At 69.9% G+C, this 230,686-nt stretch carries 189 protein-coding genes, 1 tRNA gene, 3 rRNA genes, 2 pseudogenes and 1 riboswitch (2 of these 196 running past the window's edge); of the genes and pseudogenes, 133 read left to right on the top strand and 62 right to left on the bottom strand.

The features are described 5' to 3' along the window. From M4V62_RS13045 to M4V62_RS13020, 6 genes and pseudogenes are all read left to right on the top strand, one after another. Nucleotides 1-152: the end of an ABC transporter ATP-binding protein gene (locus M4V62_RS13045; protein WP_249587432.1), read on the top strand. Its footprint begins 1,009 nt before the window's first position; only the last 152 of its 1,161 coding nucleotides appear in the window; the start codon falls outside the window, past its left edge; it ends in the stop codon at nt 150-152. After that, on the top strand, nt 149-1,087 hold the full coding sequence (locus tag M4V62_RS13040) for an ABC transporter permease (protein WP_249587431.1): 939 nt from the start codon (nt 149-151) through the stop codon (nt 1,085-1,087). The genes M4V62_RS13045 and M4V62_RS13040 overlap by 4 nt, the downstream gene beginning before the upstream one ends. After that, nucleotides 1,087-1,890, top strand: a complete 804-nt coding sequence (locus M4V62_RS13035) for an ABC transporter permease (RefSeq protein WP_249587430.1) — start codon at nt 1,087-1,089, stop codon at nt 1,888-1,890. The genes M4V62_RS13040 and M4V62_RS13035 overlap by 1 nt, the downstream gene beginning before the upstream one ends. Before the next feature lie 29 nt (nt 1,891-1,919). Continuing rightward, nucleotides 1,920-3,338: an NAD(P)/FAD-dependent oxidoreductase gene (locus tag M4V62_RS13030; protein ID WP_249587429.1), complete on the top strand. Its 1,419-nt coding sequence runs from the start codon at nt 1,920-1,922 to the stop codon at nt 3,336-3,338. A 136-nt stretch (nt 3,339-3,474) separates the two neighbouring features. After that, the gene (locus M4V62_RS13025) at nt 3,475-3,951 is read left to right on the top strand and encodes a hypothetical protein (protein ID WP_249587428.1); all 477 of its coding nucleotides are present in this window, start codon (nt 3,475-3,477) and stop codon (nt 3,949-3,951) included. A gap of 278 nt (nt 3,952-4,229) precedes the next feature. Continuing rightward, nucleotides 4,230-5,237 (top strand): annotated as a pseudogene (locus M4V62_RS13020) (chitinase); the annotation flags it as partial. Nucleotide 5,238: 1 nt separating this feature from the next. Here M4V62_RS13020 and M4V62_RS13015 read toward each other — a convergent pair. Next, nucleotides 5,239-5,961, bottom strand: coding sequence for a phosphatase PAP2 family protein (locus M4V62_RS13015; protein ID WP_249587426.1), 723 nt, complete (start codon nt 5,959-5,961; stop codon nt 5,239-5,241). On the opposite strand from M4V62_RS13015, the gene M4V62_RS13010 reads away from it, so the two are divergent. The 7 genes from M4V62_RS13010 to M4V62_RS12980 all read left to right on the top strand — a co-directional run bounded on the left by M4V62_RS13010 (nt 5,960) and on the right by M4V62_RS12980 (nt 12,745). After that, nucleotides 5,960-7,408 (top strand): recombinase family protein, encoded by a 1,449-nt coding sequence (locus tag M4V62_RS13010; RefSeq protein ID WP_249587425.1) that lies wholly within the window; start codon nt 5,960-5,962, stop codon nt 7,406-7,408. The two genes, M4V62_RS13015 and M4V62_RS13010, sit on opposite strands and share 2 nt — an antisense overlap. Beyond that, nucleotides 7,405-7,653: a hypothetical protein gene (locus M4V62_RS13005; RefSeq protein ID WP_249587424.1), complete on the top strand. Its 249-nt coding sequence runs from the start codon at nt 7,405-7,407 to the stop codon at nt 7,651-7,653. Before M4V62_RS13010 ends, M4V62_RS13005 begins: the two co-directional genes overlap by 4 nt. 964 nt (nt 7,654-8,617) lie before the next feature. After that, nucleotides 8,618-9,796 (top strand): AAA family ATPase, encoded by a 1,179-nt coding sequence (locus tag M4V62_RS13000; RefSeq protein ID WP_249592805.1) that lies wholly within the window; start codon nt 8,618-8,620, stop codon nt 9,794-9,796. Nucleotides 9,797-10,223: 427 nt separating this feature from the next. Next, nucleotides 10,224-10,478: a hypothetical protein gene (locus M4V62_RS12995; protein WP_249587423.1), complete on the top strand. Its 255-nt coding sequence runs from the start codon at nt 10,224-10,226 to the stop codon at nt 10,476-10,478. Nucleotide 10,479: 1 nt separating this feature from the next. Beyond that, on the top strand, nt 10,480-10,668 hold the full coding sequence (locus M4V62_RS12990; protein ID WP_249587422.1) for a hypothetical protein: 189 nt from the start codon (nt 10,480-10,482) through the stop codon (nt 10,666-10,668). Nucleotides 10,669-10,807: 139 nt separating this feature from the next. Then, nucleotides 10,808-11,344, top strand: coding sequence for an HK97 family phage prohead protease (locus M4V62_RS12985; protein ID WP_249587421.1), 537 nt, complete (start codon nt 10,808-10,810; stop codon nt 11,342-11,344). Between the two features lie 3 nt (nt 11,345-11,347). Continuing rightward, entirely contained in the window at nt 11,348-12,745 is a 1,398-nt protein-coding gene (locus M4V62_RS12980) for a phage major capsid protein (protein ID WP_249587420.1), read from the top strand. Between the two features lie 470 nt (nt 12,746-13,215). On the opposite strand, the gene M4V62_RS12975 is transcribed toward M4V62_RS12980, so the two are convergent. Next, nucleotides 13,216-13,983 carry a helix-turn-helix domain-containing protein gene (locus M4V62_RS12975; RefSeq protein ID WP_249587419.1) on the bottom strand — a complete coding sequence of 256 codons (768 nt, stop codon included), beginning with the start codon at nt 13,981-13,983 and terminating at the stop codon, nt 13,216-13,218. 185 nt (nt 13,984-14,168) lie between these two features. Here M4V62_RS12975 and M4V62_RS12970 point away from each other — a divergent pair, with 185 nt between their 5' ends. From M4V62_RS12970 to M4V62_RS12960, 3 genes are read left to right on the top strand one after another with little or no spacing between them, the layout of a single operon-like run. Continuing rightward, complete coding sequence (locus M4V62_RS12970; protein WP_249587418.1) at nt 14,169-14,438, top strand: hypothetical protein; 270 nt, start codon at nt 14,169-14,171, stop codon at nt 14,436-14,438. Then, nucleotides 14,435-14,629 carry a hypothetical protein gene (locus M4V62_RS12965; protein ID WP_249587417.1) on the top strand — a complete coding sequence of 65 codons (195 nt, stop codon included), beginning with the start codon at nt 14,435-14,437 and terminating at the stop codon, nt 14,627-14,629. Before M4V62_RS12970 ends, M4V62_RS12965 begins: the two co-directional genes overlap by 4 nt. Then, a complete protein-coding gene (locus tag M4V62_RS12960) occupies nt 14,626-14,820 on the top strand; it encodes a hypothetical protein (protein WP_249587416.1) in 195 nt (64 codons plus the stop codon). Before M4V62_RS12965 ends, M4V62_RS12960 begins: the two co-directional genes overlap by 4 nt. A 237-nt stretch (nt 14,821-15,057) precedes the next feature. Here M4V62_RS12960 and M4V62_RS12955 read toward each other — a convergent pair. Then, nucleotides 15,058-15,264, bottom strand: a pseudogene (locus M4V62_RS12955) (phosphatase PAP2 family protein); the annotation flags it as partial. Between the two features lie 223 nt (nt 15,265-15,487). Beyond that, nucleotides 15,488-16,822 (bottom strand): 4-aminobutyrate--2-oxoglutarate transaminase, encoded by a 1,335-nt coding sequence (gabT, locus tag M4V62_RS12950; RefSeq protein ID WP_249587415.1) that lies wholly within the window; start codon nt 16,820-16,822, stop codon nt 15,488-15,490. 309 nt (nt 16,823-17,131) lie between these two features. Between gabT and M4V62_RS12945 the strand changes: the two genes are divergently transcribed. The 3 genes from M4V62_RS12945 to M4V62_RS12935 all read left to right on the top strand — a co-directional run bounded on the left by M4V62_RS12945 (nt 17,132) and on the right by M4V62_RS12935 (nt 22,926). Further along, on the top strand, nt 17,132-19,510 hold the full coding sequence (locus M4V62_RS12945; protein ID WP_249587414.1) for an ATP/GTP-binding protein: 2,379 nt from the start codon (nt 17,132-17,134) through the stop codon (nt 19,508-19,510). Nucleotides 19,511-19,725: 215 nt separating this feature from the next. Beyond that, on the top strand, nt 19,726-21,312 hold the full coding sequence (locus M4V62_RS12940; RefSeq protein ID WP_249587413.1) for a PucR family transcriptional regulator: 1,587 nt from the start codon (nt 19,726-19,728) through the stop codon (nt 21,310-21,312). A 168-nt stretch (nt 21,313-21,480) separates the two neighbouring features. Beyond that, nucleotides 21,481-22,926 (top strand): aldehyde dehydrogenase family protein, encoded by a 1,446-nt coding sequence (locus M4V62_RS12935; protein ID WP_249587412.1) that lies wholly within the window; start codon nt 21,481-21,483, stop codon nt 22,924-22,926. A gap of 73 nt (nt 22,927-22,999) precedes the next feature. On the opposite strand, the gene M4V62_RS12930 is transcribed toward M4V62_RS12935, so the two are convergent. Further along, nucleotides 23,000-23,191, bottom strand: a complete 192-nt coding sequence (locus tag M4V62_RS12930; protein ID WP_249587411.1) for a hypothetical protein — start codon at nt 23,189-23,191, stop codon at nt 23,000-23,002. A gap of 32 nt (nt 23,192-23,223) precedes the next feature. Here M4V62_RS12930 and M4V62_RS12925 point away from each other — a divergent pair, with 32 nt between their 5' ends. The 8 genes from M4V62_RS12925 (at nt 23,224) to M4V62_RS12890 (ending at nt 32,995) form a co-directional block, all read left to right on the top strand. Then, nucleotides 23,224-23,457: a hypothetical protein gene (locus tag M4V62_RS12925; RefSeq protein WP_249587410.1), complete on the top strand. Its 234-nt coding sequence runs from the start codon at nt 23,224-23,226 to the stop codon at nt 23,455-23,457. Nucleotides 23,458-23,616: 159 nt separating this feature from the next. Then, nucleotides 23,617-25,563 (top strand): acyl-CoA dehydrogenase family protein, encoded by a 1,947-nt coding sequence (locus tag M4V62_RS12920; RefSeq protein WP_249587409.1) that lies wholly within the window; start codon nt 23,617-23,619, stop codon nt 25,561-25,563. Between the two features lie 109 nt (nt 25,564-25,672). Beyond that, the gene (gene dxr, locus M4V62_RS12915; RefSeq protein WP_249587408.1) at nt 25,673-26,929 is read left to right on the top strand and encodes a 1-deoxy-D-xylulose-5-phosphate reductoisomerase; all 1,257 of its coding nucleotides are present in this window, start codon (nt 25,673-25,675) and stop codon (nt 26,927-26,929) included. Next, nucleotides 26,926-28,227: a M50 family metallopeptidase gene (locus M4V62_RS12910; protein ID WP_249587407.1), complete on the top strand. Its 1,302-nt coding sequence runs from the start codon at nt 26,926-26,928 to the stop codon at nt 28,225-28,227. Before dxr ends, M4V62_RS12910 begins: the two co-directional genes overlap by 4 nt. Nucleotides 28,228-28,390: 163 nt before the next feature. Further along, entirely contained in the window at nt 28,391-29,548 is a 1,158-nt protein-coding gene (ispG, locus tag M4V62_RS12905) for a flavodoxin-dependent (E)-4-hydroxy-3-methylbut-2-enyl-diphosphate synthase (RefSeq protein WP_249587406.1), read from the top strand. A gap of 227 nt (nt 29,549-29,775) precedes the next feature. Next, a complete protein-coding gene (locus M4V62_RS12900) occupies nt 29,776-30,624 on the top strand; it encodes a GNAT family N-acetyltransferase (protein ID WP_249587405.1) in 849 nt (282 codons plus the stop codon). Between the two features lie 61 nt (nt 30,625-30,685). After that, nucleotides 30,686-31,231 carry a GNAT family N-acetyltransferase gene (locus tag M4V62_RS12895; protein ID WP_249587404.1) on the top strand — a complete coding sequence of 182 codons (546 nt, stop codon included), beginning with the start codon at nt 30,686-30,688 and terminating at the stop codon, nt 31,229-31,231. A 69-nt stretch (nt 31,232-31,300) separates the two neighbouring features. Continuing rightward, a complete protein-coding gene (locus M4V62_RS12890) occupies nt 31,301-32,995 on the top strand; it encodes a proline--tRNA ligase (RefSeq protein ID WP_249587403.1) in 1,695 nt (564 codons plus the stop codon). Nucleotides 32,996-33,123: 128 nt separating this feature from the next. On the opposite strand, the gene M4V62_RS12885 is transcribed toward M4V62_RS12890, so the two are convergent. The 3 genes from M4V62_RS12885 to M4V62_RS12875 form a co-directional block, all read right to left on the bottom strand. Further along, complete coding sequence (locus M4V62_RS12885; RefSeq protein ID WP_249587402.1) at nt 33,124-34,017, bottom strand: aminoglycoside phosphotransferase family protein; 894 nt, start codon at nt 34,015-34,017, stop codon at nt 33,124-33,126. A 70-nt stretch (nt 34,018-34,087) separates the two neighbouring features. After that, the gene (locus M4V62_RS12880) at nt 34,088-34,555 is read right to left on the bottom strand and encodes a ferritin-like domain-containing protein (protein ID WP_249587401.1); all 468 of its coding nucleotides are present in this window, start codon (nt 34,553-34,555) and stop codon (nt 34,088-34,090) included. After that, nucleotides 34,552-35,079, bottom strand: a complete 528-nt coding sequence (locus tag M4V62_RS12875; RefSeq protein ID WP_249587400.1) for a hypothetical protein — start codon at nt 35,077-35,079, stop codon at nt 34,552-34,554. The genes M4V62_RS12880 and M4V62_RS12875 overlap by 4 nt, the downstream gene beginning before the upstream one ends. A 240-nt stretch (nt 35,080-35,319) precedes the next feature. Here M4V62_RS12875 and rimP point away from each other — a divergent pair, with 240 nt between their 5' ends. From rimP to M4V62_RS12830, 9 genes are all read left to right on the top strand, one after another. Then, nucleotides 35,320-35,820: a ribosome maturation factor RimP gene (gene rimP / locus M4V62_RS12870; RefSeq protein WP_249587399.1), complete on the top strand. Its 501-nt coding sequence runs from the start codon at nt 35,320-35,322 to the stop codon at nt 35,818-35,820. A gap of 2 nt (nt 35,821-35,822) precedes the next feature. After that, on the top strand, nt 35,823-36,821 hold the full coding sequence (nusA, locus tag M4V62_RS12865; protein WP_249587398.1) for a transcription termination factor NusA: 999 nt from the start codon (nt 35,823-35,825) through the stop codon (nt 36,819-36,821). 123 nt (nt 36,822-36,944) lie between these two features. Further along, nucleotides 36,945-37,235, top strand: coding sequence for a YlxR family protein (locus tag M4V62_RS12860; protein ID WP_160507520.1), 291 nt, complete (start codon nt 36,945-36,947; stop codon nt 37,233-37,235). 145 nt (nt 37,236-37,380) lie between these two features. Beyond that, complete coding sequence (gene infB, locus M4V62_RS12855) at nt 37,381-40,578, top strand: translation initiation factor IF-2 (RefSeq protein WP_249587397.1); 3,198 nt, start codon at nt 37,381-37,383, stop codon at nt 40,576-40,578. Between the two features lie 138 nt (nt 40,579-40,716). Then, complete coding sequence (locus M4V62_RS12850) at nt 40,717-41,010, top strand: DUF503 domain-containing protein (protein ID WP_249587396.1); 294 nt, start codon at nt 40,717-40,719, stop codon at nt 41,008-41,010. A gap of 32 nt (nt 41,011-41,042) precedes the next feature. After that, nucleotides 41,043-41,501: a 30S ribosome-binding factor RbfA gene (gene rbfA, locus M4V62_RS12845; protein ID WP_249587395.1), complete on the top strand. Its 459-nt coding sequence runs from the start codon at nt 41,043-41,045 to the stop codon at nt 41,499-41,501. Beyond that, nucleotides 41,498-42,406 carry a tRNA pseudouridine(55) synthase TruB gene (gene truB, locus M4V62_RS12840; RefSeq protein WP_249587394.1) on the top strand — a complete coding sequence of 303 codons (909 nt, stop codon included), beginning with the start codon at nt 41,498-41,500 and terminating at the stop codon, nt 42,404-42,406. Before rbfA ends, truB begins: the two co-directional genes overlap by 4 nt. A 267-nt stretch (nt 42,407-42,673) precedes the next feature. Then, a complete protein-coding gene (locus M4V62_RS12835; RefSeq protein ID WP_249587393.1) occupies nt 42,674-46,264 on the top strand; it encodes a serine protease in 3,591 nt (1,196 codons plus the stop codon). Between the two features lie 115 nt (nt 46,265-46,379). After that, the gene (locus M4V62_RS12830) at nt 46,380-47,327 is read left to right on the top strand and encodes a bifunctional riboflavin kinase/FAD synthetase (RefSeq protein WP_249587392.1); all 948 of its coding nucleotides are present in this window, start codon (nt 46,380-46,382) and stop codon (nt 47,325-47,327) included. A gap of 47 nt (nt 47,328-47,374) precedes the next feature. On the opposite strand, the gene M4V62_RS12825 is transcribed toward M4V62_RS12830, so the two are convergent. Beyond that, a complete protein-coding gene (locus tag M4V62_RS12825; protein ID WP_249587391.1) occupies nt 47,375-47,563 on the bottom strand; it encodes a hypothetical protein in 189 nt (62 codons plus the stop codon). Nucleotides 47,564-47,783: 220 nt separating this feature from the next. Between M4V62_RS12825 and M4V62_RS12820 the strand changes: the two genes are divergently transcribed. Further along, a complete protein-coding gene (locus M4V62_RS12820; RefSeq protein WP_249592804.1) occupies nt 47,784-47,972 on the top strand; it encodes a hypothetical protein in 189 nt (62 codons plus the stop codon). 84 nt (nt 47,973-48,056) lie between these two features. Here M4V62_RS12820 and M4V62_RS12815 read toward each other — a convergent pair whose 3' ends face one another. The 7 genes from M4V62_RS12815 to M4V62_RS12785 form a co-directional block, all read right to left on the bottom strand. Next, nucleotides 48,057-48,254: a hypothetical protein gene (locus M4V62_RS12815; RefSeq protein ID WP_249587390.1), complete on the bottom strand. Its 198-nt coding sequence runs from the start codon at nt 48,252-48,254 to the stop codon at nt 48,057-48,059. 161 nt (nt 48,255-48,415) lie between these two features. Continuing rightward, nucleotides 48,416-49,432: an ABC transporter ATP-binding protein gene (locus tag M4V62_RS12810; protein WP_249587389.1), complete on the bottom strand. Its 1,017-nt coding sequence runs from the start codon at nt 49,430-49,432 to the stop codon at nt 48,416-48,418. A gap of 50 nt (nt 49,433-49,482) precedes the next feature. After that, nucleotides 49,483-50,529, bottom strand: a complete 1,047-nt coding sequence (locus M4V62_RS12805) for an ABC transporter ATP-binding protein (RefSeq protein ID WP_249587388.1) — start codon at nt 50,527-50,529, stop codon at nt 49,483-49,485. Next, nucleotides 50,526-51,449, bottom strand: a complete 924-nt coding sequence (locus M4V62_RS12800) for an ABC transporter permease (protein WP_249587387.1) — start codon at nt 51,447-51,449, stop codon at nt 50,526-50,528. The genes M4V62_RS12805 and M4V62_RS12800 overlap by 4 nt, the downstream gene beginning before the upstream one ends. Then, nucleotides 51,446-52,528, bottom strand: coding sequence for an ABC transporter permease (locus M4V62_RS12795; protein ID WP_249587386.1), 1,083 nt, complete (start codon nt 52,526-52,528; stop codon nt 51,446-51,448). The genes M4V62_RS12800 and M4V62_RS12795 overlap by 4 nt, the downstream gene beginning before the upstream one ends. Nucleotides 52,529-52,531: 3 nt before the next feature. Continuing rightward, nucleotides 52,532-54,433 (bottom strand): ABC transporter substrate-binding protein, encoded by a 1,902-nt coding sequence (locus M4V62_RS12790; protein ID WP_249587385.1) that lies wholly within the window; start codon nt 54,431-54,433, stop codon nt 52,532-52,534. Between the two features lie 436 nt (nt 54,434-54,869). Further along, on the bottom strand, nt 54,870-58,283 hold the full coding sequence (locus M4V62_RS12785) for an SCO5717 family growth-regulating ATPase (protein ID WP_249587384.1): 3,414 nt from the start codon (nt 58,281-58,283) through the stop codon (nt 54,870-54,872). Nucleotides 58,284-58,856: 573 nt separating this feature from the next. Between M4V62_RS12785 and M4V62_RS12780 the strand changes: the two genes are divergently transcribed. Continuing rightward, entirely contained in the window at nt 58,857-60,341 is a 1,485-nt protein-coding gene (locus tag M4V62_RS12780; RefSeq protein ID WP_249587383.1) for an outer membrane protein assembly factor BamB family protein, read from the top strand. Between the two features lie 27 nt (nt 60,342-60,368). On the opposite strand, the gene M4V62_RS12775 is transcribed toward M4V62_RS12780, so the two are convergent. After that, on the bottom strand, nt 60,369-60,686 hold the full coding sequence (locus M4V62_RS12775) for a DUF397 domain-containing protein (protein ID WP_249587382.1): 318 nt from the start codon (nt 60,684-60,686) through the stop codon (nt 60,369-60,371). A 306-nt stretch (nt 60,687-60,992) separates the two neighbouring features. Between M4V62_RS12775 and rpsO the strand changes: the two genes are divergently transcribed. The 5 genes from rpsO (at nt 60,993) to M4V62_RS12750 (ending at nt 66,508) form a co-directional block, all read left to right on the top strand. After that, the gene (gene rpsO, locus M4V62_RS12770; RefSeq protein ID WP_160507553.1) at nt 60,993-61,280 is read left to right on the top strand and encodes a 30S ribosomal protein S15; all 288 of its coding nucleotides are present in this window, start codon (nt 60,993-60,995) and stop codon (nt 61,278-61,280) included. A 359-nt stretch (nt 61,281-61,639) separates the two neighbouring features. Continuing rightward, a complete protein-coding gene (locus tag M4V62_RS12765) occupies nt 61,640-63,856 on the top strand; it encodes a polyribonucleotide nucleotidyltransferase (protein WP_249587381.1) in 2,217 nt (738 codons plus the stop codon). Then, nucleotides 63,853-65,232 (top strand): M16 family metallopeptidase, encoded by a 1,380-nt coding sequence (locus M4V62_RS12760; protein WP_249587380.1) that lies wholly within the window; start codon nt 63,853-63,855, stop codon nt 65,230-65,232. The genes M4V62_RS12765 and M4V62_RS12760 overlap by 4 nt, the downstream gene beginning before the upstream one ends. A 40-nt stretch (nt 65,233-65,272) precedes the next feature. Next, nucleotides 65,273-66,025 carry a 4-hydroxy-tetrahydrodipicolinate reductase gene (gene dapB, locus M4V62_RS12755; RefSeq protein WP_249587379.1) on the top strand — a complete coding sequence of 251 codons (753 nt, stop codon included), beginning with the start codon at nt 65,273-65,275 and terminating at the stop codon, nt 66,023-66,025. Between the two features lie 30 nt (nt 66,026-66,055). After that, on the top strand, nt 66,056-66,508 hold the full coding sequence (locus M4V62_RS12750; RefSeq protein WP_249587378.1) for a tetratricopeptide repeat protein: 453 nt from the start codon (nt 66,056-66,058) through the stop codon (nt 66,506-66,508). Nucleotides 66,509-66,529: 21 nt separating this feature from the next. On the opposite strand, the gene M4V62_RS12745 is transcribed toward M4V62_RS12750, so the two are convergent. Continuing rightward, entirely contained in the window at nt 66,530-67,090 is a 561-nt protein-coding gene (locus M4V62_RS12745) for a PH domain-containing protein (protein ID WP_249587377.1), read from the bottom strand. Between the two features lie 153 nt (nt 67,091-67,243). Next, nucleotides 67,244-67,483, bottom strand: coding sequence for a hypothetical protein (locus tag M4V62_RS12740; RefSeq protein WP_249587376.1), 240 nt, complete (start codon nt 67,481-67,483; stop codon nt 67,244-67,246). Nucleotides 67,484-67,673: 190 nt separating this feature from the next. Between M4V62_RS12740 and thyX the strand changes: the two genes are divergently transcribed. The 7 genes from thyX to M4V62_RS12705 all read left to right on the top strand — a co-directional run bounded on the left by thyX (nt 67,674) and on the right by M4V62_RS12705 (nt 77,785). After that, nucleotides 67,674-68,414 (top strand): FAD-dependent thymidylate synthase, encoded by a 741-nt coding sequence (thyX, locus tag M4V62_RS12735; protein WP_249587375.1) that lies wholly within the window; start codon nt 67,674-67,676, stop codon nt 68,412-68,414. A 190-nt stretch (nt 68,415-68,604) separates the two neighbouring features. Then, nucleotides 68,605-69,504, top strand: coding sequence for a 4-hydroxy-tetrahydrodipicolinate synthase (gene dapA / locus M4V62_RS12730; protein ID WP_249587374.1), 900 nt, complete (start codon nt 68,605-68,607; stop codon nt 69,502-69,504). A 135-nt stretch (nt 69,505-69,639) separates the two neighbouring features. Further along, complete coding sequence (locus tag M4V62_RS12725) at nt 69,640-71,325, top strand: ribonuclease J (RefSeq protein ID WP_249587373.1); 1,686 nt, start codon at nt 69,640-69,642, stop codon at nt 71,323-71,325. Nucleotides 71,326-71,855: 530 nt separating this feature from the next. Beyond that, nucleotides 71,856-73,380 (top strand): 16S ribosomal RNA (locus M4V62_RS12720). A 297-nt stretch (nt 73,381-73,677) separates the two neighbouring features. Beyond that, nucleotides 73,678-76,799: ribosomal RNA gene (locus M4V62_RS12715) — 23S ribosomal RNA — on the top strand. 91 nt (nt 76,800-76,890) lie between these two features. Beyond that, nucleotides 76,891-77,007 (top strand): 5S ribosomal RNA (gene rrf, locus M4V62_RS12710). The 16S, 23S and 5S rRNA genes sit together here, the layout of an rRNA operon. Nucleotides 77,008-77,122: 115 nt before the next feature. Then, complete coding sequence (locus M4V62_RS12705; protein WP_249587372.1) at nt 77,123-77,785, top strand: DegT/DnrJ/EryC1/StrS family aminotransferase; 663 nt, start codon at nt 77,123-77,125, stop codon at nt 77,783-77,785. Nucleotides 77,786-77,797: 12 nt separating this feature from the next. Here M4V62_RS12705 and M4V62_RS12700 read toward each other — a convergent pair whose 3' ends face one another. After that, nucleotides 77,798-78,685, bottom strand: coding sequence for an extracellular catalytic domain type 1 short-chain-length polyhydroxyalkanoate depolymerase (locus tag M4V62_RS12700; protein WP_249587371.1), 888 nt, complete (start codon nt 78,683-78,685; stop codon nt 77,798-77,800). 140 nt (nt 78,686-78,825) lie between these two features. Between M4V62_RS12700 and M4V62_RS12695 the strand changes: the two genes are divergently transcribed. Next, nucleotides 78,826-78,898: transfer RNA gene (locus tag M4V62_RS12695), tRNA-Thr, on the top strand. An 86-nt stretch (nt 78,899-78,984) separates the two neighbouring features. Here M4V62_RS12695 and M4V62_RS12690 read toward each other — a convergent pair. Then, nucleotides 78,985-81,648 carry a SpoIIE family protein phosphatase gene (locus tag M4V62_RS12690; protein WP_249587370.1) on the bottom strand — a complete coding sequence of 888 codons (2,664 nt, stop codon included), beginning with the start codon at nt 81,646-81,648 and terminating at the stop codon, nt 78,985-78,987. A 273-nt stretch (nt 81,649-81,921) separates the two neighbouring features. Between M4V62_RS12690 and M4V62_RS12685 the strand changes: the two genes are divergently transcribed. The 10 genes from M4V62_RS12685 (at nt 81,922) to M4V62_RS12640 (ending at nt 96,848) form a co-directional block, all read left to right on the top strand. Next, the gene (locus tag M4V62_RS12685; RefSeq protein ID WP_249587369.1) at nt 81,922-87,429 is read left to right on the top strand and encodes a HAMP domain-containing protein; all 5,508 of its coding nucleotides are present in this window, start codon (nt 81,922-81,924) and stop codon (nt 87,427-87,429) included. Between the two features lie 244 nt (nt 87,430-87,673). Then, nucleotides 87,674-88,357, top strand: a complete 684-nt coding sequence (locus M4V62_RS12680; RefSeq protein ID WP_249587368.1) for a response regulator — start codon at nt 87,674-87,676, stop codon at nt 88,355-88,357. 138 nt (nt 88,358-88,495) lie between these two features. Further along, nucleotides 88,496-91,291, top strand: a complete 2,796-nt coding sequence (locus M4V62_RS12675; RefSeq protein WP_249587367.1) for a DNA translocase FtsK — start codon at nt 88,496-88,498, stop codon at nt 91,289-91,291. 188 nt (nt 91,292-91,479) lie between these two features. Beyond that, nucleotides 91,480-92,367: a helix-turn-helix domain-containing protein gene (locus tag M4V62_RS12670; RefSeq protein WP_249587366.1), complete on the top strand. Its 888-nt coding sequence runs from the start codon at nt 91,480-91,482 to the stop codon at nt 92,365-92,367. A gap of 66 nt (nt 92,368-92,433) precedes the next feature. After that, nucleotides 92,434-93,927: a 30S ribosomal protein S12 methylthiotransferase RimO gene (rimO, locus tag M4V62_RS12665; protein WP_249587365.1), complete on the top strand. Its 1,494-nt coding sequence runs from the start codon at nt 92,434-92,436 to the stop codon at nt 93,925-93,927. After that, entirely contained in the window at nt 93,924-94,637 is a 714-nt protein-coding gene (gene pgsA / locus M4V62_RS12660) for a CDP-diacylglycerol--glycerol-3-phosphate 3-phosphatidyltransferase (RefSeq protein WP_249587364.1), read from the top strand. The genes rimO and pgsA overlap by 4 nt, the downstream gene beginning before the upstream one ends. After that, nucleotides 94,634-95,221, top strand: a complete 588-nt coding sequence (locus tag M4V62_RS12655) for a CinA family protein (RefSeq protein WP_249587363.1) — start codon at nt 94,634-94,636, stop codon at nt 95,219-95,221. The genes pgsA and M4V62_RS12655 overlap by 4 nt, the downstream gene beginning before the upstream one ends. Before the next feature lie 109 nt (nt 95,222-95,330). Beyond that, entirely contained in the window at nt 95,331-95,705 is a 375-nt protein-coding gene (locus tag M4V62_RS12650; RefSeq protein WP_160507571.1) for a helix-turn-helix domain-containing protein, read from the top strand. A 215-nt stretch (nt 95,706-95,920) separates the two neighbouring features. Then, nucleotides 95,921-96,391: a Dps family protein gene (locus M4V62_RS12645; RefSeq protein WP_249592803.1), complete on the top strand. Its 471-nt coding sequence runs from the start codon at nt 95,921-95,923 to the stop codon at nt 96,389-96,391. A gap of 121 nt (nt 96,392-96,512) precedes the next feature. Then, nucleotides 96,513-96,848 carry a hypothetical protein gene (locus tag M4V62_RS12640; RefSeq protein WP_249587362.1) on the top strand — a complete coding sequence of 112 codons (336 nt, stop codon included), beginning with the start codon at nt 96,513-96,515 and terminating at the stop codon, nt 96,846-96,848. Here the strand turns inward: M4V62_RS12640 and M4V62_RS12635 are convergent. The 3 genes from M4V62_RS12635 to M4V62_RS12625 all read right to left on the bottom strand — a co-directional run bounded on the left by M4V62_RS12635 (nt 96,796) and on the right by M4V62_RS12625 (nt 103,334). Continuing rightward, nucleotides 96,796-97,599 carry an SDR family NAD(P)-dependent oxidoreductase gene (locus M4V62_RS12635; protein WP_249587361.1) on the bottom strand — a complete coding sequence of 268 codons (804 nt, stop codon included), beginning with the start codon at nt 97,597-97,599 and terminating at the stop codon, nt 96,796-96,798. The two genes, M4V62_RS12640 and M4V62_RS12635, sit on opposite strands and share 53 nt — an antisense overlap. A gap of 100 nt (nt 97,600-97,699) precedes the next feature. Continuing rightward, nucleotides 97,700-98,500, bottom strand: a complete 801-nt coding sequence (locus M4V62_RS12630; protein WP_249587360.1) for an Fpg/Nei family DNA glycosylase — start codon at nt 98,498-98,500, stop codon at nt 97,700-97,702. A 115-nt stretch (nt 98,501-98,615) separates the two neighbouring features. Then, on the bottom strand, nt 98,616-103,334 hold the full coding sequence (locus M4V62_RS12625) for an ATP-dependent helicase (protein WP_249587359.1): 4,719 nt from the start codon (nt 103,332-103,334) through the stop codon (nt 98,616-98,618). A 79-nt stretch (nt 103,335-103,413) separates the two neighbouring features. Between M4V62_RS12625 and M4V62_RS12620 the strand changes: the two genes are divergently transcribed. The 3 genes from M4V62_RS12620 to M4V62_RS12610 are packed head-to-tail and all read left to right on the top strand — an operon-like array spanning nt 103,414 to nt 105,484. Next, nucleotides 103,414-104,337: an AraC family transcriptional regulator gene (locus M4V62_RS12620; RefSeq protein WP_249587358.1), complete on the top strand. Its 924-nt coding sequence runs from the start codon at nt 103,414-103,416 to the stop codon at nt 104,335-104,337. 11 nt (nt 104,338-104,348) lie between these two features. Further along, nucleotides 104,349-105,179 (top strand): AzlC family ABC transporter permease, encoded by an 831-nt coding sequence (locus M4V62_RS12615; protein ID WP_249592802.1) that lies wholly within the window; start codon nt 104,349-104,351, stop codon nt 105,177-105,179. Continuing rightward, nucleotides 105,176-105,484, top strand: coding sequence for an AzlD domain-containing protein (locus M4V62_RS12610; RefSeq protein WP_249587357.1), 309 nt, complete (start codon nt 105,176-105,178; stop codon nt 105,482-105,484). The genes M4V62_RS12615 and M4V62_RS12610 overlap by 4 nt, the downstream gene beginning before the upstream one ends. Here M4V62_RS12610 and M4V62_RS12605 read toward each other — a convergent pair. Then, nucleotides 105,453-106,811, bottom strand: a complete 1,359-nt coding sequence (locus M4V62_RS12605) for an MFS transporter (RefSeq protein ID WP_249587356.1) — start codon at nt 106,809-106,811, stop codon at nt 105,453-105,455. The two genes, M4V62_RS12610 and M4V62_RS12605, sit on opposite strands and share 32 nt — an antisense overlap. Continuing rightward, nucleotides 106,808-108,187 (bottom strand): alkyl sulfatase dimerization domain-containing protein, encoded by a 1,380-nt coding sequence (locus tag M4V62_RS12600; protein ID WP_249587355.1) that lies wholly within the window; start codon nt 108,185-108,187, stop codon nt 106,808-106,810. The genes M4V62_RS12605 and M4V62_RS12600 overlap by 4 nt, the downstream gene beginning before the upstream one ends. Before the next feature lie 150 nt (nt 108,188-108,337). Here M4V62_RS12600 and M4V62_RS12595 point away from each other — a divergent pair, with 150 nt between their 5' ends. After that, a complete protein-coding gene (locus tag M4V62_RS12595) occupies nt 108,338-109,537 on the top strand; it encodes a PucR family transcriptional regulator (RefSeq protein ID WP_249587354.1) in 1,200 nt (399 codons plus the stop codon). Here M4V62_RS12595 and M4V62_RS12590 read toward each other — a convergent pair. Beyond that, nucleotides 109,508-110,473, bottom strand: coding sequence for a hypothetical protein (locus M4V62_RS12590; RefSeq protein WP_249587353.1), 966 nt, complete (start codon nt 110,471-110,473; stop codon nt 109,508-109,510). The genes M4V62_RS12595 and M4V62_RS12590 overlap by 30 nt on opposite strands. A gap of 79 nt (nt 110,474-110,552) precedes the next feature. Here M4V62_RS12590 and M4V62_RS12585 point away from each other — a divergent pair, with 79 nt between their 5' ends. Together M4V62_RS12585 and M4V62_RS12580 are read left to right on the top strand one after the other, a co-directional pair. After that, complete coding sequence (locus tag M4V62_RS12585) at nt 110,553-110,747, top strand: DUF3046 domain-containing protein (RefSeq protein WP_249587352.1); 195 nt, start codon at nt 110,553-110,555, stop codon at nt 110,745-110,747. A gap of 103 nt (nt 110,748-110,850) precedes the next feature. Then, the gene (locus M4V62_RS12580; RefSeq protein ID WP_249587351.1) at nt 110,851-112,179 is read left to right on the top strand and encodes an AI-2E family transporter; all 1,329 of its coding nucleotides are present in this window, start codon (nt 110,851-110,853) and stop codon (nt 112,177-112,179) included. Here the strand turns inward: M4V62_RS12580 and M4V62_RS12575 are convergent. Both M4V62_RS12575 and M4V62_RS43885 read right to left on the bottom strand, forming a co-directional pair. Further along, entirely contained in the window at nt 112,173-112,916 is a 744-nt protein-coding gene (locus tag M4V62_RS12575; RefSeq protein WP_425575315.1) for a hypothetical protein, read from the bottom strand. The genes M4V62_RS12580 and M4V62_RS12575 overlap by 7 nt on opposite strands. Continuing rightward, nucleotides 112,862-113,176, bottom strand: coding sequence for a hypothetical protein (locus M4V62_RS43885; RefSeq protein WP_425575316.1), 315 nt, complete (start codon nt 113,174-113,176; stop codon nt 112,862-112,864). The genes M4V62_RS12575 and M4V62_RS43885 overlap by 55 nt, the downstream gene beginning before the upstream one ends. Before the next feature lie 192 nt (nt 113,177-113,368). Here M4V62_RS43885 and recA point away from each other — a divergent pair, with 192 nt between their 5' ends. From recA to M4V62_RS12555, 4 genes are all read left to right on the top strand, one after another. Continuing rightward, entirely contained in the window at nt 113,369-114,493 is a 1,125-nt protein-coding gene (recA, locus tag M4V62_RS12570; protein ID WP_249587350.1) for a recombinase RecA, read from the top strand. 3 nt (nt 114,494-114,496) lie between these two features. Further along, nucleotides 114,497-115,246, top strand: a complete 750-nt coding sequence (gene recX / locus M4V62_RS12565; protein WP_249587349.1) for a recombination regulator RecX — start codon at nt 114,497-114,499, stop codon at nt 115,244-115,246. Nucleotides 115,247-115,497: 251 nt separating this feature from the next. Continuing rightward, complete coding sequence (locus tag M4V62_RS12560) at nt 115,498-116,238, top strand: ArsR/SmtB family transcription factor (RefSeq protein ID WP_249587348.1); 741 nt, start codon at nt 115,498-115,500, stop codon at nt 116,236-116,238. After that, nucleotides 116,235-118,778 carry an FtsX-like permease family protein gene (locus M4V62_RS12555; protein ID WP_249587347.1) on the top strand — a complete coding sequence of 848 codons (2,544 nt, stop codon included), beginning with the start codon at nt 116,235-116,237 and terminating at the stop codon, nt 118,776-118,778. Before M4V62_RS12560 ends, M4V62_RS12555 begins: the two co-directional genes overlap by 4 nt. Nucleotides 118,779-118,842: 64 nt before the next feature. Here the strand turns inward: M4V62_RS12555 and M4V62_RS12550 are convergent, their stop codons facing one another. From M4V62_RS12550 to M4V62_RS12520, 8 genes are all read right to left on the bottom strand, one after another. Beyond that, the gene (locus tag M4V62_RS12550) at nt 118,843-119,247 is read right to left on the bottom strand and encodes a rhodanese-like domain-containing protein (protein ID WP_249587346.1); all 405 of its coding nucleotides are present in this window, start codon (nt 119,245-119,247) and stop codon (nt 118,843-118,845) included. Beyond that, the gene (locus M4V62_RS12545; RefSeq protein ID WP_283779081.1) at nt 119,244-119,801 is read right to left on the bottom strand and encodes a cupin domain-containing protein; all 558 of its coding nucleotides are present in this window, start codon (nt 119,799-119,801) and stop codon (nt 119,244-119,246) included. The genes M4V62_RS12550 and M4V62_RS12545 overlap by 4 nt, the downstream gene beginning before the upstream one ends. 74 nt (nt 119,802-119,875) lie before the next feature. Beyond that, the gene (locus M4V62_RS43725) at nt 119,876-119,923 is read right to left on the bottom strand and encodes a hypothetical protein (RefSeq protein WP_352018865.1); all 48 of its coding nucleotides are present in this window, start codon (nt 119,921-119,923) and stop codon (nt 119,876-119,878) included. 82 nt (nt 119,924-120,005) lie between these two features. Then, nucleotides 120,006-121,649, bottom strand: coding sequence for an FAD-dependent monooxygenase (locus tag M4V62_RS12540; RefSeq protein ID WP_249587345.1), 1,644 nt, complete (start codon nt 121,647-121,649; stop codon nt 120,006-120,008). A 217-nt stretch (nt 121,650-121,866) separates the two neighbouring features. Beyond that, a complete protein-coding gene (locus M4V62_RS12535; RefSeq protein ID WP_249587344.1) occupies nt 121,867-122,808 on the bottom strand; it encodes an amino acid ABC transporter permease in 942 nt (313 codons plus the stop codon). Continuing rightward, on the bottom strand, nt 122,805-123,473 hold the full coding sequence (locus M4V62_RS12530) for an amino acid ABC transporter permease (RefSeq protein WP_283779080.1): 669 nt from the start codon (nt 123,471-123,473) through the stop codon (nt 122,805-122,807). Before M4V62_RS12530 ends, M4V62_RS12535 begins: the two co-directional genes overlap by 4 nt. Before the next feature lie 113 nt (nt 123,474-123,586). Beyond that, nucleotides 123,587-124,420, bottom strand: a complete 834-nt coding sequence (locus M4V62_RS12525) for a glutamate ABC transporter substrate-binding protein (protein WP_249587343.1) — start codon at nt 124,418-124,420, stop codon at nt 123,587-123,589. A 56-nt stretch (nt 124,421-124,476) separates the two neighbouring features. Next, the gene (locus M4V62_RS12520) at nt 124,477-125,256 is read right to left on the bottom strand and encodes an amino acid ABC transporter ATP-binding protein (RefSeq protein WP_160507590.1); all 780 of its coding nucleotides are present in this window, start codon (nt 125,254-125,256) and stop codon (nt 124,477-124,479) included. 287 nt (nt 125,257-125,543) lie between these two features. On the opposite strand from M4V62_RS12520, the gene M4V62_RS12515 reads away from it, so the two are divergent. After that, on the top strand, nt 125,544-126,233 hold the full coding sequence (locus tag M4V62_RS12515; protein ID WP_249587342.1) for a response regulator transcription factor: 690 nt from the start codon (nt 125,544-125,546) through the stop codon (nt 126,231-126,233). Nucleotides 126,234-126,249: 16 nt separating this feature from the next. Further along, nucleotides 126,250-127,665 carry a sensor histidine kinase gene (locus M4V62_RS12510; protein WP_249587341.1) on the top strand — a complete coding sequence of 472 codons (1,416 nt, stop codon included), beginning with the start codon at nt 126,250-126,252 and terminating at the stop codon, nt 127,663-127,665. A gap of 34 nt (nt 127,666-127,699) precedes the next feature. On the opposite strand, the gene M4V62_RS12505 is transcribed toward M4V62_RS12510, so the two are convergent. Then, a complete protein-coding gene (locus M4V62_RS12505) occupies nt 127,700-128,695 on the bottom strand; it encodes a TAXI family TRAP transporter solute-binding subunit (RefSeq protein WP_249587340.1) in 996 nt (331 codons plus the stop codon). Nucleotides 128,696-128,781: 86 nt separating this feature from the next. Between M4V62_RS12505 and miaB the strand changes: the two genes are divergently transcribed. Together miaB and M4V62_RS12495 are read left to right on the top strand one after the other, a co-directional pair. Continuing rightward, entirely contained in the window at nt 128,782-130,302 is a 1,521-nt protein-coding gene (miaB, locus tag M4V62_RS12500; protein WP_249587339.1) for a tRNA (N6-isopentenyl adenosine(37)-C2)-methylthiotransferase MiaB, read from the top strand. A gap of 270 nt (nt 130,303-130,572) precedes the next feature. Then, nucleotides 130,573-131,286, top strand: coding sequence for a class III extradiol dioxygenase subunit B-like domain-containing protein (locus M4V62_RS12495; protein ID WP_249587338.1), 714 nt, complete (start codon nt 130,573-130,575; stop codon nt 131,284-131,286). Nucleotides 131,287-131,404: 118 nt separating this feature from the next. Here M4V62_RS12495 and M4V62_RS12490 read toward each other — a convergent pair whose 3' ends face one another. Both M4V62_RS12490 and M4V62_RS12485 read right to left on the bottom strand, forming a co-directional pair. Beyond that, nucleotides 131,405-131,674 (bottom strand): antitoxin, encoded by a 270-nt coding sequence (locus M4V62_RS12490; RefSeq protein WP_249587337.1) that lies wholly within the window; start codon nt 131,672-131,674, stop codon nt 131,405-131,407. A gap of 25 nt (nt 131,675-131,699) precedes the next feature. Beyond that, nucleotides 131,700-132,032, bottom strand: coding sequence for a hypothetical protein (locus M4V62_RS12485; protein ID WP_249587336.1), 333 nt, complete (start codon nt 132,030-132,032; stop codon nt 131,700-131,702). Nucleotides 132,033-132,214: 182 nt separating this feature from the next. Here M4V62_RS12485 and miaA point away from each other — a divergent pair, with 182 nt between their 5' ends. From miaA to hflX, 6 genes are all read left to right on the top strand, one after another. Next, nucleotides 132,215-133,153: a tRNA (adenosine(37)-N6)-dimethylallyltransferase MiaA gene (gene miaA / locus M4V62_RS12480; protein WP_249587335.1), complete on the top strand. Its 939-nt coding sequence runs from the start codon at nt 132,215-132,217 to the stop codon at nt 133,151-133,153. Nucleotides 133,154-133,260: 107 nt separating this feature from the next. Further along, nucleotides 133,261-133,716, top strand: a complete 456-nt coding sequence (locus tag M4V62_RS12475; RefSeq protein WP_425575320.1) for a hypothetical protein — start codon at nt 133,261-133,263, stop codon at nt 133,714-133,716. Between the two features lie 75 nt (nt 133,717-133,791). Beyond that, nucleotides 133,792-134,670, top strand: a complete 879-nt coding sequence (gene dapF / locus M4V62_RS12470; protein WP_249587333.1) for a diaminopimelate epimerase — start codon at nt 133,792-133,794, stop codon at nt 134,668-134,670. A gap of 142 nt (nt 134,671-134,812) precedes the next feature. Next, nucleotides 134,813-136,966, top strand: a complete 2,154-nt coding sequence (locus M4V62_RS12465) for a RelA/SpoT family protein (RefSeq protein ID WP_249587332.1) — start codon at nt 134,813-134,815, stop codon at nt 136,964-136,966. Nucleotides 136,967-137,076: 110 nt separating this feature from the next. Continuing rightward, nucleotides 137,077-138,564, top strand: a complete 1,488-nt coding sequence (locus tag M4V62_RS12460) for a M1 family metallopeptidase (RefSeq protein ID WP_249587331.1) — start codon at nt 137,077-137,079, stop codon at nt 138,562-138,564. Nucleotides 138,565-138,733: 169 nt separating this feature from the next. Next, complete coding sequence (hflX, locus tag M4V62_RS12455; protein WP_249587330.1) at nt 138,734-140,233, top strand: GTPase HflX; 1,500 nt, start codon at nt 138,734-138,736, stop codon at nt 140,231-140,233. 126 nt (nt 140,234-140,359) lie between these two features. On the opposite strand, the gene M4V62_RS12450 is transcribed toward hflX, so the two are convergent. Further along, a complete protein-coding gene (locus tag M4V62_RS12450; protein ID WP_249587329.1) occupies nt 140,360-141,586 on the bottom strand; it encodes a trypsin-like serine peptidase in 1,227 nt (408 codons plus the stop codon). A 205-nt stretch (nt 141,587-141,791) separates the two neighbouring features. After that, nucleotides 141,792-143,033, bottom strand: coding sequence for a trypsin-like serine peptidase (locus M4V62_RS12445; protein ID WP_249587328.1), 1,242 nt, complete (start codon nt 143,031-143,033; stop codon nt 141,792-141,794). Nucleotides 143,034-143,568: 535 nt separating this feature from the next. Between M4V62_RS12445 and M4V62_RS12440 the strand changes: the two genes are divergently transcribed. From M4V62_RS12440 to M4V62_RS12420, 5 genes are all read left to right on the top strand, one after another. Next, a complete protein-coding gene (locus M4V62_RS12440; RefSeq protein ID WP_249587327.1) occupies nt 143,569-145,107 on the top strand; it encodes a diaminobutyrate--2-oxoglutarate transaminase family protein in 1,539 nt (512 codons plus the stop codon). Nucleotides 145,108-145,205: 98 nt separating this feature from the next. After that, nucleotides 145,206-147,278 carry an IucA/IucC family protein gene (locus M4V62_RS12435; protein WP_425575317.1) on the top strand — a complete coding sequence of 691 codons (2,073 nt, stop codon included), beginning with the start codon at nt 145,206-145,208 and terminating at the stop codon, nt 147,276-147,278. Between the two features lie 45 nt (nt 147,279-147,323). Next, nucleotides 147,324-148,217: a GNAT family N-acetyltransferase gene (locus M4V62_RS12430; protein WP_425575318.1), complete on the top strand. Its 894-nt coding sequence runs from the start codon at nt 147,324-147,326 to the stop codon at nt 148,215-148,217. 58 nt (nt 148,218-148,275) lie between these two features. Beyond that, on the top strand, nt 148,276-150,186 hold the full coding sequence (locus M4V62_RS12425; RefSeq protein WP_249587326.1) for an IucA/IucC family protein: 1,911 nt from the start codon (nt 148,276-148,278) through the stop codon (nt 150,184-150,186). Between the two features lie 40 nt (nt 150,187-150,226). Further along, nucleotides 150,227-152,233 carry an ATP-dependent DNA helicase gene (locus tag M4V62_RS12420; RefSeq protein WP_249587325.1) on the top strand — a complete coding sequence of 669 codons (2,007 nt, stop codon included), beginning with the start codon at nt 150,227-150,229 and terminating at the stop codon, nt 152,231-152,233. Nucleotides 152,234-152,333: 100 nt separating this feature from the next. Here the strand turns inward: M4V62_RS12420 and lexA are convergent, their stop codons facing one another. Next, on the bottom strand, nt 152,334-153,116 hold the full coding sequence (lexA, locus tag M4V62_RS12415; RefSeq protein ID WP_249587324.1) for a transcriptional repressor LexA: 783 nt from the start codon (nt 153,114-153,116) through the stop codon (nt 152,334-152,336). A 494-nt stretch (nt 153,117-153,610) separates the two neighbouring features. Between lexA and nrdR the strand changes: the two genes are divergently transcribed. Both nrdR and M4V62_RS12405 read left to right on the top strand, forming a co-directional pair. Next, a complete protein-coding gene (gene nrdR / locus M4V62_RS12410) occupies nt 153,611-154,165 on the top strand; it encodes a transcriptional regulator NrdR (protein WP_249587323.1) in 555 nt (184 codons plus the stop codon). 134 nt (nt 154,166-154,299) lie between these two features. Beyond that, entirely contained in the window at nt 154,300-157,197 is a 2,898-nt protein-coding gene (locus M4V62_RS12405) for a vitamin B12-dependent ribonucleotide reductase (RefSeq protein ID WP_249587322.1), read from the top strand. 141 nt (nt 157,198-157,338) lie between these two features. Here the strand turns inward: M4V62_RS12405 and M4V62_RS12400 are convergent, their stop codons facing one another. After that, a complete protein-coding gene (locus tag M4V62_RS12400) occupies nt 157,339-157,866 on the bottom strand; it encodes a TerD family protein (RefSeq protein WP_249587321.1) in 528 nt (175 codons plus the stop codon). Nucleotides 157,867-158,050: 184 nt separating this feature from the next. Here M4V62_RS12400 and M4V62_RS12395 point away from each other — a divergent pair, with 184 nt between their 5' ends. The 5 genes from M4V62_RS12395 to M4V62_RS12375 all read left to right on the top strand — a co-directional run bounded on the left by M4V62_RS12395 (nt 158,051) and on the right by M4V62_RS12375 (nt 163,126). Beyond that, nucleotides 158,051-158,896 (top strand): arylamine N-acetyltransferase family protein, encoded by an 846-nt coding sequence (locus M4V62_RS12395; RefSeq protein WP_249587320.1) that lies wholly within the window; start codon nt 158,051-158,053, stop codon nt 158,894-158,896. A gap of 33 nt (nt 158,897-158,929) precedes the next feature. Further along, on the top strand, nt 158,930-159,535 hold the full coding sequence (locus M4V62_RS12390) for a YdbC family protein (RefSeq protein WP_249587319.1): 606 nt from the start codon (nt 158,930-158,932) through the stop codon (nt 159,533-159,535). 116 nt (nt 159,536-159,651) lie between these two features. Further along, nucleotides 159,652-160,311: a histidine phosphatase family protein gene (locus M4V62_RS12385; RefSeq protein WP_249587318.1), complete on the top strand. Its 660-nt coding sequence runs from the start codon at nt 159,652-159,654 to the stop codon at nt 160,309-160,311. 12 nt (nt 160,312-160,323) lie between these two features. Then, a complete protein-coding gene (locus M4V62_RS12380) occupies nt 160,324-161,232 on the top strand; it encodes an ADP-ribosylglycohydrolase family protein (protein WP_249587317.1) in 909 nt (302 codons plus the stop codon). A gap of 127 nt (nt 161,233-161,359) precedes the next feature. Continuing rightward, entirely contained in the window at nt 161,360-163,126 is a 1,767-nt protein-coding gene (locus tag M4V62_RS12375; RefSeq protein WP_425575321.1) for a DUF4153 domain-containing protein, read from the top strand. A gap of 108 nt (nt 163,127-163,234) precedes the next feature. On the opposite strand, the gene M4V62_RS12370 is transcribed toward M4V62_RS12375, so the two are convergent. Then, nucleotides 163,235-164,797 (bottom strand): MFS transporter, encoded by a 1,563-nt coding sequence (locus tag M4V62_RS12370; protein WP_249587315.1) that lies wholly within the window; start codon nt 164,795-164,797, stop codon nt 163,235-163,237. Nucleotides 164,798-164,920: 123 nt separating this feature from the next. Here M4V62_RS12370 and M4V62_RS12365 point away from each other — a divergent pair, with 123 nt between their 5' ends. The 3 genes from M4V62_RS12365 (at nt 164,921) to M4V62_RS12355 (ending at nt 167,045) form a co-directional block, all read left to right on the top strand. After that, nucleotides 164,921-165,535, top strand: a complete 615-nt coding sequence (locus M4V62_RS12365; protein WP_249587314.1) for a TetR/AcrR family transcriptional regulator — start codon at nt 164,921-164,923, stop codon at nt 165,533-165,535. A gap of 47 nt (nt 165,536-165,582) precedes the next feature. Beyond that, nucleotides 165,583-166,284 (top strand): ribonuclease HII, encoded by a 702-nt coding sequence (gene rnhB, locus M4V62_RS12360; protein WP_249587313.1) that lies wholly within the window; start codon nt 165,583-165,585, stop codon nt 166,282-166,284. A 77-nt stretch (nt 166,285-166,361) separates the two neighbouring features. After that, nucleotides 166,362-167,045, top strand: a complete 684-nt coding sequence (locus M4V62_RS12355; RefSeq protein WP_249587312.1) for a hypothetical protein — start codon at nt 166,362-166,364, stop codon at nt 167,043-167,045. A gap of 225 nt (nt 167,046-167,270) precedes the next feature. Here the strand turns inward: M4V62_RS12355 and M4V62_RS12350 are convergent, their stop codons facing one another. Both M4V62_RS12350 and M4V62_RS12345 read right to left on the bottom strand, forming a co-directional pair. Then, a complete protein-coding gene (locus tag M4V62_RS12350; protein WP_249587311.1) occupies nt 167,271-167,909 on the bottom strand; it encodes a hypothetical protein in 639 nt (212 codons plus the stop codon). 211 nt (nt 167,910-168,120) lie between these two features. After that, on the bottom strand, nt 168,121-170,310 hold the full coding sequence (locus M4V62_RS12345; RefSeq protein ID WP_249587310.1) for a RecQ family ATP-dependent DNA helicase: 2,190 nt from the start codon (nt 170,308-170,310) through the stop codon (nt 168,121-168,123). Between the two features lie 133 nt (nt 170,311-170,443). Between M4V62_RS12345 and M4V62_RS12340 the strand changes: the two genes are divergently transcribed. The 7 genes from M4V62_RS12340 (at nt 170,444) to M4V62_RS12310 (ending at nt 181,154) form a co-directional block, all read left to right on the top strand. Beyond that, nucleotides 170,444-171,826, top strand: a complete 1,383-nt coding sequence (locus M4V62_RS12340) for a DUF4192 domain-containing protein (RefSeq protein WP_249587309.1) — start codon at nt 170,444-170,446, stop codon at nt 171,824-171,826. A gap of 216 nt (nt 171,827-172,042) precedes the next feature. Next, a complete protein-coding gene (locus tag M4V62_RS12335; protein ID WP_425575319.1) occupies nt 172,043-174,103 on the top strand; it encodes an amylo-alpha-1,6-glucosidase in 2,061 nt (686 codons plus the stop codon). Nucleotides 174,104-174,223: 120 nt separating this feature from the next. Next, nucleotides 174,224-174,985 carry an NUDIX hydrolase gene (locus tag M4V62_RS12330; protein WP_249587308.1) on the top strand — a complete coding sequence of 254 codons (762 nt, stop codon included), beginning with the start codon at nt 174,224-174,226 and terminating at the stop codon, nt 174,983-174,985. A 190-nt stretch (nt 174,986-175,175) separates the two neighbouring features. After that, complete coding sequence (locus tag M4V62_RS12325) at nt 175,176-177,146, top strand: ATP-binding cassette domain-containing protein (protein ID WP_249587307.1); 1,971 nt, start codon at nt 175,176-175,178, stop codon at nt 177,144-177,146. A gap of 161 nt (nt 177,147-177,307) precedes the next feature. Next, a complete protein-coding gene (locus M4V62_RS12320; protein ID WP_249587306.1) occupies nt 177,308-178,195 on the top strand; it encodes a FadR/GntR family transcriptional regulator in 888 nt (295 codons plus the stop codon). A gap of 420 nt (nt 178,196-178,615) precedes the next feature. Next, nucleotides 178,616-180,160 (top strand): RNA polymerase sigma factor, encoded by a 1,545-nt coding sequence (locus M4V62_RS12315; RefSeq protein WP_249587305.1) that lies wholly within the window; start codon nt 178,616-178,618, stop codon nt 180,158-180,160. 163 nt (nt 180,161-180,323) lie between these two features. Next, nucleotides 180,324-181,154 carry a S1 family peptidase gene (locus M4V62_RS12310; protein ID WP_249587304.1) on the top strand — a complete coding sequence of 277 codons (831 nt, stop codon included), beginning with the start codon at nt 180,324-180,326 and terminating at the stop codon, nt 181,152-181,154. Between the two features lie 169 nt (nt 181,155-181,323). Here M4V62_RS12310 and M4V62_RS12305 read toward each other — a convergent pair whose 3' ends face one another. Continuing rightward, the gene (locus M4V62_RS12305; RefSeq protein ID WP_249587303.1) at nt 181,324-181,551 is read right to left on the bottom strand and encodes a DUF7455 domain-containing protein; all 228 of its coding nucleotides are present in this window, start codon (nt 181,549-181,551) and stop codon (nt 181,324-181,326) included. A gap of 440 nt (nt 181,552-181,991) precedes the next feature. On the opposite strand from M4V62_RS12305, the gene M4V62_RS12300 reads away from it, so the two are divergent. From M4V62_RS12300 to M4V62_RS12275, 6 genes are all read left to right on the top strand, one after another. Beyond that, a complete protein-coding gene (locus M4V62_RS12300; RefSeq protein ID WP_249587302.1) occupies nt 181,992-184,115 on the top strand; it encodes a DNA gyrase/topoisomerase IV subunit B in 2,124 nt (707 codons plus the stop codon). Nucleotides 184,116-184,336: 221 nt separating this feature from the next. Continuing rightward, a complete protein-coding gene (locus M4V62_RS12295; protein ID WP_249587301.1) occupies nt 184,337-184,849 on the top strand; it encodes a DUF1453 domain-containing protein in 513 nt (170 codons plus the stop codon). Further along, entirely contained in the window at nt 184,846-185,988 is a 1,143-nt protein-coding gene (locus tag M4V62_RS12290) for a sensor histidine kinase (RefSeq protein ID WP_249587300.1), read from the top strand. The genes M4V62_RS12295 and M4V62_RS12290 overlap by 4 nt, the downstream gene beginning before the upstream one ends. Beyond that, on the top strand, nt 185,985-186,677 hold the full coding sequence (locus M4V62_RS12285; protein ID WP_249587299.1) for a response regulator transcription factor: 693 nt from the start codon (nt 185,985-185,987) through the stop codon (nt 186,675-186,677). The genes M4V62_RS12290 and M4V62_RS12285 overlap by 4 nt, the downstream gene beginning before the upstream one ends. Nucleotides 186,678-186,802: 125 nt before the next feature. Further along, entirely contained in the window at nt 186,803-187,354 is a 552-nt protein-coding gene (locus tag M4V62_RS12280) for a DUF485 domain-containing protein (protein ID WP_249587298.1), read from the top strand. Beyond that, entirely contained in the window at nt 187,351-188,943 is a 1,593-nt protein-coding gene (locus M4V62_RS12275) for a solute symporter family protein (RefSeq protein ID WP_249587297.1), read from the top strand. Before M4V62_RS12280 ends, M4V62_RS12275 begins: the two co-directional genes overlap by 4 nt. Nucleotides 188,944-189,014: 71 nt before the next feature. Here the strand turns inward: M4V62_RS12275 and M4V62_RS12270 are convergent, their stop codons facing one another. From M4V62_RS12270 to M4V62_RS12255, 4 genes are read right to left on the bottom strand one after another with little or no spacing between them, the layout of a single operon-like run. Then, complete coding sequence (locus tag M4V62_RS12270) at nt 189,015-189,695, bottom strand: response regulator (protein WP_249587296.1); 681 nt, start codon at nt 189,693-189,695, stop codon at nt 189,015-189,017. After that, complete coding sequence (locus M4V62_RS12265; protein WP_249587295.1) at nt 189,692-191,332, bottom strand: sensor histidine kinase; 1,641 nt, start codon at nt 191,330-191,332, stop codon at nt 189,692-189,694. Before M4V62_RS12265 ends, M4V62_RS12270 begins: the two co-directional genes overlap by 4 nt. A 28-nt stretch (nt 191,333-191,360) precedes the next feature. Continuing rightward, the gene (locus M4V62_RS12260) at nt 191,361-192,308 is read right to left on the bottom strand and encodes a ferredoxin family protein (protein WP_249587294.1); all 948 of its coding nucleotides are present in this window, start codon (nt 192,306-192,308) and stop codon (nt 191,361-191,363) included. Between the two features lie 36 nt (nt 192,309-192,344). Next, complete coding sequence (locus M4V62_RS12255; RefSeq protein WP_249587293.1) at nt 192,345-193,607, bottom strand: citrate synthase family protein; 1,263 nt, start codon at nt 193,605-193,607, stop codon at nt 192,345-192,347. 128 nt (nt 193,608-193,735) lie between these two features. Here M4V62_RS12255 and M4V62_RS12250 point away from each other — a divergent pair, with 128 nt between their 5' ends. After that, complete coding sequence (locus tag M4V62_RS12250) at nt 193,736-194,911, top strand: citrate synthase/methylcitrate synthase (protein WP_249587292.1); 1,176 nt, start codon at nt 193,736-193,738, stop codon at nt 194,909-194,911. Between the two features lie 93 nt (nt 194,912-195,004). Here the strand turns inward: M4V62_RS12250 and M4V62_RS12245 are convergent, their stop codons facing one another. Both M4V62_RS12245 and M4V62_RS12240 read right to left on the bottom strand, forming a co-directional pair. Continuing rightward, nucleotides 195,005-195,241, bottom strand: a complete 237-nt coding sequence (locus M4V62_RS12245; protein ID WP_249587291.1) for a hypothetical protein — start codon at nt 195,239-195,241, stop codon at nt 195,005-195,007. 172 nt (nt 195,242-195,413) lie between these two features. Further along, nucleotides 195,414-195,968: a DUF6082 family protein gene (locus tag M4V62_RS12240; protein WP_249587290.1), complete on the bottom strand. Its 555-nt coding sequence runs from the start codon at nt 195,966-195,968 to the stop codon at nt 195,414-195,416. 321 nt (nt 195,969-196,289) lie between these two features. Here M4V62_RS12240 and M4V62_RS12235 point away from each other — a divergent pair, with 321 nt between their 5' ends. Next, nucleotides 196,290-197,345: a CobW family GTP-binding protein gene (locus M4V62_RS12235; RefSeq protein ID WP_249587289.1), complete on the top strand. Its 1,056-nt coding sequence runs from the start codon at nt 196,290-196,292 to the stop codon at nt 197,343-197,345. On the opposite strand, the gene M4V62_RS12230 is transcribed toward M4V62_RS12235, so the two are convergent. Continuing rightward, a complete protein-coding gene (locus M4V62_RS12230; RefSeq protein ID WP_249587288.1) occupies nt 197,346-199,799 on the bottom strand; it encodes a DNA gyrase/topoisomerase IV subunit A in 2,454 nt (817 codons plus the stop codon). Between the two features lie 213 nt (nt 199,800-200,012). On the opposite strand from M4V62_RS12230, the gene M4V62_RS12225 reads away from it, so the two are divergent. The 4 genes from M4V62_RS12225 to M4V62_RS12210 all read left to right on the top strand — a co-directional run bounded on the left by M4V62_RS12225 (nt 200,013) and on the right by M4V62_RS12210 (nt 204,871). Continuing rightward, complete coding sequence (locus tag M4V62_RS12225) at nt 200,013-201,377, top strand: M16 family metallopeptidase (RefSeq protein ID WP_249587287.1); 1,365 nt, start codon at nt 200,013-200,015, stop codon at nt 201,375-201,377. Then, complete coding sequence (locus M4V62_RS12220) at nt 201,374-202,759, top strand: M16 family metallopeptidase (protein ID WP_249587286.1); 1,386 nt, start codon at nt 201,374-201,376, stop codon at nt 202,757-202,759. Before M4V62_RS12225 ends, M4V62_RS12220 begins: the two co-directional genes overlap by 4 nt. Before the next feature lie 209 nt (nt 202,760-202,968). Continuing rightward, nucleotides 202,969-203,132: riboswitch (cyclic di-AMP (ydaO/yuaA leader) on the top strand. A 12-nt stretch (nt 203,133-203,144) separates the two neighbouring features. After that, nucleotides 203,145-203,945, top strand: a complete 801-nt coding sequence (locus tag M4V62_RS12215) for a M23 family metallopeptidase (protein WP_249587285.1) — start codon at nt 203,145-203,147, stop codon at nt 203,943-203,945. A gap of 215 nt (nt 203,946-204,160) precedes the next feature. Further along, complete coding sequence (locus M4V62_RS12210; RefSeq protein ID WP_249587284.1) at nt 204,161-204,871, top strand: GntR family transcriptional regulator; 711 nt, start codon at nt 204,161-204,163, stop codon at nt 204,869-204,871. A gap of 158 nt (nt 204,872-205,029) precedes the next feature. Here the strand turns inward: M4V62_RS12210 and M4V62_RS12205 are convergent, their stop codons facing one another. Then, nucleotides 205,030-205,311, bottom strand: coding sequence for an HPr family phosphocarrier protein (locus M4V62_RS12205; protein WP_249587283.1), 282 nt, complete (start codon nt 205,309-205,311; stop codon nt 205,030-205,032). A 211-nt stretch (nt 205,312-205,522) separates the two neighbouring features. Between M4V62_RS12205 and M4V62_RS12200 the strand changes: the two genes are divergently transcribed. The 4 genes from M4V62_RS12200 (at nt 205,523) to M4V62_RS12185 (ending at nt 210,939) form a co-directional block, all read left to right on the top strand. After that, nucleotides 205,523-208,375 carry a bifunctional acetate--CoA ligase family protein/GNAT family N-acetyltransferase gene (locus tag M4V62_RS12200; protein ID WP_249587282.1) on the top strand — a complete coding sequence of 951 codons (2,853 nt, stop codon included), beginning with the start codon at nt 205,523-205,525 and terminating at the stop codon, nt 208,373-208,375. Nucleotides 208,376-208,417: 42 nt separating this feature from the next. After that, nucleotides 208,418-209,014, top strand: coding sequence for a DUF5998 family protein (locus M4V62_RS12195; RefSeq protein WP_249587281.1), 597 nt, complete (start codon nt 208,418-208,420; stop codon nt 209,012-209,014). Next, a complete protein-coding gene (locus M4V62_RS12190) occupies nt 209,014-210,207 on the top strand; it encodes an alkaline phosphatase family protein (protein WP_249587280.1) in 1,194 nt (397 codons plus the stop codon). The genes M4V62_RS12195 and M4V62_RS12190 overlap by 1 nt, the downstream gene beginning before the upstream one ends. A 72-nt stretch (nt 210,208-210,279) precedes the next feature. Further along, nucleotides 210,280-210,939: a thymidine kinase gene (locus M4V62_RS12185; protein WP_249587279.1), complete on the top strand. Its 660-nt coding sequence runs from the start codon at nt 210,280-210,282 to the stop codon at nt 210,937-210,939. 1 nt (nt 210,940) lies between these two features. Here M4V62_RS12185 and M4V62_RS12180 read toward each other — a convergent pair whose 3' ends face one another. Continuing rightward, the gene (locus tag M4V62_RS12180) at nt 210,941-211,747 is read right to left on the bottom strand and encodes a VOC family protein (RefSeq protein ID WP_249587278.1); all 807 of its coding nucleotides are present in this window, start codon (nt 211,745-211,747) and stop codon (nt 210,941-210,943) included. Nucleotides 211,748-212,069: 322 nt separating this feature from the next. Between M4V62_RS12180 and M4V62_RS12175 the strand changes: the two genes are divergently transcribed. Continuing rightward, nucleotides 212,070-212,924, top strand: coding sequence for a sulfurtransferase (locus M4V62_RS12175; protein WP_249587277.1), 855 nt, complete (start codon nt 212,070-212,072; stop codon nt 212,922-212,924). Between the two features lie 82 nt (nt 212,925-213,006). Here M4V62_RS12175 and sepH read toward each other — a convergent pair whose 3' ends face one another. Next, nucleotides 213,007-214,104, bottom strand: a complete 1,098-nt coding sequence (sepH, locus tag M4V62_RS12170; protein ID WP_249587276.1) for a septation protein SepH — start codon at nt 214,102-214,104, stop codon at nt 213,007-213,009. Between the two features lie 462 nt (nt 214,105-214,566). Here sepH and M4V62_RS12165 point away from each other — a divergent pair, with 462 nt between their 5' ends. Then, nucleotides 214,567-215,742, top strand: coding sequence for a RodZ family helix-turn-helix domain-containing protein (locus M4V62_RS12165; protein ID WP_249587275.1), 1,176 nt, complete (start codon nt 214,567-214,569; stop codon nt 215,740-215,742). A gap of 27 nt (nt 215,743-215,769) precedes the next feature. Here M4V62_RS12165 and M4V62_RS12160 read toward each other — a convergent pair whose 3' ends face one another. Continuing rightward, nucleotides 215,770-217,098, bottom strand: a complete 1,329-nt coding sequence (locus M4V62_RS12160; protein ID WP_249587274.1) for a D-arabinono-1,4-lactone oxidase — start codon at nt 217,096-217,098, stop codon at nt 215,770-215,772. Then, nucleotides 217,049-218,296 carry an MFS transporter gene (locus M4V62_RS12155; protein WP_249587273.1) on the bottom strand — a complete coding sequence of 416 codons (1,248 nt, stop codon included), beginning with the start codon at nt 218,294-218,296 and terminating at the stop codon, nt 217,049-217,051. The genes M4V62_RS12160 and M4V62_RS12155 overlap by 50 nt, the downstream gene beginning before the upstream one ends. A gap of 155 nt (nt 218,297-218,451) precedes the next feature. On the opposite strand from M4V62_RS12155, the gene M4V62_RS12150 reads away from it, so the two are divergent. Both M4V62_RS12150 and M4V62_RS12145 read left to right on the top strand, forming a co-directional pair. After that, nucleotides 218,452-219,579, top strand: coding sequence for a ferrochelatase (locus M4V62_RS12150; protein ID WP_249587272.1), 1,128 nt, complete (start codon nt 218,452-218,454; stop codon nt 219,577-219,579). Nucleotides 219,580-219,602: 23 nt separating this feature from the next. Next, complete coding sequence (locus M4V62_RS12145) at nt 219,603-220,415, top strand: inositol monophosphatase family protein (protein WP_249587271.1); 813 nt, start codon at nt 219,603-219,605, stop codon at nt 220,413-220,415. Between the two features lie 97 nt (nt 220,416-220,512). Here M4V62_RS12145 and M4V62_RS12140 read toward each other — a convergent pair whose 3' ends face one another. Then, entirely contained in the window at nt 220,513-220,686 is a 174-nt protein-coding gene (locus M4V62_RS12140; protein ID WP_167357823.1) for a hypothetical protein, read from the bottom strand. A 308-nt stretch (nt 220,687-220,994) separates the two neighbouring features. Here M4V62_RS12140 and M4V62_RS12135 point away from each other — a divergent pair, with 308 nt between their 5' ends. From M4V62_RS12135 to M4V62_RS12120, 4 genes are all read left to right on the top strand, one after another. Beyond that, nucleotides 220,995-221,648, top strand: a complete 654-nt coding sequence (locus M4V62_RS12135) for a response regulator transcription factor (RefSeq protein WP_135331070.1) — start codon at nt 220,995-220,997, stop codon at nt 221,646-221,648. Nucleotides 221,649-221,654: 6 nt separating this feature from the next. Then, nucleotides 221,655-222,887: a sensor histidine kinase gene (locus tag M4V62_RS12130; protein WP_249587270.1), complete on the top strand. Its 1,233-nt coding sequence runs from the start codon at nt 221,655-221,657 to the stop codon at nt 222,885-222,887. Nucleotides 222,888-223,280: 393 nt separating this feature from the next. Beyond that, nucleotides 223,281-223,577 carry a DUF4193 domain-containing protein gene (locus M4V62_RS12125; RefSeq protein ID WP_055544889.1) on the top strand — a complete coding sequence of 99 codons (297 nt, stop codon included), beginning with the start codon at nt 223,281-223,283 and terminating at the stop codon, nt 223,575-223,577. A 13-nt stretch (nt 223,578-223,590) separates the two neighbouring features. Then, nucleotides 223,591-224,520, top strand: coding sequence for a hypothetical protein (locus tag M4V62_RS12120; protein WP_249587269.1), 930 nt, complete (start codon nt 223,591-223,593; stop codon nt 224,518-224,520). Nucleotides 224,521-224,553: 33 nt separating this feature from the next. Here M4V62_RS12120 and M4V62_RS12115 read toward each other — a convergent pair whose 3' ends face one another. Further along, nucleotides 224,554-225,000: a DUF3093 domain-containing protein gene (locus M4V62_RS12115; protein WP_249587268.1), complete on the bottom strand. Its 447-nt coding sequence runs from the start codon at nt 224,998-225,000 to the stop codon at nt 224,554-224,556. A 58-nt stretch (nt 225,001-225,058) separates the two neighbouring features. On the opposite strand from M4V62_RS12115, the gene M4V62_RS12110 reads away from it, so the two are divergent. From M4V62_RS12110 to kdpB, 6 genes are all read left to right on the top strand, one after another. Then, nucleotides 225,059-225,643: a PaaI family thioesterase gene (locus tag M4V62_RS12110; RefSeq protein ID WP_249587267.1), complete on the top strand. Its 585-nt coding sequence runs from the start codon at nt 225,059-225,061 to the stop codon at nt 225,641-225,643. Next, nucleotides 225,640-226,176 (top strand): dUTP diphosphatase, encoded by a 537-nt coding sequence (dut, locus tag M4V62_RS12105; RefSeq protein ID WP_249587266.1) that lies wholly within the window; start codon nt 225,640-225,642, stop codon nt 226,174-226,176. The genes M4V62_RS12110 and dut overlap by 4 nt, the downstream gene beginning before the upstream one ends. Before the next feature lies 1 nt (nt 226,177). After that, nucleotides 226,178-226,951: a DUF3710 domain-containing protein gene (locus tag M4V62_RS12100; protein WP_249587265.1), complete on the top strand. Its 774-nt coding sequence runs from the start codon at nt 226,178-226,180 to the stop codon at nt 226,949-226,951. Between the two features lie 391 nt (nt 226,952-227,342). Further along, a complete protein-coding gene (gene kdpF / locus M4V62_RS12095; RefSeq protein WP_033264828.1) occupies nt 227,343-227,432 on the top strand; it encodes a K(+)-transporting ATPase subunit F in 90 nt (29 codons plus the stop codon). Nucleotides 227,433-227,440: 8 nt separating this feature from the next. Beyond that, the gene (gene kdpA, locus M4V62_RS12090) at nt 227,441-229,105 is read left to right on the top strand and encodes a potassium-transporting ATPase subunit KdpA (RefSeq protein ID WP_249587264.1); all 1,665 of its coding nucleotides are present in this window, start codon (nt 227,441-227,443) and stop codon (nt 229,103-229,105) included. Continuing rightward, nucleotides 229,102-230,686, top strand: partial view of a potassium-transporting ATPase subunit KdpB gene (gene kdpB, locus M4V62_RS12085; protein WP_249587263.1) — the 5' portion only. 569 nt of this gene lie beyond the right edge of the window; only the first 1,585 of its 2,154 coding nucleotides appear in the window; its start codon is at nt 229,102-229,104; its stop codon lies off the right edge, out of view. The genes kdpA and kdpB overlap by 4 nt, the downstream gene beginning before the upstream one ends.

The raw sequence follows: 230,686 nt of genomic DNA, 5'->3' as shown, positions 1-230,686 counted from the left end.
AGGTCTACGCCCAGAACATCGAGCGCGACACCCGCCTGGTCCCCGGCGTCGAGGTCGTCCTGCACTGGAACCCCGCGCACACCTTCGGCCTGGACGCCGCCCAGGACATCGAGGCGGGCGTCGAGAAGGTCGAGGAGGACGCCTCCGCATGACGACCACCCTCACCAAAGCGCCCCCGGCCGGGGAGCCGGACGAAGCGCCCCGCAAGACCCGCAAGGTCCGCAAGCGCGGACGGCTCGTCCCCTACTGGCTGCTGCTCCCCGGCATCCTCTGGCTCGTCGTCTTCTTCGCGCTGCCGCTCGTCTACCAGGCCTCCACGTCCGTCCAGACCGGCTCGCTCGAAGACGGCTTCAAGGTCACCTGGCACTTCGCCACCTACTGGGACGCCCTGAGCGACTACTGGCCGCAGTTCCTGCGCTCGGTGATGTACGCGGGCGCCGCCACGATCCTGTGCCTGCTGCTCGGCTATCCGCTCGCGTACCTCATCGCGTTCCGCGCGGGCCGCTGGCGCAACCTCATCCTGGTCCTGGTCATCGCGCCGTTCTTCACCAGCTTCCTCATCCGTACGCTGGCGTGGAAGACGATCCTCGCGGACGGCGGCCCCCTGGTGGGCGCCCTGAACTCGCTGCACGTCCTTGACGTCACCAGCTGGCTCGGCGTGACGGAGGGCGACCGGGTCCTTGCCACACCGCTCGCGGTGATCTGCGGACTCACGTACAACTTCCTGCCGTTCATGATCCTGCCGCTCTACACGTCGCTTGAGCGCATCGACGGCAGGCTGCACGAGGCGGCGGGCGACCTCTACGCCAAGCCGTCCACGACCTTCCGCAAGGTGACCTTCCCGCTCTCCATGCCGGGCGTCGTCTCCGGGACGCTGCTCACCTTCATCCCCGCGGCGGGCGACTACGTGAACGCGGATCTGCTCGGTTCCACCGACACCCGCATGGTCGGCAACGTCATCCAGACGCAGTTCCTGCGCATTCTGGACTACCCGACGGCCGCGGCCCTTTCCTTCATCCTCATGGCGGCGATCCTCGTCATCGTCACCGTGTACATCCGTAAGTCCGGGACGGAGGATCTCGTCTGATGGCTGCCTTCTTCCGCTGGCTCCGCGGCAAATTCGTCGTCATCGCGGGTCTGCTGACGCTCGCGTATCTGCTGCTCCCGAACGTCGTCGTGACGGTGTTCTCCTTCAACAAGCCGAAGGGGCGCTTCAATTACGCCTGGCAGGACTTCTCGCTCGACGCCTGGAAGGACCCCTGCGGCGTCGCCGACATGTGCGGCTCGCTCAGCCTGAGCCTGCAGATCGCGGCCTGGGCGACGATCGGCGCGACCCTGCTCGGCACGATGATCGCCTTCGCGCTCGTCCGCTACCGCTTCCGGGCGCGCGGCGCGGTCAGCTCGCTGATCTTCCTGCCGATGGCGATGCCCGAGGTCGTCATGGCCGCCTCGCTGCTCACGCTCTTCCTCAACATGGGTGCGCAGCTCGGCTTCTGGACGATCCTCATCGCCCACATCATGTTCTGCCTCAGCTTCGTGGTGACCGCCGTCAAGGCGCGCGTGATGTCCATGGACCCGCGTCTGGAACAGGCCGCGCAGGACCTCTACGCGGGCCCCGTGCAGACCTTCGTCCGGGTCACGCTGCCGATCGCCGCGCCAGGCATCGCGGCGGGCGCGCTGCTCGCCTTCGCGCTCTCCTTCGACGACTTCATCATCACGAATTTCAACGCGGGCTCGACCGTGACCTTCCCCATGTTCGTCTGGGGATCGGCACAGCGCGGTACGCCCGTCCAGATCAATGTCATCGGTACGGCGATGTTCCTTGTCGCCGTTCTCCTGGTGCTCGGCGGCATGATCATTTCCAAGCGCCGCAACAAGCAGGCGCGGTAACACCCGACAGTTCTGAAGGAGTGGAAATCATGGCCCCAAGCGCCATGACCCGTTTCACCAAGTCCCTCTCCGACGCCCAGCCGGTCTCGTACTGGCTGGACGACCCCGGCAAGCCACGCGCCGAACCCGCCCTCACCGGCGACGAGCAGTGCGACCTGCTCGTCGTCGGCGGCGGCTACAGCGGACTGTGGACCGCGCTCATCGCCAAGGAGCGCGACCCGCACCGCGAGGTGGTCCTGGTCGAGGGCCGAGAGGCGGGCTGGGCCGCCTCCGGCCGCAACGGCGGCTTCTGCGCCGCGTCCCTCACGCACGGCATCTCGAACGGCCTGTCCCGCTGGCCCGGCGAGATCGCGAAGCTGGAGGAGCTCGGCGCCCGCAACCTCGACGAGATCGAGGCGGCCGTCAAGCGCTACTCCATCGACTGCGACTTCGAGCGCACCGGCGAGATCGACGTGGCGACCCAGCCGCACCAGCTCGCCGAACTGCACGAGATGTACGAGGAGATGGCGGAGCACGGCCTCGCGGGCAGCTCCGAGCTGCTCGACGCGGACGCCGTGCGCGCGCACGTCGACTCGCCGACCTTCCTCGGCGGACTCTGGGACCGGGAGGGCGTCGCCATGCTCCACCCGGCGAAGCTCGCCTGGGGCCTGAAGCGCGCCTGCCTGGAGAAGGGCGTACGCGTCTACGAACACACGCCCGCGCTCCAACTCGCCTCGTCCGGCGCCGGGATGGCCGTACGCACCCCCTACGGCCGCGTCCGCGCCCGGCAGGTCGCGCTCGCCACGAACATCTTCCCTTCGCTGGTCAAGCGCGTGCGCGCGTACACGGTCCCGGTCTACGACTACGCCCTGATGACGGAGCCGCTGACCGAGGACCAGCTGGCGGCCATCGGCTGGAAGAACCGTCAGGGCCTTGGCGACAGCGCCAACCAGTTCCACTACTTCCGGCTCTCCGCCGACAACCGCATCCTGTGGGGCGGTTACGACGCGATCTATCCGTTCGGCGGCAAGCTGCGCGCCGAGCACGACGACCGCCCCGAGACGTACGCGAAGCTTGCGGGCCACTTCTTCACCTGCTTCCCGCAGTTGGAGGGGGTCCGGTTCACGCACGCGTGGGGCGGCGCGATCGACACGTGCTCGCGCTTCTCGGCGTTCTTCGGCACGGCCCACGCGGGGCGCGTCGCGTACGCGGCGGGCTACACCGGGCTCGGTGTCGGGGCCACCCGCTTCGGCGCCGACGTCATGCTGGACCTGCTCTCCGGCGAGCGCACGGAGCGCACGTCCCTGGAGATGGTGCGCACGAAGCCGCTGCCGTTCCCGCCCGAGCCGTTCGCGTGGACGGGCGTCGCGCTGACCAAGTGGTCCCTGGCGCGGGCGGACGAGAACGGCGGCCGGCGCAATCTGTGGCTGAAGACCATGGACAAGCTGGGCCTGGGCTTCGACAGCTGACCGCCTCCGGGCTCGGACGGCCGCTGTCTGTCGACGATTCGTCAACAAGTTCCCGGAACCCGCGTAATGCTGCCGCCCCAGCCCCCTCTCTCCTGTGACATGCACAGCTGCATCACAGGAAGAGGGAGGTCCCGCCATGACTGGCTCGGGCTCGGGAGCGAAGTCGGCGGTCGAATGGCTGGTGTCGGTGGCGCCGGATCCGGAGGCCTGCCGCTGGGAGTGGGAGCGCAATCCCCTGGGGGTCGCGCTCCTTCCCGCCGGCAGGCTCTGGGACGTACTCATCCTTCCCGGTGAACTCGGCTATCCGACGCTCGACGTACTGACCCGCTGCATCGACCGTCCCGGCCCGGTGCTCGCCGACTTCGGCGACTCCCGCATGGGGTTCTTCGTGCCGGCGGGCACGGTCGCCCGCTGGCTCGGCACGGGCGTACGCGGCGCGGGTCACGGCACCTGGATCGTGGTCCCCTACCCGGGGCGCGCCACGGGCGGCGTCCGCTGGCTCGTGCCGCCCGACGGCTCGGGCACGCTGACGGATCCGGCACTGCTCGAACTCGCGATGCACGAGGCGGCGGCGCAGCTGGCGCCGCGGGACGGAGAGCAGGCGGGGGAGTAGGCGGGGGGGGGAGGGTATGCGGGGGAGCCACTGAGACGGACCGCCATCCGGCGAAGGCTTGACGGGGCCTTGACAACTGCATTGGTCTGGACCAAATTGAGCGGCCCACCCTCCCCTTCCCCCCATGCCCGGAGGCAGTTGTGGACCGTTCCCTGTCGCGCCACCTCAGACGTCTCACCCTCGCCACGGCCACGGCCTGCGCGCTCGCCGCGTCCGGCCTGCTCGTCACCGAGGCCTCGGCGGGCCCCTCGACGGGGCCGGTGCCGAAGGCCGCCGCCGACCACGCCCTGGTCGGCTACCTGCACACGAGCTTCGCCAACGGCTCCGGCTACACGCGGCTCTCGGACGTCCCCGACAGCTGGGACATCATCGACCTCGCCTTCGGTGAACCCACCTCCGCCACGTCCGGCGACATCCGCTTCAGCCTCTGTCCGCGGACCGAGTGCCCCGGCGTCGAGTCCAAGGACGAGTTCAAGGCCGCGGTCAAGGCCAAGCAGGCAGCGGGCAAGAAGGTCCTGATCTCCATCGGCGGCCAGAACGGCCAGGTCCAGCTGACCACCACGCAGGCCCGCGACACCTTCGTCTCGTCGGTCTCCGCGATCATCGACGAGTACGGACTCGACGGCCTGGACATCGACTTCGAGGGCCACTCCCTCTCGCTGAACGCCGACGACACGGACTTCAAGAACCCGAAGACGCCGTCGATCGTGAACCTCATCTCGGCGGTCAAGACCCTCAAGTCCAAGTACGGCAGCGGCTTCACGCTCACGATGGCCCCCGAGACCTTCTTCGTGCAGCTCGGCTACCAGTTCTACGGGACCGGCAAATGGGGCGGCCAGGACCCCCGCGCCGGCGCCTACCTCCCGGTCATCCACGCCCTGCGCGACGACCTCACGCTGCTGCACGTCCAGGACTACAACTCGGGCCCGATCATGGGCCTGGACAACCAGTACCACTCCATGGGCGGCGCGGACTTCCACATCGCGATGACCGACATGCTGCTCACCGGCTTCCCCGTGGCGGGCGACACGAACAACGTCTTCCCCGCGCTGCCCCCGGAGAAAGTCGCCATAGGCATGCCCGCATCGACGAACGCGGGCAACGGCCACGTCCCCACGACCGAGGTCAACAAATCCCTGGACTGCCTGACGAAGGGCACCAACTGCGGCTCGTACAAGACGCACGGCACCTGGCCCGGCCTGCGCGGCCTGATGACCTGGTCGATCAACTGGGACCGTCACAACAGCTGGGAGTTCTCGAAGAACTTCGACGGCTACTTCGGCTGAGTCACGCCGGACCGGCCGCTTCCCCGTTCGCATCGGTGGCGCGGTGGCCGTACCGCGCCACCACGAGCGCCATCACCTGCAGCACCATCCCGAACAGGCACCAACTGGCCACCACGTCCAGCGGCCAGTGATACCCCCGGCGCATGAGCCCGAGCCCGACCCCGAAGTTCAACAGGGCGCAGGCGATGACCAGTTCACGCCGTGCGTAGGTGCCGCGCAGGTACGGCAGCAGGAGCAGCACCGCCCCTCCGTAGGCGACCATGGCGGTGGCGGTGTGGCCCGAGGGGTAGTAGCCGGTGCCGTCCATGCCGGGCGGCCCCGTGCGGCCGATGAGCTCCTTGAGCGGGATCACGAGGACCGGGACCGCGACCATGGCCACGGCGGCGACCGCCGGTCCGAGCCACCAGCGGAACGCGCCGGCGCGGTGGCCACGCCAGGCGGCGTAGGCGATGGCGGCGGCGAGGACCGGGGCGGCGACGGCGACCCCGCCCAGATCGGCGAGGAATTCGGCGGCGCCGTCCGGGAGGCGGCTGCCGGTGATCCAGGGGCCGAGCCGCTCGTCCGCGTCGCGGAGGGGACCGTCGGCGATCACTTGCCAGGTGATGAGCGCGAAGAACAGCGCGCAGAGGCAGAAGAGGAAAGTGGTCGGCCGCCCCGGAACAGGGGGCCTTCTACCTTGAGAGGTAGGCGCACACTGGGTGTGCGGGTCCGAGGGGGTAGCCATGGTCAACAGCCTGTCAGGAATGATCGGTCGCGAGTACTTGAGGGTCTCCGCGCGTGGCGAGCGCTCAATCACCGAGCAGCACGACGACAACAGTCGCGCGTCTGCCGGTGAGGGTGTCACGCTCGGGGTGCCGTACAGCGATCAAGGCAGCGCGTCGCCGTACGCGAAGCATGCGCGCGGCGACTTCGACAGGTTGATCGCGGACCTGCGCAGCGATCAGTTCAAGGCTCAGATCCTGTGGCTGTGGGAGTCGAGCCGGGGCTCTCGCCGCGTGGGTGAATGGGCCACCCTGCTGGATCTGTGCGAGGACTACGGAGTCCTGATCCACGTCACGAGCCACGAACGGACTTACGACCCGTCGAATTACCGCGACCGCGAGACGCTGCTGACTGACGGAGTGAGTTCCGAGATAGAGGTACGGCGCCTTTCCGCCCGCACGCGTCGGGGGATCGACGCCAACATCCGCGACGGCAAGCCGCACGGCATCTGCCCGCTTGGTTTCGAGCGAGAGTACGAGATCAGGAGGGGCAAGCGCGTCCCTGTCCGGCAGTATGCCCACCCGGTCGAGGCCCCGTGCATCGTGGAACTCTTCCAGCGCGTTCGGGCCCAAGACCCGTTCTGCGAGATCGAGCGTGATTGGGCTGCGCGCGGGATCGTCGGGCGACGCGGAAAGCCGCTATCGGCTCAGACTCTGCGGGACCTGGTCACGCACGTCTGCTACCTCGGTCTGCGGTGCACGAAGGGCGGCACGGTGCAGGCAGCGTGGCCCCGTCTCGTGAGCGACGCCCTGTTCTACGAGGTGCAGCAGATCATCTCTGACCCGTCCCGCATCAAGGGGAATCCCGGCGGGGCCCATTACGCGCTCACCGGGGCGATCACGTGCGATCGCTGCACAGGACCGATCACGGTCCGGTACCGAAGCAAAGAGATCAACTACGAGTGCAAGCGCGGGTGCTGGCGTGTCCCGAAGAGCGACGTAGACGAGATCTTCATAGGGGATGCCCAAGAGCCCGGCGTGATCTTGAGCTATCTGGGACGGCGCGATGTCTATCAGATCCTCGACGCTGAGGATTCCACGGGAGAGGCCGCAGAGATCCGTGACGTCCTCGCCAAGGCACGTGCCGACCTTCAGGAAACTGAGCAGGCCCAACCCGAGACGATGAGCGAGGAGCGCAGGTTCGCACGTCGTAGCGAGCGGCTTGAGGTGCGAATAGCTGAGTTGCAAGAGCGGCAGCAGAAGCTGATCCGGCCTGCGAGCCTCAGCGCTTTGTTCCAGCCTGGCCCCAATGTCGCTGGTCGCTGGGAGAGCACGCCGCTGGCGGCGCAGCGCGCCATAGCGGCCCTACTGTTGAGCCCTGACGTGATCGGGCAGCCCCGTATCCGCCCGATTGCGGCCGTGGCCAAGTCGGCGACGATGTCCGAGAGGATCAGGTGGGTGAGGGCGTGACCGTCAAAGTCGTGTGCACCGATCGCGGGCAGCACGCCCGGCGTCTGATCAATTACTGCGAGCCGGGCGTGGCCCACCTCGGCATCCCGGATGCAGCTCAGCACAACGTCCAGCGGCCTGACGGCGGCTACACGTATCGATTCGTCTGCACGAAGTGCGGCCGTGACGCGCAGCTCCGCGAAGAGAACATGCTCAAGGTCGCGCAGGCGGGATTCGAGACTTTGGACATCTCTCGGATTCCCTGACGTATTGCTACAGTTGCTAGCAGGCTGGACGCGAGCAGCCTTGAACCGCACTCGCGACAGGCGTCGTCACCGGGGCGCGTACTTCGTATGCCCCGGAGATACCAACAGTGCCTATCAGTTCTGAAGTTGCGCACCTGCGAGCCAGGAAGGCCGCAGAGAAGCGGCACCATCCCGACGCGGATACGACTGAGCTCGACCGCGAACTTGCCACGCTCACGCTCGCGGCGTACATAAAGCGCGTCGTCGAATCCGCGCCGCCGCTGAACGATGACCAGCGCGCCCGGCTTGCCATTCTCTTGAATCCGGGCGGGGGTGTCGGCCATGCCGCATAACGACGCAGCCCCCGAATCGAAGGACTCGGGGGCCGATATCAACAACCGGGGCACGGCGTCGACTTATGCCAGCGTACGGCGGAGCGCCTACAACGGCCATGGGGGCGACCAGTGAGCCGCCGTGGCGGCGTCGGTCGCAACCGCCGTCAGAAGCCCGTCACGGCCGCGCAGAAGCTCGCGAAGGTGTACCGGTGCGGGCATTGCCGCAGTGAGGTTCGCGGAATCCACCGTGACGCGGACGGTATCGAGCACCTTGACGTACGGCACGACGGCGGATGCCCCGTTCTTTCGGGCGCCGTTGCCGATACCGGCGACGTGTTCCGCGCCGCGACTCGCGCAGGTGTCGCGATGCTGGCCGTAAAGGTCGCGGACGGGGGCGCGGAATGAGCACCCCCTTTACCGACCTGTGCCCGACACACCAGATGCCCGACCCGTGCGAGCACCCCGAGCACAGGCCGCAGCCCGCCGAACCGGTGTCAACGGTGGTGAGTCAGGATCGTGCGCCGACCCTGTGCGCACTCGCGCGTGCCGTCGTTTACGGCGGGTTGAACCAGGAGGACCAGACCGCTCTTTGGGGGGCGGCGAAGTTGCTTGACCCTTCCCTTTCCGCCTTCACTGCCACGGTGGTCCAGATGGAAAAGGAGCGGGACGCCAACCCTGCCCCCGCATCCGTTACGGCCGCCGATGCCGAATCCGTCCCGGATCTCGTGTTCAGGAAGTTCGCGGACATCGCTGCCGACGTCGCGACCCGCGAACCGAGGCAGTTCCTCTTCGAGCCCGTCATGGTGCACGGGGACTACGGCGTGATGTCCGCCGAGAAGAAGGCGGGAAAGAGCTGGGGAGGTGTCGACGCGGCAGTTTCCTGTGCTGCGGGGCTTCCCTGGCTCGGGGAATTCCCGTGCCGCACCGCCGGCGCGGTGGTCTTCTTTTACGGAGAGGGTTCCGACGCGAAGCTGACGCGCCGTATCCACGCGGTCGCGGAGTCCAAGGGGCTCACCCGCGAGGCGGCTGACGCGCTCGACATCGTCATATGCTGCCGCGCGCCGAAGCTGAGCGACGCCCAGCACCTTCACCTCATAGCCAAGGCTCTTGCGGAGTTCACGCCGAAGCTGGTCATCCTGGACCCGCTGTACCTCTCTGTGGGAGGCGCCAAAGGGAGCGACCTGTTCGCCATGGGCGACCTGTTGGGAGGCATTCAGCGCGTCGTCCAGGACGCGGACGCGACGCTGCTGATCAGTCATCACTGGAACAAAGGTGGATCGGGCAGCGGCCACGACCGGTCAAGCGGTGTCGGCCCGCAGGAGTGGGGCCGCTTCCTTATCGCCGTGGCTGTCGTCAGCAAGCGCACCGACGACCAGACCAAGGAATCCACCGCCGTCCTCAAATGGCAGTTCGCCGGGGACGAGATTCCCGACTCGGAAGTGACGCTGATCCGCCGGGTACGGGCCGACGACTCCAAGGACCTGAACTCGCCCATGCATTACAGCGTGACGCGCGACGGCGCCCACGACGGCTACCAGCCGCGCGTCCCCGAGGTGACCGACAAGCAGCGCGCCGTACTGGTGGCTATGTCGGAGTTCGGGGAAGTGGGCGGGTCACCGACCGACCTGGCCCGTGAGTGCGGGTGGGACAAGGACGGGGACAAGGGCAAGGCCCGCAGTGCGGCGCAGAAGGCCATCAACGGATTGCTCAAAAAGAAGCTGGCCGAGAGGTCCCCCGGCACGAGCCGATACCGGGTGTCGGGCGGGGGCGCGGTCTGGCACCTCATCAACGAGTCTGCCCAGGAGTACGTACGGGAGCCGCTCAACTGAAGATCGCAGCCGTATCCCCGGCGAGGGATACGAAGGGTGTCCCGTATACCTCCGCGTATCCCTCGCTCATGCCCCTCGTACCCACGGCGTACCCAAATCCGTATCCCTTCCGACCAGCACGTATCCGTTTCGTATACCGCGAAGCCATGGCATTTCCCCAACGCGTACCCATCCCCCCAGGTCTCTGTAAGGACCTGGGGAGGGATACGAGGGGCGCTCAAGAGATCAAGGCGACGCAACGCAGCCAAGGCGCTGGACGCATAGCAACTCCGCTGCGGCGCCTTGCTGGTCGACCAGAGGAGTAGCCCCGCCCCCGCTGGACGGCTCCTCACGCGCCGCCCGCCCCCGCCCCGGCACCGGGCGGCGCCGCCCCCGCCATAGCGCCGCACAGAGGCGCCTGGCCAACATCACCAGGAAGGAACAGATCATGACCGGGACTCACGACGACGCGTTCGGCGTCGCGCTCTCCGTGCTCACCCCAGAGGAGCGCCACCGCTTCGGCGAGATCACCGATGCCCTTGTTGAAGCTGCCGACGCTGCGGCCGTGGCGCCGGGCTGGACGGTGCGCCGACCCGCCGACGCGTGGCACGCGCTGGCCGTGCACTACCGCGCTCAGCGTGATCCGCTGTGGCCCGCATTCAGCGCCGCCGCCGCACGCGCCGACGAGATCGGCGGACGGTGACATGGACGAGATCAACCCGTTGATCCGGGACGCCGCCGAACGCATCACCGTGGGCATGGCCGAAGCCTTCGACATCATCTGGTCACGCCCTGACGCCGCGCAGATCATCGAGAACTTCCTTGACGGCTCGGGGGCCTTTCTTGTCGAGCGCGACGGCATCACGGTGATGAGCACGGACGAATCCGAATGACGCCCCGTCAGTGCCGTATCGTGGGACTTGCTAGCTCGGCATCCAGTGGGCGCCGGACCTCACAGGGTGAGGTAATCCGGACACCTGGTCACCATGCGCAGCGGACTCCTTTCCGCATGCTCCCGCATAGGTGGACACCTTGAGTGCTATTCACTTCCGTCAGGCCCTGGTCCGTTCGGACGGCACCGGCCGCACCGTTTACGGCGTTGCCGTGCCTTATGGGCAGACCGTCGACATCGAGGAATTCGGCCAGGCCTACAAGGAGCAATTCGCGCCCGGCAGTTTCGCCCGGTCGATCCGTGAACGCGGCGACAAGGTGAAGCTCTGCGTCAATCACGAGTCGCGCAAGCTGCCCATCGGCAGGGCAACTGAACTCCGCGAGACGGCAGACGGCCTTCACGCGGCCTTCGCGGTGAGCGCGACCAGGGACGGTGACGAAGCCTTGCAACTCGTCAGAGACGGCGTTGTGGACAGCTTCTCAGTCGGTTTCCGGCCCGTCCGGGACCGCCGCGACGGCGATGTCGTCGTACGCGTCGAAGCGTCTCTGTGGGAAGTGTCCTTGGTGTCATGGCCCGCCTATGCGGGGGCGGGAGTCACAGGAGTCCGCACCGCACATCCGGCTCTTTCCGTCGACATCGCACGCCGACGGCTCGAACTCCTTCTGAGGACCTGGTGACCCATGCCTATCCAATTCCCTGCCCTTGAGGCAGTCCACGCCGAGCGCGACCAGCTGGCCACCGAAGCACGGACGCTGCTCACCCGCTCGTCCGAGACTCTTTCCGACGAAGACACCGCACGCTTCACCGAAATCGAGACGCGGCTCACCGAACTGAAGACCCAGGAAGACAAGCTGCTTCCGCTCGCCCGGCTCATCGAATCCGGGAACTACGCCACCGAGAACGGAACTCCCCGATCGGACGGCGGCGGCCGTGGCGGCAGTCTGAAGGACTCCGTCATGCGAGCCATGGACGCCGATATCAAGCGCCGGATTCTCCCCGAGTACGCAGCCGAACGCGTCGAGAAGCTGATGACCATCGGCACCGAGCAGAGCCAGACGCTTTCGCAGCGCTGGGCGGCTGCGGCCGGTGACCCGGAATACCTCAACGCCTTCGCCAAGCAGATGGCCGACCCCGTCAGGGGACACCTGCTCTGGACGGAGCGCGAGGCGCACGCTTACCGGAACGTCGCCGAAGTGCGGACGGCGCTCGGTCTCGGATCGGGGGGCGGGGCAACAATGGTCCCCCTCACGCTGGACCCGGCGATCATGCTCACCAACGACGGCTCGATCAATCCGCTGCGCCGTATCTCGCGCGTCGTCCAGACGGCGAGTAATACATGGCAGGGCGTGACCTCCGCAGGTGCCACGGCCGAATGGAAAGCCGAACACGCACAGGCTGCGGACGGTACTCCCGCGCTCTCCGGCCCGGAAATCCCGGTGCACTTGGGGGACGTGGATGTCATCTACTCCTACGAAGTGGGGGAGGATGCCCTGAATTTCACCCAGGAAATGCAGGGGGTCATGATGGACGCGGCGGACAATCTCGCCGTGGCGGCCTATACGACGGGCAGCGGTTCCGGGCAGCCCAGGGGTATTGTCACCGCCCTTGCTGGTACGGCCAGTGAGCTGAACAGTGGCGGCAGTGAGGCCCTGATAGCGGCTGACGCATTCACCGTGCAGAACGCCCTTCCTGCCCGGTTCTCAGCCAACGCACAGTGGTGCGCACACATCGCCACCATCAACACGTTGAGGCAGTTCGAGACCACCAATGGCTCACTCAAGTTCCCCGAGCTGGCAGGCAATCCGCCCTATCTGCTGACCAAGGCAATGAACGAGCTGAGCAATATGGATGGCTCGGTCAATGCGGCAGCAACAGCTAACAACTACCTGTTGCTTTATGGTGACTTCAATCAATTCGTTATCGTTGATCGCATCGGTGCGACCATCGAGACGCTTCCCGGTTACGGCGCCAATCAGCGCCCGACTGCCCAACGCCACGCCTTCCTGACCTTCAGGACCGGTTCGGACGTGGTGGTGCCGCAGGGCTTCCGCATGCTGGACGTGCCGACGACCGCATGATCCCCGGCGCTGCTGCTCCACGGCGCCGGACCGCCGCGTCCGTGGATCGGGCATGACCACGGGCGCGGCACTTTGCCTAGGTGAATGATCCGCGCGAGCGCTAACCGTCGCGCCCATGGTCCACTGACGGCGCGGCTGGTCGATCACCTTGCAGTCAGCGACGCGCCGATCAAGTGTTGACCTGCATCAATGTGGCATCGCGCTTGCAAACAAGGGGGGTGGATCATGCACGTGATCCACGACCACGGTGACCTCCCAATCCCCTGTGTCCGGCAGAACCCTCTACTGGGACTTGGTGCAAACGACTGCAAATCCGCAGGTCAGAGGCGTGATCGGCGCCCTGGAGGGGGTGTTGCCCCACCTTGATCGCATCGCCGCAGAGTGGTGATCGCCCAGGCGGGGCGGCATGGGGGAGATCGAGTTGCGATGTGCAAACGCTGGTCGGTGATTCGTAGCGCGCTGCTAGGCGATCACTCGGGAGGTCGATTGTACGAGTCGAGAGTGCTCTTGCTGGTCGACGCGTCCATGAGTCGCAGCTCCCACGGGCCGCTGTTGATCTCGTAGTCGCGGCCGAAGCCAACCCACTTGCCGGACATCCGGCGCCCCGTCGGGTCGACCAGCATCTGGAGCGCGCCGAAGTATCGTGCGCCCTGGTAGTAGCCGTCCCGAGCCGTCGACTCCGTCCAGGTGCCCGTAACCGCGCTGCCCTCGATCTGGAGATCAAGGGTCAGTGGGCTGTCCGGGTTAAGCGAGGCGTTCGGCAGGCTGCGCGCCGTGAGGCGGTTGCCGTGCTGAAGCAGCACGACGAAGTGCTTACCGCTGAAGACCTGGTTGTGACGGCCGGAGGAGACGAACTCGTACGTCGACAGCCACACCCCGGAGTAGTTGCCGCGAGGCGACGCCTGGGGAGTCGGCGCGCCGTTCGCCTCAGGGATGCCGACCGGGGAGCCCTCAAGGTCGTGCCCGCCCTGGCCGTCGTCGCTGACGCGTGCCATGGGGACTTGGGCGGCAAACCCCAGGCTCTCGATAGGCATGCCCGTGACGCTCTCTAGGGCCCTCGCGTAGACCGGGCGGGGTGCGGCCGTACTGCCGCTCTCCCACCTCTGAATGAGGCGCTTGCTGGCGTCATTGCGCTGGCCGACTCGCGCCCCGGCGTCACGGATGGCGCGAGCGAATTCGTCCTGACTGAGGAGCAGTCCCATACGGACCGCCCGAAGCGTGCTGTTCGGTGTGGTCATGCGATCACGGTAGACCCGTAACCACGGGAATGACACCGAAATGACGCCCTACGTGTCGCCCCTATAGCGCCTGCACTGTCGTCGCGCGATCCGCCGTGGCGCCGACAACGTGAACGGTGACGAAAGGACCTGGGCGGACGCGGTGAGGCGCCCCCCAGGCATGGCCACCTGAGGAAGCAGGCGACATGACGGACCATAGCCAGCGGCAAGCCACTGAGGGAACGGCGCACACGAGCGACGCGGAGGCCGTGGTCGACGACCTCGGCATCGGCGCGCTGGTCGTCGACGAGAGCAGGCAGCGTCTCGGACGGATCATGGGCTGCTACCTGTCGCGCGTCCACCTCCGTCCTCCGGGCGGCGGACTTGAGTGGCAGGCCAGCCCCGAGTACGTACGCGCGGCGCGGCCCTCAGAGATCGTGTCGGTTCCCGCGCAGGCTCGGGGGTGTACGTCATGACGACCAGGACCCTGCCCGACCCCACGACGCTGAGCAATCTTCAGCTCTCGGAACAGAGCTGCGCGCTGTGCGGCGCGCGCCTGTACCGGGACCGCCTGCTGGGCAAGGTCACCTACCGGGACCACTACGGCCGCAAGGTCAAAGCGGAGTTGTGGGCGTGCGCGCCCGAGTGCGAGGTACCCCGCCGATGACCAAGACCTGCCGCGAGTGCGGCGAGGACACGGACGAGCCCGTCGCGGTGGCGCTTGAGCACGTGGCGTCGCTGGGCGGGCACGTCGTCTACCTCTGCCCGGTGTGCCGCTTCGCGCTGGGCCTGCTTCCGCTGGACCAGCACCCCGAGGGCAGCCACGGCTTTCCCCGGTACGAGGTGAGCGCCCCCTAGACAGGGCGGCGGTGGGTCGGCCCCCGAGGTCCCCGCCGCCGCCCGTAGCAGCACCCCCGGTCCCTGGGGAGGGAACGGGGGCGCTGTGCTGCTCGGGTCAGTCGCGCGCGCAGAGAGGAACGGCCCGAAGCGCGCAAGCTGTGCCTCAGACATGCCGAAGGGCCAGCGCAAGGGGGGGTATGCGCTGGCCCTTCGGAGGCCGACCGATCCGGGCTATCCGCCGTGGCCTACTTGCGAAGGCACAACGGGGGTAGTTCCGAGGCGGCCGACCTGACCGGTGTGCCGCACGCCCCGGGGGGTTTGGGGCGGGCGGCCATCCGATCGGTGAGGAGTTCCGGAGCCAGAAGCTCCGGGTGTGTGCGCGAGGGCACGACCAGGACGGGGCTGGGGAGGCTCCGCCCGGGTGTCGCCCACAGTTCCCTGTGGGCGGGGTGTTTCTCTCATCTGCAGAAACCGTACGTCAGGTGGTGGCGGGCCGACAGGCGGAACGGCAACCTGTCATGGGGCTCGCACACGTTCTTCACATGCCCTGACGGTCACCCCAGGTCACGGGTCTGGCACGGCGCGCTGTACACACACGTCAGGGCATGTGCGGAAACATGCGGAGCCGGGATCTTCCCCCTTTGGGGTGATCCCGGCTCCGCCGAGTGCTTCCGGTCGTATGCGATCAGACGCGCGCGAACGCGGCCTCGATGATGTCCAGGCCCTCGGTCAGGAGGTCCTCGCCGATGACCAGCGGCGGCAGGAAGCGCAGGACGTTGCCGTACGTGCCGCAGGTGAGGACGAGCAGGCCCTCGGCGTGGCAGGCCTTGGCGAGCGCGGCCGTCGCCTCCGGGTTCGGCTCCTTCGTGGCGCGGTCCTTGACCAGCTCGATGGCGATCATCGCGCCACGGCCGCGGACGTCGCCGACGATGTCGTACTTCTCCGCGATGGCGCTCAGGCGGGCCTTCATCGTCGCCTCGATGGCCTTCGCCTTGCCGTTGAGGTCGAGCTCCTTCATGGTCTCGATGGCGCCGAGCGCACCGGCGCAGGCCACCGGGTTGCCGCCGTAGGTGCCGCCGAGGCCGCCGGAGTGGGCGGCGTCCATGATCTCGGCGCGGCCCGTGACAGCGGCGAGCGGCAGGCCGCCCGCGATGCCCTTGGCGGTCGTGATCAGGTCAGGGACGATGCCCTCGTCCTCACACGCGAACCACTGGCCGGTGCGGCAGAAGCCGGACTGGATCTCGTCCGCGACGAAGACGATGCCGTTGTCGTTGGCGAACTGCACGATCGCGGGCAGGAAGCCCTTCGCGGGCTCGATGAAGCCGCCCTCGCCGAGCACCGGCTCGATGATGATCGCGGCGACGTTCTCCGCGCCGACCTGCTTGCTGATCTGGTCGATGGCCTGCTTGGCGGCCTCGGGACCGGCGTTCTCCTCGCCCGTCGGCCAGCGGTAGCCGTAGGCCACCGGTACGCGGTAGACCTCGGGCGCGAACGGCCCGAAGCCGTTCTTGTACGGCATGTTCTTGCTGGTCAGCGCCATCGTGAGGTTCGTACGGCCGTGGTAGCCGTGGTCGAAGACGACGACGGCCTGGCGCTTGGTGTGCGCACGGGCGATCTTCACGGCGTTCTCGACGGCCTCGGCGCCGGAGTTGAAGAGCGCGGACTTCTTCGCGTGGTCGCCCGGCGTCAGCTCGGCGAGCTGCTCGGCGACGGCGACGTAACCCTCGTACGGCGTGACCATGAAACAGGTGTGGGTGAAGTCGGCGAGCTGCGCGGTCGCGCGGCGCACGACGGCCTCGGCGCTGGCACCGACCGACGTCACGGCGATGCCGGAGCCGAAGTCGATGAAGCGGTTGCCGTCGACGTCCTCGATGATGCCGCCACCCGCGCGCGCCGCGAAGACAGGCAGCACGGAACCCACGCCACCGGCGACCGTGGCGGTACGGCGGGCCTGCAGCTCCTGAGACTTCGGCCCGGGGATGGCGGTGACGACGCGGCGCTCCTGCGGAAGTGCGGTCATGGGGTGCTCCTGGGGGTGGGGCGAGGCGGACGCTCGGTGCTTGTCTGCTTGCTTTCGTTGCTGCTTTCTTTCGCAGGTTAGGGGCGGAGGGTGGGGGCGGGCATGCTCCACGGGGGAGTTGTTCGGCGTGGCGGTTGTCCGTGGTGGACATAGCGGCGGGTGGGCGGGGTGCGGCTTTCGTCCCCTTCGGCGGTGCGTGCGGGGCAGGGTGTCGCCGCAGGTCCCGGGCGCGTATGCGGTGAACTACCCCTGTGGGGGCACTAGATTGACGGCTGAACCGACAGACCGGCTGGTCAGGGGGCAAGGGCCATGGACTCCGAAGGCACGCACGACGCTCGCGGCACACACGCCACACCGGTGCCGCGCCCGGCGGGGCCTGCCGGTCCCGCGGCGCCGCCGATGCCTCGGCAGGCGCCCGGCGCCGGGAGTGCCTCATCCGTCGCCGAATGGCTCGCCGCGCCGCGCCCCGAGGCGGCCCCGGGCATCTGGCGCTACGCCTACCGGCCGCCCGCCCCCGAAGCCGAGACCGAGGGCGCCGACCGGCGCCTGATCGTGGGCATGGTGATCTCCACCGTGCTCGGCCTGCTGTTCTGGTCGCTGTGGCGGCAGGGCAGCATCCCCTACCAGTGGGCCCCGCTGAAGCTGTTCACGCCGGGCGACTGGTGGTGGGCAGGCAGCGCTCAGCCCAAGCAGCAGCAGGCCACGGACGCGCGGGTCGTCTACGACGGTCTTGTCTTCGGCGCCGTGGTGTACACCGTCGGGCGGCTCGGTGCCTGGCCCGACTCGATCCGGCACTTCGTGACGCGGCGCCCGCAGCCGTCCCGTGCCGTGCTCGCCTCCGTCGCGGCGGTCGGCGCCCTGGTCTTCGTCTGGCCCAGCGCCCTGGGGCTCGACACAAGGCCGCTGCCCGTGGCCGACCCCGTCTTCTCCCTGGTCGCGCTTGTCGCGGGTGGCTACGAAGTCTTCGAGTCGCGCGTGCTCACCGACGCCCTGTACGTCCTGATCACCGTCGCGGTGCTGTGGCCCTTCGCCCGGATCGGCGGCTGGTGGGAGGCGGTCCGCGACCGCAAGGCCGCACCGGCCCGGCCGCGGGTCGCCCCGCCCCGCCCCGCAAGCGCCCCCGCCCGCGCCCACTGGCCCGAACTGCGCGCGGCGGGACAGCACAAGGCCGCCGACCTGCTCTCCGTCGAGCTGGTCAGCGGACGCATGAACGACGTCGACTGCGCCCGCGTGGACCACGCCTGGCGGACGGCCGCCCCCGACCCCGGCGCGCTCGCCACCTTCGTGGACACGGTCGCCCGGCACGGCTGCGCCGCCTGGGCCCACCCCTCGGGCCAGCGCGACCTGCCCGCCCGCACCGCCGTCCACGACCTGCTCGTCGGGCAGGTCAGGATCGGCCGGTTCGCGAAGGACGAGCGCAATCCCTACGCCGTGCGCAACGCCGAGGCCGCGCTCGATCCCGCCGTGCTCGGCACCTCGCTGCTCGCGGTGGGCCCGTCCGGCGCGGGCAAGACAGGACGGCTCATGCGTCCGGTGGCCGAGTCGCTCGCCCTGGGCGCCCTCACCGGGCAGTGCGCCGTAGTCGCCGTGGCCGCGGCGGGCACGGCGCTCGGCGCGGACGAGGCGTACGACGTCGTGGTCAAGCCGGGCGATCCGGCATCCGTGCACGACATCGACCTGTACGCGGACTGCGCCGACGCGGACGAGGCCGCCGCCTTCCTGGCCGAAGGTCTGGTCGGCGACCTCGAAGCCGTCGACACGCGCCGCGCCGCCACCACCCTCGCCCAACTCCTGGGCCCCTACCGCCTCCTCCACGGACGCTTCCCCTCCGTCCCCGTGCTGCGCGAACTGCTCGAAGGGGACCCCGCGGCCCTCGCCGACCTCCAGGCAGGCCTCGCTGCGGGCGAGCACACCGCCATGCGCCGCGAACTCGACGCGCGCATCCGGCAGTCCGGCTCTCCCAACGACCCGGGTCCCGCCCTTGCCGACCGGCTCGGGCTGCTCGACCGGCCCGCCTTCGCCGACTTCTTCAACCCCGGCGGCGAGGGGCACCCCTTCTCGATGCGCGCCGTCGTCCACCACCCGCTGAGGGTCAGGGTGGATCTGCCGGAGCACGGACACGAAGAGGCCTCGCGGCTCCTCGCCCGGCTGCTGCTCGCCCAGTTCGCGTACGTCGTGCGCGGCCGTGCCCGGCGGCCGCACTTCGCCTGCCTGATCCTGGACGACGCCGCGCGCACCCTCACCACCGAGAGCGTGCGCGCCATCCAGCGCCTGCGGTCGCTGAACGCGGGCGTCGTGCTCGGGCTGCGCACCATCGGCGAGGTGCCGGAGCAGCTCCAGGGGCCGCTCTACGCGGCGGTCGGCTGCCGGATGGCCTTCTCCGGAGTGACGACCTGGGACGGGCGCCGCTTCACCGAGGCCTGGGGCACCGAGTGGATCGAGACCAAGGAAGTCGCCCAGCACACGGTCTTCGCCGATCAGCCGATGACGCGGGCGCTGCACTCGCTGCGCAAGCTCGTCACCGGCAAGGCGGTCACGACGGACGCCGTCACCGTGCGCAAGGTCGAGCGCGAGCGCTGGTCCGCGTCCGACCTGGCGCACTCCCTGCCCCCCGGCCACGCCGTCCTCTCCCTGACCGACGTGCGCGGCGAGCACGCGCCGCCCCTCCTGGTGGATCTTCGGGGTTAGCCGCTGGGGCGTACGTAGGGATGTACGTACGGGGTATTCGGTCCCGTACGTACCGTACGGTGAGGCAGAATCGACACAGGTCGTTCATACGTACCGGCCAAAAGATCCACATCTCGTCCGGGATTCAATGGCCGACCGGTACGCGTGCCTCGTCCGCCGCTGCCAGGCGTCAGCCCTGATGTGCCCTGACCCTACTGACCCGACCTGAAGGTCCCATGCCGCCCACGCTCGCCTCCCTCGTCCATCACTCCGCACTGAAGCTCACCGTGCGCGCGGGTGAGGAACATCTGGACGCGCCCGTGCGCTGGGCGCACGCCAGTGAGCTCACCGACCCCGTGCCCTACATGGAGGGCGGCGAGCTCCTCATGATCACCGCGCTCAAGCTGGACGCGGAGGATCCGGAGGCGATGCGCCGCTATGTGAAGCGGCTCGCGGCGGCGGGAGTCGTCGGGCTCGGGTTCGCGGTCGGCGTGCATTACAAGGACATCCCGGACGCCTTGGTCGCGGCAGCCGCGGACGAAGGGCTTCCGCTCCTCGAAGTGCCGCGGCGCACGCCCTTCCTCGCCATCAGCAAGGCCGTCTCCGCCGCCATCGCCGCCGACCAGTACCGCGCCGTCACGGCGGGCTTCGCCGCCCAGCGCGAGCTGACCAAGCAGGCGCTGAGCGACGGCCCCGAGGGACTCCTCGGCGCGCTCGCCGGTCAGGTCGACGGCTGGGCCGCGCTGTACGACGCGTCAGGCGCCGTCGTCGCCACGGCCCCCGAGTGGGCCACCCGCCGGGCCGCCAGGCTCACCTCCGACGTCGAGCGGCTGCGGGACCGCGCCGCACCGGCGAGCGCGGTCGTCGCGGGCGCCGAGGACCGGGTGGAGCTGCACTCGATCGGCACGGGACGGCGCCCCCGCGCCGCGCTCGCCGTCGGCACGGCATCCACCCTCGGCACCGCCGAGCGGTACGCACTGCACTCGGCCATAGCGCTGCTCACCCTCACCACCGAGCGCAACCGCTCCCTCCAGGCCGCCGAGGGCCGCGTCGGCTCCGCCGTGCTTCGGATGCTGCTCGCCGGGGAGCCGGACCACGCCCGCACGGTGGCGGGGGAGCTGTACGGAAGCCTGCTGGACGCGCCGTTCCGGCTGGTCGTCGCCGAGGTGCCCGCATCCGCCCCGGAGGACGGCGACCCGTTCGCCGGGCTCACGGACGCCGTCGAGTCGGCCGCCGCCCGCGCCGGCGAGGCACTCCTCGTCGTCCCCTACGGCGAGCGGCTCGTGCTGCTCGTCGTGGACGGCGGCGCGGGCGCCGCGGCCTGCGTGGCGTTCGCGCAGACGCTGGAGGCCGGGCGTACGGAGGCACCGGAGGGCGCCGCGGGCGACGGGGCCGCTCTCCTCCTCGGGCTCTCCGCGCCCGCGGGGCCCATCGCGGCGGCCACCGCGTACAAGCAGGCCGACCAGGCGCTGTCCATCGCCCGGCGCCGGGGCCGCGCGCTGGTCGAGCACGAGGACCTCGCGGCGGGCTCGGTCCTGCCGCTGCTCGCCGACGACGCGGTACGGGCGTTCGCCGACGGTCTGCTGCGCGCCCTGTTCGAACACGACGCCACCGGCCGCGGCGACCTGATCGCATCCCTGCGCGCCTGGCTCTCGCGCCACGGCCAGTGGGACGCGGCAGCCGCGGACCTGGGCGTCCACCGCCACACGCTGCGCTATCGCATGCGCAGGGTCGAGGAGATCCTGGGCCGCTCCCTGGACGACCCGGACGTCCGCATGGAGCTGTGGCTGTCGCTGAAGGCGACATCGAGCGGTACGGAGTAGCGGTACGGCGTAGCAGCGGGGGATTGGTCCGGATCCAGTCCCCTGCCAAAGAGGCGCGGGCCCGGAGGGTACTACTCCGAGTCGGACAAACGCCCTGCACCCATACCGCCCCTACGGTGGGGAACGTACCCCCCAAGACACACCTTCGCGGAAGGGCCGGGAATCGACATGACTTCCATCCACGCCTTCTGGCTCGCCGGTCGCCAGACCACCGGTGAGACCACTCTCGACGTCACCTCGCCCTGGGACGGGCGGGTCGTCGGCAAGGCGGCCGTCCCGACCGACGCCCAGGTCGAGGAGGCCGTCGCCGCCGCGTACGCGGTGCGCGACGAGTTCGCCGCGACCCCGGCGCACGTGCGGGCCGCCGCCCTCGACCACGTGAGCCGCAGGCTCGTCGAGCGGACGGAAGAGATCGCCCAGCTCATCTCCGCCGAGAACGGCAAGCCGATCAAGTGGGCCCGCGGCGAGGTCGGCCGTGCGGTCTCCGTCTTCCGCTTCGCCTCGGAGGAAGCACGCCGGTTCAACGGCGGCGAGGCCCAGCGCCTCGACACCGACGCCGGTGGCCAGGGGCGTCTCGCCTTCACGCGCCGCTTCTCCAAGGGTGTCGTCCTGGGCATCGCGCCGTTCAACTTCCCGCTGAACCTCTGCGCCCACAAGATCGCCCCGGCCATCGCGTCCGGCACGCCGATCATCCTCAAGCCCGCGCCCGCGACCCCCCTCTCCGGTCTCCTCATCGGCGAGCTGCTCGCCGAGACCGAGCTGCCCGCCGGGTCCTGGTCGGTCCTGCCGGTCGCGAACGAGAAGATGCCCGCCCTCGTGCAGGACGAGCGCCTTCCCGTCATCTCCTTCACGGGCTCCGAGAAGGTCGGCTACGCGATCCTGGACTCGGTGCCGCGCAAGCACTGCACCCTGGAGCTCGGCGGGAACGGCGCCGCCGTCGTCCTGCCCGACTTCTCCTCCGACGAGGACCTCGACTGGGCGGCCTCGCGCATCGCGACGTTCTCCAACTACCAGGGCGGCCAGTCCTGCATCTCGGTGCAGCGCGTCATCGCCGACGCCTCCGTGTACGACCGGCTCGTGCCGCGCGTCCTGGCGGCCATCGAGGCCCAGGTCACCGGTGACCCGTCCGACCCGAAGACCGACGTCGGCCCGCTCGTCAACGAGGACGCCGCCAAGCGCGTCGAGTCCTGGGTCGACGAGGCCGTCCAGGCGGGCGCCCAGCTGCTCGCGGGCGGCAAGCGGGACGGCGCCTCGTACGCGCCGACCGTGCTCGCCGACGTACCGGCCGATGTGACGATCGCCTGCGAGGAGGTCTTCGGACCGGTCCTCACGATCAAGAAGGTGGACGGCGAGGCGGAGGCGTTCGCCGCCGTCAACGACTCCAAGTACGGCCTCCAGGCGGGCGTCTTCACGCACGACCTGCAGACCGCCTTCCGCGCGCACCGCGACCTGGAGGTCGGCGGCGTGGTCATCGGCGACGCCCCCTCCTATCGCGCCGACCAGATGCCGTACGGCGGCGTCAAGCAGTCCGGCGTGGGCCGCGAGGGCGTCCGCTTCGCGATGGACGACTACACGTACGAGCGGGTCATGGTCCTGACGGGCCTCGCCCTGTAAGGCAGTACGCGCACCAAGGCGGTTCTCACGAACCGGACGGCCGGAGCCCACTGTGCGGGGGCTCCGGCCGTTCTCACGCGCCGGGCACGCACGCCGCACCGCGTCCGGACGTCGCCGACCACCGGACGCCCGCCCCCCGGCGCGCCCTCGCGACCGAGCGGACGCGGCTCGACCCGACGACCGCCACGGCCAGGCGGGCCATCGCCTCCGACAACAGGACGGTCGTGGTCAGCGGCCGCGGCTGCCTCGTCCTGGAGCTCGCCACCGGCCGCACGCTTCTCCTTCCTCGACCGCGAGATGTGGGCGGTCCAGCGCAAGCGCCGCAAGCAGGCCCGCAAGGGCGACGCCTGGCGGTGGAAGTCGACCGTGCCCCTGCCAGGCGGCCGCTTCAGGACGGCGTGGACGTACACGACGCCGGACGAGCCCGAGGGCGCACCCCGCTTCTCCACGCGAAAGAACCGCCTGTACGTCACCCGGGGGCGCACCCTGACGCTCCTTCCGCTGGAGGGCTCGGGGCCCGGCGACACGTGACTCCGGCGGGGCCGAACGCTGCGCGAGGACTGGTGGGCTCCGGACGAATCGGGTACATACGATCCATACGATCGAGTAGCACCAGTCAGTAACCGACCGGGTCAAGATCGGCTCAATCGGAACCGATCGGCCCCACTCCGCGGCGAGGTGAGCTCCTCAATGTCCGCACCAACCCCACCCCCTTCCGGGCCGTCCGTCACCGAACGCGAGGCCAGGCAGGTCGCCGAGGCCGCCCGCGAACAGGACTGGCGCAAGCCGAGCTTCGCCAAGGAACTCTTCCTCGGCCGCTTCCGGCTCGACCTGATCCATCCGCACCCCATGCCCCCGGACGAGGACGCGAGGCGCGGCGAGGAGTTCCTCGCCAAGCTCCGCGACTTCTGCGAGACGAAGATCGACTCGGCCCGCATCGAGCGCGAGGCGAAGATCCCCGACGAGGTCATCAACGGCCTCAAGGAGCTCGGCGCCCTCGGCATGAAGATCGACGTGAAGTACGGCGGGCTCGGCCTCACGCAGGTCTACTACAACAAGGCGCTGGCCCTCGTCGGCTCCGCGAACCCGTCGATCGGCGCGCTGCTCTCCGCCCACCAGTCGATCGGCGTACCGCAGCCGCTCAAGCAGTTCGGCACCCAGGAGCAGAAGGACGAGTTCCTGCCGCGCTGTGCCCGCACGGACATCAGCGCGTTCCTCCTGACCGAGCCGGACGTCGGCTCCGACCCGGCGCGCCTGGCCACCACCGCGGTGCCCGACGGGGACGACTACGTCCTGGACGGCGTGAAGCTGTGGACCACGAACGGCGTCGTCGCCGACCTCCTGGTCGTCATGGCGCGCGTACCGAAGTCCGAGGGCCACAAGGGCGGCATCACGGCCTTCGTGGTCGAGGCGGCGGCGCAGGGCATCACCGTCGAGAACCGCAACGCCTTCATGGGCCTGCGCGGCCTGGAGAACGGCGTGACCCGCTTCCACCAGGTCCGCGTCCCCGCCGCGCACCGCATCGGCCCGGAGGGCGCGGGCCTGAAGATCGCCCTGACGACCCTCAACACCGGCCGCCTCTCGCTGCCCGCGATGTGCGTCGGCGCGGGCAAGTGGTGCCTGAAGATCGCCCGTGAGTGGTCGGGCGCGCGGGAGCAGTGGGGCAAGCCGGTCGCGTTCCACGAGGCGGTCGGCGCGAAGATCTCGTTCATCGCGGCGACGACCTTCGCCCTGGAGGCCGTACTCGACCTCTCCTCCCAGATGGCCGACGAGGACCGCAACGACATCCGCATCGAGGCGGCGCTCGCCAAGCTGTACGGCTCCGAGATGGGCTGTCTGATGGCCGACGAGCTGGTGCAGATCCGCGGCGGCCGCGGCTTCGAGACCGCCGAGTCCCTCGCGGCCCGAGGCGAACGCGCGGTCCCGGCGGAACAGGTCCTGCGCGACCTGCGCATCAACCGCATCTTCGAGGGCTCGACGGAGATCATGCACCTCCTGATCGCCCGCGAGGCGGTGGACGCGCACCTGAAGGTGGCCGGGGACCTGATCGACCCGGACAAGTCCCTGACCGACAAGGCGAAGGCGGGCGCGAGGGCAGGCGGCTTCTACGCCCGCTGGCTCCCGAAGCTGGTCACGGGCCCGGGGCAGCTCCCCAGCTCGTACTCCGAGTTCCACCCCGACGGCCACGCGGACCTCTCCCCGCACCTGCGCTACGTGGAGCGAAACGCCCGCAAGCTGGCCCGCTCGACGTTCTACGCGATGTCGCGCTGGCAGGGAAAGATGGAGACCAAGCAGGGCTTTCTGGGCCGCGTCGTCGACATCGGCGCCGAACTCTTCGCGATGAGCGCGGCGTGCGTACGCGCGGAGCTCCTGCGGACGACCGAGGACTACGGCCGCGAGGCCTACCAACTGGCCGACACGTTCTGCCACCAGTCCCGCATCCGCGTCGACGAGCTCTTCGACCGCCTGTGGACCAACACGGACGACATCGACCGCAAGGTGGTCAAGGGCGTCCTGTCCGGCACCTACACCTGGCTGGAGGAGGGCGTCGTCGACCCCAGCGGCGAAGGCCCCTGGATCGCGGACGCCACACCGGGCGCGAGCACACGGGAGAACGTCCACCGGCCGATCCGCTGACGCGCTGCCCGGGGCGTTCCCCCTGCGGGAACGCCCCGGAACACGTTTTTGGCCGACCGGATCGGGGCGCAGTGTCTCCTCGCACCGTCACCCACGCAAGAATGGGGGGATGAGCGACAGTCCAGCCCCCCTCGCCGACCCGCATCTCGTCTTCGACCCCGTCGTCACGGACGGCCCGCGGGACATCGTCATCCTCGGCTCGACCGGGTCGATCGGCACCCAGGCCATCGATCTCGTCCTGCGCAACCCCCGTCGCTTCCGCGTCACCGCGCTCTCCGCCGCGGGCGGCCGCGTCGCGCTGCTCGCCGAGCAGGCCAGGCAGCTGCGGGTGCGGACCGTCGCGGTGGCCCGCGAGGACGTCGTACCGGCGCTGCGCGAGGCGCTCAAGGGGCAGTACGGCACCGAGCCGCTGCCCGAGATCCTCGCCGGGCCCGACGCGGCCGCGCAGCTCGCCGCGTCGGCGTGCCACACCGTCCTGAACGGCATCACCGGATCCATCGGGCTCGCGCCCACCCTCGCCGCCCTTGAGGCGGGCCGCACCCTCGCGCTCGCCAACAAGGAGTCGCTGATCGTCGGCGGCCCCCTGGTGAAGGCGCTCGCGAAGCCGGGGCAGATCATCCCGGTCGACTCCGAGCACGCCGCGCTCTTCCAGGCGCTCGCCTCGGGCACCCGCGCCGACGTGCGCAAACTGGTCGTCACGGCCTCCGGGGGCCCGTTCCGGGGACGTACGAAGGCCGATCTGGCGAACGTCACGCCCGAGGACGCGCTCGCGCACCCGACCTGGGCCATGGGCCCGGTCATCACCGTCAACTCCGCGACGCTCGTGAACAAGGGCCTGGAAGTCATCGAGGCGCACCTCCTCTACGACATCCCCTTCGAGCGCATCGAGGTCGTCGTCCACCCGCAGTCCTACGTGCACTCCATGGTCGAGTTCACCGACGGATCGACGCTGGCCCAGGCCACGCCGCCCGACATGGGCGGCCCGATCGCCATCGGCATCGGCTGGCCCGAGCGCGTGCCGGACGCCGCTCCCGCCTTCGACTGGACGAAGGCGTCGAGCTGGGAGTTCTTCCCCCTCGACAACGACGCTTTTCCGTCGGTCGGGCTCGCCCGGCACGTGGGGAAGCTCGCGGGCACGGCCCCGGCGGTGTTCAATGCGGCCAACGAGGAGTGCGTGGACGCGTTCTTGAACGGCGCCCTGCCCTTCAACGGGATCATGGAGACCGTGACGAAGGTCGTCGCCGAACACGGCACGCCGTCCGCGGGAACTTCCCTGACCGTCGCGGACGTCCTCGAAGCGGAGACCTGGGCGCGTGCCCGGGCCCGTGAACTGACGGCGAAGGCGACCGCGGAGGCCCGCGCATGACGACCTTGATGATGATCCTCGGCATAGTCGTCTTCGCGGTCGGGCTGCTGTTCTCGATCGCCTGGCACGAGCTGGGCCACCTGTCGACCGCCAAGCTGTTCGGCATCCGCGTGCCGCAGTACATGGTCGGCTTCGGCCCGACGATCTTCTCGCGCAAGAAGGGCGACACCGAGTACGGCATCAAGGCCATCCCCCTCGGCGGCTACATCCGCATGATCGGCATGTTCCCGCCGGGACCGGACGGCCGCATAGAGGCACGCTCCACGTCCCCCTGGCGCGGCATGATCGAGGACGCGCGGTCGGCCGCCTTCGAGGAGCTCGAACCCGGCGACGAAACCCGCCTCTTCTACACGCGCAAGCCGTGGAAGCGCGTGATCGTGATGTTCGCGGGTCCGTTCATGAACCTCATCCTCGCCGTGGCGATCTTCCTCGGCGTGATGATGACCTTCGGCATCAGCACGCAGACGACGACGGTCGGCAAGGTGTCCGACTGCGTCATCCAGCAGAGCGAGAACCGCTCCAAGTGCGAGAAGGGCGACACGGCCGCGCCCGCCAAGGCGGCAGGCCTGAAGCTCGGCGACAAGATCGTGGCCTTCCAGGGGCAGCCCGTCGACGACTGGTCCGCGCTCCAGGGCAAGATCCGCGAGACCATCGGCCCGGCCACCATCACGGTCGAGCGCGACGGCAAGCAGGTCGACCTGCACGCCAACCTCATCAAGAACCAGGTCAGCAAGACGGACGGAGAGGGTGGCTACGTAGAGGGCAAGTACGTCTACGCGGGCTTCCTCGGCTTCACCCCCGCCACCGGCGTCGTCCAGCAGGGCTTCGGCGACTCCGTGAACCGCATGGGCGACATGATGGAGAACGGCGTCGAGTCGCTCATCGCACTGCCGTCCAAGATCCCCGACCTGTGGGACGCGGCCTTCGGTGACGGCGACCGCAAGCAGGACTCCCCGATGGGCGTCGTCGGCGCGGCCCGCGTGGGCGGCGAGGTCTTCACCCTTGACATCCCGCCGGAGAACCAGATCGCGATGATGCTGTTCCTGGTCGCGGGCTTCAACCTCTCCCTCTTCCTGTTCAACATGCTGCCGCTGCTTCCGCTGGACGGCGGGCACATCGCGGGAGCGCTGTGGGAGTCGGTGCGGCGCAAGGCGGCCAAGCTCCTGAAGCGGCCCGACCCGGGCCCCTTCGACGTCGCGAAGCTGATGCCCGTCGCCTATGTGGTGGCCGGAATCTTCATCTGCTTCACGATCCTGGTCCTGATCGCGGACGTGGTTAACCCGGTGAGAATCTCCTGATTACGTGAAGTTTGCGGCGGCCGGGCACTCTCTGTGTCCGGCCGCCCACCTTTGGGTGGAGTTACGGACGTGATGTGCTCGGGCGCGGTGGGGTGCCGTAATCTCGAAGCCTGGAGCCCGCCGATCTCGGGACCTTGATCCACACCTTGGGGATGCTCGCCAGATGACTGCCGTTTCTCTCGGAATCCCGTCCGTACCGACCAAGCTCGCCGACCGCCGTGTCAGCCGCAAGATCCAGGTCGGTACGGTCGCCGTCGGCGGGGACGCACCGGTCTCGGTGCAGTCGATGACCACGACGCGTACGTCCGACATCGGGGCGACGCTGCAGCAGATCGCGGAGCTGACCGCGTCCGGCTGCCAGATCGTGCGGGTCGCCTGCCCGACGCAGGACGACGCGGACGCGCTGTCCACGATCGCGCGGAAGTCGCAGATCCCGGTCATCGCCGACATCCACTTCCAGCCGAAGTACGTCTTCGCCGCGATCGACGCCGGCTGCGCCGCGGTGCGCGTGAACCCCGGCAACATCAAGCAGTTCGACGACAAGGTCAAGGAGATCGCGCGGGCCGCGAACGACGCGGGCACCCCGATCCGCATCGGCGTCAACGCGGGCTCCCTGGACGCGCGCCTTCTCAAGAAGTACGGCAAGGCCACCCCGGAGGCCCTGGTCGAGTCGGCCCTGTGGGAGGCGTCGCTCTTCGAGGAGCACGGCTTCCGGGACATCAAGATCTCGGTCAAGCACAACGACCCGGTGGTCATGGTCAACGCCTACCGGCAACTGGCCGCCCAGAGCGACTACCCCCTGCACCTCGGCGTGACGGAGGCGGGCCCGGCCTTCCAGGGCACGATCAAGTCGGCGGTCGCCTTCGGCGCGCTGCTCTCCGAGGGCATCGGCGACACGATCCGCGTCTCCCTCTCGGCCCCGCCGGTGGAGGAGATCAAGGTCGGCATCCAGATCCTGGAGTCCCTCAACCTCAAGCCGCGCCGCCTGGAGATCGTCTCCTGCCCGTCCTGCGGCCGCGCCCAGGTCGACGTCTACAAGCTGGCCGAAGAGGTCACCGCGGGCCTCGACGGCATGGAGGTCCCCCTCCGCGTCGCCGTCATGGGCTGCGTCGTGAACGGCCCCGGCGAGGCCCGCGAGGCCGACCTCGGCGTCGCGTCCGGCAACGGCAAGGGGCAGATCTTCGTCAAGGGCGAGGTCATCAAGACCGTCCCCGAGTCGAAGATCGTGGAGACCCTCATCGAAGAGGCGATGAAGATCGCCGAGCAGATGGAGAAGGACGGGGTCCCCTCCGGGGAGCCGTCGGTGGCCGTAGCCGGCTGATTCTCGTCATGTGGGCCCCGCCACCGGGTCGGTGGCGGGGCCCACGTGTGTACCGCGGGGCAATCGGGCGGGTGGGCGGGAAAGACCGCCGCGAAGCGGCGAAGAAAACCCACCCGCCACCCGCAGGGAAGAGCAGACAAAGCCCCCTCCAAGCGACCCCACGGCACAAGGCGCCCCCGCCAGGTACAGTGCGGAGATCAGCAGACCGTATGGTGAGGCCCCCGCACGTGTTGACTCAGACCACCACCAGGGTCCTCGAACCGAGTGACCTGGACGCCGCGCTCGCAGTCCTCGACCGCGAGCCAGTGGCCAACGCTTTCGTGACCTCACGGGTCCGCGTCGCGGGCCTCGACCCGTGGCGGCTCGGCGGCGAGATGTGGGGCTGGTACCAGGACGGAATGCTGGAGTCCCTCTGCTACGCGGGCGCCAACCTCGTCCCGATCTGCGCGACCCCCCGAGCCGTACGCGCCTTCGCGGACCGCGCCCGCAGGGCAGGCCGCCGCTGCTCCTCCATCGTCGGCCCCGCCGAGCCCACCTCCCAGCTGTGGCGGCTGCTCGAACCCTCCTGGGGCCCCGCTCGCGAGGTCCGCGCCCAGCAGCCCCTGATGGTCACCGACCGGCTCCCGTACGACATCACCCCCGATCCGTACGTCCGTCGCGTCCGCAAGGACGAGATGGAGACGATCATGCCCGCGTGCGTGGCGATGTTCACCGAGGAGGTCGGCATCTCGCCGCTCGCCGGTGACGGCGGCCTGCTCTACCAGGCGCGGGTCGCCGAACTGGTCGGCGCGGGGCGGTCGTTCGCCCGCCTCGACCGCGACGGCAAGGTCATCTTCAAGGCCGAGATCGGCGCGGCCACGAACCAGGCCTGTCAGGTACAGGGCGTCTGGGTGGCCCCCGAGTACCGGGGCCAGGGCTACGCGGCGCCGGGCATGGCGGCCGTCCTGCGCTACGCCCTCGCGGACGTGGCCCCGGTCGTCAGCCTCTACGTCAACGACTTCAACACCGCGGCCAGGTCGGCGTACCGGCGGGTGGGGTTCCAGGAGGTCGGGGCGTTCATGAGCGTCCTGTTCTAGCTCTTCCGCGTCTCGCACCGCACTCCTCACGCACCCCCGGCAGCGAGTTAAAGTTCGGCGCATGACTGACGACGTCGTGATCGGGCCGCTGGACCTCGCCACGCACGTGGACGAAGCGCTGCGGGTGCAGGCCCACGCGTTCGGGCTCAGCGACGACGAGGTGGCCGTGCGGCGGCAGATCGTGCTGCGGCACATCACCTACCCCGGCGCCCGCGCGCTCGGCGCCACCACCCCCGAGGGGCGGCTCGTCGGCTTCGTCTACGGCATGCCCAACGACCGCGGCCACTGGTGGTCCACGGTCGTCGAGCCGTATCTGCGCGCCGGGGACATGGACGGCTGGCTCGACGACTCCTTCGTGATCACCGAGCTCCATGTGCAGCCGGGACACCAGAACCACGGCGTCGGCCGCACGCTCATCACCACCATCACGGACGCCGTCCGCCAGCCCCGCTCGATCCTCTCCGCGATCGACACGGAGAGCCCCGCACGCGGCCTCTACCGCTCCCTCGGGTACACGGACCTGGCCCGCAACGTCCAGTTCCCCAGCGCCCCGAAGCCGTACGCGGTGATGGGCGCACCGCTCCCGCTGAGGCGGGTCACCGCCTAACCGATTTCCGCACGCGCCCGCGCCCCGGCTAACCTCCTGCCCATCACCCTTTCCACGCAGGAGTTCACCATGGCCCAGGTCCAGCGCATGTCCCGATTGATGATCAAGACACTGCGCGACGACCCGGCGGACGCCGAGACGCTCAACCACAAGCTGCTCGTCCGGGCCGGATACGTCCGCCGCACCGCCGCAGGCATCTGGTCCTGGCTGCCCCTTGGCAAGAAGGTCCTGGAGAACATCACCCACGTCGTGCGCGAGGAGATGGACGCCATCGGCGCCCAGGAAGTCCTCCTGCCCGCGCTCCTGCCCAAGGAGTCGTACGACGCGACGGGCCGCTACGACGAGTACGGCGACCTGCTCTTCCGCCTCAAGGACCGCAAGGGCGCGGACTACCTCCTCGGTCCCACGCACGAGGAGATCTTCACCCAGATCGTCAAGGACCAGTGCTCGTCCTACAAGGACCTGCCCGTGATCCTCTACCAGATCCAGACGAAGTACCGCGACGAGGCCCGCCCCCGCGCCGGTGTGCTGCGCGGCCGCGAGTTCCAGATGAAGGACTCGTACTCCTTCGACACGACGGACGAGGGCCTCGCCGAGTCGTACGCCCTGCACCGGGCCGCGTACATCAAGATCTTCGAGCGCCTCGGCCTCGACCACCGCATCGTCTCCGCCGTCTCCGGCGCGATGGGCGGCTCGGCGTCCGAGGAGTTCCTGGCGCCCGCGCCGGCCGGTGAGGACACCTTCGTGGACTGCCCCGCGTGCGACTACGCGGCCAACACGGAGGCGGTGTCCTTCGTGGCCACCGAGGCGGACGGTTCCGTGCACGGCCCGGTCGAGGACCTGGACACCCCCGACACCCCGACGATCGAGACGCTCGCGGCCCACCTCGGTGTGCCCGCGTCCGCGACCCTGAAGAACCTCCTGGTCAAGGTCGACGGAGAGATCGTCGCCGTGGGCGTCCCCGGCGACCGCGAGGTCGACCTCGGCAAGCTCGGCGAGCACCTGTCGCCCGCCGTCGTGGAACTGGTGACGGCCGAGGACTTCGAGGGCCGCGACGATCTCGTACGCGGATACGTCGGCCCGCAGGGCCTGGAGAAGGTCCGCTACATCGCCGACCCGCGGGTGGCGGCCGGCACGGCCTGGATCACCGGCGCCAACAAGATCAACACGCACGCGAAGAACGTCGTCGCGGGCCGTGACTTCGAGGTCGACGACTACCTCGACGTCGTGGTCGTCGAGGCGGGCGACCCCTGCCCCAAGTGCGGCACCGGCCTGCAGCTGGACCGCGCCATCGAGATCGGCCACATCTTCCAGCTGGGCCGCAAGTTCGCCGACGCCTTCCAGCTCGACGTCCTCGGCCAGCAGGGCAAGCCGGTCCGCGTGACCATGGGTTCGTACGGCATCGGCGTCTCCCGCGCGGTGGCGGCGCTCGCCGAGCAGACGGCGGACGACAAGGGCCTGTGCTGGCCCAAGGAGATCGCCCCCGCCGACGTCCACGTGGTGGCCGCGGGCAAGGCGCTCCAGACGGAGCTCGCCCTTGACGTCTCCGAGCAGCTGAACGCCGCGGGAGTGCGGGTCCTTGTCGACGACCGCGCGGGCGTCTCGCCCGGCGTGAAGTTCACGGACGCGGAGCTGATCGGTGTCCCGCAGATCCTGGTGGCGGGCCGCCGCTCCGCCGAGGGCGTCGTAGAGCTGAAGGACCGCAGGACCGGGGAGCGCGAGGAGCTGACCGTGGCTGAGGCGATTGCGCGGCTGACGGCCTGAGTGGGTCGCTGCTCAAACTCCGGCCGGGCTGGAGATATCCAGCCCGGCCGGAGTCTTTCAGCCCGTCCGGCGTTTGAGGACGAACTCGGCGGAGCCGGTGATGGCGGCAACCAAGGCGCCCCCGCCCGCTACAACCACCCGGCGAACTCCAACAACAGCTCCGCATCCTGCTCCCGCCCCACGCGCCGTGCCCGCACACCCGACTCCACCGCACGGAACAGCGTCCACCCCCGCAACCGCTCCTGATCCACATCCAGCGACTCGGCCAGCTTCTTCACCCGGCGACGGGTGATCGACGCCCCGGAGGGCGAGGCGATGAGGTCCTCCACCCGGTCCCGCACCAGCCGGGCCAGGTCGAACGCACACTCACCCACCACCGGATCGGGCCCCACGGCCAGCCACGGCACCCGATCCCCCTGAAGCACCTTGCTCTGCCGGAACGTGCCGTGCAGCAACCGCACCTCCGCGTCCCCGGCGAGCAACTCCTCCCGCGCCGCCAGCGCGGCCTCGACCAGCGGTGCGACCTCCCCGTCGGCGGACGCCCGCATCGCATCGGCCTGCCGCCCCGTCCGCTCGGCGACCGTCTCGAAGCGGTGCCCCGCGGGCGGCTCCACCCACAGCCGCCGCAGCGTGCCCGCGGCCTCTAGCAGGGCCTTGGCCTCGGGCAGCGAACGGACCGACACATCGCGGTGCAGCCGTTCCAGCAGCAGCGCCCCGTCCGCGGCGGACGGTTCCAGGAGCCGTACGGCACCGAACCCGTCCCAGTGCGCGAGCGCGGCCCGCTCGCTCTGCGGGCGCGATCTCGGCGGCACCAGCTTCAGGACCGCGGGCGTGCTGTCGGCGAGGCGCACCAGGACGACGAGGCCGCTGCGCCCGCCGGGCACATGGACCCGCTCGACGGTCAACTCGCGTAGAGCAACGGCCTGTTCAGCTGCCTCGGGCAGCTTCTCCAGCCAGTCGTCGCCGTCCTGCGCCGTCTCACCGAGTGCGGTGACCAGACGCCGGGGCGGTTCGAGAGCCATACGTGAGTTGTTCCTTCCTGACTTCCCGGCCTGAACTGCCGGCCTGGGTTCCGGACTGCGTCAGCGCGCACTACGCCTTGGGCGCCGCCGGTGCGGAGGTGCCCGACCCGGCGGCCCGCTCGGCGAGACCAGGGAAGGTTACGCTCCCGCCGCGCCACCGCGCCGCACGGACCGCCGCCTCCCGCAGCGCCTCGGCGGCGTGTCCGCGCCGGGCGCCGGTGGAGGCGCGCACGAGATCCGAGTAGACCCCCGCGACCCGCTCCTCCAGCTCCGTCGCGAGCCGCACGGCCGCCGCCGAGTCCCGCACCGCGAACGGCAGCGCGTAGGCGGCCGCCGACGGCTCGGGCTCGCCGCCCAGGTCGCGCACGGCGCGCTGCAGCTCGTCGCGCCGGGCGCGATGCGTGTCGTACGCCGTGCGCGCCTCGGCCCTGCGGTCCTCGCCGATCCGGCCGCCGACGACCCCGAAGCCGTACACGGCGGCGTGCTCGGCGCCGAGTGCGGCCTGCACCGCCTTCAACTCGTCCTTGGAATCGCTCACTTGTCGCCCTCCGTCAGCAGATACGCGTGCGCGGCGCCCGCGGCCGCCACCGAGGCGAGCAGCCTGGCCAGCTCCGCGGGCGCGTCCAGCAGCGCACTCCCGCGCTGCTTGGCCAGCTCCCGCTCGGCCTGCGCGAGCTCGCGCACGGCGTCCTTCTCGTCCTTGGGGACGGCGGGCTTCCGCGCGGGCGACGCGGAGGGGGAGCCCGTGGGGGACGGGGGAGCGGACCCTTCGGCGAAGACCGCCTCGTGCCGCTTCACCTCCGCCCGCAACGGATCGAGCCGGCCGGCCAGCGAGGGATGCGCGGCGAGGACGGCGTCGTACCGCCCGAGCAGCTCACCGCTGTCCTTGGCGGCCTGCGCGCGCAGCCGCGCGGCTGCGGAAGGGCGCTCGTCGGCGTCCGTGGAGTCGGAGTCGGAGCAGCCGGAGAGCAGCACGGCCCCGGCCGCTCCGGCGGCCCCGGTCAGCAGACTCCTCCGGCGCGGCCCCGAGCGGGCGTGCGAGGGGGTGGGATACGACGGCACAGCAGACGTCCTCGGCAGGAAGGCCAGAAAGGCAGGCAGTCAGAAGATGGGCGGCCGGGCATCGGCCCGGTGATCACCGTACCTTCGGCCTGCCCTCGTACGCGTGAGCGGCTCGACGCCGGGCGGGCGGGGGCCGGACGGTGGCCGGACAGCGGGCGGCAACACCCCTCCGGACCGGATACCCTTTGAGCTGACACGCGACGATCCCACAACAGCACACGCGGCCGAGGAGTCACCCGGATGAGCACCACCCAGAGCGAGAGGCTGCGAGAACTGCTGGAACCGCTCGTCAGCTCGAAGGACCTGGATCTCGAAGAGATCGAAGTGGCCTCGGTCGGACGCAAGCGTGTGCTGAGAGTCGTCGTCGATTCGGACGACGGCGTGGACCTGGATCAGATCGCGGAGATCAGCCGCGAACTCTCCGAGAAGCTCGACGAGAGCGACGCGATGGGCGACGGGGAGTACACCCTCGAAGTCGGCTCCCCGGGCGCCGAGCGCCCGCTGACGGAGCACCGCCACTATCTGCGCGCCGTCGGCCGCCTGGTGAAGTTCCAGCTGACGGAGGGCGGCGACGATCTGATCGCCCGCATCCTCGAGGTGGACGACGAAGGCGTGGATCTGGAAGTACCGGGCGTGAAGGGGCGCAAGCCCACCGCCCGCAGGCTCGCCTTCGACGCGATCGCCAAGGCGCGCGTCGAGGTCGAGTTCAGCCGCAAGGACAAGAAGGAAGAGGAGGCGTAGCCGTGGACATCGACATGAGTGCCCTGCGGGGTCTGGTCCGCGAGAAGGAGATCTCCTTCGACCTGTTGGTCGAGGCGATCGAGTCTGCTCTCCTCATCGCCTACCACCGCACCGACGGCAGCTTCCGTCGCGCACGCGTGAAGCTGGACCGCGAGAGCGGCCATGTGACGGTGTGGGCGACGGAGGACCCGGCGGACCTCGAAGAGGGCCAGGAGGCCAAGGAGTTCGACGACACCCCGTCGGACTTCGGCCGCATCGCAGCGACGACCGCCAAGCAGGTCATCCTGCAGCGTCTGCGCGACGCTCAGGACGACGCGACCCTCGGCGAGTACGCGGGCCGTGAGGGCGACATCGTCACGGGCGTCGTCCAGCAGGGCCGCGACCCGAAGAACGTCCTGGTCGACATCGGCAAGCTCGAGGCCATCCTGCCGGTGCAGGAGCAGGTCCCGGGCGAGGAGTACGCCCACGGCCTGCGCCTTCGTTCGTACGTCGTCCGGGTGGCGAAGGGTGTCCGTGGCCCCTCGGTCACGCTCTCCCGCACGCACCCGAACCTCGTCAAGAAGCTCTTCGCGCTCGAGGTGCCGGAGATCGCCGACGGCTCTGTCGAGATCTCGGCCATCGCCCGCGAGGCCGGTCACCGGACCAAGATCGCGGTGCGCTCGACCCGCTCGGGGCTCAACGCCAAGGGCGCCTGCATCGGCCCGATGGGCCAGCGTGTGCGCAACGTCATGGCCGAGCTCAACGGCGAGAAGATCGACATCGTCGACTGGTCGGACGACCCGGGCGAGATGGTCGCCCACGCGCTCTCCCCGGCGCGGGTCAGCAAGGTGGAGATCGTCGACCTCGCGGCCCGTTCCGCGCGGGTGACGGTGCCCGATTACCAGCTGTCCCTTGCGATCGGCAAGGAGGGCCAGAACGCCCGCCTCGCCGCGCGGCTCACGGGCTGGCGCATCGACATCCGTCCGGACACCGAGCAGCCGCAGGACTCCCCGGAGTCCTGAGCAGCTCCAGATCAGCGCTTGATCAGGACGCCGATCGCGTCCTGATCGCGTACTGATCAAGACAACAACCGTTCGATTTTTGCCCCAAAGGGGTGAGGTCGGTGCGGGGAGGTAGACTTAATCGTGTCTGGCCGGACGCAAGCCCGCGCATGCCCTGAACGCACCTGTGTGGGGTGCCGGGAGCGAGCGGCCAAGAGCGATCTGCTGCGCATCGTGGCGAAAGAGGGCGCTTGCGCCCCCGATCCAAGCGGTACGCTGCCCGGCCGGGGTGCGTATATCCACCCCGTTCCGGTCTGTCTCGACCTGGCGGTCCGACGCAGAGCGTTCCCGAGGGCCTTCCGGGCCCCGGGCCCGCTCGACACGGCGGACTTGCGCCGAGCCGTCGAGACAGTTGCCCAGCAGGCAACACCGTAAGGAAGGTCGCGCGGAACCCCGCGCGGCCCTGGTATTCCGCGAGTTGGAAGTAGGTCGAGATTGCGATGAGCACTCGATGAGCACGCGATGAGTACGCCCATGAAGTAGCGACGGTCCGGCGTAACCCGGACCTAAAAGGAGCGAAGTGGCTAAGGTCCGGGTATACGAACTCGCCAAGGAGTTCGGCGTAGAGAGCAAGGTCGTCATGGCCAAGCTCCAAGAACTCGGTGAATTCGTACGTTCGGCGTCCTCGACGATCGAGGCGCCCGTTGTACGCAAATTGACTGACGCATTGAACACGGGCGGTGGCAACGGCAAGCCCGCCGCCGCCAAGCCCGGGGCGCCGCGCAAGCAGGCCGCCCCCAAGCCGCCGGCCCCCTCGGGCTCGGCGTCCCCCTCTCCCGCGCAGGCCGCCCGTCCGGGTCCGGCCGCGCCCAAGCCGCCGGCGGCCAAGCCCGCCGCCGCGGCCGACAAGCCCGCGGCCTCTCCGGCCACTCCCGGCCCGCGTCCGGGCCCGAAGCCGCCGACGCCCAAGCCGGCGCCCGCAGCTCCGGCCGCCCCCGCGGCTCCGGCTGCCCCGGCCGCGCCCGCCGCTCCGGCGAGCCCGGCTCCGTCCGCCCCGGAGTTCACCGCTCCGCCGGCGGCTCCGGCTGCTCCGGCCGCCTCCTCGGCGCCGGCAGGCCCCCGTCCGGGCGCTCGCCCGGGTGCCCCCAAGCCCGCGGGCCGTCCGGCCCCCGGCCAGGGTGGTCAGGGTCAGGGCGGTCAGGGTCGTGGCGACCGCGGCGACCGTCAGGGTGGCGCTCCGCGTCCCGGCGGCCAGGGTGGCGCTCCGCGCCCCGGTGGCCGTCCGGCAGGACCGCGCCCCGGCAACAACCCCTTCACCTCTGGTGGCTCCACCGGCATGGCGCGCCCGCAGGCGCCCCGTCCGGGCGGCGCCCCGCGTCCCGGCGGCCAGGGTGGCCCCGGCGGTCCCGGCGGCGCCCCGCGCCCGCAGGGCCAGGGCGGCCAGGGTGCTCCTCGTCCGCAGGGCCAGGGCGGCGCTCGCCCCAGCCCCGGCGGCATGCCTCGCCCGCAGGGTGGTGCCCCGCGTCCCGGCGGCGCCCCCGGTGGCGGCGGTAACCGTCCGAACCCGGGCATGATGCCGCAGCGTCCCGCTGCCGGTCCGCGTCCCGGTGGTGGCCCCGGCGGTGGCCGTGGTCCCGGTGGCGGCGGCGGTCGCCCGGGTGGCGGCGGCGGTCGTCCCGGTGGCGGCGGCTTCGCAGGCCGTCCGGCCGGTCCCGGTGGCGGCGGCGGTTTCGCCGGTCGTCCCGGTGGTGGCGGCGGCGGTGGCGGTTTCGCCGGTCGTCCCGGTGGTGGCGGCGGTTTCGCCGGTCGCCCCGGTGGCGGTCGTCCCGGCGGTCCCGGTGCCCGTGGTGGCACGCAGGGTGCGTTCGGCCGTCCCGGCGGGCCCGCCCGTCGTGGTCGCAAGTCGAAGCGGCAGAGGCGCCAGGAGTACGAGTCGATGCAGGCTCCGTCGGTCGGCGGCGTCATGCTGCCGAGGGGCAACGGCCAGGCGGTCCGCCTGTCCCGTGGTGCCTCGCTGACCGACTTCGCCGAGAAGATCAACGCCAACCCGGCGTCGCTCGTCGGCGTGATGATGAACCTCGGCGAGATGGTCACTGCCACGCAGTCCGTCCCGGACGAGACGCTGAAGCTCCTCGCGGACGAGATGAACTTCGTCCTGGAGATCGTCAGCCCGGAGGAGGAGGACCGCGAGCTGCTCGAGTCCTTCGACATCGAGTTCGGCGAGGACGAGGGTGGCGAGGAAGCACTCGTCGCGCGTCCGCCGGTCGTGACCGTCATGGGTCACGTCGACCACGGTAAGACCCGACTTCTGGACGCGATCCGCAAGACGAACGTCATTGCGGGCGAGGCCGGCGGTATTACGCAGCACATCGGTGCGTACCAGGTCGGTGCCGAGGTCAACGGCGAAGACCGCAAGATCACCTTCATCGACACCCCCGGTCACGAGGCGTTCACCGCCATGCGTGCCCGTGGTGCGAAGTCCACCGACATCGCGATCCTCGTGGTCGCGGCCAACGACGGTGTGATGCCGCAGACGATCGAGGCGCTGAACCACGCCAAGGCGGCCGACGTGCCGATCGTGGTCGCGGTCAACAAGATCGACGTCGAGGGTGCCGACCCGACCAAGGTGCGCGGTCAGCTCACCGAGTTCGGTCTGGTGGCCGAGGAGTACGGCGGCGACACGATGTTCGTCGACATCTCCGCCAAGCAGGGCGAGAACATCGAGGCCCTCCTGGAGGCCGTGGTCCTGACCGCGGACGCCTCGCTCGACCTGCGCGCGAACCCGGCGCAGGACGCGCAGGGTATTGCAATCGAGTCCCACCTGGACAAGGGCCGCGGCGCCGTCGCGACCGTCCTGGTCCAGCGCGGTACCCTCCGCGTCGGTGACACGATGGTGGTCGGCGACGCGTACGGCCGAGTCCGCGCGATGCTCGACGACAAGGGCGAGAACGTGGAAGAGGCGGGTCCGTCGACTCCGGTCCTCGTCCTCGGTCTCACCAACGTCCCGGGTGCCGGCGACAACTTCCTGGTCGTCGACGAGGACCGTACGGCCCGTCAGATCGCCGAGAAGCGTGCCGCCCGTGAGCGCAACGTCCGCTTCGCCCGCAAGGGTGTTCGGTTCTCCCTGGAGAACCTGGACGAGGCCCTCAAGGCCGGTCTGGTGCAGGAACTCAACCTCATCATCAAGGGCGACGCGTCCGGTTCGGTGGAGGCTCTCGAGTCCTCGCTGCTCCAGCTCGACGTCGGCGAAGAGGTCGACATCCGCGTCCTGCACCGCGGCGTGGGTGCCGTCACCGAGTCGGACATCGACCTGGCGACCGGCTCCGACGCGATCGTGATCGGCTTCAACGTCCGTGCGGCCGGTCGTGCCGCCCAGATGGCCGAGCGCGAAGGCGTGGACGTCCGGTACTACTCGGTCATCTACCAGGCGATCGAAGAGATCGAAGCGGCCCTCAAGGGCATGCTCAAGCCGGAGTACGAAGAGGTCGAGCTCGGCACGGCGGAGATCCGCGAGGTCTTCCGCTCGTCCAAGCTGGGCAACATCGCCGGTGTTCTCGTCCGGTCGGGCGAGGTCAAGCGCAACACCAAGGCGCGCCTCATCCGCGACGGCAAGGTCATCGCGGAGAGCCTCAACATCTCCGGTCTGCGCCGCTTCAAGGACGACGTCACGGAGCTCCGCGAAGGGTTCGAGGGCGGTATCAACCTCGGCAACTTCAACGACATCAAGATCGACGACGTCATCGCGACGTACGAGATGCGCGAGAAGCCTCGCGGCTGATCCACGCAGCTCGAACCGGGGCCGGTCGAGGGGAGTAAATCCCGTCGATCGGCCCCGGCCGTTCCGTGTACGGTTCTTGTGTCCCTGCCAAGTGGTTGGCGGGGCACGAACCCGAACCGGCGGGACATCCGGACACACATGTATGTGGGGACACTGTCCTTCGATCTGCTCCTCGGCGACGTTCGCTCGCTGAAGGAGAAACGCTCCGTGGTCCGCCCGATCGTCGCCGAACTCATCCGCAAGTACGCGGTGAGCGCGGCGGAGACCGGGAACCAGGACCTCCATCGCAGGGCCGAGATCGGCCTCGCGCTGGTCTCCGGGGAGACGGGGCACCTCACCGACGTACTGGACCGGTGCGAGCGTTTGGTCGCCGCCCGTCCTGAGGTGGAGCTGCTCTCCGTTCGACGCAGGCTCCACGGCGACGAAGACTGATTGCACAGCAAGGCGAAGAAGGAGACGGAGCAGTGGCCGACAACGCGCGGGCGAAAAGGCTGGCGGACCTCATCCGAGAGGTGGTTGCCAAGAAGCTGCAGCGCGGGATCAAGGACCCGCGGCTCGGTACGCATGTGACCATCACGGACACCCGGGTCACGGGTGATCTGCGGGAGGCGACCGTCTTCTACACGGTCTACGGGGACGACGAGGACCGCGCGGCGGCCGCCGCCGGTCTGGAGAGCGCCAAGGGCGTTCTGCGTTCCGCGGTCGGCGCGGCCGCGGGTGTGAAGTTCACCCCGAGCCTCACCTTCGTGGCGGACGCGCTGCCGGACAACGCCAAGGCCATCGAGGACCTCCTCGACAGGGCCAGGCTCTCGGACGAGAAGGTGCGCGAGGTGTCCGCGGGCGCCGAGTTCGCCGGCGGTGCCGACCCGTACCGCAAGCCCGAAGACGATGACGACGAGACGGATGGCGACGCCTCGGCATGAGCAACACCAGCAACAAGACGCCGGACGGCCTTGTCATCGTCGACAAGCCGTCCGGCTTCACTTCGCATGACGTGGTCGCCAAGATGCGCGGTATCGCCAAGACCCGCCGCGTCGGCCACGCCGGCACCCTCGACCCCATGGCGACGGGCGTTCTCGTCCTCGGGGTCGAGCGGGCGACCAAGCTCCTCGGCCACCTCGCGCTGACGGAGAAGGAGTACCTCGGCACGATCCGGCTCGGCCAGAACACGCTCACGGACGACGCCGAAGGCGAGCTCACCTCGTCGGCCGACGCCTCAATGATCAAGCGGGACGCCATCGACGCGGGCATCGCCAAGCTCTCCGGCGACATCATGCAGGTGCCGTCGAAGGTCAGCGCCATCAAGATCGACGGCAAGCGGTCGTACGCGCGAGCCCGCGAGGGCGAGGACTTCGAGATCCCCGCCCGCCCGGTGAAGATCTCCGCCTTCACCGTGTACGACGTCAGGGACGCCGTCGCCGAGGACGGCACCCCCGTCCTCGACCTGGTCGTCTCCGTCGTCTGCTCGTCGGGGACGTACATCCGCGCCCTCGCCCGCGACCTCGGCGCGGACCTCGGCGTCGGCGGTCATCTGACGGCGCTGCGGCGCACCCGGGTCGGGCCGTACAAGCTGGACGCGGCGAAGACCATCGACCAGCTCCAGGAGGAGCTGACGGTGATGCCGGTGGCGGACGCGGCCACCGCCGCGTTCCCGCGCTGGGACGTGGACGAGCGGCGGGCCAAGCTGCTGCTCAACGGCGTGCGGATCGAGATGCCGGGGGAGTACGCCGGAGTCGGCGCCGTCGCGGTCTTCGATCCGGAGGGCCGCTTCCTGGTCCTGGCCGAGGAGTTGAAGGGCAAGGCCAAGAGCCTGGCCGTCTTCGCCTGAGCCGTCGTCCCCTCCTCGCCTGCCTTCCCTTCCCGTACGCGGGTCTCCGTCGTGGAGCGGCGGACAGCTGTGCGCATGCCGCGCGCCGCTCCACGGCGAACCCCCCACCTCTAGATGTATCCACCGCGCCCTGCCGATTCACCCCATCGGGCAGGCGCTCGGAGTGAACCGAGGGAGCGGAAGGGGGCGCGTTCGCGACGCGTTCTGTCCCGCTGATCACTGCCGACCTACCGTCGGAAGAACAGGGCATGGCGGGGAGGTTCGGGCATGGCGGGACAGGGTGACCCGGCGGCGCTCGACGGGGCCCTGGTGCGGATCTGCGATCTGGCCGGGCGCCCACGGGGGATGGGGTTCGCCGCCGACGACCACGGCACGGTGATCACCAGCCATGAAGCGGTCGACGGCCTCGCGCGGCTCGTGCTGCACGCGGCGGGGGAGCGCGTCTGCGTGGTGACCGCCGATTCCGTGGTGGCACTCCCCGAGGCCGATCTGGCGCTCGTCCGCACCGAAGGGCTCGGCCTGCGGCCGCTGCCCGTCACGGTCCGCGAGACCGCTCCCGTGGGCGCCTACGTACGCATCGTCGCGCGCGGCCGGCGCGAGGCGCGGGTCCTTGGCCCGGCGCCGGTGACGTACACGGCGACGGACCGCTTCCATCTGGTCGAGGCGGCCATGGAGCTGGCGATCGGCACGGACGGCGCGGACGCGCTGCGGCTCGGCGGCGGGGCGGCGGGCGGCCCGGTCGTCGACACCTCGTCCGGAGCCGTGCTCGCCGTCCTCGGGACCGCGCTGCACGGCGAGCACCGCGCGGCGGGGTTCGCCGTGCCGCTGCGGGAGGCGGCGGCCGCCGATCCGGGCGGGCCGCTCGCCGAGCTCCTCGCACGCAACGCGGCGACGGTGCCCGCGTACGGCCGCGATCTGAACCTGGCGGGCGCGCTCCACCTCGCGGCGACGTCGGTAGGCTCCGACGGGCCGCGACCCGCCCTCCTCGAACCGGTCGAACGCCCGGACACGACACGGGAGTTGGCGGACTTCACGGCTGGTCCCGCACAGGTGCTCGGCCTGGTCGGCGATCCTGGTACGGGCCGGACCACGGAACTCGCGGCGCTCGCCGCGCTGCGCGCCCGGGGCGCCGAACCGGCCCCCACGCTGTGGCTGCGCGGCGCCGACCTCCAGGGCACGGACACGGGCGTCGGCGACGCGGTGGAGCGGGCGTTCCAGCGGGCGGGGCGGATCCTGGAGGCCTCGGAGGAGTCTTTCGCGGAGGCGGACGACGGGCTCGGGGACATCTCCGCGGGGCGGGTCGCGCGGCTCGTGCGGGACGAGGGGCGGGCGCTGCTGCTTCTGCTCGACGGGCCGGAGGAGATGCCGCCGGTCCTCGCGCACCGGCTCGCGGAGTGGAGCGAAGGGACGGCCGAGTGGCTGCGGGAGACGGGCGCGCGGCTCGTGGTGGCCTGCCGGGCGGAGTACTGGGAGCAGGCCGGAGAGCACTTTCCCGCTGCGCTCTCGGCGGCGTGCGTGGCGTTGGGGGACCTGCCCGAGCGGCAGGCGCGGATTGCGCGTGCGCGGTACGGCATCCCGGACGGCGCGCTCGCGGCGGCCGATGCGGGGCATCCCCTCGCCCTGCGGCTGCTCGCCGAGGTGCGGGCGGCCCTGCCGGAGGAGCCACCGCCGGGGCGCCCGGACCGCGAGGAGATCTTCGAGGCCTATCTGGACGTGCTGTGCCTGCGGGTCGCGGTGCGGCTCGCGGCGGCGAACGGACTTCGGGGCGCGGCTGTACGGCGCCTCGCGGCGAAGGTGTCCGGGCAGGTGCATGAGGCCGCGCGGCGGTGTCTGGGGCCGGGGCAGGGGGAGCTGGACCGGGCGTCGTTCGAGGAGGTGTTCCCGTGGGGGGCGGGGTGGGCCTCCGCGGTGCTCACGGAGGGGCTTCTTGTCCCTGCCGGGGATGGCTATCGCTTCGCGCACGAGGAGCTGGCGGACTGGATCCAGGGGATGCACCTGGATGTGGACGGGGCTCTGTGGTCGCTGGTGCACCGGCATCGTGGGCCGGTGCCGGAGGCTGCTCTGCCGGTACCCCGGCATCGGATCGGCCCCGTGATCCAGGCCCTGCTGCTTCTGGACCGCCAGCGGGGCCCGGCGGAACTGGAGCCTCGGCTACGGGACTTGGCGCGGTTCGGGGAGCCTTGCACAGCCCCTGCCGAAACGTCCCCCGGCATCCAGGACTGTGCCCACCCGTCCCGCCCTGCGGGACGATTGCCCACAGCGGCGCAGACGGCACCGGACAGCGAGGCCGCTCCCGTTGAGGGCGGTACGCCGCAGGGCGGGGTTGGTGACGCTCCCGTTGTGGGCAGGCGTTCCGCACGGCGATTGGGGCCTCCCCTGCTCGCGCGAAGCCGAGAGCTTGGGGAAGGGTGGGCACAACCCTCGATGCCGGGTGCTGATACGCAAGGGGACGCGTACTGGTGGGCCACGCACCTCGTGAGTGAGACGCTCTCCCGCGTAGGCGACGCGACGCCCTACCTCGGTCTGCTGAAAGACCTTGCCCAGCAGGCCCGGCACCCCGCCGGCTTCTGGCTGGGTCTTTCCCTCGCTGAAAGCGACCGCTTCGACCTCCTGCGGGAGGCCGTGATCGCGGACCCTCCGCCCGGCACCCCGCAGGGCCGCTGCCTGGACGCCGTGGCCGAGCTCCTGGCCACCGCGCCCGCAACCGCGCAGCCACAACTGACCCGCTGGTTCACCGACGAGCGCCCCCTCGAAGCCACCCCCCACGCCACCGTCGCATCAGCCGCCCAGGCCCTCCTCCACACCCACCGCCACCGCGCCATCGACGACCTCACCGAGGTCCTGGTCGACTGCGCACACCCCCGCGCGGACGAACTGCTCGCCGCACTCGCGGAAGAGGAGCCTTCGGCCATCTGCCGAGCCGTCGACCGCTGGATCCACGACGAGCGGCCCGCACGCCATGTCGCCGCCGTCGCCTACGGCCTGCGCGCCGCCCCGCACGCCGCCACGGACGCCGACCGCAGGCTCCTGCGGTACGCGGCCCTCGCCCTCCTCGCCCGCACCGCCGACGACACCCTGCACGGCGCCGCCCTCGCCCTCCTCGTGCGCGACCCGCAGACCCGCGCACGCCATCTGCCGCCCGCCCTGAAGCGCTTCACCGCCGGCGACCCGCAGCTGCCCGCGAGCGCGCTCGTCGCCGCCCTGGACACCCACCCGGAGCAGGTCATCGCCGCCTTCCGGACCAGGCTGCACGGGCCGGGCCCCGCGCCGGGCGACGTACTGCGCGGCCTCGCCGACGTGACGGCTCCGGGGCTCGCCCGGCGGGTGGCCGATCTCGTACGCGATGTGCTTGAGCTGCGCCCCGACCTTGCGGGGCACGTGGCCGACTACCTCGACCTGCGGTTCGAGCAAGGGCCAGGCGTCCGCGCCGTTCTCTTTCCGCTGGTCACGGGCCTTCTGCGGCATCGTCCGCCGGCGGTGCGCGCCGCGCTCGCCTCGGCCGTCGCCGCGCCCGGCACCGACGCATCGCGCGCCCTGCGCACCGAGCTCCTGGAAGTGCTGCTCGCCCAGGAGCGGGAGCCCGAAGTCCTGGACGCCGTGCTCTGCGCCGTGGCGGGCGGCGGTGACAAGGACCGGGTCCGTGACCTGGTGCACCGCACCGGCGTGCTGCTCGTCCGCACCCCGGAAGGCGCGACCTGCTTCGACCGGCGCCTGGTCGAGCTGGCCCGTTCCGTACCGGGCTTCTCCACCCAGGTCTCCCGGTGGATCTGCGCGGCCCCGCAGGACTGGTCCGCCCTCGTCGGCCCCAGCTCCCGCCGCATGATCGAGAACCTCGCCGGAGCACGTGTCCCGGCGTGACCCCCGCCACCCCCTCCGATGCGATCCCGATCGCGCGGGCATGGCAGTCTTAGACCTGCGCAATCGGCAATGGGACGTACACACACGTACACAGGTTCGGCGAGGAGCAAAGACAGTGCAGCGCTGGCGTGGCTTGGAGGACATCCCCCAGGACTGGGGGCGCAGCGTCGTCACCATCGGTTCCTACGACGGCGTACACCGCGGACACCAGCTGATCATCGGCCGCGCCGTGGAGCGCGCCCGTGAGCTCGGCGTTCCCGCCGTGGTCGTCACCTTCGACCCGCACCCCTCCGAGGTCGTGCGGCCCGGCAGCCACCCGCCGCTGCTCGCCCCGCACCACCGGCGCGCCGAACTCATGGCGGAGCTCGGCGTGGACGCGCTGCTCATCCTGCCGTTCACCACGGAGTTCTCGAAGCTGTCGCCCGCCGACTTCGTCGTCAAGGTCCTGGTCGACAAGCTGCACGCGCGCGTGGTCGTCGAGGGCCCCAACTTCCGCTTCGGCCACAAGGCCGCGGGCAACGTCGCCTTCCTGACCGAGCTCGGCGCCACGTACGACTACGAGGTCGACGTCATCGACCTGTTCGTGAGCGGCGAGGCCGGCGGCGGTGAGCCCTTCTCCTCCACCCTGACCCGGCGCCTGGTCGCCGAGGGCGACGTGGAGGGCGCCTCCGAGATCCTCGGCCGCCCGCACCGCGTCGAGGGTGTCGTCGTACGCGGCGCGCAGCGCGGGCGTGAACTGGGCTTCCCCACCGCCAACGTGGAGACGCTGCCGCACACGGCCATCCCCGCCGACGGCGTCTACGCGGGGTGGCTGCACGCCCAGGGCGAGGCGATGCCCGCGGCGATCTCCGTCGGCACGAATCCGCAGTTCGACGGGACGGAGCGGACGGTCGAGGCGTACGCGATCGACCGCGTCGGGCTCGATCTGTACGGCCTTCACGTGGCCGTGGACTTCCTCGCCTTCGTGCGCGGGCAGGCGAAGTTCGACTCGATCGACTCGCTTCTCGTCGCCATCGCGGACGACGTGAAGAAGGCGCGTGACCTGATCGAGGCCGCCGAGTAGGGCGCCCTTCGCGTCCTCCTCCGCCGTACCCACCGGTCCGGTCGCGGCTACAACAGGTGTGGCAGGCCGACGTTGTTGACCAACGGGCCTTCGACGGTGACCCCTTCGGTGATCAGTGACTCGATGTGGGGCACCGGAGGGGGGTTCGCCGCTGCGGCCGGAGGAGCGGTGATCGCGGTGACGGACAGGGCGAGGGCTGCGAGCAGGGTGTAGGTCCGGACGCGGCGGTGAGGCATGCGATCTCTGCTTTCTTACGGCAGGCGGGGAGAGGCCGGGTTAGCCCACACGGGCGACGCGTGAGCCCCGGCGTCCGACGACCCGTTCGTATGATCGTCGGTGACTTCTTGGTCGTGCGGGGGTTACGCACGGCGAGCGGGCCGCGATCGGCTGCCCGCAGGTGCACGGTCCAAGGAGGCTGCAGTGAACGGCAGTTGGGTGCGGGCGACGTCCCGCTGGGTGCTGGTCGCGGCGGTGACGGCAGTGCCGTCCGTCGTCTGCTCCGGCGCGGCGCACGCCGATGAGACGCATACGAACTCGCACAACGCGCCCAGGGTCGCGCTGATCAGCACCGGCCAGATCGATGACCCGTTGGAGGACGTGCTCGAGCACGTCCTCAACTTCGGGGACGGCTACAGGTGGGACTGACGGGCCGAGTCGCCCGTGGTCGTACCGTACTTGCGCGGGTCCCGGGCGGCCGCGCAAGTACGTCACGACGCAGGGGTGTTCAGGTCACGGGGCGAGGCATGCCGCGCCCGGAACCTCGGAGGGGACGCCGGGGCTTGCCGGATCGACGAGCGAGGTGACGTCGCCGGCCGACTGCGTCACGCAGTCGACGGTCCCGATGGGGTCCGGGATGGCACTGGCGGGCACGGCGAGGACCCCCAGCAGTGCGACGGCCCCGAGGACGACGGCGGCGGAACGACGCATGGAAATCTCCTTCATGTCAGTGGAGTTGCTCACGGTCCGTGGTTGAACCGTTCCGTTGAGTGACTCCCCAGCGCTCACGCCGATAGGCCCCGTATCACCCGAACGTGGAAGAGGTAACGATCCGCCGGTCAGACCCCGGTCAGACCCCCGACGGACCTCGGTCAGACCCCGGACGGGCTGACGTTGACCGCCGCCCAGTGGCACGCCACCTGCGTCTCGCCGCCGCCCGAAAGCACCGGCAGATCCTCCGTCCGGCAGCGGTCCGCCACCCCCGCCCGCTCCGCCTCGCCCGAGGCGAGCACCTGGCAGCGCGCGTGGAAGCGGCAGCCGCCCGGGATGCGCGAGGGGTCCGGCGGCTCGCCGGTGAGGACCACGGGGTCGCCCGGTGCCTCCGGGAGTACGGACAACAGCGCCTGGGTGTAAGGATGCTGAGGCGAGGTCAGGACCTCCTCCACCGTCCCCGTCTCGACGATCCGGCCCAGGTACATCACCGCCACGCGGTCGGCGATGTTCCACGCGAGACCCAGGTCGTGCGTCACCACCAGCGCGGACAGGCCGAGTTCCTCGCGGAGCTTGAGCAGCAGAGCGAGGATCTCGCCCCGTACGGACGCGTCGAGCGAGGCCACCGGCTCGTCGGCGACGATCAGTTCGGGCTCCAGGACCAGCGCGCCCGCGATGACGACACGCTGGCGCTGGCCGCCCGACAGCTCGTGCGGATAGCGCAGGAAGAACCGCTCGGGCGGCCTCAGGCCCGCCCGTGACAGGGCGTCAGCGACCGTGGCCTGCTCGTCGCCGCCGTACCCGTGGATGCGCAGGCCCTCCGCGACGGCCTCGTACACCGTGTGACGCGGGTTCAGGGAGCCGCTGGGGTCCTGGAGGACCAGCTGGACGCGCTTGCGGTACGCCTTCAGGGCGCGGCCCGCGTAGTCGAGCGGCTTGCCGCCGAAGGTCACCCTGCCGGAGGTGGGCGCCACCAGGCCGAGCAGGGAACGCGCCAGGGTCGTCTTGCCGCAGCCCGACTCGCCGACCAGGGCCACGATCTCGCCCGGCTTGATGTCGAGGTCGACGCCGTCCACCGCCCGCGCGGGCGGCGCGCCGCGGCGGCCGGGGAACGTGATGTGCAGGTCGCCCGCCGACAACAGCGGATCAGCCGACAGCAGGGGGTCATCGGTGGTCATGCGTCGCTGCTCCTGCTCCTCGGTGCGTGATCTGTCGGGGCTCGCGGGGCTCACGGCGCCCGCTCCGCCGTCGCCGGTGCCGAAGTCGGCTGGGCCGGAAGCTGCGCGCCCGCGTGCACGCACGCCGCGCGGTGCCGGGGGCCCGCGTCCCGCAGCGCCTGGTCCTCCGTGGTGCAGGAGTCGAGGGCGACCGTGCAGCGCGGGTGGAACGTACAGCCCGTGGGGAGCAGGGACGGGTCCGGCGGGTCGCCGGGCAGGCCGCGCGGCGCGAAGCGGGAGGCCGCGTCGCCGATGCGCGGGAAGGCCGCGGAGAGGGCCTTTCCGTACGGGTGCTGGGCGTTCTCGTAGACCTCGGAGGCCGGGCCCTCCTCGACGACGCGGCCCGCGTACATCACCGCGAGCCGGTCGCAGGTGTCGGAGAGCACCGCGAGGTCATGGCTGATCATGATCAGGCCCAGATCCTGCTCGGCCACCAACTGCTCGATCAGGCGCAGGATCTGAGCCTGGATCATCACGTCCAGGGCCGTCGTCGGCTCGTCGGCGATGATCAGGCGGGGATCGCAGGCGAGCGCCATCGCGATCATCACGCGCTGCCGCTGCCCGCCCGACAACTCGTGCGGATAGGCCTCCGCGCGGGCGGCAGGCAGCCCCACCTGTTCGAGCAGCTCACCGGCCTTCTTCCTCGCCCCGGCCTGCGTCGCCTTCTTGTGCAGCAGGATCGGCTCGGCGATCTGGTCGCCGATGCGGTGCACGGCGTTGAGCGAGTGCATCGCGCCCTGGAAGACGATCGACGCGCCCGCCCAGCGCACCGCGCGGACCTTGCCCCACTTCATCGTGAGGACGTCCTCGCCGTCGAGCAGCACCTCACCGGTCACCTTCGTGCCCGCGGGCAGCAGCCGAAGGAGCGCGAGCGCGAGCGTCGACTTGCCACACCCGGACTCGCCCGCGACACCGAGCTTCTGGCCCGCGTCGACCGAGAGGTTCACGCCGCGCACGGCGGCCGCCCCGGAGGCGTACGTCACTTCGAGATTTCTTACGTCGAGCAGGCGCTGTTCCGTCGTCACCTTGGTCTCCGTCACCTTGTTCGCGCTGTTCAACGGGAGACCCCCAGCCTGGGGTTGAGCACGGACTCCACGGCGCGTCCGCACAGCGTGAACGCGAGGGCCACGACGGCGATGGCGAGTCCGGGCGGAGCCAGGTACCACCAGTCGCCCGCGCTGACCGCGCCGGCCTCGCGCGCGTCCTGGAGCAGTCCGCCCCAGGAGACGCCCGTGGGGTCGCCGAGGCCGAGGAAGGCGAGCGTCGCCTCCGTGAGGATGGCGCTGGAGATGACCAGGGTGGTCTGTGCGAGGACGAGCGGCATGACGTTCGGCAGGACGTGCCGGGTCATGATGTGGCCGTGGCCGCCGCCGAGTGCCTGCGCGCGTTCGATGTAGGGGCGCGACTCCACGGCCAGGGTCTGGGCGCGGACGAGCCGCGCCGTCGTCGGCCAGGTCGTCACGCCGATCGCCAGGATGATCGTCCAGATCGAGCCGGAAAGCACCGCGGCGAGCGCGATGGCGAGCACCAGCGTCGGCATCACCAGGAACCAGTCGGTGATGCGCATGATGACGGTGGAGTACCAGCCCTTGAAGTGCCCGGCGGTGATCCCCACGAGGGTGCCGATGGTCACCGACAGGACGGCGGCGAGCAGCCCGACAGTCAGCGACATCCGCGCACCCCACACCAGTAGGCCGAGCAGATCGCGCCCGAACTGGTCGGTGCCCAGGGGGAATTCACCGCTCGGCGACTCCATGGGTTTACCTGGAGCTTCGGTCACGCTCTGCGCGTCCGAGCCGACGAGGAGGGGCGCGAAGATCGCCATGAGCGCGATCAGGACGAGCGCGGCCAGGCCGAAGAGCCCGGCCCGGTGGGTGCGGTACTCGCGCCAGAAGCGGGCGGCCGAGTGCCGCCTGCGGGCCCAGGCGAGGGATCGCGGGCTCTTCAGCGGGGCGGTCGGTGCGGATTCGGTCGTCATCGGCCCACCCGGGGATCGAGCAGCGGATAGATCACGTCGGCCAGGGTGTTCATGAGGATCACCGCAGCGGAGAAGACGAAGAACAGACCCTGTACGAGGGGCAGATCCGGCACGCTGAGCGCGGCGTAGAACAGCCCGCCGAGCCCCGGCCAGGAGAAGACCGTCTCGACGAGGATCGCGCCCGCCACCACCGTGCCGAGGTTCACGAACATCAGCGTGACGGTGGGCAGCATCGCGTTCGGGACGGCATGACGACGGCGTACGAGATCGTCCCGCAGCCCCTTGGCGCGCGCGGTGGTCAGATAGTCGCTCCCCATCTCATCCAGCAGGGACGACCGCATCACGAGGAGCGTCTGCGCGTATCCCACCGCCACCAGGGTGACGACGGGGAGCACCATGTGGTGCGCGACGTCGAGGACGTACGCGAAGCCCGTCTCGCCACCGGATTCGAGCCCGCCGGTCGGGAAGAGCCCGGGAATCGGACCGACCCCCACCGAGAAGGTGATGATGAGCAGAAGCCCGAGCCAGAAGGACGGCACGGAGTAGAGGGTGAGCGCAAGGCCCGTGTGGACGCGGTCCCCGAGCCCGCCGTTGCGCCAGGCCGTGCGGGTGCCGAGCCAGATGCCGATGAGGGTGTAGAGCACGAACGCGGTGCCGGTGAGCAGGAGCGTGGCGGGCAGCGCGTCGGTGATCTTGTCCATCACCGGCGTGTGGAACTGGTACGACGTGCCGAAGTCGCCGGTCAGTGCGTTGCCGCAGTAGTCGAAGAACTGCGTCATGACCGGCTGGTCGAGGCCGAACTCCTTGCGCATGGCGTCCAGCTGTTCGGCCGACACGCGCTTTCCGCCCGTCATCTGCTTCACCGGGTCACCCGGGATGAGACGGAACAGGAAGAAGCTGGTGACAAGGACGGCGAACAGCGAGACGGCGGCGCCGCCCAGCTTGCCCGCCACGTACTGGAGATAGGCACGGGTGTTACGGGCCCGGGGGCCGCGGGCCGACGGCCCGGCGAATACCGGATCGTCGGTCGCCGCGGCGCCCTCGGTGTCGAGCAGTGCGGGATTGCTGTCAGCGGTCATGCGTTACTCGCGGTCCTCTGCGGTCGAACGGCGGCGCAGGGCGAACAGGACTCCACCGCCGACGAGCACCACCGCGGCGGCGGCGATACCGATGATGACACCGGTCGAGCTTCCATCCTTGGAGGAACTCTTCCCATCCGCGGGCACCGCTGACCACCAGGACCAGTAGCCGTCCTGGCCGTAGATGTTGCCCGCGGCCGTCGGCATGGTGGTGATGGACTTGATCTGGTCGGTGCGGTAGGCCTCGACGGCGTTCGGGTACGCAAGGATGTTCATGTACCCGGAGTCGTAGAGCCAGGACTGCATCTCCTTGACAGTCTCCGCGCGCTTGGTCGGGTCGTACTCCGCCAGCTGCTTGTTGTAGAGCTCGTCGTACTTCTTGTCGCAGATGAAGTTGTCGGTCGCGGCGCTCTCCTTGGCCTTCACCGGGAGCGCGGCGCAGGAGTGGATGCCGAGGACGAAGTCCGGGTCGGGGTTGACCGACCAGCCGTCGAACGCGAGGTCGTACTCACCCGCGTACCAGGGCACGGACACGTCATCAAGACAATTGACCTTGAGCCCGATCCCGAGATCCCCCCACCACTCCTTCAGATACTTCCCGACGGCCTTGTCGTTCGGGTCGGTGGCGTGACACAGGATGCGGAAGTCGAGCGGCTTGCCGTCCTTGCCGACGCGCTTGCCGTCGCCGTTCTTCTTGTAGCCCGCGTCGTCGAGGAGTTGGGCCGCCTTCTTGGGGTCGTACGACAGCTTCTGGTCGGCCGAGGGCTTCCAGGCGTACTCGGAGAAGCGAGGCGGAATGTATCCCTCGCCCTCGACGGCCTGGCCCTGGAAGACCTTGTCGACCAGCGCCTCACGGTCCACGGAGAGGAAGAGCGCCTGACGGACCTTCTTGTCCAGGAGGGCCGGGTGACCGTCACCGAACTTCTTGCGGTCGCGGGTCTGGGCGCCGGGGTTGGTGGCGAGGGCGAAGAAGCGCCGGCCGGGCCCCTCGTTCACCTTCACGTTCTCCGTGCCCTTGAGCTCGGCGGCCTGCGCCGGGGTGAGGGCGGGCTGCCCGGCCACGAAGGAGACCTCGCCCTTCTTGAGCGCCGCGACGGCCGCGTCCTGGTCCTTGTACGTCTTGAAGACCAGCTCGTCGAACTTGGGCGCACCGCGCCAGAAGTTCTTGTTGGCCTTCAGCTTCACGTACTGGTCGGTCTTGTAGTCCTCCAGGACGAAGGGGCCGTTGCCGACGATGGGGAAGGACTTGTCGTTGTTGAACTTGGAGACGTCGTCGACCTTCTCCCACACGTGCTTCGGGACGATCGGCACGTCGAGCGCGGCCATGGTGGCCTGCGGCTTCTTGAGCTCGATGACGAGCTTGGTGGGGCTCGGGGCCGTCACCTTCTTGAAGTTGGCGACGAAGCCGGAGTTGGCGGTGGCGGTGCCTTCCTTCGACATCACCTTGTTGAACGTCCAGGCTGCGTCCTCGGCCGTCGCCGGCTTGCCGTCGGACCACTTGGAGTTGTCCCGGATGGTGTAGGTCCAGGTCAGCTTGTCGGCGGACGGCTTCCAGTCGGTGGCGAAGCCATCGATGGCGTGGTTGTCCTTGGCGTCGTAGTTCGTCAGGTACTCGTACGTCAGGCGGTGGATGCTGGTGCTGAGCAGCCGCTGAGCGAGGAAGGGACTGAGCGAGTCGACGCTCTGGGCCACCGCGACGGTGAGGGTCTTCTTGCCGTCCGCCTTGGCCTCGGCCTGGTCAGGGGCCGGGTTCAGGGGAGTGGCAAGGCCCGCGGTGAGGGCGAGGGCGCCGGCTCCGGCCGCCAGGAGGAGCGGGAGGCGGGTGCGGGTGCGGCCGCGGGGCCGTGGGGGTGCCTTCGTGGTGGGGTGAGACCGTGTTCTGCCGTGCTGATCTTGTGTATCCATGGGTCGGTGACCTCGCGTCATCGCTCGCGCAGAGATGGCTAGTTGATCAAGGAACGCCAGCTGGTTGATGTGTGTGTCTACCAGCGCCAGTCTGCGTCAGTCAACGGCAGGTGAACCCCATGTGGCCTGCGGAAATAACGAGTTGACCCGGATTTCATCCGCATTGGTCAAGACCTGTGAAGCGTGGCTGGTCGGGGGGTGATGGTGGAGGGAGGGGCAGGTGGGGGAGTTCTGGGGCGGGGGGCCTTCGTGCCGGTTCGCGGCTCGGCGGCTCGGACACCCGCCCTCCCCCTCCGTTGCTGGTTCGGTGCTGCGGGGCAATCGGGTGGGTGGGCGGGAAAGCTTGTTCGCCAGCGGAAACTGCGGGGCAACGAGAAACGCACTGGGCCCGCACCACGGGTTGGTGCGGGCCCAGTTGAATCGGCAGAGGCGAAGGCTACTGCTGAGGCGCTTCCGGCGCCGGAGGCTGCGGCTGATAGGGAGCCCCGGGCTGGAACGGCTGCCCAGGCTGAACGGGCGGCGGCGCCTGCCCACCCTGAGGCTGCCCCTGAGGAGCCTGGAACGGCTGCCCCGGAGCGGGGGCAGCAGGCGCGGCCCCCTGCGGAGGAGCGGCGTTCTGCCAACCCTGCGGAGCCCCCGGCTGCTGCGGATACGGCTGCCCACCCGGCTGAGGGTGAGGCTGCTGCTGCGGAGGTTGCTGCTGCGGCGGCGGCTGGGGAACGTACGGCTGCTGCGGCGCCTGCCCGGGCACCGGCCCCTGTCCCGGATACGGTGCCTGCCCAGGCGCAGGCGCCTGCCCCGGGTAAGGCTGCTGCCCAGGCGCGGGCGCCTGCTGACCGGGATAGGCCCCCTGGCCAGGCAGAGGCGGAGCCACGACCGGCGGCGGATTGCCGTCGGAGGTCCAGAGCCCCTGCTGCTGCTGAGCCCGCACGAAGTCCTCGGCAACCATTGCCGAAAGGTTGAAGTACGCCTCCCGCACCTTCGGCCGCATCATGTCGAGATCGACCTCGGCACCGGCGGCAAGATGCTCGTCGAAGGGAATGACGACAACGCCCCGGCACCGCGTCTCGAAGTGCGACACGATGTCGTCGACCTTGATCATCTTCCCGGTCTCGCGGACTCCCGAGATGACGGTGATGGAACGCGACACAAGGTCGGCGTACCCATGGGCGGACAGCCAGTCCAACGTCGTGGACGCACTGCTGGCGCCGTCCACGGAGGGCGTGGAAATGATGATCAGCTGATCGGCGAGGTCGAGAACGCCCCGCATGGCGCTGTAGAGCAGCCCCGTACCCGAGTCGGTGAGGATGATCGGGTACTGCTTCCCCAGTACGTCGATGGCGCGCCGGTAGTCCTCGTCGTTGAAGGTCGTCGAGACGGCCGGGTCGACGTCATTGGCGATGATCTCGAGCCCGGACGCGGCCTGCGAGGTGAAGCGCCGGATGTCCATGTACGAGTTGAGGTACGGGATCGCCTGGACGAGGTCACGGATGGTGGCCCCGGTCTCGCGCCGCACCCGTCGCCCGAGCGTGCCCGCGTCGGGGTTGGCGTCGATCGCGAGGATCTTGTCCTGCCGCTCGGTGGCGAGCGTCGACCCGAGCGCGGTAGTGGTGGTGGTCTTGCCCACCCCACCCTTGAGGCTGATGACAGCGATCCGATAGCAGGACAGAACCGGAGTCCGGATCAGCTCCAACTTCCGCTGCCGCTCGGCCTCTTCCTTCTTGCCGCCGAGCTTGAACCGCGACCCGCCGGCTGCGGGCCTGCTGCTCTTGGCCTTCGGCTTGGTGTTGCGAAGCAGCCGGTCGGAGGACAGCTCGACGGCGGCGGTGTAGCCGAGCGGGGCGCCGGGGTTGGTCCGCTCCCGCTGATCGTGCTGCACGGCCTGCGGCCAGGCGGCACCTGTGCGGGGATCGATGGGCGGCTGGGGCTGCGCCGGGGGCTGTGCCTGCGGCTGTGCCTGCGCCTGCTGCTGGGCCGGGAGCGGCTGCGGGGGCTGCTGCTGTTGATGCGGGGGCTGCGGCTGCGGCTGGGGCTGGACCTGGGGCGCCTGCTGCGGCTGAGGCTGCGCGACGGCGGGCGGAAGCGGCTGCTGGGCCTGAGGCGCAGGCGGCTGCGGGAACCCGTAACTGCCCTGAGCGGCAGGGGAGTTGGGTTTGTACGGGGCAGGAGCCCCCTGCTGCGGGAACCCATAACCACTCGGCGGGACGGGCGCTTGAGGGGCAGGCGCCACGGGAGCAGGAGCAGGAGCAGGCGTAGGTGCCGGAGCAGGCGCACCGGCCTGCGGGAACCCGTACCCAGCCGGAGGCGCCGGAGCATCGGCGACTGGCGTCGCGGGCGCGACCGGAGAGGGAGCCACAGGCCCGGTGGGCGAAGGCCAAGCGGGAGGCGCAGCCTGAACAGGCGCAGGCGCAGGCGCAGGCGAGGGCTCAGCCTGCTGGGGCACCTGGGGCACCTGGGGCACCTGGGGCGCTTGGGGCGCTTGCGGCACCGGCGGCTGCACGGGCTCGGCAACCGGCGTCGGCTCCGCGGGCGGCGGCGTCGAGGCCTGGACGGGCACGGGCCACTGCGGCGCCGACGTGGGCGCGGCGGGCTGGAAGGCGGGCGGCAGCGGCGGAAGCCCACCGTGGGGCGCTGGCGGCGGAGTCCAGGACGGCGGCACGGAGTCCTGGACTTCGTCGACGGGCGCGGCAGGCGCGGCGTCCTCGGGAGCGGCATCCTCCGGAACAGCGTCACGGATCTCATCGGCGACGTCGGCACCGTCGACATCACCGGAATCTGCGGAGTCCTCGACGCGATTATCCGAGAGGGAATCGCCGTCGTCCGAGTCGGCCTCTCCAACGGGCTCAGGCTCGGACTCACCAGAAGGCGACACATCGTCTACGTGGCGGTCATCGGCAGAGTCAAGACCAGGGTCGCCCTCGCCCAACTCATCCACGCCAGAGGACTCAGAGGACTCAGAGGACTCAGAGGAAGCAGTGACAACCTCGTCGGCATCCACATCCACATCGGAATCTGCACCCGCACCCGCAGCCGCACCCGCATCCGAATCCACATCGGCATCGTCCTGCGGAGCCTCAGCGGCGGCCCGCTCCTCGATCTCCCGCTTCAGGGCGGCAGAGGAGAACCGCATGGTGGCGCCACTCTCGAGATCGCCATTGCTCTCGGCAACAGGCTCGGCGACGGGCTCGACCGCAGCAGGAGACACGGAAGCAGGCTCGGCCTCGGCCTCGGCCTCGTGTTCCGGCTCAGGCTCCGGCTCCGGATCCGGCTCCGACGGAACCTCAGGCTTGGGAACAACACCGGTCACATGCACAGAGGAGGCGACACCAGCAACGGCACCACTCCAGTCAGCGGCACCCCCCGAAGGCGAACCGCCCTCCGACGCAGCCGAAGGAGCAGCAGGCTCCGGAGGTGAGTCCGGAGCAGGCGCGACAGGAGCAACCGGAGCAGGAGCAACCGGGGAAGGAGCAGTCGGCGCAGACCAGTCCGCCTGCGGCTGGAACCCGCTCCCCACAGGCAGCTTCGGCACGGCAGTCGGCCGCACCGGCGGAGCCGGCGGCTCAGGAACAACGGGAGGAGCGGCAGGCTCCGCAGAAGGCGAAACCGCTGGTGAAGAAACCGGCGGGGACGCAGCCGCGGAAGGCGCGGAAGGTGCGGAAGGCGAAGAAGGCGAAGAAGGCGACGCCGAAGGAGTCTCCCCCGCACTGCCGGACGCATTCTGCGTGTACCAGGCAGGCGGGGCGTAGTCGATGGTGAACTCGCCCGTCGTCTCGGCAGCGGACTCCGCGTCGGACTGATCATCGACGGGTGTGTCCCAGCCCCCGCGGATCTCGTCCCGATCGCTGTTCACAATGCCTCCTGGTGTGGTCGAGCACCCTCGTGCCGTGGTGGGGGGCGACCGTTCCTGTCGTCCGATCCGCCTTGGCTCTCCCCGTTGGGGACGCGAACCACCCACTCGCGGGTTCTGGCGTCGCGCCCTGTCCCAGCCTAATCACCAAAAGCACCAGCACGGCAGGGCAGCCCACCCCACGAATGCTGTCCTTTGCGTCACGCTCCCCACGGGAGTGATCCCTGTATCCGAAACAGTGACGGACAAATCCCCCAACAGGCGACAAGAGGCCGCTAATTCATGAGGCTGCCGGCGTCACCCCGTCGCTGAGCCGGCCCTCCGTGCCGTACTCAACGATCCGGTCTCGGCGTCCGCGACCTGCACCGACCGTGCCCGGGGCGCATGCCCTCAGGGGCGGAACGCGAAGGAACTCCCGCTCTGCGGCACGGCGTTGGTCGTCCTTGCGTCCCCGCAGTGGATCAACGGCCTGCGCATCCGCGTACGATCATTCGCTTCGCCCCGTGCCCCGGCGGATGCCCCATGCCCCATGCCTTGCCCCCCCACAGACGTAGACGTAGACAAGGACCTCACGACGTGAGCTTCGGCCCGCCTCCTTCTTCCTTCACCCAGTCCGCGCTCGCGGCGGACGGAGCCCGCAGGATTCGTCGGAGACGGCTGATCGGCGTCATGGCCGCCGTCCTCGTCGTGGTGCTGTGCGCCGGTGGCGGGTTCCTCTGGTTCGGGACCGGCGGCTCGACACCCGACGACGGCAAGGCGGATGCCGCACCTCAGGGCCGCCTCGACGTCAGGGAGACGGTCGAGGAGCGGCCCGCGACCACGAGGGGCCAGATGGCCTTCCGGTTCTCGGTCGACGACATGAGCCCCGGTGAGGAGTACGAGATGCCGGGCACCTGGGCGACGGACAAGATCCTTGCCAAGGGCATCAACAGAACGCTCGTGGGCTTCAAGATGGGCAAGGACGCGTCCACGGGTGACGAGACCTGGCGTACACCGCTCGCCGGCCCCATCTGCGGGCTCACGCGGCATGTGACCGTGGAAGGCCGCACCGCGGTGCTCCACAGGTCCAAGAACGACCCCGAAGCGCCCTGCGATCACGTGGCCTTCGTCGACATCGACACGGGCGAAAAGGTCTGGGAGAAGGAGTTCCCGACGTCAGAGACCGTGTTCGGACAGGACCCGACGAGTGTGTCGATCACGCATGGCACCGTTGCTGTGACGTGGGGCAACGGCTCTGCGGGGTACGACATGGACACGGGGGACCGGCTGTGGAAGAAGGCCCGTGTCTCCGGCTGTGAGCACGCCGGTCTGGCGGGTGGGCGCGGCCTGCTCATGTTGTTGGCCTGCGTCCACACCAAGGACACGACGTATCAGGTGCAGAAGCTGAATCCCAGGACCGGCCACGCGAAGTGGACGTACCTGGTGGCCGACGGAGTCAAGGGCGTCAATCTGCTGTCCGCCGAGCCGGCGGTCATCGCCCCTGCCGCGGGCGACGTCCAGGTGACGCACCTGATCTCGCTCGACGACCGCGGAAAGCGACGCGCGACCATCGGGCTCGAAGGTGGTCATTACGTCGTCAATTGCGACACCGCGACAGGCTTCGACGCGGTCGACAGCTGCCCCTCGACGGTGGTCAGCGGCGACCAGGTCTTCGTCATGAGCCGCGAGGACCCGCACGGCGACATGGTCAACAACGCGAATCGCATCGTGTCGTTCGACCTCGCGACGGGCAAGACGGTCAAGAAGTTCGAATCGGGGAACGGCCAGCTGCTCTATCCCCTGCGGATGAGCGGGGACCAGCTCCTTGCGTACCGGGAGAGCAGTGACCGCATCACGCCCATGGGGGTGGTGAGCCTGAACCCACGGACCGGCAAGGAGACCCCGTACTTCTTCTTCGGCCTGCCCCTTGAAGGCTGGACGCTCTCCGACCTCGAATTGAGTGACATCGTGGTCCAGGACGGGCGGATCTTTTTCGGCAGCAGGCGAGCGACAGGGCCCAGTGCCGAGAAGAAGAAGGAATGGACGTGGCTGGTCATCGGCATCGAGGGTGCGAAGCGGTAGCGCGGCCCCGGCCCCAGAGGGTCTCGGTCAGCCCGTGGCCCGGCTGTCGTCGCGCGGCGCCGACTCCAGATCGAATTCCCCGTCCCGAGCCCCGAGCACGAAGGCCCGCCATTCCGCCTCGGTGTACCGCAGCACCGTCTCGGGCTCGATCGACGACCGCATGGCCACGGCCCCGTCCGGCAGGTACGCGATCTCGACCCGCTCCTCGTGCGCCTCGGTGCCCGGCGCGCTGTGCCACTCCACGCCGGAGATGTCGAGAGCGTAGAGCTCGTTCTTCTCCCGCTCCTTGCGTGCTGCGACGTCCTCGTCCTGAGCCTGGGCGCTCTTGCCCTCTGTCTCGGCCATGGTGCGCGGACCCCTCCCGTGCGAACGAACTGTCGGCTCAGACTACTGGCGGGCCGCCGCGGGGGACCGAGTATCGGATCACGTGCACACTTGTGGGGGTGGATGCGGTAAAGGGCACCACCGGGCGGGCGGTCCTGGCCGCCCTGGTACCCTGTGTAACGGCCGTATGTGTACGCGCCCCCGGACCCCCTCAAGCGAGGGCCTGGAGGCAGCGCCCAGCGGACCTCGCCTCCCGAGTTATGGAAGCTCCCCTGCGATTTAGACCAGGGGCACTCGGTGGCCACGAAAAGACTACGAGGAGTAAGCGTGTCGCTCGACGCCGCTACGAAGAAGCAGATCATGACCGAGTTCGGCCAGAAGGAGGGCGACACCGGCTCCCCCGAGGTCCAGGTCGCCATGCTCTCCCGCCGGATCTCGGACCTGACCGAGCACCTCAAGACCCACAAGCACGACCACCACTCCCGTCGTGGTCTGCTGATCCTGGTCGGTCAGCGCCGCCGTCTGCTGCAGTACCTGGCCAAGAAGGACATCAAGCGCTTCCGTGCGCTGGTGGACCGTCTGGGCATCCGTCGCGGTGCGGCGGGCGCCAAGTAAGACATCGTGAAGGGGGCGGTTCCCACGCAAGAGGGGGCCGCTCCCTTTGCTGTACGTGCGCATTGTCACCGACGCTTTGTAGTCTGGTGACGGAAGCACGTCCCCGCGGGTAGGGATCACCATGGTCCAGCGCCCGGGGGACACCTAGTACGACCTCACGAAGGAGAGGCGCACCAGCCGCCGCCGATCTTCGGTAGTGGCCCCCGGGCGAAACCCCCGGGAGCTTCGATCGAAGACCGGCCCGCACACACGGCGCGCTTCTCCACACAGTCCCCGTCCACGAAGGACGCATGGGACGCCGCCCCCGGGCCACACGGGCCCAGGGGCGAGAAGACGAAACGTAGACACGTAGGAGAACAGTGGAGAACGAGACCCACTACGCCGAGGCTGTTATCGACAACGGCACTTTCGGCACCCGCACCATCCGCTTCGAGACGGGCCGCCTGGCCAAGCAGGCCGCAGGCTCCGCCGTCGCGTACCTGGACGACGACACCATGGTGCTGTCGGCCACCACCGCTTCCAAGCGGCCCAAGGACCAGCTCGACTTCTTCCCCCTCACGGTGGACGTCGAGGAGCGGCAGTACGCCGCCGGCAAGATCCCCGGTTCGTTCTTCCGTCGTGAGGGTCGCCCCTCCGAGGACGCGATCCTGACCTGCCGCCTGATCGACCGCCCGCTGCGTCCTTCCTTCAAGAAGGGCCTGCGCAACGAGATCCAGATCGTCGAGACGGTCATGGCGCTCAACCCCGACCACTTGTACGACGTGGTCGCGATCAACGCCGCCTCCTGCTCCACGCAGCTGGCCGGCCTGCCCTTCTCGGGCCCGATCGGCGGCACGCGCGTGGCGCTCATCAAGGGCCAGTGGGTCGCCTTCCCGACGCACACCGAGCTCGAGGACGCCGTCTTCGACATGGTCGTCGCCGGTCGCGTCCTCGAGGACGGCGACGTCGCGATCATGATGGTCGAGGCCGAGGCCACCGAGAAGACCATCCAGCTCGTCGCGGACGGCGCCGAGGCGCCGACCGAGGAGATCGTCGCCGCCGGTCTGGAAGCCGCGAAGCCCTTCATCAAGGCGCTCTGCAAGGCCCAGTCCGACCTCGCCGCCAAGGCCGCCAAGCCCACCGGCGAGTTCCCGGTCTTCCTGGACTACCAGGACGACGTCCTCGAGGCCCTGACCGCCGCCGTGAAGTCGGAGCTCTCCCAGGCCCTGACCATCGCCGGCAAGCAGGAGCGCGAGGCCGAGCTCGACCGCGTCAAGGAGATCGCCTCCGAGAAGCTGCTCCCGCAGTTCGAGGGCCGCGAGAAGGAGATCTCCGGTGCGTACCGCGCGCTGACCAAGAAGCTGGTCCGCGAGCGCGTCATCAAGGACAAGGTCCGCATCGACGGCCGTGGCGTCACGGACATCCGTACGCTCGCCGCCGAGGTCGAGGCCATCCCGCGCGTGCACGGTTCGGCGCTGTTCGAGCGTGGCGAGACCCAGATCCTGGGCGTCACCACCCTCAACATGCTCCGCATGGAGCAGCAGCTCGACACCCTTTCGCCGGTGACGCGCAAGCGCTACATGCACAACTACAACTTCCCGCCGTACTCGGTCGGCGAGACCGGCCGCGTCGGTTCGCCCAAGCGCCGCGAGATCGGCCACGGCGCGCTCGCCGAGCGCGCGATCGTGCCCGTGCTCCCCTCGCGCGAGGACTTCCCGTACGCGATCCGTCAGGTCTCCGAGGCCCTCGGTTCGAACGGCTCGACGTCCATGGGCTCGGTCTGTGCCTCGACGATGTCGCTGCTGAACGCCGGTGTGCCGCTGAAGGCCGCCGTCGCCGGTATCGCCATGGGTCTGATCTCGCAGGAGATCGACGGCCAGACGCACTACGTCGCCCTCACCGACATCCTCGGTGCGGAGGACGCGTTCGGTGACATGGACTTCAAGGTCGCCGGTACGAAGCAGTTCGTGACCGCGCTCCAGCTCGACACCAAGCTCGACGGCATCCCCGCCTCGGTCCTGGCCGCCGCGCTGAAGCAGGCCCGTGACGCGCGTCTGCACATCCTGGACGTCATGAACGAGGCGATCGACGTTCCGGACGAGATGTCCCCGAACGCGCCGCGCATCATCACGGTCAAGATCCCGGTGGACAAGATCGGTGAGGTCATCGGCCCGAAGGGCAAGATGATCAACCAGATCCAGGAGGACACCGGCGCCGACATCACGATCGAGGACGACGGCACCATCTACATCGGTGCTCAGCAGGGCTCGCAGGCCGAGGCCGCCCGCGCCACGATCAACGGCATCGCCAACCCGACCATGCCGGAGGTCGGCGAGCGCTACCTGGGCACGGTCGTCAAGACGACCACCTTCGGTGCGTTCGTGTCCCTGATGCCGGGCAAGGACGGTCTGCTGCACATCTCGCAGATCCGCAAGCTCGCCGGCGGCAAGCGCGTGGAGAACGTCGAGGACGTCGTCGGCGTGGGCCAGAAGGTCCAGGTCGAGATCGCCGAGATCGACTCCCGCGGCAAGCTCTCCCTCATCCCCGTCGTCGAGGGCGAAGAGGGCGACGAGACGAAGGACGACACCGACAAGTGACGTCGCGTAGCACCACGACGACGGCCCGCCCCTCCTCGGAGGGGCGGGCCGTCGCCCGTACCCAAACCCTCCTCAAGGGCAAGGACGGCATCGGCACGGTCCGCCGTACGACGCTGCCGGGCGGCCTCCGCGTCGTCACCGAGACCCTTCCCTCCGTACGCTCGGCGACCTTCGGGATCTGGGCGAACGTCGGCTCCCGCGACGAGACCCCGGCTCTGAACGGCGCCACGCACTACTTGGAGCACCTGCTCTTCAAGGGCACCAAGAAGCGCAGCGCCCTCGACATCTCCTCCGCGCTCGACGCGGTCGGCGGCGAGATGAACGCCTTCACGGCGAAGGAGTACACGTGCTACTACGCACGCGTGCTCGACACCGACCTGCCGCTCGCCATCGACGTCGTCTGCGACATGCTGACGGGCTCCCTGATCCTCCAGGAGGACGTCGACGCCGAGCGTGGCGTCATCCTCGAAGAGATCGCGATGACCGAGGACGACCCGGGCGACTGCGTGCACGACCTGTTCGCGCACACGATGCTCGGCGACACCCCGCTCGGCCGCCCCGTCCTGGGCACCGAGGAGACGGTCAACGCCCTCACCGCGGACCGGATCCGCCGCTTCTACAAGAAGCACTACGACCCGACCCACCTGGTGGTCGCGGCCGCGGGCAACGTCGACCACAACAAGGTCGTACGCCAGGTCCGTGCCGCCTTCGAGAAGGCCGGCGCCCTGAACCGCACCGACGCGACCCCGATGATCCCGCGCCAGGGCTCCCGCGCCCTGCGCACGGCGGGCCGCGTCGAGGTCGTCAACCGCAAGACCGAGCAGGCCCACGTCATCCTCGGCATGCCGGGCCTGGCCCGCACGGACGACCGCCGCTGGGCCATGGGCGTCCTGAACACCGCCCTGGGCGGCGGCATGTCGTCCCGGCTCTTCCAGGAGGTCCGCGAGAAGCGTGGCCTGGCCTACAGCGTGTACTCGTACACGTCGGGCTTCGCCGACACCGGCCTCTTCGGCGTGTACGCGGGCTGCCGCCCGAGCCAGGTGCACGACGTGCTGAAGATCTGCCGCGACGAACTCGACGACGTCGCGCAGAACGGCCTGAGCGACGACGAGATCGGCCGCGCGATCGGCCAGCTCGCGGGCTCCACCGTCCTCGGCCTCGAGGACACCGGCGCGCTGATGAACCGTATCGGCAAGAGCGAGCTGTGCTGGGGCGAGCAGATGTCGGTCGACGACATGCTGGCGAAGATCGCGGCGGTCACCCCGGACGACGTCCGTGAGGTCGCACGCGAGGTCCTCGGCCACCGCCCTTCGCTGTCGGCCATCGGTCCGCTCAAGGACAAGCAGGCCGCCCGCCTGCACGAAGCGGTCTCCTAAGCCCTTAGCGGTCTTCTAACTCCCTTAAGGAATCAGGCACATGAGCAAGCTGCGCGTGGCGGTCGTCGGAGCCAAGGGCCGGATCGGCTCCGAGGCCGTCCGGGCCGTCGAAGCCGCCGACGACCTGGAACTGGTCGCCGCCCTTGGCCGGGGCGACTCGCTGGACACGCTGGTGGAGACCGGCGCCCAGGTCGTGGTCGAACTGACCAACCCCGACGCGGTGATGGGCAATCTGGACTTCTGCGTCCGGCACGGCATCCACGCCGTCGTCGGTACGACGGGCTGGACCGACGAGCGGGTCGCGCAGCTGGAGGCCTCGCTGGCCGCATCGCCGAGGACGGGCGTCCTGATCGCCCCGAACTTCTCCATCGGCGCGGTCCTCACCATGAAGTTCGCGCAGATCGCGGCGCCGTACTTCGAGTCCGTCGAGGTCGTCGAGCTGCACCACCCGAACAAGGCCGACGCCCCCAGCGGCACCGCCCAGCGCACCGCCCAGCTCATCGCCGCGGCCCGCCGGGAAGCGGGCAGCGCCCCGCAGCCGGACGCCACGTCGACGGCCCTGGACGGCGCCCGCGGCGCGGACGTCGACGGAGTGCCGGTGCACTCCGTACGCCTTCGGGGTCTGCTGGCCCACCAGGAGGTGCTGCTCGGCGGCGAGGGCGAGACCCTCACCGTCCGGCACGACTCGCTGCACCACAGCAGCTTCATGCCGGGCATCCTGCTCAGCGTACGCCGCGTGGTGAGCACTCCGGGCCTGACGTTCGGCCTGGAACACTTCCTGGACCTGAACTGACGCGGGCCGAACCGAGCTGAACTGACCCTCATGCGAGCAAAGATCACTTACGCCGTCACGGCTGCCGTCCTGGTCGTCTACTTCGTCCTGGTCGGCAGCCGCGGCGTGCTCCTGATACAGCACGGCACCGCGCTCACCGTCACCTTCGGTGTCGCGGTGCTCATCCTGCCGTTCATCGGCATCTGGTTCCTCTGGAAGAACACCCAGTTCGTCCAGCGCGCCAACCGCCTCGCCGCCGAACTGGAGGCCGAAGGCGGCCTCCCCGTCGACGAGTTGAAGCGCACGCCGGGCGGTCGCATCGACCGCGACTCGGCCGACGAGGTCTTCGCCAGGCGCAAGGCCGAGACCGAGGACTCACCGGACGACTGGCGCTGCTGGTTCCGCCTCGCCGTCGCCTATCACGACGCCCGGGACACCCCGCGCGCGCGAAAGGCGATGCAGCGCGCGATCGCGCTGCACGCGGGCCGACCGATGAACGTCTAGCTCGGACGGTGCACGTCCGGCTCAGGCAGTGCGGCGGTACTCGTCCGCCCACACCTCGATGGAGTCGGCCGCCCGGTTGAACGCCTCGTACCGCGCCAGGAAGTCGGCATTGCGGTCGGTGAGCAACGGCGGCTGCCCCTCGGCCTGCTGATCCCGCCGTACGAGGACGAGTGCCTGCCCCTGAACCGTGCGGGGCAGACCCAGCCACCGCACGGGCTGCTGCGTCGTACGCACCGTCACGACCTGTGCCCACGGCACGGTCTGCGTCGTGAGGAAGGCGACACGACGCAGTCCGTGCGCGCTGACCCAGGTACCCATCCGCAGCAGCCGCAGCGCGCTCACGATGATGACCGCGGCGAGCCCCGCGCAGATCGCGGCACCCGCCAGTGAGTCCGCGAACGCGATGATCACGGCGGCGACGAGGACGTACGAGGCGAGCAGCAGAAGCAGCGCGGCCGCCCCCACCCGCCACGGACCCGGCCGGTAGGGCCGCCGCCAGTGGTCGCGGTCGTCGAACGGCAGCGCGGCGTCGTCCGCTGCCTCGTCAAAGGCGCGGTCCGCCGTCAGGAAGGGCAGGGGCACGACTGAATCCTCACTCAATCCACGCACGGGCTGTGCCCGGTGAGGCTACCGAGCCCTGCTCCCGCCTACCACCCATGGGGGGCCATGGGGGGCCATGGGGGTACCCCCATGCTTTTAGGGCAGTGGTGGAGAGTCAGAGGGCCGCGACGGTCGTCATCGACCGTCCGAGGCTTCGGACTGCTGGTGCTGTGCGGGTGCCTGATCGGGCGACAGGGCGGGCATGCCGACCAGCAGAGAACCTGCCAGTCCGGCGACCACGACCAGGCCGACCAGGGTGCGGCCCACGACCTGAGAGGCCGACGGGCGCTCTCGGGGTGGGGGAGTGACATTGCTGCGGAACTTGTCGGCTTCGGCGATGAAGGCGAACGGGACGGGCTCGCGCCGACGGAACATGGGGTGCGTTTCTCCTCACGCGACTCGAACGAAACTCTGTTGTCCAGTCAGACGCTCGAAACGCCCAAATGGTGCCCGGTTTCGCCAAATTCGCCGAAGAATGTCGTGGCGAGCCACCGAACGGCCGATTGTCAGTGCCGGGCCATAGAGTGGGCGCCGCCCGAGTGATGCACATGGAAGGACCCCGCCAGTGAGCGAGACCCCCACCGAAGACCTCAAGCCCAGCTTCCGCAGCGAGGTCACCGTCGAGTTGGTGAAGCATGCCGCGACCGACTCCGACGTCCTGTGGGCCGCCCGTGTCTCCACTGCCGGGGAGCAGTCCCTGGAAGAGCTCCAGAAGGACCCGGAGCGCTCCAAGGGCCTGATCAACTACCTGATGCGCGACCGCCACGGCAGCCCGTTCGAGCACAACTCGATGACGTTCTTCATCAGCGCCCCGATCTTCGTCTTCCGCGAGTTCATGCGGCACCGCGTGGGCTGGTCGTACAACGAGGAGTCGGGCCGCTACAGGGAGCTCCAGCCGACGTTCTACGTCCCCGACGAGTCCCGCAAGCTGGTCCAGGAGGGCCGCCCCGGGAAGTACGTCTTCGTGGAGGGCACCCAGGCCCAGCAGGAGCTCACGGGCCGCGTCATGGAGGACTCGTACCGCCAGGCGTACGAGGCGTATCAGGAGATGCTCGCCGCCGGCGTCGCCCGCGAGGTCGCCCGCGCGGTCCTGCCGGTCGGCCTCTTCTCGTCTATGTACGCCACGTGCAACGCCCGTTCGCTGATGCACTTCCTCGGTCTGCGCACGCAGCACGAGCTCGCCAAGGTCCCGTCCTTCCCGCAGCGGGAGATCGAGATGGTCGGCGAGAAGATGGAGGAGCACTGGGCCAAGCTCATGCCTCTCACGCACGCCGCCTTCAACGGCAACGGACGCGTGGCTCCGTAAGGCACTGATGTACGGGTGGGCTGAGTGAGGTGTCCGTATTGCGGCATTTCGAGAAGTTCATCTAGCCTGATCAAACGGACCCGGCACTGCTTGAACCCCCGAGCAGGCAGTGCCGGGCTCCTCACTTGTCAGGTCCGCATACATCCCCCGAGGGGGGACCACGCGCTGAGCAGCGAGTAGCGTGTTACCCATGGCTCCGACCTCCACTCCGCAGACCCCCTTCGGCAGGGTCCTCACCGCTATGGTCACGCCCTTCACGGCGGACGGCGCGCTCGACCTCGACGGCGCCCAGCGGCTCGCCGCCCATCTGGTGGACGCAGGCAACGACGGCCTCGTCATCAACGGCACCACTGGTGAGTCCCCGACCACCAGCAACGCGGAGAAAGCCGAGCTCGTACGAGCCGTAGTGGAAGCAGTCGGAGACCGCGCCCACGTCGTCGCGGGCGTCGGCACGAACGACACCCGCCACAGCATCGAGCTCGCGCGCGACGCGGAGCGTGTCGGCGCCACCGGCCTCCTGACGGTCACGCCGTACTACAACAAGCCCCCGCAGGAGGGCCTGCTCCGCCACTTCACCGCGATCGCCGACAGCACCGAGCTGCCGGTCATGCTCTACGACATCCCCGGCCGCAGTGGCGTACCGATCAACACCGAGACGATCGTCCGCCTCGCCCACCACCCCCGGATCGTCGCCAACAAGGACGCCAAGGGTGACCTCGGCCGCGCCAGCTGGGCCATCGCCCGCTCCGGCCTCGCCTGGTACTCCGGCGACGACATGCTGAACCTCCCGCTGCTCTCCGTCGGAGCCTGCGGCTTCGTCTCCGTCGTGAGCCACGTGGTCACCCCGGAACTGCGCGCGATGCTCGACGCGCACTCCACGGGTGACGTGCGCAAGGCCACCGAGATCCACCAGAAGCTGCTCCCGGTCTTCACTGGCATGTTCCGTACGCAGGGTGTGATCACCACCAAGGCGGCGCTCACCCTGCAGGGCCGCCCCGCGGGACCGCTGCGGCTGCCCCTCGTCGAGCTGTCACCCGACGAGACGGCCCAGCTCAAGATCGATCTCGCCGCCGGCGGGGTACAGCTCTAACCACAGACTTCACAACTGAATACGCACGACCCGCAGGACACGGTCCTGCACCCACACCAAACAACTGCTACTGCACGAACGTCATGCGCGCCACGTGCCCTGGAGGTACGTGGCGCGTGTGGTGAGGAGAGTCTTTTGAGTCATCCGCATCCTGAACTCGGCGCCCCGCCGAAGCTCCCGAAGGGCGGCCTGCGGGTCACCCCGCTCGGCGGCCTCGGTGAGATCGGCCGCAACATGACCGTCTTCGAGTACAACGGTCGCCTGCTGATCGTCGACTGCGGAGTGCTCTTCCCCGAGGAGGAGCAGCCCGGAATCGACCTGATCCTGCCGGACTTCACGTCCATCAGGGACCGCCTCGACGACATCGACGGCATCGTGCTCACGCACGGCCACGAGGACCACATCGGCGGTGTCCCGTATCTCCTGCGCGAGAAGCCGGACATCCCGCTGATCGGCTCCAAGCTGACCCTCGCGCTCATCGAGGCGAAGCTCCAGGAGCACCGCATCCGTCCGTACACGCTCGAGGTCGTCGAGGGCGACCGCGAGCGCCTCGGCCCGTTCGACTGTGAATTCATCGCGGTCAACCACTCCATTCCGGACGCCCTGGCCGTCGCCGTCCGCACCCCCGCGGGCATGGTGGTCGCCACCGGCGACTTCAAGATGGACCAGCTGCCGATGGACGGCCGCCTCACCGACCTGCACGCGTTCGCACGGCTGAGCGAGGAGGGCATCGATCTCCTTCTCTCCGACTCGACGAACGCCGAGGTCCCGGGCTTCGTCCCGCCGGAGCGCGACATCTCGAACGTGATCCGGGGCGTCTTCGCCGGCGCCCAGAAGCGGATCATCGTCGCGAGCTTCGCCAGCCACGTCCACCGCATCCAGCAGATCCTGGACGCGGCCCACGAGTACGGCCGCAGGGTCGCCTTCGTCGGCCGCTCGATGGTCCGCAACATGGGCATCGCGAGGGACCTCGGCTACCTGAAGGTCCCGCCGGGCCTGGTGGTGGACGTCAAGACGCTCGACGACCTCCCCGACAGCCAGGTCGTGCTCGTCTGCACGGGCTCGCAGGGCGAACCGATGGCCGCCCTCTCCCGGATGGCCAACCGCGACCACCAGATCCGCATCGTCCAGGGCGACACGGTGATCCTGGCTTCGTCGCTCATCCCCGGCAACGAGAACGCGGTCTACCGCGTGATCAACGGCCTGACCCGCTGGGGAGCGAACGTCGTCCACAAGGGCAACGCGAAGGTGCACGTCTCCGGCCACGCGTCGGCGGGCGAGCTCCTGTACTTCTACAACATCTGCAAGCCCAAGAACCTGATGCCGGTGCACGGCGAATGGCGCCACCTGCGCGCCAACGCCGAGCTGGGCGCCCTCACCGGCGTCCCGCACGACCGCATCGTGATCGCCGAGGACGGTGTTGTCGTCGACCTCGTCGAGGGCAAGGCGAAGATCGTCGGCAAGGTCCAGGCGGGATACGTCTATGTCGACGGCCTCTCGGTCGGCGACGTCACGGAGTCCTCTCTCAAGGACCGCAGGATCCTCGGCGACGAGGGCATCATCTCGGTCTTCGTGGTGGTGGACTCCAGCACCGGCAAGATCACCGGGGGCCCGCACATCCAGGCCCGCGGCTCGGGCATCGAGGACTCGGCCTTCTCCGCCGTCATGCCGAGGGTCCAGGAGGTCCTCGAGAAGTCGGCCCAGGACGGCGTCGTGGAGCCCCACCAGCTGCAGCAACTCATCCGCCGCACGCTGGGCAAGTGGGTCTCGGACAACTACCGCCGACGCCCGATGATCCTTCCCGTGGTCGTCGAGGTCTGACCTGACACTGCGTGAACTCCGGAGCGGGGCGCCTCGATTTGCATCGGGGCGCCCCGCTCCAGTACGTTTACGTCTCCGCCTGAACGGGAAGCACCCGGCACTCACGTGCTCGGAGGGACCCGAACAGGGCGGGGAATTCCGACTCAGAATCTCTGATAAAGTCGGAACCGCCGGAAAGGAAAACGCGAAAGTCGAAAGGCCGGAGCGGAAACCAGAAAGGCACCGAGGAAAATCGGACACGAAAGAGTCTGATAGAGTCGGAAACGCAAGAACGAAGAACAAAAAGAAACACCGAAGGGAAGCGCCCGGAGGAAAGCCCGAGAGGGTGAGTACAAAGGAAGCGTCCGTTCCTTGAGAACTCAACAGCGTGCCAAAAGTCAACGCCAGATATGTTGATACCCCGTCTCCGGCCGTCATGGTCGGGACGAGGTTCCTTTGAAGAAAACATCAGCGAGGACGCTGTGAACCGGAAGATTATTCCTCTTCCTGGTTCCGCTCAACGCGGATGTGCACCCGATTACGGGTAAACATTCACGGAGAGTTTGATCCTGGCTCAGGACGAACGCTGGCGGCGTGCTTAACACATGCAAGTCGAACGATGAAGCCCTTCGGGGTGGATTAGTGGCGAACGGGTGAGTAACACGTGGGCAATCTGCCCTGCACTCTGGGACAAGCCCTGGAAACGGGGTCTAATACCGGATGATATCCCCTCTCGCATGGGAGGGGTTGAAAGCTCCGGCGGTGCAGGATGAGCCCGCGGCCTATCAGCTAGTTGGTGAGGTAGAAGCTCACCAAGGCGACGACGGGTAGCCGGCCTGAGAGGGCGACCGGCCACACTGGGACTGAGACACGGCCCAGACTCCTACGGGAGGCAGCAGTGGGGAATATTGCACAATGGGCGAAAGCCTGATGCAGCGACGCCGCGTGAGGGATGACGGCCTTCGGGTTGTAAACCTCTTTCAGCAGGGAAGAAGCGAAAGTGACGGTACCTGCAGAAGAAGCGCCGGCTAACTACGTGCCAGCAGCCGCGGTAATACGTAGGGCGCAAGCGTTGTCCGGAATTATTGGGCGTAAAGAGCTCGTAGGCGGCTTGTCACGTCGGTTGTGAAAGCCCGGGGCTTAACCCCGGGTCTGCAGTCGATACGGGCAGGCTAGAGTGTGGTAGGGGAGATCGGAATTCCTGGTGTAGCGGTGAAATGCGCAGATATCAGGAGGAACACCGGTGGCGAAGGCGGATCTCTGGGCCATTACTGACGCTGAGGAGCGAAAGCGTGGGGAGCGAACAGGATTAGATACCCTGGTAGTCCACGCCGTAAACGGTGGGAACTAGGTGTTGGCGACATTCCACGTCGTCGGTGCCGCAGCTAACGCATTAAGTTCCCCGCCTGGGGAGTACGGCCGCAAGGCTAAAACTCAAAGGAATTGACGGGGGCCCGCACAAGCAGCGGAGCATGTGGCTTAATTCGACGCAACGCGAAGAACCTTACCAAGGCTTGACATATACCGGAAAGCATCAGAGATGGTGCCCCCCTTGTGGTCGGTATACAGGTGGTGCATGGCTGTCGTCAGCTCGTGTCGTGAGATGTTGGGTTAAGTCCCGCAACGAGCGCAACCCTTGTTCTGTGTTGCCAGCATGCCCTTCGGGGTGATGGGGACTCACAGGAGACTGCCGGGGTCAACTCGGAGGAAGGTGGGGACGACGTCAAGTCATCATGCCCCTTATGTCTTGGGCTGCACACGTGCTACAATGGCAGGTACAATGAGCTGCGAAGCCGCGAGGCGGAGCGAATCTCAAAAAGCCTGTCTCAGTTCGGATTGGGGTCTGCAACTCGACCCCATGAAGTCGGAGTTGCTAGTAATCGCAGATCAGCATTGCTGCGGTGAATACGTTCCCGGGCCTTGTACACACCGCCCGTCACGTCACGAAAGTCGGTAACACCCGAAGCCGGTGGCCCAACCCCTTGTGGGAGGGAGCTGTCGAAGGTGGGACTGGCGATTGGGACGAAGTCGTAACAAGGTAGCCGTACCGGAAGGTGCGGCTGGATCACCTCCTTTCTAAGGAGCATCTAGATTCCGCAAGGAATCCAGAGCCACTACGTCGGCAAATGTTCGACGGTGGTTAGCTCATGGGTGGAACGTTGACTATTCGGCACGATTGGTTAGGGACTGTAAGTACTGCTTCGGCGTGGAAAACAGATTCTTGATTGGTCGGGTCGGGCACGCTGTTGGGTATCTGAAGGTATGGCCGTAAGGCTGCCTTCGCTGCCGACCCCGGTGTACTCACTGGTTTCCAGTGGGGTGACGGGTGGTTGGTCGTTGTTTGAGAACTGCACAGTGGACGCGAGCATCTGTGGCCAAGTTTTTAAGGGCGCACGGTGGATGCCTTGGCACCAGGAACCGATGAAGGACGTGGGAGGCCACGATAGTCCCCGGGGAGTCGTCAACCAGGCTTTGATCCGGGGGTTTCCGAATGGGGAAACCCGGCAGTCGTCATGGGCTGTCACCCGCTGCTGAACACATAGGCAGTGTGGAGGGAACGCGGGGAAGTGAAACATCTCAGTACCCGCAGGAAGAGAAAACAACCGTGATTCCGGGAGTAGTGGCGAGCGAAACCGGATGAGGCCAAACCGTATACGTGTGAGACCCGGCAGGGGTTGCGTGTGCGGGGTTGTGGGATCTCTCTTTCACAGTCTGCCGGCTGTGAGACGAGTCAGAAACCGTTGGTGTAGGCGAAGGACATGCGAAAGGTCCGGCGTAGAGGGTAAGACCCCCGTAGTCGAAACATCAACGGCTCGTTTGAGAGACACCCAAGTAGCACGGGGCCCGAGAAATCCCGTGTGAATCTGGCGGGACCACCCGTTAAGCCTAAATATTCCCTGGTGACCGATAGCGGATAGTACCGTGAGGGAATGGTGAAAAGTACCGCGGGAGCGGAGTGAAATAGTACCTGAAACCGTGTGCCTACAAGCCGTGGGAGCGTCGCTATATGTGCTTGCACATGTAGTCGTGACTGCGTGCCTTTTGAAGAATGAGCCTGCGAGTTTGCGGTGCGTTGCGAGGTTAACCCGTGTGGGGAAGCCGTAGCGAAAGCGAGTCCGAATAGGGCGATTTAGTAGCGCGCTCAAGACCCGAAGCGGAGTGATCTAGCCATGGGCAGGTTGAAGCGGCTGTAAGAGGTCGTGGAGGACCGAACCCACCAGGGTTGAAAACCTGGGGGATGACCTGTGGTTAGGGGTGAAAGGCCAATCAAACTCCGTGATAGCTGGTTCTCCCCGAAATGCATTTAGGTGCAGCGTCGTGTGTTTCTTGCCGGAGGTAGAGCACTGGATAGGCGATGGGCCCTACCGGGTTACTGACCTTAGCCAAACTCCGAATGCCGGTAAGTGAGAGCGCGGCAGTGAGACTGTGGGGGATAAGCTCCATGGTCGAGAGGGAAACAGCCCAGAGCATCGACTAAGGCCCCTAAGCGTACGCTAAGTGGGAAAGGATGTGGAGTCGCAGAGACAACCAGGAGGTTGGCTTAGAAGCAGCCACCCTTGAAAGAGTGCGTAATAGCTCACTGGTCAAGTGATTCCGCGCCGACAATGTAGCGGGGCTCAAGCGTACCGCCGAAGTCGTGTCATTCCAGCATATAGGGCCAACGCCTGCTGGGATGGGTAGGGGAGCGTCGTGTGCCGGGTGAAGCTGCAGCGGAAGCTAGTGGTGGACGGTTCACGAGTGAGAATGCAGGCATGAGTAGCGATACATACGTGAGAAACGTGTGCGCCGATTGACTAAGGGTTCCTGGGTCAAGCTGATCTGCCCAGGGTAAGTCGGGACCTAAGGCGAGGCCGACAGGCGTAGTCGATGGATAACCGGTTGATATTCCGGTACCCGCTGTGAAGCGTCAAACATCGAGCCCATTAATGCTAAGGCCGTGAAGCCGTCCTGGAGCCTTCGGGCAAAGGGAAGTGGTGGAGCCGCCGACCCAAGGTGGTAGTAGGTGAGTGATGGGGTGACGCAGGAAGGTAGTCCAGCCCGGGCGGTGGTAGTCCCGGGGTAAGGGTGTAGCCCGTCATCTAGGTAAATCCGGATGACATGTGGGTGAGACCTGATGCCGAGCCGATTGTGGTGAAGTGGATGATCCTATGCTGTCGAGAAAAGCCTCTAGCGAGTTTCATGGCGGCCCGTACCCTAAACCGACTCAGGTGGTCAGGTAGAGAATACCGAGGCGTTCGGGTGAACTATGGTTAAGGAACTCGGCAAAATGCCCCCGTAACTTCGGGAGAAGGGGGGCCATCTTTGGTGATCGGATTTACTCCGTGAGCTGGGGGTGGCCGCAGAGACCAGCGAGAAGCGACTGTTTACTAAAAACACAGGTCCGTGCGAAGCCGTAAGGCGATGTATACGGACTGACGCCTGCCCGGTGCTGGAACGTTAAGGGGACCGGTTAGTGCACTTTCGGGTGTGCGAAGCTGAGAACTTAAGCGCCAGTAAACGGCGGTGGTAACTATAACCATCCTAAGGTAGCGAAATTCCTTGTCGGGTAAGTTCCGACCTGCACGAATGGCGTAACGACTTCTCGACTGTCTCAACCATAGGCCCGGTGAAATTGCACTACGAGTAAAGATGCTCGTTTCGCGCAGCAGGACGGAAAGACCCCGGGACCTTTACTACAGTTTGATATTGGTGTTCGGTTCGGCTTGTGTAGGATAGGTGGGAGACTTTGAAGCGGGCACGCCAGTGTTCGTGGAGTCAACGTTGAAATACCACTCTGGTCGTGCTGGATGTCTAACCTGGGTCCGTGATCCGGATCAGGGACAGTGTCTGATGGGTAGTTTAACTGGGGCGGTTGCCTCCTAAAGAGTAACGGAGGCGCCCAAAGGTTCCCTCAGCCTGGTTGGTAATCAGGTGTTGAGTGTAAGTGCACAAGGGAGCTTGACTGTGAGACCGACGGGTCGAGCAGGGACGAAAGTCGGGACTAGTGATCCGGCGGTGGCTTGTGGAAGCGCCGTCGCTCAACGGATAAAAGGTACCCCGGGGATAACAGGCTGATCTTCCCCAAGAGTCCATATCGACGGGATGGTTTGGCACCTCGATGTCGGCTCGTCGCATCCTGGGGCTGGAGTCGGTCCCAAGGGTTGGGCTGTTCGCCCATTAAAGCGGTACGCGAGCTGGGTTTAGAACGTCGTGAGACAGTTCGGTCCCTATCCGCTGTGCGCGTAGGAATATTGAGAAGGGCTGTCCCTAGTACGAGAGGACCGGGACGGACGAACCTCTGGTGTGCCAGTTGTCCTGCCAAGGGCATGGCTGGTTGGCTACGTTCGGAAAGGATAACCGCTGAAAGCATCTAAGCGGGAAGCCTGCTTCGAGATGAGTATTCCCACCCCTTGAGGGGTTAAGGCTCCCAGTAGACGACTGGGTTGATAGGCCAGATCTGGAAGCCCGGCAACGGGTGGAGGTGACTGGTACTAATAGGCCGAGGGCTTGTCCTCAGTTGCTCGCGTCCACTGTGTTGGTTCTGAAACCACGAACAACCCCGTATGTCGGGCCACGACTACGGTGCGGTTGACAGTTTCATAGTGTTTCGGTGGTCATAGCGTGAGGGAAACGCCCGGTTACATTCCGAACCCGGAAGCTAAGCCTCACAGCGCCGATGGTACTGCAGGGGGGACCCTGTGGGAGAGTAGGACGCCGCCGAACTATTATTAATAGAGCTGGTCCCTGAACTTCGGTTCAGGGACCAGCTCTTTTTTGTTTTGCGTCACTTGCCGTTCACGTTCCGCAGCCAACATCTTGAGGCATGGGGACAGTTGGCATGTTGCGAGCCGCAGGTGTCGGTGCGGGTGACGAGGTCATCGTGCCGGCGTTCGGAAACGTCGAGATCGCCGAGGCCGTGGTCCTGTCAGGGGCCGTGCCCGTGTTCGCGGACATAGATCGGGCGACGTACTGCCTTGATCCTGATGCGGTGAGCGCCGCCGTGAACTCCCGTACGGCCGCTGTGGCCGTCGTGCACCGCTTCGGGCACCCCGCCGACGTCAGGCGGCTGCGGGACGTCGGGCAGCGGCACGGCGTCCTCGTACTGGAGCAGGGCGAGTCGGACGCACCGTACGACGAGCTCGCGCAGCGGCGGGCGCACGCGGCCTACCTCAGCGGGCGGCTCGGCGGTGTGATCACCCCGGACGGCGTCGAGGGGCACGGCTACCAGCAGTACGTCGTGCGCGTGCCCGGGAACGGGCGGCCGGACCGGGACGCGTTCGCGCGTGCCGTGCGGGCCAAGGGAGTTGACTGCCGGGTGCCCGTGAAGACGCCCGCGCATCGCACACCGAAGTTCTGGCGGGACGTCTGTCTGCCGGAGACCGAGCGGGCCGCGGACGAGACGCTGGCGCTTCCGGTCGGCGCGTCGATGTCGCGGCGTGAACTGCAGCGTGTGGTGTCCGCCTGCAACGCGCTCGGCGGGCTTCTTCAGCCGGCATTCTGAGAGCCGCGTTCGCTAAGGCGCCTCCTTGGTGTGGGACTTGAAGAACGCCCACATCAGGTCTGTCGCGTCGACCCCCGCGGTGGGGTCGGACATGCTGCCGCCCGCGCCGCCCGGCCAGGAGTGGCCCATGTCGGGCAGCCGGTGGACGACCACTTCCGAGCCGTCGCGACACTTGGCTGTTGTCCTTTTGATTTTCTTCTTGAGTTTCTCGGGTTGGCTCGTCTTGCAGGAGAGGCGCTTCTGCCAGGCCGTGATGCCCTCGTCCATCCCGGTGTAGTGCTCGTCGAGGCCTCCGATGAAAGTGATCACCGAGACAGGGGTTCTCGGCATGTACGAGTCATCTGCCGAGTCGGGGCCGAGATAGCCACCGCTGACCGGGGCGATGGCCGCGAACGTGTCGGGGAGCTCGACCGCCAGCTTGTAGGCCATGTCGCCGCCGTTGGAGATGCCGGTCGCGTAGACGCGGTCCGGGTCGGCGTTCCAGGTGCTGGTAAGCCTCTTCGTCATCGTACGAATGAAGCCCACGTCGTCCTCCGTGCCGCAGCAGATCAACGCGTTGAAGGCCTGGTTGAGGCCATCGGGGTAGGCGACGAGGAAATTCTCCTTGTCCGCTTTGGCGCTGAGGCCGCTGATCGTGGCCGCGGCCGCGCCGTCGGCCGGGTATGGGTGCATGGCGATGACCAGCGGGAGCTTTGCCGAGCGGGTGTAGCCGGGTGGGGCGTGGACCGTGTAGACACGCTTCTTGCCTTTCCAGGTGAGCGTGACCTTCTGATCGCCCGGTCGCGGGGTCTCCGCTGCCGGCGGCTTCTTGGTGGGCTTCTGGTCCGCGTCGTCGTCGGACCCGCAGGCAGCGATCGGCAGGAGCAGGGCGGCCAGCGCCATGGGTAAGGAGTTCCGCATGGATGTACCACGTCGGGTCGGCATGGCCGCAGAGTGGCAGTGGCGGTGCGGGCGGTCCAGAGGAACGGCCGGTTCGAGGCACCTTCGATTTCAGGTATGATCTATTCCGTTGCCAAGCGGGAAACCGCGAAGCGCAACAGGCCCCTATAGCTCAGTCGGTAGAGCGTCTCCATGGTAAGGAGAAGGTCTGCGGTTCGATTCCGCATGGGGGCTCAGTGAGCAAGACGGGAAAGTCCCCGCCCAGTTGGGCGGGGACTTTTTTGTTTCCCGGGGGCCCACCGGCCCCCGGGTGAGGTTCTTCAGTCCTTCTGGAGGCCGGGGACCCGCATCGCGAGGATCGCCATGTCGTCCGACGGCGCGTCCGTCGCGAAGCGCTCCACCGCGCGCATGATGCGGGCCGCGACCGCGCCGGCCGTGAGGCCCGTGCACGTGGTGAGGACGTCCGCGAGGCCGTCGTCGCCGAGCATGCGGGTGCCCTCGCGGCGCTCGGTGACTCCGTCCGTCACGCAGAGCAGGACGTCGCCCGGATCGAGCGTCATCGTCTGTTCGTAGAGCTCCAGGTCGTCCATGACACCGAGGAGCGGCTGCGGCTCCGCGTACGGCTCGACCGTGCCGTCCTGGCGCAGGCGGAGCGGGAGCGGGTGGCCGGCGCAGACGATCTTCAGGACGGCCGAGCCGTCCTCCTGCGGCCACAACTCCCCGTAGAGGAGCGTGAGGAAGCGGCTGCGGGCGCCCTCGTCGAGGATCGCGGCGTTCAGGCGCTCCAGGACCGCGGGGCCGCCGAAGCCCTCGCGGGCCAGGAGGCGCAGGGCGTGGCGGGCCAGGCCGGTGACCGCGGCGGCCTCCGGGCCCGTGCCGCAGACGTCGCCGATCGCGAAGCCGTACGCGCCGTCGCGGATGGGGAAGAGGTCGTAGAAGTCGCCGCCGACTTCGTTGCCCTCGCCGGCCGCGCGGTAGATGACCTCTACCTCGACGCCCGGGATCTGCGGGAGCCCCGGAGGCAGCAGGCTGCGCTGGAGGGACTGGCTGATGGCCATGCGCTCCGAGTACAGGCGGGCGTTGTCCAGGGCGAGGGCCGCTCGGCGGGAGAGATCTTCGGCCAATTCCAGGATCTCTTGGCGGAAGTGTTCGTCGGACGGCTTGCCCAGCGTGAGCATGCCGATGACGCGGTTGCGGGCGACCAGGGGCAGGACGACCGTCTCGCCGCCCACCGCCGATGCCGTGGAGAGCGTCGTGCCGATTCCCGAGCCGAGGCTAATCGGTTCACCGAGGCCGAGGCTGCGCATGGAGGTGCGCAGGGCGGCTTGGTGGGCCGCTTCCGAGGGGGCGGCCCAGACGCGGGCGCCCGGGGTCGGCACGGGGTCAGGAGGGGCGATCTTGGAGAGGAGTGCTTTCAGGCCGTCGATGCGCTCCTCGTCCTCATGGAGGACGTACGAGAGATAGGGCTCGGAGGCCTGGTCGGCGATCGTGTAGACGGCGCACCAGGTGGCGAGCGTCGGGACCGTCATCTGGGCCATGAGCGCCAGGGTCTGGTCGCGGTCCAGGGTGCCCGCGAGGAGGTCCGAGGCCTCCACGAGGAAGGAGAGCGAGCCGCGGCGCAGGCGCTCCAGCTCGCCGAGACGCGCGGACTCGACGGCGAGGGCGATGCGGTCGGCGGCGAACTGGAGGCGCAGGGCTTCTTCGTTCGAGTACCGGTCGGGGGACTCGGCGGCGACGCCGAGCGAGCCCGTGAGGCGGCCCTCGACCTTCAGCGGGACCGTCACCACGGAGCGCATGCCCGTGCCGCTGAGGAGCGGTACGGCGCCGGGGACGACCGTGAGGTCCTCGTGGACGGCCGGCATGCGGGCGGAGCCGTACCGGCCGGGGCCGGCCTCCACGGGGACGCGGGCGAAGCGCTGGCGGGCGGAGGGCAGGCCTGTGGAGGCGCGGACCTCGAGCTCGGTCTCGTCGTCCGTGGCGAGGAGCAGGAAGGCGGCGTCGCCGTCGAGCATGTCGCGGGCGCGCTCGACCGTGCGCTGGAGCAGACCGTCGAGGTCGTCCGGCGCCGGGGAGCCGATGAAGACCTCGAAGGGGTCGGCGGTGTGCGACTCGGTGAGCGCCCCGGGCTCGGGGGCGGGGCCGCGCAGTGGGGTCTGCAGGACGGCGCGCTCGTCGTCGCGGACGAGCAGACAGACCGTGGAGGGTTCGCCGTCGGTGTCGCGGACGCGCAGGTGCGAGGCGTAGACGGGGGTCACGCGGCCGTCGGAGCCGCGGATGCCGTAGCTGCCCTCCCAGCGGGAGAGTTGGAGGGCCTCCACGATGCCGGTGCTGGTGCCCGGGGTGTGCGGCCAGGCGGCGAAGTCGGTGAGCGGTTTGCCGGTGACCTGTTCGGCTACGTACCCGAAGAGCTCTTCGGCGTCTTCGTTCCAGGCCGAGATCGCGCCCACGCGGTCGATCTGGACGACGGCGACGCGGACTCTGCCGTCGGTGAGCGGGAGCATCTCGGCGGGGAGCGCGGGTCCTGCGGCGCGGGTGCCCACCGAGCGGTCGGGGAGGTCGAGTTGGAACCAGACCTGCTTCTGCGTGGGGGTGTACTCGACGCCCCAGCGGGTGGCGAGCGCCGCGCACAGCTGGAGGCCGCGGCCGCCCTCGCGGTCGGGGTTGCCCATGTTCACGGCGGACTGCTGGAGCGGGATCTCCCGTTCCGGATAGTGGTCGGAGACCTCGATGCGTACGGCGTCCTCGGTGCGCAGACACAGGACGTCCGCGGCGGTTCCCGCGTGCACCACGGCGTTGGTGACCAGCTCGCTGGTGAGGACGACCGCGTCGTCGACGATGTCCGTGAACCCCCAGCCCTGGAGGGTGTCGCGGACAAAGGAGCGGGCCGTCGCGACGGAACGTCCGACGGGGTCGAAAGTCGCAGCCGCGCGCGCGGTGATCACAGAACTCCTCGTACGAGTATCGACGCCCAAGTCTCCCACCATGGTGCGGCCGCCCCTCCGATGCCCGCTTGTACGTGTGCCACCGCCCAGGCCGGGCAGGACCGGGGTGGTTGGACAGCCGGATGCCAGGTTACTTACCTTCGCCGTCCATGCTGATGCCGGTCGTCAGTGTTTCCGCCCGGAGGGTGTGCGGACGGTGTGCGAAGCTGCCGAACTGTTATGGCCTGGTTCAGCCATGGTGAAACACTGGGCAAGCTTCTTGGAGAGAGCCCAGGTAACCCGAGCAGTACGGTCGACCCTTGCGGGAGGGACACAGTGGAGTCTGGCGCAGCGACGCGGGGCACTAAAACGCGCGCGAAAGACGGACAGTCCCAGAGTAAACAGCGCAAACCGCGCCATGGGGCGACTACGTCAGTGGACACGGCGGCCCTGAACAGGCTGCTCGCGGCGCTCGCTGCCATGCGGGACGGAAACTTCCGCAAGCGGCTCACGGTCTCCGGCGACGACGTCATGTCCGAGATCGCCGCCGTCTTCAACGAGGTGGCCGACCGGAATCTGCATCTGACCGGTGAGCTCTCCCGGGTGCGGCGCATGGTCGGGCGTGAGGGAAAGCTCACGGAGCGGCTGGAGAGCGGCGCCAGTGAGGGCTCCTGGGCCGCGGCGATCGATGCGTCGAACGCCCTCGTCGACGATCTCGTACGTCCTGTCTCCGAGGTCGGACGGGTGCTCTCCGCGGTCGCCGAGGGCGACCTGGAGCAGCGGATGGAGCTGCGGGCGCAGGCGGACGAGGGGAACGGCCATCCGCTGCGCGGGGAGTTCCTGAAGGTCGGCCGGACGGTCAACAACCTGGTCGACCAGCTCTCGACGTTCACCGACGAGGTCACGCGGGTGGCCAGCGAGGTGGGCACCGAGGGCAAGCTGGGCGGCCAGGCGCGGGTGCGTGGAATGTCCGGTTCGTGGAAGGATCTCACGGATTCGGTGAACACCATGGCGTACCGGCTGACCGCGCAGGTACGTGACATTGCTCTCGTCACGACGGCGGTCGCCAAGGGCGACTTGTCCCGGAAGGTGACGGTTCACGTCGCCGGCGAGATGCTGGAGCTGAAGAACACCGTCAACACGATGGTGGACCAGCTCTCGTCGTTCTCCTCCGAGGTGACCCGTGTGGCGCGCGAGGTGGGCACGGAGGGTGAGCTCGGCGGCCAGGCGCAGGTGCCGGGTGTGGCGGGAGTGTGGAAGGACCTCACCGACTCGGTGAATCTTATGGCCGGCAATCTCACCGCCCAGGTGCGTGGGATCGCCCAGGTGACGACGGCCGTCGCGAACGGCGATCTGTCCCAGAAGGTGACGGTGAGCGCGCGCGGCGAGGTCGCCCAGCTCGCCGAGACGATCAACCAGATGACCGAGACGCTGCGTACGTTCGCGGACGAGGTCACCCGGGTCGCGAACGAGGTCGGCGCCGAGGGGCAGCTGGGCGGTCAGGCGAATGTGCCGGGCGCCGCGGGGACGTGGAAGGACCTCACCGACTCGGTGAACACGGTCTTCCGGAACCTCACCACGCAGGTGCGGGACATCGCGACGGTGACGACGGCGGTCGCCAACGGCGATCTGTCGCAGAAGGTCACCGTCGATGTCGCGGGCGAGATGCTCGAGTTGAAGAACACCGTGAACACGATGGTGGACCAGCTCTCCGCCTTCGGTGCCGAAGTGACGCGTGTGGCGCGGGAGATCGGTGTCGAGGGTGAGCTCGGCGGCCAGGCGCAGGTGCAGGGCGCGGCCGGCACGTGGAAGGACCTGACGGACTCGGTCAACACCGCCTTCCGCAACCTCACGGGCCAGGTCCGCAACATCGCGCAGGTGACGACGGCGGTCGCCAACGGCGATCTGTCGCAGAAGGTCACCGTCGACGTCTCCGGCGAGATGCTTCAGTTGAAGAACACCGTGAACACGATGGTGGACCAGCTGTCGTCGTTCGCCGATCAGGTCACGCGGATGGCGCGCGACGTGGGCACCGAAGGACGCCTCGGCGGCCAGGCCCGCGTGGACGGTGTCAGCGGCACCTGGAAGGAACTGACCGACTCCGTCAACTTCATGGCGGGGAACCTGACGTCGCAGGTGCGCCAGATCGCCCAGGTCACCACGGCGGTGGCCCGTGGTGACCTGTCGCAGAAGATCGACGTGGACGCGCGCGGCGAGATCCTGGAGCTGAAGAACACCATCAACACGATGGTGGATCAGCTCTCGGCCTTCGCGGACCAGGTGACGCGGGTGGCCCGCGAGGTGGGAACGGAAGGCCGTCTCGGCGGTCAGGCGCAGGTGCCCGGCGTGGCCGGTGTGTGGCGCGATCTGACCGACTCCGTGAACGGCATGGCCGGCAACCTCACCGCCCAGGTGCGCAACATCGCGCAGGTGGCGACCGCGGTGGCGCGAGGCGACCTGTCGCAGAAGATCGACGTGGACGCGCGCGGCGAGATCCTGGAGCTGAAGAACACCCTCAACACGATGGTGGATCAGCTCTCGGCCTTCGCCGAGCAGGTGACGCGGGTGGCCCGCGAGGTGGGCACCGACGGCATCCTGGGCGGCCAGGCGGAGGTGCAGGGTGTCTCCGGCACCTGGAAGGACCTCACGCAGTCCGTGAACGGCATGGCGAACAACCTGACCCTTCAGGTCCGCAACATCGCCGAGGTCACCACGGCCGTCGCCATGGGCGACCTCTCCAAGAAGATCACCGTCGACGCCAAGGGCGAGATCCTCGAACTCGTCACCACCGTGAACACGATGGTCGACCAGCTCTCGAACTTCGCCGAGCAGGTCAACCGCGTGGCCCGTGAGGTGGGCACCGAGGGCAACCTGGGCGGCCAGGCGAGGGTCCCGGGCGTCACCGGCACCTGGAAGGACCTCAGCGACAACGTCAACCTGATGGCGAACAACCTGACCGCGCAGGTGCGCGGGATCTCCCAGGTCGCCGCGGCGGTCGCCAACGGAGACCTCACCAAGAAGGTCACCGTCGAGGCGCGCGGCGAGGTCGCGCAGCTCGCCGACACCGTCAACACGATGGTGAAGACGCTGAGTTCGTTCGCGGACGAGGTGACCCGGGTGGCCCGCGAGGTGGGCACCGACGGCATCCTCGGCGGTCAGGCCCGTGTGCCCGGAGTCTCGGGTACGTGGAAGGACCTGACGGAGTCGGTGAACGGCATGGCCTCCAACCTCACCGGCCAGGTCCGCAACATCGCGATGGTCACCACCGCGATCGCCAAGGGCGATCTGACCAAGAAGATCGACATCGACGCCCGGGGCGAGATCCTCGAACTCAAGACCACCATCAACACGATGGTCGACCAGCTGTCGTCCTTCGCCGAGCAGGTCACGCGCGTGGCCCGCGAGGTGGGCACGGAAGGGCAGTTGGGCGGCCAGGCGCGAGTGCGGGACGTCGACGGTACGTGGCGTGACCTCACCGAATCCGTGAACGAGATGGCCGGGAACCTGACCCGTCAGGTACGCGCCATCGCCGAGGTCGCCACCGCGGTGACCCGCGGCGACCTGAACCTGAAGATCGACGTGGACGCGGCGGGCGAGATCCAGGTCCTCCAGGACAACATCAACTCGATGATCGCCAACCTCCGCGACACCACCCTGGCCAACAAGGAACAGGACTGGCTCAAGGGCAACCTGGCCCGCATCTCCGGTCTGATGCAGGGCCGCCGCGACCTGGCGGACGTCGCCTCGCTGATCATGAGCGAGCTGACGCCCGTGGTCTCCGCGCAGCACGGCGCCTTCTTCCTGGCGCTGCCCACGGAGGACGCCCCGGAGCCCGGCGCGGAGCAAGGAGACGCGTACGAGCTGCGCATGATGGGCAGTTACGGCTACTCCATGGGCTCCATGCCCACCTCCTTCCGGCCCGGCGAGACGCTGATCGGCACGGCGGCACAGGAGCGGCGCACGATCCTCGTGGAGAACGCGCCGTCCGGCTATCTGCGGATCGCCTCCGGTCTCGGCGAGGCGCCGCCCGCCCAGGTGATCGTGCTTCCGGTGCTCTTCGAGGGGACCGTCCTCGGCGTGATCGAGCTGGCCGCCTTCCAGGCGTTCACGCAGATCCAGAAGGACTTCCTCAGCCAGATCGCGGAGATGATCGCGACGAGCGTCAACACCATCAGCGTCAACACGAAGACCGAGGTGCTGCTCAGGCAGTCGCAGGAGCTCACCGAGCAACTGCGCGAACGGTCGGCGGAGTTGGAGAACCGGCAGAAGGCACTGCAGGACTCCAACGCCGAACTGGAGGAGAAGGCCGAGCTGCTTGCCCAGCAGAACCGCGACATCGAGGTCAAGAACACCGAGATCGAAGAGGCCAGGCAGGTCCTGGAGGAGCGTGCCGAGCAGCTCGCCGTCTCGATGCGGTACAAGTCCGAGTTCCTGGCGAACATGTCGCACGAGCTGCGTACGCCCCTCAACTCCCTGTTGATCCTGGCCAAGTTGCTGGCCGACAACGCCGACGCGAACCTCACCCCCAAGCAGGTGGAGTTCGCCGAGACGATCCACGGGGCGGGATCGGACCTGTTGCAGCTGATCAACGACATCCTCGACCTGTCGAAGGTCGAGGCGGGCAAGATGGACGTCTCCCCGACGCGCATCGCCCTGGTGCAACTCGTCGACTACGTAGAGGCCACTTTCCGGCCGCTGACCGCGGAGAAGGGGCTCGACTTCTCCGTACGCGTGTCTCCGGAGCTGCCCGCCACCCTGCACACGGACGAGCAGCGGCTCCTTCAGGTCCTTCGCAACCTCCTGTCCAACGCGGTGAAGTTCACCGACTCCGGAGCGGTCGAGCTGGTGATCCGGCACGCGAACGCCGATGTGCCCAACGCCATCCGCGAACAGCTCCTGGAGGCGGGTTCGCTGCGGGACGCGGACGCGGATCTGATCGCCTTCTCGGTGAGCGACACCGGCATCGGGATCGCGGGCAGCAAGATGCGGGTGATCTTCGAGGCGTTCAAGCAGGCCGACGGCACGACGAGCAGGAAGTACGGCGGCACGGGGCTCGGGCTCTCCATCAGCCGGGAGATCGCGCGGCTGCTCGGCGGAGAGATCCACGCGGCGAGCGAACCGGGCCGCGGTTCGACGTTCACGCTCTATTTGCCGCTGCACCCGAGCGAACTGCCGCCGCAGGGATACACACAGCTTTCCCCGCTGCCGGGAACGGTCGCGCGGCCCGCTCTGGAAGAGGGCCCCTCCACGGCCGAGCAGCAGCCGCAGAGCGAGGCGCCGCCGACGCCGCGGCTCGACGCGGTGCCCGACTCCGGCACGCTCTTCAGGCGCCGCCGGCGTGCCGCGCACGCCTCTTCGGAGCAGCCGCCGGTCCTGCCGGGGCAGGGGCCGACCGCGGAGCAGCGGTCCCAGGAGCAGTGGGCCGCGGCGGGGCAGGAGGCGCCCGAGGCGCGTCCCGGCTATCAGTTCGGCGGTGAGAAGGTGCTCATCGTCGACGACGACATCCGCAACGTCTTCGCGCTCACCAGCGTCCTGGAGCAGCACGGCCTCTCGGTGCTGTACGCCGAGAACGGCCGTGAGGGCATCGAAGTCCTGGAACAGCACGACGACGTGACGGTCGTCCTGATGGACATCATGATGCCGGAGATGGACGGGTACGCGACGACGACGGCGATCCGCAGGATGCCTCAGTTCGCCGGGCTCCCGATCATCGCGCTCACCGCGAAGGCCATGAAGGGCGACCGGGAGAAGGCGATCGACTCCGGAGCGTCCGATTACGTTACGAAGCCGGTCGACCCGGATCATCTGCTCTCGGTGATGGAGCAGTGGATGCGCGGGGAGTGACCGAGAAGAGGCGTCATTACGCGGAGTTGCTGACAGAGTGTGGCCGAAGCCGTGTAGAACCACGGTATTCGGGGAACCTTCTGGTCTCCCACTGCGTTTCTGCTACGTGCACAGTGACATCGCGGTGACAGGGTGTGGCGACAGGCGGGGTGCGGCTACCATGACCGGCACAAGGACGGACGGCGTAAGGGAGTCGTCCCCTGGGGCGGCGCCCGGTGTACCGCCGGGGCGAGGAGGGCGGGCCATGGTGCAGAAGGCCAAGATCCTCCTGGTCGATGACCGGCCGGAGAATCTGCTGGCGCTGGAGGCCATCCTCTCTGCGCTCGATCAGACCCTGGTACGGGCATCGTCCGGGGAGGAAGCGCTCAAAGCACTACTCACGGACGACTTCGCGGTCATTCTGCTGGATGTCCAGATGCCAGGCATGGACGGTTTCGAAACCGCCGCGCACATCAAGCGGCGAGAACGGACCCGGGACATCCCGATCATCTTCCTCACCGCCATCAACCACGGCCCGCACCACACGTTCCGGGGTTACGCGGCGGGTGCGGTGGACTACATCTCCAAGCCGTTCGATCCGTGGGTGCTGCGCGCGAAGGTCTCGGTGTTCGTCGAGCTGTACATGAAGAACTGCCAACTGCGGGAGCAGGCAGCCCTGCTGCGTCTCCAGCTGGAAGGTGGCGGGAAGTCCACGGCGGGCGAAGCCAAGGAGCCCGCGGGGCTCCTCGCCGAGCTCTCGGCGCGCCTCGCGGCCGTCGAGGAACAGGCGGAGGCGCTGTCGAAACAGCTGGACGACGACTCGGCGGATGCCGCCGCTGTCGCCACCGCGGCCCATCTCGAACGCAAACTCACCGGCCTGCGGCGGGCTCTTGACGCCCTGGAGCCGGGCACCGGCAGCGGTGCGCCTTCGGTGTCGTCGCAGAGCTGAGCCGACGCGGACACGGGGCACAAGCCGACGCGGAGGCGGTGAACATCCGTCAGTTCACCGCCCTCGCAAGGGCGACACAAACGGGTGAAGCGGTAGGCACACGTGTCCGCAGTGGCCTCCACCGGTAACCTCAGACGCATGGCCTCACGTCCGTCCGCAGCCAAGAAGACGCCCGCGAAGAAGGCGGCCGCGCCCACAAAGGCTCCGGCGAAGAAGGCCGCCGCCAAGAAGCCGCCGCCGAAGAAGGCTCCGGCCAAGAAGGCGCCCGCCAAGAAAGTCGCGGCGAAGAAGCCCGCGCCCAAGCCGGCGCCCAGTCCCACGGGCGGCGTGTACCGCCTCGCGCGCGCCCTCTGGCTCGGCCTCGCGCACAGCGTGGGCGCGCTGTTCCGCGGCATAGGGCGAGGCGCGAAGGGTCTCGATCCGGCGCACCGCAAGGACGGCCTCGCGCTGCTGCTGCTCGGCATCGCGCTGATCGTCGCCGCGGGCACGTGGTCGAACCTGCGCGGTCCCGTGGGCGACCTGGTCGAGATGCTGGTGACCGGCGCCTTCGGCCGCCTCGACCTGCTGCTTCCGATACTGCTCGCGGTCATCGGCGTACGCCTCATCAGGCACCCCGAGAAGCCCGATGCCAACGGCCGCATCGTGATCGGCCTGTCTGCGCTCGTCATCGGCGTGCTCGGCCAGGTGCACATCGCCTGCGGTTCGCCGGCCCGTGCGGACGGCATGGAGGCCATAAGGGACGCGGGCGGCCTCATCGGCTGGGCCACGTCCACTCCGCTGATCTTCACCATGGGCGAGGTCCTCGCCGTACCGCTGCTCGTCCTGCTGACCGTCTTCGGGCTGCTCGTGGTCACGGCGACGCCCGTCAACGCCATCCCGCAGCGGCTGCGGCTGCTCGGCGTCAAGCTCGGCGTCGTCCAGCCGGAGCCTGAAGCGGTGCAGGGTGACTACGCGGACGACGAGCGGTACGAGGAGCAGTGGCGCGAGGCGTTGCCGGCCCGCTCGCGCAGGCGCGCAGAGGCGCCTGAGGCGTACGCCCCGGAGCAGGCGGAGGAGGAGGCGCTCACCCGGCGGCGCAGGCCCCGCAGGGCGTCCGCACAGCCCTCTCTGGACCGGCCGATGGACGCGGTGGACGTGGCGGCCGCCGCTGCCGCCGCCCTGGACGGTGCGGTCCTGCACGGCATGCCGCCCTCGCCGCTGGTCGCCGACCTGACGCAGGGCGTCTCCGAGAAGCGCGACGAGCAGTCGGCGGAGAGTTCCACGCCGGCTCCGGCCGCGGAGAGCTCCGCCCCCGTACCGACCGCGCGCGCGGTCGACAGCCCGCCGCCCGGTGTGCTCCGCAAGAAGCCGGGGGAGTCGCGCGACGCGTCGGGCTCCGGCGTGAAGGACCTGACGAAGGCCGCTCCGGACGTGCCGCGGGACCTGCCGCCGCGCGCCGAGCAGCTGCAGCTCGCGGGGGACATCACGTACTCGCTGCCTTCGCTCGACCTGCTCGAGCGCGGCGGTCCGGGCAAGACCCGCAGTGCCGCGAACGACACGGTCGTCGCCTCGCTCAGCAATGTCTTCACCGAGTTCAAGGTCGACGCGGACGTCACCGGCTTCACTCGGGGTCCGACGGTCACGCGGTACGAGATCGAGCTCGGCCCGGCCGTGAAGGTCGAGAAGATCACGGCCCTCGCCAAGAACATCGCGTACGCGGTCGCCAGCCCCGACGTCCGCATCATCAGCCCCATCCCCGGCAAGTCCGCGGTCGGCATCGAGATCCCGAACACCGACCGCGAGATGGTCAACGTGGGCGACGTGTTGCGCCTGGCGGACGCGGCCGAGGACGACCACCCCATGCTGGTCGCGCTCGGCAAGGACGTCGAGGGCGGCTACGTCATGGCCAACATGGCGAAGATGCCGCACATCCTGGTCGCCGGAGCCACCGGCTCCGGCAAGTCGTCCTGCATCAACTGTCTGATCACGTCGATCATGATGCGGGCGACCCCCGAGGACGTACGGATGGTCCTGGTCGACCCCAAGCGCGTCGAGCTCACCGCGTACGAGGGCATCCCGCACCTGATCACGCCGATCATCACCAACCCCAAGCGGGCCGCCGAGGCGCTCCAGTGGGTCGTACGCGAGATGGATCTGCGCTACGACGACCTGGCGGCGTTCGGCTACCGCCACATCGACGACTTCAACCAGGCCGTCCGCGACGGCAAGCTCAAGACGCCCGAGGGAAGTGAGCGCGAGCTCACCCCCTACCCGTACCTCCTGGTGATCGTCGACGAGCTCGCCGACCTGATGATGGTCGCCCCGCGTGACGTCGAGGACTCGATCGTGCGCATCACGCAGCTCGCGCGCGCGGCGGGCATCCACCTGGTGCTCGCCACACAGCGGCCGTCCGTGGACGTCGTCACCGGTCTGATCAAGGCGAACGTGCCCTCGAGGCTCGCCTTCGCCACCTCGTCGCTCGCCGACAGCCGCGTCATCCTCGACCAGCCGGGCGCCGAGAAGCTGATCGGCAAGGGTGACGGGCTCTTCCTGCCGATGGGCGCGAACAAGCCCACCCGAATGCAGGGCGCCTTCGTCACCGAGGACGAGATCCACGCGGTCGTCCAGCACTGCAAGGACCAGATGGCACCCGTCTTCCGGGACGACGTCACGGTGGGGACCAAGCAGAAGAAGGAGATCGACGAGGACATCGGCGACGACCTCGATCTGCTGTGTCAAGCCGCTGAGCTGGTGGTTTCCACGCAGTTCGGGTCCACGTCGATGCTTCAGCGCAAGCTGCGGGTCGGCTTCGCGAAGGCCGGACGGCTCATGGACCTCATGGAATCGCGCGGCATCGTGGGCCCCAGCGAAGGCTCAAAGGCTCGTGACGTTCTTGTGAAGGGCGATGAGCTGGATGGCGTGCTTGCCGTGATCCGGGGGGAGGCTCACCCATAAGGGAGCGGCAGGCAACCGTTTCCCTTCGGCATACGTCAAGTTGAGGGGAGGGACAGCACCATGCTCCACCATCAGGATGTCCGGCCATTCCGATGGCGTACAAACTCCCTCGCCCAGTTGCCCCACCTTTTCCGAACCCCCCTAGACTGAACATCCGGCAGGTGGCTACACGCTCGAAAGGCGCCCCCGTGTCCATCGGCAACTCCCCTGAAGACGACCGCCCTTCAGACCACCGACCCACTGACGACCGGCCCGCTGAGAGCCGTCCGGCAGCTGAGAGCCCTGCTGACGACCGGCCCTCGATCGGGCGCACGCTGCAGCAGGCACGCATCGACGCGGGCCTGACCGTCGACGAGATCAGCACGTCCACCCGGGTGCGCATCCCGATCGTGCACGCGATCGAACAGGACGACTTCTCCCGGTGTGGCGGAGATGTGTACGCCCGTGGCCACATCCGGACCCTCGCACGCGCCGTGGGGGTCGATCCCGCTCTTCTGCTGGCCCAGTACGACGCGGCGCACGGCGGGCGCCCGCCCGCGCCCACCCCGGCGGCGCCGCTCTTCGAGGCCGAGCGGATCAGGTCCGATCCGCGCCGTCCCAACTGGACCGCGGCCATGGTCGCCGCGATCGTCGCCGTGATCGGCTTCGTCGGCTTCACCGCGTTCAGCGGAGGGGACGACAGCGACGGCTCGAAGTCGCAGGTCGCCGAGGGCGCCACGCCCGCCACCAGCAAGCCCGCCACGAAGCCGGCACCGAACAAGCCGGCCGACCCCAAGCCGGACCCGTCGGACAGCGCCATCGCGGGCGCCCCGCAGGACAAGGTCACGGTCAAGGTCAACGCGGCGGACGGCCGCAGCTGGATCTCCGCCAAGGACCACAACGGCCGGACGCTCTTCGACGGCGTCCTGGAGCAGGGCAAGTCGAAGACCTTCCAGGACAAGCGGAAGATCGACCTGGTCCTCGGTGACGCGGGCGCGATCAAGCTGTTCGTGAACGGCAAGGCAGTCGAGAACGAGTTCGACCCCGGTCAGGTCGAGCGGCTCACGTACACCAAGGGTGATCCCGAGGTCGGCTGAGCCGTGTGACGGGCGCCCGGACCCTCGCGGCGGGGGGCCGGGCAGGGACAAAGTAGTCTTGAGAACATGCCCGAACGCCGTACTGTCGCCCTTGTCACTCTTGGCTGCGCCCGTAACGAGGTGGACTCGGAGGAGCTGGCAGGCCGCCTGGAGGCGGACGGCTGGCAGCTCGTCGAGGCCGCCGAGGACGCGGATGTCGCCGTAGTCAACACCTGTGGATTCGTCGAAGCCGCCAAGAAGGACTCCGTCGACGCCCTCCTGGAAGCCAATGATCTCAAGGGTCATGGCAAGACCCAGGCCGTCGTGGCCGTCGGCTGCATGGCCGAGCGGTACGGCAAGGAGCTCGCCGAAGCCCTCCCCGAAGCCGACGGTGTCCTCGGCTTCGACGACTACTCCGACATCTCCACCCGCCTGAACACCATCCTGAGCGGCGGCAGTGTCGAGGCTCACACCCCGCGTGACCGGCGCAAGCTCCTGCCGATCAGCCCCGCGGAGCGGCAGGAGGCGGGCTCCGACGTCGCGCTGCCCGGGCACGCGCCCGTGGACCTGCCCGACGGCCTCGCGCCCGCGTCGGGGCCGCGCGCCCCGCTGCGGCGGCGCCTGGGCACCAACCCCGTCGCCTCGGTGAAGCTGGCGTCCGGCTGCGACCGGCGCTGCTCCTTCTGCGCCATTCCCTCCTTCCGCGGGTCCTTCATCTCGCGGCGTCCCTCGGACGTGCTCGGCGAGACGCGCTGGCTGGCCGAGCAGGGCGTCAAGGAGGTCATGCTCGTCTCCGAGAACAACACCTCGTACGGCAAGGACCTCGGCGACATCCGGCTCCTGGAGACGCTGCTGCCCGAGCTGGCCGCCGTCGACGGGATCGAGCGGGTGCGCGTCAGCTATCTGCAGCCCGCCGAGATGCGCCCCGGACTCATCGACGTACTGACCTCCACGGAGAAGGTCGCCCCCTACTTCGACCTGTCCTTCCAGCACTCCGCTCCCGGCGTGCTGCGGGCGATGCGGCGCTTCGGGGACACCGACCGGTTCCTCGAGCTCCTGGACACCATCCGGACCAAGGCGCCGCAGGCAGGTGTGCGGTCCAACTTCATCGTGGGCTTCCCCGGCGAGAGCGAGTCCGACGTGGACGAGCTGGAGCGGTTCCTCACGGGTGCGCGGCTGGACGCCATCGGCGTGTTCGGGTACTCCGACGAGGAGGGCACGGAAGCGGCGACGTACGACCAGAAGCTGGACCAGGACGTCGTCGACGAGCGGCTCGCGCGCATCTCGCGGCTCGCCGAGGAACTGACCTCGCAGCGCGCCGACGACCGTCTCGGTGAGACCGTCGAGGTGCTCGTGGAGTCCGTGGACGACGAGGACGGCGCGATCGGCCGGGCGGCTCACCAGGCGCCCGAGACGGACGGCCAGATCCGCTTCACGGGTGCCACGGGTGGGGACGACCTGCAGGTCGGTCGTATGGTCGTGGCAAAGGTGGTCGGCACGGAAGGCGTGGACCTGGTGGCTGAGTACAGCGAAATTCTGGGGGACTCGCCCCGGATCCCGGCCGAGGAGGCGCGCAGATGACCGGAGTCCCGGCATCCGCGGCGGGCGGCTCCGGCGCGCAGGGCGCCAAGCCGGTGCGCGGTGGAAAGTTGGGCGCTGCGGCCGTCAATCAGGCCAGCGTGTGGAACGTCGCCAACCTGCTGACGGTGATCCGGCTGCTGCTCGTGCCGGGTTTCGTGATGCTGCTGCTCGCCGACGGCGGGTACGACCCGGCCTGGCGCGCGTGGGCCTGGGCGGCCTTCGCCGTCGCCATGATCACCGACCTGTTCGACGGGCACCTGGCGCGTACGTACAACCTGGTCACGGACTTCGGGAAGATCGCCGACCCCATCGCCGACAAGGCGATCATGGGCGCCGCGCTGATCTGTCTGTCCTACCTCGGCGATCTGCCCTGGTGGGTGACGGGCGTCATTCTCGGACGTGAGCTCGCCATCACCCTGCTGCGGTTCTGGGTGATCCGCTTCGGTGTCATTCCGGCCAGTCGCGGCGGCAAGATGAAGACGCTCTGGCAGGGCACGGCGGCCGGGATGTACGTCCTGGCGCTGACCGGGCCGCTCGCCACGCTGCGGTTCTGGGTGATGGCGGTCGCCGTCGTCCTGACCGTGGTGACCGGCCTGGACTATGTGCGCCAGGCCGTCGTGCTGCGTCGGCTCGGCCTTGCGGAGGCGCGGGAAGCGGCCGCCGCTTCCGCCGCTGCCTCCGGCGAGGGGGCTCGGGAGTCGGCGACGTGACGTCCGTCGGCGGCCCGGCCGCGGAGGTGCTGCGGCTTCTTCAGGCGCGGGGCGAGACGCTCGCCGTCGCCGAGTCGCTCACCGGCGGTCTGGTGGCCGCCGAGCTGACGGCGGTGCCGGGGGCCTCACGGGTCTTCCGGGGGTCCGTGACGGCGTACGCGACCGAGCTGAAGCACGAGGTGCTCGGGGTCGACGGCACTCTGCTGGCCGAGCGCGGCGCCGTGGATGCCGAGGTGGCGCTGCAGATGGCGGCCGGTGTGCGCAAGGTCATGGGCGCGGACTGGGGGCTCGCCACCACGGGCGTCGCGGGGCCGGATCCGCAGGACGGACAGGCCGTAGGGACTGTCTTCGTGGCATTCGACGGGCCGGACACCGCGGCCGACTGGCCGATTTCCACGGGTGGCGGACCGGGTTCCGCTCTTCGCTCTGAGGGGAAAGTGGCCGCGCTGCGGTTGAACGGTGAGCGTTCGGACATCCGTATGGAGAGTGTACGGAGCGTGCTCACGCTGCTGCTCGAGCGGCTGTCCGGCGAACGTGCTGGGAATGGGCGGGCACAGGATACGGAACAGAACGGGGGGAATTGATGTTTGCAGCCCTGAGTGAACACGACATCGCTCCCCGCACGGCCGCCGCGCAAGGCGGTACGGTGGGGCGTGAAGGATGCGGCTACGCGGTCCGAGGAGGGAGCCACCGATGATTCTGCTCCGTCGCCTGCTGGGTGACGTGCTGCGTCGGCAGCGCCAGCGCCAGGGCCGTACTCTGCGCGAAGTCTCCTCGTCCGCCCGAGTCTCGCTCGGCTATCTTTCCGAGGTGGAGCGGGGGCAGAAGGAGGCATCCTCCGAGCTGCTTTCCGCGATCTGCGACGCGCTTGACGTACGGATGTCCGAGCTCATGCGCGAGGTGAGCGATGAGCTCTCCCTCGCCGAACTGGCTGCGTCGGCAGCGGCTACGGAACCGGTGCGCGCACCGGTTCGCCCGATGCTCAATTCCGTCTCGGTGAGCGGTGTGCCGCCGGAACGGGTGACGATCAAGGCGCCTGCGGAAGCGGTGGACGTCGTCGCGGCGTGATGGTGCGCTGACGCTGACTGCGCACGCTGTTTGAGCGCTCAGAAGTGTGGAAGCCCCGGCCGGGTCACCGGCCGGGGCTTTTTTCTGCCCGGGTGCCGCTCTGCCGTCCGTCCGGGGCTGCCTGTGGTCTGCCCGAAGATGCCCCGATTGGTGCACTTGTGCCATTGTTGGTGGGGATTTTCGATTACGGGGGTTTCATGAGCTTTGGAGGCTGGATGTACGTCGTGAAGAGCCCTCTGTCCGATGCGGATCTGAAGACGGTCTCGGACGCCTTGCAGGGCGCTCTGGTGGACCTGGTCGACCTCTCCCTGGTCGCCAAGCAGATCCACTGGAACGTGGTCGGGACGCGCTTCCGGTCCGTCCATCTGCAGCTCGACGAGGTCGTGGACACGGCGCGGCTGCACTCCGACACGGTGGCCGAGCGTGCCTCCACGCTCGGTGTCTCGCCGGACGGCCGTGCGGCGACCGTCGCGCGCAGCAGCGGCATCGGCGAGGTCGCCGACGGCTGGGTCAAGGACGCGGACGCGGTGGGGACGCTCGTGGACGCGCTCGGTGCGGTGATCACGCGGATGCGGGAGCGGGTCGAGGCGACCGGCGAGGCGGATCCGGTGAGCCAGGACATCTTCATCGGCATCACGGCCGATCTGGAGAAGCATCACTGGATGTTCCAGGCGGAGAACGGTTGATCCGGTGATGGAGGCCGTGCCTCATGTGCGCTGTGGTGCGCCCTCCCGCCCGGTGACGTCGGGCGTCTAGCGTCGACCCGCGTCGGTCCCAGTCGTCGGGCGTCGTACGGAGGTGGTGGCCGTGGCATGGAGAGTCGTGCGGTGGGCGCCGGCTCTGGCGTTCGGTGCGCTCTGGTGGTGGGGCGTGCTGCGGCTGGCCCTCGCGCCCGATGCGGGAGTCCTGGAGGGTGCCGTCGCGGCCGGCGGGTGGGGGCTGAGTCTGCTGCCGGTGCACTGTGTGCCGAAGTCCCGGGCGGTGGGCGCCGCGTACTGGTCCAAGGGGCGCGCCCGGCGGTCGGACGGTGCGCTGCGGTGGCCTGGGGAGCGTACGGCCACGTCCGCTGCTCAGGCCGCCGGTGGCGCTGTCACCAAGGCATGGCGACGCCGCCGTTCGGGCGGAGGATCTGGCCCGTCGTGAAGGCGGACGCGTCGGATGCCAGGTGCAGGACGGCGTGGGCGATGTCCTCCGGTTCGCCGACGCGGCCCAGGGGGGACATGCGGACCATGAGCCCCTCGGTGTGCGCCTGGGCGGCGGAGTCGTGGCGGTCGGTCATGGGGGTGCGGATCCAGCCCGGTGCCACGGCGTTCACGCGGATGCCGTGCGGGCCCACCTCGGTGGCGAGGGTCTTCGTGAGCTGGACGACGGCGGCTTTCGCCGCGCCGTAGCAGAGGAGGCCGGGACCGCCGGTGTCCACGGCGCCCGATGCCATGGTGATGATGCTGCCGGGGCGGCGGGAGCCGTCGTCGGTCGCGTCGGCGTTCGCTGCGATCATCGCGCGGGCCGCGGCCTGGCAGGCGTACAGGACGCCCTTGAAGTTGATGTTCAGGACCCGGTCGAGGTCCTCGTCGCGGGTCTCCAGGACCGGGCTGCTGTGCATGATCCCGGCGATGGCGGCCATGATGTCGAGGCGTCCGGTGGCCGCTGTGGCGCTCGCGACGGCCTGCTCGACCTGGGTCCTGTCGGCCACGTCCAGGGGGTGGGTGTGCGCGGTGCCGCCCGCGGTCTTGATGAGCGTGGCCGTCTCGTGGAGCCCCTGAGCGTCGCGGTCGGCGCAGTGGACGGTGGCGCCCGTTTCCGCGAGGAGCACGGCCGAGGCCCTGCCGATGCCGCTGGCCGCGCCGGTGACGAATGCGGTGCGTCCGCTGAGGTCGTACGCCGTGAGGGGCATGACGGGACGGTACGGCGGGATCTGACGGGGCGTCAACTGGTGGGCGGGGATGGGCTGTCGGGCGTGCGTGTGGAGGGGGGTGGGTCTGGCCTCCGTGGGTTCAGGGGGTCGGGCCCTGTTGGCAGGTGGGGCACCAGTACGTGGGGCGGCTGCGCGAGCCGTCGCCCTGCTCGGCCGTGCGGACGGGGGTGCCGCAGCGCAGGCAGGGGCGGGGTGCACGGCCGTAGACGTACAGGCGCCGGCCCGCTTGGTCGCGGCCCGTGGTGGTGCGCGCCGGGCGGTCGCGGTTGGCCTCCAGGAGCTTCTTGGCCAGGGCGGGGAGGCGGGATGCCGTCTCGGCGGGGAGCTCGCCGACGGGGAGCCAGGGGGTGATGCTCAGGAGGAAGCAGAGCTCGCTCTTGTAGACGTTCCCGATGCCCGCGAGATTGCGTTGGTCGAGCAGGGCCTCGCCCAGGGGGCGGTCGGGGGTCGCCAGGAGGTTGCCGATGGCCTGCTCGGGGTCCCAGTCGGGGCCCAGGAGGTCGGGTCCGAGGTGCCCCACGGCCTTGTGCTCGTCGGCAGTGCGGAGGAGTTCGAGTACGGGCAGGCGGTAGCCGACGGCGGTGCGGTCGGCCGTGCCGAGGATCGCCCTGATCTGGTGGCCGGGGCCGCCGCTCCAGCGCTCGCCGGGGGCGTACACCTTCCAGGAGCCGTCCATGCGGAGGTGGGAGTGCAGTGTGAGCCCGCCCTCGAAGCGGGTGAGGAGGTGCTTGCCGCGCGGGGTGACGTCCAGGACGGTGCGCCCGGTGAGGTCGACGGTCGCGAGCTTCGGGACGCGGAGGTCGGAGCGCGTGACGGTGTGCCCGGCGAGCGCGGTGTGCAGCCGCCGGGCTGCCTGGTGGACGGTGTCTCCTTCGGGCATGAGGTCCAGGGTGGCATGTCGGGGGCGAGGTGAGGGTGAGGGGATTCGGGCGTGGTTGGGCGGGATCGACGGTTGTGTGAGGTGGTGGTCGTGTGGGGTGGCGGTAGTGGGGGCGTTACGCGCGCAGGCGTAGGCCCCGGGGGGTGGCGTGGAAGCCTGCTCCTTCCAGGAGGGCGGCGAACGGGGAGGTGAGGGACGAGCTTCCGTTGATGCGCTCGACCGTGACCGTGCCGAGTGAACCCGCGCGGGCCGCTGCGGCGAGGGCTTCGGCGGCCGCGTGCAGGCGGGCGTCCTCGGTGACGGGGGTGTCGTCCTGCGGGGTCGCGGGCCAGGCCAGCAGGGTCTTGCCGCCACGCTCCATGTAGAGGGTCAGTTCGCCGTCGACGAGGACGACCAGGGAGCCTGCCTTGCGGCCCGGCTTGTGGCCCGCGTCGGTGGGCGGGTCGGGCCAGGGGAGCGCGGCTCCGTACGCGTTGGCCGGGTCGGCGGCGGCCAGGACGAGGGCCTGGGTGTCCGAGGAACGCGGGGAGTGCGGGGAGTGCGGGGCGTAGTTCATGGCGGACGGTGAACTGTCCGTGCGGTCACGGGCGTTCGCCGCCGCGCGCAGCCTGTCCACCGCTCCGTCCATGGCGAACTGGGCGGCGCCGAGCCCTTCGACGACATAGCCGCGCCGCGCCTGACCGCTGTCCTCGAAGGCCGACAGAACGCGGTACGTCGCCGAGAAGCCGCCCTCGACCCCCTCGGCCGCGACCGCCCCACGGGTCACGACGCCGTGCCGGTCCAGGAGGGTGCGGGCCAGGGCGTGGGCGCGCAGGGTGGGGTCGGGTTCGTGGGCGGGGAGCAGCGACCAGCGGCCCGCCACGGTCGGCGGGCCCGTACGCGATGCGGGGCGGGCGGCGGCCGTCAGTGTGCCGTAGCGTCCGCGCGGGGCGGAGCGCTTGGCGCGGTGGGCGGTGGAGCCCGCGGTGCGGCCCGATCCGAGGAGTGAGCGCATGGGGGCGAGCGTGTCGTTCGTCAGCCTTCCGGACCAGGCCAGATCCCAGATCACGTCGGCCAGTTGGGGATCGGAGGCATCGGGGTGCGTGGTGGCGCGGACCTGGTCGGCGATCTGCCGGAAGAACAGGCCATAGCCCCCGGAGAGGGTGTCGAGGACCGATTGGTGGAGCGCGGTGAGCTCCAGGGGGTGGGCCGGTGGCAGGAGCAGGGGCGCGGCGTCGGCCAGATACAGGGAGATCCACCCGTCCTTGCCCGGCAGGGATCCGGCCCCGGCCCACACCACCTCGCCGGAGGCGGTGAGTTCGTCGAGCATCGCCGGTGCGTACCCGGTGACGCGGGAGGGCAGGACGAGCTTCTCCAGCGCGGACGCCGGCACCGTCGCCCCCTGCAACTGCTCGATGGCGCGCACAAGGCCGTCCACGCCCCGCAGGCCGTGTCCGCTCAAGTGCTGCCACTGGGGCAGGAACTGGGCGAGCGCGGCGGGCGGCACCGGCTCCAGCTCGTGCCGCAGGGCGGCCAGGGAGCGGCGGCGCAGGCGGCGCAGGACGGCCGCGTCGCACCACTCCTGGCCGATGCCCGCCGGATGGAACTCTCCTTGTACGACGCGTTGGTTGGCGGCGAGGCGCTGCAGCGCGCCCTCGGTGACCGCGACGCCGAGTCCGAAGCGGGCCGCGGCTGTGGCCGAGGTGAACGGGCCGTGCGTGCGTGCGTACCGCGCGACGAGATCGCCGAGGGGGTCCTTGACGGGCTCGGTGAACGCCTCCGGGACACCGACCGGCAGCGCAGTGCCCAGCGCGTCGCGCAGGCGGCCCGCGTCCTCGATGGCCGCCCAGTGGTCGGCCCCGGCGATGCGGACACTGATCGCGCGGCGGGCCGAGGCCAGCTCCTGCGCCCACTCCGGCTCGGCGCCGCGCTCGGCCAACTCGGCGGAGGTGAGCGGCCCGAGGAGGCGCAGCAGGTCGGCGACGCCTTCGGCGTCCTTGACGCGGCGGTCCTCCGTGCGCCACTGGAGCTCCTGCTCAAGTTCCGTGAGGACGTCCGCGTCGAGCAGCTCGCGCAGCTCGGCCTGGCCGAGGAGCTCGGAGAGCAGCCGGGAGTCCAGGGAGAGGGCCGCCGCGCGCCGCTCGGCGAGGGGGGAGTCGCCCTCGTACAGGAACTGCGCCACGTACCCGAACAGCAGGGAGCGCGCGAACGGGGACGGCTCGGGTGTGGTGACCTCGACGAGCCGGACCTTGCGGGACTCGATGTCGCCCATCAGTTCCGTGAGGCCCGGGACGTCGAAGACGTCCTGGAGGCACTCCCTGACTGCTTCGAGGACGATGGGGAAGGACCCGAACTCGCTGGCCACCTGGAGCAGTTGCGCGGCGCGCTGGCGCTGCTGCCACAGGGGCGTGCGCTTTCCGGGGCTGCGGCGCGGCAGCAACAGCGCGCGGGCGGCGCACTCGCGGAAGCGCGAGGCGAACAGGGCCGAGCCGCCCACCTGGTCGGTGACGATCTGGTTGACCTCGCCCTTGTCGAAGGCGACGTCTCCCGCTCCTACGGGTGCCTGATCGCTGTCGTACTCCAGATGCTGGTCGGTGGGCTCCTGGTCGAGCAGGTCCAGGCTCATCAGGTCGGCGTCCGGCAGGCGCAGCACGATGCCGTCGTCGGCGTGCATGACCTGGGCGTCCATGCCATACCGCTCGGTCAGCCTGGAGGCGAGGGCGAGGGCCCAGGGGGCGTGCACCTGCGCGCCGAAGGGGGAGTGCACCACGACCCGCCAGTCGCCCAGCTCGTCGCGGAACCGCTCGACCACGATCGTGCGGTCGTCAGGGATGTGGCCGCAGGCCTCTCGCTGCTCGGCGAGGTACGTCAGGATGTTGTCCGCGGCCCAGTCGTCGAGGCCCGCGGCCAGCAGGCGCACGCGCGCGTCGTCGCGCGACAGGGAGCCGACCTCCCGGAGGAACGCGCCCACCGCACGGCCCAGTTCGAGCGGGCGGCCCAGCTGGTCGCCCTTCCAGAAGGGGAGCCGTCCCGGGACGCCGGGCGCGGGGGAGACGAGCACACGGTCGCGGGTGATGTCCTCGATGCGCCAGGAACTCGTGCCGAGCGTGAAGACGTCGCCCACCCGGGACTCGTAGACCATCTCCTCGTCGAGCTCTCCGACGCGGCCTCCGCCCTTCTTGGGGTCGGCGCCGGCGAGGAAGACCCCGAAGAGGCCACGGTCGGGGATCGTGCCCCCGGACGTGACCGCCAGACGCTGCGCGCCCGGCCGCCCGGTGACAGTGCCGGCGATGCGGTCCCAGACCACTCGGGGGCGCAACTCGGCGAAGGCGTCCGATGGATAGCGCCCGGCGAGCATGTCCAGGACGGCCGTGAACGCCGACTCCGGGAGCGAGGCGAAGGACGCGGCGCGGCGGACGAGGGCCAGCAGGTCGTCGACCTGCCAGGTGTCGAGGGAGACCGTCGCGACGAGCTGCTGCGCGAGGACGTCCAGGGGGTTGGCCGGGATGCGCAGCGACTCGATGGAGCCGGTCCGCATCCGCTCGGTGACCACGGCGGCCTGCACCAGGTCTCCTCGGTACTTCGGGAAGACGACGCCGGTGGACACCGCGCCCACCTGGTGTCCTGCCCGGCCGACCCGCTGCAGGCCGGAGGCCACCGACGGGGGTGACTCGACCTGGACCACCAGGTCGACCGCGCCCATGTCGATGCCCAGCTCCAGGCTTGAGGTGGCGACGACGGCCGGCAGGCGGCCCGCTTTCAGGTCCTCCTCGACGAGCGCGCGCTGCTCCTTGGAGACCGAGCCGTGGTGGGCACGGGCGAGGACCGGAGGGGCGCCCTTGGCCGCGCCCGACTCGGCCATCAGCTCGGCGGGGGAGTGGTCTTCGGGGAGGGGCTCGCCCGTCGCGCGTTCGTACGCGATTTCGTTCAGCCTGTTGCACAGGCGCTCCGCGAGACGGCGTGAGTTGGCGAACACGATCGTCGAGCGGTGTGCCTGGACGAGGTCGGTGATGCGCTCCTCGACGTGCGGCCAGATCGAGGGGCGCTCCGCCCCCTGGTCGGAGTCGGCGACCGGCGAACCGCCGAGCTCGGCGAGGTCCTCGACCGGCACGACCACGGACAGGTCGAACTCCTTGCCGGACGGCGGCTGGACGATCTCCACCCTGCGCTGCGGGGAGAGATAGCGCGCCACCTCGTCCACCGGGCGGACCGTCGCCGACAGGCCGATGCGGCGGGCGGGCCTGGGCAGCAGCTCGTCGAGCCGCTCCAGGGAGAGGGCGAGATGGGCGCCGCGCTTGGTGCCCGCGACGGCGTGCACCTCGTCCAGGATCACCGTCTCGATGCCCGTCAGCGCGTCCCGCGCGGCGGAGGTGAGCATCAGGAAGAGCGACTCGGGTGTGGTGATCAGGATGTCCGGCGGGCGCGTGGACAGGGAGCGGCGCTCGGCGGGCGGGGTGTCGCCCGAGCGGATGCCGACCCGCACTTCGGGCTCGGGGAGCCCGAGGCGCACGGACTCCTGGCGGATGCCGGTCAGCGGGCTGCGCAGATTGCGCTCCACGTCGACCGCGAGGGCCTTCAGCGGAGATACGTACAGCACCCGGCAGCGCTTCTTGGGGTCGGCGGGCGGCGGGGTCGAGGCCAGCTGGTCGAGGGCGGCGAGGAACGCCGCAAGGGTCTTGCCCGAGCCCGTGGGCGCGACGACCAGCACGTCCGAGCCCTCGCCGATGGCCTTCCACGCCCCTGCCTGCGCGGACGTGGGCGCGGAGAAGGCCCCCGTGAACCAGCTGCGGGTCGCGGGGGAGAACCCGTCAAGGGCGCTGCGGGCGCTGGGGGCACTGGATGCGGACCTGACCATGACCCCATCGTGCACCCCGCCACTGACAACGGCGCCGACCTGCGGAAAAGGGTTTGCTCGGCTGTCGCAGAATGGAGTCATGGCAGGTTCGGCGGAGCAGGCGCGGCACTGGCGGTACGCGGAGCTGCCCGGGGTCGACCTGCTGCGTGCCCACTACATCAACAAGACGTTCGTGCGGCACACCCACGAGCACTACGTGATCGCCGCGATCGCCGAGGGCGTCGACGTCTTCCACCATGGCGGCGCCGATCAGCACGCGGGGCCGGGCACGCTCGCCCTGATCAACCCCGACACCACCCACACGGGCCGGGCCGGTGCGCCCGAGGGCTGGCGGTACGCGGCGGTCTATCCCTCGCCGGATCTGGTCGCCGCCATCGCCGCCGAGGCCACCGGCATCCGCGGAACCCCCGGTTTCGTCCGCCCGGTGCTCGAGGACCCGTACGCGGTGACCCTCGTCCACCGGGTGCTGCGTGCCGCGGAGGAGGGCAACGCGCTAGCCGCCGACACCCTGCTGCGGGTGGCCGTGACCCGGCTGCTGCGGCTGAACGGCGGACCTGTTCCCCAGCGTGCCGTGCCCACCGCGGGTGCCAGGACCGCGGCACGCGCGCGTGCCGTCCTGGAGGAGCGGCTCGCCGACCCGCCGAGCCTGGAGCGGCTCGCCACCGAGCTCGGGGCCAGCCCGTTCGCCCTGCTGCGGGCCTTCCGCGACGCGTACGGGATGCCTCCGCACGCATGGCTCACCGACGCGCGCGTGCGGGCCGCACGGCGCCTCCTGGACGTGGGGACGGCTCCCGCGGAGGCGGCCGTCGCCGTGGGCTTCACCGACCAGCCACACCTGAACCGGCACTTCGCGCGGATCGTCGGGGTGCCGCCCGGGGCGTACCAGCGCGAGCGCAAGGACGTACGAGGCGAGCGCAAGAACGTACAAGACCGGGAATCGGCCCTGCTCGTACCGTCCGGGGTGTGGCAGAACAGACGACACCCGCGGATCCCGCAGACATAGCCCCAGGCGTGATCGAGCACGACGTCCCAGGGGCGACCGAGCACGACGACCAGGCGCCCCGGACACCGCAGAAACCCGACTCCGCCGTGGTCCGCGACGCCCTCGGCGTCGGGATCGCCGTCGGGCTCTCCGGCTTCGCCTTCGGGGTGACATCGGCAGGCAGTGGCCTCACCGTGCTGCAGACCTGCGCGCTCAGCCTGCTGGTCTTCACCGGCGCATCGCAGTTCGCGCTGGTCGGGGCGCTCGCGGGCGGCGGTAACCCGTTCACCGCCGCGGCGGGCGCCTTCTTCCTCGGCGTACGCAACGCGTTCTACGGGCTGCGCCTCTCGCAGTTGCTGGCCCTCCCGCGCGCGGTGCGCCCGTTCGCCGCCCACTGGGTCATCGACGAGACCACCGCCGTCTCGCTCGCCCAGCCGACACGGCGCGCCGCACGCATCGGCTTCACCGTCACCGGGCTGAGCCTCTACGTGCTGTGGAACCTCACCACGCTCCTCGGGGCGCTGGGCGCCGAGGCCATCGGTGACACCGACGCGTGGGGGCTCGACGCCGCGGGACCCGCGGTCTTCCTGGCGCTGCTCGCGCCGATGCTGCGGACGACCACGGAGCGGGCCGTGGCGGCGATCGCGGTCGTCCTGGGGCTCGGCCTGCTGCCCGTACTGCCCGCAGGGGTGCCGGTCCTGGTGGCCGCACTCGCCGCACCGGCGGTGCTCTACGTAGAGGGCCGCAAGGGAGATGCCAAGGCAGCAGCCAAGGGAGACGCCACGGAAGACGTACGCCCCGGGGACACCCGCAATGACCCCCGGAGCGACATCCAGCACGACACGCAGAGGGAAGACCGTTGAACATCTGGATCGCGATCGGCGCGACCTTCGTCGGTTGCTACCTCGTGAAGCTCGCGGGCCTGCTGGTGCCCGCGGGCGCCCTGGAGCGCCCGCTAGTCAAGCGCATGGCCGCCCTGCTTCCCGTGGCGCTGCTCGCCGCCCTCACGGCCCAGCAGGCCTTCGCCGACGGGCGGGTCCTGGAACTCGACGCCAAGGCCCTGGGGCTCACGGCGGCGGCTGTGGCGCTGCTGCTGCGCGCCCCGTTCCTGGTCGTCATCGGGGCGGCGGTGGTCGTCACCGCGGGGGTACGGGCTCTCGCCGGGTGAGCGCCGGCGCGGTGTCCGTCGTCTCGGGGACCCCGAGCCGTCGCGCCGCCTTCTCGGGACGGCAGAAGAGCGTCGCGAGAACGCCCGCGGTCACCAGAAGTACCGCTGTCAGCAGCCAGCCTTGCTCGTAGCCCGCGGACACCGTGGCGGCGCGGTCCACCATGGAGCCCAGGACGAGGGGGGAGAGGATCCCGCCGAGCGCGTAGACGAAGGTGAGCACCCCCAGAACGAGGCCCCGCCGCGAGGGCGGAGCGATCCGTGCGCAGGCGGTCGTGGCCACGGTGAGCATCACCATGGCCATGGCCATCGGGCCCATCATCAGCGGCACCTTGATCCACATGGAGTCCACCGCTCCGAACGTGGCGACGGCGCAGCCGGCCACCGTCATGAGCAGCCCGGCACCGGCGCCCACCGGCAGCCAGGGGGTGCCGCCCCGCCGCGCGGAGCGCTGCGCGATCAGCCCGTGCACGAGCAGCACCGCGCCGTTGGCGAGCGCGCCCACGCCCACCAGGGTGCCCGCCTGGTGGAGGTCCCAGCCGACGACGCTCTCCAAGTAGTCGGGCGTCCAGGTCAGCAGGGTGCTCATCAGCCAGTACGCCGCGAAGGCACCGAATGCCGCCGTCACGAACGAGCCCGACAGGAGGATCCGGCGCAGCGGAACGCTGTCGGCCTCGGCGGGGGCCTTCGCGGGGGCCTCTACGGAGAGTGTTCCCGGTGTTCCCGGTGTTCCCGCAACTGCCGCCGCCTCCTTGCCGACCGGTGGCGCCAGCGGACCCTCCGAGCCCCAGGCCCGCCAGGCCACCGCCCAGACCAGGCCGATCAGGCCCACCACGCCGAACGACCAGCGCCAGCCCCAGTGGGTGATCACCCAGGTCAGAACCGGAGAGGCGACAGCCACCCCGGCCGCCGCGCCGACCAGCAGGATCGCGGTCGGCAGGGCCCGCTCACGCTGCGCGAACCAGCCGTGCACGTGGTGCATGGCGACCGGTGACGCGGGCCCCTCGGCGGCGCCGAGCAGCACCCGCGTGGCCAGCAGGGTGCCGAACCCCGCCGCGCCCCACAGCATCGGCAGCTGGGCCGCCGACCACATCAGGGCGAGCACGAGGAGCAGCGGCGTCGTCCGCACCCGCCGGGTCAGAGCGGAGACCACGAGCGCCGCCACCGAGAACAGCGCGAAGAACGCCGACTGCGCGGTGCCGAACTCCTGGCGGGTGATGCCGAAGTCCGCCCGGATCTCCGGCCCCGCGAGCCCCAGGACGGCCTTGTCGGCGAAGTTCACGACCATGAAGGCCAGGAGCAGCCAGGTGGTCCGCCAGGCGCCGCTCATCCGCAGCAGCCGTCTTCGTCGTCGATCACACCTACGCTGATCGCCCCGGCGGCCCGGCGGCGTCCCTCGGGGGTGCGCGTCAACTCCGTCTCCAGGTCCGTTCCTTCGGCCACGGCGGCCGACTCCGCGGCCGCCCAGTTGAAGACTCCGCGCGCCATGGTCGACGTCTCCTGGAGGGCGCGCAGTGCGTACACCTCGGCACGCACGCGTGCCACCTCGACGTCGTCCGGTGCGGCCAGCGCGGCCGTCTCCGCCAGATGCGCGGCAAGACGCGGCTCGCCGTCGGTCAGCAGCCGCCCGGCCCGCCGGGCCAAGGCGAGGGCGCCTCCCGCGGCCTTCGCGAACTCGGCAGCGAGTGCCGCCTCCGGGGCGGGCTTGAGATGCGCGGGGTTCTGGTCGTACCAGCCGCCCCAGAGCCGCCAGAGGTTGCGTACGACGAACTCCGGCTCGTCGTAGGCGGGATGGAGGTACGGCTTCGCGAGGAGCTCCTCGGGGACCTGGACGCCGTGGATGACGGCGTCCAGGCGGTGGCCCGCGTTCATCAGCGCCCTGGTCTGCTCGCACAGCGACTCCAGGAGCCGAGCGGTGTCGTCCAGCGCCTGGTGCACGCGATCGGCGCCCACGACGGGGACGCCGTGCCCGGGGAGCAGCAGTTCGGCGCCGAGTTCCTGCATGGCGCGCAGGGCGTGTGCCCAGTCCTCCGGGTAGCGCTGCACCTTCTGGGGGTTGCCCGCATTCGGCGAGTTCCAGATGAACAGGTCGCCCGTGCAGAGCGTCTTGAGCTCCGGTATCCACACATAGGTGTGGTCGTCGGTCTCCCCGCGCGCGTGGAACAGCTCGAAGGTCAGCTCGCCGCGGCGCACGGTGTGGCGGTCCCGGTAGACGGTGTCCGGGTAGCGGTACGTGGTGGGCCACTCCAGGGAGGGCACTCCGAACTGCCTGCGGTTGATCCAGGAGTTGTAGCCGGCGGTGCGGATGTAGCGGTCGAAGCGCGCGGTGACGCCTTCGTGGGCGATCACCTCGGGCGGCCGGACGCCCGAAGCCTCCGCCTCGCGGTCGAAGGGAAACACTCCGAAGACGTGGTCCACATGGCCGTGCGTGAACACCACGGAGCGCACCGGACCGGCGCCGAACCCACCGACCGCGGTGTGCAGTTGCTGTGCCGTACGGAAGTCGCCCGAGTCGACGAGCACCACCCCGTCGCCCGTGTCGAACACCGCGACGTTCGCGAACGCCGGGAAGAAGCCCACCCGTTCACGCAGCCGCACCAGCTCGTCCCCGGTGTACGCGCCGGTGAGGTGGGACAGGAGCGTCTCCTCGCCCCGCCACACCCGGTCGACGTACTCGGCATAGTCCACTGCCTTGTGCTCGGTCATGTCCGCGGCTCCTCGTGTCCGGAGTGGTGGATGGCCACAGGTCACGAGTTTCGACCCCTGGCGTGCGGTCGAACATCCACTCCCGTCACACACAGGTCCCGTGGGTAATGTGACGCGTCACAAACCGTGACCCCCTGAAGAGGAGACACCGTGCCACTGTCCTCCGAGGCGAGGTCTCTCGCGGCGCGCTGCGAGCCGAGAGTCAATGAGCTGGCGCGCCGGATGGCTCGTGAGTCGTTCGAGGAACTGCCCGGATATGCGGAGCTCCCCGATGACGTGAAGGACCTGGAGATAGCCGCGACCGCACGCCACGGAGTGCGCCTCTTCCTGCGGCACGTCACCGATCAGCCCGGCAGCCACCGGCTCTTCCGCGAGCGGGCCGCGCAGCGGGCGGAAGAGGGCATGCCGCTGCACCTGCTGCTGCGTACGCACGCCCTGGGGGTCTACGTCCTGTGGCAGGCGCTGCGCGACGCGGCACGCCCCGGCGAGGAAGCGGCCCTGGTCGAACTCGTCGACGTGTTGCTGCAGTCGCACCCCGCGGTCGTCGGCGCCGTGGCCGAGACCTACCTGGACGAACGCTCCGCCCTGGAGGCCGAGCAGCGCGCCCAGCGCAGTTCCCTGGTCCGCGGCCTGCTCGACGGCATGGTGCCGCCCGGCCACGTGCTGCTCGACCAATTGCGCCTCGCGGGGCCCGTGCTCGTCCTCGCGATCGGCTTCGACGGGGCGCCGGCCGAAGGCCCTGTGGCCGTACGGCGGCGGCTGCGACGCGTGCAGACCGCCCTGGACCACGCCTTCGACCTGGAGGTGCTCGCCCTCCTCGAGGCCGACGGAGGCCGGGTCATCGTCCCCAAGGAATGCCTGCCCCCCGAGGATCTGCCGCGCCGCCTCGGCAAGGCCTGCGACCTTCCCGTACGCGTCGCCGCAGTGGACGCCGCCGGGCCCGAGGCCGTGACCGACGCGGCCCGTACCGCGACCGAGATACTGCGCATCACGCGCGCGTGCGGGATGCCTCCGGGACTGCACCGCATGGCCGACGTGCTCCTGGAGTACCACCTCTCCCGCCGCAACGAGAGCAGCCACCTCATCTCCGCGCTGCTCGACCCGGTCGCCGACCGGCCCGAACTCCTGGAGACGCTGCGCACCCACCTCGGCCATCAGCAGGAGCGCAGGGCGACCGCCGCCGCCCTCGGCCTGCACCCCAACACCGTCGACAACCGCCTCGCGAAGATCGGCGAACGCACCGGCATCGACCTGTCGGCGCCGCGCGGCACGGCACTGGCCATCGCGGCACTGCTGCTGAGGGAGGCCGAGGAGCCCCCGTCAGGCGATGGACCGTCCGTACGCCCGTAGCGTGCGCAGCGCCTCGATGGTGACCATCGGGCGCGCTTCGAGGGCGACGGCCGGGGCCCACTGACGCCAGCTGATCGGCCAGCCGCCGTCCTCCTGCTGGTCCTGCTCGAGGTGGTCCAGGGAGCGCGCCATCTCCTCGTCGGTGAACCACGCGCGTGCGAGCGACTCGGGTGCCTTCGCGTAGTCGTGCGCGAAGTGGTGCTCACCCGGTGCGTAGCCGGGCGCCACGGGATACGCGTCGAGCCGCTCGGGGTCGAGCGCCACGAGCTGCTGCTCCCGCGCGATCCTGCCAAGGCGGTCAGCGGCCGCCTCCGCGCGCGGGCGGTCGGGTGCCCCGTCGAGGAACGCGACAGCCGCCTGGATCTCGTACGGATGGGACTTCTCGAGCGACTCGACGGCGGCCCAGCAGAAGTCGGTGGCCCTGAACAGCCAGGCGTGCCACACCTCGTTGCGGTGCAACAGGCCCACCACGGGACCGGTGGCGAGGAGTTCGCTCGGTGGATCGTCCACCACGGGCATGAACGGCGCCGAGGGATAGCCGCGCTGGCTGGGATGGATCGCCGGAAGGGCGCCGTCGGGTGTCGACACCGAGGTCAGATAGCGGCACACACGCTCCACCCGCCGCCCGCCGCAGCGCCGGATCGAGTCCAGGACGCGCAGCGCGTGCCCGACGTGCAGGGGCTGGCTGACCGGGCCGCGCAGATCCGGTTCGAGCGCGTATCCGTACCCGCCGTCCTCGGTGTCGTAGGCGGCCAGGGCGGTCTCGACCGCGTCGGCCGACGGGCCGGCTCCGGAGCCGGTCGTGCCGCCGGTGCCGCTCAGGAAGTGGTACGCGAACCGCCGCTGCTCGAGGACGCGCGCGGTGAGCCAGACGAAGTGCTCTGCGCGTGCGACCGGCGAGGGCGCGGCGTGCGGGGATGCTCCGGTTTCGGCCATGCACAGACCGTAGGCCGGAACGCGTCCTCGGCAAGCCCCCTGGGTCCGGCTGCACTCTCCAGGGCGCGATACTGAAGGCATGCGGTTGACGATTTTCTGGGAGCGGATGGCGGACCACTTCGGACAGGGGTACGCCGACTCGTTCGCTCGCGATCACGTGATGGCGGAGCTCGGCGGGCGCACGGTGCATCAGGCACTGGACGCGGGCTGGGACGCCAAGGACATCTGGCGCGCCGTGTGCACGGCGATGGACGTACCGGCCGAAAGGCGCTGAGGGCGGACAGTTCGCCGCCCTCCGGCGCTCGTCGCGGGCCCCCTTCGGCGTGAAGATGCGGGGGCGGCGGCCGAATGTCGGTGGCGTGGGCGAGACTGGCTCCGTGTCATCGACAGACGAGACCGCGCAGGTCACCCAGGACGTAGCTCCGCTCGGCACCACGCCGCCCGCACAGCCCCCGGGCGGGGCCGGGACCGGGCGGGCCGCCAGCATGCCGCGCTGGCTGCCGCGTGCCATGGTGCTCGCCCTCGCGCTCATCGCCTGTTTCCAGCTGGGCAGTTGGGCCTTCCACCAGCTGACCGGCCTGCTGATCAACATTCTGATCGCGTTCTTCCTGGCGCTCGCGGTCGAGCCCGCGGTGAGCTGGATGGCCGCGCGCGGGCTGCGCAGGGGCTTCGCCACCTTCCTGGTCTTCCTCGGCGTCCTGATCGCGAGCGCGGGCTTCATCACGCTCATGGGTTCGATGCTGGCGGGCCAGATCGTGGACATGGTCGAGGACTTCCCGGAGTACCTGGACGACGTCATCAGCTGGATCAACCAGACGTTCCATACGGAGCTGTCCCGGGTCGAGATCCAGGACAGCCTGGTCCACTCGGACTGGCTGCAGAAGTACGTGCAGAACAGCGCGAGCGGCGTCCTGGACGTGTCGGCGCAGGTCCTCGGCGGCCTCTTCCAGCTCCTGACGGTCCTGCTGTTCTCGTTCTACTTCGCGGCCGACGGACCGCGGCTGCGGCGCGCGCTCTGCTCGGTCCTTCCGCCCGCGCGGCAGGCCGAGGTGCTCCGCGCCTGGGAGATCGCGGTCAACAAGACCGGCGGCTATCTCTACTCACGCGGCCTGATGGCGCTGATCTCCGGAGTCGCGCACTACATCCTGCTGCAGGCCCTCGGCGTGCCGTACGCGCCCGTGCTCGCGGTGTGGGTCGGCCTGGTCTCGCAGTTCATCCCCACCATCGGCACGTATCTGGCGGGCGCCCTGCCGATGCTGATCGCCTTCACGGTCGACCCCTGGTACGCGCTGTGGGTGCTGATCTTCGTGGTGGTCTACCAGCAGTTCGAGAACTACGTCCTGCAGCCCAAGCTCACCGCCAAGAGCGTGGACATCCACCCGGCGGTCGCCTTCGGGTCGGTCATCGCGGGCACGGCGCTCCTCGGCGCGGTAGGCGCCCTGATCTCCATCCCGGCGATCGCGACCCTGCAGGCCTTCCTGGGGGCGTACGTGAAGCGGTACGACGTCACGGACGACCCGCGCGTCCACGGGCACCGGCGCAAGGGCGGAGCGTCCCTCCTCACGCGCGTGCGGCGTGCTCTACGCGGGCCGAACCGGCCGGGAGGGGCGTCGGAGGCCGAGGTTGCGGCGGAGGAGGCCGCGGGTTCGGGGCCCGGCTCCGCACAGGGGACGGGCCGGGAGCCGGGCTCGGACGGCCGTCAGTAGGTGACCACGCCCCAGATGCCGGGGCCGAGAACAGCGACCGCGTAGCAGCCGACGGCCGCCGTCATCACCCGCTGCCGCGTCCGCTCGCCCCAGGAGGTGCGGGAGAGCAGCCAGGCGGGCGCGGGCAGCACCAGGACGGCGTGCAGGCTCACCCCGTGCGGCGGCTTGAGTGCCGCTGTGGAGCGGTAGGCCGACTCCTGGTGGCCGCTCCGGGGCAGGAACACACCGCGCGCGATCATCGCGGCACCCGACGCGAGGGCGACGAGCAGTATGGCGAAGCCGGACCGGAGGGCGAGCGGCATGCCGGTGGGTCCCGTGGGCCGGTGCCGGAACGAGGCGACCGCGAACGCCGACAGCAGGACGACGAGGATTCCGCCGCCCACCGCGAGGGACATGGACACCGCGGAGTCGACGCCGCTCTCCATGTTGAGATGCGAGGGCACCCGCCGCCACGCCTGAAGAGCGATCCCGCCGACCTCCAGGACGCAGTCCGCCGCGAAGGGGACCAGGAGCGCCGCCCGGGTGCGGGCCCCCATCCGCAGATACGACGTCACCCAGGCGACGGCGATCAGGGTCAGGCCGAAGGAGAGGCCGAACGTGACCGGCTTGCGCCAGGAGGCGGGACCCTCCCACGGTCCGCCGTCGACCGCGAAGACCAGCAGGTGCGCGAGGCCCGAGAGGATCAGGACGCGCCGGTCGCGCAGCTGAGGCGTTCGGCGGGGCGTGCCGAGCGCCACAGGGCGGTGGCGGAGGCGGTCGAGCGCGGACTTTCCATGAGGCCGAGCCTGGCGGGAGGACGCGGGCCGGTCGTCGTCCGGCCGAAGGCGATGCGCGTACGCCCGGGGGAGTAGCCCTGGGTGCGGGTGCGGGTGCGGGTGCGGGTGCGGGTGCGGGAGCGCGACGCGGCGGGTCGTGGGGGCGAGGTGCGCCCGGCGGACCGGACCCTTCCGTACCCTCGGTGGAGCCGCGTGGTGCGCTTGACACCAAAATCGAACATCCATTCTTATAGGTTGCCTGGCGGCGTTTTCCCGGGGTTTTCGCGGGGGGATCCCTGGGGCTCCGGCGGATTTCGGCGGGGCGATCGCCTCGAGTTATCCACAGGCCGGACGGGCGTCGGGGCGGATTGTCAGTGGCAGGCGCTAGCGTCATTGACGTGAAGCGATCGACACAAGCAAATCGGGTGGAACCCATGGCAGGAACCGACCGCGAGAAGGCGCTCGAAGCCGCGCTCGCACAGATTGAACGGCAATTCGGCAAGGGCGCAGTGATGCGCATGGGCGAGCGGCCGAACGACCCCATCGAGGTCATCCCCACGGGATCGACCGCGCTCGACGTCGCGCTCGGCGTCGGCGGCATCCCGCGTGGCCGTGTGGTGGAGGTGTACGGCCCGGAGTCCTCCGGTAAGACGACGCTGACGCTGCACGCGGTGGCGAACGCACAGCGCGCGGGCGGCGCCGTCGCCTTCGTGGACGCCGAGCACGCACTCGACCCCGAGTACGCGAAGAAGCTGGGTGTCGACATCGACAACCTGATCCTGTCCCAGCCGGACAACGGCGAGCAGGCTCTGGAGATCGTCGACATGCTGGTCCGCTCCGGCGCGCTCGACCTGATCGTCATCGACTCCGTCGCGGCCCTGGTGCCGCGCGCGGAAATCGAGGGCGAGATGGGCGACTCGCACGTGGGTCTGCAGGCCCGTCTGATGAGCCAGGCGCTCCGGAAGATCACCAGCGCGCTCAACCAGTCCAAGACCACCGCGATCTTCATCAACCAGCTGCGCGAGAAGATCGGCGTGATGTTCGGCTCCCCGGAGACCACGACCGGTGGCCGCGCGCTGAAGTTCTACGCCTCGGTGCGGCTCGACATCCGGCGCATCGAGACGCTGAAGGACGGCACGGACGCGGTGGGCAACCGCACCCGCGTCAAGGTCGTCAAGAACAAGGTCGCGCCGCCCTTCAAGCAGGCCGAGTTCGACATCCTGTACGGCCAGGGCATCAGCCGCGAGGGCGGCCTGATCGACATGGGCGTGGAGAACGGCTTCGTCCGCAAGGCGGGCGCCTGGTACACGTACGAGGGCGACCAGCTCGGCCAGGGCAAGGAGAACGCCCGCAACTTCCTGAAGGACAACCCCGATCTCGCCGACGAGATCGAGAAGAAGATCAAGGAGAAGCTGGGCGTCGGCGTGAAGCCGAAGACGGAGGAGTCCGCCGCCGAGCCGGCCAAGGACGCGGGGGACGCGGCAGAGGACGCCGCCAAGACCGTGCCCGCACCGGCGACCAAGGCCACCAAGCCCAAGGCCGCCGCGGCCAAGAGCTGATCCATGACGCGGCGCACGGACTGGGCGGACCAGATCACCCCCGAGCACCACACCGACCCCGCGGGCCGAGGCTTCGCGGACGGTGCGGATCAGGGCGGCGCCGACCAGGAGGGTGACGGCACCGGCTTCCGCGGGGGCGGCGGCCGGAGGGGTCGCCGACGGCGTGGCGGCTTCGGCGAAGGCCGGGGCGACGGCTCACAGGACAGCGGCCCCCCTTCCTCGTCGAGGGCCGAGAAGAAGGGGGAGCCGCCGACGGATCCAGGTGAGAAGGCGCGGGCGATCTGTCTGCGCCTGCTCACCGGGACCCCGCGCACGCGCAAACAGCTGGCGGACGCGCTGCGCAAGCGGGAGATCCCGGACGACGTGGCGGACGAAGTGCTGACCCGCTTCGAAGAGGTCGGTCTGATCAACGACGGCGCCTTCGCGGGCGCGTGGGTGGAGTCCCGGCACCACGGCCGGGGTCTGGCCCGACGGGCGCTCGCGCAGGAGCTGCGCACGAAGGGCGTGGACGCGACGCTGATCGAGGAGGCCGTCGGACAGCTCGACTCGGAGCAGGAGGAGGCGACCGCACGCGAGCTCGTCGCCCGAAAGCTCCGCGCGACGCGGGGCCTCGACCGCGACAAGCGACTGCGCCGCCTCGCGGGCATGCTCGCCCGCAAGGGCTACTCGGAAGGGTTGGCTCTGCGGATCGTCCGGCAGGCAATCGAGGAAGAGGGCGAGGACACGGGGGACTTGGGGTACGACGGGGGATGAGCTGACCAGGGCCCTCGCGGGGGTGGGGCCCAGGTCAGGGCCGGGCGGCGCGGTGCGAACCGCGGCCCGGCCCTTTCGCGTTCCGCGGGGTTGCTTCGAAGGGGCACAGCAGGGCGCATCAGGGGGGACCCAAGGGGCGCGCAACACAAGCGCAACTCCCCCTCTCCGCCCCAGGGGTGGGGTTAACCCCCCACTGAAGACGCCGGTCCACCGCACTGCACAGGAACCTGTGCACAGACGACTGTGTACGCATGGCAAAGGAACCCGGCACGACCGATGGCGCCCCCGAGGAGCTGAGCGACCTCCGCGTCCTCAAGGCGCTCGCACAGCCCCGGCGCCAGCAGATGCTGCAGCACCTCACCGTGCACGGCCCGGCCACCTCCGCGACGCTCGCCAGGGCGCTCGGCCTCAACACCGGGGCCACCAGCTACCACCTGCGCGAGCTCGCCCGCTACGGCTTCGTCGAGGAGACCGCGGGGACGGGCCACGGACGTGAACGCTGGTGGCGCGCGGTCCCCGGCGACCGGCGTTTCCCGCCCCGCAGCAAGCAGAACGCCGAGACGCGGCTCGTCATGGACGAGTTGAACTACCTCTCGTACGCCGCTGACCTGGAGCTCTTCGAGCAGCTACAGCGAGACGCAGGTGAAGCGGGCGACAGCGATGCCGGACCCGATGAGTGGGCCGACGCGTTTCCGTACTCGCGCGGCGCGATCCGGCTGACGCTCCCCGAACTCCGCGAGTTCTTCGAGGAGTACATCGCCCTGCTCAACCGCTACAAGCGCCCCGACGCCGAGACGTCGGCCGACGCCCGCACCGTGCTCACGCGCCTCCTGGCGTTCCCCGCGCCAGCGTCGACCGAAGCTCTTGCTCCGACCGAAGCTCCTGCGCCGACCGAAGCTCTTGCGCCGACCCAAGCGCCTGCGCCGCCCGCGTCGACCGAAGCCTCCACCCCTCCGCCCTCCCACTCCACCGAGCCCGAGGCGACATCATGATGCTGGGCTACGCACTGCAGACAGTCCGAGACCGCAAAGGCGGATTCCTCGGCGCCTTCCTGGCATTGATGTGTGCCGCCGCGCTCATCACGGCCTGCGGCACCCTCCTGGAGACCGGCCTGCGAGGCACCATCCAGACCGAGCGCTACGCCGCGGCCCCCGTCGTCGTCTCCGCCGACCAGAACGTCCACCAGACCACCGTCAAGCACAAGAAGGGCAAGACCAAGGTCAAGCACAAGGCCAAGCCGATCGCCGAGCGGGCCTGGCTGCCGGACGGCATCGCGCACAAGCTCAAGGACGTGCCCGGCGTCGGCAAGGTCGTGCCCGAATTCACCTTCCTCGCCGTGCCGTTGACCCCCGCCGCCGGTGACCTCACCGACAGACCCGCGTACGGCCACGCCTGGGAGTCGGCCGCGCTGACCCCCTTCCGGCTCGTCGAGGGCAAGGCCCCGCGCGCCGCCGGCGACCTCGTCATCGACCGCGACTTCGCCGGACGCGCCCACCTCAAGACCGGCGACCGTCTCACCGTCCAGTCGACCCAGGCCCCGCGCTCCTACCGCATCACCGGTGTCGCGTCCCCCGCCGAAGGCGCCCTCGCCCACCAGACGTCCCTCTTCTTCTCCGCGGGAGAGGCCGAGCGGCTCGCCGCCCACCCCGGACGGATCACCACCCTCGGCGTCATGCCGGCCAAGGGCACCGCGACGGATGACCTCAAGAAGGCGGTCACAGAGGCTCTCGCCGGTACGAAGGCGCAGGTCAGCACCGGCGACGACCGTGGCCCCGTGGAGTTCCTCGACGCGGCGGGCGCCCGCGTCAAGCTGGTCAGCATGGGAGGTGCCATGGGCGGCACCTCCCTCCTCGTCGCCATCCTCGTGGTCGTCGGCACCTTTGCCCTCTCCGTGCAGCAGCGCCACCGCGAACTCGCCCTGCTCCGCGCCATCGCCGCCACCCCGAAACAGATCCGGGGGCTCCTGGGCCGCGAGGCACTGATCGTCGGAGCGGCCGCGGGCGTCACCGGCTCGCTCGCCGGAATCCCGCTCGGCGGCTGGCTGCACGGCAAGTTCGTGGACATGGGCGCGGTCCCCGCCACCCTGGAGCGGACCGTGAGCGTCTTCCCGCTCTTCGCCGCCGTGGCCGCGACGCTGCTCGGAGCCTGGGCCGCGGCCCGTCTCTCGGCGCGCCGCATCGCCCGTATCCGCCCGGCCGAGGCCCTCGCCGAAGCACGTGTCGAGCGCGCCCGGCCGCCGTGGAGCCGCATCGTCGCGGGTCTCGTCGTGCTCGCCGGAGGCGCCGTACTGGTCGCCGTGCTCAGCGTGCTGCGCACCGAGCCCGCTTCGACTCCCGTGACCTTCTTGGCCGTTGTGGTCCTGTCCTCCGCCGTCGCGCTCCTCGGCCCGCTCGTGGTCAGGGCGGCGGCCGCCGCACTCCGCGGACCGCTGCGGCTCTCCGGCCCCGGCGGCCGTCTCGCGCACGCCAACCTCCGCGGCAACGCGGCCCGGATGGCGGCAGCCGTCACCCCGCTCGCCCTCCTCACCGGCATGACCTGCACCGTCCTGTTCGTCCAGCCCACCCTCGGCGACGCGGCCCGCGCGCAGGCCCGCGACGGCATCCGCGCCGACTGGGTCCTGGCGGCACAGGGGCCGGGCGTCCCGGCCCAGGCCGCGCAGAAGCTGCGTATGACCGAAGGCGTCGAGGCCGCCACCGAAGTCGTCCGCACCACCGTGCGCGTGGGACTCGACAAGTACCCGGCGCAGGGCGTCAGCACGGCCGGACTCACCCGCACCTGGGACCCGGACGTCACCGCCGGATCCCTGAAGGGCTTCGGCAAGGACAGCGTCGCCGTCAGCGAACTGGCCGCCGACCAGCTCGGTCTGAAGCCCGGCTCCACTCTGAAGCTCACGCTCGGCGACGGCACGAAGACCGCGCTGGAGGTCAGCGCCGTGTACGCGCGCGGGCTCGGGTTCGGAGATCTGACCATGGCGCACGACCTGGTCGCCCGCCACGTCGACAACCCGCTCGCCGCCACGGTCCTGATCAAGAGCGACCGTACACAGGAACAACTCGCGGCAGGCGTCGCGAAGTTCCCGGGCGTGCGGGTGCTCGCCCCGGCCGCCGCCGACAACCTCCAGGCCGAGCGCCAGCAGGCGAACGCCGAGGTGAACTACCTCGCCATGGGCCTCATCCTGGCCTTCACAGCGATCGCCGTCGTCAACACCCTCGCGATGTCCGTCTCCGAGCGCATCCGTGAGTTCGCGATGCTGCGCCTCGCGGGCGCGAGCCGCCGCCAGGTCCTGCGCATGCTGCGCACCGAAGCCCTGTCCGTCCTGCTCATCGGCACCGCCATCGGCAGCGGCATCGCGCTCGCCGTCCTGACCGCCTTCAGCGTCGGCATGACCGGCAGTGCCGCGCCCTCGATCACACCCCTGGTCTACGTATCCGTGGTGGCCGTCGCGGCTCTGCTCGCCCTCACCGCGACCGCGCTCCCGGGCCGGGTCGCGCTGAGGCCGCGCCCCGTCACGGTGGCGACAGCGAAGGAGTAAGAGGCAGTACGCAATGGTGGGCGCCCCTTACCGGATCCGGTAAGGGGCGCCCACGCGCGCGTGCTCACCCCGTGACAGGAAGTCCGGCGGCCTTCCACGCCTGGAAACCGCCGATGAGGTCGGTCGCGTGCCGCAGCCCCAACTGCCGCAGAGAGACGGCCGCGAGGCTCGACGCGTAGCCCTCGTTGCAGATCACGACGACCCGCAGGTCATGGCTGACGGCCTCCGCTGCACGGTGGCTGCCCTGCGGGTCGAGGCGCCACTCCAGCTCATTGCGCTCGACGACGAGGGCGCCGGGGATCAGTCCGTCGCGCTCGCGCAGGGCGGCGTACCGGATGTCGACCAGCAGTCCCCCCGCGGCGGCGGTGTCTCGCGCCTCCTCCGGAGTGACCCGGTCGAGGTCGAGCCTTACACGTTCGAGCAACTCGTCGATGCCCACGGGGCGTACGTCTGCGGGATGCTCACTCACTGCCAGTCCTCCGGGCGCTCCACGGACTCGAGGCGCAGGACCGGGCCCGTACGGCTGTAGCGGCGGATGCGCGGCAGCGGCGGATAGTAGGCGTGCACGGAGACGGCGTGCTCGCTCGTGGACTCGTTCAGAACCTCATGCACGTGGTTCTGGCCGAATGCCCTGCCCTTGCCGGACGTCAACTCCCGTTCCCGGTCGACCCCTTCGGACAGCTCAAGGGTCTTCCAGCCGTCGGTGGGCAGCCGGGCGGCGAGCGAGTTCTCCTTGAGGGTGCCGGCGGCCGTGAGGAAGGCGCCGACCGACTCCGCGTGGTCATGCCAGCCGGTGCCGCTGCCCGGCGGCCAGCCGATCAGCCAGGCCTCGCTGCCGCCGGGCCCTTCGAGGCGCACCCAGGTGCGCCCCTCGGGGTCGAGCGGAAGCGACGCGATGAGCTCGGGGTCAGCGGCACTGCGACGTACAAAATCGAGAAGCTCGGCGGCGGTGGGCGCGGACACCGCCGTGGAGGCATGCGTGGTGGAGACAGCGGAGACAGAAGGAGACGCGGAGGCAGACACAGGCACCGTCCTGGAAGTTCGCGGAAGCACGCGCCGCGTAAGGGAGAGCAGGGCGCGCGAGGGAGGAGGCGAATTCAGAAGGACGGGCGACACACGCAGCCCGCATAGCGGACGAGGTCCATATGGACCCTCCGCCACAGGCGCACATCGGTGTCGGTCACGTTTCGGAGTAGACCATGACGCTGCGTACCGGTCAACCCATGCTCACTGTGTGGTCGGCCTGCTCGCGGCGGCCGTGCTCTCCGCCTTCTCCGTGGTCTCCCGGCTGTCCGTGCGCCGCTTCGGTGCCGCCCCGCCGAGCGCCGCCTCGGCCGCCGTATACAGCTCGGCGGGCCGCACCCCGCCGAGCGCGGTGACCAGGTGGCCGTCGGGGCGGATGAGCAGCACCGAGTGCGCGGCGGCCCCGGGATAACTCTCCGCGACGAGCAGTTCCGCCGGGTGCGGCAGCGCCGTGACGGCGGCGGCGAGCCGGGGCATGATCCCGGCCGTCACCCAGTGCCGCCGCTCCCACACCACCGTGCCGGGCGCGACGAGGACGACGAGCAGCTGTCCCAGGCCGAGCCGGTCCCGCAGCTGCACGAGGGAGCCGTCGGGCGCCGTCACCGGGACATCGGCCACCGGGGCTCCCGGCTCCGTGGCGACCGCCACCTCGGACTCGGAGGGCGCGGGCGCCAGCGGCGACTCCGCGTACGATCCGGGCGCGCCCAGCGGCCCCCGGCCCACATGGCCGTCGGTGAGGAGCATGTCGTGCCCGCGCGCCGACCCCGGCACGTACGAGCGCAGGCCTCCGCCGCCCCGCAGTATCGGCAGCGACTGGTCGGCCGCGCGCAGGCGCGCCGCGACACCGGCCCTGCGCTCGGCCTGGTAGCTGTCGAGCAGGGCGTCCCGCGCGCCGTGGTGCCAGGCGAGCGCCAGCTTCCAGGCGAGGTTGTCCACGTCCCGCAGCCCTTCGTCGAGCCCCTGGGTGCCGAGCGCGCCGAGCAGATGCGCGGCGTCGCCCGCGAGGAAGGCACGGCCGACGCGCCAGCGGCGGGCCAGGCGGTGGTGGACGGTGTGCACGCCCGTGTCGAGCAGTTCGTACGGCGGTGTGGAGCCCCCGCACCAGCCCGCGAGGGTCTCGCGGATGCGCACCACGAGGGCGTCGGGCGTCACGAGCTCGCCGCGTGGCGGCAGCAGCCAGTCGAGCCGCCACACCCCGCCGGCGAGCGGACGGCCCGTCACCTCGGCGCCTCCGTGGCGCCACGGAGGCATCCGGTGCAACAACGCCTCACCGGGCCTGGGAAGTTCCGTGCGCAGCGCGGCCACGGCGTGTCGCTCGACGGCCGTACGACCCGGGAAGCGGATGTCCAGGAGCTTGCGCACCGTCGACCGCGGCCCGTCGCAGCCCACCAGATAACTGCCGCGCCACCAGGTGTCCTTGGGCCCGCGCGTGTGAGCGGTCAGCCCGCCCGCGTCCTGCTCCAGGGAGTCGAGCTTGCTCTCCACGGCGACCTTGACGAGGCGCTCATCGGCGATGGCCGCGCGCAGGGCACCGGTCAGGACGTGCTGGGCCACATGCAGCGGGGCCGGCACCTCATCACTGAACGTGAGCTCCCGCATCAGCTGCTTGCGCCGCAGGGACCGCCAGCCGCCCCACCGTGCGCCGGACTCCTGGTCGCCGAACGAGTGACCGGTGAGCCGCTCCATGAGGGCCGCGGTGTCATCCCGCAGGATGACGGTCCGCGCGGCCCGCTGCTCGTCCTTGCCTGGCCCTTCGTCGAGTACGACGGTGGGGACGGAGTGACGCGCGAGAGCCAGGGCGAGCGCGAGCCCCACGGGGCCCGCGCCGACGACGATCACCGGGTCCACAGTGCGTCCCCTCCTGCCGCGAGGGCCCGGGAGCGCTGGACGTACGTACGGAAACTGGCAGTTGGAGCCCGGTGCACGATCACAGAACGTATGCAACCCATTGCCGGTGCTTGCGTCAAGTGACGACGTCGGGAGGAGGCGCCACAAATGAAGGAGGCAGCGGCGTCATGGCCGCTGCCTCCGTCTTCTGTCCTGCCTGTCGATCCGATGGCCGCTGCTAGCCGCCGCCCCCGCCGCCCCCGGCGCCGCCCCCGGCGTTCTCACCGTGGTCCATACGGATCGTCTTGGGGCCGATCGTCTCCAGATTCTCCAGCGCCTCGGGGCCCACCACGGCACCCGTGCTCTTCTTGGACCGCCGCATGCGGCGTTCGAGCCAGGAAGCCAGGCTGGTGAGAATCAGGTTCAGCACGATGTAGACCACCGCGACCACGATGAAGCTGGGGATGACGCTCGCGTAGTACGACGCCGCCGTCTTCCGCGCGCTGAGCAGCTCGGCGAAGCTGAGCATCGCGCCACCGAGCGCGGTGTCCTTGACGATGACGACGAGCTGGCTGACGAGCGCCGGAAGCATCGCGGTCACGGACTGCGGCAGCAGCACGCTCGTCATCGTCTGGCCCTTGCGCAGGCCGATCGCCTTGGCCGCCTCTGTCTGACCCTTGGGCAGCGACAGGATGCCCGCTCGCACGATCTCGGCGAGCACCGAGGCGTTGTAGAGCACCAGGCCGGTGACGACCGCGTACATCGGGCGTGAGTCGACGCTGATGTCCGTGGACGCCGAGTAGAACTGGTTGGCGAAGACCATCAGGATCAGCACCGGGATCGCGCGGAAGAACTCGACGACCGCAGCGGCGGGAACCCTGACCCACCGGTGGTCGGAGAGCCGTGCGATACCGAAGAGCGCGCCCAGCGGAAGGGCGATCACCATGGCGAGGCCAGCGGCCTTCAGCGTGTTCGCCAGGCCTGGCAGCAGATAGGTCGTCCATGACTCGGAGTCGGCGAGCCAGGGCTCCCACTTGGCCCAGTCCAGCTGCCCCTTGTCGGACATCATGGTCCAGGCCCACCAGAGGCCCAGCAGCAGCAGGACGAGGAAGAGCAGGGAGAGAAGGACATTGCGCCGTTTGGCGCGTGGCCCGGGAGCGTCGTAGAGGACGGAGGTCATCGCTTCACCGCCATGCGCTTGCCGAGCCAGCCGAGTATGAGGCCCGTCGGCAGGGTCAGCACCACGAACCCGAAGGCGAATATCCCGGCGATGAGGAACAACTGCGCCTCATTCTCGATCATTTCCTTCATCAGCAGAGCCGCTTCCGCCACACCGATGGCCGCTGCGACCGTGGTGTTCTTGGTCAGGGCGATCAGTACGTTGGTGAGGGGGCCGATCACCGAGCGGAAGGCCTGCGGCAGCACGATGAGACCGAGGACCTGGCTGAAGCTCAGCCCGAGGGCGCGTGCTGCTTCCGCCTGGCCCACCGGCACCGTGTTGATGCCGGAGCGCACCGCTTCGCACACGAACGCCGCCGTGTAGGCGCCGAGTCCGAGCACCGCGAGACGGAAGCTCATGACGTCGACGTCGTCGGCCGCGCCCAGGGTGATGCCGAAGACGTCGGCGAGCCCGAGCGAGCTGAACACGATGATGACGGTCAGCGGGATGTTCCGCACGATGTTGACGTATGCGGTACCGAACCAGCGCATGACCGGAACCGGGCTGACCCGCATGGCGGCCAGCAGAGTGCCCCAGACCAAGGAACCGATGCCTGCGAAGACGGTGAGCTTCACCGTCATCCAGAAGGCCTCGAGCAAGTCGTAGTCTTCAAGAAAGTCGAACACGATCTCCCGCGCTCTCGCATGTGGTGATGGCGAGGTACGCCGCCGCGCTCGGGCGGCGGCGTACCGGCGTGTGCCCTGTCAGTGGACCGGCTTCAGGAGCCGCTCGCACGAGGTCACTTGACGATGTCGCCGATCTTCGGGGCGGGCTCGTTCTTGTAGTTGGCCGGGCCGAAGTTCTTCTTGACGGCCGCTTCCCAGGACTTGTCCTTGACCATCTTGGTCAGGGCGGCGTCGATCTTCTTCTGAAGGGCGGAGTCGCCCTTCTTGATGCCGATGCCGTAGTTCTCGTTGGTCAGCTTCAGGCCGGCGAGCTTGTACTTGCCCTTGTACTGCTCCTGCGCCGCGTAGCCCGCGAGGATCGAGTCGTCCGTGGTCAGCGCGTCGACGGCGCCGCTGCCCAGTCCGTCGATGCACTCGGAGTACGTGCCGTACTCGCGCAGCTGGGCCTTCGGGGCGATCTCCTTCTTGACGTTCTGCGCCGAGGTGGAGCCGGTGACCGAGCAGAGCTTCTTGCCGTTGAGGTCCGTGCCCTTGGTGATCTTGTCATCGGAGCGGACCAGAAGGTCCTGGTGGGCAAGGAGGTACGGGCCCGCGAAGTCGACCTTCTCCTTGCGCTCGTCGTTGATGGAGTACGACGCCGCGATGAACTTCACGTCACCGCGCTGCAGGGCGGTCTCGCGGTCCGCGCTGGGGGTTTCCTTCCACTCGATGTCCCCGGCCTTGTAGCCGAGCTCCTTGGCGACGTAGGTCGCGACATCGACGTCGAAGCCGGTGTAGCCGTCCGGCGTCTTCAGGCCGACACCCGGCTGGTCGAACTTGATGCCGATGGTGATCTTCTTGCCACCACCGGAACCCTTGTCGTCCTTGTCGTCCGAGCCGCAAGCCGTGGCGGAGACGGAGAGCGCGAGGACTGCGGCGGCCGCCGCGGTGACTTTGCGAGCCTTCATGGTGAACATCCTTTGTTTCGGCAGAAGAGGGTTGAGACGCAGGGGAGAGCGACGCGTCAGTGGTGAAGGATCTTCGAGAGGAAGTCCTTGGCCCGGTCGCTGCGCGGGTTGCTGAAGAACTGGTCCGGCACGGCCTCTTCGACGATCCGGCCGTCGGCCATGAAGACGACGCGGTTGGCCGCGGACCGGGCGAAGCCCATCTCGTGCGTGACCACGACCATGGTCATGCCGTCACGCGCGAGCTGCTGCATGACCTCCAGAACCTCGTTGATCATCTCCGGGTCGAGCGCCGAGGTGGGCTCGTCGAAGAGCATCACCTTCGGGTCCATGGCCAACGCGCGGGCGATCGCGACGCGTTGCTGCTGGCCGCCGGAGAGCTGCGCGGGGTACTTGTCGGCCTGCGAGGCGACACCCACGCGGTCCAGGAGACCGCGTGCCTTTGTCTCTGCTTCCGCCTTGGACGTCTTGCGCACCTTGATCTGGCCCAGCATCACGTTCTCGAGCACGGTCTTGTGCGCGAAAAGGTTGAAGGACTGGAAGACCATGCCCACGTCCGCACGGAGACGGGCGAGCTCTTTGCCCTCCTGGGGCAGCGGCTTGCCGTCGATCGAGATGTCTCCCGACTCGACCGTCTCCAGGCGGTTGATGGCGCGGCACAGTGTCGACTTGCCCGACCCGGAGGGGCCGATCACGACGACGACCTCACCGCGGGTGATGGTCAGGTCGATGTCCTGGAGGACGTGCAGAGCGCCGAAGTGCTTGTTGACGTTCTTCAGCACGACCAGGTCGTCCGCCCCGGGCGGTATGGCGTCCTTGGTCACCGATACTTCGGTCACGGCTTGTTGCTCCATCCTCCTCGGTTGGGAGGACAGTAATAACCCGGTGCGACCAGCGTCATTACATCTGAGGGGAAATTGAGCATAACGATCCGGCCGCAACCGGACACTCCGCGTGAAGGGGACGCCCCGCCGCGTACCGGCTGCATAACGGAACGTGCTCGTGACCCGAACCCTCTTGACGCGGTCCTTATCCATCGGCGTGGATGCCTTGGTGCCTGTGCACGCGCGCATACCGGCCATCGGCGAGCGCGAACGGAACGACCGATGAACCGGAGGGGGCCCGTATGAGACTGCTCCTCGTCGAGGACGACGATCACGTGGCCGCCGCCCTGTCCGCGGTCCTGGCCAGGCACGGCTTCGACGTCGTGCACGCCCGCAGCGGCGAGGAAGCGCTGCAGGCCCTGCTGCCCGGCGAAACGGCGCCCTTCGGAGTCGTGCTCCTCGATCTGGGGCTGCCGGATCAGGATGGCTACGAAGTGTGCGGAAAGATCCGCAAGCGCGGGTCGACGCCCGTGATCATGGTGACGGCGCGTGCCGATGTGCGCTCCCGGATCCACGGCCTGAATCTCGGGGCCGATGACTACGTAGTGAAGCCGTACGACACCGGTGAGCTCATCGCCCGCATCCACGCGGTCATCCGGCGGCCCCCGTCCGGCGCCGCCGAGGGGCCCGCGGACAGCGAGCTGCGCCTCGGCTCCGTACGCATCGAACTGCCCACCCGCCAGGTCAGCGTGGACGGTTCGACGGTCCAGCTGACCCGCAAGGAGTTCGACCTGCTCGCCCTCCTCGCGCAGCGGCCCGGCGTGGTGTTCCGCCGGGAGCAGATCATCAGCGAGGTGTGGCGCACCAGCTGGGAGGGGACGGGGCGCACCCTTGAGGTGCATGTCGCTTCCCTGCGCTCCAAGTTGCACATGCCGGCCCTGATCGAGACCGTGCGGGGCGTGGGCTACCGGCTCGTCGCCCCGGCCGCGTAGCGAGTAGCGAGGTCAGGTGCGCTCTCGCCTCCTCCCGCTGCTCATCGTCCTCATGGCGGGTGTGCTGCTCGCGCTGGGCTTCCCGCTCGCGGTGAGCGTGGCGGCGGCGCAGCAGCAGAAGGTGGTCGTCGACCGGATCGACGACACGGCGCGGTTCGCGTCGCTCGCGCAGTTCGTCACGAAACGCCCCACGGGATCACGGCTGCGGGACAAGGACGAACGGCGCGAAACCCTCCAGACCGAACTCGACTACTACCACGAGGTCTACGGGATCAAGGCGGGCGTCTTCTTCCGGGACCGTGAGCCCATGGCTCACGCGCCGGGGGACTGGTTCCTGCCCCCCAGGGGCGCCGAGGTGCGGGAGGCCTTCGAGGAGGCCCTCAGGTCCCGTGGAAGCCACGATCCGCGTCAGGTGTGGCCCTGGCAGCGCGGCCGGCTCGTCGTCGCCTCTCCGGTGATCAGGGACGGGGACGTCGTCGCCGTCGTCGTCACCGAGTCGCCTACAGGGCGCATGCGTTCGAAGACGCTGCAGGGATGGCTGCTCATCGGCGCCGGCGAGTCGGCCGCGATGCTGCTCGCCGTCGGTGCCGCGCTGCGCCTCACCGGCTGGGTGCTGCGCCCGGTACGGGTCCTGGACGCGACCACGCACGACATAGCGACCGGGCGCCTGAAGTCGCGGGTGGCGGCCGCGGGCGGACCGCCGGAACTCAGGCGTCTCGCCCGGTCGTTCAACGAGATGGCCGACAACGTCGAGGACGTGCTCGAGCAGCAGCGGGCCTTCGTCGCCGACGCCTCGCACCAGCTGCGCAACCCGCTCTCCGCCCTGCTGCTCCGCATCGAGCTGCTCGCCCTCGAACTGCCCGAGGGGAACGAGGAGATCGCCTCCGTGCGCACCGAGGGCAAGCGCCTGGCCCAGGTCCTCGACGACCTCCTCGGCCTCGCGCTGGCCGAGCACACGGCCGCCGATCTGCAACTCACCGACATCGGTGCGCTCATGGCCGAACGGGTCGGAGCCTGGCGGCCGCTCGCCGAGGAGCGCGGGGTGCGGCTGACGGACACCTGCCCCGCGACCACCGGCTGGGCCGACCCGGTCGCCCTGTCCAGCGCCCTGGACGCGGTGGTCGACAACGCCCTCAAGTTCACGCCCGAGGGCGAGGAGGTGCGCGTGGAGGTCTCCTGGAGCGGCGAGCGGACGACCATTGTGATCACGGACGGCGGCCCCGGCCTCACGGAGGACGAACTCGCCCGCATCGGCGACCGCTTCTGGCGCAGCAACCGCCATCAGAACGTGAAGGGCTCGGGCCTCGGCCTGTCCATCTCGCGGGCGCTGCTCGCCGCGGGCGGGGGCTCCATCACGTACGCGCAGCACGAGCCGCACGGACTGCGGGTGACCGTCAGCGTCCCGCGCGGGGAACCCGGGTCCACGGCCTGACAGGGCCCGAAGCGGGACGGCTGTGGGCCGACGGCTACGGCTTGACCGACTGGTAGTAGCGGCGCGCGCCCTTGTGCAGGGCGAGCGGATCGGTGTAGAGCGCCGTCCGCAGGTCCACCAGCTGGGCCGCGTGCACCTTGTCACCGATGTGGTCACGGCTGTCGATCACCGTGCGGGTCAGTCCCTCGGTCAGCTTCGGGTCCGCCCGGTCCGTGGTGACCAGGAGGTTCGCCACGGCCAGGGTCGGTACGGCGTCGTTCTGCTGGGCGGCGGGATAGGCGTCGGCGGGCATCACGGCAGCCCGGTAGTAGCGGGAGGCGCCGCCCTGCTTGTGCAGCGCGTCCACGAGAGTGCCGAGCGGCACGAGACGGATGTCGAACTCCTCGGAGAACGTCCGCACGGTGGTGGTCGGCAGCCCGCCCGACCAGAAGAACGCGTCGATGTCGCCCTTCTTGAGGAGATCGGGCGCCGTGTCGATACCGGAGTCCACCGGTGTCAGGTCCTTCCCCAGATCGAGGCCCGCGGCCTTGAGTACCCGGTCCGCTATCAGCCGCACGCCCGAGCGCGGCTGCCCGACGGCCACCTTCTTGCCCCGCAGGTCCTGCGGCTTGTCGATGTCAGAGGAGCGCCGGACGACGAGCTGAACGTAGTCGTCGTACAGCCGAGCACAGCCCCGCAGCCGGTCCGCGCCCGTGCGCCCCTCCAGTCGGTACTTCTCGACGGCGTCGGCGGCGGCGATGGTGAAATCGGCCTTCCCCGTGGCCACCCGCTCGACGTTCTGCTGCGACCCCTCGCTGTTGAGCAGCTCCATGTCGACGTCCGGCATGTCATGGGAGGCCGCGGTCCGCAGGAGCTTGCCGTACCGCTCGTAGACCGCGTTCTTCACGCCCGTACTGAACGTCATCCGGCCCTTCGGGGAGTCGTCGCCCACCGGGACGAGCCACCACATCAGGAGTCCGAAGACCACGAGGGCGGCCGCCGCACCCTGGAGTGCGCGGCGCCTGCTGAGGTGGGGGAGTGCCTGGAGCATGCGCGCGATCCTGCCAGGCCACTCGCCGTCATGGCCAGGGCCGAGCTCCCGGCGGGGACACTTCCCCGACCGCCTACCCTTGTCACATGAGCAGCGGAGACCGGGGACAGGCAGTGGGCGTCAAAGGAACGTACGAGGTGCGCACCTACGGGTGCCAGATGAACGTCCACGATTCGGAGCGCCTCTCCGGTCTCCTTGAAGGTGCCGGATACGAACGCGCGCCCGAGGGCTCGGACGGCGACGCCGACGTGGTGGTCTTCAACACGTGCGCCGTGCGGGAGAACGCCGACAACCGTCTGTACGGAAACCTCGGCCGCCTGGCGCCGATGAAGACCAAGCGGCCCGGCATGCAGATCGCCGTCGGCGGCTGCCTGGCGCAGAAGGACCGCGACACCATCGTCAAGAAGGCGCCCTGGGTGGACGTCGTCTTCGGCACGCACAACATCGGCAAGCTGCCGGTGCTCCTGGAGCGGGCCCGCGTCCAGGAAGAGGCGCAGGTCGAGATCGCCGAGTCCCTGGAGGCGTTCCCCTCGACGCTGCCCACACGCCGCGAGAGCGCGTACGCGGCGTGGGTCTCCATCTCCGTGGGCTGCAACAACACCTGCACGTTCTGCATCGTGCCCGCCCTGCGCGGCAAGGAGAAGGACCGCAGGACCGGCGACATCCTCGCCGAGATCGAGGCGCTCGTCGGCGAGGGAGTCTCCGAGATCACCCTGCTCGGCCAGAACGTGAACGCGTACGGCTCGGACATCGGTGACCGCGAGGCCTTCAGCAAGCTCCTGCGGGCCTGCGGGAAGATCGAGGGCCTGGAGCGCGTGCGCTTCACGTCCCCGCACCCGCGCGACTTCACGGACGACGTGATCGCCGCCATGGCCGAGACCCCGAACGTGATGCCGCAGCTGCACATGCCGCTCCAGTCGGGCTCGGACACGGTCCTGAAGGCGATGCGCCGCTCGTACCGCCAGGACCGTTTCCTGGGGATCATCGAGAAGGTCCGCGCCGCCATGCCCGAGGCCGCGATCACCACCGACATCATCGTCGGCTTCCCCGGGGAGACCGAGGAGGACTTCGAGCAGACGATGCACGTGGTCCGCGAGGCACGCTTCGCCAACGCCTTCACCTTCCAGTACTCCAAGCGTCCCGGTACGCCCGCGGCGACCATGGAGGGGCAGATCCCCAAGGAGGTCGTGCAGGCGCGTTACATGCGTCTGTCCGCTCTCCAGGAGGAGATCGCCTGGGACGAGAACAAGAAGCAGGTCGGCAGGACCCTCGACCTGATGGTCGCCGAGGGCGAGGGCCGCAAGGACGGCGCCACCCACCGCCTCTCCGGGCGCGCCCCCGACAACCGCCTGGTCCACTTCACCAAGCCGGACGCCGAGGTCCGCCCCGGTGACGTCGTGACGGTCGAGATCACGTACGCGGCGCCGCACCACCTGCTCGCCGAGGGCGCCGTCCTGAACGTCCGCCCCACGCGCGCGGGTGACGCCTGGGAGAAGCGCAACACCGAGGCGGCGGCCAAGCCCGCAGGCGTGATGCTCGGATTGCCGCAGGTGGGCGCCCCCGAGCCGCTTCCGGTGGCCACCACCGGCGGGTGCGCGCTCGGCTGACCGGGGCGACGGCGGACGACGGGCGATCGACGGACACACGGGGGACGGCACGCACGAGGAGGCGGTGGAGCGGTTCGCGGAGTTCGTTCGCCTGTACCGCCCCAAGCACCCGCGCTGTCCCGTACGTATGCGGCGCTATCGCACGTCCGACGGCTGGATGGTGATCGGCGACGGCTCGTCCGGGGGCTCGTTCCCGTACCGCTTCTCCATCTGCGAGCTGGAGTGGGACTCGGGCCCGATCACGTATGAGCGGGCGTTACGCTGCGGATCATGCTTGTCGCCGCAGCCGTCTGCCCCTGCCCGCCCCTGCTCGTCCCCGAGGTCGCAGCGGGCGCCGCCCCCGAACTGGACGCCGCGCGCGCCGCGTGCACGGACGCCATCGGGGTGCTCGCCGCCTCGCGCCCTGACCGGCTCGTCGTGGTCGGCCCGGCCGAGCAGAGCGGCCGCGGCCCGCATCCGCAGGGCACCGGTGGGTCCTTCCGCGGCTTCGGCGTGGACCTCGACGTACGCCTGGGGCGCTCCGGCGGAGCTGCGACGGAGGGCGGGCTTCCGACGTCGCTCGCCGTCGCCGCCTGGCTGCTCGACCGTACGGAGTGGGCGGCGGCCCCGCTGGAAGGACTCGGGGTGGGGGAACCTCTGGCGGCCGAGCGGTGTATTCAAGTCGGAGGGGAGATCGCGGCGCGGGCCGACCGGGTGGCCCTGCTGGTGATGGGCGACGCCAGCGCGTGCCGCACGCTGAAGGCGCCGGGGTATCTCGACGAGCGGGCCGCAGGGTTCGACGCGGACATCTCCCGTGCGCTGGGTGCCGCGGACGTGGCGGCGCTCAAGGAGGTGGACGAGGAGCTGGCGTACGAACTGAAGGCGGCGGGCCGGGCGCCGTGGCAGGTGCTCGCGGGCGCGGCCGAGGGCGCGGGCCTGAGCGGCGAGCTGCTCTACGAGGACGCTCCGTACGGCGTCGGGTATTTCGTGGCCGCCTGGTCCTAGCGGCCTGGCGGCCTAGCGGTCCTGGCCGGACCGCACCGCGCACGCGGCCGACGCACGGCGACGGCCGTGGAGCCGGTGGTGCTCCACGGCCGTCCGCCGGTGTCGTTCAGCCGGTGCTTCAGGGAGCCGGAGGGGGCGTCGGAGGGGCGGTGCCGCCGCCCTTGCCCGTGCCCTCGTCAGGCGTCCCGGCGAGGCGGTCCACGGCATCCTTCGCCTTGCCCGTCCCCGTCTGGATCTTGTCGCTGTACTTGCCCTTGGTCTTGTCGTCGACCACCTTGGCGGCCTTGTCGAGACCTTGGTCGATCTTGTCCCCGTGCTGCTGCGCGAGGCCCGCGACCTTGTCCTTCGCCGGGGCGAGCTTGTCTTTCAGGCTCTGCAGGAAGCCCATCGGTTACCTTCCCTCGCTGGGAGAGTCACTTGCGGGCGCCCTCGTCGGCCTCGTCGTTGTCGGCGGCCTTCTCCGCGGACTGCTGCTTCGGGATGTCCACGTTCTCCGCGGCAGCCTCTTCGGTGTTCTCCGTCGCGCCCTCGGTCTCGGCGTCAGCGTCAGCGTCGGCCTTGGCGTCACCGGCCTCGGCCTTGTCCTCGGCGGCAGCTTCGACCTTGGCCTCTTCCGTGCCGGCCCCGGCCTCGGGGGACTCCCCTGCCGCTGCCGGCTCGGCCGTCAGGGTGTCGGCTGCCGCCTCGGTCGTTGACGCTTCTTCCGTGTCCTTGGACTTCCGGCGGAACCGTGCAAAAACGCCCATATCTACTCCATACGGTACTCGTGTGGGCGAAATCCCGCGCCGCCCGGTGCGCCCTGTTGCGCCGCCCGGGTCGCCGATCCTCGAAACCGGCGGCCGGAACCTCGCAACAGGCAACGACCCCGGGCCTGTGGCGTCACGTAGCTCGTTCGGGAAGTGGTCGCAGGGTTTGCGAGACTGGGGCGGTGAGTAGAGCAGCTCCCGCACCGCGGGTCATCGCCGTCGTCGGGCCGACCGCGGCAGGAAAGTCCGATCTGGGCGTTTTCCTCGCCCAGCGTCTCGGCGGCGAAGTCGTCAACGCCGACTCCATGCAGCTCTACAGAGGGATGGACATCGGGACCGCCAAGCTGACGCTCGAAGAGCGCGACGGAGTGCCGCACCACCTCCTCGACATCTGGGACGTCACGGAGGCGGCGAGCGTCGCCGAGTACCAGAAGCTCGCGCGCGCCGAGATCGACCGCCTCCTCGCCGACGGGCGCTGGCCGATCCTGGTCGGCGGCTCCGGGCTCTACGTCAGGGGGGCCGTCGACCACCTGGAGTTCCCCGGCACGGATCCCGTGGTCCGGGCCCGCCTGGAGGAAGAGCTCGCGCTCCAGGGCCCCGGCGCGCTCCACGCCCGCCTGGCCGCCGCCGACCCCGGAGCGGCCCAGGCCATCCTGCCCAGCAACGGCCGCCGGATCGTCCGTGCCCTCGAGGTCATCGAGATCACCGGCAAGCCCTTCACCGCCAACCTCCCCGGCCACGACTCGGTCTACGACACCGTCCAGATCGGCGTGGACGTCGGCCGCCCCGAACTCGACGAACGCATCGCCACGCGCGTGGACCGCATGTGGGAGGCGGGCCTCGTCGACGAGGTGCGTGCGCTGGAGGCCGTGGGGCTCCGTGAGGGGCGTACGGCGTCGCGCGCGCTCGGGTACCAGCAGGTGCTCGCGGCGCTCGCGGGGGAGTGCACCGACGACGAGGCGCGCGCGGAGACCGTGCGCGCGACCAAGCGCTTCGCACGCCGTCAGGACTCGTGGTTCCGCCGCGATCCCCGGGTGCACTGGCTCAGTGGCGCCATGGCCGATCGAGGGGAACTCCCAGGGCGGGCACTGGCGTTGGTCGAACGACCGGTCACAGCCTGATCACGTGATGGCATCGGGACGCTCCGGCGGTCATCCCGGCCCCTGGCGCCGTGCCATCATCGGTCATCGATCGACCAGTGGAGTCCGAAGTGGGAGGGCGGATGGCGATGGAGGCCGGCCCTCGTGACACCGCGCATGACGGCGGCGAGCTGACTCCGGACGGCCCTGACGGGCCACCGGACGGCGTGACCGCCGACGGTCCCGGGGCGGACGACATGGCCGCCGCCGAGGTCGAGGTCGAACTGCGCCCGCAGCGCCGTCTGCGCATCTGGCAGCTCGCGCCGATCGTCATACTCGCCGCCGCCGGATCGCTGATGTTCGCCTTCCCGCTGGCCTTCGACTTCGGGGACGGCGGCGCCGTCGTCGCCATGCTCGGGCTCCTGATCAGCTCGTGCGCCGCGGGCTGGGGCATGATGGCAGCGCGCCGCGTGGGGCACACCTGGCCGGGGCTGCCGGAGCGCGGTTCCGGAGGCCGCCCGGACTGGCGGATCGTCTCCGCGTACGCCCTGGTCTTCCTGGCCGTCGCCTTCCTCGCCGTGTGGCGCGTCGCACGCCTTCGCTGACAGCGTCGTACGAGGTCAGAGCCCTGGTGGGTACCGTACGGACCGAGTGTCGTGGCTACCCCGTACGATCGAGGAATGAGCACGCGGATCGCCTTCCTCAAGGGGCATGGGACCGAGAACGACTTCGTGATCGTCCCGGACCCCGACAACGCCCTTGAGCTGTCCCCGGCCGCTGTGGCCGCCCTGTGCGACCGCCGCGCGGGCATCGGGGGCGACGGCCTGCTCCATGTCGTACGGTCCGCGGCGCACCCGGAGGTGCGCCATCTGGCCGCCGAGGCCGAGTGGTTCATGGACTACCGCAACGGCGACGGTTCGATCGCCGAGATGTGCGGCAACGGCGTGCGCGTCTTCGCCCGTTACCTCCAGCGCGCCGGACTGGTGGGCGAGGGCGACCTGGCCGTCGCCACCCGGGGTGGCGTGAAGACCGTGCACATCGCCAAGGCCGCGGCAGGCGGCGACATCACCGTCGGCATGGGCAAGGCGCTGCTCCCCGAAGGGGACGTCACCGTGTCCGTGGCCGACCGGCACTGGCCCGCACGCAACGTGAACATGGGAAACCCGCACGCGGTCGCCTTCGTGGACGACCTGGCCGACGCGGGCGACCTGTACGACCCGCCGCCCTTCAGCCCCGCTGCGGCCTACCCGGACGGCGTGAACGTCGAGTTCGTCGTCGACCGCGGCCCGCGCCACGTCGCCATGCGCGTGCATGAGCGCGGCTCGGGCGAGACCCGCTCGTGCGGCACGGGCGCGTGCGCTGTCGCCGTCGCGGCGGCCCGCAGGGACGGGGCGGACCCTGCTGCCACCGGTTCGCCGGTGACATACACCGTCGATCTGCCTGGTGGGAGCCTGGTGATCACCGAGCGGCCCGACGGAGAGATCGAGATGACGGGTCCCGCGGTGATCGTCGCCGAAGGCGAGATCGACGCGGAATGGCTCGAAACTGTAAACCCGTGAACTGTCGCTCGAATGGGTGATCCGTTTCACGCTCGGCGAGAGGCGGTCAGCGGCGCGTGATGGGCTCGGTAGCATCAAGCACCGGCCCGGACGGAGCACGCCGTCGTCCGCTCACCGCCGGTCGGAGCAGCCGGAGGTGCCCATGAGTGCGGAGGCCACAAACCCCGCGATGCCTGGACCCGTGACGCCCGGTGCGCAGCGCAGGCGCGGCCGTCCGCGGCTCGACCTGCGCAGGCTCGGCCGCGCGGCCCTGATGGGGCCCGCCACCCGGGACCGGCTGCCGGACGCGATCGGCCATGTGGCGGAAGCCCATCGTGCCCACTATCCCGACGCGGATCTGGAGCCGCTGCGGCGTGCGTGGGTCCTCGCGGAGTCCTCGCACCGCGGCCAGATGCGCAAGAGCGGTGAGCCGTACATCACACATCCGCTCGCGGTGACCCTGATCCTCGCCCAGCTGGGCGCCGAGACCACGACCCTGACCGCGTCCCTGCTCCACGACACCGTCGAGGACACGGATGTGACGCTCGATCAGGTGCGCACGGAGTTCGGCGACGACGTCTGCTATCTGGTCGACGGCGTCACGAAGCTGGAGAAGGTCGACTACGGAGCGGCCGCGGAGCCCGAGACCTTCCGCAAGATGCTGGTGGCCACCGGCAACGACGTACGCGTCATGTCGATCAAGCTGGCCGACCGCCTGCACAACATGCGCACGCTCGGCGTCATGCGCCCCGAGAAGCAGGCACGGATCGCCAAGGTGACGCGGGACGTACTCATTCCGCTCGCCGAACGCCTCGGCGTGCAGGCCCTCAAGACCGAGCTGGAGGACCTCGTCTTCGCGATCCTCCACCCGGAGGAGTACTCCCAAGTCCAAGAGCTGATCGCGGCCAACGCGGTCGGCGGCGGAGACCCGCTGGAAGGGACGGCGGACGACGTCCGCGCGGTGCTGCGCGAGGCGGGCATCGCCGCCGAAGTCCTCATCAGGCCACGGCACTTCGTGTCGGTCCACCGGGTGCACCGCAAACGCGGCGAGATGCGCGCGGCGGACTTCGGGCGCCTCCTGGTCCTGGTGAACGAGGACGCGGACTGTTACGGCGTCCTCGGCGAGCTGCACACCTGCTTCACGCCGGTGGTCTCGGAGTTCAAGGATTTCATCGCCGTACCGAAGTTCAACCTCTACCAGTCGCTGCACACGGCCGTGGCCCGGCCGGACGGAGAGGTCGCCGAAGTCCTCATCCGTACGCACCAGATGCACAAGGTCGCCGAGGCAGGCGTCGTCGCGCTGCGCAATCCGTACGCTCCTCCTTCGGAGGAGCAGTCCGACACCGGTCCGGACGCCCCTTCCGTGGACGCCTTCGAGGGCGAGCGCGCGGACCCGACCCGGCCCGGCTGGCTCTCCCGCCTGCTCGACTGGCAGGAAGCGGCCCCCGACCCGGACACGTTCTGGTCCACGCTGCGCGAAGACCTCGCCCAGGACCGCGAGATCGCGGTCTTCCGTCCCGACGGCGGCACGCTCGGCCTTCCCGCGGGCGCGAGCTGCGTCGACGCCGCCTACGCCCAGTACGGCGAGGACGCCCACGCCTGCATCGGTGCACGTGTCAACGGCCGCCTGGCGACGCTGAGCACGGTCCTGCGGGACGGCGACACGGTCCAACTCCTGATGGGACAGGACGCGGCGTCCGGGCCCTCCCGCGAGTGGCTCGACCACGCGCGCACCCCCGGCGCCCGCATCGCCATCCGACGCTGGCTCACGACCCACCCCACGCCCGCGTCGGCTCCCGCGGCATCGACCCCGGAGAAGCCCTCGCCCCCGCCGCAGACCTCCGACTTCCCGCGCCCCGCGGCGGCCAACGCCGTCGTGGACAGGGAAGGCGCGAGCGTCCGCCTCGCGGGCTGTTGTACGCCCGTGCCACCCGACGAGGTGACCGCCTTCGCCGTGCGCGGCGGCGTCGTCACCGTCCACCGCGTCGAGTGCCCCGCCGTCGGGCGCATGAAGGAAGTGGGGCGCGCCGAGGTGGGAGTGCGCTGGGGAGACAGCGCCGAGTGCCGGGTCACGCTGATCGCCGAGTCGTTCGGGCGGGCGCATCTCCTCGCCGACCTCACCGAAGCCATCGCCCTGGAGGGCGTCGAGATCATGTCGGCGACCGTCGAACCGCCGACCCAGCAGCGCGTGCGCCACACGTACACGCTGCAACTCCCGGACGCGGCCCACCTCCCGGGGCTGATGCGCGCGATGCGCGCGGTGCCCGGGGTGTACGACGTCAGCCGTGCCCAGCACCCGGCGGCGGCGACTTCGTAGCAGCGTGCCACGGGGCATCGCGTCGCCCTGGCCGCCTCCTGGCGACTCGTTCGAGTGGCATGGCGCGCGCCGACACCGGCGCGGAAGCTCCGCGCTGATAGCGGTAGTTCATGCTGCTCACCCCCCGGGTCAAGGCCTCGCGGCCGAAGACTCTTCGCATCGCGACCGCGCTCCTGGCCGCGGCCACCTCCGCCACCCTCCTCGCCGCGACCGCGCCGTCACCGGCCAGACCGCTCGGCATCGGCGACCGGCTCTTCCCGCACCTGGGCAATCCCGGGTACGACGTCATGGCGTACGACATCGACCTCACGTACCGCGGCGACAACAAGAAGCCGCTCGACGCCGTGACGGTGATCGACGCCCGTGCGACCGCACCGCTGAAGCGGGTCAACCTCGACTTCGCGCACGGCAAGGTCCGCTCCGTCGCCGTCAACGGCGCCCCCGCCCGCTTCGAATCCACCGGTGAGGACCTGGTCGTCACGCCGTCGCGGCCGGTGGACCGGGGCGAGCGGATGCGGATCACCGTCCGGCACACCAGCGACCCCAGGCCCACGAAGGACCAGGACGGCGGCTGGGTGCCCACGGCGGACGGGCTCGCCATGGCCAACCAGGCCGACGCCGGGCACCGCGTGTTCCCGTCCAACGACCACCCCGCCGACAAGGCACAGTTCACGTTCCGCATCACCACCCCGAAGGGGCTCACCGCCGTCGCCAACGGCCTGCCCGTCGCCACGGCGCACCGGGGGGCCACCACGACCCGGGCCTTCCGCACCCGCCACCCCATGGCGACGGAACTGGCGCAGGTCTCCATCGGACGCTCCACCGTGGTGCACCGCTCCGGGCCGAACGGCCTCCCCGTACGCGATGTGGTGCCCACCAAGGACCGCAAGGCGATGGAGCGGTGGCTGAAGAAGACGCCGGACCAGATCGACTGGATGGAGGGGAAGGTCGGCCGCTACCCCTTCGAGACGTACGGCCTGCTGATCGCCCAGGCGCAGACCGGCTTCGAGCTCGAGACGCAGACCCTCTCGCTCTTCGAGCGCGACCTGTTCAAGCGGCCCGAGTTCCCCGAGTGGTACGTGGACTCGATCATGGTCCATGAGCTGGCGCACCAGTGGTTCGGCGACAGCGTGAGCCCGAGCTCCTGGTCCGATCTCTGGCTCAACGAAGGGCACGCCACCTGGTACGAGGCACTCTTCGCCGAGGAGAAGTCGAAGAAGCCGCTCCAGAAGCGGATGCGTGAGGCCTACCGGCAGTCGGACGGCTGGCGTCAGGCGGGCGGACCGCCGGCCGCGCCGAAGGGGCCCGCGCCGGGCCAGAAGATCAGCATCTTCCGGCCGGTCGTGTACGACGGCAGCGCTCTGGTGCTCTACGCGCTGCGCCAGGAGATCGGGCAGCGGGACTTCGACCGCCTGGAGCGGGACTGGGTGCACACCTACCGTGACGGGAACGCGACGACCGCGGACTTCGTGCGGCTCGCCTCGTCGACCGCGGGCCGCGATCTGAGCGGCTTCTTCGACGCCTGGCTGTACGGCGCGAAGACGCCGCCGATGCCGGGGCACCCGGACTGGCGTAAGGCCGCTCCCGCCGGGAAATAATCCACGTGACGAGACGGGCCGTTCCGTGCAACCATCTTCAGGTCGGCGCCGCTGCGGGTCCGGGCGAACCCCTCGGGGTGATGTCAGGGCCCCTGCCGGCCGGCCCGGGAATCTCGGGGCGGCCCCGAGCGTTGAGCAGTATGACGAATCCCATCGACGTAAGGATCCAATGACCTCCTCTTCTTCCCCTTCCCAGGACGCGCAGAGCCTCGCGCAGAACTACCCCGAAGGTCTTCGGGCCGATGCCCTGATGGAAGAGGACGTCGCCTGGAGCCACGAGATCGACGGAGAGCGGGACGGCGAACAGTTCGACCGCTCCGAGCGCGCGGCCCTGCGCCGCGTCGCCGGCCTCTCCACCGAGCTCGAGGACGTCACCGAAGTCGAGTACCGCCAGCTCCGTCTGGAGCGAGTGGTCCTCGTCGGCGTGTGGACCTCGGGCACAGTGCAGGACGCGGAGAACTCGGTCGCCGAGCTGGCCGCCCTCGCCGAGACGGCGGGTGCGCTCGTGCTCGACGGCGTCATCCAGCGCCGCGACAAGCCCGACCCGGCGACGTACATCGGATCCGGCAAGGCACTTGAGCTGCGTGACATCGTCCTCGAGACCGGGGCCGACACCGTCGTCTGTGACGGTGAACTGAGCCCTGGCCAGCTGATTCACCTCGAAGACGTCGTCAAGGTCAAGGTGGTCGACAGGACCGCCCTGATCCTCGACATCTTCGCCCAGCACGCCAAGTCCCGAGAGGGCAAGGCGCAGGTCGCCCTTGCCCAGATGCAGTACATGCTCCCGCGCCTCCGTGGCTGGGGTCAGTCGCTCTCCCGTCAGATGGGCGGCGGCGGATCCAGCGGTGGCGGCGGCATGGCGACCCGTGGTCCCGGTGAGACCAAGATCGAGACGGACCGGCGTCGGATCCGCGAGAAGATGGCGAAGATGCGCCGGGAGATCGCGGAGATGAAGACCGGCCGCGAGATCAAGCGCCAGGAGCGCAAGCGCAACAAGGTGCCCTCGGTCGCGATCGCCGGTTACACGAACGCGGGCAAGTCCTCCCTGCTCAACCGCCTCACGGGCGCGGGTGTCCTGGTGGAGAACTCCCTGTTCGCCACCCTCGACCCGACCGTGCGCCGGGCCGAGACACCGAGCGGCCGGATCTACACCCTGGCCGACACCGTCGGGTTTGTGCGGCATCTGCCGCACCACCTCGTCGAGGCGTTCCGCTCCACGATGGAAGAGGTCGGCGAGTCCGACCTGATCCTGCACGTGGTGGACGGTTCGCACCCGGTGCCGGAGGAGCAGCTGGCCGCCGTGCGTGAGGTGATCCGTGACGTGGGCGCGACCGACGTGCCCGAGATCGTGATCGTGAACAAGGCGGACGCGGCCGATCCGCTGGTCCTCCAGCGGCTGCTGCGCAACGAGAAGCACGCAATCGCGGTCTCCGCGCGCACGGGCGCGGGCATCGAAGAGCTGCTCGCGCTGATCGACGTCGAACTGCCGCGGCCCGAGGTCGAGATCGAGGCCCTCGTGCCGTACACGCAGGGCCAGCTCATCTCGCGGGCGCACGCCGAGGGCGATGTGCTCTCCGAGGAGCACACGGCCGAGGGCACGCTGCTCAAGGCGAAGGTGCACGCGGAACTGGCGGCGGATCTCGCGCCGTACGTCCCGGTCGCCGGCTGAACGCAGGCCCGGACAGGCGCGGTTCGGTTCGCGCGGTTCGGTCCGCATGACGAAGGCCCGCCCCCTCTCGTGGGGGCGGGCCTTCGTCGCGTCATGTGCGAGGTGCGGGGGTCGCCCGCCGTGCGGCTACTTGGAGCCGTACTTCTCGCTCATCATGTCGTAGACCTGCTCGGCGCCCTTGCCCAGCTGCGGTCCTGCCAGCCAGGTGTTCTCGGCCGGGCCGATCGAGGTGTTCGAGACCAGGCGGGTCTTGTCGCCCACCATCCGGAACCAGCCGCCGCCGGACGAACCGCCGGTCATGGTGCAGCCGATGCGGTACATCGTCGGCTGGGTGGAGGTCAGTGAGAGACGGCCGGGCTTGTCGACGCACTTGTGCATGATCTGGCCGTCGAACGGGGGAGCGGCGGGGTAGCCCCAGGCGCCCATCGAGCTCACGCTCTGTGCCGACGGAGTCGAGAAGTCGACGTCCAGCGCGTTGCCGACCGTCTCCTCGAGGGACTTGGAGCCCTGCTCCGGCTTCACGTGCATCACGGCGTAGTCGTACGGCGCACCGGCACCGCCCGAAGCGGCGCCCTCGTCGATCCACTCGGCGGAGGTCGACACCCAGTCGGCCCAGTACTGGCCGTAGGGGGCGACCTCCTGCGGGGCGGCGTTGCTCAGCTCGGCCTCGGACTTACCGAGGTCGTTGTAGGCCGGCACGAAGGTGATATTGCGGTACCAGCCACCGGCGGAACCGGCGTGCACGCAGTGGCCCGCGGTCCACACCAGGTTGGACTTGCCCGGGTTGCGCGGGTCCTTCACGACCGTGCCGGAGCAGACCATCGAGCCCTCGGGGGAGTCGAAGAAGATCTTGCCGACCGGGGCGGCGTTCTCGTGGTACGGCGTCTTCTCGCGCTTGGCCTGGACCGGCGACGGCTCGGGGTCGGTCGCGCCCTGATCGGAGGGGGCGTCCTTCGCCGCGATCGTCTTGTTCGGGTCCTTGGCCTTCTTCATCCGCTCGGGCTTCCAGAGCCCTTCGATGACCGGGTTGACGAAGTCCTTGGACTCGCGCAGCCAGTCGTCCTTGTCCCAGTTCTTCCAGGCCCCGTCCTTCCACTTGTCCGGGTCGATGCCGTGGTCCTTGAGCTTGTCGGCGATGTCGCCGGGCAGCTCGGCATCGGAGCCGGTGTCAGTGCCGGTGTCGGAACCCTTGTCCGCGCCCTGGGAAGTGCCGGAATCAGCCTTGTCGCTCGCCTTGTCGTCGCTCGGACCGCAGGCCGTGGCGGTGAGTGCCAGGGTCGCGGCGAGCCCGGTGGCGGCGAGTGCGAGACGTCGCCCGCGACTGCGCGCGAAGGGCGCACGAGTGGAACGCATGGTGCTGTAACCCCCGAATTGAACGTGTGATTGCTGCATTTGCCATGTACTTGTCATGTGTCGGCATGGCAGCTCCACGAGCGCCCCGCCGAACGCAACACCCCACTATGCCTGTGTGATTGGGGACGAATGACGGCGGGGTCGTGAAGGTTTGCGGCGACCCCGCCGTCGTACATCAGACGCCTGCCGACCGCCTGCCGGTCGGCTACTTGTCGGCGAACTTCTTGCTGACCGCGCCGTAGATGCCCTTGGCCTCCTTGCCGAGCCGCGGACCGGCGAGCCAGCCGGCCGTCACCGGGCCGATGGAGGTGTTGGACACCAGGGCGGGCTTGCCGTCCGAGCCCTCGGCGACCCAGCCGCCGCCGGACGAACCACCGGTCATCGTGCAGCCGATGCGGTACATCGTCGGGTCGGGCTTGCTGATCGAGAGCCGGCCCGGCTTGTCGGCGCACTGGAACGCCTTCTGGCCGTCGAACGGCGGAGCGGCCGGGTAGCCGGTCGCCGTCATGTTCGCGATCTGGGGCACGGCCGGGGCGTTGAAGTCCACCGGGAGAGCCGAACCGACCTGCTCCTCAAGGGACTTGCCCTCGCTGCCCTTCTCGGGCGTCACGTGGATGGCCGCGAAGTCGTACGGCGCGCCCGTGCCGCCCGTGGGGCCGCCCTGCTCGATCCACTGGTCGGAGGTCTGTGCCCAGTCGCCCCACCAGACGCCGTGCGGAGCGACTTCTTCCTTGGGGGCGTTCTGCAGCTCGTCGGCCGACTTGCCGCTGTTGTTGTACGAGGGGACGAAGGCGATGTTGCGGTACCAGCCGCCCTTCGCGCCCGCGTGCACGCAGTGGCCCGCGGTCCACACCATGTTGGACTTGCCCGGGTGCGCCGGGTCCTCGACGACCGTGGCCGAGCAGACCATCGAGCCTTCGGGGCCGTCGAAGAACAGCTTGCCCGAGGCGGGAGCGCTGGCGTCGTACGGCGTCTTCAGGGCCGCCGCCTCCACCGGCTCGGGCGTCGGGTCGGTCACGCCCTGGTCACCGGAGATGTCGTTGTCGTCGACACCGCGGTCGGGGTTCTTGTCCGCGTCCCGCATGCGGTCCGAGTCCCACAGACCTTCGATGATCGGGTTGACGTAGTCACCGGCCTCGCGGAGCCAGTCGTCCTTGTCCCAGTTCTTCCAGGCCCCGTCCTTCCACTTGTCCAGGTCGATGCCGTGGTCCTTGAGCCGGTCCTGGAGGTCCTGCGGAATCTTGACCTTGCCGTCGTCGTTGCCGTTGCCGTCGTCGGCGGGCTGGGACGCGGACGGTTCGTCGCCCGCGTTGTCCTCGCTCGGGCCACAGGCCGTCGCGGTCAGAACGAGCGCCGCGCCGATCGCGACAGCGGCCGCCACAGGGGAGGTTCTGCCGCGCGCGCTCCTCCCACGACGGGCGGTCTTGAGCGGGCGTATGGGTCGCATAGAGAGATTCCCCCTGGGCTTCGAGATGGTTCACATGCCGGACACCGCCTGCCGCACGGTGTGTTGAGCGCCGAGTTCACGTGGCGCCGCACACCCTGCCGCGGTGGAACGGCACCTCACACTATGCCGGTGCCGTGGGGGACTGCCGACGGAACGGCAACGGTTTCGCTACGACCTTGCTGACCTGGCAATTGTCCGGAGAGCAGCCGATTTGACGTCCGTGCGGACGGCTCACGCTTTTGTGCGCGACTTTGTGAGCGACGGAGGTCCTCAGACAGTGGTCCAGCCACAGGGTGCTGGGCGAAGTCTTCATGTGGAACCCGTGGCCGACCGTGCATAGCTCCCCCACCAGGTCCTGGACCGGCAACGGTTCCGCCACGGCAAGGATCTTCCGATGACCCGTGTTCCTCCGCAGCCCTCGTCGTTGGTACGTACGGGGGACTGGCGGCCTGCGCTCATCTCCCCTGCCAACTCGAAGGCGCGCTGGCCCAGATCGAGGGGGAAGCGCCCGTTCCCAGCGGGAGGACCAACAGTCGTGGCCGTGACCGAGCCGGCGCCCGCGGCGATTTCCGCGGCGCACTCCGCAGCACACGAGGGGATCCTGCGACGCCAGTCGGCGCGCGAGTCGGCGGCGCGCACCTATGCGCGAGCCCTGCCGATCGTGCCCGTGCGGGCGCGCGGCCTGACGATCGAGGGCGCCGACGGACAGCGCTACCTCGACTGCCTCTCGGGTGCGGGGACCCTGGCCCTCGGGCACAACCATCCGGTCGTGCTCGAAGCGATCAGAAAGGTCCTCGAATCGGGGGCACCGCTGCACGTCCTCGACCTGGCCACACCGGTCAAGGACGCTTTCACCACCGAGCTGTTCCGCACACTGCCCCGCGCGCTCGCGGACCGCGCCCGGATCCAGTTCTGCGGCCCCGCAGGCACGGACGCGGTGGAGGCCGCGCTCAAACTCGTGCGTACGGCGACGGGGCGCGACGGCATGCTCGCCTTCACCGGCGCCTACCACGGGATGACGGCAGGGGCGCTCGACGTGTCCGGCGGCGCACAGGACGTACGCGTCGCGCGCCTGCCCTACCCGCAGGACTACCGCTGCCCGTTCGGCATCGGCGGTGCGGACGGTGCCGAACTCGCGGCCCGCTGGACCGAGAGCCTCCTCGACGATCCCAAGTCGGGTGTGCCGCTACCGGCCGGGATGATCCTCGAACCGGTGCAGGGCGAGGGCGGCGTGATCCCCGCCCCCGACGGCTGGCTGCGCCGGATGCGCGAGATCACCGCCGCCCGCACGATCCCGCTCATTGCGGACGAGGTCCAGACCGGCGTGGGGCGCACCGGCACCTTCTGGGCCGTCGAGCACAGTGGCGTCGTCCCGGACGTGATGGTGCTCTCCAAGGCCATCGGCGGCAGCCTGCCCCTGGCCGTCGTGGTCTACCGCGACGACCTCGACGTCTGGCCGCCCGGCGCCCACGCGGGCACCTTCCGCGGCAACCAGCTCGCCATGGCGGCGGGCGCGGCCACCCTTGAGTACGTCCGTGAGAACGGCCTCGCGGAACGCGCGGGAGTCCTTGGCACCCGCATGCTCACCCAGCTGCGCTCCCTGGCCGCCGAGCATCCCTGCATCGGCGACGTCCGCGGCAGAGGCCTGATGCTCGGCGTCGAACTCGTGGACCCGGCCGCCGCGGCCCCCGTACCGGGCCCGCGGTCGGTGAACCACGGGCCTGTTCCGCCGGCGGGCAGCGCAGGCAGTTCGGGCAGCGCAGGCGTATCGGGTGGCACTTCGGGTGGCACTTCGGCCGGTCACCCTCTGCCTGCCGGAGCTGCCGGAGCTGCCGGAGCCGCCCGCCCGCTGGCCCTCGACCGCTTCCCGCGGCCGCTACCCCCGGCACCCGAACTCGCTGCCGCGGTGCAACGGGAATGCCTGCACCGCGGACTCATCGTCGAGCTGGGCGGACGGCACTCCAGCGTCGTACGCCTCCTTCCTCCACTCACGATCACGGACGAGCAAGCGGCCGCCATCCTGGACCGCCTCGCCGACGCGATCTCCGCCGCAGCGCGTCCGCACCACGGATAGCCACGCCGGACCCGGGCCGTCCCGCGGACGGCCAAGAGACATCAGCACAGCTCCGGCCCGTCGCCCTGGAGCCCGAACGACCTCACAAGGAAGCCCTCTTGAACGCCACCCCCGCATCCGAAGGCCCACCCCACCCCCACGTCCCAGGCGCGTGTGGCAAGCAATCCTCGCTGGTGGCGGAGCCCGGTACGGTCCCCCGGCAGAAGGGAGGCGGCCGGGCCGAGCAGCTGCGCGGCGCGACCGCCGACCTTCTGGAGCACCCCGATCCGCACACCGCCGCCCAGGTGGCGGCCATCGAGAACCTCCTGCGCTGCTGGGTGCGCGAGAACGACTTCCCCGCCCCCGAGCACGGCGCCCTGCGCATCCCGCTCGACGCCAGCGGCACGGCTCTCCTCGTCCCCGTGTACTACTGGTCGGCCACCGGCTGGCACCGCTTCGGCCTCCCCTACCTGGAGGACGGCCCTCAGACCGCACCCCCGGCCGACGCCGTCACCGTCGCCGCCCTCCTCGGCCGAGAAACGGGCCGACCGAGCCAAGCCGCCGATCCGGGCGGCCGGGGGGAGAGCCAGGGGGATGGCCAAGGGGAGAGGCAGCCAGGGGAGGGGGCAGAAGGGCAGGGAGAAGCCGACGCTCAACGCGAGCCCGGCCGCACCGACGCCAGTAGCGACGCCAGTGCCGAGGCCAGTAGCGACGCCGGCAGCGACGGCGAGCGGGTCGAGGGAGGGGACCTCGTCGGCCGCGTCGCCGACTCGGTGCGGCGCACCGCCACCTTCATCGCCGACCGCAGGAACAACCCCGGCGACGAGCCCGACCTCTTCCTCGCCGCCGAACAATCCCTGCTCCTCGGCCACCCCCTGCACCCCACCCCGAAGAGCCGCGAGGGACTCTCCGACACCGAATCCCGCCTCTACTCCCCGGAGTTGCGCGGCGCCTTCGCGCTGCACTGGCTCGCCGTCGACCCCTCCGTGCTCGCCGCGGACTCGGCCTGGACCGAGCGGGGCCGCACCCTCCCGGCCCAGCAGCTCACCGCCCGCCTTGCAGGCCAGGACCTGCCGCTGCCGGAAGCCAGCGCCGCGCTGCCCCTGCACCCCTGGCAGATGCGTGAGCTCAGGCACCGCCCCGCGACCGCCGCGCTCCTGGAAGCCGGACTCCTCCAGGACCTCGGCCCCCACGGAGCACCGTGGTACCCGACCTCCTCCGTGCGCACCCTCTACCGCTCCGGCGCCCCAGCCATGCTGAAGCTCTCCCTCGGCCTGCGCATCACCAACTCCCGTCGTGAGAACCTCCGCAAGGAACTCCACCGCGGCGTCGAGGTCCACCGGCTGCTGCGCAGCGGTCTCGCCGAGCAGTGGCAGGCAGCTCACCCGGGCTTCGACGTGATCCGCGATCCGGCCTGGCTCGCCGTGACCGGCCCCGACGGCGCGCCCGTCACCGGACTCGACGTGATGATCCGGCACAACCCCTTCGGCCCCGGCGACGACGTCACCTGCATCGCCGGACTCGTCTCGCCCAGGCCGTCACCGCACTCCACCGGGCATGACCGCGCCCCGATGCGCTCCCGGCTCGGCGAGATCGTCACCCGCCTGGCCGGACGGACGGGCCGTCCCCGGGGAGCCGTCGCCACGGAGTGGTTCCTGCGCTACTTGGAGAACGTCGTACGCCCCGTGCTCTGGCTGGACAGCGAGGCAGGTGTCGCCCTGGAGGCCCATCAGCAGAACACCCTCCTGCTGATCGACTCCGACGGCTGGCCGGTGGGCGGCCGCTACCGCGACAACCAGGGCTACTACTTCCGGGAGTCCCGTCGCACCGAACTCGAGCGACGGCTCCCCGGAATCGGCGAGCACAGCGACACGTTCGTGTCCGACGAGGTGGCAGACGAGCGGTTCGCCTACTACCTCGGCATCAACAACGTCCTCGGCCTCATCGGAGCGCTCGGCGCCCAACGCCTGGCCGACGAGCAGCTGTTGCTCGCGGGGTTCCGCCGCTTCCTCGGCGACGTCGTCTCCGGCCCCGCTCCGCTGCGTTCGCCGCTCCCCGCCCTGCTTCTCGACTCACCGGTGCTGCGCTGCAAGGCCAACCTGCTGACCCGCCTTCGTGGACTCGACGAGCTCGTGGGCCCGGTCGACACCCAGTCCGTCTACGTCTCCATCGCCAACCCCCTTCATTCCTGAGGAACATGACCCACCTTTCTGACCCTTTCTGAGAGGAGAGACGCCGTGCCTCCGCCTCCCCCCGACGCGAGCGCCGACGCCGGAACCGAGACGACCCCCGAGTCCTCCAACGCCGCCAGAGCAGCCCACAAGGCAGCTGACAGGGCAGCTGACAAGGCAGACGTCCAAGACACCCTGGACCTGCGCCTCCCGGACGAGCTCATCGCCCTGTTCGGCACGAGCGGCACGGATGAGGCAGAGGCCGTGCAGGGCGTGGGCGCGCAGGGCGTGCAAGTCGCGCAGGGCGTGGGCGTGGGTGCGGGGGGTATCGATGCCGGCGCGCGCACGGCCGACCGTGCCCCGGCACCGTCGGCCGCCTCGTCAGCCGACGATCTGCTCGACAACGTCTCCGACTGGGGCCCCGCGACCACCTCTGCCGGTGTCTTCCAACTCGTACCCGTACGCGTCGAACGCGACCTCCCTCTCATTAGCCGGTGGATGAACGACCCCGCCGTGGCGGCGTTCTGGGAACTGGCCGGAGCCGATGACGTCACACAGACGCATCTGCGCGACCAGATCGACGGAGACGGACGCAGCGTCCCGTGCCTCGGCGTTCTGGACGGCACACCGATGAGCTACTGGGAGGTCTACCGCGCGGACCTCGACGCCCTGGCCCGCCACTACCCGGCCCGCCCGCACGACACCGGTCTTCACCTCCTCATCGGCGGTGTCGCCGATCGCGGCCGGGGGCTCGGCACCTCTCTGCTGAGAGCCGTCGCCGACCTTGTGCTCGATCACCGCGCCGCATGCGCACGCGTCATCGCAGAACCCGACCTGCGCAACACCCCCTCCGTCTCCGCGTTTCTCAGCGCCGGCTTCCGATTCGCCGCCGAGGTGGATCTGCCCGACAAACGTGCGGCGCTCATGGTCCGTGACCGGGCCCTGCGCGCAGTGCTCTGACCCGCTCACTCTTGGTACACCGCTCGACCTGATCCGGTTCCCTCCCTCAGGAGTCCCCGTGCCGAATCCGTCCGTCCCTCCGACGTCCCGCGAACCGTCCGCTCTCTACGACCCGCCCGAGCTGACCCCGGACAGGTGGGCGAGCGGCGGGCGCCGCCTCCTCGCCAAGATGGTCGGTGAGTTCGCCTATGAGGAGATCATCAAGCCCGCCCCCGCCGGACCGGGCGACACGGACAGCTACAGCCTCGACCTCGACGGCGGTGACCATGACGATTGCGAAGAAGGCGACAGCAGCGGACCCGGCGAGAGCAGCGGACCCGGCGAACCCGGGCGGCCGAGAGCGGCCCGCCTCCTTTTCCGTGCCCGCCGCGGCTCGTACGGAAGCTGGCACGTCGACCCGGCCAGCCTGGCCCTGGCCGAGGGCGAAGGGCCGCCGCTCCCCTTCAGCGACCCCCTCCGCTTCCTCACCCGGGCCCGCCGCACCCTGGGAATCGACGGCGCCACGCTCGGCCACCTCATCCGCGAGCTGACCGTCACGCTCGCCGCCGACGCCAGGCTCGACCAGACCGCCCTCAGCGCATCGCAGCTCGCCGACCTCGGCTACGCGGAACTCGAAGGCCATCAGACCGGCCACCCCTGGCTCGTCCTCAACAAGGGCCGCATCGGCTTCTCCGCGAGCGACGCCGCGCGCTGGGCGCCCGAGGCCCGCCTGACCGCGCGGCTTCCCTGGATCGCGGTCCACACCGGCCTCGCTGCCTACCGAGGCGTCGCCGGCCTGGACACGGCGGAGCGGCTGTACTCACGTGAGCTCACCCCCGCCACCCGGGAGTCCTTCGCGGACATACTCAGGGCACGCGGCCTCGACCCGCACGCCTATCTCTACTTGCCGGTCCACCCGTGGCAGTGGGACGACGTCGTCCTGCCCCTCTTCGCCCCTTCCGTCGCCGCGGGGAGGATCGTGCCCCTCACCACCGACGGCGATCTGCGGCTGCCCCAGCAGTCCATTCGTACGTTCCTGAACATGTCCCGTCCCGACCGGCACACCGTCAAGCTGCCGCTGTCGGTCCTCAACACCCTGGTGTGGCGCGGACTCCCGACCGAGCGCACCCTGGCCGCCCCCGCCGTCACCGCCTGGATGCACGCACTGCGCGAAGCGGACCCCTTCCTGCGTGACGAATGCCGGGTGATCCTGCTCGGCGAGGTCGCGTCGGTGACCGTCGCCCACCCGCTGTACGACGACCTTCCCGAGGTCCCTTACCAGTACAAGGAACTGCTCGGCGCGATCTGGCGCGAACCGATCACCCGGTATCTCGCGCCCGACGAGCGCGCCCGCACGCTTGCCTCCTTACTGCACACCGACCCGCAGGGCAAGGCCTTCGTCGCCGAGCTGGTCGAGCGCTCAGGCCTGGCCCCCGAGGTCTGGCTGCGGCACCTCTTCGCGGCGCTGCTGCCTCCGCTCCTGCAGTTCCTCTACCGGTACGGCACCGTGTTCTCCCCTCACGGGGAGAACGCCATCGTCGTCTTCGACGACAAGGACGTGCCCGTCCGGCTCGCGGTGAAGGACTTCGTCGACGACATCAACGTCAGCGCCGAGGCACTTCCGGAGCACGCGTCGATGCCGGACGACGTCCGCGACGTACTGCTCACCGAACGCCCCGACTTCCTCACGCAGTTCATCCACTCCGGGCTCTTCGTGGGCGTCTTCCGCTATCTCGCCCCGCTCTGCCACGAGCAGCTGGGTATCCCGGAGAGCGACTTCTGGTCCCTCGTCCGTGCCGAGATCCTCCGCCATCAGGCGCGCGCCCCGCAGCTCAAGGAGCGGTACGAGATGTTCGACCTGCTGACCCCGCGCATCGAGCGGCTCTGTCTGAACCGGAACCGGCTTCACCTCGACGGATACCGTGACCGCCCAGAGCGCCCGCACGCCGCCGTGCACGGGAGCGTGCCGAACCCCCTCCACCGGCCGTGATCGAGGGATTGTCAGTGGAGACCCGTAGGGTAGTCGCGCTATGACAAAGCCCTCCCTTCCCGAGCTCCTGCACGCCGCCGTCACCGCCGTCGGCGGCACAGAGCGCCCTGGCCAGGTGACCATGGCCGAGACCGTCGCCGAGGCGATCGACGACGGCTCCCACCTGCTGATCCAGGCCGGTACCGGCACGGGCAAGTCCCTCGGCTATCTGGTGCCCGCCCTCGCGCACGGCGAGCGCGTCGTGGTCGCGACGGCCACGCTGGCGCTGCAGCGCCAGCTCGTGGAGCGTGACCTGCCGCGCACGGTGGACGCCCTGCATCCGCTGCTGCGCCGCCGCCCTCAGTTCGCCATGCTCAAGGGCCGCTCGAACTACCTCTGCCTGCACCGCCTCCACGAGGGAGTGCCGCAGGAAGAGGAGGAGGGCCCAGGTCTCTTCGACCAGTTCGAGGCCGCCGCCCCCACCAGCAAGCTCGGCCAGGACCTGCTGCGGATGCGCGACTGGGCGGACGAGACCGAGACGGGCGACCGGGACGCCCTCACGCCCGGCGTCTCCGACCGCGCCTGGTCGCAGGTGTCCGTCTCCTCCAGGGAGTGCCTGGGGGCGACGAAGTGCGCGTACGGAGCGGAGTGCTTCGCCGAGGCGGCGCGTGAGCGGGCCAAGCTCTCCGAGGTCGTGGTCACCAACCACGCGCTCCTTGCGATCGATGCCATCGAGGGCGCCCCGGTCCTTCCCCAGCACGAGGTACTGATCGTGGACGAGGCCCATGAGCTGGTCTCCCGGGTCACCGGCGTCGCCACCGGAGAGCTCACCCCGGGCCAGGTCAACCGCGCTGTGCGCCGAGCCGCCAAGCTCGTCAACGAAAAGGCGGCCGATCAGCTCCAGACCGCGTCCGAGGGCTTCGAGCGGGTGATGGAGCTGGCACTGCCCGGCCGCATCGAGGAGATCCCCGAGGACCTCGGGTATGCGCTGATGGCCCTGCGCGACGCGGCCCGCACGGTCATCTCGGCGCTCGGCTCCACCCGCGACAAGTCGGTCCAGGACGAGGACGCCGTACGCAAACAGGCCCTCGCCTCCGTCGAGTCGATCCACGACGTGGCGGAGCGCATCGCGAACGGCTCCGAGTGGGACGTCGTCTGGTACGAGCGCCACGACCGCTTCGGAGCCTCGCTGCGCGTGGCGCCCATGTCCGTTTCGGGCCTGCTCCGCGAGAAGCTCTTCAGCGACCGTTCCGTCGTCCTCACATCGGCCACCCTCAAGCTCGGCGGCGACTTCAACGGAGTGGGGGCTTCCTTGGGGCTCGCTCCCGAGGGCACCGAGTCCGAAGACGCCCCGGTGTGGAAGGGCCTCGACGTCGGCTCACCCTTCGACTACCGCAAGCAGGGGATTCTGTACGTCGCCCAGCACCTGGCAAGGCCGGGCCGTGAGGGCACGCGCAGCGACATGATCGACGAGCTGGCGGAGCTGATCGAGGCGGCGGGTGGCCGCACGCTCGGCCTGTTCTCGTCCATGCGTGCCGCTCAGAACGCCGCCGAGGAGCTCCGGGGCCGGCTCGACGTGCCCATCCTGCTCCAAGGCGAGGAGACGCTGGGTGAGCTGATCAAGAACTTCGCGGCGGACGAGCAGACCTGTCTGTTCGGGACGCTTTCGCTGTGGCAGGGCGTCGATGTGCCGGGCGTCAGCTGCCAGTTGGTGGTCATGGACAAGATCCCGTTCCCGCGTCCCGACGACCCGCTGATGAGCGCCCGCCAGAAGGCGGTGGACGACAACGGAGGCAATGGCTTCATGGCCATCGCCGCGACGCACGCGGCGCTCCTGATGGCGCAGGGCGCGGGACGGCTCGTGCGGGCATCAGAGGACCGTGGAGTGGTCGCGGTCCTGGACCCACGGCTCGCGACCGCGCGCTACGGCAGCTATCTGCGGGCCTCGCTTCCCGACTTCTGGTACACGACGGACCGCAATCAGGTGCGCCGCTCCTTGTCCGCGATCGACGCGGCGGCCAAGGCCGGACCCATGGTTGCCGCCGAGGAGCAGGCCACCGAGGAGTAGGGCTTCGGCGCGGGCGAGCCCGACCGGCGTACCGCCCCCGGACGCAGCAGGGCCCCGGAACCGGCGCAGTTGGTTCCGGGGCCCGGTCAGGGGCGGAGGCTCACACCCGCCGCAGCACCGCCACCACCTTGCCGAGGATCGTCGCCTCGTCACCGGGGATGGGCTGATACGCGGAGTTGTGAGGCAGTAGCCACACGTGTCCGTCTTCGCGCTTGAACCGCTTGACCGTCGCTTCGCCGTCGAGCATGGCGGCGACGATGTCGCCGTTCTCCGCGACGGGCTGGCGGCGCACCGTCACCCAGTCGCCGTCGCAGATCGCGGCCTCGATCATCGAGTCACCGACGACCTTGAGGACGAACAGCTCACCGTCGCCGACCAGCTGCCTGGGGAGCGGGAAGACGTCCTCCACCGACTCCTCGGCGAGGATCGGGCCACCGGCCGCGATGCGGCCGACCAGCGGGACGTACGAAGCGGCGGGCTTGCCTGCCGTGTCCGTGGGCTGGCTGCTCGGCTGGTCCGAGCCGCGCACCTCGTACGCACGCGGGCGGTGCGGGTCGCGGCGCAGGAAGCCCTTGCGCTCCAGGGCCATCAGCTGGTGGGCCACCGACGAGGTGCTGGAGAGGCCAACCGCCTGCCCGATCTCCCGCATCGACGGCGGGTAGCCCCGCCGCTGCACCGAGTCCCTGATGACCTCGATGACCCGGCGCTGCCGGTCGGTGAGCCCCGAGCTGTCGGCGCGGATACCAGGAGGTCGGCCCGGTAGGGAGCGTGTGGGCTTGGGGCCCTCCTGGTTCGTGCTTGCGTCATTCATGGCATGCACCGGCTCGAGTCGGCTCTGGCGGTCCTGGGCAGTGATGGTGGCGCTGTCTGCGGTGGTGGTCACGTCTGTCGGCCCCTCTCGAGATGTTCTCCCTAGTTAGCCAACGGTAGTTGCTTTCGAAAGGTTGCGCCAAACACACGTTCGAGTGAAAAATCGCAGAATGCCTGCCGGGATCATGCGTCTGGGTGTATGGCTAACGTTCGAGCCGAATGGCATTTCGGTTCATTACGGTACGCTTCACCGCCGGGGTCGTGGCCCCCTCGGTGGGGCTCCCATACTGCCACTCATCGTCCGGTCAACCCGGCGCCGCCCCCTTCTCGTGCGGCGCGCGGGGCGGGCTCGTAACCTTCACGGCGGGCCGTGGGTGTGCGACACGCGATGGGGTCGAATTTACGGCCAAACCCCAGATCTAGTGGTTGGATTGCAACCACGGCCCAGAAGTTGTGGTCCCCGGTCTTTTCAGGCCTCGGGCATCGCCTATGCTTGGGGCTGCTTCGAGGGCCTCATGGGCCTGTTGAGGCCTATGAGTCGTGTCATGAAGGAGGGTTGGGAGTTCCATGCACTGCCCCTTCTGCAGGCACCCCGACAGTCGCGTAGTCGACAGTCGCACCACCGACGACGGCACGTCGATCCGCAGGCGCCGTCAGTGTCCCGACTGCTCCCGCCGTTTCACGACGGTGGAGACGTGTTCGCTGATGGTGGTCAAGCGCAGTGGCGTGACCGAGCCTTTCAGCCGTACGAAGGTGATCAACGGCGTACGCAAGGCGTGCCAGGGGCGGCCGGTGACCGAGGACGCTCTCGCCCAGCTCGGCCAGCGGGTCGAAGAGGCGGTGCGGGCCACCGGAAGCGCGGAACTGACCACGCACGACGTGGGTCTGGCCATACTCGGTCCGCTGCAGGAGCTGGACCTCGTGGCCTACCTGCGCTTCGCGTCCGTGTATCGGGCGTTCGACTCACTTGAGGACTTCGAGGCTGCCATCGGGGAGCTGAGGGACCAGCGGGAAAAGCGGCTCGACGATGAGCCGCAGGGCGCCGGCGGCGAGCACGGCGCGAAAGACTGCGGGCCCGGAGGGACTGTCGAAGTCCCGGTGCCTGCCACTGCCGCCGACTGACCGGCTGAACGGCCGACGGCGGCACACACAGACCTGTTGCGGTGACCTTCGCGGGTTCCGCGGCACCAGACAACACCGTGTCACGGGAAGAACGTGGCACTTCAGGGCGTTTTAGCCTGATACAGGGAGGCGGCATGACCGAGACGACGAGCGGCCCGGCACGAGGTTCCCGCGCCAAGGGATCCAAGGCCAGCAAGGGTCTGCGTATCGAGCGCATCCATACGACGCCCGGCGTGCATCCGTACGACGAGGTGGTCTGGGAGCGCCGAGACGTCGTCATGACCAACTGGCGCGACGGCTCGGTCAACTTCGAGCAGCGTGGCGTCGAGTTCCCCGACTTCTGGTCGGTGAACGCGGTCAACATCGTCACCAGCAAGTACTTCCGCGGGGCCGTTGGCACCCCGCAGCGCGAGACCGGCCTCAAGCAGCTGATCGACCGCATTGTGAAGACGTACCGGAAGGCAGGCGAGGACTACAGCTACTTCGCCTCGCCCGCCGACGCCGAGATCTTCGAGCACGAGCTGGCGTACGCCCTCCTGCACCAGATCTTCAGCTTCAACTCGCCGGTCTGGTTCAACGTCGGCACGCCCCAGCCGCAGCAGGTCTCCGCCTGCTTCATCCTGGCCGTGGACGACTCCATGGACTCGATCCTCGACTGGTACAAGGAAGAGGGGATGATCTTCAAGGGCGGCTCCGGCGCCGGCCTGAACCTCTCCCGCATCCGTTCCTCCAAGGAGCTCCTCTCCTCCGGCGGCAACGCCTCCGGTCCGGTCTCCTTCATGCGCGGTGCCGACGCGTCCGCAGGAACGATCAAGTCGGGTGGCGCCACGCGCCGCGCGGCCAAGATGGTCATCCTCGACGTCGACCACCCCGACATCGAGGGCTTCATCGAGACCAAGGTGAAGGAAGAGGAGAAGATCCGCGCCCTGCGTGACGCGGGCTTCGACATGGACCTGGGCGGCGACGACATCACGTCCGTCCAGTACCAGAACGCCAACAACTCGGTCCGCGTGAACGACACGTTCATGAAGGCGGTCGAGGAGGGCGGCAAGTTCGGCCTGACGTCCCGCATGACGGGCGACGTCATCGAGGAGGTCGACGCCAAGTCGCTCTTCCGCAAGATGGCCGAGGCCGCCTGGGCCTGCGCCGACCCCGGCATCCAGTACGACGACACCATCAACGCCTGGCACACCTGCCCGGAGTCCGGCCGGATCAACGGCTCGAACCCGTGCAGCGAGTACATGCACCTGGACAACACGTCCTGCAACCTCGCCTCGCTGAACCTGATGAAGTTCCTCAAGGACGACGGCCTGGGCTCCCAGTCCTTCGACGCCGAGCGCTTCTCCAAGGTCGTCGAGCTGGTCATCACCGCGATGGACATCTCGATCTGCTTCGCGGACTTCCCGACGCAGAAGATCGGCGAGAACACCCGCGCCTTCCGCCAGCTGGGCATCGGCTACGCCAACCTCGGCGCCCTGCTGATGGCCACCGGCCACGCGTACGACTCGGACGGCGGCCGCTCCCTGGCCGGCGCCATCACCTCGCTGATGACGGGCACGTCGTACAAGCGCTCGGCCGAGCTCGCCGCAGTCGTCGGCCCCTACGACGGCTACGCCAAGAACGCCACGCCGCACAAGCGCGTCATGAAGCAGCACTCCGACGCCAACGCCATGGCGCCCCGTGTGGACGACCTGGACACGCCGATCTGGGCCGCCGCCACGGAGGCCTGGCAGGACGTGCTCCGCCTCGGTGAGAAGAACGGTTTCCGTAACTCTCAGGCGTCCGTCATCGCCCCGACCGGCACCATCGGTCTCGCGATGTCCTGCGACACCACGGGCCTGGAGCCCGACCTCGCCCTGGTCAAGTTCAAGAAGCTCGTCGGCGGCGGCTCGATGCAGATCGTCAACGGCACCGTGCCGCAGGCCCTGCGTCGCCTGGGCTACCAGGAGGAGCAGATCGAGGCGATCGTCGCCCACATCGCCGAGAACGGCAATGTGATCGACGCCCCGGGTCTCAAGACCGAGCACTACGAGGTCTTCGACTGCGCGATGGGCGAGCGCTCCATCTCCGCGATGGGTCACGTCCGGATGATGGCGGCCATCCAGCCGTGGATCTCCGGCGCGCTCTCCAAGACGGTCAACCTCCCGGAGACGGCCACCGTCGAGGACGTCGAAGAGGTCTACTACGAGGCCTGGAAGATGGGCGTCAAGGCGCTCGCCATCTACCGCGACAACTGCAAGGTCGGCCAGCCCCTCTCCGCCAAGAAGAAGGGCGACGGGAACGCCGAGGTCACCGAGAAGGCCGAGGACACGATCCGTGCCGCGGTCGAGAAGGTGGTCGAGTACCGCCCCGTCCGCAAGCGCCTTCCCAAGGGCCGCCCGGGGATCACCACCTCCTTCACCGTGGGTGGCGCCGAGGGTTACATGACCGCCAACTCCTACCCGGACGACGGTCTCGGCGAGGTCTTCCTGAAGATGTCCAAGCAGGGTTCGACCCTCGCGGGCATGATGGACGCCTTCTCGATCGCCGTCTCCGTGGGCCTGCAGTACGGCGTTCCGCTGGAGACCTACGTCTCGAAGTTCACGAACATGCGCTTCGAGCCGGCCGGCATGACGGACGACCCGGACGTGCGGATGGCGCAGTCGATCGTCGACTACATCTTCCGCCGCCTGGCGCTGGACTTCCTGCCCTTCGAGACGCGCTCCGCGCTCGGCATCCACTCGGCCGAGGAGCGCCAGCGTCACCTGGAGACCGGTTCGTACGAGCCCTCCATGGACGAGTCCGAGGTCGACGTCGAGGGTCTGGCCCAGTCGGCCCCGCGGCAGCCCGAGGTCCTGAAGTCGGTCGCCGTGCCGAAGGTCGAGGCCGAGAAGCCGGCTCCGCAGCAGGCGCACACCAGCGCCGAGCTCGTGGAGATGCAGCTGGGCATCCAGGCCGACGCGCCGCTGTGCTTCTCCTGCGGGACGAAGATGCAGCGTGCCGGCTCCTGCTACATCTGCGAGGGCTGCGGCTCGACCAGCGGTTGCAGCTGATTGCCGCACCGGCCTGAGCTCCGGGCACTGACCAGGAGTGAAGCCTGAACGCCAAGGGCGGTGGCACCGAGAAATCGGTCCACCGTCCTTGGCGTTTCCCGTGAGCCGTCCTTCGCGCCGTACGTGACGGTGCGGCGGTGCTCAGATCTCGGTCCCCATCACGGCCGCGAAGGACGTCGGGTCGGCCTCGAACCCGTGGATGAACTCGCGGAAGGACCATGCGCCCGACTCGGCCCGGGTGAACTCGGCGATCGTCGCGGCCGTGTGCCCGGAGACCGCGGAGAGGTCGCTGTGTGCGAGGTCCCTGTGTCCTTCGCGGATGCGCACCGCGGTGTTCGGGATGTCGCCGAACACCTTGTGCCCCTCGTGAGGCTGTATGGCCACACCGACCACCACGCGCGCGTACGTCGCCGCGAGCCGGTCGAGCTCCAGGGTCATGACCTCGTCGAAGCCGAACCCCTGCCCTGTCTTGCTGTCCCTGTTGAGGGTGATCGTCCCGTCGGGGGCGCGGCTGTCGAAGTGCACCAGGTACACCGGGCTGTCGTACGGGGCGTCCGCGGTGTAGGTCGCGGCGATGATGTCGAGATCATGCGGCGGTGAGCCGACAGGACTCGGATCCCATTTGAGCCCCACCTCGACCTTCTTGATCCCCTTGCTGACACTGCTCACGGAGTTCCCCCTCCTGCTGGTCCCGGCTGACGCTCACGCACAAGACATGTCCACACGGCACGCCCTACAGACACGCTACGACGGATGACTGACATCGCTGAAGTTTCGTGGTCGGCAGGGCCGTTGGACCCGCCGCGGGCATTCCCGGTGGCGCACCTACGCGGGCGCGACGATCATTGGACCCATGACATGGAACGGGGAAGAACTGGACATCGAGGCCTACTTGGCCAGGATCGGTCACCAAGGAGAGACGAAGCCCGACTTCGACACACTCCGTGCGCTCCACCGGGCGCATGTGGCGGCGATCCCCTTCGAGAACCTGGAGATGATGCTCGGCCGGCCCGTGCCGCTGGACCTGACCGCACTGCAGGACAAGCTGGTGCGACAGTGCAGAGGTGGCTACTGCTACGAGCAGAACCTCCTGTTCGCGGCGGTTCTGGAACGGATCGGCTTCGCCGTCACGGGACTTGGCGCGCGGGTCAGGGCGGGTGCCTCGTCGCGTCGCGCGGTGACGCACATGCTCCTGAAGGTCGAGGCGGACGGGCGGCAGTGGCACTGTGACGTCGGTTTCGGCGCCGAAGGGCTGCTCGAACCGATCCCCATGGGGGGCGTGGGCGACGTACAAGAAGACGTACGGCAGGACGTGCGACAAGGAGAGTGGCGGTTCGGGATCGTCCAGGAAGCAAACGGTGCACGGGTGTTGCGGACCGAGCACGCGGACGGCTGGTTCGATCTCTATGAATACACCCTGGAAGAACGGCTTCCCGTCGACTACGTAGTGATGAACCACTACACATCGACCCACCCCAGGTCGTCGTTCATCCGCCGCCCGGTGATCCAGAGGGCCGCTCCGGAGGTGCGCCGCACCTTGGTCGGCGAGCACTTGACGGTGACGCGGCCGGACGGCACATCGGACGAACGCGACGTATCCGCCGCCGAGTTGGGGGAGGTCCTCGTCCGGGAGTTCGGGATTGAACTGAACGCCGATGATTGCGCCGAGTTGATCCGGGCGCACTACGCCGGAGCGTGACCCGGGCCACCCTCGGCGCCGTACGATGGCGCGGTGCTGGTCAAGTGGATTCGCTGCACCGTGGTGGACCGACGGGGGTTCGAGCGGGGACAGCGAAAGTGGGCGGGGCTTCTGGGGGAGCCGGGGTTCCGGGGACAGGGTGGAGGGTGGAGCCGTGAGCGGCCGGGCGTGGCGCACGTCTTCGGCTTCTGGGAGAGCCGGGCCTTCTACGACTCCTTCATGGCGCGCTCCCATGACCGGCTCGCCGCCACGCAGTCAGGCACCTTCAAGGACATCCAGATCAAGCTCTTCGACCACCGTTTCGACGTGAAGACGGGCTTCGAGCCGCGCTTCGCGGACGCCGACGTGGTGCGGGTGGCGCACTGCCGGGTCCGTGAGGCGCGGGTGGAGCACTTCGCGCTGATGCAGGAGAAGGTCTGGAACCCGGCGATGGCGGGCTCTCCGGGAATGGTGCGCGGGCTCTTCGGAGAGGCGCCCGGGCACGAGTTCCTGGTCCTCTCAATGTGGCTGTCGGCCGCCGAGCACGGCAAGTACCGCAGGGAGCGGGTGGAGCGCCTCTCGCTGCGCGCCCAGACCGAGGCCGATGTCGCTGCGCTGGCCGGTGACATCGTGGAACTGGAGCCGTCGTGGACGGTGTGACGTCGCGCTGGGTGACCTGCCGTGGCGCAGGCGTAGGTGGCGGCCGTATACGCCGGATGGAGCCCGGACGGCCGACCGGTTGAGCCGCCCGGGAAGGGCCGATCTAGGGTTTCCGTATGGCACGTCCGCGGCGCATCTTCCTTGTCCGGCACGGCGAGTCGGCCGGGAACGCCGACGACACCGTGTACGAACGCGAACCCGACCACGCGCTTGCGCTCACCGAGAAGGGGTGGCGGCAGGCGGACGAGACGGGCGGGCAGCTACGGGACGCCGTCGGCCAGGAGCGGGTGAGCGTGTACGTCTCGCCCTATCGCCGCACCCACGAGACCTTCCGGGCCCTCAGGCTCGACCCCGACCTCGTGCGCGTGCGTGAGGAGCCGCGGCTGCGGGAGCAGGACTGGGGGAACTGGCAGGACAGGGACGACGTCAAGCTGCAGAAGGCGTACCGCGACGCGTACGGACACTTCTTCTACCGCTTCGCCCAGGGCGAGTCGGGGGCCGACGTCTACGACAGGGTGGGGGCGTTCCTGGAGAGCCTGTACCGGAGCTTCGAGGCCCCGGACCATCCGCCGAACGTCCTCCTGGTCACCCACGGCCTGACCATGCGGCTCTTCTGCATGCGCTGGTTCCACTGGTCGGTGGCGGACTTCGAGTCGCTGTCCAACCCCGGGAACGGCGAGATGCGGACGCTGGTGCTCGGCGACGACGGCAAGTACACACTGGACCGGCCGTTCGAACGCTGGCGCGAACCCGAACCGTACGGCGTCACCGGATAGAGTGGCAGAGCGATGACCGCTGACTCCTCTCCCGACCGGCGCCTGGCCCGCGCTCTGGCCAGCCTGCGCGGACTGGCGGTGGGGGACGCGCTGGGCTCTCAATTCTTCGTGCCCGCGAACTACCCGCTGCTGAAGCGACGGGAAGCGCCCCCAGGCCCCTGGCAGTGGACCGACGACACCGAGATGGCCTGCTCCGTGTTCGCGGTCCTGGTCCGCCACGACCGGATCGACCAGGACGCGCTCGCCCTGTCCTTCGCCGAACACCACGACTTCGACCGTGGCTACGGCCCCGCCGTGAACCGGCTGCTCAGGCAGGTCCGGGAGGGCGGGGACTGGCGGGAGCTGGCCTCCGCGCTGTTCAAGGGGCAGGGCTCCTGGGGCAACGGAGCGGCCATGCGGATCGCGCCGCTGGGCGCCTGGTACGCGGACGATCCGGAGCAGGCGACGCACCAGGCGGAGATTTCCGCGTACCCCACGCATCAGCACCGTGAGGCGGTCGTGGGGGCCATGGCGGTGGCCGCCGCCTCGGCCCTGGCTGCCGACCCCGCGGGGCCACCCGCGCCGAAGGCGCTGCTCGACGGCGTCATCGACCTGGTGCCCCGCAGTGCCGTGGGGGCGGGGCTGCGCCGGGCCCGGGACATGCTCGACTACGGAGACGCCGCGACGGTCGCCGCGGTCCTCGGCTGTGGGCGTCGTACGACCGCTCATGACACGGTGCCGTTCGCGCTGTGGTCGGCCGCCCGTGGCCTCGGCGACTATGAGCGGGCCATCTGGTCCACCGCTCAGGTGGGCGGCGACATGGACACGACCTGCGCCATCGTGGGCGGAGTGGTCGGTTCCGGCGCGGGCGGTGCGCCCTGCGCGGAGTGGCTGGAGCGGACCGAGGTGTTGCCCGGCTGGGTGCCGGTCGCGGCGGGCTGACTCCGGGGTTCCGGTGTGACTGTCACGGTCATGCCACAGCATGGCCGATGCGGGGGCCGTCCGCGGTCTCGCGGCTACTCTTACCGCCAGGCCGCGAGTTGATCATGACTTGCGTGTCCTCAACGAGATGCCGGTCGCCCGGCGGCCCCGCCACGCCTGCGTGCCGTCCGCTGCACGTGCGGACCGGCCGGGAGGGGGTCCCGTGTCCGATACACCGTCCACGCCAGAGCCATCAGATGTGGCAGATCCACGAGCGGACAGCGACGCCGAGGCACCTGCGGGGCCTGAGGAGTCCGAGTTCGAGGAGTTCGACGAGCCCGAGGGGTTCGAAGAGCCCGAGGACGCAGTGCCCCGGCAGCGTGCCGCGGAGGCGAGCCCGCAGCCTCGCGTCGACTGGGCGTACCCGGCGGGCGCGTACAAGCACGAGCCGTTCCTGGCCGACCTGCGGGCCGATCCGCCCGCGCCGGTCCGGACAGGCACGCTCGTCGCGGTGCTCGCGACCGGCCTGCTGAGCATGCTGCTGCTCGGCGACGGGCTCGCACTCAACCTGCTGATCGTCGCCGTGCCCGCCGCGCTCGCCGCTTACTTCGCCGCACAACAGGCCGGTCGCAGGCCGCGGCCCTGGACCCTGGCCTGGGCGATCGGTGGCCTCGCGCTGCTGGCCGTGCCCGCGCTGCGGGACGCGGGCTGGCCCTCGTTCCTCGCCATCGTCTCCGCCGTCGCGCTCGGCTCGCTCGCCCTGCACGGCTGCCGCACCTGGCCCGGCGTCCTGCTCGGCCCGCTCGGTCTCTTCGACGCCGTGCTCTCCGGCCTTGGCTGGGGCTGGCGCGGGGTGCGGGGCCGCGCGAGCGGGTCCAGGAGCGGGCCCGTCCTGCGGGCGGTCGCCGTGACCGCCGTGCTGCTGCTGGTCTTCGGCGCGCTGTTCGCCGGGGCCGACGCCGCCTTCGCGGGGCTGCTGGGCGATCTGATGCCCGATGCTTCCGTCTCGGACGGGCCATGGCGCGTGCTGCTCTTCGCGGCAGGTGTCGTCGGGGCTCTCGCCGCCGCGCACACCGCTGCCGCGCCCGTGCGCTGGGACCGCCTCGTCGTGGGTCCTGGCCGGGAGCGGGGCCGCGTCGAGTGGGCGCTGCCGCTGATCGTCCTGAACCTGCTGTTCGCCGCGTTCAACGTGGTGCAGCTGGCCGTGCTCTTCGGTGGGTACGACGCGGTCCTGGAGAAGACCGATCTCTCGTACGCCGCGTATGCGCGCCAGGGCTTCTGGCAGCTGCTGCTCGCCACCCTGCTCACCCTGGTCGTCATCGTCCTCGCCCTGCGCTGGGCGCCGCGTGACGGGTCACGCGACCGCGGTCTGGTGCGGGCCGTGCTCGGCACGCTCTGCGCCCTCACGCTCGTCGTCGTGGCGTCGGCGGTGCGGCGCATGGACATGTACGTCGATGCCTACGGCCTGACCCGGCTCAGGGTGTCGGTCGTGGCCGTGGAGCTCTGGCTCGGCCTGGTCATCGTGCTGATCATGGCGGCGGGGGTGTGGGGCGCCCGGTGGCTGCCGCGCGCCGTCGCCGCGAGTGCCGCGGCCGGAGTGCTGGCCTTCGGGCTCCTCTCGCCCGACGGACTCATCGCCGAGCGCAATGTCCAGCGCTACGAGGACACCGGAAAGTTCGACCTGGAGTACGCGCGCGGCCTGTCCGCCGATGCCGCACCGGCCGTCGACGGGCTGCCGGAGCCTTTGCGCTCCTGCGCCCTTGAAGGCATCGCGAACGGCCTCGGGTCCGAGCGAGCCCCTTGGTACGCCACCAGCCTGGGGGAGGCGCGGGCCAGGGAGATCATCGAGGAACGGCCGTCCGAGGCAACCGTGATGGACTGCAACCGTGCCGGCCAGGAGGCCTCATACCGCTGAGGTGAGCTCTCGCGAGGCGGCCCGCAGCCGCCCACTGCGAGTGAGTGCCGGGCCGCCGCCTCGCCCGAGGTGGACGGCCCGGCACGTACGCTCCCCGTCGTCGCCCCGTCAGCCGCCCGCGGGACCGGCCGCGCTCGCCGTGCCGGACAGCGCGTCCAAGTCGCTCTTGCGCACCCGAATCACCACCACAGCGGTGACCAGGGCGAGCAGGGCCATCGCGACAGCTGGTATGAAGGCCGTCGAGATCCCCTGGGACAGCACTTCGTGTCCCCAGGGCGCCGGCAACTCTCCGGTCTTGGCGAATTCGGCCTTCTGCGCCGGCGATCCGTTCGCCATGAAGTCCGCCATCTGTTCCTTGCCTTCGTCCCGGCTCGCCGTGCCGAACACCGTGGTCAGGATGGAGAGGCCGAGTGAACCACCCACCTGCTGCGTCGCGTTGAGCAGGCCCGATGCCGCGCCCGCCTCGTGCGGGGCGACTCCGGAGACGGCCGTCAATGTAAGGGTCACGAAGTTCAGACCCATGCCGAAACCGAACAGCAGCATCGGGCCGAGCACTCCGCTCACGTACGTACTGTCCGGGCTGACAAAGGTCTGCCAGCTGAGTCCGACGGCGACGAGGGCCGAGCCGGTCACCATGAACGGCTTGGGGCCGAGGACCGGAAGCAGCCGTTGGGAGATGCCGGCGCCCGCCACGATGGCGACCGTGACCGGCAGGAAGGCGAGGCCCGCCTCGATCGGTGTGTAGCCCAGTACGTTCTGGACGAAGAGCACGATGAAGAAGAACATGCCGAACATCGCGGCGGCCAGGCTCAGCATGATCACATACGAGCCCGAGCGGTTGCGGTCCGCGAACATCCTCAGCGGAGTGATCGGTTCCTTCGCCCGGCTCTCGACCAGTGCGAATGCCAGAAGCAGCACGACGGCCGCGACGAACGACCCCAGGGTGATGCTGTCGCGCCAGCCCTCCTCAGCCGCCCGGATGAATCCGTAGACCAGCGAGGCCATGCCGAGGGTCGACGTGAGGGCGCCCGCGATGTCGAAGCGGCCCGGATGGCGCTCGGACTCGCTGATGTAGAGCGGGGCGAGGAAGGCGATCAGGATGCCGATGGGTACGTTCACGAACAGCACCCAGCGCCAGTCGAGCCACTCCGTGAGCATGCCGCCGGTCAGCAGGCCGATGGCGCCGCCGCCCGCTGAGACGGCGGCGAAGACACCGAACGCGCGGTTGCGCTCGGGGCCTTCGGGAAAGGTCGTGGTGATGAGTGCCAGGGAGGTGGGTGATGCGATCGCGCCACCTACGCCCTGAAGGGCGCGCGCCGCCAGCAACTGCCAGGGTTCCTGGGCGAATCCACCCAGGAGCGAGGCGAGGGTGAAGACCAGGATGCCGGTCATGAAGACCCGGCGGCGGCCGAGGATGTCACCGGCGCGGCCACCGAGAAGCAGCAGGCCACCGAAGGTGAGGGTGTACGCGCTGACGACCCAGGTGAGGTCGGTGGTGGAGAATTTGAGAGCGTCCTGAATGTGCGGGAGCGCGATGTTCACAATCGTCGCGTCGAGGACCACCATTAACTGGCAGGCCGCGATGACGGTCAGGGCGATACCGGGTCGGCCTTCTCGGCGGGCGGCACCGGGCCTCGGTCCTTGATCCTTGGTTAACTGAGAGGTTGTCACTATGGGTCCCCCACAAGTGCGTTAGTGAACACCCCCGTTCACTATCCACTCAACGGTAGCGACTCCCCATTAGTGAACGCAACCGTTCACTGAAGCTGCCTCGAACCCAACGGAGTGAATTTCATGGCTACTTCGCGCTGGAGCGCCGCTACCGCTCAGACGGCCTCCCTGCGTCGGCGGGGCCCCGTCCTCGAACGTGCGATCCTCGAGGCCACGCTCGAGCAGCTCAGCACCGTCGGCTGGAACGGCCTGACGATGGAAGGTGTGGCCGCGGGCGCGCAGACCGGCAAGGCCGCGGTCTATCGCCGCTGGCCGTCCAAAGAAGATCTCGTCGTGGACGCGCTGCAGGCTGCTCTGCCCAGGCTCGACTCCGCGCCGGACTGCGGCGGGGTCAGGGAGGATCTCCTTCAGCTGTGCCGGCAGATGCGTGAGGCGATGTTCTCGCGGCCCGGATTCGCTCTCCGCGCCGTGCTTCACGAGTGCGACACGGTGGCCGCCGAGCGATTTCACGGGGTGATCTTCGACGGGGTCATCGTGCCGAGCGTGGAGCTGATCAAAGAGGTCGTACGCCGTGGAGTCGAGCGCGGAGAGGTGCGCCCCGAGGCCATGGACCCCTACGTATGCGATGTCATCCCGGCGATGATGATGTACCGCTCCAAGGTGTGCGGGAGCGAATGGGGGGACGAGGAGTTCACCGAACTGATCGATCAGGTCATGGTTCCACTGCTCCGTCGGTAGGCCTGGGTGTCGCGGGTGGCATCGGGCGGCGTACGCTATGTGGCGCCATGCCGTACGAACCACCCACCCACACCGTCGAGCGCTCCCTTCGCGCTACCACCGGAGCGAAGATCGTTGCCGGAGTCGACGAAGTCGGGCGCGGAGCGTGGGCGGGACCGGTCACCGTCTGTGCGGCGGTCACGGGACTGCGCAGGCCGCCCGAAGGGCTCACCGATTCCAAGCTGATCACTCCCAAGCGGCGCACCACGCTTGCAGGGGAGCTGGAGAGCTGGGTCACGGCCTATGCCCTGGGGGATTCCTCGCCCGAGGAGATCGACAGCATGGGGATGACCGCCGCGCTGCGGCTCGCCGCGGTGCGCGCCCTGGAGGCGCTACCGGTGCGTCCGGAAGCCGTGATCCTCGACGGGAAGCACGACTACCTCGGGACTCCTTGGCAGGTTCGTACGGTGATCAAGGGCGATCAATCCTGTGTGGCCGTCGCCGCGGCGTCGGTGATCGCCAAGGTTCGGCGCGACAAAATGATGGCCGAACTGGGTATCGAACATGCAGACTTCGGTTTTGCGGCCAACGCCGGCTATCCGTCGCCGGTGCACAAGGCCGCGCTGGCGGAGCGGGGGCCCACCCCGTACCACCGGATGTCGTGGGCGTATCTTGATGCGCTGCCCCAGTGGCGGCATCTCAAGAAGGCCCGCAGCTGGGCGGATGGAAGCGTTCCGGAAATCGAGGGCCAGCTCGGCTTCGACTTCTGACGCTTTCGGCAGTTCCACTCGCACTCATGTGCCACCCGCTGATGCCACGCGCATCGGCATTTGATAGACAACAACGCATGCCTCTCAGTCCCGAGGAGCCTCAGATTCACGAGAGTGCCCAGGGTCCCCGCGTGACCCCGGCCAGTGGCCGCATCACGCCGACCCCCCGCCCCGTACCCGGCCCGCGTCCTGCGGCTGTGCCGCGTCCTGGCCGACCGGGCCCCGCCCGGCCGACGCCGCCGGCGCAGCGCACGCCGCATGAGCCGGCCGCCAAGCCCGGGGTGCCCGCCCCGGCTGCTTCCGGACCCTCCACCGCTCCTGCCGCACCCGCTGGTCCGCCTGCGGGTTCCGCCACGGATGCCGGTGCTTCGGTTCCGCAGATCCAGCTGATCCCGGCTTCCGCCGAGGGGGCGCTCGACGCCGCCGAGGAAGCCGTCGACCTGCTGCTCGACTCGGGCCGTGCTCCGGGTGAGGTCCTGGTGGTCACCACCGGCGACCCGCACCCGTGGGCCACGCACGAGCTGTCGTTCGGCGATGCCTCCTACTGGGCTCAGCACGACGCGGGCGACGACGTCTTCTACGCGGACGCCGCCGCCCTGGACCGTGCCGTGTCCCGCCCCGTGGTCGTCGTCGCCCTCAACGGCGGCAGCGAGGAGACCGCGGTCGGCGCGCTGCCGACGGCGCTCACCCGGGCCGGAGCCCTGCTGATCGTCTGCGGTGACCCGCAGCGGATCAACGCGATGCTGGGCGCGGGCGTCTGACGTTCGCCGTCTGACATCTGCGCTCCGGCTGCCGCTGTCCGACGTCCGTTGTCCGGCAGGCCCTGCTGAGGCCGGGTGTCGGGTGGTCGGCGTCGGGTGGCCGGTGTCCGTGGCATGGCCGGGTGAGCCTCGCGCCGCGTGCGTTGCGCACCGCGCGACGCGCAAGCGGCGACGCCCGTCGGCCCATGCCTGGGGCCCGCCTTGCGGCGGGGGACGGCGGACGCCTCAGCGTGCCGCCGCTCGGCGCAGTACGTCGGATGCGGCACCGCCGGTGCGCGGTGGCGGCGGATCGGTTTCGGCGAAGGCCTCGGGGCTCGAGCCGGAGCTGGGCCGACGGCCGCCGCGGTTCTCGCCGAGCACCTGCCAGCCGTCACGGGTCAGCGTGATGTAGGCGCCGCACCGCAGCCCGTGCAGCGTGCAGGCGTCCCGAAGGCCCCACATCCACGCCCCGTCCTCCTGCGTCCAACGCGCGTCACCGTCACGGCAGTAGAGCAGGACTGCGGTGCGCACCGGGGTGCGGCGCCGCAGGTCGTGCGGGATGACGCGGCGCAACTGCGCGAGCAGCGCGTTGCGGAAGACCCAGCCGTCCGCCGCGCTCGGCCGCCGGGTGAACGAAGCGCTCGCCCGAAGCCGTTCCTCCGGATCGAGAACCGCGACGACGGCTGTCGCGGGCGTCGGACGGTGCCGAGCATGCAGGCCGCTGACGACCTCACGCGGATTGCGCAGCAGGGGAATTCCCGCGGCTGACCACTCCGCGGGCTCGAGCATCCGGGCCAGTCCGTTGGCGGAATCGGCGGACATCTCAGCCGACGTCGAAGACTCCGACATCGATGCCGCAGCGGACAGAGGAAATCCGAAGGTCACGGTCCTCCCTTCGGCTACGCGCCCAGAGGGCGGGGTGGGCTGGGGAGCGCACCGCGGCACAGTCATGCCGGGCCACGGAAAGCCGCGCGGGAGCGGTACCAATTCTTCCCGTCGTACTGCCTTGCGGCAACGAGCAATTGGGACTGCCGACCGGTATCTGGCGATGCGCCGCCTATATCCCTGCCCAGGGCGCCCCGCATCGACGCCTCCGTCAGCCTTGCACGGCCAGGACCAGCGGCAACACCCCCTTGGCTCCGGCCCGGCGGAGCATGCGCGCGGCTACCGCCAGGGTCCAGCCACTGTCCGTCAGATCGTCGACGAGCAGAACGGGACCGCCCGCTTCCTGGAGCGCCGCGGCGAGCTCGGGGGGCACGGTCAGCGTTCCGTCGAGGGCGCGCAGGCGCTGGGCGCTGTTGCTCCTCGGCACATGTGCCGTATCGGCTCCGGCGGCGTACTCGATGGAGCCGAGGAGCGGAAGACGGCCGATCTCGGCGATCCTTGTGCCCAGCGACTGGATCAGCTGGGGCCGGGTGTGCGACGACATGGTCACGACGCCTGCCGGCCGCGTCTGGGCGTCGGCGCCGCCTGAGGCCCAACCGCCGGGTCCCTTCGCCCAGTCCGCGAGGACGCCGACAACGGCCTTGGCCACGTCGTCGGGCACCGGCCCGTCGGGGGCCTGCGGGGCGAGCATCGGCCGGAGCCGGTTGCCCCACCCGATGTCCGAGAGCCGCCCCAGGGCCCGGCCCTGGGCCGCTTGTTCCCCCACGGGGATACGTCCCTTGAGGTCGACGCCGACCGCGGCGAGCCCGGTCGGCCACATCCTCCGGGGTTCGACATCGACACCCGCGCGGACCAACTCGCCCTGGGCCGTGTCCAGTGCTCCGGAGGACACGGCGTCGGTGAAGCGCGCGCCCGCGCAGTTGTCGCAGCGCCCGCAGGGCGTCGCCGCCTCGTCGTCCAGCTGTCGTCGCAGGAACTCCATCCGGCAGCCGGTCGTCGTGGCGTAATCACGCATCGCCTGCTGTTCCGCCTGGCGCTGCTTGGCGACCCAGGCATAGCGCTCGGCGTCGTACGCCCAGGGCATCCCCGTGGAGATCCAGCCGCCCTTGACGCGCCGGACCGCGCCGTCCACGTCGAGGACCTTGAGCATCGTCTCGAGCCGTGACCTGCGCAGCTCGACCAGAGGCTCCAGGGCGGGCAGCGACAGCGGCCTTCCCGCCTGTGCGAGGACGTCCAGCGTGCGCCGGACCTGCTCCTCGGGCGGGAAGGCGAGCGAGGCGAAGTAGTTCCAGATCGCCTCGTCCTCCTTGCCCGGAAGAAGCAGCACCTCCGCGTGATCGACACCGCGGCCCGCGCGGCCGACCTGTTGGTAGTAAGCGATCGGGGAGGAGGGGGAGCCGAGATGCACCACGAAGCCGAGGTCGGGCTTGTCGAAGCCCATCCCCAGGGCGGAGGTGGCGACCAGGGCCTTCACGCGGTTGGCGAGCAGATCCTCCTCGGCCTGCTGGCGGTCCGCGTTCTCCGTCTTTCCTGTGTACGAGGTGACGGTGTGCCCGCACTGCCGCAAGAAGGTGGTGATCTCCTCGGCGGCTGCCACGGTGAGCGTATAGATGATCCCGGAGCCCGGCAGCTCCGCCAGGTGGTCGGCGAGCCAGGCCAACCGGTGTGCGGCGTTGGGAAGTTGGAGCACGCTCAGGCTCAGGCTCTCGCGGTCGAGGGGCCCGCGCAGCACGAGCGCGTCCGAGCTGCCGCCGGTGCCCAGCTGCTCGGCCACGTCGGCCGTCACGCGGGCGTTGGCCGTCGCGGTGGTGGCCAGGACGGGGACGCCCGGCGGCAGTTCGGCGAGCATGGTGCGCAGCCGTCGGTAGTCGGGCCGGAAGTCATGGCCCCAGTCCGAGATGCAGTGCGCCTCGTCGACCACGAGCAGGCCGGTCGCCGCGGCGAGCTTGGGCAAAACCTGGTCGCGGAAGTCCGGGTTGTTCAGCCGCTCCGGACTGACGAGGAGGACGTCCACGTCGCCGGAGGCCACCTCGGCCTGGATGGTCTCCCACTCCTCCGTGTTCGAGGAGTTGATCGTGCGGGCGCTGATTCCGGCCCGCGCCGCCGACTCCACCTGGTTGCGCATGAGCGCGAGCAGTGGGGAGACGATCACGGTGGGACCGCTGCCGCGCTCCCGCAGCAGCGCGGTGGCGACGAAGTACACGGCGGACTTTCCCCAGCCCGTGCGCTGCACGACCAGAGCCCGGCGTTTGTCGGCGACCAGAGCTTCGATCGCGCGCCACTGGTCCTCGCGCAGTCGTGGACCGTCCGACGGTGGCACTTCGCCGCTTGCGGGCGCGGGGCCGCCGACGAGGCGGGCGAGTACGGAATCGGCCGCCGTGCGCAGATCTTCGTTGCTCATGCCCCCATGCAACCCGATGGGTCTGACATTAGGCGAACGAGTCCGCCGAGCTGTGGACAACTCTTGGCATGCCCCTGACTGCAGTTATCCACAGGGGAAACCGGAACATTGTGATCCGCGGGAGAGTCGGCGCATGGCGAACCACAGCGAACAAAACGATCCGATCGACTCCACCGACTCCACCGATCCCATCGACTCCGTCAACTCCCTCGACTCCATCGACGAGACCCTGGTCACCTTGCGCACTCCGGCCGAACTCGCGGATGCCCTGCCGTACCTGCTCGGGTTCCGGCCCGAGGAAAGCGTCGTCCTCATCGCACTGCACGGCGAACGAGGGCGGTTCGGGGGGCGGGTGCGCCTCGGCATCCCCGGACGAGAGGAGGACTGGCCACCCATCGCGGAGCAGCTCGCGCAGTGTCTTGTGGGCGGCTGCGAGCGGCGGGGAGGCCGGCCCGACGGCATTGTCGCCTTCCTGTGCGCGGAGCCCGTCGGCGCCGAATCAGGGCAGCAGGTCATGGAGCGCCTGCGACCGCTGGCACAAGTGCTCCGCACCGCCTGTGGAAGCCTCGACGTCCCCGTGTTCGAGGTCGTGTGCATCTCTGCGGGACATTTCTGGACCTACTGCTGCCCGAACAAGCAGTGCTGCCCACCGGAAGGCGTCCCGCTGCCGCGGCCCGGCACGTCGGTCCTTGCCGCGGCCACGGCCTACGCCGGTGTCCAAGTGGGCGTCACCCCACGGGAGATGCGGGCGCGTCTCACCCCATGGGAATCCGCCGCCGTGACGGACCAGGAGGCGGCACTCGACGCCGCGGGACTGGCGATCGTGCACCGGATCCTGAAGGAGGACGGGCACTCCGAGGTCGCTGCTGACACGCTCGACCTGGCCCGCAGGATCATGGCGCGGATGACTGCCGCGCCGCCGGTCAGCGACAGGCTGGAGGCGGATCTCCAGGACGACGACCTCCTCGCGCACGACGAAGCCGCGGCGCTCATCCTCGGCCTGCAGGACCGCACGACGCGTGATCAGGCCGCGGAATGGATGGAGGGCGACGCCGCGCCACCGGCACTTCGCCTCTGGAGGGCCCTGGCACGCCGCTGCGTCGGTGCCTACGGAGAGCACGCCGCCGCGCCGCTGTCCCTCGCGGGCTGGGTCGCGTGGTCCCTCGGAGACACCACGGAGGGCCAGGAAGCCCTGGACATGGCGCTGTGCGCCGATCCCGGTTACACCTTCGCGCAACTCCTGCGCCATGCCTGCGCCGGAGGCCTGGACCCCGAGCCGATCCGCCGCTGCCTCCGCAGGGAGCGCACCGACCGTGGCGCGACGGCGGTCCAGCCCGAACTGCCGTTCCCGGCGGAGCCCGTGGACCCCGCGGCGGAGCCGCTGGATGTCGCCCCACGGCGCCGCCGCCCCGCGCGCCCGAAGGGCGGCACGGGGTCGCGGGCCGCCGACAGGCCGAGCACCGGGCCGCAGAACCGCCGCCGCACCATCCGGCGCGCAGCGAGGAACGACACATGAACGCGGGAGCCCCGCGCCGGAGGCATGGGGAGAGACGGGCGCTTGCCGGGACGCCGTACGCGCAAGACCGGGGCCGGCCGGGTGGCTTCCCGTCCCGTGGGCGTGACTTGGGGCGGGGCAGGTCCGTTCACCTGAGTGGCGGTACCCGTGCCTGGGTGGAGCCGCCGTATGCCCTCCCACTCCTCGCCGCGCGGACAGCGCAGAAGAAGCCGCCTCATGCCCCTGCCCGCCCCGTCTCCTGTCTCCGGCAGAGAGGGTCCCCAGCGGCCCACGCCGACTCCACCGCGGCTGCCCGGCGGGCAGGCCCCGGCTCCCGCGCCGCGGCGCCCCGCACAGCTGCCGCCCGCGCACGCCACGCTGATCTGTGTCGCCATGCCCGCACTGGCGATCTCCACGGACCAGGGGCAGTTGACCGGCCGCGGGCTCGAGGGGTTCTACCGCGCGGGGCGCAGGCTGCTGTCCCGTTGCGAACTGCGGGTGGCGGGGCGCGAGCCGGTCGCCGTGCAGGCGCGGATGCTCTCGGCCGACCGTGCCCGCTTCGTCGCGACGCTGCGTCCGTCCGCGGACGGCGGCCCGGACCCGGACGTGATCGTCGAGCGGACCCGGTACGCGGACGGCACGGAGCGGATCATCCTGCGCAGCGCCGCGGCACGCCCCCTCCGGCTGCCTGTGGAGGTGTCGCTCGGCACGGATCTGGCGGAGCTCGGTGCGGTCGCGTCCGGCACCACCGGCCCCGAACTGCCCGCCAGTGTCCACGACTCCGGCATGCGCTGGTCATCGCCCGCGGGCCACTGTGCGGTCACCGCGCATCCGGCACCCGCGGACGCGCTGGCCTCCGCGGGGCTGCTGCGCTGGGAGGTGGAGCTGCCGCCGGGCGGCACCTGGAGCCTGGAGCTGCGGGTGCGGCCGGAGGGGGCGGGCCCGGTGAGGGCGGTCGGGCGCGGGATGTCGCAGTCCCTCGCCACGGCGTCGGCCGCCGGCGACGACCCCAGGGCCCGGGCCCTGCTGGACCGGTCCGTGGAGGATCTGCAGGCGTTGCTGTTGCGGGACCCCGAGCACCCGACCGACGTCCACCTGGCCGCGGGGGCGCCATGGCGCTGTGGTCTCGCACCGGCCGAGGCGCTCGCGGCCGCCCGGATGGCCTTGCCGCTCGGTACGCGGATCGCCGCGGGGACGCTGCGCACGCTCGCCCGCCGTCAACTGGTGGGCAAGGGGCCGCGGGCGGGCATGATCCCCGGGCCGTTGCGGAACGCGGGGCCGCATCTGCCGCCCGGGTGCACGGGAGTCGAGGCCACGCTGCTCTTCCCGGCGCTGCTGGCGGAGGCGTGGCGTTGGGGGCTGTCGGCGCAGGAGACCGAGGAGTTGCTGCCGGCGGCCGAGCGCTGCCTGCGGTGGCTGCTCGCGGCGGCCGACGACGGAGGGAGCCTGCCGGACCCGTATCCAGGTGGCCCCGCGCGCTGCGAGACCCAGGCCCATGCCCACCGGGCCGCGCTGCTGGGCGCCGACCTGCTCGAGGCGCACGGCCGTTCGGGCGGCACCGACCTGCGGCAGTGGGCGGAGCGGCTGCGGGGCACGTTCCGGGAGGAATTCTGGGTGGAGGACCGGACGGGTGGCAGGCCCGCCGCGGCTTGCCTGGCCGACGGCCGCCCCGTGCCGCTGTTCACCGGCGGTGCCGCCCACCTCCTCGACACAGGTCTGCTCGGGTCGGGCGTGCTCGCGCCGGGGCTTCTCGACAAGGTGCAGACCGAGCAGCTCGCCCGGCTGCTTGGCGGGCCCGCCGTGGACTCGGGCTGGGGGCTGCGGAGCCTGGGCGTCAGGGAAGCCGCGTACAACCCTTTCGGACATCGTGCCGGGGCGGTCCGTGTCCATGAGACGGCGGTCGCCGTCGCGGGTCTGGCCGCCGCCGGGTACGAGAAGGAGGCGAGCGCACTGCTGCGCGGGGTGATGGCGGCGGCCGAGACGTTCGGTCACCGGCTGCCTGAGATGTACGCGGGGGAGCAGCGCACGGAGGGCGGTGCTCCGTTGCCGCACCCCGCTGCATGCCGCCCGGCGGCCACCGCCGCGGCCGCCGGGGTGCAGCTCCTCACGGCGCTCGCCGGGATCCGGCCCGATGCCCCCTCGGGCACGGTGACGCTGCGGCCGGTCAGCAGCGCACCCCTGGGGGAGCTGGGACTGACGGCGCTGCGCGTCGCGGGTGCCCCCTTCTCCGTACGTGTCAGCAGGCTCGGCCTCGCCATGGTCGAGGAGGCGGCCGACGGGCTGCAGCTGGGGGTGTGACCCACGGGAGGAGTGGCTGCGGCGGATGTGGCGTGAACCTGACCCCGATCCCGGTGAATCGAGCCGGGATCGGATGCCGGAGGAGCTGTTTATCGTCAGGCAGACGACTATGATCGCGGCATGTCGCCCTACGACCCGTCGGCCTTCCCGCCCTTTGCTGTCACCGTCGATCTGGTCGTGCTGACCGTGCGCCGCCACGCGCTCTGCGCGCTTGCGGTACGCCGGGGTGAGGCACCGTTCCAGGGCCGTTGGGCGCTCCCCGGCGGATTTGTGCGCGACGACGAGGACCTGTCGGCCGCCGCCGCGCGGGAGCTGGTCGAGGAGACGGGGCTGTGTGCCCATGCTCCGGACACCCCGGTCCAGGTGAACGGCGCGCACCTGGAGCAGCTCGCCACGTACGGCGACCCCAAGCGCGATCCACGGATGCGGGTCGTCAGCGTCGCCCATCTCGCGCTCGCTCCCGATCTGCCCGCACCGCGGGCCGGTGGTGATGCCCACAGCGCGCGCTGGGCGCCGGTCGAGGCGCTGCTCCACCAGAGCGGGTACGGCCGCGAGGACGAGCAGGCGGCGCCGCTCGCCTTCGATCACGCGCAGATCCTGGCGGACGGCGTGGAGCGCGCCCGTTCGAAGATCGAGTACTCCTCGCTGGCGACGGCCTTCTGCCCGCCCGAGTTCACCGTCGGCGAGCTGCGCCGGGTGTACGAGGCCGTGTGGGGCGTCGTGCTCGACCCGCGCAACTTCCACCGCAAGGTGACCGGCACGCCGGGCTTCCTCGTCCCCACCGGCGGTACCACCACCCGCCAGGGCGGCCGCCCCGCCCAGCTCTTCCGCGCGGGCGGCGCGACGCTGCTCAACCCGCCGATGCTGCGCCCCGAGGTCTGAGGCCCGCGCCACGGACCACGCGCTGGTCACCTGTCGGTCCGGCCGCGTGATGGACACCCGCGGCCCACACCCTGACCGAAATGACGGAAATATCGCGTTATCTTGCTGATGTACCCACGGGGTTCGTCCGTCCCCGACCCGGCGGACGAACCCTGGCCGCCGAGCGGTCGCACATCCTGCGAGAGAAGCGATGATCCAGGCCATCGGACTGACCAGCAATCCCCGCCAGGAGCTGCCGCCCGCCGTCGACGACGTGTCCTTCGAGGCGCGAACAGGCCGTGTCACGGCGCTGCTCGGCGCGCAGGGCGCCGGCAAGACGACGGCGCTGAGGCTCATGCTCGAAATCCAACAGGGCCGAGGAGTCACCTACTTCAGAGGGCGTCCGCTGCACCGCATCACCCATCCGTCGCGCGAGGTGGGCGTCCTGCTGGGCGAGGTTCCGGGACACCCCGGCCGCACGGTCCGCGGCCAGCTGCGCATGCTGTGCGCCGCCGCCGGTGTGCCCGTTCAGCGAGCCGACGACGTACTCGAAGTCGTCGGTCTCGTCAGCCTCCGCGATCAGCGGCTCGGCACGCTCTCGCGCGGCATGGACCGCCGTCTCGGCCTGGCCGGCGCGCTGCTCGCCGACCCGCACACACTGGTCCTCGACGATCCCGCCGACGGGCTCTCGGCCCGTGAGGGCGGGTGGCTGCGCGGCATTCTGCGCGCGCACGCCGCGCAGGGGGGAACCGTCCTGTTCTCCACGGCCGATGCCAAGGAGGCCGCGCGGACCGCGGACCGGGTCGTCACGCTGGAGGCGGGCCGCCTGGTCGCCGACCAGGAGGCCGGGGACTTCGCCCGCACCCGGCTGCGCCCCCGGGTCGCGGTGCGCAGTCCGCACGCCGCACGCCTCGGCGCGCTCCTGTCCAAAGAGGCTCGTGCCGGTCAGCGCTCCATCGAGGTGGTGAAGGAGGACGGCAACCGGCTTTCGGTGTACGGCAGCAACTGCGCCGACATCGGGGAGACGGCGTTCCGTCACGGAATCCTCGTCCATCAACTCGCCGACGAGATCGGGGATGCGGGGCCCGCTGCCGCGGCGCCGGAGCCGTCGCCGGAACCCGAGCCGACGCCCTCTCCCGTGCCCGGAATCGGAGCCTCTGGTGAGCAGCAGGCCGCGGCAGGGGACGTGCTGCCCGAGCCCGGGGCCGAGATCGGGACCGAGGCGGAGCCCGAGCCCGGGGCCATGTCCACGACGAAGAACCTCATCCCGCTCGCCACCACGGACCGGCCCGTCACCACGGACCGGCTCATCATCACGGACCCGCTCGCCACCGCCGACTCGGCCGCTGTCACCGCCCCGCGGCCTCCCGCGACCCCGTCCCCCTTGCCGCCCCCCATCTCGGTCCGGCCCGCCCGCAGCCCCCTTCGCCCCTTGCGCTACGAACTGCGCCGCGCCGCCGGTGTCGGCACCGGGTACCTCACCACGGCCGCCGTGCTCGCCGTATCCGCCGTCCTCTGCGTCTTCCTCGCCAGGAGCGGTCACACGCCGCAGCCGCTCCTGCTTGCGGCCTGGCCGCAGGAACTCCCCTTGCCGCCCGCGGCGCTCGGCGCCGGGCTGCTCGGCGCCCTCGCCTTCGGTGAGGAGTTCCGCCATCCCGCCCTTGCCGCCGACTGGGGCACCGTCCCCCGCCGCCTGGGGCTGCTCTGTGCCAAGTTGCTCGTGGCGGCGGTCACCGCGCTCCTGCTGAGCCTGCTCGTCCTGGCCTCCGACGCCGCGCTGCTCCACCTCGTATACGGAGAGGAGGTCGCGAAGGTTCCCGCTGACTGGCTTTCGCTGAGCGCGAGTTGGATCGCTCTGGTGGCGGGGTGCGCCTGGGCGGGGGTACTCGCCGGAGGCGTCTTCCGGTCCACGACCGCCGGCCTCGCCGCGGTTCTCGCGGTGCCGATCGTCGTCGTACCCCTCGTACAGAAGGCCTTGGAGGGACCATCTGTGCGATCGGCGGCGGGGCTGCCGGGGAGGCTGCGTGATCTCGCGCTGGTGCAGTGGCCGTTCGGTGTCGAGCGGTATCTGGCCGGCGGAGTCCGGATGGTGGCCCAACCTGTGGGCAGTGCACTGATGTTGTCCGTTACCGCTCTGCTCTGCGCATATCTGCTCACGGGGATGCGCGGCAGGGCCCGATAGCGACCGTCCGGCACTTCTGTTCGCGAGCTGCGCGCAACTCCCCGGAGAACGCCCATTTCTTTCCGATAAGGCGTCAATTGCGGCGGGGTAAGCGATCACCCTTTCGTGTGCTTTTCACCAAAGACCTCAAGGGAGTTGGGAGCCACGCCGACAAAGGATCCGTGAGTACCCTTGCGCACACCATGATGACCGCCGCCCGCTCCGCAGACTCCGGCCTCGCCGGCCCGGGCGAACTCGACCGCTACCCCTACGCCGAGGCCCCCGGTGCCGACCGCGTCGTCGCGCCCTCGTGGGACAGCGCCGACCACGATCTCGGCCGCGTGGGCCGGCGCACCGCAGGCAGCCGCGGCCGCGGCCTGCACGGCCAACTCGTCCAGCAGCTCGGCCAGATGATCGTCTCCGGCGATCTGGGTGCCGACCGCCCGCTGGTGCCCGAGGAGATCGGCCAGCGTTTCGAGGTCTCCCGCACCGTCGTCCGGGAATCGCTGCGTGTACTTGAAGCCAAGGGCCTGGTCAGCGCCAGGCCCAATGTCGGGACGCGCGTGCGGCCCGTCAGCGACTGGAACCTCCTTGACCCGGACATCATCGAGTGGCGTGCGTTCGGGCCGCAGCGTGACGACCAGCGCCGCGAACTCAGCGAGCTGCGCTGGACGATCGAGCCCCTCGCCGCCCGGCTCGCCGCGGGCCACGGCCGTGAGGAGGTGCAGCAGCGGCTCGCCGACATGGTCGAGATCATGGGCCACTCCCTGAGCCAGGGCGACGGGATCACCTTCTCCCGTGCCGACGCGGAGTTCCACTCGCTGCTCATCCAGCTCGCGAGCAACCGCATGCTGGAGCACCTGTCCGGCATCGTCTCGGCGGCGCTCCAGGTGTCGGGCGGCCCGGTCACCGGCTGCGACCGTCCCACCGAGGCGTCCCTGGTCCACCACTCGCGGATCGTCGACGCCCTCGCGGCGGGCGACGGCCCCGGTGCCGAGGCCGCCATGCGTCAGCTGCTCACCGTCCACCCTGAGGTGGAGCGCGTCGTGCCCGCCCCCCGCGAGCACTGACGGGCCTGGTCTGCGTCCGTACGGCCCGCTCATGCGCCTCGCGGCCCGACCTCATCACTCCGTTGGCGCGGTACCGTCGCCGGGCTTCTGCGGGTTCCTCGGGGATCCGGCAGGGACCCGGCGACGCGGCCGTTGCCGTCTGGAGGGCCATTACGGCCTAGGTCTGGACTGTTCTGACCGTATCTAGCTGCTTTTGAGCGCTTACGGGGTGTGACTCGGGCCACGTAGATTGGGCGTAACGCTCGTCGGGGCAGCGCGATGACCTAAGAGGTGATAGCCGAGGAGGGAATACAGCAGTCGTTCGCGGCGCTGTGTAGCTCCCCGGCCCCGCCTGCGCCGTCGGCCCATCCCCAGTCGTCGGTCGTCGGTCCTGGTCCACAATGGACGGGGCCGGAAGCCGTTTTCCAACGTTCCGAGAGGTTGTTCGTGTCGGCCAGCACATCCCGTACGCTCCCGCCGGAGATCGCCGAATCCGTCTCTGTCATGGCGCTCATCGAGCGGGGAAAGGCTGATGGGCAGATCGCCGGCGATGACGTGCGTCGTGCCTTCGAAGCTGACCAGATTCCGGCCACTCAGTGGAAGAACGTTCTGCGCAGCCTCAACCAGATCCTCGAGGAAGAGGGTGTGACGCTGATGGTCAGTGCCGCGGAGCCGAAACGCCCCCGCAAGAGCGTCGCAGCGAAGAGCCCGGCCAAGCGCACCGCGACCAAGACCGTCGCGGTCAAGACGGCCACGGCTAAGCAGGCCACCGCGACCGCCGCCCCCGAGGCGCCGGCCGCAGATGTCGCAGCTGAGGACGCGCCCGCGAAGAAGGTCGCAGCCAAGAAGACGACGGCAAAGAAGGCCGTCGCCAAGAAGACCGTCGCCAAGAAGGCGACGGCAAAGAAGTCGTCCAAGCAGGACGACGAGATGGTGGACGACGAGGCCACCGAGGAGACTCCCGCCAAGGGCAAGCCCGGTGAGGGCGAGTCCACGGAAGAGGGCCCTCAGGCAGGCTTCGTACTGTCCGACGAGGACGAGGACGACGCCCCGGCCCAGCAGGTTGCCGCGGCCGGTGCCACCGCCGACCCCGTCAAGGACTACCTGAAGCAGATCGGCAAGGTCCCGCTCCTCAACGCGGAGCAGGAGGTCGAGCTCGCCAAGCGCATCGAGGCCGGCCTGTTCGCCGAGGACAAGCTGGCGAACGCCGACAAGCTCGCGCCGAAGCTCAAGCGTGAGCTGGAGATCATCGCCGAGGACGGGCGCCGCGCCAAGAACCACCTCCTGGAGGCCAACCTCCGTCTGGTGGTCTCGCTGGCCAAGCGCTACACCGGCCGCGGCATGCTCTTCCTGGACCTCATCCAGGAGGGCAACCTCGGTCTGATCCGCGCGGTCGAGAAGTTCGACTACACCAAGGGCTACAAGTTCTCCACGTACGCCACCTGGTGGATCCGTCAGGCGATCACCCGCGCCATGGCCGACCAGGCCCGCACCATCCGTATCCCGGTGCACATGGTCGAGGTCATCAACAAGCTCGCGCGCGTGCAGCGCCAGATGCTCCAGGACCTGGGCCGTGAGCCCACCCCGGAGGAGCTGGCCAAGGAACTCGACATGACCCCGGAGAAGGTCATCGAGGTCCAGAAGTACGGCCGTGAGCCGATCTCCCTCCACACCCCCCTGGGTGAGGACGGCGACAGCGAGTTCGGTGACCTCATCGAGGACTCCGAAGCGGTCGTTCCGGCCGACGCGGTCAGCTTCACGCTTCTTCAGGAGCAGCTGCACTCCGTGCTCGACACCCTGTCCGAGCGTGAGGCGGGCGTGGTCTCCATGCGCTTCGGTCTCACCGACGGCCAGCCGAAGACCCTCGACGAGATCGGCAAGGTCTACGGAGTGACGCGTGAGCGCATCCGCCAGATCGAGTCGAAGACGATGTCGAAGCTGCGTCACCCGTCGCGTTCGCAGGTCCTGCGCGACTACCTCGACTAGTCACCAGCGCTCCACAAGGAAGACCCGAAGCCTCACGCGAGGCTTCGGGTCTTCTGTTTGTCCGATGTGTTCGCCCTGGCGCGGACGCGCGTGGCGCGGGTGCGGGGCGCGCCGCGCTGGATCACTGTGGGTGTGCCATGGCAACCCAGAGTGAGGAGATCGCATGCCTCGTCCTTTCGCCCGAACATTTACGGCGGCATTGGCCCTTGTCGCCCCGGTGGGGGTGCTGCCGCTGGCCTCTCCGACCCCCGCGGCTGCCGACAGCGTCGTCATCGGGGGCAGTCCCGTCCGGGTGGCCGACAGTCCCTGGGTGGTGGCGCTGTCCAGTCGTGACCGGTTCGGGGGTACGCGCTCGGGACAGTTCTGCGGAGGCGTGGTGGTCGGGCGCTCGACGGTCCTCACGGCGGCGCACTGCCTCGGTGAGGAAGTCCTGGGAGTGCCGCTGCGCGAGATGAGAGATCTGAAGGTGATCGTCGGCCGGGAAGATCTGGGTACGTCCAAGGGGCGTGAGATTCCGGTGCGCGAGGCGTCGGTCAATCCGGAGTACGACAGCTACTCGAACTCCGGTGACGTCGCGGTGCTGTCGCTGGCGAGCCCGCTTCCGAAGGGCTACGCGATCCCCATGGCCGGGGAGGGCGATCAGGCGTACGAACCCGGCACGCGCGCGGCTGTCTACGGGTGGGGTGACACAACGGGAGGGGGTGATTACGCGCGTTCGTTGCGCTCCGCACAGGTGCGAGTACTCCCTGATGCGACATGCGAGGAGGCCTATCCGGGAAATTCTGACGGAACGTATGCGGCCGCATCCATGCTGTGCGCGGGGGAACTTGAGGGCGGGCGGGACGCCTGCCAGGGGGACAGCGGCGGTCCGCTTGTCGCGCGCGGGCGGCTCATCGGCCTGGTGTCATGGGGGAGCGGCTGCGGGCGGGCCGGGAGTCCGGGGGTCTATACGCGGATCTCGGGCGTCGCGCGGGACATGCCTCTGCGCGGCTGAAAGTGCGGGAGTTGTCCGCGTGGCGAGTGTGCGGCGCCGCGGGGGACCGCCGAGGAGGCACCTGGGCGCCCGTCTAACGCGAGCGGGCGGCCGCCCCTGGGGTTGGCAGGGTCGGCCGCCCGGTCACCGGCCTGGCGTGCGCCGGATGGCTCGTCGTGGGTGCGAGGCGTCAGCGTTCCTCGTCGTTGGTCTCCGGGACGGCCGTCAGCCGCTCCGTCTCGTCCTGTATCTCAGCGGCGATCTTCTTGAGTTCCGGCTCGAACTTGCGGCCGTGGTGGGCGCAGAAGAGCAGTTCACCGCCGCTCAACAGGACGACGCGCAGGTATGCCTGGGCGCCGCAGCGGTCGCAGCGATCAGCGGCCGTCAGGGGGCTCGCGGGGGTCAGAACAGTAGTCACGTCGCCTCTTCTCTAGCTCGACGAGCTGTCGTACCAGGGTCAACATCCAACCAGGCCGAAAACGTTCCCGCTCGTGGCTTTTCCTCGAAGTTTTTTCCGAGGCGGCTGTCTGCTGCCGGTTGGCGGCGAATGTGCCGTATTACGTCTCTTACGTGTCTTACGGTTTCGCGCTGTCTGTCAGGTCGGTCGTCCGCCGGCTGGGTTGCCGGTTGTTCATGAGGACGTGCCCGGAGCCTAAATGGTTCATGCCTGGAAGGGAACGTGACGTGCGCTTCACTCCATCGAGGGATCGAACAAGCGTGCGACACTGGACTAGTGTGAGTTGAGACGAGGGTGGCGTGACAACGGCTCTACCAGGCCTCGGTACCCTCTGAGCGGCAACCGAAGCCGGGTCCTTACCCCAAAGGACCCCTTTTGAAATTCAGCGAGGAGCGAACCGCGTGACCGCCGAGACGTCCGTGCCGTCCACAGCATTGCTGACCGGAGCAGACCGGGACGGTTCCAACTACACCGCGCGGCACCTGCTCGTCCTGGAGGGGCTCGAAGCCGTTCGCAAGCGTCCGGGCATGTACATCGGGTCGACGGACAGCCGTGGCCTGCTGCACTGCCTCTGGGAGATCATCGACAACTCCGTCGATGAGGCCCTGGGAGGCTACTGCGACCACATCGAAGTCATCCTCCACGACGACGCCTCGGTAGAGGTCCGGGACAACGGCCGAGGCATCCCGGTGGATGTCGAGCCCAAGACCGGCCTCTCCGGAGTCGAGGTCGTCATGACGAAGCTCCACGCGGGCGGCAAGTTCGGCGGTGGCTCGTACGCCGCTTCCGGCGGCCTGCACGGCGTGGGTGCCTCCGTGGTGAACGCCCTGTCCGCGCGCCTCGACGTAGAGGTGGACCGCGCGGGGCACACCCACGCGATCAGCTTCCGTCGTGGTGTTCCCGGAGCCTTCGCCAAGCCCGGCCCCGACGCCGACTTCGACTCGTCGGCCAAGCTGCGCAAGGCCAAGAAGATCCCCAAGACGCGTACGGGTACGCGGGTGCGGTACTGGGCGGATCGCCAGATCTTCCTCAAGGATGCCAAGCTCAATTTGGAGACGCTGCATCAGCGTGCCCGGCAGACGGCGTTTTTGGTGCCGGGTCTGACGATTGTGGTGCGTGATGAGTACGGTCTGGGGGAGGGCGGTACCAAGGGGGAGGAGTCCTTCCGTTTCGACGGCGGGATCAGTGAGTTCTGTGAGTATCTGGCGCAGGACAAGGCGGTGTGTGATGTGCTGCGGCTGTCGGGGCAGGGCAGTTTCAAGGAGACCGTGCCGGTCCTGGATGATCACGGGCAGATGACGCCCACCGAGGTGACCCGTGATCTCGTGGTGGATGTGGCGATGCGCTGGGGCACGGGCTACGACACGACGCTGCGGTCCTTTGTGAACATCATTGCCACGCCCAAGGGCGGCACGCATGTGTCGGGCTTCGAGCGCTCGCTGACGAAGACGATGAATGAGGTGCTGCGCAGTCAGAAGGTGCTGCGGGTGGCCGAGGACGACATCGTCAAGGACGACGCCCTGGAGGGGCTGACCGCGGTGGTCACGGTGCGTCTGGCGGAGCCGCAGTTCGAGGGGCAGACCAAGGAGGTGCTGGGCACCTCGGCGGCCAACCGGATTGTCGCCCAGGTGATCGCCAAGGAGCTCAAGGCGTTTTTGACGTCGACCAGGCGTGATGCGAAGGCGCAGGCGCGGGCGGTGATGGACAAGGCGGTGGCCGCGGCCCGTACGCGGATCGCGGCGCGTCAGCACAAGGATGCCCAGCGCCGTAAGACGGCCCTGGAGTCCTCCTCGTTGCCCGCGAAGCTGGCGGATTGCCGCAGTGATGATGTGGAGCGCAGCGAGCTGTTCATCGTGGAGGGTGACTCGGCGCTGGGCACGGCGAAGCTGGCGCGGAACTCGGAGTTCCAGGCGTTGTTGCCGATCCGGGGGAAGATCCTCAACGTTCAGAAGGCGTCCGTGTCGGACATGCTGAAGAACGCCGAGTGCGGGGCGATCATCCAGGTCATAGGGGCGGGGTCGGGGCGGACCTTCGACATCGACGCGGCCCGCTACGGGAAGATCATTCTTCTGGTGGACGCCGATGTGGACGGCGCGCACATCCGGATCCTGCTGCTCACCCTCTTCCAGCGTTATATGCGTCCGATGGTGGAGGCGGGCCGGGTCTTCGCGGCGGTGCCGCCGTTGCACCGGATCGAGCTGGTGCAGCCGAAGAAGGGCCAGGACAAGTACGTCTACACGTACTCGGACAATGAGCTGCGCGAGACGCTCCTTGAGTATCAGCGCAAGGGGATCCGGTTCAAGGATTCCATTCAGCGTTACAAGGGTCTGGGTGAGATGGACGCGGACCAGCTCGCGGAGACGACGATGGATCCGCGTTATCGCACGCTGCGGCGGGTCAACATCGGTGACCTGGACGCCGCCGAGCAGGTCTTCGATCTCCTGATGGGCAACGACGTGGCACCCCGCAAGGAATTCATCACCAGCTCAGCCGCGACGCTGGACCGCTCGCGCATCGACGCGTAGCCCTCGCGTGACGCCGGTGCGTTCCGCTCGTACGGACGCGCCGGCTCGCGTGACGCCGTCCGTTCCGCCGATGCGGACCGGACTCCACCCGTGGGTGGAGCCCACTGCTCCACCCACGTTCCACCCCTGCTCCGATGTTCTGACCAGGTCTTTTCCGTAGCGTCGAAGGCGTCGATCCTCCTCGGATCGGCTCCGCACTTCCTCGTCCCACGGAGGCCGTCATGTCTGGGCTCGCCAATGTTCTGGTGGTCTGCGCCGTCGTCGCGCTGGTGATCGTGCGTCAGTTCAAGGTGCAGCAGATCACCTCGGACAGGCGCTGGTGGGTCATACCAGCTGTGCTGGTCTTCCTTGCCGTGCGTGAGCCCGACGTGCTGGATCCCCACCACCAGGCGGCGGCCGTCGTCCTGCTCGGTGCGGAGCTGCTGGTCGGTCTGGCCATCGGCTTCGGCTGGGCGCGGACCACGCATGTGTGGACAGCGCCGGACGGTTCCATGTGGGGCAAGGGGACCAAGGCCACCGCCATCGTCTGGGGCGTCGGGATTGCGTTGCGGCTCGGTCTGTTCGGTATCGGTGCGCTGATGGGGGTGCGGCAGGGCAGCGCCGCTCTGATGCTGGCTCTCGCGGCCACGCTCCTGGTGCGCAGCGGCATGCTGGCGCAGCGGGCCGGCCTGCTCCGCCCGGCGTACGGTGTTGCGGACGCGGCGTACGAGCCGATGCGGAAGGACCCCGTGTGATCTCGGACCGGTGGATGAGATGGCCCTCCCGGGAAGTGCTCACCAGGGAAGGGCAGAGCCTCGCGCGGCTGTGGTTCGTCAGGGTCCTACGGGTGGTGATCGCGGGCAGCCTGCTGTGGAACGCGTTCCATCACGACAGGGGCTGGCGCCTGGCGGCCGGGATCGGCCTGGTCGTGCTCTGCGCCGGGCTTGTCTGGGCGTTCCTGCGCACCTCGTTCGACCATCGGCTGTGGCTCTCCGTCACTCTGCTGGTCCTGCTGATGGGGTGCGGTTATGCCGCGCAGGTGGGCGACTGGAGGGTGCTGGCGCTCGTCCTCTGGTGCGGAACGGCAGTCCTGTCCCTGGAGCGGTTGCCGCTGCTGGCGGCTGCGGTCTGTGTGCCCTTGGCGATGGCGGCGTTCGCCGCGTACAACAACGACAACTGGCTCGTCACGGGCCTCGTCGTCGTCGGGCTCGCGCTGGCCGGGTACACCCTGCGGCTCGACGCCGACGCGCGGGGCAACGCCCAGCGGCTGCTCGCCCAGGAGCGGGCCGCCCGCACCGCGGAGGCCGAGACGGCCGCGCTGGCGGAGCGGGCCCGCATCGCCCGGGAGATCCACGACGTGCTCGCGCACAGCCTCTCAGCGCAGCTCGTCCACCTGGAGGCGGCGCGTCTGCTGATCGAGGGGGAGGCGACACGCGATCAGATTCTCGAGCGCGTGGTGGCGGCGCGGTCCATGGCCCGCGAAGGGCTCGAGGAGACCCGGCAGGCACTCTCCGCGCTGCGCGGCGAGATGACGCCGGTCGAGGACTTCCTGCGGGAACTGGTCGCCTCGGACAGGGCATCGGTGTCCGTGACGGGGGCGCGGCGCGCTCTGCCCGCCGAGGCGTCACAGGCGGTGCGCCGCGTCGCGCAGGAGGCCCTGACGAACGTCCGCAAGCACGCGCCCGGCGCCAAGGTGCTCGTGCGCCTCGCGTACGAAGAGAGGGAAGTGACGCTGGACATACGGGATTCGGGCGGGGCGCCGGGCGAACTCGCCGCCTCCGGGGCCGGGTACGGTCTGCTCGGAATGCGGGAGCGGGCCGAGCTGCTGGGCGGCTCCCTGACGGCCGGTCCTGGTGAGGAAGGCTTCATCGTGACGCTGAAGGTGCCCACATGACGACGGAGAGCGGCGCCAAGGTGCCGGCGCGGGTGATCGTGGTCGACGACCAGACCGTAGTGCGCGAGGGCATCGTGATGCTGCTGGGACTGCTGCCCGGTATCGAGGTCGTCGGTTCCGGGGGCGACGGCGAGGAGGCCGTTCGGCTCGTCGCCGAACTCGCCCCGGATGTCGTCCTGATGGACCTGCGCATGCCCCGGGTCGACGGCGCGGAGGCCACCCGTCGCATCCGTGCCGAGTACCCGGGAACGCAGGTTGTCGTGCTGACGACCTTCGCCGACGACGACTCCCTGTTCCCCGCGCTGAGGGCAGGCGCGCGCGGCTATCTGACCAAGGACGCCGGTGGGGAGGAGATCGTGCGGGCCGTGGAGGACGTGCTCTCGGGCGACGCGGGGCTCTCGCCGCAGATCCAACGGCGCTTGCTGGAGCGGCTTTCGGAGTCCGAGCTGCCCGCGCCCGCACCGGAGCCGCCCGACGGCCTGACCACGCGTGAGACCGAGGTGCTCGTCCTGATTGCCGAGGGGATGACGAACCAGGAGATCGCCCGCGCGATGCATGTCTCCACCGCGACGGTGAAGACGCACATCAACAACCTCTTCGCCAAGACGGGGCTCAAGGACCGCGCGCAGGCGGTCCGTTACGCCTATGGACACGGACTCTCCAAGCCCCCGACCGCCCGGCCCACCTGAGTGGGTTCTTCCACGAGGTCCTTCACCTGATGGGGTGAAGAGAAGGGAGAGAAGAGTCAGGGATCTTCCCGTTCTGTCCATCCTTGGGCACGCAGCCGAACAAGGCTGCGGACAAGGAGAGTTCGGTGGAGAAGCACGACGGGCGCGATGCCGGGCAGGCGCGGACCGGTGATCCGAGGGATCCCTGGTACGACGCGCTTGCGTCCGGCTGGGGCGAGTTGGACGGCACGGGTGCGCCGGCGCCCGTGGTGCCGCCCCGAGCCGCGCCGGAGCGGAGCGCGAGCGCGGCCGACATCTATCTGGAGGTCCAGCGCAGTGCTGCCTTCCAGGAGGTGCGCGGCCGCTATCGGCGGTTCGTCGTCCCTGGGGTGGCCGTCTTCTTCACCTGGTACGTCGCGTATGTAGTAGCCGCGACGACGGCGCCCGGTCTCATGGCGCGGCCCGTCGCCGGATCCGTGAACGTCGCGATGCTCGCGGGCCTCGGGCAGTTCCTCTCGACCTTCCTGCTGACCTGGGCTTACGCCCGGCATGCCCGGCTGAGGAGGGATCGCGCGGCGCTCGATCTGCGCTGGGCCGTGTTCGAGCAGAAGCGGGAGCAGGACCAGAAACGGATCCAGGAACAGCGGGAGCACGACCAGCGGAGCGAGCAGGAACTGGCCCGGGGGAGCGAGCGATGACCGGGGACCACCAGACGCTCGCGCTCCTGCTGTTCGGGGTGTTCGTGGCCGTCACGCTCGCCATCACGACGTGGGTGAGCCGCAACCGGCACGGCTCGGCGGAGGAGTTCTACGCGGGCGGGCGGCTCTTCTCGCCCATGGAGAACGGTTTCGCCATCGCAGGCGACTACATGTCGGCCGCCTCCTTCCTCGGCATCTCCGGACTGATCGCGCTCTTCGGGTACGACGGGCTGCTCTACTCGGTGGGCTTCCTCGTCGCCTGGCTGGTCGTGCTGTTCCTGGTGGCCGAACTGGTGCGCAACTGCGGCCGGTTCACGCTCGCCGACGTCGTCGCCGCCCGGATGAAGGAGCGGCCCGTGCGCATCGCGGCGGGAACTTCCTCCGTGACCGTGTCCGTTCTCTATCTGGTGGCGCAGATGGTGGGGGCGGGCTCACTGGTCGCGCTGCTGCTGGGCGGGACGAGCGGGGCGGCGCAGGCCTGGACGGTGATCGGCGTCGGCGCGCTCATGGTCATCTATGTGTCGTTGGGAGGGATGCGGGCCACCACCTGGATCCAGATCGTCAAGGCGGTCCTGCTGATGTGCGGCGCGATCGCGCTGACCGTGCTCGTTCTGGTGCGTTTCCACGGCGACTTCGACCAGTTGCTGCGGACCGCGGCCGACCGCAGCGGACACGGCAGCCAGTTCCTCGCGCCCGGGTTGAAGTACGGCGGGGACTGGACCTCGCGCCTGGACTTCATCAGCCTCGGGCTCGCACTCGTCCTCGGCACGGCCGGGCTGCCGCACATCCTCTCCCGCTTCTACACGGTGCCGACCGCGCGCGCCGCCCGTCGCTCCGTCGTCTGGTCCATCGGTCTCATCGGCAGCTTTTACCTGATGACGATCGTGCTCGGCTTCGGCGCCGCCGCGATCGTGGGCTCCGATGCCGTACGGGGATCGAATGCCGCGGGGAACACGGCAGTTCCGCTCCTCGCGCTCGATCTGGGCGGCGGCGCGGACTCCACAGGAGGAACGGTTCTGTTTGCCATCGTCGCCGCGATCGCCTTCGCCACGATCCTGGCCGTCGTCGCCGGGATTACGCTCGCCTCCTCTGCCTCCGTGGCCCACGACCTGTATGCCTCGCTGCGCCGCAAGCACGCGAAGCCGCGCAGTGAGGTGGCGGTGGCGCGGCTCGCCGCGGCCGGGATCGGCGTGGTCGCGATCGGCCTGGGGCTGCTGGCCCGGGACCTCAACGTGGCGTTCCTGGTGGGTCTCGCCTTCGCGGTCGCCGCGTCCGCGAATCTGCCCGTGCTGCTCTACTCGCTCTTCTGGCGGAACTTCACCACGCGGGGAGCGGTCTGGTCGGTCTACGGGGGCCTGGTGCCCTCCCTGGTGCTCGTCGTGCTGTCACCCGTGGTCTCCGGAGGGCCGAGCTCCCTCTTCCCCGGGATGGACTTCCAGTACTTCCCGCTGGAGAACCCGGGGCTCGTCTCCATCCCGCTGGGCTTCCTCGCCGGATGGCTGGGCACCGTGACCTCGCCGGAGTCCGCGGACGAGGCCAAGCACGCGGAGACCGAAGTGCGGTCGCTCACCGGGGCGGGAGCCGTCTGACCGCCCTCCAGGTCTGACCGCGCTCCAGGTCTGATCGCCCTCCAGGAGAGGAACGACGGGGCGAGGCTCGGTCAGGAGGCGCTGGACGCCCACTCGTAGCGGTGCTCCGGGCGGCCCGTGTCGCCGTACTTCAGGCTGAGTCGGACCCGCCCGGAGCGCTCCAGGAGCTTCAGATACCGCTGGGCGGTCTGGCGGCTCAGCCGGGTGCGGTCCGCCAACTCCTGGGCGGAAAGAGGCCCCTCAGCGCCCATCAGCGCCCTGCGGACCAGCTCGGCCGTGGTGGGGGAGTGCCCTTTGGGCAGCTCGGGCGCCGGAGTCGCCGAGAGGGCGCCGAAGATCCGGTCGACCTCGGCCTGCTCGGCCTCGCCCCCGCCGTCCAGGGTGCGGCGCAAGGTCGCGTACGCGTCGAGCTTGGCGCGAAGGCCCGCGTACGAGAACGGCTTGACCAGGTACTGCAGGGCGCCGTGGCGCATCGCGGCCTGGACGGTGGCGACGTCGCGCGCGGCGGTCACCATGATCACGTCGGTCTGGTGGCCGCGCTCACGCAACGTACGGACCACCGCGAGACCCGTCTCGTCCGGCAGATAGTGGTCGAGGAGCACCAGGTCGACGGGGAGTTCCTCGACGAGCCGCAGGGCCTCGGCGGCGCTGTGGGCCTTCGCGGCCACCCGGAAGCCGGGGACCTTCGCCACGTAGGCGGCGTTCACGTCCGCGACCCGGACGTCGTCGTCCACGACGAGCACCTCGATCATCGTGTCTCCTCCGTGGGGGCCAGTTCGGCCTGTGCGAGCGCTTCGGGCAGGACGACGGTGAACTCGGCGCCCCCGTCGGGCGACGCGTCGGCCCGCGCGCTGCCTCCCTGCCGCTCGGCGAGCCTGCGGACCAGGGCGAGCCCGATGCCGCGCTTGCCGTGCGCCGGGGGCTCCTTGGTGGACCAGCCCTCCGTGAAGATCGTCTCGCGTTGCTCGGGCGGTACGCCAGGGCCCGTGTCGCTCACCTGGAGGACGACGGCGCGCCCTTCGGTGCGCACATCGACCTCCACGCGCGCGTGGAGCGTTCCCGCCGCCGCGTCGAGCGCGTTGTCGACCAGGTTGCCGACGATGGTGACGAGGCCGCCGGGGTCGATCAGGCGGTCGGGCAGTGCGGTGTCGCGCGGCACGGCGAGGACGACGCCACGCTCCGCGGCGACCGTGGCCTTGCCCACCAGGAGCGCGGCGAGCAGCGGATCGCCGATCTTCTCCGTGATCTGCTCGGCGGTCACTCGGTGTGCTCCCGCCACCTCGCCGACGAACTCCGCGGCTTCCTCGTACATCTCCAGCTCCAGGAGGCCGAGCAGCGTGTGCATGCGGTTGGCGTGTTCGTGGTCCTGGGCGCGCAGGGCGTCGATGAGGCCCCGGGTGGAGTCCAGCTCGCGGCCCAGCTGTTCCAGTTCGGTGCGGTCGCGCAGGGTGGCGACGGCGCCCCCGTCGTCCGTGGGCATGCGGTTGGCGACCAGGACGCGCTGGCCGCGGACGGTCAGCAGGTCGGTGCCCGTGACCCGTCCGGCGAGCACGTCGGTCGTACGGCCCGGGCCGAGCGCGGTGTCGAGCGGTTGCCCGATCACCTCGGTCCCGAGGCTGAGGAGGCGCTGGGCCTCGTCGTTGAGGAGGCGGATGCGGCCCGCGCGATCCAGTGCGACGACACCCTCACGGATGCTGTGCAGCATGGCCTCGCGTTCCGCAAGGAGCGCCGAGATATCGGAGAAGGCCAGGTCACGCGTCTGCCGCTGCACCCTGCGCGAGATCAGATAGGCGGCGAGGGCGCCGACGGCGAGCGCCCCGCCCGCGTACGCGAAGAGCCCGGGGATCGCGTGGATCAGCCGAGCGCGGACGCTGTCGTACTCGATGCCCACGGAGACGGCGCCCACGATGTCCCCGTCGATGTCCCGCAGCGGCACCTTGCCGCGGGCCGAGCGGCCCAGAGTGCCGTCGTCGATCTCCATGACCTCGTCCCCGGCGAGCGCGTCGCTGGGGTCGGTCGAGACGACCCGGCCGATCTCGTCGTGGTCGGTGTGCGACCAGCGAACGCCGTCCTTGTTCATGATCACGACGTACTCGGCGCCGCTGGCACGCCGGATCCGTTCCGCTTCCGCCTGCACGGGCCCGTCGACCGTTGCCTTCGAGGAGCGCAGGTCGTCGGCGATGTGCGGCTGGGCGGCCGTGGTCTGCGCGATGGCGAGCGCGCGGCGCATCGCCTGGTCGTCCAGCTGATCGCTGAGCGGCGCGAGGAAGAGCCCCGTGGCGAGCACGGCGACTCCGGCGGCGATCGCCAGCTGCATGAGCAGCACCTGCGAGAAGACGCGCCGCGGCAGGCCGAGGCGGAGTCTTCGGGCAGGGGAGGTCGGGCTCATGTGTACGAACGGTACGGCGACCGGAGGGCTACTCCGAAGTCACTGTGGCGGGGATCTCCTGTCCGGCGTCGTACGTGATCCGCCGCACCGCCACGACATCCATGCGCGCCGGGGCCGCGAGTTCCGCGCCGCAGCTCTCGGGCCGTGGCGGCAGCGAAGCTCCCTGGGCGACCGTCACGCGCCAGTGCCGTCCGTCGGTATGGGCGACCGTCACGTCCCAGCGCGGGGCCGTGCCGTCCGTGTGGACGACGCTCAGGGCCCCCGCGGCGTCCTCGCCCGTCGCGGCGCGCACCGCGAGCTCGGCGGCCTGTCCCGGGCGGTCCCAGGCGGAACTGCCCCGGCAGCCTTCGGTGACGACACGGCCCGTGCGCACGCCCTCGAGGATCTCCTTGACGGCGACCTGTCCGGAGCGGCCGTACGCGTAGCCGTAGGGCAGGACGAGCAGTGTGGGGGAGAAGCGGTGACCACCCAGATGAGTGACTTCCCAGACGCCTTGTTCACCGGATGTGGCGAGCGAGGCGGCCAGCGGCCTGCCCAGGAGGGCGCAGCAGCGGTCGCGCTTGCCGTTCGTGCAGACCAGGGCGAGCGGGGCGCCCGTGTGCGGGGTGCCGAATCCGCCGTGGTCGCCCGCGCCGAGTGCCGCGAAGTCGAGGTCGAGCAGCTCTTCGGGCCTGTCCGTGACGTGGCCGCGCAGCCAGGTGTTGCCGGGCGCGGTGTGGCCCACGTAGACCCGGCGGCGCGCCGGGGCGTGGCTGTCGGCATGGCGGCCGGGGCGGCGGATGAGCGCGATGCGTACGCCCGTTCCCTCGATGGCGGCCTCAAGGGCGCGGCCGATCTCCGGATCCAGGTGGCTCGAAGTGAGCGCTTTGGCGCCCCACGGGCCCGGCTGTTCAAGCAGCAGCCAGGTCCTGGCTGTGGCCGCGGTCCCCGCGAGAGGCTCGTCCAGATCCCGCGAAGCGGTGGCGCACTTACTCACAGAGGTGAGCCTAACCCGCGCCGGGTCTGCGGTGATTCATCCGCCGTCGGGCGCGGGCATCGGCTGGGGCGGGCGCAGCCCTACGTACTGGCCGCTGGGACGCATGCGCAGCGGCCGTTCCCCGTACTCCTCCAGGGCGTGCGCGATCCAGCCGGCCGTGCGCGCCACGGCGAAGAGCGTCTCGCCCGCCTCGGCGGGCATCCCGGACGAGGCGGTCAGGACGGCCAGAGCCAGGTCGACGTTGGCGTGCAGGTCCGTGTGGCGGGCCGTGGTGGCCACCACGTCGCGGGCGGCGGCCAGGGCGGGGCCGGCCTGGGGGATGACCTCCAGGAGGGCGAACAGGGCCTGCGCGCGCGGGTCGTCGCCGGGGTAGAGCCGGTGGCCGAGGCCCGGGACGCGGCGGCCCGCGCGGAGCTCGTCGGCCACCACGGGGGCCGCGCTGCCGCGGTCGAGCACGTCCAGGAGCATGCGGTGCGCGAGGCCGCTGGCGGCGCCGTGCAGGGGGCCCTCCAGGACGCCGAGGCCGGCCGACACCGCCGCGTACGGGTGGGCGCGGGCGGAGGCGGCGACGCGGACGGCGAGCGTCGACGCGGCGAGGTCGTGGTCGACCAGCAGGGCGAGCGCGGTGTCCAGGGCGTGCAGGGAGGCGTCGTGGGGCCGCTGCCCGGACAGCCGTGCCCAGAGCTGGTGGGCCAGGGGGCCACCGTCCCGGTGGGCGCGGCTGACCGGTGGCAGCGCTGTGACGAGGGTGGGGATGAGGGTGCGCGCGGTGCCGATGACGGCTTCTTCGGAGAGGTCGAAGCGGAGCGGGTCGGCTGCGGCGGCGGAGATGGCGGCCACGCGCAGGCGGTCGGTCGGGCCGCTGTGCTCGGGCAGCGCGCTGACGGCGCGGCGTGCGGCGTCAGCGGTCTCCTTGGGGGCGGTGAAGCGGATTCCGGGGCGCATGACGCCGGTCCACAGCCACTCGGCGACCTCTTCGTAGGAGTGCGCCAGGGACAGGTCCGTCGCGTCCACGCCGCGGTAGTAGTAGCGGTCCTTGTCGATGAGTGTGATGCGGGTGCGGACGGAGAGCTCGCTGCTCGCGGAGGTGGCCGCGGGTTCCCGGCGGTTCTTGCGGGCGAGCGACTCGACCTCCTTGGCGTCGAAGGTGCTGCCCCGGGAGCCGGGGCCGCGGCGGCTGCTGAGCTGGCCGCGGCTCACGTAGGCGTACACGGTCTCCGGCTTCACGCCGAGCAGTTCGGCCGCTTCCCGGGTGCTCAGGCGCCGGCCTTCTTTGGGCGTGGCCTCTTGATCCGTCATGGGCATCACCGTATCCATTCCGTCCGATATTGATCCAATCAATATTGACAGGGGTTCAGTCAAGCATGGACAGTCGAATCAAGTCCAGGGAGGAAGGCTCGAGAGAGTCGAGAGAGTCGAGGAAGACCATGCCGATCAATGGCTCCACCACCGCCCCCACCGCCCCCGTGGAGGTCCCCCGCGGGCTCGCGGGCGTCGTCGTGACCGAGACCCGGCTCGGAGACGTCAGGGGATATGAGGGCTTCTACCACTACCGCCAGTACTCGGCCGTCGAGCTCGCGCAGACCCGCAGCTTCGAGGACGTCTGGCACCTGATGTTCCACGGCGCGCTGCCGGACGCCGAGCAGCGGTCCGCCTTCGCCGCGCGGACCGCGCCCCTGCGCAGGCTGCCCGACGAGGTGCGCGCCGCGCTGCCCGCCATAGCCCGCGCCAGCGCCCTGTCGGGGCCGCTGTCCGGACTGCGTACGGCGCTGTCGCTCTTCGGTGCGGCGAAGGGCTTCCGTCCGGTCTACGACATCGACGGCGACCAGCGTCGCGCCGATGCGCTCGCCGCGTCCGCCGTGGTGCCGACGCTGCTCACGGCGCTGTACCGCCTGGGGCAGGGGCTCGACCCCGTGGAGCCGCGCGACGACTTGTCGTACGCGGCCAACTACCTCTACATGCTGACGGGTTCGGAGCCGGAACCCGAGCGTGCGCGGGCGATCGAGCAGTACTTGATCTCAACCATTGATCACGGCTTCAACGCGTCGACGTTCACGGCTCGTGTGATCACCTCGACCGGTGCGGATGTCGCGGCCTGTCTGGTGGGTGCCGTGGGGGCGCTGTCGGGCCCGCTGCACGGCGGGGCGCCGAGCCGCGCGCTCGACACGCTCGATGCCATCGGTACGCCCGACCGCATCGACGGCTGGATCCGCGAGCGGGTCCTCGCGGGGGACCGCATCATGGGCTTCGGCCACCCCGTCTACCGCACGGAGGACCCGCGTTCGCGCATGCTGCGGGGCATCGCGCAGGAATTCGGCGGCCGGATGGTGGAGTTCGCGGTGGAGGTCGAACGCCAGGTCGAGACGATCCTCGCCGAACTGAAACCGGGCCGCGAGCTGCACACCAACGTGGAGTTCTACGCGGGAGTCGTCATGGAACTGTGCGGCCTGCCGCGCGAGATGTTCACGCCTACGTTTGCCGCGGCGCGGGTGGTGGGCTGGGGCGCGAACGTCCTTGAGCAGGCGGAGGACTCGAAGATCATTCGCCCTGCGGCGCGGTATGTGGGGGAGGCGGCGCCACAAGCGGTGCCGGCGGTCCTCTAGAGGGTGCGGCCGACGGTCCTCTAGAGGGGGCGGCATACGAAACGGGCTCGGCTCCTGGAGCGACCGAGCCCGTCCGGCGTACGCCAACTGACGTCAGGCGTCAGGGATGTCGCCCTTGGCGCGAACCAGCGTGTCGCGGCTCACGATCACGATGCGTTCGTAGTCCGCCCGCGAGGCGTCGGGCGGGAGTTCTTTCTCGAGCGCCGCTGTTGCTTCTGTCCCGATGACAGCGAAGTTTCCATCGCTGAGTTCGAATACATCGGGACATGACTGTCCTGAGGTGCTTCCCCGCTGCTGGGGAGAGGCACCGATGCGGCGCACGATCTTCAACGGTATTCCAGTCTTAGGAGCGGCGGAGAGGGGAAGCGCAGCCTGAGGCGTGGCAGAGGTTTGAGCAGTGCCGTTCTGGGGCATGTCGCGCGCGCCTACCTTAGGGACTGGTGCTGCCTGAGACAAACTTGGCCGACCGCCCGCGTGGCGCCCTCCCGTCACCCAACTGGGGCTATTCGCAAGGAGGTTCGCCGACGACCCACCATTCGTCGGTATCCGCTTCCTCGAGATCCTGGACGAGCTTGTCGACCATTCGCCCCAGACGGGCCTCGTCAGAAGCGTCCAGCAGGCTGGCCCGGTGCGGCCGTGTGGCTTTCCAGTAGTTACGGAAGGTCGGGTTCTGGCAGATCAGGCGCAGATGGCCGTGCGCCTCTTCCCAGCTGATGTTGCCGACGCGCCAGAACATCAGTGCGTTGGTGTACACCGCGTTGGCGAACAGGTACTGCCGGAGTGTTCTGGGGTCGAGCGTCACGTCGAAGGTGTCCAGGACAGACGCCAGGTCGGGGTCGTCCATCGCCTTGCTGAGCATGTCGAACTGCAGTCGCTGTTGCGCGATCAGGTTGGCGTTGTGCTGGTGGTCGGACTGTTCCGTGCGCGCGAGTCGCAGCCGCAGCGGCCCGTGCTTGCGTTGCTGAGCGGTCAGGACCGTCAGAGCCCCGACGGTGAAAGCAAGGCCCGCGACGGCTGCGGACCCCAACCCCCGTATCCCAAATTTCTGTGTGGCCATGTCAACCCCCGAATCGGCGACCGTCCGCCGGTCGTCGGATGCGGGTCGACAGGAAGAGGACCGGCGAGCGATGGGCGGCGCGCTTGCCGCCTTCCAGGATGCCGAGCGGCTCTGATCGGCAGGGAGGCGGAGAGGAGGCGCACGGAAGGCAGCTGCGGTCGCATGTCCCGGCGCCGTGCCCAATGTGTGCCCCGCCTGCGCCGCTAACAATCGTTCACTTCGCGGTGTTTCTACGCGCTCGTATCCTGGGGCAGCATTCATTCGTCGTACGAGAGCTGGCGCCCGCGCCGGTGCACGCGTCAGTGTGAAAGGGGTCGCACGTTGACTCAGCCGTGTGCCGGGCAAATCCCGGTCGTCGTCCTGACCGGCTTCCTGGGTTCCGGTAAGACGACCCTGCTCAATCATCTGCTCCACCGCAGCGGCGGCAGCCGGATCGGTGCCATCGTCAACGACTTCGGGTCCATCGAGATCGATGCCATGTCCGTCGCCGGGCAGCTCGGTGACTCGACCGTCTCGCTCGGCAACGGGTGTCTTTGCTGTGCCGTGGATGCCGGCGAACTCGACGAGTATCTGGAGCGACTCGCTCGGCCCTCCGCTCGCATCGACGTCATCGTCGTCGAGGCCAGTGGTCTCGCCGAGCCGCAGGAGCTCGTGAAGATGGTGCTCGCCAGCGAGAATCCGCACATCGTGTACGGAGGGCTCGTCGAGGTCGTCGATGCCGCTGAGTTCGACGCGACCCGCGAGCGGCATCCCGAAGTCGACCGGCATCTGGGGATCGCCGATCTCGTCGTCGTCAACAAGGTCGATCGCGTTCCCGACGCGGAGCGAGAGCGGATTCTCGGCGTCGTCCGGGGGTTCACCGACCGTGCGGCCGTCGTCGCCGCGTCGTACGGACGCGTCGACGTCGAGCTGCTTCTCGACCGCAAGCCCGTGGGGGAGCGGGTCGGGCAGCTGTCCTTCGACGACCTGCATCACCATGAGCCGGATGACGCGCACCACGACCACCTGCACTCCGCCTACGAGAGCCTCTCCTTCTCCTCCGAAGTGCCCATGAGCCCCCGCCCCTTGATGGCTCTCCTCGACAGTCGGCCCGAAGGGCTCTACCGCATCAAGGGGTACGTCGATTTCGGCGCCGCCGACCCGCGCAACAAGTACGCCGTGCACGCCGTGGGGCGGTTCCTGCGCTTCTACCCCGAGCCGTGGGCCCCGGGCGAGTCCCGGCTCACCCAGCTCGTGCTCATCGGGGCGGGCATCGACGTACCCGCCTTGGAGAAAGAGCTCGAGGCGTGCCGTGAGTACGCCCCACAGGCCGGTGCCGAAGACGAGCACAGCATGTGGGGCGTACTGAGGTACGTACAGGAGCCGGAGGGCGACTGATTACGCCGGGCCGGCCACCGCCGCCACCGGCTTCGCCAGGGAGACGCCCGAGCCGTCGCGGCGCGGGTCGATCTCCGGCAGCTCCGCGGGCAGGCCACTGCGCTGGGCCGCGAGCGGCGGCGTCGGGCCCGCCCACGCGAAGCTCAGGCAATCTTCTCCCTTGAGGAAACGCTGGACGCGAACTCCGCCCGTGGCCCGGCCCTTGCGGGGGTACTGGTCGAACGGCGTCACCTTGGCCGTCGTCTGCACCGAGTCGTCGAGCGTGCCGCGCGAGCCCGCCACCGTGAAGACCACGGCGTCCACGGCGGGATCCACCGCCACGAAGGAGATGACCTTGACGCCGTCCGCGAGCTTGATGCCCGTCATGCCGCCCGCCGGGCGGCCCTGCGGACGGACCTGCGAGGCCTGATAGCGGAGCAGCTGGGCGTCGTCCGTGATGAAGACCAGGTCCTCCTCGCCCGTGCGCAGCTCGGCCGCGCCGACGATCCGGTCACCGTCCTTGAGGGTGATGACCTCCAACTCGTCCTTGTTGGACGGGTAGTCCGGGACGACGCGCTTGACCACGCCCTGTTCGGTGCCGAGGGCGAGGCCCGGCGATGACTCGTCCAGGGTCATCAGGCAGATCAGGCTCTCGTCCGCCTCCAGGGAGAGCAGCTCCGAGACCGGCGCGCCTCCGGAGAGGTTCGGCGCCGCATGCGTCTCCGGAAGCTGCGGCAGGTCCACCACGGAGAGGCGAAGGAGACGTCCCTCGGACGTCACCGCGCCCACCTCGCCCCGCGCGGTCGCGGGGACGGCGGAGACGATCACGTCGTGCTTGACGCGCTTGGTGTCGCTCTCGGCGAACGGCTCGCCGTTGGCCGTCCGCGCGAGGAGGCCGGTCGAGGAGAGGAGCACGCGGCACGGGTCGTCCGCCACCTGCAGCGAGACCGTGGGCGCCGGGGTGCCCGCCGACTCCAGGAGGACCGTGCGCCGGTCCGTGCCGAACTTCTTGGCCACGGCGGCCAGTTCGGCGGAGACCAGCTTGCGCAGCTCCGCGTCCGACTCCAGGATCCGGGTCAGCTCGTCGATCTCGGCCTTGAGCTTGTCGCGCTCGGACTCCAGCTCGATGCGGTCGAACTTGGTGAGGCGGCGCAGCGGCGTGTCGAGGATGTACTGCGTCTGGATCTCGCTCAGCGAGAAGCGCTCCATCAGGCGATCCTTGGCCTGCGCGGAGTTGTCGCTGGAGCGGATGAGGCGGATGACCTCGTCGATGTCCAGGAGTGCGACCAGAAGCCCCTCGACCAGGTGCAGCCTGGCCTGCTTCTTGCCGCGGCGGAACTCGCTGCGGCGGCGCACGACGTTGAAGCGGTGGTCGAGATAGACCTCGAGGAGCTCCTTGAGGCCGAGCGTGAGGGGCTGGCCGTCCACCAGAGCGACGTTGTTGATGCCGAAGGACTCCTCCATCGGCGTCAGTTTGTAGAGCTGCTCCAGGACGGCCTCCGGGACGAAGCCGTTCTTGATCTCGATGACCAGGCGCAAGCCGTGCGAGCGGTCCGTGAGGTCCTTGACGTCGGCGATGCCCTGGAGCTTCTTCGAGCCGACCAGGTCCTTGATCTTCGAGATGACCTTCTCGGGGCCCACGGAGAAGGGCAGTTCGGTCACGACCAGGCCCTTGCGGCGCGCGGTCACGTTCTCGACGGCCACCGTCGCGCGGATCTTGAAGGTGCCGCGCCCTGATTCGTACGCGTCCTTGACCCCGGTCAGGCCGACGATGCGGCCCCCCGTGGGCAGGTCAGGGCCCGGCACGAAACGCATCAGCGTCTCCAGGTCGGCCCCGGGGTGCTTGATCAGGTGGCGGGCCGCGGCGATGACCTCGCCGAGGTTGTGCGGCGGCATGTTCGTCGCCATGCCGACGGCGATGCCCGACGCGCCGTTGACCAGGAGGTTCGGATAGGCCGCAGGCAGGGTGACCGGCTCCTGCTCCTGACCGTCGTAATTCGACTCGAAGTCGACTGTGTTCTCGTCGATCGACTCCGTCATCAGGGAGGTCGCGTCGGCCATCTTGCACTCGGTGTACCGCATGGCGGCCGGCGGGTCGTCGTTGCCGAGCGAGCCGAAGTTGCCGTGGCCGTCCACCAGCGGAAGCCGCATGGAGAAGGGCTGGGCCATGCGCACGAGGGCGTCGTAGATCGACGCGTCGCCGTGCGGGTGCAACTTACCCATGACCTCGCCGACGACGCGGGCGCACTTCACATAGCCGCGGTCGGGGCGCAGGCCCATCTCGCTCATCTGATAGACGATCCGGCGGTGCACCGGCTTCATGCCGTCGCGGGCGTCCGGCAGGGCGCGCGAGTAGATGACCGAATACGCGTACTCGAGGAAGGAGCCCTGCATCTCGTCGACGACGTCGATGTCGAGGATCTTCTCCTCGAACGACTCGTCGGGCGGCGGGGTCTTCGTGCTGCGGCGGGCCATCGCTGCTGCGGCTCCTTCACGGTGTCTGCCAGGGCATCAACGGGATCTGACGCCGACCATTGTGGACTGTCCCACTGACAACGCCGACCACGACCCGGACTTCGGCCGCGACTACGCCGAGCGCGGAGCGGGAACTTCACCGGTTGTCAGCACGCTTGCATACAGTGGCACGACTGGCAGAATTTCCAGCTTTTCGCGATCGAAGGGACGTACATGCCCATGGGTCACACGGCCACAGCCGAGGCCGGCTCCGGCGGCCTGACAGCGACCGAGCACCGGCTGGCCAACGGCCTGCGCGTGGTGCTCTCCGAGGACCACCTGACCCCGGTCGCCGCGGTGTGCCTCTGGTACGACGTCGGTTCGCGCCACGAGGTCAAGGGCCGTACGGGCCTCGCCCACCTCTTCGAGCACCTCATGTTCCAGGGCTCGAAGCAGGTGCACGGCAACGGCCACTTCGAGCTGGTGCAAGGCGCCGGCGGTTCGCTCAACGGCACCACGAGCTTCGAGCGCACCAACTATTTCGAGACGATGCCCACACACCAGCTGGAGCTGGCCCTGTGGCTCGAGGCCGACCGGATGGGCTCGCTGCTCTCCGCGCTCGACGAAGAATCCATGGAGAACCAGCGGGACGTCGTCAAGAACGAGCGCCGCCAGCGCTACGACAACGTTCCGTACGGCACGGCGTTCGAGAAGCTGACCGCCCTCTCGTACCCCGAGGGCCACCCCTACCACCACACCCCGATCGGCTCCATGGCCGACCTGGACGCGGCGACGCTGGAGGACGCGCGGAACTTCTTCCGTACGTACTACGCGCCCAACAACGCGGTCCTGTCGGTCGTCGGCGACATCGACCCGCAGGAGACCCTCGCCTGGGTCGAGAAGTACTTCGGGTCCATCCCCTCGCACGACGGCAAGCAGCCGCCGCGCGACGGCTCGCTGCCCGACACGATCGGCAAGGAGCTGCGCGAGGTCGTCGAGGAAGAGGTCCCGGCCCGCGCCCTGATGGCCGCCTACCGCCTCCCGGAGGACGGCACGCGCGCGTGCGACGCGGCCGACCTGGCGCTCACGGTCCTCGGCAGCGGCGAGTCCTCCCGGCTCTACAACCGCCTCGTGCGCCGCGACCGCACCGCGGTGGCGGCCGGGTTCGGCCTGCTGCGCCTGGCCGGAGCGCCCTCGCTCGGCTGGCTCGACGTGAAGACGTCCGGCGACGTCGAGGTCCCCGTCATCGAGGCGGCCGTCGACGAGGAGCTCGCCCGCTTCGCGGAAGAGGGCCCCACCGCCGAGGAGATGGAGCGCGCCCAGGCACAGCTGGAGCGCGAGTGGCTCGACCGGCTCTCCACGGTGGCGGGACGCGCGGACGAACTGTGCCGGTACGCCGTCCTGTTCGGCGACCCGCAGCTCGCCCTCACCGCCGTCGGGCGCGTGCTCGACGTCACCGCGGAAGAGGTCAAGGCGGCCGCGGCGGCCCGCCTGCGCCCCGACAACCGCGCGGTGCTCGTGTACGAGCCCATCGACGACTCAGCCGCCACAGCCGGTGCCGAAGCCACCGACGAGGACGAAGAGGAGGCGGCGAAGTGACCGAGGCCGCAACGATGCAGTTCCACCCGCAGCCCCAGGCGGGCACCGCACGGCCGTGGGCCTTCCCCGCGCCCGAGCGCGCCACCCTGGACAACGGCCTCACCGTGCTGCGCTGCCACCGCCCCGGCCAGCAGGTCGTCGCCGTGGAGATCCACCTGGAGGCGCCGCTCGACGCCGAGCCCGCCGGCCTCGACGGCGTCGCCACGATCATGGCGAGGGCCTTCAACGAAGGCACCGACAAGCACTCCGCCGAGGACTTCGCCGCCGAACTCGACCGCTGCGGCGCCAGCATGGACGCGCACGCCGACCACCCCGGCGTCCGCGTCTCCCTCGAAGTCCCGGTCTCCCGCCTCCCGAAGGCGCTCGGCCTGCTCTCCGACGCCCTGCGCGCCCCCGCCTTCGCGGACAGCGAGATCGAACGCCTCGTACGCAACCGCCTGGACGAGATCCCGCACGAGGCCGCCAACCCGGCGCGCCGCGCCGCCAAGGAACTCTCCCGGCAGCTGTTCCCGGCCACCTCGCGCATGTCGCGCCCCCGCCAGGGCACCGAGGAGACGGTCACGGCCATCGACTCGGCGGCGGTGCGCACCTTCTACGAGAAGCATGTGCGTCCCGCCACGGCGACCGCCGTCGTCGTGGGCGACCTGACCGGCGTCGACCTGGACGCCGTCCTGGCCGACACCGTCGGCGCCTGGACAGGTGGCACGGCCGAGCCGCGCCCGGTGCCCCCGGTGACCGCCGACGACACCGGGCGTGTCGTCATCGTGGACCGCCCCGGCGCCGTCCAGACGCAGCTGCTCATCGGCCGCGTGGGACCGGACCGGCACGACCGCGTCTGGCCCGCGCAGGTGCTCGGCACGTACTGCCTGGGTGGCACCCTCACCTCGCGCCTGGACCGCGTCCTGCGCGAGGAGAAGGGATACACCTACGGAGTGCGGTCTTTCGCCCAGGTCCTGCGGTCCGCCCCGGACGGCACGGGCGCCGCGATGCTCGCCATCAGCGGCTCCGTGGACACGGAGTCCACGGGCCCGGCCCTCGACGACCTGTGGAAGGTCCTGCGCACCCTCGCCGCCGACGGCCTCACGGACGCCGAGCGCGATGTCGCCGTGCAGAACCTGGTGGGCGTGGCCCCGCTCAAGTACGAGATGGCGGCGTCCGTCGCGGCCACGCTCGCCGACCAGGTCGAGCAGCACCTGCCGGACGACTTCCAGGCGCAGCTCTACCGCCAGTTGGCCGCGACCGGCACCGTGGAGGCCACCGCCGCCGTGGTGAGTGCCTTCCCCGTGGACCGGCTGGTGACGGTGCTCGTCGGTGACGCCGCGCAGATCGAGGAGCCCGTCAGGGCGCTCGGCATCGGTGAAGTGAGTGTGGTCACGGGCTGAGTGCGGCCTGAGTGACAGTCAGGACATATCGGGACCCCAGGGGCCGAAATCGGCCCCTGGGGTCCTCATATGTCCGAATTGGTATGGAGGTTACGTGTCTGACCTGTGGCGTGCGCTACAAAAGTGTTGATCCGTTTGTCGATTGAAAGATGCCCCGCTTAGCGTTCGGTCCGGCTGTTCGTCATGCAGTACGCCGCACCCGCGGCACCGGACAGTCATCGCCGAGTCCCCGTACGGCGCGAGCCAGGGGAGCCGGGGACCCACATGTCCCCTTGGGGTGAATCGGGCACCTTGCCGCAAGGCGAGGGACTCGTAGGAGACCTTCCTGCTCCGAACCCGTCAGCTAACCCGGTAGGCGAGAAGGAAGGAAAGGATCAGCCGCTTCATGGCGTTCACCCGTGCCACCGGGAAGCACCGTCGCCCGAGCCGCCTCACGCGTACCACCGCGAACGTGGCGGGCGTCGCAGCCCTCACCACCACCGGTGTCATCGGAGGCCTGGCCGCTCCGGCGCTCGCCGCCGACGACGCGGCCCTTGAGCACACCGGCCTCACCCAGGCGATCTCCGTCGGCGACACGCTCGCCCAGAGCATCGACGCGCAGGCCGCGGCCCAGCAGCAGGCCGCCGACGACGCCGCAGCCGCCAAGAAGGCCGAAGAGGCCGCCAAGAAGAAGGCCGAGGAGGCCAAGCGCAAGGCGGAGGCCGAGGCGAAGGCCAAGGCCAAGAAGGAGCGCGAGGCCAAGGAGCGCGCCGCTCGCGAGGCCGAGCGCAAGCGCCTCAACAGCTACGTCTCCCCGATCGCCGGCTCGTACGTCTCCACGGGCTACCAGACCGGCGGCGCCATGTGGTCCTCCGGCAGCCACACCGGCATCGACTTCCACGCCGCGTCCGGCACCTCGGTCCACGCGGTCGGCTCCGGCACCGTCGTCGAGGCCGGCTGGGGCGGCGCCTACGGCAACAACGTGGTCATCAAGATGAACGACGGCACGTACACCCAGTACGGCCACATGTCGTCCCTCGGTGTCACCGTCGGCCAGGCGGTCACTCCGGGCCAGCAGATAGGCCTCTCCGGCTCCACGGGCAACTCCAGCGGCCCGCACCTGCACTTCGAGGCCCGCACCGGCGAGGACTACGGCACGGACATCGACCCGATCGCCTACCTCCGCTCGCACGACGTCAACGTCTGATCCGGTCCGGACCCAGGCGGTCGCACGAAGCGCACCTGATTCACCGAAAGCCCCGGCTCGTCGAGAGCCGGGGCTTTCGCCGTTCCCGCCTCGCCTTTGGCCAAAAGTATCCATGGATTTCGGCCGACCGTCGGAAATTCAGCCGCTCTGCAATAGAGTCACTGAAAAGGCGTCGATCGACCGCGTTTCGCGGGGATTAAGGCGGAGGTCAGGTCATGCGCATTCCCGCGCACTCGGTGTGCACGGCCATCCGGGACGACATCGTCTCCGGTGTCTACGAACGGGGCGGCCGGCTCACCGAGGAACTGCTCGCCCGCCGCTACGGGGTCTCCCGCGTCCCCGTGCGCGAGGCACTGCGCACCCTGGAGGCCGAGGGCTTCGTCGTCACACGGCGGCACGCGGGCGCGTGCGTCGCCGAGCCGACCGAACAGGAGGCGGCCGACCTCCTGGAGATCCGCACGCTCCTGGAGCCGCTGGGCGCCGCCCGCGCCGCACAGCGCCGCACGGAGGCTCACCTGAAGGTCCTGCGCGGCCTCGTCAGGTTGGGCCAGGAGCGCTCCAGGCGCGGTCAGAGCGAGGATCTGCGCTCGCTGGGCGGCTGGTTCCACGAGACGCTCGCCCAGTCGTCCGGCAGCCCCGGCCTCACGGCGCTGCTCACCCAGCTCCGGCACAAGATCGCCTGGATGTACGTGGTCGAGACGTCGGCAGCCCCCGTTGAGGCCTGGGCGGAGCACGCCGCGATCGTCGACGCGGTGGCGCGCGGGGACGCGGAGCGGGCCAGGTCGCTCACCGCGGCCCACACGGAGCGGTCGACGGCCGTGCACCGGCTGCGCGCTCCTTCGCGAGCTGATCGGGGCCGCGATCGCGACCGTGATCGTGTGAGGGATTCGCAACATGCCGTAAACACGGTGGGCCTCCGGCATTAACAGAGGCGCCGTATACAAAGAAGTGTTATTCGGCGGGGGATTATTTCTGCTGCCCGAATGTGGCGGGAGTTCTGGATATTCGCTGAATGTGAGCAGAAACGCCGAAGGGCCCGCCCCTAATTCGGGCGGGCCCTTCGGCGTATGAGTGCCAGTCTTTACTAGACGGTCTCGGGGAGTTCCTCGAGGCCGTCCGCGACCAGCTTCGCCAGACGGTCGAGAGCGGCGTCCGCGCCCTCGGCGTCGGAGGCGAGGACGATCTCCTCGCCGCCCTGCGCGCCCAGGCCGAGCACGGCGAGCATGGAGCCGGCGTTCACGGGGTTGCCGTCAGCCTTGGCGATCGTCACGGGGACGCCGGCGGCGGTGGCCGCGCGGACGAAGATGGAGGCGGGTCGGGCGTGGAGGCCCTCGGCCCAGCCGACGTTGACGCGGCGCTCAGCCATGTGTTGCTGCCCTTCCAGGTGTTTCACACTTGTCTAGACCAGTGTCTCATGCCGTCGCGAGTGCTCCGCGGGACGTCGGTCCGCACCCGGTCGACGGTTGGTCCGTACTCCGTCGACCGTACGTCCTTGTGCCACGGGGCCCACGTCCCGGCCCTCGACGACTCCTAGCCTGCCCCGGCCGCGGCGCCCCCGCGACCCGTACCCTGGCCCCATGCAGACCCCGTCGGACCGGCACGCATACCCCTCCCACTGGGAAGCCGATGTCGTCCTGCGTGACGGAGGCACCGCCCGGATCAGGCCGATCACGGCCGAGGACGCGGACCGCCTGGTCAGCTTCTACGAGCAGGTCTCGGACGAGTCGAAGTACTACCGCTTCTTCGCGCCCTACCCCCGCCTGTCCGCCAAGGACGTGCACCGCTTCACCCATCACGACCAGGTGGACCGGGTCGGTCTGGCCGCCACCGTGGGCGGCGAGTTCATCGCCACCGTGCGCTTCGACCGCATCGACTCCCGCGGCATGTCCGCGAGCGCGCCCGCCGACGAGGCCGAGGTCGCCTTCCTCGTGCAGGACGCCCACCAGGGCAGGGGCGTCGCCTCCACGCTCCTCGAACACATCGCCGCCGTCGCCAGGGAGCGGGGCATCCGCCGCTTCGTCGCCGAGGTGCTGCCCGCCAACACCAAGATGATCAAGGTGTTCACGGACGCGGGCTACCAGCAGAAGCGCAGCTTCGAGGACGGCGTCGTCCGCCTCGAATTCGATCTGGAGCCGACCGACCGCTCGCTCGCCGTGCAGCGCGCCCGTGAGCAGCGCGCCGAGGCGCGGTCGGTGCAGCGGCTGCTCACACCGGCGTCGGTCGCCGTGATCGGCGTCGGGCGCACGCCGGGCGGCGTGGGCCGCAGCGTCCTGCGCAATCTGCGCGAGGCGGGCTTCACGGGGCGGCTGTACGCGGTGAACAGCGCGTTCGACGAGGGGGCCGAGGTCGACGGGGTGCCCGCGTACCGCTCCGTGCGGGACATCGACGAGACCGTCGAGCTCGCCGTCGTGACCGTGCCCGCCGAGCGGGTGCCGCAGGCCGTCGCCGAGTGCGGTGAGCGCGGGGTGCTCGGGCTCGTCGTGATCTCCGCCGGGTACGCGGAGAGCGGTCCCGAAGGGCGGGAGCGGCAGCGCGAACTGGTGCGCCAGGCGCGGTCGTACGGCACGCGCATCCTCGGCCCGAACGCCTTCGGGGTCATCAATACGTCGCCGGACGTGCGGCTCAACGCCTCGCTCGCCCCGCATCCCCCCGAGCGCGGGCGGATCGGCCTCTTCACCCAGTCCGGCGCGATCGGCATCGCGCTCCTCTCCGGGCTGCACCGGCGCGGTGCGGGCCTTTCGACCTTCGTGAGCGCGGGCAACCGCGCGGACGTGTCCGGCAACGACGTCCTCCAGTACTGGTACGAGGACCCGGACACCGATGTCGCCCTGATGTACCTCGAATCCATCGGCAACCCGCGCAAGTTCACCCGGCTCGCCCGGCGCGCGGCGACGGCGAAGCCGCTGGTCGTGGTGCAGGGCGCGCGGCACAGCGGGATCGCGCCCACGGGGCACACGGTGCAGGCCACGCGGCTTCCGTACGCCACGGTGTCGGCGCTGCTGCGCCAGGCGGGGGTCATCCGGGTGGACACCGTCACCGAGATGGTGGACGCGGGGCTGCTGCTCGCCGGGCAGCCGTTGCCCTCCGGGCCGCGGGTCGCCGTCCTCGGCAACTCCGAGTCGCTCGGGCTTCTCACGTACGACGCGTGCGTCGCCGACGGGCTCCGGCCGCTGCCGCCCCTGGACCTGACCACGGGGGCCACCCCGGACGACTTCCGGGCCGCGCTCGCCGATGCGCTGTCGGACGACGCCTGCGACGCCGTGATCGTCACGGCGATTCCCTGGGTGGGGGAGGACGGGGCCACGGGGTCGCCCGAGGGCGAGGAGCTCGCCGCCGCGCTGCGGGAGGCGGCTGCCGGCTGCCCCGCGAAGCCGGTGGCCGTGGTCCACGTGGAACTCGGCGGCCTCGCCGAAGCGTTGGCTGCCGCGACGCGTACTCGCCCTGACGCCGCCTCTGCTTCCGCAGGCCCCCATCGCCCCGCGGGACGCACGCTCACAGCAACGCCGACGGAGGGCGCGCACGCAGCACAGGCGCCCACAGAAACCGCGGCAGGAGAGGCCTACCGCATCCCCGCCTACCCCGCCGCAGAGCGTGCCGTCCGTGCCCTCGCCGAAGCCGTGAAGTACGCCCAGTGGCGGCGCGAGGCCAGGGAGCCCGGGAAGGTCCATGAGTACGAGGACATCGACGAGAGCGGTGCCGCCCGGCGGATCGGCGAGCTCCTCGTCGAGCAGGACGACCCGCGCGGCGCCACCCTCGCCCAGGACGACGCCCGCGAACTGCTCGGGCGGTACGGCATCGACGTACGGGACGCCCGGCCCGCGCCCGACCCCGACGCGGCCGTGGCGGCCGCCCACACCCTCGGCTACCCCGTGGCCCTCAAGACCACGGCCCCGCACCTGCGCCACCGCGCCGACCTCGGCGGCGTGCGGCTCGACCTGGCGGACGAGGAGCAACTGCGCCGCGCCTACGCCGAATTGACCGAAGCCTTCGGCAAGCCCGCCGAGCTGCGGCCCGTCGTGCAGGCGATGGCACCCCGCGGCGTCGACACCGTCGTCCGCGCGGTCATCGACCCGGCGGCCGGAGCGGTGCTCTCGTTCGGGCTCGCCGGCGCCGCGTCCGAGCTGCTCGGCGACACCGGGCACCGGCTGATCCCGGTCACCGAGCGCGACGCGGGCTCCCTGGTCAGATCCATCCGGACCGCCCCGCTCCTCTTCGGCTGGCGCGGCTCGGCGCCCGTGGACACCCCGGCCCTGGAGGAGCTGCTCCAGCGGGTCTCGCGCCTCGTGGACGATCACCCCGAGGTGGTCGCCGTGTCCCTGGAACCCGTGGTCGTCGCCCAGCGCGGCCTCTCCGTGCTCGGCGCCTCCGTGCGGCTCGCACCCCCGCCCGCCCGCAGCGACCTCGGCCCGCGGGCCCTGCCGGGGTACTGAGGCGGCCGGTGGGGCACCGTGGGGCCTCCGCCGGGTCGTAGGATGGACGGCATGGCAAAGACCGGTACGACGACCCAGGGGCTGCGCGCGGCGATCGAGCGCAGTGGCTACTACCCGGCCCTCGTGGCCGAGGCGGTGGAGGCCGCGATCGGCGGCGAGCCCATCGGGTCGTTCCTGGTCCACCAGGAGACCACGTTCGACGCGAACGAAGTGCGCAGGCACGTGACGGTCCTCGTCCTGACCGGCACCCGCTTCATCGTCAGCCACACGGACGAGCAGGCGGCGGACAGCACGTCGCCGACTCCGTACGCGACGACCTCCACGGAGTCCGTGAAGATCGGCCGAATCTCGTCCGTCGTCGTCAGCCGTGTCGTCGCCAACCCCGAGAAGTACGTCCCGGGCTCGATGCCCCGCGAGGTCGTCCTGACCATCGGCTGGGGCGCCGTGTCGCGCATCGACCTGGAGCCCGCGGCCTGCGGCGACCCCAACTGCGAGGCCGACCACGGCTACACCGGCAGCTCCACCGCCGACGACCTCAGCCTGCGGGTCAGCGAGGCGGGCGACGGCCCGGACACCGTGCGCCAGACCCTGGCCTTCGCGCAGGCGCTGTCCGAGGCGACCGCGGAGACCGCCCGCTGATGCCGCTGCCCGCCTGGGACGACGTGCAGCCGCTCTCCCTCGACTCCGCACCCCTGCCCGAGTACGGCGCGGGCTCCCTCGCCGACCTGCTGCCCACGCTCGTCTCCCACCAGGGCGTCGAGGGCTTCTCGCCCGTCATCCCGGAACTCGCCCCGGCCGACCGGAACTGCGTCTTCCTGATCGACGGCCTCGGCTGGGAGCAGCTCCGCGCCCACCCGGACGAAGCCCCTTTCCTGACCTCGCTGATCAGCTCCTCGCGGGGCGGTACGGGACGTCCGATCACCGCGGGCTTCCCCGCCACCACGGCGACCTCCCTGGCCTCGGTCGGCACGGGCCTGCCGCCCGCGTCGCACGGTCTGCCGGGCTACACCGTCCGCAACCCCGCCACAGGCGAGCTGATGAACCAGCTCCGCTGGAACCCGTGGACGGACCCGCGCAAGTGGCAGCCGTACCCCACCGTCTTCCAGCAGGCCCACGCCGCCGGCGTGCACACCGCCCAGGTGTCGTCGCCGACCTTCGAGAGGACCCCGCTCACCAAGATCGCGCTGAGCGGCGGCAGCTTCCGGGGCAAGCTCTCCGGCGAGGACCGCATGGACCTCGCGGCCGAGCAACTGGGCGCGGGCGACCGTTCGCTGGTCTACACGTACTACGCGGAGGTGGACGGCAAGGGGCACCGCTTCGGCGTGGACTCCGACGCCTGGCGCGGCCAGCTCATGTACGTGGACCGCCTGGTCCAGCGCCTGGCCGAGCAACTCCCGCCGCGCAGCGCCCTGTACGTCACCGCCGACCACGGCATGCTCGACATCCCCTTCGACGAGCAGTCCCGCATCGACTTCGACGAGGACTGGGAGCTGCGCGCGGGCGTCGCCCTCCTCGGCGGCGAGGGCCGTGCCCGCCATGTGTACGCGGTGCCGGGCGCCGAGAACGACGTCCTGACCGTCTGGCGCGAGGTGCTCGGCGAGCAGTTCTGGGTGGCGAGCCGGGACGAGGCGATCGCGGCGGGCTGGTTCGGCCCGCCCGGAGCCATGGACGAGCGGGTGTACGGACGCATCGGCGACGTCGTGGCGGCGGCCCACGACGACGTGGCGATCATCGCCACCGAGAAGGAACCGAAGGAGTCGGCCCTGGTCGGCATGCACGGTTCGATGACCGCCGTCGAGCAGCTCGTGCCGCTCCTCGAAGTACGCCCCTGACCGCGCCCCCGGGCGCACACTGTCCCCTCGTACGCCCCGAAATCCGTACGCCTCGAAAGGCCTCAACTCCCCATGCCCGAGCTGGTGTTCTTCTCCGGAACGATGGACTGCGGAAAGAGCACGCTGGCTCTGCAGATCGAGCACAACCGCTCGACCCGCGGCCTGAAGGGGATGATCTTCACCCGTGACGACCGGGCGGGCGAGGGCAAGCTCTCCTCGCGGCTCGGCCTCGTCACGGACGCGATCGAGGCCGCGGACGACTTCGACTTCTACGCCCATCTCGTCGACCACCTCTCGCAGGGCGGCCGCGCCGACTACGTGATCGCGGACGAGGCGCAGTTCCTCGCCCCCGGGCAGATCGACCAACTGGCCCGCGTCGTCGACGACCTGGGCCTGGACGTCTTCGCGTTCGGCATCACCACGGACTTCCGCTCCAAGCTCTTCCCCGGCTCGCAGCGCCTGGTCGAACTCGCCGACCGCGTCGAGGTGCTGCAGGTCGAGGCCCTGTGCTGGTGCGGTGCACGTGCCACCCACAACGCCCGCACGATAGGCGGTGCGATGGTCGTCGAAGGCGCCCAGGTCGTCGTCGGGGACGTCAACCACGCGGCGGACGAGGTGGGTTACGAAGTGCTGTGCCGCCGTCACCACAGGCGCAGGATGACGGCGGCGAGCTCCCACGCGGGCGCCCTGTCGCCCGACGTGCTGCCGGTCGACGCGGCCACCCGCGCCTGAGTCAGCTCTCCGAGCGCACGAGGGTGAAGACCGCGCCCTCCGGGTCGGCGACCGTGGCCACCCGCCCGTGGGTGCCGGCCCGCGCGGGCTTGACGACATGGCCGCCGAGTTCGACGACCCGGTCCACCGACTCGTCCACGTCGGCCACTTCGAAGTACGTCATCCAGTGCGCGCCCCGGTCCCGCGGCAGGGCCTGGCCCATGCCGTGCACCGAGGCCACGGGACGGCCCTCGACCTGGAGCGTCACATAGTCGAAGTCGGCCGAGACGACCGCCTCCTCGGTGTACCCGAAGACCGCTTGGTAGAACTTGACGACGCCCGCCGTCTCGTGGGTCACCAGTTCGTTCCAGGCGGGCGCGCCGGGCTCCCCGACGAGGGCACTGCCCAGATGCTCCGCCGCCTGCCAGATGCCGAACACCGCGCCCGCGGGGTCCACCGCGATGGCCATCCGCCCGGCCGGGCCCGCGTCCAGCGGGCCGACGCCGATCGTGCCGCAGCAGTGCCGCACGGCCTCGGCGGTCGCGTCCACGTCGTCCGACGCCATGTACGGCGTCCAGGCGATCGGCAGATGGTGATCGGGCGGCAGCTGACCGATCCCGGCGACCTCGTGGCCGTCGAGCAGCGCCCGTACGTAGGGCCCGAGCTGCTCGGGGCCGGGCTGGAACTCCCAGCCGAACAACGCTCCGTAGAACTCCTGGGTCGTGGCCAGGCCATGCGCCATCAGGCTCACCCAGGTGGGTGTGCCGGGCGTGCGGCGGACGGCCCCCAAGCCGTCACGCTGACCCGTCGACCCCCGTGCCTCCGTCATCGTCACTCTCTCCTCGGCCCGTCATGGTGGCCGCTCGGCTTCCGCTTTCGAACGCGCGTACCTATGTCGCGCGTTTGCCCGCCCGTGCAGATGCTCGCACCACCTGTGGCGCCGCGCGCTCCGGCCGCGCCGCTTGCCCCGGCTCCGCTCAGAGGATGCCCGGTTTGCCGTTTCTCATCCGTTAACGCGCGATTGCACAGTGGTGTCGTTCGGCAGTACACGGCGTGCCCGGTTCCGTACGCCGCGTGTTCGGCGGTCGTCCGGCGGAGCAGGGTAGCCGGACCTGACCGATGCGGCCACCCCGTACGCAAGGATGGGGCCCATGAATGCCATCATCTCCGCATCCGAACTCGCGAGCGACCTGGCGGGCGAGAACCCGCCAGTGCTCCTGGACATCCGCTGGCAGCTGAGCACCGCCAAGGCGGCGGGCGCCCCCGCTTTCGACGGGCGCGCCGAGTACGAGAAGGGCCATGTCCCCGGGGCGGTCTTCGTCGATCTGGACGCCGATCTCGCGGGCCCGGCGGGCTCGGCCGGACGGCACCCCCTGCCGGACGTGGAGCGCTTCGGATCGGTGATGCGGGCGGCCGGGGTCTCGGCGGACCGGGACGTGGTCGTGTACGACGGCGGGCAGGGCTGGGCCGCCGCACGCGCATGGTGGCTGCTGCGCTGGACGGGGCATCCCTCGGTGCGGGTGCTCGACGGCGGGCTCGCGGCGTGGAGCGGCCCGCTGGAGGCGGGGGACGAGCGTCCTGAGGCCGAGGGCTCGTTCGTCCCGGAGACGAACACCACGGACCTCCTCGACGCCGACGCCGCGGCGGCCCTGGCCCGCTCCGGGCTGCTCCTGGACGCCCGCGCGGCCGAGCGCTACCGCGGTGACGTCGAGCCGATCGACCGCGTCGGCGGCCACATCCCGGGCGCGGTCTCCGCGCCGACCACGGAGAACGTCACGGAGGACGGCACCTTCAGGCCGGCCGCCGATCTCGCGGAGCGCTTCAACTCCCTGGGCGCGTCCGGGACTTCCGAGGTCGGCGTCTACTGCGGCTCCGGCGTGTCCGGCGCCCATGAGGTGCTCGCGCTCGCGGTGGCGGGGATCCCGGCGTCGCTGTACGTCGGCTCGTGGTCGGAGTGGTCGTCCGACGAGTCCCGTCCGGTGGCCAAGGGGCCGGATCCGCAGTAGGGGGCTGTACGTGGTCGGGGCCCGCACCGTGCAGGTGCGGGCCCCGACCACGTACGACGACGTACTGCTCCGGCTACTCCGGCTACTCCTGCTTCTTGCGGCGCGTGCCGAAGACGATCTCGTCCCAGCTCGGCACCGCCGCGCGCCGCCCGGGGCGGACGCCGTCGGCCTCCGCCTGGCGGTCGGTGGTGCCGACGAGGCGGTCGCGGTGGCTGGCCACCGAGCGCGGCATCAGGACGTCCGCGTACGCGGAACCCGCCCCGGCCGACGCCGCGGGGGGCTCCTCGGCCTCCGGGTCCTGCTCGGGCTCCTCCGACGGCGGGAGATCCGTGGTCGGCAGCGCGGGGCGCTCCGGCACGATCATGTCGCCCCGGAAGCTCGGCACCGCCTCCAGGAGGCTGGTGAGCGAGTCCCGCTCCGACTCGGACACGGACGCGGTCGCGGCGGTGGCCGCACCCTCCTCCGGAGGCTCCGGGGGCATCGGTGCGCTCGGGCGCTCCAACTGCCGGTCCAGGGCGCGGTCGAGCGGCCGGTCGAGCGAGGGCCTGTCCCGGGGCAGCCGGGCGATGCGCGGCACGAACGGGAAGCTGGGCTCGGGCGCGGCGATGTCGTCCGTCTCGCCGATCAGCGAGCGCGCCTCGTCGTCCACGGCCTGCACGAGCCGCCGTGGCGGGTCGTACGTCCAGCTCGCGGAGTGCGGTTCGGTCGCGACGCGGTAGACGAGCAGGACCTCCCACGTGCCGTCGTCACGGCGCCAGGAGTCCCACTGGATCGTTTCCTTGTCGGCGCCGCGCAGGAGCAGTCGCTCCGAGACGGCCTCGCCGAGCTGGGGTCCGGTGTTCTCGCCGGGACGGCGCACGGGGGTCTTCCGGGCCCGCTCGGCCATGAAGGCGCGCTCGGCGAGCACGGGTCCTTCGAAGCGGCGGACGCGATCGACGGGGATTCCGGCGAGCGAGGCGACTTCCTCCGCGCTGGCACCGGCACGTATCCGTGCCTGGATGTCGCGGGGGCGGAGGTGGCTCTCCACCTCGATCTCGATCTGGCCGAGACGCGGACGGTCGCCGCGCACTGCTGCGCGCAGCCGCTCGTCGATCGGAAGCGTGTACTCCGTGCTGTCCGCAGCTTTGAGCACCAGCCGTGTGCCGTCGTTGCTGACGGCCACGACACGCAGTTCGGGCATGGGAACCTCCCGGGTGGTGCCTGCCGACGTCACGTGCGTCGCTGCTTCCGCTAGTCGAGTGTGGCCTGCCCGGGTGCAGCCTGCCACAACCTTGCCGAGTTGCCCGGCGTGTCGGGCATGGGCCCAAGGTCGCCGTTATGGCACGGTTACCTCTTCGCAACTCTCAGTGACCACTTTGGTCACCCTGTGCAGCGAGCCCCCTCCCGGCGGTCCTGGAAGGCCCCGGGCACCCAGGTGGGAGACCGGACCCAGGGCTCGCAACAGTACTCCATTCGGGCCACGCGGGTGGTCCGCCGCGCCGCCGAAGTTCTCGCGGGGGACGGGAGTTGGCGCCCCGGGATACCCGGGCAGGGTGGTGCATGAGTGGCACACTTCACGGAATCTCCAGAAACGGAACTATCCCCTTCACCCATACGTCCCTTTCTCGTGCAGTCAGTCGAGAAAGGCAGGCAAGGGTCGGAGATGCGTGAAAAGCCGGATTCCGGCGAGGAATCCAAGGGCCAGGAGGAGCCGACGGAGAAGCGGCGCCTTGATCTGAGTCTGCCGCAGGTCGCGGGCAGCGCCGTGGCCGCCGTCGTGGGGGCGAAGCTCGCCGCCAGCTTCGGCGTCTACGGCACGATCCTGGGCGCCGGCTTGGTGAGCGTGGTCGCGACCTGTGGCGGCACGATCTTCCAGCACTTCTTCCGGCGCACGGGCGAGCAGATACGTGACGTCGCGGTGCAGGCCAAGCCGCGGGCCCAGCAGGTCCCGCTGACCGACGGCTCGGGTGCGCCGGTGGCCCAGACGTTCCGGGCGGCGGCGTACACGGGAGCGACGGCGCACGCCGGGTCCGGGGGACCCGTGACGACGACATGGGGGCGGACGGTCGAGCCGGACGCCACCTCGGTGCTGCCTCCTGCCGTCGACGCGGATCGCACGAACGTGTTGCCGGTGGTGGATCCCGACGCGGACCGCACGACCCTGCTGCCAGTGGCCGATGCCGACGCCGACGCCGAGAAGACGCAGCTGCTGGGGTCGGTCGACGCCACGCAGTTGGTGCCCCGGGACGACGCGACGCGCGTGCTGCGCCAGGCGGCCCCGGTGGAGCCCGTGCAGCCGCCGCTCCCCTCGGAGGAGTTCACCGAGGGCATGACGCATCGCACGCAGATCCGAAGCTGGAAGCGGCCGTTGGTCGCGGCAGCGGTCGTCTTCGGTGTGGCCATGGCAGGCATCACGACGTACGAGATCGTCTCCGGCGAGGACTTCAGCGGGGGCAAGGGCACCACCATCAGCAACGGCGTCACGGGCAACAACGGCTCGCGGAATCAGCCCTCCACTCCCTCGACCGACCCCTCCGAGCAGCCGTCTGACGGCCCTTCCACGGGTACGGACGACGGTTCGCAGCAGGACGGCGGCGCGTCGCAGGAGCCGGACGGCACGGACGCGCAGACCCCGGACAACGGCAACGACTCGGGCGCCGGTTCGAAGGACGACCCGGACAAGGGCACGGGCTCCGGCTCGGACTCCGGTGACGACGACGGTTCGAAGACGGACCCGACTCCCACGCCGACCCCCACCCCGACCCCGACGCCCACCCCGTCCAGCGGCGACACCGGCAGCGGAAACGACGTACAGCGCGGAGAGACCGCCACCCCGTAGGCGGCGGTCCCCTTCACCCGGGCCGCCTCAGTAGCCCAGGACGCGGCGCAGGTAGTCGTTGCCGAACAGGCGGTCCGGGTCCAGGCGGTCGCGCAGGGCCGTGAACTCGGCGAAGCGCGGATAGGCCTGCGCGAAGTAGTCGGCGCCCCGCGTGTGGATCTTGCCCCAGTGGGGCCTGCCCTCGTGCGCGGTGAAGATCCGCTCGGCGGCGGTGAAGTACGCCTGGTAGGGCGTGCCCCGGTACATGTGGACGGCGATGTACGCACTGTCCCGGCCCGAGGCCGTGGAGAGCGTGATGTCGTCCGCGGGAGCCGTGCGGACCTCCACGGGGAAGCTGATCCGCAGATGCGAGCGCTCCACCATCGTCTTCAGCTCGCGCAGCGTCTCGACGAGGGCCGCCCGCGGAACGGCGTACTCCATCTCCACGAAGCGCACGCGGCGCGGGCTTGTGAAGACCTTGTAGGGGATGTCCGTGTAGGTGCGGGCGGAGAGCGCCTTGCTGGAGATCTTGGCGATGCCCGGGATGGTCGCGGGGACGGCCCTGCCGATGGTGTTGACCGCCTGGAAGAGGCCGTTGGAGAGAATTTCGTCCTCTACGAAGGCGCTCACCTTGCCGGGAGGGGCGGCGGGGCCCACGCTGCGGTTGTTGCGCTTGGTGGTGCAGTTGCCGGTGTGCGGGAACCAGTAGAACTCGAAGTGCTCGTTCTCGGCGTGGAGCGCGTCGAACTCGCTCGTGACCTTGTCGAAGGTCATCGGCTCCTCACGGGCGGTGAGGAAGAAGACGGGTTCCACGGCGAAGGTGATCGCGCTGATCACGCCGAGTGCGCCGATGCCGATCCGGGCCGCCGCGAAGACCTCGGGATTCTCCTTCTCCGAGCAGGTGAGGACCGTGCCGTCCGCCGTGACCAGCTCAAGTGCCGTGATCTGTGCGGAGATCGACGCCGAATCGCGGCCCGTGCCGTGCGTCCCGGTGCTGATCGCGCCGGAGACCGTCTGCTCCATGATGTCGCCCATGTTCGTGAGCGACAGACCTTCGCGGGCGAGCGCCGCGTTCAGGCGCTTGAGCGGAGTGCCCGCTTCCACCGTGACGGTGCCGGCCTCGCGGTCGATCCTGCGGATCCCGGTGAGGAGTTCGGGGCGTATCAGGAGGCCGTCGGTGGCCGCCGCCGCCGTGAAGGAGTGGCCGGTGCCGACCGGCTTCACCCTGAGGCCGTCGTCCTTGGCCTGACGCAGCGCGGCGCTCAGTTCGTCGACCGACGCGGGGGTGACCTCCCTGGCCGGGCGGGCGCTGACGTTGCCCGCCCAGTTACGCCACGCCGCTGTGCTCTTCCCGCTGCTGCCCGCTGCCGTGCTCATGGGTCCCTCCCCGTTGCGGAACCGGCTTCTTCAGCCGGCGATACCCCAGGAACCCGACCGCCACCGCGGCGGCCCCGGAGAGACCGGGGACCGCGTACCCGGCGTCCGATCCGGCCGCGTCGATGACCCAGCCGGCCGCGGAGGAGCCGAGCGCGACGCCGACCGCGAGTCCGGTGCTCACCCAGGTCATGCCCTCGGTCAGCTTCGCGCGTGGTACGTGCTGTTCGACGAGGGCCATCGTCGTGATCATGGTCGGCGCTATGGAGAGGCCCGCGATGAACAACGCCACGGCCAGAAACGGAAGGTTCCCGACCAACTGAAGCGGGATCATACTCACGGCCATCGCACAGACACCCAGCAGCCACCTCGGGGCGGGCGCCCCCTTGAAGTGCATGAGCCCGAAGGCGGCCCCGGCCACACAGGAGCCGAGCGCGTACACCGCGAGCACCAGGCTCGCCATCGCCTTGTGCCCCTGGTCCTCGGCGTACGCGACCGTCACCACGTCGATGGACCCGAAGATCGCCCCCGTCGCCACGAACGTCGCGACCAGGACCTGGAGCCCTCCGGAGCGCAACGCCGAACCCTTGGTGTGGTGTTCACGCCCGTGCGGCACGGGCTCGGTGGCCCGCTGGGACGTCAGCCAGAAGACGCCCACGGCGAGGAAGACCCCGGCGAGCAGCGGCCCGGCCTCGGGGAACCACACGGTGGAGAGCCCGATCGAGATGATCGGCCCGAAGATGAAGCAGATCTCGTCGACCACGGACTCGAAGGAGTACGCGGTGTGCAGCTGCGGGGTGTCCCGGTAGAGGACGGCCCAGCGCGCCCTGATCATCGAGCCCACGCTCGGCACGCAGCCCACCAGCGCGGCGAAGGCGAAGAGCGTCCAGTCCGGGGCCGCGTACTTGGCGCAGAGCAGGAGTCCGGCGACCGCCGCCAGGGAGGCCAGGGTCGCGGGCCGCAGGACCCGGCGCTGGCCGTGGCGGTCGACCAGGCGCGAGATCTGCGGGCCGATCGCGGCGGCGGAGAGCGCGACGGTCGCGGAGAGCGCGCCCGCGAGTCCGTACCGCCCCGTGAGCTGGGACACCATCGTCACGATGCCGATGCCCATCATCGACAACGGCATCCGGCCGAGGAGGCCTGCGGTGGAGAACCCCTTGGTGCCGGGGGCGGCGAAGATGGCGCGGTAGGGGCTTGGCACGTGGGACTCCGCTGAGGCGCCGGGGCGGCTCCGTGCGGACCACGGGCGGAGCTGCTCCGGTAAGGCGTAAAGATGGCCAATACAGCTTACGGCTCCGACAGGCCCGGCCGCACCGTGATTTTCGGCTGTCAGCGGCGGGTGGCAGGATCGGATGTATGTCCGATGCGCTTGATGCCTCTCCCTATGACGCCCTGCTGCTGCTCTCGTTCGGCGGCCCCGAAGGCCCGGACGACGTCGTCCCGTTCCTGGAGAACGTGACGCGGGGCCGCGGTATCCCCACGGAGCGGCTCAAGGAAGTGGGGCAGCACTACTTCCTCTTCGGCGGGGTCAGCCCGATCAACGACCAGAACCGCGCCCTCCTGGACGCCCTGCGCAAGGACTTCGCCGAGCACGGCCTCGACCTGCCGGTCTACTGGGGCAACCGCAACTGGGCGCCCTACCTGACCGACACCCTGCGCGAGCTCGTCCAGGACGGCCACCGCCGCGTGCTCGTCCTGGCGACCAGCGCGTACGCCTCGTACTCGGGCTGCCGTCAGTACCGCGAGAACCTGGCGGAGTCCCTCGCCGTGCTCGCCTCCGAGGGCCTCGACGTGCCGCGCGTCGACAAGCTGCGGCACTACTTCAACCACCCCGGCTTCGTCCGCCCCATGATCGACGGGGTCCTGAAGTCCCTGGCCGAGCTGCCGGACGACGTACGCGCAGGGGCGCACCTCGCCTTCACGACGCACTCGATCCCGACCGCGGCCGCCGACAGCTCGGGCCGCGCCGAGGACCACGGGGACGGCGGCGCGTACGTCGAGGAGCACCTGGACGTGGCCCGGCTCATCGCCGACGCGGTGCGCGAGGAGACGGGCGTCGAGCATCCCTGGCAGCTCGTCTACCAGTCGCGCAGCGGCGCCCCGCACATCCCGTGGCTGGAGCCGGACATCTGCGATCACCTGGAGGAGCGGCACGTCGCGGGCGCGCCCGCCGTGGTGATGGTCCCGATCGGCTTCGTCTCGGACCACATGGAGGTCCTGTACGACCTCGACACCGAGGCCGACGCGAAGGCCGCGGAGCTGGGTCTGCCGGTCCGCCGCTCGGCCACCGTCGGCGCCGATCCCCGGTTCGCCGCGGCGGTGCGTGACCTGGTCCTCGAGCGCGCCGCGACGGAGAACGGACGCAAGGTCGCGCCCTGCGCCCTGGGCGCGCTCGGTGCGAGCCACGACCTGTGCCCGGTGGGCTGCTGCCCCTCGCGCGCCCCGAAGCCCGCGGCCGCGGGCGCCGACAGCCCGTACGCGTAACTCACGAAGGCACCAGGAGCACCGTGACCGACCCCGCAGACCAGCAGCTGAAGGCCGAACTCCTCGGCGCCGCCCTGGAGGCCGCGCACCGCGCCGGCGCCTTCCTGCGCGACGGGCGCCCGGACGACCTGGGCGTGGCCGCCACGAAGACCAGCGCGGTCGACGTCGTCACCGAGATGGACATCGCCTCCGAGAAGCTGATCACCGACTTCTTCGCCGAGCGCAGGCCGGACGACGGCGTGCTCGGCGAGGAGGGCGCGAGCTCCGAGGGCAGCAGCGGCGTCCAGTGGGTGATCGACCCGATCGACGGCACCGTCAACTACCTCTACGGACGCCCCGACTGGTCCGTCTCCATCGCGGCCCGCAAGGACGGCGAGACGCTCGTCGGCGTGGTGCACGCCCCGATGCGCGGCGAGACCTACCGCGCGGTCCTCGGAGAGGGTGCCTTCGTCAACGACAGGCCCGCGCACGTCCGCCCCGCGCCCCCGTTCGAACAGGCCCTCGTCGGCACCGGCTTCGGGTACGTCGCCCAGCGCCGCGCCCACCAGGCCGAGGTGGCCAGGCAGCTGATCCCGCTGGTCCGGGACATCCGCCGCGGCGGCTCCGCGGCGATCGACCTGTGCGACGTCGCGCTCGGCCGCCTGGACGCGTACTACGAACGGGGCCTCAACCCGTGGGACTTCGCGGCCGGCGACCTCGTCGCACGGGAGGCGGGCGCGCTCACCGGCGGACGCCCCGGCCAGGCCCTCTCGGGCGAGCTGACCGTCGCGGCCCCGCCCGGCCTCTTCGAGGACCTGCAGGGCCGCCTGGAGGAGCTCGGCGCCTGGCACGACTGACCGGCAGACCGGCCGCGCCGGACATCCGCACACAGAAGGGCCCCGGCATCTCGTCCACAGATGCCGGGGCCCTTCGGTTTGCGGCTCGCGTAATGGGTCAGGCGTGCAGTGCGCCGACCTCCACACCGTGCTCGGCGGCCAGGCGGTGGAGATCTTCCAGCTCCGCCTGCTCGACCTCGGCAAGGAAGTCGTCGCCCGTCTCACGGGCCTTCGTGAGGTCGGACTCCGTGGCCTTTATGCGCTGCAGCAGTCCTGCGGTAAAAGCGTCCATGGTTGCGCCCCCTCGGCTGGGTCGTGGGTCGATGGCACGGGGGTGTGCCCTCAAGGAAGGGGCGATCACGTCTCAAGCCGCCCGCCCTGCGGAAAGCGGGTTGTGGCGCGCCACATACAAAGCGTGATCGCGGGTGTGAGGTCGTCCTCCCCGGGCTCCCTTCCACGGAAACCTCAACCGTCGGAGAAAATCCCGCATTCCCCTGCCAGGACTCCGCCTTACAGCCGGTTTATGGCCGAAAGGGGCAGGATGGAGGCCACACCCCACGAACAGACCTGCCCGCAGGGGCACAGAGGAAGGACAGCGCCGTGCGCGTACTCGTCGTCGAGGACGAGCAACTGCTCGCCGATGCGGTGGCCACCGGACTGCGCCGGGAGGCCATGGCCGTCGACGTCGTGTACGACGGAGCGGCCGCCCTGGAACGCATCGGGGTCAATGACTACGACGTCGTGGTGCTCGACCGGGACCTCCCGCTCGTGCACGGCGACGACGTCTGCCGCAAGATCGTCGAGCTCGGCATGCCGACCCGCGTCCTGATGCTCACCGCGTCGGGCGACGTCAGCGACCGCGTCGAGGGCCTGGAGATCGGCGCCGACGACTATCTCCCCAAGCCCTTCGCGTTCAGCGAGCTCACGGCACGCGTGCGTGCCCTCGGCCGGCGTACGAGCGTGCCGCTGCCGCCCGTCCTGGAGCGCGCCGGGATCAAGCTCGACCCGAACCGCCGCGAGATCTTCCGCGACGGCAAGGAGATCCAGCTCGCCCCCAAGGAGTTCGCCGTCCTCGAAGTGCTGCTGCGCAGCGAGGGTGCCGTGGTCTCCGCCGAGCAGCTGCTCGAGAAGGCCTGGGACGAGAACACCGACCCGTTCACGAACGTGGTCCGGGTGACCGTCATGACCCTGCGGCGGAAGCTCGGCGAGCCCGCCGTCATCGTGACGGTGCCCGGCTCCGGCTACCGGATCTGATCCCCGGTGGCCGCGACCCCGGCGCCACCAGCAGCGCCTCCGAAACCCACCTGGGACCCCAGGAAGGCCGAAGCGCCCTTCCCGTGGCTGCGTCCCACGATCCGTATACGCCTCACGCTGCTCTACGGCGGCATGTTCCTGATCGCGGGCATCCTGCTGCTCTCGATCATCTATCTGCTCGCCGCGCAGGCCCTGAACGTGGGCAGCGACCTGCCGTTCAAGATCGTCTCCGGCCAGGTGGCCAGCGACACGTGCAACTTCCCGAGCTCGCCGTCGGCCGGTGAGCTCAACAACGCCATGAACGCCTGCGTCAACGAACAGCGCCAGCACGCCCTGGACAACCTCCTGAGCCGCTCGCTGCTCGCCCTGCTCGGGCTCGCGGTGATCGCCTTCGCCTTCGGTTACGCGATGGCGGGCCGCGTCCTTTCGCCGCTCGGCCGCATCACGCGCACCGCGCGCAGGGTGGCCGGCACGGACCTGTCCCGTCGCATCGAACTGGACGGTCCCGACGACGAGTTGAAGGAGCTCTCGGACACCTTCGACGAGATGCTCGACCGTCTGGAGCGGGCCTTCACCGCCCAGCAGCGGTTCGTCGGGAACGCCTCGCACGAACTGCGCACCCCGCTCGCGATCAACCGCACGCTGCTCGAGGTGCACCTCTCCGACCCGGGGGCGCCCCCCGAGCTCCATCAGCTCGGCAAGACGCTCCTGGCCACGAACGAGCGCAGTGAGCAGCTCGTGGAGGGTCTGCTGCTGCTCGCCCGCAGCGACAACCAGATCGTGGAGCGCAAGCCGGTCGACCTCGCCGAGGTCGCCGACCGCGCCGTCGACCAGGTGCTGACCGAGGCGGACGCGAAGGGCGTGGAGATCCGCGGTGAGCGCGGCCCGGCCGTCGTGCAGGGCAACGGCGTCCTCCTGGAGCGGATCGCCCTGAACCTCGTCCAGAACGCCGTCAGGTACAACGTGCCGGACGAGGGCTGGGTCGAGGTCACCACGGAGGCCCAGCACGGCCAGGCGGTCCTGGTGGTGGCGAACACGGGCCCCGTGGTGCCCGCCTACGAGATCGACAACCTCTTCGAGCCGTTCCGGCGGCTGCGGACCGAGCGCACGGGCAGCGACAAGGGCGTCGGACTCGGCCTGTCGATCGCCCGGTCGGTGGCGAGGGCCCACGGGGGCCGTATCATCGCGGAGCCGCGCGAGGGGGGAGGGCTCGTGATGCGAGTCACCCTTCCTCTCTGAGATGCTGCCGCGGACGCGCCGACGTGTTCGCTTTGCGCGGAATTTTCGGGACCTGTTCCTGGAGGCTCCATGTGCGATCGATCACAGGGGCGAATTTTCGGCCATCTACTCTCCGTGATCGTGAAAGTCGTTGGAAAGCCGGGAAAATCCGGGTTTTCAGGGGTCTTGATCACGGGAAGTACACGGGGTGGCGCCTGTGAAGTGCGACATTCGGACCGTGTACGGTCCCGATCGCCATCCAAACCGATCACCTCTTCAGGGGTGCGGTTGGGTGTCGATTGAGTAACAGACCTTGATGTGAGGCAAAATCTCCGCCTCAGGTCGGGCACAAGTCCGGCCTCTCACGCGTTACGAGCGCTGAGACACCGCAGACACCCAGAGGGGGAGAGCGACATGGCAACGGACTACGACACCCCACGTAAGACCGACGATGACGTCAACGAGGACAGCATCGAGGAACTCAAGGCACGTCGGAACGACAAGTCGACGTCGGCCGTAGACGTCGACGAGTTCGAGGCCGCAGAGGGCCTTGAGCTGCCCGGCGCGGACCTTTCGAACGAGGAGCTCGCCGTTCGGGTGCTCCCGAAGCAGCAGGACGAGTTCACCTGCATGAGCTGCTTCCTGGTGCACCACCGCAGCCAGCTGGCCAGGGAGAAGAACGGCCAGCCGATCTGCCGCGACTGCGACTAGGGCAGGGTCGGCCGTGACAGGCTCGACCCCGCCGAGGAAGCGCCGCTTCCGCAAGCGCGGAGCGGACCAACCGAACGCTGCCGACGGCGGCGTACGTGACGACGAGCGGGGCTCTTCCCCCACAGGAACAGCCTCGCTCGGACCGGCGAACGCACCAGCGGTGGCACACGACGAGACGGCGGCCGACAAGGCGTCCAGGGCCAATGGGTCCAAGGGCCGCGTTGCCGCCGTCACGGACGGAGTCAAGGCGGGCGTACGCATGAGCGGACGCGGCGCCAAGGCCGGCATCGGCTATCTCGCCGACCGGATCATCGAGAACGCCCCGCGGGTCCCGATCCGCGACCTGGGCACCCTCCGCAAGCAGTTCCCGGGCCTCGACCCGGAGCAGCTCGCGGACAAACTCATCTCCGGCGCGGCCAACGGAACCTCGACGGTCGGGGCCGGAGTCGGCGCCGCGGCGATGATGCCCGTGCCGCCCGCGATGCCCGCGGAGATGGCCGCCGAGATCACCGGCGTAGCGGCCATCGAGCTGAAGCTGATCGCCGAACTCCACGAGGTCTACGGCCTGCGTCCGCCGGGCAATCTCAAGGAGCGCAGCACCGCCTACCTCACCGCGTGGACCGAGGAGCGGGGCATCGACGTGGTGAAGCCCGCGTCGATCAACGCCGCGCTCGGCGGCCAGATGAAGCGCGAGCTGCGCCAGCAGATCATGAAGCGCATGGTGCGGAACCTCCCGAACCTGATGCCCTTCATGGTGGGCGCCGCAGTGGGGGCGGTCATGAACCGCCGGGACACCAAGAAGCTCGCTGAGCGGGTCCGTGCGGACCTGCGGAGGGCGCAGGTGCCCTGGGACGCCCTGCCCGAGCTGCCGCCCCTTGAGCAGCCCGTGAGGCCTCTGGACCCGCTGCACCCCGGCGGCCTGCGCAAGGAGCTGGGGCGCTGACGCGGCAGGCCCCGCAGCAGGTCCCCGAGAAGCCTAAGAAGTCCGCACCGCCGTCAGCGCTGCCGCGAGCGCCTCGGGGTTCCGCGTCGACACGTACACGTACGGAGTCGGGTCCTGCGGGTCCGTGATCTCCACGCGCAGCGCCGTGGGGATGTAGGCGCGCAGCAGCATGAAGGCGCGCGGGTCGGCCTTCGGGCCGCGCCAGGCGCGCGCCTCCTCCGCGTCGAGCACCACCGGCTCGCCCAGGGCGGAGACCGGGATCTTCGCGTCACCCACGACGAGCGAGCCCGCCACCACGCGGATCCGGGGGGAGCCGTACGAACTGGTGACGACCGCGGCGACCGCCGTACCGGCGACCAGGCCGCCGAGCAGCGGCAGGGTCCCGAAGGGGAGCATGATCAGTGCCGTCGCGACGCCGACCAGGAGCGAGACAAGCCACCAGGAACGGGGCGCCGTCAGGCGTTCTTCGTAAGGCTGCATGCAGCCAAGCTTGGCACGATGAGCTGAGTCACTGGACTCGCGGGTAAGGTCTGCGGCTGTGAGTGGTACTTCTGCAGCTCTGACGCCCCCGGCCGACGCCATAGCGCCCGTCCGCCACCCCGACGCGCCCGCCCCCGGGGAGCTCATCGGAGCCCATTACGAGCACTGTTTCGGCTGTGGCGAAGGGCAGGCCCACGGGCTGCACCTCGCGGCGTACGCCGGTGAAGGCGTCGCCGTCACCGCCGAGTTCACCGTCCGCGAGGCCCACCAGGGCGCTCCCGGCCTCGCCCACGGCGGGGTGCTCGCCACGGCGCTCGACGAGACGCTCGGCTCGCTGAACTGGCTGCTGCGGGTGATCGCCGTGACCGGACGGCTCGAGACCGACTTCGCGCTGCCCGTGCCGCTCGGCACCGTGCTCTTCCTCGAGGCCGAGGTGACCGCCGTCGCGGGACGGAAGATCTACTCCCGGGCCACCGGGCGGATCGGCGGCCCCGAGGGGCCCGTCGCCGTCCGTGCCAAGGCCCTCTTCATCGAGGTCAAGGTCGACCACTTCGTCGAGAACGGCCGCCCGGAGGAGATCCGGGCCGCCATGGACGACCCGGACCAGCTCCGCCGCGCACGCGCTTTCGAGGTGAACCCGTGACCCCCGCACCCCGCCCGGAGCTCGACGTCCTGATCCGTCGCGTCGACCCCGAAGTGCCGCTGCCGTCGTACGCGCAGCCCGGCGACGCCGGAGCGGATCTGCGGACCACGCAAGCGCACGAACTCGCCCCGGGCGAGCGGGCGGTGCTGCCCACCGGTGTGTCTGTCGCGCTGCCCGAGGGGTACGCGGCCTTCGTGCACCCTCGTTCGGGTCTCGCCGCCCGCTGCGGTGTCGCCCTGGTGAATGCCCCAGGGACGGTGGATGCCGGGTACCGTGGAGAGATCAAGGTGATCGTGGTGAATCTCGACCCGCACGAACGCGTGCGGTTCGAGCGCTTCGACCGGATTGCCCAACTGGTCGTCCAGCAGGTCGAGAAGGTGCGCTTCCGGGAGGTGGCGGAGCTTCCCGACTCGGCGCGGGCCGAGGGGGGCTTCGGGTCCACCGGCGGCCATGCCGCCGTGGGCACAGGCCCGGGTGAACAAACGGGTGGGAATCGATACGCATCGGTCGTATCTGACCGGGAAGGACAGTGACGTGTTCGGACGTCGCAAGAAGGACAGTGCCGCCGAGGACGCGGCGGGCGAGGCCGAGCAGGTCGTCGGGGACCCTGACGGTGCTGACAGTGATGACACGGCCGCCGCGTCCTCGCGCGTGAGGCTCGAGCCCGAGCCCCGCCCCGACGGTCCCTGGGACGTCTCGGAGGTCCGGGAGCCCGGCGAGGGCCGCGTCGACCTGGGCGGACTCTTCGTACCGGGTGTCGAGGGCATGGAGCTGCGGGTGGAGGTCGCGGGTGACGCGATCGTCGCCGCGACCGTCGTGCTCCAGGACAGCGCCATCCAGCTCCAGGGCTTCGCCGCCCCCAAGAAGCAGGGCATCTGGGGCGAGGTCCGCGAGGAGATCGCCTCCGGCATCACCCAGCAGGGCGGTGTCATCGACGAGGTCGAGGGCCCCCTCGGCTGGGAGCTGCGCGCGCAGGTGCCGGTGCAGCTGCCGGACGGCACGGGTGGCGTGCAGGTCGTGCGCTTCATCGGTGTCGACGGCCCGCGGTGGTTCCTGCGCGGGGTCATCTCCGGCCAGGGCGCGGTGCAGCCGCAGGCCGCGGGTCTCCTGGAGCAGATCTTCCGGGACACCGTCATCGTGCGCGGGGACGGCCCGATGGCCCCCCGTGACCCGATCGTCCTGAAGCTGCCCGACGACGCCCAGATGGTCGCCGAGGGCGCTGTCCAGCAGGAGCAGCAGGAGGGCTCGCGCTTCTCCGGCGGCATGGGCCAGCTCCAGCGGGGCCCTGAGATCACCGAGGTGCGCTAGCGCTCCGCTGGAAGTGCGGTGATGAACCCTCGGGTCGGTGGGGGCTGGTCGCGCAGTTCCCCGCGCCCCTTACGGGGCGCTGATGCCTCACGAGTTGCAGGCCGATGGGCCGTACTCCCTGACGGGAGTGCGGCCCATCGGCGTTTTCGCAGGTGGGAGCCGGTTGATGGCAGGTGGGCGCAGGCAGCCGTAAGAGAGTCGTCAATGGGGCGCCAAGGGACGTAAGGGAGGCGTCAACGGCGGTCGATTTCGGCCACGGAGGGGGTTTGCTCAAGACGTCAGATCACTCGCATCTCATCTAGGAGCACACGATGGCCGACGTGGCCTTCGTCGTCACCACGATCGCGGTATTCGCGCTGGTGGCGTTCATCGCCAAGGGGGTGGCGAAGCTGTGACTGCCGAGAACATCGTCGGTCTCGTCGTGGCCGTCGCCCTGCTGGGCTATCTCGTCCTCGCTCTCGTGTTCCCGGAGAGGTTCTGAGTACGGATATGAGCCCTGTTCTTGCTGGTGTGCTCCAGTTCCTGGCGCTGATCGTGGCGCTGGCCCTGGCATACCGTCCGCTTGGTGACTACATGGCCAAGGTCTACTCCTCCGAGAAGCATCTGCGCGTGGAGAAGTGGATCTACAAGGGCATAGGCGCCAACCCGAACGCCGAGATGCGCTGGCCCGCCTATCTGCGCGGGGTGCTCGCCTTCTCCGCCGTGAGCGTGCTGTTCCTGTATCTGCTGCAGCGGCTCCAGGGCTCGCTGCCCGGGTCGCTCGGCTTCAAGGCCATCGATCCGGACCAGGCGTTCAACACCGCCGCGTCGTTCGTGGCGAACACCAACTGGCAGTCGTACTACGGCGAGCAGGCCATGGGCCACGTCGTGCAGACCGGCGGCCTCGCGGTCCAGAACTTCCTCTCCGCGGCCGTGGGCATCGCCGTCGCGGTGGCCCTGGTGCGGGGCTTCGCCCGCTCGCGCACGGGTGAGCTGGGGAACTTCTGGTCCGACCTGGTGCGCGGCACGGTCCGCATCCTGATCCCGATCTCGGTGATCGGCGCGCTCGTCCTCGTCGCCTGTGGCGCGATCCAGAACTTCTCCGGAATCCACGGGGTCGGCCAGTTCATGGGCGGCAGTCAGCAGTGGAACGGCGGTGCGGTGGCCTCGCAGGAGGTCATCAAGGAGCTGGGCACCAACGGAGGCGGCTACTTCAACGCCAACTCCGCCCACCCCTTCGAGAATCCGAACGGCCTCTCCAACCTCTTCGAGGTCTTCCTGATCCTGGTGATCCCCTTCGCCCTGACCCGCACCTTCGGCCGCATGGTCGGCAGCGTGCGGCAGGGGTACGCGATCCTCGCCACGATGGTGACGATCTGGGTCGGGTTCACCGCGCTGATGATGTGGACGGAGTTCCACCACGGCGGTCCCGCGTTCGATGTCGCGGGTGGCGCGATGGAGGGCAAGGAGACGCGGTTCGGGATCGGCGGTTCGGCGATCTTCTCGGTCGCCACGACGCTGACCTCGACGGGTGCGGTCAACTCCTTCCACTCCTCCAACACCGGTTTCGGCGGCGGGCTCAACCTGCTGGGCATGCAGTTGGGCGAGATCGCGCCGGGTGGTACGGGGTCGGGTCTGTACGGCATGTTGATCATGGCCATCATCGCGGTGTTCATCGCCGGTCTGATGGTGGGGCGTACGCCGGAGTACCTGGGCAAGAAGATCGGCACCCGCGAGATCAAGCTGGCGGCCTGCTACATCCTCATCACGCCCGCCCTGGTCCTCGGATTCACCGCGGTGTCGATGGCGCTGCCCACGCCCAAGGACTCGATGCTCAACTCCGGCGCGCACGGCTTCTCCGAGATCCTCTACGCCTACACCTCGGGCGCCAACAACAACGGTTCGGCGTTCGCGGGCCTGAGCGCGGACACGAACTGGTTCAACACCACGATCGGCCTCGCGATGCTGCTGGGCCGGTTCCTGCCGATGGTGTTCGTCCTCGCCCTTGCGGGTTCGCTCGCCGAGCAGAAGCCGATCCCGGCGACCGCGGGCACCCTGCGCACCGAGAAGCCGCTGTTCACCGGGTTGCTGGTCGGCACCATCATGATCATCACCGGTCTGACCTACTTCCCCGCACTGGCCCTCGGGCCGCTGGCCGAGGGGCTTGCGTCATGACCACCGACATAAAGAAGCCAGAGGAGCCCGGCTCCATGTCCACCGCCACTCCCACCCGTGCGCCGCACCAGGACGTGCCCGGCGGGCACAAGGACGCCAAGGGCGACAGCCGTGTCGGCGGGGGTCTGTTCGACCCCAAGCAGCTCCTGAAGTCCTTCCCGGACGCCGTGCGGAAGCTCGATCCGCGGGTGATGATCAAGTCGCCCGTCATGTTCGTGGTGCTCGTCGGCTCGGTGATCACCACGGTCCTCGCGGTCAAGGACCCGGGGGACTGGTTCGGCTGGGCGATCGCCGCCTGGCTGTGGCTCACCACGATCTTCGCGAACCTGGCGGAGGCGGTGGCCGAGGGCCGCGGCAAGGCGCAGGCGGACACCCTGCGCAAGGCCAAGACCGACACCGTCGCGCGCCGTCTGAGCGGCAGCACCGAAGAGTCGGTGCCGGGCACGGAGCTGCGCATCGGTGACCTGGTCGTCTGTGAGGCGGGCGACGTGATCCCCGGCGACGGCGACGTCGTCGAGGGTGTCGCGAGCGTCGACGAGTCGGCGATCACCGGTGAATCGGCCCCGGTCATCCGGGAGTCGGGCGGTGACAGGTCCGCCGTCACCGGCGGCACGAAGGTCCTCTCCGACCGGATCGTCATCAAGATCACGACGAAGCCCGGCGAGACGTTCATCGACCGCATGATCAACCTGGTCGAGGGCGCGGCACGGCAGAAGACGCCCAACGAGATCGCGCTCAACATCCTTCTCGCGTCCCTCACCATCGTCTTCCTGCTCGCGGTCGTCACGCTCCAGCCGTTCGCCGTGTACGCCGGTGCCGAGCAGTCCATGATCGTGCTTGCCGCGCTCCTGGTCTGCCTGATCCCGACGACCATCGGCGCGCTCCTCTCCGCGATCGGCATCGCGGGCATGGACCGTCTGGTCCAGCGCAACGTCCTTGCCATGTCCGGCCGTGCAGTCGAGGCCGCCGGTGACGTCTCGACGCTGCTGCTCGACAAGACGGGCACCATCACGCTCGGCAACCGTCAGGCCGCCGAGTTCGTGCCGGTGCGCGGGACGACCGAGGCCGAGCTCGCGGACGCCGCCCAGCTCTCGTCGCTGGCCGACGAGACGCCCGAGGGCCGCTCCATCGTCGTACTGGCGAAGGAGAAGTACGGGCTTCGCGAGCGTCACCAGGGTGAGCTGGAGGGGGCCGAGTGGGTCGCCTTCACCGCGCAGACGCGGATGTCGGGTGTCGACCTCGTCCAGGACGGGACCGGGCGCAAGGTCCGCAAGGGCGCGACCGGTTCGGTCGTCGCCTGGGTCACCGAGAACGGCGGCACCGTCTCCGACGACGCCCAGGCCCTGACCGACACCATCTCGCAGGCCGGTGGCACACCGCTCCTGGTCGCGGCGGAGGACGAGAAGGGGGCGCGCGTACTCGGCGTCATCCACCTGAAGGACGTCGTCAAGGAGGGCATGCGCGAGCGGTTCGACGAGCTGCGGCGCATGGGCATCAAGACGGTCATGATCACGGGTGACAACCCGCTGACCGCCAAGGCGATCGCGGACGAGGCGGGCGTGGACGACTTCCTCGCCGAGG

Origin of the sequence: Streptomyces durmitorensis (genome assembly GCF_023498005.1) — a bacterium.
GTDB classification, from domain to species: domain Bacteria; phylum Actinomycetota; class Actinomycetes; order Streptomycetales; family Streptomycetaceae; genus Streptomyces; species Streptomyces durmitorensis.
Note: the sequence above shows the minus strand (reverse complement) of the source record. Positions and strands in the feature narration are given on the sequence as shown.

Bases quoted from the DNA above. Each gene is read 5' to 3' on its own strand.
- M4V62_RS13040 (WP_249587431.1), top strand. From the start codon at position 149: ATGACGACCACCCTCACCAAAGCGCCCCCGGCCGGGGAGCCGGACGAA.
- M4V62_RS13035 (WP_249587430.1), top strand. From the start codon at position 1,087: ATGGCTGCCTTCTTCCGCTGGCTCCGCGGCAAATTCGTCGTCATCGCG.
- M4V62_RS13030 (WP_249587429.1), top strand. From the start codon at position 1,920: ATGGCCCCAAGCGCCATGACCCGTTTCACCAAGTCCCTCTCCGACGCC.
- M4V62_RS13025 (WP_249587428.1), top strand. From the start codon at position 3,475: ATGACTGGCTCGGGCTCGGGAGCGAAGTCGGCGGTCGAATGGCTGGTG.
- M4V62_RS13010 (WP_249587425.1), top strand. From the start codon at position 5,960: ATGGTCAACAGCCTGTCAGGAATGATCGGTCGCGAGTACTTGAGGGTC.
- M4V62_RS13015 (WP_249587426.1), bottom strand. From the start codon at position 5,961: ATGGCTACCCCCTCGGACCCGCACACCCAGTGTGCGCCTACCTCTCAA.
- M4V62_RS13000 (WP_249592805.1), top strand. From the start codon at position 8,618: ATGGAAAAGGAGCGGGACGCCAACCCTGCCCCCGCATCCGTTACGGCC.
- M4V62_RS12995 (WP_249587423.1), top strand. From the start codon at position 10,224: ATGACCGGGACTCACGACGACGCGTTCGGCGTCGCGCTCTCCGTGCTC.
- M4V62_RS12990 (WP_249587422.1), top strand. From the start codon at position 10,480: ATGGACGAGATCAACCCGTTGATCCGGGACGCCGCCGAACGCATCACC.
- M4V62_RS12980 (WP_249587420.1), top strand. From the start codon at position 11,348: ATGCCTATCCAATTCCCTGCCCTTGAGGCAGTCCACGCCGAGCGCGAC.
- M4V62_RS12975 (WP_249587419.1), bottom strand. From the start codon at position 13,983: ATGACCACACCGAACAGCACGCTTCGGGCGGTCCGTATGGGACTGCTC.
- M4V62_RS12970 (WP_249587418.1), top strand. From the start codon at position 14,169: ATGACGGACCATAGCCAGCGGCAAGCCACTGAGGGAACGGCGCACACG.
- M4V62_RS12965 (WP_249587417.1), top strand. From the start codon at position 14,435: ATGACGACCAGGACCCTGCCCGACCCCACGACGCTGAGCAATCTTCAG.
- M4V62_RS12960 (WP_249587416.1), top strand. From the start codon at position 14,626: ATGACCAAGACCTGCCGCGAGTGCGGCGAGGACACGGACGAGCCCGTC.
- gabT (WP_249587415.1), bottom strand. From the start codon at position 16,822: ATGACCGCACTTCCGCAGGAGCGCCGCGTCGTCACCGCCATCCCCGGG.
- M4V62_RS12945 (WP_249587414.1), top strand. From the start codon at position 17,132: ATGGACTCCGAAGGCACGCACGACGCTCGCGGCACACACGCCACACCG.
- M4V62_RS12940 (WP_249587413.1), top strand. From the start codon at position 19,726: ATGCCGCCCACGCTCGCCTCCCTCGTCCATCACTCCGCACTGAAGCTC.
- M4V62_RS12935 (WP_249587412.1), top strand. From the start codon at position 21,481: ATGACTTCCATCCACGCCTTCTGGCTCGCCGGTCGCCAGACCACCGGT.
- M4V62_RS12925 (WP_249587410.1), top strand. From the start codon at position 23,224: ATGTGGGCGGTCCAGCGCAAGCGCCGCAAGCAGGCCCGCAAGGGCGAC.
- M4V62_RS12920 (WP_249587409.1), top strand. From the start codon at position 23,617: ATGTCCGCACCAACCCCACCCCCTTCCGGGCCGTCCGTCACCGAACGC.
- dxr (WP_249587408.1), top strand. From the start codon at position 25,673: ATGAGCGACAGTCCAGCCCCCCTCGCCGACCCGCATCTCGTCTTCGAC.
- M4V62_RS12910 (WP_249587407.1), top strand. From the start codon at position 26,926: ATGACGACCTTGATGATGATCCTCGGCATAGTCGTCTTCGCGGTCGGG.
- ispG (WP_249587406.1), top strand. From the start codon at position 28,391: ATGACTGCCGTTTCTCTCGGAATCCCGTCCGTACCGACCAAGCTCGCC.
- M4V62_RS12895 (WP_249587404.1), top strand. From the start codon at position 30,686: ATGACTGACGACGTCGTGATCGGGCCGCTGGACCTCGCCACGCACGTG.
- M4V62_RS12890 (WP_249587403.1), top strand. From the start codon at position 31,301: ATGGCCCAGGTCCAGCGCATGTCCCGATTGATGATCAAGACACTGCGC.
- M4V62_RS12885 (WP_249587402.1), bottom strand. From the start codon at position 34,017: ATGGCTCTCGAACCGCCCCGGCGTCTGGTCACCGCACTCGGTGAGACG.
- rimP (WP_249587399.1), top strand. From the start codon at position 35,320: ATGAGCACCACCCAGAGCGAGAGGCTGCGAGAACTGCTGGAACCGCTC.
- M4V62_RS12850 (WP_249587396.1), top strand. From the start codon at position 40,717: ATGTATGTGGGGACACTGTCCTTCGATCTGCTCCTCGGCGACGTTCGC.
- truB (WP_249587394.1), top strand. From the start codon at position 41,498: ATGAGCAACACCAGCAACAAGACGCCGGACGGCCTTGTCATCGTCGAC.
- M4V62_RS12835 (WP_249587393.1), top strand. From the start codon at position 42,674: ATGGCGGGACAGGGTGACCCGGCGGCGCTCGACGGGGCCCTGGTGCGG.
- M4V62_RS12825 (WP_249587391.1), bottom strand. From the start codon at position 47,563: ATGCCTCACCGCCGCGTCCGGACCTACACCCTGCTCGCAGCCCTCGCC.
- M4V62_RS12815 (WP_249587390.1), bottom strand. From the start codon at position 48,254: ATGCGTCGTTCCGCCGCCGTCGTCCTCGGGGCCGTCGCACTGCTGGGG.
- M4V62_RS12810 (WP_249587389.1), bottom strand. From the start codon at position 49,432: ATGACCACCGATGACCCCCTGCTGTCGGCTGATCCGCTGTTGTCGGCG.
- M4V62_RS12800 (WP_249587387.1), bottom strand. From the start codon at position 51,449: ATGACGACCGAATCCGCACCGACCGCCCCGCTGAAGAGCCCGCGATCC.
- M4V62_RS12795 (WP_249587386.1), bottom strand. From the start codon at position 52,528: ATGACCGCTGACAGCAATCCCGCACTGCTCGACACCGAGGGCGCCGCG.
- M4V62_RS12790 (WP_249587385.1), bottom strand. From the start codon at position 54,433: ATGGATACACAAGATCAGCACGGCAGAACACGGTCTCACCCCACCACG.
- M4V62_RS12775 (WP_249587382.1), bottom strand. From the start codon at position 60,686: ATGGCCGAGACAGAGGGCAAGAGCGCCCAGGCTCAGGACGAGGACGTC.
- dapB (WP_249587379.1), top strand. From the start codon at position 65,273: ATGAGCAAGCTGCGCGTGGCGGTCGTCGGAGCCAAGGGCCGGATCGGC.
- M4V62_RS12750 (WP_249587378.1), top strand. From the start codon at position 66,056: ATGCGAGCAAAGATCACTTACGCCGTCACGGCTGCCGTCCTGGTCGTC.
- M4V62_RS12740 (WP_249587376.1), bottom strand. From the start codon at position 67,483: ATGTTCCGTCGGCGCGAGCCCGTCCCGTTCGCCTTCATCGCCGAAGCC.
- dapA (WP_249587374.1), top strand. From the start codon at position 68,605: ATGGCTCCGACCTCCACTCCGCAGACCCCCTTCGGCAGGGTCCTCACC.
- M4V62_RS12705 (WP_249587372.1), top strand. From the start codon at position 77,123: ATGTTGCGAGCCGCAGGTGTCGGTGCGGGTGACGAGGTCATCGTGCCG.
- M4V62_RS12700 (WP_249587371.1), bottom strand. From the start codon at position 78,685: ATGCGGAACTCCTTACCCATGGCGCTGGCCGCCCTGCTCCTGCCGATC.
- M4V62_RS12690 (WP_249587370.1), bottom strand. From the start codon at position 81,648: ATGGTGGGAGACTTGGGCGTCGATACTCGTACGAGGAGTTCTGTGATC.
- M4V62_RS12680 (WP_249587368.1), top strand. From the start codon at position 87,674: ATGGTGCAGAAGGCCAAGATCCTCCTGGTCGATGACCGGCCGGAGAAT.
- M4V62_RS12675 (WP_249587367.1), top strand. From the start codon at position 88,496: ATGGCCTCACGTCCGTCCGCAGCCAAGAAGACGCCCGCGAAGAAGGCG.
- rimO (WP_249587365.1), top strand. From the start codon at position 92,434: ATGCCCGAACGCCGTACTGTCGCCCTTGTCACTCTTGGCTGCGCCCGT.
- pgsA (WP_249587364.1), top strand. From the start codon at position 93,924: ATGACCGGAGTCCCGGCATCCGCGGCGGGCGGCTCCGGCGCGCAGGGC.
- M4V62_RS12650 (WP_160507571.1), top strand. From the start codon at position 95,331: ATGATTCTGCTCCGTCGCCTGCTGGGTGACGTGCTGCGTCGGCAGCGC.
- M4V62_RS12645 (WP_249592803.1), top strand. From the start codon at position 95,921: ATGTACGTCGTGAAGAGCCCTCTGTCCGATGCGGATCTGAAGACGGTC.
- M4V62_RS12635 (WP_249587361.1), bottom strand. From the start codon at position 97,599: ATGCCCCTCACGGCGTACGACCTCAGCGGACGCACCGCATTCGTCACC.
- M4V62_RS12630 (WP_249587360.1), bottom strand. From the start codon at position 98,500: ATGCCCGAAGGAGACACCGTCCACCAGGCAGCCCGGCGGCTGCACACC.
- M4V62_RS12625 (WP_249587359.1), bottom strand. From the start codon at position 103,334: ATGGTCAGGTCCGCATCCAGTGCCCCCAGCGCCCGCAGCGCCCTTGAC.
- M4V62_RS12620 (WP_249587358.1), top strand. From the start codon at position 103,414: ATGGCAGGTTCGGCGGAGCAGGCGCGGCACTGGCGGTACGCGGAGCTG.
- M4V62_RS12605 (WP_249587356.1), bottom strand. From the start codon at position 106,811: ATGAGCGGCGCCTGGCGGACCACCTGGCTGCTCCTGGCCTTCATGGTC.
- M4V62_RS12600 (WP_249587355.1), bottom strand. From the start codon at position 108,187: ATGACCGAGCACAAGGCAGTGGACTATGCCGAGTACGTCGACCGGGTG.
- M4V62_RS12590 (WP_249587353.1), bottom strand. From the start codon at position 110,473: ATGGCCGAAACCGGAGCATCCCCGCACGCCGCGCCCTCGCCGGTCGCA.
- M4V62_RS12585 (WP_249587352.1), top strand. From the start codon at position 110,553: ATGCGGTTGACGATTTTCTGGGAGCGGATGGCGGACCACTTCGGACAG.
- M4V62_RS43885 (WP_425575316.1), bottom strand. From the start codon at position 113,176: ATGTTCGATTTTGGTGTCAAGCGCACCACGCGGCTCCACCGAGGGTAC.
- recA (WP_249587350.1), top strand. From the start codon at position 113,369: ATGGCAGGAACCGACCGCGAGAAGGCGCTCGAAGCCGCGCTCGCACAG.
- recX (WP_249587349.1), top strand. From the start codon at position 114,497: ATGACGCGGCGCACGGACTGGGCGGACCAGATCACCCCCGAGCACCAC.
- M4V62_RS12560 (WP_249587348.1), top strand. From the start codon at position 115,498: ATGGCAAAGGAACCCGGCACGACCGATGGCGCCCCCGAGGAGCTGAGC.
- M4V62_RS12555 (WP_249587347.1), top strand. From the start codon at position 116,235: ATGATGCTGGGCTACGCACTGCAGACAGTCCGAGACCGCAAAGGCGGA.
- M4V62_RS12535 (WP_249587344.1), bottom strand. From the start codon at position 122,808: ATGACCTCCGTCCTCTACGACGCTCCCGGGCCACGCGCCAAACGGCGC.
- M4V62_RS12525 (WP_249587343.1), bottom strand. From the start codon at position 124,420: ATGAAGGCTCGCAAAGTCACCGCGGCGGCCGCCGCAGTCCTCGCGCTC.
- M4V62_RS12515 (WP_249587342.1), top strand. From the start codon at position 125,544: ATGAGACTGCTCCTCGTCGAGGACGACGATCACGTGGCCGCCGCCCTG.
- M4V62_RS12505 (WP_249587340.1), bottom strand. From the start codon at position 128,695: ATGCTCCAGGCACTCCCCCACCTCAGCAGGCGCCGCGCACTCCAGGGT.
- miaB (WP_249587339.1), top strand. From the start codon at position 128,782: ATGAGCAGCGGAGACCGGGGACAGGCAGTGGGCGTCAAAGGAACGTAC.
- M4V62_RS12495 (WP_249587338.1), top strand. From the start codon at position 130,573: ATGCTTGTCGCCGCAGCCGTCTGCCCCTGCCCGCCCCTGCTCGTCCCC.
- M4V62_RS12490 (WP_249587337.1), bottom strand. From the start codon at position 131,674: ATGGGCTTCCTGCAGAGCCTGAAAGACAAGCTCGCCCCGGCGAAGGAC.
- M4V62_RS12485 (WP_249587336.1), bottom strand. From the start codon at position 132,032: ATGGGCGTTTTTGCACGGTTCCGCCGGAAGTCCAAGGACACGGAAGAA.
- M4V62_RS12475 (WP_425575320.1), top strand. From the start codon at position 133,261: ATGGAGGCCGGCCCTCGTGACACCGCGCATGACGGCGGCGAGCTGACT.
- dapF (WP_249587333.1), top strand. From the start codon at position 133,792: ATGAGCACGCGGATCGCCTTCCTCAAGGGGCATGGGACCGAGAACGAC.
- M4V62_RS12465 (WP_249587332.1), top strand. From the start codon at position 134,813: ATGAGTGCGGAGGCCACAAACCCCGCGATGCCTGGACCCGTGACGCCC.
- M4V62_RS12460 (WP_249587331.1), top strand. From the start codon at position 137,077: ATGCTGCTCACCCCCCGGGTCAAGGCCTCGCGGCCGAAGACTCTTCGC.
- hflX (WP_249587330.1), top strand. From the start codon at position 138,734: ATGACCTCCTCTTCTTCCCCTTCCCAGGACGCGCAGAGCCTCGCGCAG.
- M4V62_RS12450 (WP_249587329.1), bottom strand. From the start codon at position 141,586: ATGCGTTCCACTCGTGCGCCCTTCGCGCGCAGTCGCGGGCGACGTCTC.
- M4V62_RS12445 (WP_249587328.1), bottom strand. From the start codon at position 143,033: ATGCGACCCATACGCCCGCTCAAGACCGCCCGTCGTGGGAGGAGCGCG.
- M4V62_RS12420 (WP_249587325.1), top strand. From the start codon at position 150,227: ATGACAAAGCCCTCCCTTCCCGAGCTCCTGCACGCCGCCGTCACCGCC.
- nrdR (WP_249587323.1), top strand. From the start codon at position 153,611: ATGCACTGCCCCTTCTGCAGGCACCCCGACAGTCGCGTAGTCGACAGT.
- M4V62_RS12405 (WP_249587322.1), top strand. From the start codon at position 154,300: ATGACCGAGACGACGAGCGGCCCGGCACGAGGTTCCCGCGCCAAGGGA.
- M4V62_RS12395 (WP_249587320.1), top strand. From the start codon at position 158,051: ATGACATGGAACGGGGAAGAACTGGACATCGAGGCCTACTTGGCCAGG.
- M4V62_RS12385 (WP_249587318.1), top strand. From the start codon at position 159,652: ATGGCACGTCCGCGGCGCATCTTCCTTGTCCGGCACGGCGAGTCGGCC.
- M4V62_RS12380 (WP_249587317.1), top strand. From the start codon at position 160,324: ATGACCGCTGACTCCTCTCCCGACCGGCGCCTGGCCCGCGCTCTGGCC.
- M4V62_RS12375 (WP_425575321.1), top strand. From the start codon at position 161,360: ATGCCGGTCGCCCGGCGGCCCCGCCACGCCTGCGTGCCGTCCGCTGCA.
- M4V62_RS12365 (WP_249587314.1), top strand. From the start codon at position 164,921: ATGGCTACTTCGCGCTGGAGCGCCGCTACCGCTCAGACGGCCTCCCTG.
- rnhB (WP_249587313.1), top strand. From the start codon at position 165,583: ATGCCGTACGAACCACCCACCCACACCGTCGAGCGCTCCCTTCGCGCT.
- M4V62_RS12355 (WP_249587312.1), top strand. From the start codon at position 166,362: ATGCCTCTCAGTCCCGAGGAGCCTCAGATTCACGAGAGTGCCCAGGGT.
- M4V62_RS12345 (WP_249587310.1), bottom strand. From the start codon at position 170,310: ATGAGCAACGAAGATCTGCGCACGGCGGCCGATTCCGTACTCGCCCGC.
- M4V62_RS12340 (WP_249587309.1), top strand. From the start codon at position 170,444: ATGGCGAACCACAGCGAACAAAACGATCCGATCGACTCCACCGACTCC.
- M4V62_RS12335 (WP_425575319.1), top strand. From the start codon at position 172,043: ATGCCCCTGCCCGCCCCGTCTCCTGTCTCCGGCAGAGAGGGTCCCCAG.
- M4V62_RS12330 (WP_249587308.1), top strand. From the start codon at position 174,224: ATGTCGCCCTACGACCCGTCGGCCTTCCCGCCCTTTGCTGTCACCGTC.
- M4V62_RS12325 (WP_249587307.1), top strand. From the start codon at position 175,176: ATGATCCAGGCCATCGGACTGACCAGCAATCCCCGCCAGGAGCTGCCG.
- M4V62_RS12310 (WP_249587304.1), top strand. From the start codon at position 180,324: ATGCCTCGTCCTTTCGCCCGAACATTTACGGCGGCATTGGCCCTTGTC.
- M4V62_RS12295 (WP_249587301.1), top strand. From the start codon at position 184,337: ATGTCTGGGCTCGCCAATGTTCTGGTGGTCTGCGCCGTCGTCGCGCTG.
- M4V62_RS12285 (WP_249587299.1), top strand. From the start codon at position 185,985: ATGACGACGGAGAGCGGCGCCAAGGTGCCGGCGCGGGTGATCGTGGTC.
- M4V62_RS12275 (WP_249587297.1), top strand. From the start codon at position 187,351: ATGACCGGGGACCACCAGACGCTCGCGCTCCTGCTGTTCGGGGTGTTC.
- M4V62_RS12270 (WP_249587296.1), bottom strand. From the start codon at position 189,695: ATGATCGAGGTGCTCGTCGTGGACGACGACGTCCGGGTCGCGGACGTG.
- M4V62_RS12265 (WP_249587295.1), bottom strand. From the start codon at position 191,332: ATGAGCCCGACCTCCCCTGCCCGAAGACTCCGCCTCGGCCTGCCGCGG.
- M4V62_RS12255 (WP_249587293.1), bottom strand. From the start codon at position 193,607: ATGACGGATCAAGAGGCCACGCCCAAAGAAGGCCGGCGCCTGAGCACC.
- M4V62_RS12250 (WP_249587292.1), top strand. From the start codon at position 193,736: ATGCCGATCAATGGCTCCACCACCGCCCCCACCGCCCCCGTGGAGGTC.
- M4V62_RS12240 (WP_249587290.1), bottom strand. From the start codon at position 195,968: ATGGCCACACAGAAATTTGGGATACGGGGGTTGGGGTCCGCAGCCGTC.
- M4V62_RS12230 (WP_249587288.1), bottom strand. From the start codon at position 199,799: ATGGCCCGCCGCAGCACGAAGACCCCGCCGCCCGACGAGTCGTTCGAG.
- M4V62_RS12225 (WP_249587287.1), top strand. From the start codon at position 200,013: ATGCCCATGGGTCACACGGCCACAGCCGAGGCCGGCTCCGGCGGCCTG.
- M4V62_RS12215 (WP_249587285.1), top strand. From the start codon at position 203,145: ATGGCGTTCACCCGTGCCACCGGGAAGCACCGTCGCCCGAGCCGCCTC.
- M4V62_RS12210 (WP_249587284.1), top strand. From the start codon at position 204,161: ATGCGCATTCCCGCGCACTCGGTGTGCACGGCCATCCGGGACGACATC.
- M4V62_RS12205 (WP_249587283.1), bottom strand. From the start codon at position 205,311: ATGGCTGAGCGCCGCGTCAACGTCGGCTGGGCCGAGGGCCTCCACGCC.
- M4V62_RS12200 (WP_249587282.1), top strand. From the start codon at position 205,523: ATGCAGACCCCGTCGGACCGGCACGCATACCCCTCCCACTGGGAAGCC.
- M4V62_RS12195 (WP_249587281.1), top strand. From the start codon at position 208,418: ATGGACGGCATGGCAAAGACCGGTACGACGACCCAGGGGCTGCGCGCG.
- M4V62_RS12190 (WP_249587280.1), top strand. From the start codon at position 209,014: ATGCCGCTGCCCGCCTGGGACGACGTGCAGCCGCTCTCCCTCGACTCC.
- M4V62_RS12185 (WP_249587279.1), top strand. From the start codon at position 210,280: ATGCCCGAGCTGGTGTTCTTCTCCGGAACGATGGACTGCGGAAAGAGC.
- M4V62_RS12180 (WP_249587278.1), bottom strand. From the start codon at position 211,747: ATGACGGAGGCACGGGGGTCGACGGGTCAGCGTGACGGCTTGGGGGCC.
- M4V62_RS12175 (WP_249587277.1), top strand. From the start codon at position 212,070: ATGAATGCCATCATCTCCGCATCCGAACTCGCGAGCGACCTGGCGGGC.
- sepH (WP_249587276.1), bottom strand. From the start codon at position 214,104: ATGCCCGAACTGCGTGTCGTGGCCGTCAGCAACGACGGCACACGGCTG.
- M4V62_RS12165 (WP_249587275.1), top strand. From the start codon at position 214,567: ATGCGTGAAAAGCCGGATTCCGGCGAGGAATCCAAGGGCCAGGAGGAG.
- M4V62_RS12160 (WP_249587274.1), bottom strand. From the start codon at position 217,098: ATGAGCACGGCAGCGGGCAGCAGCGGGAAGAGCACAGCGGCGTGGCGT.
- M4V62_RS12150 (WP_249587272.1), top strand. From the start codon at position 218,452: ATGTCCGATGCGCTTGATGCCTCTCCCTATGACGCCCTGCTGCTGCTC.
- M4V62_RS12140 (WP_167357823.1), bottom strand. From the start codon at position 220,686: ATGGACGCTTTTACCGCAGGACTGCTGCAGCGCATAAAGGCCACGGAG.
- M4V62_RS12125 (WP_055544889.1), top strand. From the start codon at position 223,281: ATGGCAACGGACTACGACACCCCACGTAAGACCGACGATGACGTCAAC.
- M4V62_RS12115 (WP_249587268.1), bottom strand. From the start codon at position 225,000: ATGCAGCCTTACGAAGAACGCCTGACGGCGCCCCGTTCCTGGTGGCTT.
- kdpA (WP_249587264.1), top strand. From the start codon at position 227,441: ATGAGCCCTGTTCTTGCTGGTGTGCTCCAGTTCCTGGCGCTGATCGTG.